The sequence below is a fragment of the Variovorax sp. GW821-FHT10D07 genome (assembly GCF_059415325.1).
The window spans coordinates 197,015-372,657 of sequence record NZ_JBWKMZ010000010.1; the positions used below are offsets into that span (position 1 = coordinate 197,015).

The 175,643-nt window shown below is 68.4% G+C and carries 181 protein-coding genes and 1 tRNA gene; 81 read left to right on the forward strand and 101 right to left on the reverse strand.

Annotated features, from left to right (window positions below):
• Window positions 1-82 precede the first annotated feature (82 nt).
• Window positions 83-1,246, reverse strand: a complete 1,164-nt coding sequence (locus tag AC07PU_RS26790; protein ID WP_296787776.1) for a flagellin — start codon at window positions 1,244-1,246, stop codon at window positions 83-85.
• A 623-nt stretch (window positions 1,247-1,869) separates the two neighbouring features.
• On the opposite strand from AC07PU_RS26790, the gene flhD reads away from it, so the two are divergent.
• The 8 genes from flhD to AC07PU_RS26830 all read left to right on the forward strand — a co-directional run bounded on the left by flhD (window position 1,870) and on the right by AC07PU_RS26830 (window position 10,284).
• Window positions 1,870-2,202 (forward strand): flagellar transcriptional regulator FlhD, encoded by a 333-nt coding sequence (gene flhD / locus AC07PU_RS26795; protein ID WP_057591771.1) that lies wholly within the window; start codon window positions 1,870-1,872, stop codon window positions 2,200-2,202.
• Between the two features lie 29 nt (window positions 2,203-2,231).
• Window positions 2,232-2,771 (forward strand): flagellar transcriptional regulator FlhC, encoded by a 540-nt coding sequence (gene flhC, locus AC07PU_RS26800; RefSeq protein ID WP_093341667.1) that lies wholly within the window; start codon window positions 2,232-2,234, stop codon window positions 2,769-2,771.
• A gap of 103 nt (window positions 2,772-2,874) precedes the next feature.
• A complete protein-coding gene (motA, locus tag AC07PU_RS26805; RefSeq protein ID WP_093341666.1) occupies window positions 2,875-3,732 on the forward strand; it encodes a flagellar motor stator protein MotA in 858 nt (285 codons plus the stop codon).
• A 25-nt stretch (window positions 3,733-3,757) separates the two neighbouring features.
• Complete coding sequence (gene motB, locus AC07PU_RS26810) at window positions 3,758-4,777, forward strand: flagellar motor protein MotB (protein ID WP_296787775.1); 1,020 nt, start codon at window positions 3,758-3,760, stop codon at window positions 4,775-4,777.
• Between the two features lie 15 nt (window positions 4,778-4,792).
• Window positions 4,793-5,971, forward strand: coding sequence for an EscU/YscU/HrcU family type III secretion system export apparatus switch protein (locus tag AC07PU_RS26815; protein WP_296787773.1), 1,179 nt, complete (start codon window positions 4,793-4,795; stop codon window positions 5,969-5,971).
• The gene (flhA, locus tag AC07PU_RS26820; protein WP_495321545.1) at window positions 5,968-8,040 is read left to right on the forward strand and encodes a flagellar biosynthesis protein FlhA; all 2,073 of its coding nucleotides are present in this window, start codon (window positions 5,968-5,970) and stop codon (window positions 8,038-8,040) included. The genes AC07PU_RS26815 and flhA overlap by 4 nt, the downstream gene beginning before the upstream one ends.
• A complete protein-coding gene (flhF, locus tag AC07PU_RS26825) occupies window positions 8,037-9,509 on the forward strand; it encodes a flagellar biosynthesis GTPase FlhF (protein WP_495321546.1) in 1,473 nt (490 codons plus the stop codon). The genes flhA and flhF overlap by 4 nt, the downstream gene beginning before the upstream one ends.
• Window positions 9,510-9,561: 52 nt before the next feature.
• The gene (locus AC07PU_RS26830; protein ID WP_208509029.1) at window positions 9,562-10,284 is read left to right on the forward strand and encodes an RNA polymerase sigma factor FliA; all 723 of its coding nucleotides are present in this window, start codon (window positions 9,562-9,564) and stop codon (window positions 10,282-10,284) included.
• A 32-nt stretch (window positions 10,285-10,316) separates the two neighbouring features.
• On the opposite strand, the gene AC07PU_RS26835 is transcribed toward AC07PU_RS26830, so the two are convergent.
• Entirely contained in the window at window positions 10,317-10,988 is a 672-nt protein-coding gene (locus AC07PU_RS26835) for a 4-hydroxythreonine-4-phosphate dehydrogenase (RefSeq protein ID WP_495321547.1), read from the reverse strand.
• Complete coding sequence (pdxA, locus tag AC07PU_RS26840; protein WP_495321548.1) at window positions 10,985-12,022, reverse strand: 4-hydroxythreonine-4-phosphate dehydrogenase PdxA; 1,038 nt, start codon at window positions 12,020-12,022, stop codon at window positions 10,985-10,987. The genes AC07PU_RS26835 and pdxA overlap by 4 nt, the downstream gene beginning before the upstream one ends.
• A 68-nt stretch (window positions 12,023-12,090) precedes the next feature.
• On the opposite strand from pdxA, the gene AC07PU_RS26845 reads away from it, so the two are divergent.
• Window positions 12,091-13,011 carry a LysR family transcriptional regulator gene (locus AC07PU_RS26845; RefSeq protein ID WP_495321549.1) on the forward strand — a complete coding sequence of 307 codons (921 nt, stop codon included), beginning with the start codon at window positions 12,091-12,093 and terminating at the stop codon, window positions 13,009-13,011.
• An 18-nt stretch (window positions 13,012-13,029) separates the two neighbouring features.
• Window positions 13,030-13,950, forward strand: coding sequence for an SdiA-regulated domain-containing protein (locus AC07PU_RS26850; RefSeq protein ID WP_495321550.1), 921 nt, complete (start codon window positions 13,030-13,032; stop codon window positions 13,948-13,950).
• 9 nt (window positions 13,951-13,959) lie between these two features.
• On the opposite strand, the gene AC07PU_RS26855 is transcribed toward AC07PU_RS26850, so the two are convergent.
• From AC07PU_RS26855 to flgA, 3 genes are all read right to left on the reverse strand, one after another.
• Window positions 13,960-14,340, reverse strand: coding sequence for a hypothetical protein (locus AC07PU_RS26855; protein WP_208509027.1), 381 nt, complete (start codon window positions 14,338-14,340; stop codon window positions 13,960-13,962).
• A gap of 4 nt (window positions 14,341-14,344) precedes the next feature.
• Window positions 14,345-14,653, reverse strand: a complete 309-nt coding sequence (flgM, locus tag AC07PU_RS26860) for a flagellar biosynthesis anti-sigma factor FlgM (RefSeq protein WP_093341650.1) — start codon at window positions 14,651-14,653, stop codon at window positions 14,345-14,347.
• A 97-nt stretch (window positions 14,654-14,750) separates the two neighbouring features.
• Window positions 14,751-15,491 carry a flagellar basal body P-ring formation chaperone FlgA gene (gene flgA / locus AC07PU_RS26865; protein WP_495321551.1) on the reverse strand — a complete coding sequence of 247 codons (741 nt, stop codon included), beginning with the start codon at window positions 15,489-15,491 and terminating at the stop codon, window positions 14,751-14,753.
• Window positions 15,492-15,702: 211 nt separating this feature from the next.
• Between flgA and flgB the strand changes: the two genes are divergently transcribed.
• The 13 genes from flgB to AC07PU_RS26930 all read left to right on the forward strand — a co-directional run bounded on the left by flgB (window position 15,703) and on the right by AC07PU_RS26930 (window position 28,280).
• Window positions 15,703-16,131 (forward strand): flagellar basal body rod protein FlgB, encoded by a 429-nt coding sequence (gene flgB, locus AC07PU_RS26870; protein ID WP_495321552.1) that lies wholly within the window; start codon window positions 15,703-15,705, stop codon window positions 16,129-16,131.
• Between the two features lie 3 nt (window positions 16,132-16,134).
• Window positions 16,135-16,539, forward strand: a complete 405-nt coding sequence (gene flgC, locus AC07PU_RS26875) for a flagellar basal body rod protein FlgC (RefSeq protein WP_057595352.1) — start codon at window positions 16,135-16,137, stop codon at window positions 16,537-16,539.
• A gap of 40 nt (window positions 16,540-16,579) precedes the next feature.
• Window positions 16,580-17,257 carry a flagellar hook assembly protein FlgD gene (locus tag AC07PU_RS26880; RefSeq protein WP_495321553.1) on the forward strand — a complete coding sequence of 226 codons (678 nt, stop codon included), beginning with the start codon at window positions 16,580-16,582 and terminating at the stop codon, window positions 17,255-17,257.
• 38 nt (window positions 17,258-17,295) lie between these two features.
• On the forward strand, window positions 17,296-18,513 hold the full coding sequence (gene flgE / locus AC07PU_RS26885) for a flagellar hook protein FlgE (protein ID WP_208508974.1): 1,218 nt from the start codon (window positions 17,296-17,298) through the stop codon (window positions 18,511-18,513).
• Between the two features lie 25 nt (window positions 18,514-18,538).
• Window positions 18,539-19,279: a flagellar basal-body rod protein FlgF gene (gene flgF, locus AC07PU_RS26890; protein ID WP_093341641.1), complete on the forward strand. Its 741-nt coding sequence runs from the start codon at window positions 18,539-18,541 to the stop codon at window positions 19,277-19,279.
• A gap of 28 nt (window positions 19,280-19,307) precedes the next feature.
• Window positions 19,308-20,090 (forward strand): flagellar basal-body rod protein FlgG, encoded by a 783-nt coding sequence (flgG, locus tag AC07PU_RS26895; RefSeq protein WP_057595348.1) that lies wholly within the window; start codon window positions 19,308-19,310, stop codon window positions 20,088-20,090.
• On the forward strand, window positions 20,087-20,779 hold the full coding sequence (locus AC07PU_RS26900; RefSeq protein ID WP_490877775.1) for a flagellar basal body L-ring protein FlgH: 693 nt from the start codon (window positions 20,087-20,089) through the stop codon (window positions 20,777-20,779). Before flgG ends, AC07PU_RS26900 begins: the two co-directional genes overlap by 4 nt.
• Before the next feature lie 14 nt (window positions 20,780-20,793).
• The gene (locus tag AC07PU_RS26905) at window positions 20,794-21,945 is read left to right on the forward strand and encodes a flagellar basal body P-ring protein FlgI (protein WP_093342429.1); all 1,152 of its coding nucleotides are present in this window, start codon (window positions 20,794-20,796) and stop codon (window positions 21,943-21,945) included.
• A gap of 5 nt (window positions 21,946-21,950) precedes the next feature.
• Window positions 21,951-22,805, forward strand: a complete 855-nt coding sequence (gene flgJ, locus AC07PU_RS26910) for a flagellar assembly peptidoglycan hydrolase FlgJ (protein WP_495321660.1) — start codon at window positions 21,951-21,953, stop codon at window positions 22,803-22,805.
• Between the two features lie 34 nt (window positions 22,806-22,839).
• A complete protein-coding gene (gene flgK, locus AC07PU_RS26915; RefSeq protein WP_093341639.1) occupies window positions 22,840-24,723 on the forward strand; it encodes a flagellar hook-associated protein FlgK in 1,884 nt (627 codons plus the stop codon).
• 20 nt (window positions 24,724-24,743) lie between these two features.
• Window positions 24,744-25,946: a flagellar hook-associated protein FlgL gene (flgL, locus tag AC07PU_RS26920; protein ID WP_093341638.1), complete on the forward strand. Its 1,203-nt coding sequence runs from the start codon at window positions 24,744-24,746 to the stop codon at window positions 25,944-25,946.
• Between the two features lie 44 nt (window positions 25,947-25,990).
• Window positions 25,991-27,223, forward strand: a complete 1,233-nt coding sequence (locus AC07PU_RS26925) for an HDOD domain-containing protein (RefSeq protein WP_296787752.1) — start codon at window positions 25,991-25,993, stop codon at window positions 27,221-27,223.
• 211 nt (window positions 27,224-27,434) lie between these two features.
• On the forward strand, window positions 27,435-28,280 hold the full coding sequence (locus AC07PU_RS26930) for an EAL domain-containing protein (protein WP_495321554.1): 846 nt from the start codon (window positions 27,435-27,437) through the stop codon (window positions 28,278-28,280).
• Here AC07PU_RS26930 and AC07PU_RS26935 read toward each other — a convergent pair.
• The 6 genes from AC07PU_RS26935 to AC07PU_RS26960 are packed head-to-tail and all read right to left on the reverse strand — an operon-like array spanning window position 28,277 to window position 33,706.
• Window positions 28,277-29,059 (reverse strand): SDR family oxidoreductase, encoded by a 783-nt coding sequence (locus AC07PU_RS26935; protein WP_495321555.1) that lies wholly within the window; start codon window positions 29,057-29,059, stop codon window positions 28,277-28,279. The two genes, AC07PU_RS26930 and AC07PU_RS26935, sit on opposite strands and share 4 nt — an antisense overlap.
• Window positions 29,060-29,077: 18 nt before the next feature.
• Window positions 29,078-29,665 (reverse strand): cysteine hydrolase family protein, encoded by a 588-nt coding sequence (locus AC07PU_RS26940; protein ID WP_057595342.1) that lies wholly within the window; start codon window positions 29,663-29,665, stop codon window positions 29,078-29,080.
• Complete coding sequence (locus AC07PU_RS26945) at window positions 29,662-30,156, reverse strand: aromatic-ring-hydroxylating dioxygenase subunit beta (protein WP_495321556.1); 495 nt, start codon at window positions 30,154-30,156, stop codon at window positions 29,662-29,664. The genes AC07PU_RS26940 and AC07PU_RS26945 overlap by 4 nt, the downstream gene beginning before the upstream one ends.
• Window positions 30,153-31,457 (reverse strand): aromatic ring-hydroxylating dioxygenase subunit alpha, encoded by a 1,305-nt coding sequence (locus tag AC07PU_RS26950; RefSeq protein WP_093341630.1) that lies wholly within the window; start codon window positions 31,455-31,457, stop codon window positions 30,153-30,155. Before AC07PU_RS26950 ends, AC07PU_RS26945 begins: the two co-directional genes overlap by 4 nt.
• Window positions 31,458-31,481: 24 nt before the next feature.
• Window positions 31,482-32,447 carry a PDR/VanB family oxidoreductase gene (locus tag AC07PU_RS26955; protein ID WP_495321557.1) on the reverse strand — a complete coding sequence of 322 codons (966 nt, stop codon included), beginning with the start codon at window positions 32,445-32,447 and terminating at the stop codon, window positions 31,482-31,484.
• Window positions 32,444-33,706 (reverse strand): dienelactone hydrolase family protein, encoded by a 1,263-nt coding sequence (locus AC07PU_RS26960; RefSeq protein WP_495321558.1) that lies wholly within the window; start codon window positions 33,704-33,706, stop codon window positions 32,444-32,446. Before AC07PU_RS26960 ends, AC07PU_RS26955 begins: the two co-directional genes overlap by 4 nt.
• A gap of 221 nt (window positions 33,707-33,927) precedes the next feature.
• On the opposite strand from AC07PU_RS26960, the gene AC07PU_RS26965 reads away from it, so the two are divergent.
• A complete protein-coding gene (locus AC07PU_RS26965) occupies window positions 33,928-35,142 on the forward strand; it encodes an ABC transporter substrate-binding protein (RefSeq protein ID WP_495321559.1) in 1,215 nt (404 codons plus the stop codon).
• Window positions 35,143-35,151: 9 nt separating this feature from the next.
• On the opposite strand, the gene AC07PU_RS26970 is transcribed toward AC07PU_RS26965, so the two are convergent.
• On the reverse strand, window positions 35,152-36,150 hold the full coding sequence (locus AC07PU_RS26970) for an AraC family transcriptional regulator (protein ID WP_495321560.1): 999 nt from the start codon (window positions 36,148-36,150) through the stop codon (window positions 35,152-35,154).
• A 257-nt stretch (window positions 36,151-36,407) separates the two neighbouring features.
• Between AC07PU_RS26970 and AC07PU_RS26975 the strand changes: the two genes are divergently transcribed.
• From AC07PU_RS26975 to AC07PU_RS26985, 3 genes are all read left to right on the forward strand, one after another.
• Window positions 36,408-37,031, forward strand: coding sequence for a YiiG family protein (locus AC07PU_RS26975; RefSeq protein WP_495321561.1), 624 nt, complete (start codon window positions 36,408-36,410; stop codon window positions 37,029-37,031).
• Entirely contained in the window at window positions 37,028-37,954 is a 927-nt protein-coding gene (locus AC07PU_RS26980) for a hypothetical protein (RefSeq protein ID WP_495321562.1), read from the forward strand. Before AC07PU_RS26975 ends, AC07PU_RS26980 begins: the two co-directional genes overlap by 4 nt.
• 125 nt (window positions 37,955-38,079) lie before the next feature.
• Complete coding sequence (locus tag AC07PU_RS26985; RefSeq protein ID WP_093341623.1) at window positions 38,080-38,301, forward strand: hypothetical protein; 222 nt, start codon at window positions 38,080-38,082, stop codon at window positions 38,299-38,301.
• Window positions 38,302-38,331: 30 nt separating this feature from the next.
• Here AC07PU_RS26985 and AC07PU_RS26990 read toward each other — a convergent pair whose 3' ends face one another.
• Complete coding sequence (locus tag AC07PU_RS26990) at window positions 38,332-38,772, reverse strand: hypothetical protein (protein ID WP_296794722.1); 441 nt, start codon at window positions 38,770-38,772, stop codon at window positions 38,332-38,334.
• Window positions 38,773-38,951: 179 nt separating this feature from the next.
• On the opposite strand from AC07PU_RS26990, the gene AC07PU_RS26995 reads away from it, so the two are divergent.
• From AC07PU_RS26995 to AC07PU_RS27020, 6 genes are all read left to right on the forward strand, one after another.
• A complete protein-coding gene (locus tag AC07PU_RS26995) occupies window positions 38,952-39,887 on the forward strand; it encodes an alpha/beta hydrolase (RefSeq protein ID WP_495321563.1) in 936 nt (311 codons plus the stop codon).
• Window positions 39,888-39,999: 112 nt separating this feature from the next.
• Window positions 40,000-40,230 (forward strand): hypothetical protein, encoded by a 231-nt coding sequence (locus AC07PU_RS27000; protein ID WP_495321564.1) that lies wholly within the window; start codon window positions 40,000-40,002, stop codon window positions 40,228-40,230.
• A 128-nt stretch (window positions 40,231-40,358) separates the two neighbouring features.
• Complete coding sequence (locus tag AC07PU_RS27005) at window positions 40,359-40,874, forward strand: hypothetical protein (protein ID WP_495321565.1); 516 nt, start codon at window positions 40,359-40,361, stop codon at window positions 40,872-40,874.
• A 257-nt stretch (window positions 40,875-41,131) separates the two neighbouring features.
• Window positions 41,132-41,947, forward strand: a complete 816-nt coding sequence (locus AC07PU_RS27010) for a DUF4062 domain-containing protein (RefSeq protein WP_495321566.1) — start codon at window positions 41,132-41,134, stop codon at window positions 41,945-41,947.
• A 111-nt stretch (window positions 41,948-42,058) separates the two neighbouring features.
• On the forward strand, window positions 42,059-42,340 hold the full coding sequence (locus tag AC07PU_RS27015) for a hypothetical protein (RefSeq protein WP_495321567.1): 282 nt from the start codon (window positions 42,059-42,061) through the stop codon (window positions 42,338-42,340).
• Window positions 42,341-42,405: 65 nt separating this feature from the next.
• Window positions 42,406-42,603 carry a hypothetical protein gene (locus AC07PU_RS27020; protein WP_495321568.1) on the forward strand — a complete coding sequence of 66 codons (198 nt, stop codon included), beginning with the start codon at window positions 42,406-42,408 and terminating at the stop codon, window positions 42,601-42,603.
• Between the two features lie 132 nt (window positions 42,604-42,735).
• Here AC07PU_RS27020 and AC07PU_RS27025 read toward each other — a convergent pair whose 3' ends face one another.
• Window positions 42,736-43,035, reverse strand: a complete 300-nt coding sequence (locus AC07PU_RS27025) for a hypothetical protein (RefSeq protein WP_495321569.1) — start codon at window positions 43,033-43,035, stop codon at window positions 42,736-42,738.
• A 16-nt stretch (window positions 43,036-43,051) separates the two neighbouring features.
• On the reverse strand, window positions 43,052-43,228 hold the full coding sequence (locus AC07PU_RS27030; RefSeq protein WP_495321570.1) for a hypothetical protein: 177 nt from the start codon (window positions 43,226-43,228) through the stop codon (window positions 43,052-43,054).
• A 746-nt stretch (window positions 43,229-43,974) separates the two neighbouring features.
• Between AC07PU_RS27030 and AC07PU_RS27035 the strand changes: the two genes are divergently transcribed.
• On the forward strand, window positions 43,975-44,400 hold the full coding sequence (locus tag AC07PU_RS27035; protein ID WP_495321571.1) for a site-specific integrase: 426 nt from the start codon (window positions 43,975-43,977) through the stop codon (window positions 44,398-44,400).
• Here AC07PU_RS27035 and AC07PU_RS27040 read toward each other — a convergent pair.
• From AC07PU_RS27040 to tolB, 6 genes are all read right to left on the reverse strand, one after another.
• On the reverse strand, window positions 44,397-45,137 hold the full coding sequence (locus tag AC07PU_RS27040; protein WP_495321572.1) for a DUF5677 domain-containing protein: 741 nt from the start codon (window positions 45,135-45,137) through the stop codon (window positions 44,397-44,399). The genes AC07PU_RS27035 and AC07PU_RS27040 overlap by 4 nt on opposite strands.
• Window positions 45,138-45,246: 109 nt before the next feature.
• Window positions 45,247-45,322 (reverse strand) — tRNA-Lys (locus AC07PU_RS27045).
• Window positions 45,323-45,407: 85 nt separating this feature from the next.
• Entirely contained in the window at window positions 45,408-46,196 is a 789-nt protein-coding gene (locus tag AC07PU_RS27050; protein WP_495321573.1) for a tRNA threonylcarbamoyladenosine dehydratase, read from the reverse strand.
• 109 nt (window positions 46,197-46,305) lie between these two features.
• On the reverse strand, window positions 46,306-47,064 hold the full coding sequence (gene ybgF, locus AC07PU_RS27055; protein ID WP_093341603.1) for a tol-pal system protein YbgF: 759 nt from the start codon (window positions 47,062-47,064) through the stop codon (window positions 46,306-46,308).
• Window positions 47,064-47,588 (reverse strand): peptidoglycan-associated lipoprotein Pal, encoded by a 525-nt coding sequence (pal, locus tag AC07PU_RS27060; RefSeq protein WP_093341601.1) that lies wholly within the window; start codon window positions 47,586-47,588, stop codon window positions 47,064-47,066. Before pal ends, ybgF begins: the two co-directional genes overlap by 1 nt.
• Before the next feature lie 24 nt (window positions 47,589-47,612).
• Window positions 47,613-48,938, reverse strand: a complete 1,326-nt coding sequence (tolB, locus tag AC07PU_RS27065; protein ID WP_172705446.1) for a Tol-Pal system beta propeller repeat protein TolB — start codon at window positions 48,936-48,938, stop codon at window positions 47,613-47,615.
• Between the two features lie 201 nt (window positions 48,939-49,139).
• Here tolB and msbA point away from each other — a divergent pair, with 201 nt between their 5' ends.
• A complete protein-coding gene (gene msbA, locus AC07PU_RS27070; protein ID WP_490875542.1) occupies window positions 49,140-50,930 on the forward strand; it encodes a lipid A export permease/ATP-binding protein MsbA in 1,791 nt (596 codons plus the stop codon).
• On the opposite strand, the gene AC07PU_RS27075 is transcribed toward msbA, so the two are convergent.
• A complete protein-coding gene (locus AC07PU_RS27075) occupies window positions 50,912-51,664 on the reverse strand; it encodes a GntR family transcriptional regulator (RefSeq protein ID WP_495321574.1) in 753 nt (250 codons plus the stop codon). The genes msbA and AC07PU_RS27075 overlap by 19 nt on opposite strands.
• A gap of 100 nt (window positions 51,665-51,764) precedes the next feature.
• Between AC07PU_RS27075 and AC07PU_RS27080 the strand changes: the two genes are divergently transcribed.
• From AC07PU_RS27080 to AC07PU_RS27090, 3 genes are all read left to right on the forward strand, one after another.
• Window positions 51,765-52,547 (forward strand): SDR family oxidoreductase, encoded by a 783-nt coding sequence (locus tag AC07PU_RS27080; RefSeq protein ID WP_495321575.1) that lies wholly within the window; start codon window positions 51,765-51,767, stop codon window positions 52,545-52,547.
• A gap of 44 nt (window positions 52,548-52,591) precedes the next feature.
• Window positions 52,592-53,524: a 3,5-dioxohexanoate:acetyl-CoA acetone transferase gene (kce, locus tag AC07PU_RS27085; protein WP_495321576.1), complete on the forward strand. Its 933-nt coding sequence runs from the start codon at window positions 52,592-52,594 to the stop codon at window positions 53,522-53,524.
• A 91-nt stretch (window positions 53,525-53,615) separates the two neighbouring features.
• Window positions 53,616-54,950, forward strand: coding sequence for an MFS transporter (locus AC07PU_RS27090; RefSeq protein ID WP_495321577.1), 1,335 nt, complete (start codon window positions 53,616-53,618; stop codon window positions 54,948-54,950).
• A 24-nt stretch (window positions 54,951-54,974) separates the two neighbouring features.
• Here AC07PU_RS27090 and rng read toward each other — a convergent pair whose 3' ends face one another.
• The 8 genes from rng to AC07PU_RS27130 form a co-directional block, all read right to left on the reverse strand.
• Window positions 54,975-56,501 carry a ribonuclease G gene (rng, locus tag AC07PU_RS27095; protein ID WP_495321578.1) on the reverse strand — a complete coding sequence of 509 codons (1,527 nt, stop codon included), beginning with the start codon at window positions 56,499-56,501 and terminating at the stop codon, window positions 54,975-54,977.
• 25 nt (window positions 56,502-56,526) lie between these two features.
• Window positions 56,527-57,138, reverse strand: coding sequence for a Maf family protein (locus AC07PU_RS27100; protein WP_495321579.1), 612 nt, complete (start codon window positions 57,136-57,138; stop codon window positions 56,527-56,529).
• Between the two features lie 88 nt (window positions 57,139-57,226).
• Entirely contained in the window at window positions 57,227-57,694 is a 468-nt protein-coding gene (gene rlmH, locus AC07PU_RS27105) for a 23S rRNA (pseudouridine(1915)-N(3))-methyltransferase RlmH (protein WP_057593347.1), read from the reverse strand.
• Window positions 57,691-58,386: a ribosome silencing factor gene (gene rsfS / locus AC07PU_RS27110; protein ID WP_495321580.1), complete on the reverse strand. Its 696-nt coding sequence runs from the start codon at window positions 58,384-58,386 to the stop codon at window positions 57,691-57,693. The genes rlmH and rsfS overlap by 4 nt, the downstream gene beginning before the upstream one ends.
• On the reverse strand, window positions 58,386-59,012 hold the full coding sequence (gene nadD / locus AC07PU_RS27115; RefSeq protein ID WP_495321581.1) for a nicotinate (nicotinamide) nucleotide adenylyltransferase: 627 nt from the start codon (window positions 59,010-59,012) through the stop codon (window positions 58,386-58,388). Before nadD ends, rsfS begins: the two co-directional genes overlap by 1 nt.
• The gene (gene hemF, locus AC07PU_RS27120) at window positions 59,009-59,935 is read right to left on the reverse strand and encodes an oxygen-dependent coproporphyrinogen oxidase (RefSeq protein ID WP_495321582.1); all 927 of its coding nucleotides are present in this window, start codon (window positions 59,933-59,935) and stop codon (window positions 59,009-59,011) included. Before hemF ends, nadD begins: the two co-directional genes overlap by 4 nt.
• Entirely contained in the window at window positions 59,935-61,236 is a 1,302-nt protein-coding gene (gene purD, locus AC07PU_RS27125) for a phosphoribosylamine--glycine ligase (protein WP_093341583.1), read from the reverse strand. Before purD ends, hemF begins: the two co-directional genes overlap by 1 nt.
• Before the next feature lie 57 nt (window positions 61,237-61,293).
• Complete coding sequence (locus AC07PU_RS27130) at window positions 61,294-62,019, reverse strand: YebC/PmpR family DNA-binding transcriptional regulator (protein ID WP_495321583.1); 726 nt, start codon at window positions 62,017-62,019, stop codon at window positions 61,294-61,296.
• Between the two features lie 286 nt (window positions 62,020-62,305).
• Here AC07PU_RS27130 and AC07PU_RS27135 point away from each other — a divergent pair, with 286 nt between their 5' ends.
• Genes AC07PU_RS27135 through AC07PU_RS27145 form a run of 3 tightly spaced genes read left to right on the forward strand, consistent with a single transcriptional unit; the run spans window position 62,306 to window position 64,876 of the window.
• Entirely contained in the window at window positions 62,306-63,301 is a 996-nt protein-coding gene (locus AC07PU_RS27135; protein WP_495321584.1) for a chorismate transformation FkbO/Hyg5 family protein, read from the forward strand.
• Between the two features lie 28 nt (window positions 63,302-63,329).
• Window positions 63,330-64,133: a lysophospholipid acyltransferase family protein gene (locus tag AC07PU_RS27140; protein ID WP_296787701.1), complete on the forward strand. Its 804-nt coding sequence runs from the start codon at window positions 63,330-63,332 to the stop codon at window positions 64,131-64,133.
• Entirely contained in the window at window positions 64,100-64,876 is a 777-nt protein-coding gene (locus AC07PU_RS27145; protein WP_093341579.1) for a glycosyltransferase family 2 protein, read from the forward strand. Before AC07PU_RS27140 ends, AC07PU_RS27145 begins: the two co-directional genes overlap by 34 nt.
• Window positions 64,877-64,889: 13 nt before the next feature.
• Here the strand turns inward: AC07PU_RS27145 and AC07PU_RS27150 are convergent, their stop codons facing one another.
• From AC07PU_RS27150 to AC07PU_RS27200, 11 genes are all read right to left on the reverse strand, one after another.
• A complete protein-coding gene (locus tag AC07PU_RS27150) occupies window positions 64,890-66,275 on the reverse strand; it encodes an efflux transporter outer membrane subunit (RefSeq protein ID WP_495321585.1) in 1,386 nt (461 codons plus the stop codon).
• Window positions 66,268-68,253 (reverse strand): macrolide ABC transporter ATP-binding protein/permease MacB, encoded by a 1,986-nt coding sequence (gene macB, locus AC07PU_RS27155; protein ID WP_495321586.1) that lies wholly within the window; start codon window positions 68,251-68,253, stop codon window positions 66,268-66,270. Before macB ends, AC07PU_RS27150 begins: the two co-directional genes overlap by 8 nt.
• Window positions 68,250-69,416, reverse strand: a complete 1,167-nt coding sequence (gene macA / locus AC07PU_RS27160) for a macrolide transporter subunit MacA (protein ID WP_203205858.1) — start codon at window positions 69,414-69,416, stop codon at window positions 68,250-68,252. Before macA ends, macB begins: the two co-directional genes overlap by 4 nt.
• Window positions 69,417-69,649: 233 nt before the next feature.
• Window positions 69,650-70,153, reverse strand: coding sequence for a disulfide bond formation protein B (locus tag AC07PU_RS27165; protein ID WP_093341573.1), 504 nt, complete (start codon window positions 70,151-70,153; stop codon window positions 69,650-69,652).
• Window positions 70,150-71,250 (reverse strand): sulfate/molybdate ABC transporter ATP-binding protein, encoded by a 1,101-nt coding sequence (locus AC07PU_RS27170; RefSeq protein WP_093341571.1) that lies wholly within the window; start codon window positions 71,248-71,250, stop codon window positions 70,150-70,152. The genes AC07PU_RS27165 and AC07PU_RS27170 overlap by 4 nt, the downstream gene beginning before the upstream one ends.
• 14 nt (window positions 71,251-71,264) lie before the next feature.
• The gene (cysW, locus tag AC07PU_RS27175) at window positions 71,265-72,158 is read right to left on the reverse strand and encodes a sulfate ABC transporter permease subunit CysW (RefSeq protein ID WP_093341569.1); all 894 of its coding nucleotides are present in this window, start codon (window positions 72,156-72,158) and stop codon (window positions 71,265-71,267) included.
• A 1-nt stretch (window position 72,159) separates the two neighbouring features.
• A complete protein-coding gene (gene cysT, locus AC07PU_RS27180) occupies window positions 72,160-73,047 on the reverse strand; it encodes a sulfate ABC transporter permease subunit CysT (protein ID WP_093341567.1) in 888 nt (295 codons plus the stop codon).
• Window positions 73,048-74,064 carry a sulfate ABC transporter substrate-binding protein gene (locus tag AC07PU_RS27185; protein WP_093341565.1) on the reverse strand — a complete coding sequence of 339 codons (1,017 nt, stop codon included), beginning with the start codon at window positions 74,062-74,064 and terminating at the stop codon, window positions 73,048-73,050.
• A complete protein-coding gene (locus AC07PU_RS27190) occupies window positions 74,061-74,636 on the reverse strand; it encodes an RBBP9/YdeN family alpha/beta hydrolase (RefSeq protein ID WP_093341564.1) in 576 nt (191 codons plus the stop codon). The genes AC07PU_RS27185 and AC07PU_RS27190 overlap by 4 nt, the downstream gene beginning before the upstream one ends.
• Before the next feature lie 34 nt (window positions 74,637-74,670).
• Window positions 74,671-75,312, reverse strand: a complete 642-nt coding sequence (locus tag AC07PU_RS27195; protein ID WP_093341562.1) for a peroxiredoxin — start codon at window positions 75,310-75,312, stop codon at window positions 74,671-74,673.
• A 128-nt stretch (window positions 75,313-75,440) separates the two neighbouring features.
• The gene (locus AC07PU_RS27200; RefSeq protein WP_296787690.1) at window positions 75,441-76,355 is read right to left on the reverse strand and encodes a LysR family transcriptional regulator; all 915 of its coding nucleotides are present in this window, start codon (window positions 76,353-76,355) and stop codon (window positions 75,441-75,443) included.
• A gap of 135 nt (window positions 76,356-76,490) precedes the next feature.
• On the opposite strand from AC07PU_RS27200, the gene AC07PU_RS27205 reads away from it, so the two are divergent.
• On the forward strand, window positions 76,491-77,138 hold the full coding sequence (locus tag AC07PU_RS27205) for an FMN-dependent NADH-azoreductase (RefSeq protein ID WP_093342420.1): 648 nt from the start codon (window positions 76,491-76,493) through the stop codon (window positions 77,136-77,138).
• Window positions 77,139-77,218: 80 nt separating this feature from the next.
• On the opposite strand, the gene AC07PU_RS27210 is transcribed toward AC07PU_RS27205, so the two are convergent.
• Window positions 77,219-78,817, reverse strand: a complete 1,599-nt coding sequence (locus AC07PU_RS27210) for a Fic family protein (protein WP_495321587.1) — start codon at window positions 78,815-78,817, stop codon at window positions 77,219-77,221.
• A 228-nt stretch (window positions 78,818-79,045) separates the two neighbouring features.
• Between AC07PU_RS27210 and AC07PU_RS27215 the strand changes: the two genes are divergently transcribed.
• Both AC07PU_RS27215 and AC07PU_RS27220 read left to right on the forward strand, forming a co-directional pair.
• Entirely contained in the window at window positions 79,046-80,458 is a 1,413-nt protein-coding gene (locus AC07PU_RS27215; protein ID WP_495321588.1) for a hypothetical protein, read from the forward strand.
• Window positions 80,455-81,192, forward strand: coding sequence for a hypothetical protein (locus AC07PU_RS27220; RefSeq protein WP_490879919.1), 738 nt, complete (start codon window positions 80,455-80,457; stop codon window positions 81,190-81,192). Before AC07PU_RS27215 ends, AC07PU_RS27220 begins: the two co-directional genes overlap by 4 nt.
• Window positions 81,193-82,218: 1,026 nt before the next feature.
• On the opposite strand, the gene AC07PU_RS27225 is transcribed toward AC07PU_RS27220, so the two are convergent.
• The 4 genes from AC07PU_RS27225 to AC07PU_RS27240 all read right to left on the reverse strand — a co-directional run bounded on the left by AC07PU_RS27225 (window position 82,219) and on the right by AC07PU_RS27240 (window position 85,114).
• Window positions 82,219-82,776 carry an NADPH-dependent FMN reductase gene (locus tag AC07PU_RS27225; protein WP_057593371.1) on the reverse strand — a complete coding sequence of 186 codons (558 nt, stop codon included), beginning with the start codon at window positions 82,774-82,776 and terminating at the stop codon, window positions 82,219-82,221.
• A 61-nt stretch (window positions 82,777-82,837) separates the two neighbouring features.
• Window positions 82,838-83,569: an amino acid ABC transporter permease gene (locus tag AC07PU_RS27230; protein ID WP_495321589.1), complete on the reverse strand. Its 732-nt coding sequence runs from the start codon at window positions 83,567-83,569 to the stop codon at window positions 82,838-82,840.
• The gene (locus AC07PU_RS27235; protein ID WP_495321590.1) at window positions 83,566-84,267 is read right to left on the reverse strand and encodes an amino acid ABC transporter permease; all 702 of its coding nucleotides are present in this window, start codon (window positions 84,265-84,267) and stop codon (window positions 83,566-83,568) included. Before AC07PU_RS27235 ends, AC07PU_RS27230 begins: the two co-directional genes overlap by 4 nt.
• 13 nt (window positions 84,268-84,280) lie before the next feature.
• Window positions 84,281-85,114, reverse strand: a complete 834-nt coding sequence (locus AC07PU_RS27240) for an ABC transporter substrate-binding protein (RefSeq protein WP_495321591.1) — start codon at window positions 85,112-85,114, stop codon at window positions 84,281-84,283.
• Between the two features lie 197 nt (window positions 85,115-85,311).
• Here AC07PU_RS27240 and AC07PU_RS27245 point away from each other — a divergent pair, with 197 nt between their 5' ends.
• From AC07PU_RS27245 to yjjJ, 4 genes are all read left to right on the forward strand, one after another.
• Window positions 85,312-86,295 carry an aliphatic sulfonate ABC transporter substrate-binding protein gene (locus AC07PU_RS27245; protein WP_495321592.1) on the forward strand — a complete coding sequence of 328 codons (984 nt, stop codon included), beginning with the start codon at window positions 85,312-85,314 and terminating at the stop codon, window positions 86,293-86,295.
• A 13-nt stretch (window positions 86,296-86,308) separates the two neighbouring features.
• Window positions 86,309-87,523, forward strand: coding sequence for an N-methyl-L-tryptophan oxidase (solA, locus tag AC07PU_RS27250; RefSeq protein WP_495321593.1), 1,215 nt, complete (start codon window positions 86,309-86,311; stop codon window positions 87,521-87,523).
• Window positions 87,524-87,588: 65 nt separating this feature from the next.
• The gene (locus AC07PU_RS27255; protein ID WP_490877900.1) at window positions 87,589-88,530 is read left to right on the forward strand and encodes a ketopantoate reductase family protein; all 942 of its coding nucleotides are present in this window, start codon (window positions 87,589-87,591) and stop codon (window positions 88,528-88,530) included.
• A gap of 112 nt (window positions 88,531-88,642) precedes the next feature.
• The gene (gene yjjJ, locus AC07PU_RS27260; protein WP_495321594.1) at window positions 88,643-89,962 is read left to right on the forward strand and encodes a type II toxin-antitoxin system HipA family toxin YjjJ; all 1,320 of its coding nucleotides are present in this window, start codon (window positions 88,643-88,645) and stop codon (window positions 89,960-89,962) included.
• Window positions 89,963-89,985: 23 nt separating this feature from the next.
• Here the strand turns inward: yjjJ and AC07PU_RS27265 are convergent, their stop codons facing one another.
• Window positions 89,986-91,344 carry an NAD(P)/FAD-dependent oxidoreductase gene (locus AC07PU_RS27265; protein WP_495321595.1) on the reverse strand — a complete coding sequence of 453 codons (1,359 nt, stop codon included), beginning with the start codon at window positions 91,342-91,344 and terminating at the stop codon, window positions 89,986-89,988.
• A gap of 107 nt (window positions 91,345-91,451) precedes the next feature.
• Between AC07PU_RS27265 and AC07PU_RS27270 the strand changes: the two genes are divergently transcribed.
• Entirely contained in the window at window positions 91,452-92,306 is an 855-nt protein-coding gene (locus AC07PU_RS27270; RefSeq protein ID WP_495321596.1) for an AraC family transcriptional regulator, read from the forward strand.
• A gap of 20 nt (window positions 92,307-92,326) precedes the next feature.
• The gene (locus tag AC07PU_RS27275; RefSeq protein WP_495321597.1) at window positions 92,327-93,322 is read left to right on the forward strand and encodes an alpha/beta hydrolase family protein; all 996 of its coding nucleotides are present in this window, start codon (window positions 92,327-92,329) and stop codon (window positions 93,320-93,322) included.
• Here the strand turns inward: AC07PU_RS27275 and AC07PU_RS27280 are convergent.
• The 5 genes from AC07PU_RS27280 to AC07PU_RS27300 all read right to left on the reverse strand — a co-directional run bounded on the left by AC07PU_RS27280 (window position 93,319) and on the right by AC07PU_RS27300 (window position 98,083).
• Window positions 93,319-95,310 (reverse strand): family 2A encapsulin nanocompartment cargo protein cysteine desulfurase, encoded by a 1,992-nt coding sequence (locus tag AC07PU_RS27280; protein ID WP_495321598.1) that lies wholly within the window; start codon window positions 95,308-95,310, stop codon window positions 93,319-93,321. The two genes, AC07PU_RS27275 and AC07PU_RS27280, sit on opposite strands and share 4 nt — an antisense overlap.
• Window positions 95,311-95,316: 6 nt before the next feature.
• On the reverse strand, window positions 95,317-96,249 hold the full coding sequence (locus tag AC07PU_RS27285) for a family 2A encapsulin nanocompartment shell protein (RefSeq protein ID WP_490876913.1): 933 nt from the start codon (window positions 96,247-96,249) through the stop codon (window positions 95,317-95,319).
• 133 nt (window positions 96,250-96,382) lie between these two features.
• Window positions 96,383-96,652: a helix-turn-helix domain-containing protein gene (locus AC07PU_RS27290; protein WP_057593379.1), complete on the reverse strand. Its 270-nt coding sequence runs from the start codon at window positions 96,650-96,652 to the stop codon at window positions 96,383-96,385.
• Window positions 96,653-96,659: 7 nt separating this feature from the next.
• Window positions 96,660-97,571: a serine O-acetyltransferase EpsC gene (gene epsC / locus AC07PU_RS27295; protein ID WP_093341541.1), complete on the reverse strand. Its 912-nt coding sequence runs from the start codon at window positions 97,569-97,571 to the stop codon at window positions 96,660-96,662.
• Between the two features lie 32 nt (window positions 97,572-97,603).
• Window positions 97,604-98,083, reverse strand: coding sequence for a rhodanese-like domain-containing protein (locus tag AC07PU_RS27300; RefSeq protein WP_495321599.1), 480 nt, complete (start codon window positions 98,081-98,083; stop codon window positions 97,604-97,606).
• A 222-nt stretch (window positions 98,084-98,305) separates the two neighbouring features.
• Here AC07PU_RS27300 and AC07PU_RS27305 point away from each other — a divergent pair, with 222 nt between their 5' ends.
• Genes AC07PU_RS27305 through AC07PU_RS27315 form a run of 3 tightly spaced genes read left to right on the forward strand, consistent with a single transcriptional unit; the run spans window position 98,306 to window position 100,036 of the window.
• Window positions 98,306-98,878: a hypothetical protein gene (locus AC07PU_RS27305; protein ID WP_495321600.1), complete on the forward strand. Its 573-nt coding sequence runs from the start codon at window positions 98,306-98,308 to the stop codon at window positions 98,876-98,878.
• 26 nt (window positions 98,879-98,904) lie between these two features.
• Entirely contained in the window at window positions 98,905-99,252 is a 348-nt protein-coding gene (locus AC07PU_RS27310) for a hypothetical protein (protein ID WP_495321601.1), read from the forward strand.
• A gap of 52 nt (window positions 99,253-99,304) precedes the next feature.
• Window positions 99,305-100,036 (forward strand): DUF4261 domain-containing protein, encoded by a 732-nt coding sequence (locus tag AC07PU_RS27315; protein ID WP_495321602.1) that lies wholly within the window; start codon window positions 99,305-99,307, stop codon window positions 100,034-100,036.
• Window positions 100,037-100,110: 74 nt separating this feature from the next.
• Here AC07PU_RS27315 and AC07PU_RS27320 read toward each other — a convergent pair whose 3' ends face one another.
• The 11 genes from AC07PU_RS27320 to AC07PU_RS27370 all read right to left on the reverse strand — a co-directional run bounded on the left by AC07PU_RS27320 (window position 100,111) and on the right by AC07PU_RS27370 (window position 110,094).
• A complete protein-coding gene (locus tag AC07PU_RS27320) occupies window positions 100,111-100,326 on the reverse strand; it encodes a TOBE domain-containing protein (protein WP_042579699.1) in 216 nt (71 codons plus the stop codon).
• 60 nt (window positions 100,327-100,386) lie between these two features.
• Window positions 100,387-100,983: a malonic semialdehyde reductase gene (locus AC07PU_RS27325; RefSeq protein ID WP_057593384.1), complete on the reverse strand. Its 597-nt coding sequence runs from the start codon at window positions 100,981-100,983 to the stop codon at window positions 100,387-100,389.
• Window positions 100,984-101,004: 21 nt separating this feature from the next.
• A complete protein-coding gene (locus AC07PU_RS27330) occupies window positions 101,005-102,294 on the reverse strand; it encodes an O-acetylhomoserine aminocarboxypropyltransferase/cysteine synthase family protein (RefSeq protein WP_495321603.1) in 1,290 nt (429 codons plus the stop codon).
• A 31-nt stretch (window positions 102,295-102,325) separates the two neighbouring features.
• Complete coding sequence (locus tag AC07PU_RS27335) at window positions 102,326-103,171, reverse strand: ATP-binding cassette domain-containing protein (RefSeq protein ID WP_495321604.1); 846 nt, start codon at window positions 103,169-103,171, stop codon at window positions 102,326-102,328.
• 1 nt (window position 103,172) lies between these two features.
• Entirely contained in the window at window positions 103,173-104,159 is a 987-nt protein-coding gene (locus AC07PU_RS27340; protein ID WP_495321605.1) for an aliphatic sulfonate ABC transporter substrate-binding protein, read from the reverse strand.
• A gap of 10 nt (window positions 104,160-104,169) precedes the next feature.
• Window positions 104,170-105,018, reverse strand: a complete 849-nt coding sequence (ssuC, locus tag AC07PU_RS27345) for an aliphatic sulfonate ABC transporter permease SsuC (protein ID WP_489042510.1) — start codon at window positions 105,016-105,018, stop codon at window positions 104,170-104,172.
• Between the two features lie 10 nt (window positions 105,019-105,028).
• Window positions 105,029-106,198 (reverse strand): FMNH2-dependent alkanesulfonate monooxygenase, encoded by a 1,170-nt coding sequence (gene ssuD / locus AC07PU_RS27350; RefSeq protein WP_495321606.1) that lies wholly within the window; start codon window positions 106,196-106,198, stop codon window positions 105,029-105,031.
• The gene (locus tag AC07PU_RS27355) at window positions 106,198-107,154 is read right to left on the reverse strand and encodes a sulfonate ABC transporter substrate-binding protein (RefSeq protein ID WP_495321607.1); all 957 of its coding nucleotides are present in this window, start codon (window positions 107,152-107,154) and stop codon (window positions 106,198-106,200) included. The genes ssuD and AC07PU_RS27355 overlap by 1 nt, the downstream gene beginning before the upstream one ends.
• A 38-nt stretch (window positions 107,155-107,192) precedes the next feature.
• The gene (locus AC07PU_RS27360) at window positions 107,193-108,230 is read right to left on the reverse strand and encodes a sulfonate ABC transporter substrate-binding protein (protein ID WP_495321608.1); all 1,038 of its coding nucleotides are present in this window, start codon (window positions 108,228-108,230) and stop codon (window positions 107,193-107,195) included.
• Window positions 108,231-108,359: 129 nt separating this feature from the next.
• A complete protein-coding gene (gene ssuE, locus AC07PU_RS27365) occupies window positions 108,360-108,944 on the reverse strand; it encodes an NADPH-dependent FMN reductase (RefSeq protein WP_203205827.1) in 585 nt (194 codons plus the stop codon).
• Between the two features lie 106 nt (window positions 108,945-109,050).
• Window positions 109,051-110,094, reverse strand: a complete 1,044-nt coding sequence (locus AC07PU_RS27370) for a sulfate ABC transporter substrate-binding protein (RefSeq protein ID WP_209544847.1) — start codon at window positions 110,092-110,094, stop codon at window positions 109,051-109,053.
• Between the two features lie 144 nt (window positions 110,095-110,238).
• Between AC07PU_RS27370 and AC07PU_RS27375 the strand changes: the two genes are divergently transcribed.
• On the forward strand, window positions 110,239-110,511 hold the full coding sequence (locus AC07PU_RS27375) for an oxidative damage protection protein (RefSeq protein ID WP_093341520.1): 273 nt from the start codon (window positions 110,239-110,241) through the stop codon (window positions 110,509-110,511).
• A 19-nt stretch (window positions 110,512-110,530) separates the two neighbouring features.
• A complete protein-coding gene (gene mnmC, locus AC07PU_RS27380; RefSeq protein ID WP_495321609.1) occupies window positions 110,531-112,393 on the forward strand; it encodes a bifunctional tRNA (5-methylaminomethyl-2-thiouridine)(34)-methyltransferase MnmC2/FAD-dependent 5-carboxymethylaminomethyl-2-thiouridine(34) oxidoreductase MnmC1 in 1,863 nt (620 codons plus the stop codon).
• 6 nt (window positions 112,394-112,399) lie between these two features.
• Here the strand turns inward: mnmC and AC07PU_RS27385 are convergent, their stop codons facing one another.
• Window positions 112,400-112,729, reverse strand: a complete 330-nt coding sequence (locus tag AC07PU_RS27385; RefSeq protein ID WP_495321610.1) for an antibiotic biosynthesis monooxygenase family protein — start codon at window positions 112,727-112,729, stop codon at window positions 112,400-112,402.
• 121 nt (window positions 112,730-112,850) lie between these two features.
• Between AC07PU_RS27385 and AC07PU_RS27390 the strand changes: the two genes are divergently transcribed.
• Complete coding sequence (locus AC07PU_RS27390; protein WP_093341516.1) at window positions 112,851-113,753, forward strand: transglutaminase family protein; 903 nt, start codon at window positions 112,851-112,853, stop codon at window positions 113,751-113,753.
• Window positions 113,754-113,943: 190 nt separating this feature from the next.
• A complete protein-coding gene (locus tag AC07PU_RS27395) occupies window positions 113,944-115,458 on the forward strand; it encodes an alpha/beta hydrolase family protein (protein WP_495321611.1) in 1,515 nt (504 codons plus the stop codon).
• A 46-nt stretch (window positions 115,459-115,504) separates the two neighbouring features.
• Here the strand turns inward: AC07PU_RS27395 and AC07PU_RS27400 are convergent, their stop codons facing one another.
• The 4 genes from AC07PU_RS27400 to AC07PU_RS27415 form a co-directional block, all read right to left on the reverse strand.
• The gene (locus AC07PU_RS27400; protein ID WP_495321612.1) at window positions 115,505-116,707 is read right to left on the reverse strand and encodes a glycerophosphodiester phosphodiesterase; all 1,203 of its coding nucleotides are present in this window, start codon (window positions 116,705-116,707) and stop codon (window positions 115,505-115,507) included.
• 138 nt (window positions 116,708-116,845) lie between these two features.
• Window positions 116,846-117,769 carry a crotonase/enoyl-CoA hydratase family protein gene (locus AC07PU_RS27405; protein WP_495321613.1) on the reverse strand — a complete coding sequence of 308 codons (924 nt, stop codon included), beginning with the start codon at window positions 117,767-117,769 and terminating at the stop codon, window positions 116,846-116,848.
• 116 nt (window positions 117,770-117,885) lie between these two features.
• A complete protein-coding gene (locus tag AC07PU_RS27410; protein ID WP_495321614.1) occupies window positions 117,886-119,379 on the reverse strand; it encodes a sensor histidine kinase in 1,494 nt (497 codons plus the stop codon).
• Complete coding sequence (locus tag AC07PU_RS27415; protein WP_093341507.1) at window positions 119,376-120,107, reverse strand: response regulator transcription factor; 732 nt, start codon at window positions 120,105-120,107, stop codon at window positions 119,376-119,378. The genes AC07PU_RS27410 and AC07PU_RS27415 overlap by 4 nt, the downstream gene beginning before the upstream one ends.
• A gap of 97 nt (window positions 120,108-120,204) precedes the next feature.
• Here AC07PU_RS27415 and AC07PU_RS27420 point away from each other — a divergent pair, with 97 nt between their 5' ends.
• The 4 genes from AC07PU_RS27420 (at window position 120,205) to msrA (ending at window position 123,098) form a co-directional block, all read left to right on the forward strand.
• Window positions 120,205-120,837 carry a cytochrome b/b6 domain-containing protein gene (locus AC07PU_RS27420; protein ID WP_495321615.1) on the forward strand — a complete coding sequence of 211 codons (633 nt, stop codon included), beginning with the start codon at window positions 120,205-120,207 and terminating at the stop codon, window positions 120,835-120,837.
• A gap of 298 nt (window positions 120,838-121,135) precedes the next feature.
• Complete coding sequence (locus AC07PU_RS27425) at window positions 121,136-121,927, forward strand: molybdopterin-dependent oxidoreductase (RefSeq protein WP_296787623.1); 792 nt, start codon at window positions 121,136-121,138, stop codon at window positions 121,925-121,927.
• Window positions 121,928-122,032: 105 nt separating this feature from the next.
• A complete protein-coding gene (locus AC07PU_RS27430) occupies window positions 122,033-122,284 on the forward strand; it encodes a pentapeptide MXKDX repeat protein (RefSeq protein WP_093341501.1) in 252 nt (83 codons plus the stop codon).
• 106 nt (window positions 122,285-122,390) lie between these two features.
• Complete coding sequence (gene msrA / locus AC07PU_RS27435; protein WP_495321616.1) at window positions 122,391-123,098, forward strand: peptide-methionine (S)-S-oxide reductase MsrA; 708 nt, start codon at window positions 122,391-122,393, stop codon at window positions 123,096-123,098.
• 25 nt (window positions 123,099-123,123) lie between these two features.
• Here the strand turns inward: msrA and AC07PU_RS27440 are convergent, their stop codons facing one another.
• The 9 genes from AC07PU_RS27440 to AC07PU_RS27480 all read right to left on the reverse strand — a co-directional run bounded on the left by AC07PU_RS27440 (window position 123,124) and on the right by AC07PU_RS27480 (window position 132,868).
• A complete protein-coding gene (locus AC07PU_RS27440; RefSeq protein WP_495321617.1) occupies window positions 123,124-124,437 on the reverse strand; it encodes a hypothetical protein in 1,314 nt (437 codons plus the stop codon).
• Window positions 124,438-124,509: 72 nt separating this feature from the next.
• Window positions 124,510-125,031, reverse strand: a complete 522-nt coding sequence (locus AC07PU_RS27445) for a hypothetical protein (protein WP_495321618.1) — start codon at window positions 125,029-125,031, stop codon at window positions 124,510-124,512.
• 345 nt (window positions 125,032-125,376) lie between these two features.
• Entirely contained in the window at window positions 125,377-126,228 is an 852-nt protein-coding gene (locus AC07PU_RS27450; protein WP_495321619.1) for a DeoR/GlpR family DNA-binding transcription regulator, read from the reverse strand.
• Between the two features lie 15 nt (window positions 126,229-126,243).
• Complete coding sequence (gene araD / locus AC07PU_RS27455; RefSeq protein WP_495321620.1) at window positions 126,244-126,942, reverse strand: L-ribulose-5-phosphate 4-epimerase AraD; 699 nt, start codon at window positions 126,940-126,942, stop codon at window positions 126,244-126,246.
• Window positions 126,929-128,590, reverse strand: coding sequence for a ribulokinase (locus AC07PU_RS27460; protein ID WP_495321621.1), 1,662 nt, complete (start codon window positions 128,588-128,590; stop codon window positions 126,929-126,931). The genes araD and AC07PU_RS27460 overlap by 14 nt, the downstream gene beginning before the upstream one ends.
• A 5-nt stretch (window positions 128,591-128,595) precedes the next feature.
• A complete protein-coding gene (locus AC07PU_RS27465; RefSeq protein WP_495321622.1) occupies window positions 128,596-129,627 on the reverse strand; it encodes an ABC transporter permease subunit in 1,032 nt (343 codons plus the stop codon).
• 36 nt (window positions 129,628-129,663) lie between these two features.
• A complete protein-coding gene (locus AC07PU_RS27470; RefSeq protein WP_495321623.1) occupies window positions 129,664-130,404 on the reverse strand; it encodes an HAD family hydrolase in 741 nt (246 codons plus the stop codon).
• A complete protein-coding gene (locus AC07PU_RS27475) occupies window positions 130,401-131,891 on the reverse strand; it encodes a sugar ABC transporter ATP-binding protein (protein ID WP_495321661.1) in 1,491 nt (496 codons plus the stop codon). Before AC07PU_RS27475 ends, AC07PU_RS27470 begins: the two co-directional genes overlap by 4 nt.
• 35 nt (window positions 131,892-131,926) lie before the next feature.
• Window positions 131,927-132,868, reverse strand: coding sequence for an ABC transporter substrate-binding protein (locus AC07PU_RS27480; RefSeq protein WP_057596721.1), 942 nt, complete (start codon window positions 132,866-132,868; stop codon window positions 131,927-131,929).
• Between the two features lie 236 nt (window positions 132,869-133,104).
• On the opposite strand from AC07PU_RS27480, the gene AC07PU_RS27485 reads away from it, so the two are divergent.
• Entirely contained in the window at window positions 133,105-134,001 is an 897-nt protein-coding gene (locus AC07PU_RS27485) for a ribokinase (protein ID WP_413763667.1), read from the forward strand.
• Between the two features lie 7 nt (window positions 134,002-134,008).
• On the opposite strand, the gene AC07PU_RS27490 is transcribed toward AC07PU_RS27485, so the two are convergent.
• From AC07PU_RS27490 to AC07PU_RS27510, 5 genes are read right to left on the reverse strand one after another with little or no spacing between them, the layout of a single operon-like run.
• Window positions 134,009-135,304: an acetyl-CoA hydrolase/transferase family protein gene (locus tag AC07PU_RS27490; RefSeq protein ID WP_495321624.1), complete on the reverse strand. Its 1,296-nt coding sequence runs from the start codon at window positions 135,302-135,304 to the stop codon at window positions 134,009-134,011.
• A 49-nt stretch (window positions 135,305-135,353) separates the two neighbouring features.
• Window positions 135,354-136,379, reverse strand: a complete 1,026-nt coding sequence (locus tag AC07PU_RS27495; protein WP_495321625.1) for a class I fructose-bisphosphate aldolase — start codon at window positions 136,377-136,379, stop codon at window positions 135,354-135,356.
• Between the two features lie 46 nt (window positions 136,380-136,425).
• Window positions 136,426-137,598 carry an NAD(P)/FAD-dependent oxidoreductase gene (locus AC07PU_RS27500; RefSeq protein ID WP_495321626.1) on the reverse strand — a complete coding sequence of 391 codons (1,173 nt, stop codon included), beginning with the start codon at window positions 137,596-137,598 and terminating at the stop codon, window positions 136,426-136,428.
• A 28-nt stretch (window positions 137,599-137,626) separates the two neighbouring features.
• A complete protein-coding gene (locus AC07PU_RS27505; RefSeq protein WP_495321627.1) occupies window positions 137,627-138,526 on the reverse strand; it encodes a delta(1)-pyrroline-2-carboxylate reductase family protein in 900 nt (299 codons plus the stop codon).
• Window positions 138,527-138,536: 10 nt separating this feature from the next.
• On the reverse strand, window positions 138,537-139,691 hold the full coding sequence (locus AC07PU_RS27510; RefSeq protein WP_495321628.1) for a branched-chain amino acid ABC transporter substrate-binding protein: 1,155 nt from the start codon (window positions 139,689-139,691) through the stop codon (window positions 138,537-138,539).
• A 206-nt stretch (window positions 139,692-139,897) separates the two neighbouring features.
• On the opposite strand from AC07PU_RS27510, the gene AC07PU_RS27515 reads away from it, so the two are divergent.
• Complete coding sequence (locus AC07PU_RS27515; RefSeq protein ID WP_057596715.1) at window positions 139,898-140,797, forward strand: LysR substrate-binding domain-containing protein; 900 nt, start codon at window positions 139,898-139,900, stop codon at window positions 140,795-140,797.
• Between the two features lie 6 nt (window positions 140,798-140,803).
• Here AC07PU_RS27515 and AC07PU_RS27520 read toward each other — a convergent pair whose 3' ends face one another.
• The 4 genes from AC07PU_RS27520 to AC07PU_RS27535 all read right to left on the reverse strand — a co-directional run bounded on the left by AC07PU_RS27520 (window position 140,804) and on the right by AC07PU_RS27535 (window position 143,964).
• Window positions 140,804-141,832, reverse strand: a complete 1,029-nt coding sequence (locus tag AC07PU_RS27520) for an aldo/keto reductase (protein ID WP_495321629.1) — start codon at window positions 141,830-141,832, stop codon at window positions 140,804-140,806.
• A 104-nt stretch (window positions 141,833-141,936) separates the two neighbouring features.
• On the reverse strand, window positions 141,937-142,809 hold the full coding sequence (locus AC07PU_RS27525; protein WP_495321630.1) for an alpha/beta hydrolase: 873 nt from the start codon (window positions 142,807-142,809) through the stop codon (window positions 141,937-141,939).
• 139 nt (window positions 142,810-142,948) lie between these two features.
• Window positions 142,949-143,476 (reverse strand): demethoxyubiquinone hydroxylase family protein, encoded by a 528-nt coding sequence (locus AC07PU_RS27530; RefSeq protein ID WP_495321631.1) that lies wholly within the window; start codon window positions 143,474-143,476, stop codon window positions 142,949-142,951.
• Window positions 143,473-143,964, reverse strand: a complete 492-nt coding sequence (locus AC07PU_RS27535; RefSeq protein WP_093341484.1) for an Lrp/AsnC family transcriptional regulator — start codon at window positions 143,962-143,964, stop codon at window positions 143,473-143,475. Before AC07PU_RS27535 ends, AC07PU_RS27530 begins: the two co-directional genes overlap by 4 nt.
• A 98-nt stretch (window positions 143,965-144,062) precedes the next feature.
• Between AC07PU_RS27535 and AC07PU_RS27540 the strand changes: the two genes are divergently transcribed.
• The 4 genes from AC07PU_RS27540 (at window position 144,063) to AC07PU_RS27555 (ending at window position 147,550) form a co-directional block, all read left to right on the forward strand.
• Window positions 144,063-145,244, forward strand: coding sequence for a M20 aminoacylase family protein (locus tag AC07PU_RS27540; RefSeq protein WP_495321632.1), 1,182 nt, complete (start codon window positions 144,063-144,065; stop codon window positions 145,242-145,244).
• Between the two features lie 31 nt (window positions 145,245-145,275).
• The gene (locus AC07PU_RS27545) at window positions 145,276-146,505 is read left to right on the forward strand and encodes a diaminopropionate ammonia-lyase (protein WP_495321633.1); all 1,230 of its coding nucleotides are present in this window, start codon (window positions 145,276-145,278) and stop codon (window positions 146,503-146,505) included.
• 115 nt (window positions 146,506-146,620) lie between these two features.
• Window positions 146,621-147,328, forward strand: a complete 708-nt coding sequence (locus tag AC07PU_RS27550) for an alpha/beta hydrolase (RefSeq protein WP_495321634.1) — start codon at window positions 146,621-146,623, stop codon at window positions 147,326-147,328.
• A gap of 69 nt (window positions 147,329-147,397) precedes the next feature.
• A complete protein-coding gene (locus AC07PU_RS27555) occupies window positions 147,398-147,550 on the forward strand; it encodes a glycine zipper domain-containing protein (RefSeq protein WP_495321635.1) in 153 nt (50 codons plus the stop codon).
• Between the two features lie 24 nt (window positions 147,551-147,574).
• Here AC07PU_RS27555 and AC07PU_RS27560 read toward each other — a convergent pair whose 3' ends face one another.
• Window positions 147,575-148,603: an OmpA family protein gene (locus AC07PU_RS27560; RefSeq protein WP_495321636.1), complete on the reverse strand. Its 1,029-nt coding sequence runs from the start codon at window positions 148,601-148,603 to the stop codon at window positions 147,575-147,577.
• A gap of 233 nt (window positions 148,604-148,836) precedes the next feature.
• Here AC07PU_RS27560 and AC07PU_RS27565 point away from each other — a divergent pair, with 233 nt between their 5' ends.
• Both AC07PU_RS27565 and AC07PU_RS27570 read left to right on the forward strand, forming a co-directional pair.
• On the forward strand, window positions 148,837-149,328 hold the full coding sequence (locus tag AC07PU_RS27565; protein WP_495321637.1) for an AAA family ATPase: 492 nt from the start codon (window positions 148,837-148,839) through the stop codon (window positions 149,326-149,328).
• Between the two features lie 111 nt (window positions 149,329-149,439).
• On the forward strand, window positions 149,440-149,916 hold the full coding sequence (locus tag AC07PU_RS27570; RefSeq protein WP_495321638.1) for a hypothetical protein: 477 nt from the start codon (window positions 149,440-149,442) through the stop codon (window positions 149,914-149,916).
• 28 nt (window positions 149,917-149,944) lie between these two features.
• Here AC07PU_RS27570 and AC07PU_RS27575 read toward each other — a convergent pair whose 3' ends face one another.
• Window positions 149,945-150,169, reverse strand: a complete 225-nt coding sequence (locus AC07PU_RS27575; RefSeq protein WP_495321639.1) for a hypothetical protein — start codon at window positions 150,167-150,169, stop codon at window positions 149,945-149,947.
• 55 nt (window positions 150,170-150,224) lie between these two features.
• Between AC07PU_RS27575 and AC07PU_RS27580 the strand changes: the two genes are divergently transcribed.
• On the forward strand, window positions 150,225-150,602 hold the full coding sequence (locus tag AC07PU_RS27580; protein ID WP_495321640.1) for a hypothetical protein: 378 nt from the start codon (window positions 150,225-150,227) through the stop codon (window positions 150,600-150,602).
• 394 nt (window positions 150,603-150,996) lie between these two features.
• Here AC07PU_RS27580 and AC07PU_RS27585 read toward each other — a convergent pair whose 3' ends face one another.
• The 8 genes from AC07PU_RS27585 to AC07PU_RS27620 all read right to left on the reverse strand — a co-directional run bounded on the left by AC07PU_RS27585 (window position 150,997) and on the right by AC07PU_RS27620 (window position 158,641).
• Window positions 150,997-151,917, reverse strand: a complete 921-nt coding sequence (locus AC07PU_RS27585; protein WP_495321641.1) for a ketopantoate reductase family protein — start codon at window positions 151,915-151,917, stop codon at window positions 150,997-150,999.
• 115 nt (window positions 151,918-152,032) lie between these two features.
• Window positions 152,033-152,578 (reverse strand): NADPH-dependent FMN reductase, encoded by a 546-nt coding sequence (gene ssuE, locus AC07PU_RS27590; protein ID WP_495321642.1) that lies wholly within the window; start codon window positions 152,576-152,578, stop codon window positions 152,033-152,035.
• 56 nt (window positions 152,579-152,634) lie between these two features.
• Window positions 152,635-153,942: a hypothetical protein gene (locus tag AC07PU_RS27595; protein ID WP_495321643.1), complete on the reverse strand. Its 1,308-nt coding sequence runs from the start codon at window positions 153,940-153,942 to the stop codon at window positions 152,635-152,637.
• Window positions 153,939-155,108, reverse strand: a complete 1,170-nt coding sequence (locus AC07PU_RS27600) for an ATP-grasp domain-containing protein (protein WP_495321644.1) — start codon at window positions 155,106-155,108, stop codon at window positions 153,939-153,941. The genes AC07PU_RS27595 and AC07PU_RS27600 overlap by 4 nt, the downstream gene beginning before the upstream one ends.
• The gene (locus AC07PU_RS27605) at window positions 155,105-156,349 is read right to left on the reverse strand and encodes an ATP-grasp domain-containing protein (protein WP_495321645.1); all 1,245 of its coding nucleotides are present in this window, start codon (window positions 156,347-156,349) and stop codon (window positions 155,105-155,107) included. Before AC07PU_RS27605 ends, AC07PU_RS27600 begins: the two co-directional genes overlap by 4 nt.
• A 62-nt stretch (window positions 156,350-156,411) precedes the next feature.
• Complete coding sequence (locus AC07PU_RS27610) at window positions 156,412-157,179, reverse strand: hypothetical protein (RefSeq protein WP_495321646.1); 768 nt, start codon at window positions 157,177-157,179, stop codon at window positions 156,412-156,414.
• A 10-nt stretch (window positions 157,180-157,189) separates the two neighbouring features.
• Window positions 157,190-157,462, reverse strand: coding sequence for a 2Fe-2S iron-sulfur cluster-binding protein (locus tag AC07PU_RS27615; protein ID WP_495321647.1), 273 nt, complete (start codon window positions 157,460-157,462; stop codon window positions 157,190-157,192).
• Between the two features lie 84 nt (window positions 157,463-157,546).
• On the reverse strand, window positions 157,547-158,641 hold the full coding sequence (locus AC07PU_RS27620; protein ID WP_495321648.1) for an LLM class flavin-dependent oxidoreductase: 1,095 nt from the start codon (window positions 158,639-158,641) through the stop codon (window positions 157,547-157,549).
• A gap of 615 nt (window positions 158,642-159,256) precedes the next feature.
• Between AC07PU_RS27620 and AC07PU_RS27625 the strand changes: the two genes are divergently transcribed.
• On the forward strand, window positions 159,257-159,388 hold the full coding sequence (locus AC07PU_RS27625) for a hypothetical protein (RefSeq protein WP_495321649.1): 132 nt from the start codon (window positions 159,257-159,259) through the stop codon (window positions 159,386-159,388).
• A gap of 134 nt (window positions 159,389-159,522) precedes the next feature.
• Here the strand turns inward: AC07PU_RS27625 and AC07PU_RS27630 are convergent, their stop codons facing one another.
• Both AC07PU_RS27630 and AC07PU_RS27635 read right to left on the reverse strand, forming a co-directional pair.
• Window positions 159,523-160,443 (reverse strand): ArgP/LysG family DNA-binding transcriptional regulator, encoded by a 921-nt coding sequence (locus tag AC07PU_RS27630; protein ID WP_495321650.1) that lies wholly within the window; start codon window positions 160,441-160,443, stop codon window positions 159,523-159,525.
• Window positions 160,444-160,548: 105 nt separating this feature from the next.
• Window positions 160,549-161,937, reverse strand: a complete 1,389-nt coding sequence (locus AC07PU_RS27635; protein ID WP_495321662.1) for an MATE family efflux transporter — start codon at window positions 161,935-161,937, stop codon at window positions 160,549-160,551.
• A 252-nt stretch (window positions 161,938-162,189) separates the two neighbouring features.
• Between AC07PU_RS27635 and AC07PU_RS27640 the strand changes: the two genes are divergently transcribed.
• Window positions 162,190-162,642, forward strand: a complete 453-nt coding sequence (locus tag AC07PU_RS27640) for a MarR family winged helix-turn-helix transcriptional regulator (RefSeq protein WP_495321651.1) — start codon at window positions 162,190-162,192, stop codon at window positions 162,640-162,642.
• Window positions 162,643-162,718: 76 nt separating this feature from the next.
• On the opposite strand, the gene AC07PU_RS27645 is transcribed toward AC07PU_RS27640, so the two are convergent.
• Both AC07PU_RS27645 and AC07PU_RS27650 read right to left on the reverse strand, forming a co-directional pair.
• Window positions 162,719-163,708, reverse strand: coding sequence for a tripartite tricarboxylate transporter substrate binding protein (locus AC07PU_RS27645; protein WP_495321652.1), 990 nt, complete (start codon window positions 163,706-163,708; stop codon window positions 162,719-162,721).
• A 74-nt stretch (window positions 163,709-163,782) separates the two neighbouring features.
• Complete coding sequence (locus tag AC07PU_RS27650; protein ID WP_495321653.1) at window positions 163,783-164,877, reverse strand: tartrate dehydrogenase; 1,095 nt, start codon at window positions 164,875-164,877, stop codon at window positions 163,783-163,785.
• Between the two features lie 116 nt (window positions 164,878-164,993).
• Here AC07PU_RS27650 and AC07PU_RS27655 point away from each other — a divergent pair, with 116 nt between their 5' ends.
• From AC07PU_RS27655 to AC07PU_RS27695, 9 genes are all read left to right on the forward strand, one after another.
• Entirely contained in the window at window positions 164,994-165,932 is a 939-nt protein-coding gene (locus AC07PU_RS27655; protein WP_495321654.1) for a LysR family transcriptional regulator, read from the forward strand.
• Between the two features lie 230 nt (window positions 165,933-166,162).
• Window positions 166,163-167,125, forward strand: coding sequence for a MurR/RpiR family transcriptional regulator (locus AC07PU_RS27660; protein WP_398497893.1), 963 nt, complete (start codon window positions 166,163-166,165; stop codon window positions 167,123-167,125).
• Window positions 167,122-168,120 (forward strand): isoaspartyl peptidase/L-asparaginase family protein, encoded by a 999-nt coding sequence (locus tag AC07PU_RS27665; protein ID WP_495321655.1) that lies wholly within the window; start codon window positions 167,122-167,124, stop codon window positions 168,118-168,120. The genes AC07PU_RS27660 and AC07PU_RS27665 overlap by 4 nt, the downstream gene beginning before the upstream one ends.
• 26 nt (window positions 168,121-168,146) lie before the next feature.
• On the forward strand, window positions 168,147-170,048 hold the full coding sequence (locus AC07PU_RS27670) for a dipeptide ABC transporter ATP-binding protein (protein ID WP_495321656.1): 1,902 nt from the start codon (window positions 168,147-168,149) through the stop codon (window positions 170,046-170,048).
• Window positions 170,049-170,139: 91 nt separating this feature from the next.
• On the forward strand, window positions 170,140-171,693 hold the full coding sequence (gene gsiB, locus AC07PU_RS27675; RefSeq protein ID WP_057591101.1) for a glutathione ABC transporter substrate-binding protein GsiB: 1,554 nt from the start codon (window positions 170,140-170,142) through the stop codon (window positions 171,691-171,693).
• Window positions 171,694-171,773: 80 nt separating this feature from the next.
• Window positions 171,774-172,694, forward strand: a complete 921-nt coding sequence (gsiC, locus tag AC07PU_RS27680) for a glutathione ABC transporter permease GsiC (RefSeq protein WP_261205959.1) — start codon at window positions 171,774-171,776, stop codon at window positions 172,692-172,694.
• Between the two features lie 10 nt (window positions 172,695-172,704).
• The gene (gene gsiD, locus AC07PU_RS27685) at window positions 172,705-173,646 is read left to right on the forward strand and encodes a glutathione ABC transporter permease GsiD (protein WP_296787582.1); all 942 of its coding nucleotides are present in this window, start codon (window positions 172,705-172,707) and stop codon (window positions 173,644-173,646) included.
• Complete coding sequence (locus AC07PU_RS27690) at window positions 173,643-174,692, forward strand: DmpA family aminopeptidase (protein ID WP_495321657.1); 1,050 nt, start codon at window positions 173,643-173,645, stop codon at window positions 174,690-174,692. The genes gsiD and AC07PU_RS27690 overlap by 4 nt, the downstream gene beginning before the upstream one ends.
• A 25-nt stretch (window positions 174,693-174,717) precedes the next feature.
• Window positions 174,718-175,539, forward strand: coding sequence for a M55 family metallopeptidase (locus AC07PU_RS27695; protein ID WP_495321658.1), 822 nt, complete (start codon window positions 174,718-174,720; stop codon window positions 175,537-175,539).
• Window positions 175,540-175,643: the final 104 nt, after the last annotated feature.

The window sequence follows — 175,643 nt, forward strand, 5'->3', positions numbered from 1 at the left end:
GGGGGGGGGGAAAGGGCTTTTCCTTTCCCCCCCCCCGCGATGAAGCGTGCAGGAGGCCGGCCTTCGGCCCCCTGTTCCTGCCTTAGCCGCGCAGCAGCGACAGCACCGTCTGCGGCAGTTGGTTGGCCTGGGCCACCATCGCCGTGCCGGCCTGCTGCAGCACCTGGGCGCGCGACAAGTTGGCGGTTTCGGCCGCGAAGTCGGCGTCCTGGATGCGGCTGCGCGAAGCGGTCAGGTTCTCGGCCGAGGTCGAGAGGTTCGAGACCACCGATTCGAAGCGGTTCTGGATCGCGCCGAGGTCGGCGCGCGAGGAGTTCACCGCCTTCAGCGCGGCGTCCATCGCGAGGATCGCGTTGTCGGCGCCGTCCACCGTGTCGACCGTCAGGTTGTTGAAGCCGGTCTGCGCGCTGCCCGCGGCGGTGACGGTCGCGGCCGTCTGGCCGGCGGTCAGGCCGGTGTTCGTCAGCGTGCCGCCGATGTTGATGGCGTTGCTGCCGCTCGAGGTCAGCGTGATGGCGCCGCTGGCGGCGGCCGTCGCGACCACGCCGGTCTCGCTGGACTTCTTGTTGATGGCGGCCGCCACGTTGGCGCCCTGCGTCGCCGCGTCGGTGCCGGCATTGACCGCGCCGATGCCCACGCCGTTGATCGTGAAGGCGTTGGCGGTGATGCCGCCGAAGCCCGCGGGCGCCGTGCCGGCCACCGTGGCCGAGTAGGTGTCCACGCTGTTCCAGCTGCCCAGCGAGTTGATGCTGGCGTTGGCGATCGAGTCGATCGAGATCGTCTCGCCCTGGTTGGCGCCGACCTGGAACGACTGGGCGTTGAAGCTGCCGTCGAGCAGCTTGGTGCCGTTGAACGAGGTCTGCTTGGCGACGCGGTCGATTTCGCTCTTGAGCTGCGTGACTTCCTTCTGCAGCGAGGCGCGGTCCTCGGTCGAGTTGGTGGCGTTGCGCGACTGCACGGCCAGTTCGCGGATGCGCTGCAGGTTGTTGCCGATGGTGCTCAGCGCGCCTTCGGCCGTCTGCGCCAGCGAGATGCCGTCGTTGGCGTTGCGGCCGGCTTGCGTCAGGCCGCGGATCTGGGCCGTCATGCGCTCGGAGATCGCGAGGCCGGCGGCGTCGTCCTTGGCGCTGTTGATGCGCAGGCCCGAGGACAGGCGCTGCATCGAGGTGGCCAGCGAGGATTGGCTGCCCGAGAGGTTGCGCTGCGCGGTGAGCGAACTGATGTTGGTGTTGATGATCGAGGCCATGAGAGCTCCTTCAAACTGATAAGTCGGGCATCGCTGCCAAAGTCGCGCCAGCGAAGCGCTGGCTGCCTGACGAACCCTGGTGCAAGGCCCGTTGCACTGGTTTTCGGTGGGTCCCGACCGGCTCTTTAGCGATTTATTTTTGCGATCGCACCCTCAAGATTTCCGAGCGGATGCAGACGGGTGGGCCGGCGATTGCGCTGCCGGGGCCACCATGTTCCGCGTGTTACCCCCACGGAAACACGTAGCTTCCCCACCACGCAAGACAACTTCGCCCCCACGGGATTTCGTGGTCTGTGCACCACGACAGGTCACACTCGTTAACAGCTTGTAAAGCGCAGTGCGAAAGCCATGGATGTCCGACTTTCGATAGATTTATCTAGTGGTGTCGAAATCAGTCTTTCATAGCGCATCCCTTAGTATTCATTTCAGCCAACAAAATCACATTCTTGGGGCGCGATGGTTGCAAGCGCTTACCATCGGATGCCTTCGGGTCGAAGTTTTTTTGTAGGAACCCGCCTACTCAGGTACATTTTTAACAAATGTTTACTGAAGCTGACATTTGTGATTAAACTGAAAGTACACGGTCGACAAGGGCACTTTTGCCCGCCTAGGAGGAGGCACTCATGACCAATGAACAGTTGCTCGCCGAGATCAAGGAAGCCAACCTCACCTACCTGATGCTGGCCCAGAGCCTCATCCGGGAAGACAAGGCACAGGCCCTGTTCCGGCTGGGCATTTCCGAGGAATCCGCGGACCTCATCGACACGCTGTCGCCGGCGCAGATCATGAAGCTGGCCTCCAGCAACATGCTGCTGTGCCGCTTCCGCGCCACCGACGACATGGTCTGGGGACTGCTCACCAACCACAACGTGCGCACCCGCACGGCCAACGACGAGACGCTGAAGCTGCACGCCAACATCGTCATGTCGAGCCGCTTCGCGGAAACCTCGTACTGAGGCGCCGCGCGTTCGCGAGCTGACAAGGCATGGCCAATCCGAAGAGCGTGCTGGGCGAGTCCCGGCAGATCGAGCGCGCGGTCCATCTGATCGAGATGGGCGCCCGCCTGCAGGTGCTGGAGAGCGAGACCGAGCTGTCGTACGAGCGGCTGCTGCGCCTCTACAAGGAAGTCGCGGGCAAGTCGCCGTCGAAGGGCCAGTTGCCCTTCTCGACCGACTGGTTCCTGACCTGGCAGCCGAACATCCACGCCTCGCTGTTCCACAACATCTACACCTACCTCCACAAGACCAGCGAGCTCGAGCCGGTCGACGCGCTGATCAAGGCCTACGGCCTGTACACCGAGCAGACCGGTGCCTGCGGCCTGGAGCCGCAGCTGTCGATCACGCGCGCCTGGCGGCTGGTGCGCTTCATGGAGAACCAGATGCTCGCCATGACGCCCTGCTCGCGCTGCGGCGGCCACTTCGTGACCGAGCCCTACGAGAACGCGCAGCACTTCGTCTGCGGCCTGTGCGAACCGCCGGCGCGCGCCGGCAAGGGCGCGGGCGCGGGCGGCATCCAGCTGCAGTGAGCGCGGCAAACAGAAGATAAGGGCCCCTGCAGGGCCCTTTTTTCATGGAATGCGGGCGGCGGCTCCGAGGCCCAATAGGGGCTCCAGGAACTCGTATCGCCCCATGTCCGTCATCCTCGGTTACCTCGTCGCGCTGGGCTGCATCTTCGGCGGCTACATCATCCATGGCGGCAACATCGGGGTGGTGCTGCATGCGCTGCCGATCGAGCTGATGGTGATCGGCGGCGGCGCGCTCGGCGCCTTCGTGGTGAACAACCAGCGCAAGGTGCTGATGGCCACGCTGAAGGCGCTGCCGACCGCGCTCAAGGGTTCCAAGTACACCAAGGCGCGCTACCTCGAGCTGATGGCGCTGCTCTACGACATCCTGCAGAAGGCGCGCAAGGAAGGCCTGATGTCGATCGAGAAGGACATCGAGGCGCCGCAGGATTCGCCGCTGTTCCAGAAGCACCCGAACGTGGCCAAGGACCACCACGTGGTCGAGTTCACCACCGACTACCTGCGCATGATGGCCTCGGGCAACCTCAACAGCCACGAGATCGAGTCGCTGATGGACAGCGAGATCGAGACCCACCACCAGGAATCGCACGCACCCGTGGCCGCCATCGCGCGGCTGGCCGGCGGCCTGCCGGCCTTCGGCATCGTGGCCGCGGTGCTGGGCGTGGTGAACACCATGGGCTCGGTCGGCCAGCCGCCGGCGGTGCTCGGCGCCATGATCGGCTCGGCGCTGGTCGGCACCTTCCTGGGCATCCTGCTGGCCTACGCCATCGTCGAGCCGCTGGGCGGCCTGCTCGAGCAGAAGGCCGAGGAAGGCACCAAGGAACTGCAGTGCATCAAGACCACCCTGCTGGCCAGCATGCAGGGCTACAACCCCACGACCGCGATCGAGTTCGGCCGCAAGGTGCTGTTCTCGACCGACCGGCCGAGCTTCGTCGAGCTCGAGAGCCACGTGAAGAAGAAGTAGAGCGCCCAGCGCAAGAGGCAACGCCATGGCCACCACGCCCGGGACCCGCAAGCTCCAGCCGATCATCATCAAGCGGGTCAAGAAGACCACGCATGCGCACCACGGCGGCGCCTGGAAGATCGCCTACGCCGACTTCGTGACGGCCATGATGGCCTTCTTCCTCCTGATGTGGCTGCTGGGCTCGACCGCCAAGGGCGACCTGCAGGGCATCGCCTCCTACTTCAACTCGCCGATGAAGGTCGAGATGGCCGGCGGCTCGGGCGCGGGCAGCGCCTCGAGCGTGGTGCCCGGCGGCGGGCGCGACCTCACGCGCACCACCGGCGAGGTGCGCCGCACCGACGGCAGCACCATGGACCCGAAGAAGATCGGCCAGGACAACAGCCTCAAGCTCGAGCAGGCGCGCCAGGACGCGCGCCGCATGGCCGCCCTGCGCGCGCGCATCGAGGAGATGATCAACGCCAACCCCAAGCTGCGCGAGTTCCGCTCGCAGATCAAGCTCGAGGTGACTTCCGACGGCCTCGAGATCCAGATCGTCGACGCGCAGAACCGCCCGATGTTCGACACCGGCAGCGCGATCGTGAAGCCCTACATGCACGACATCCTGCGCGCGGTGGGCAGCGCGCTCAACGACATCGAGAACCGCGTGAGCCTGGCCGGCCACACCGACGCCGCACCCTACGGCAACGGCGACCGCGGCTACGGCAACTGGGAGCTGTCGGCCGACCGCGCCAATGCCTCGCGGCGCGAGCTGGTGGCCGCCGGCATGCCCGACGACAAGCTGGTGCGCGTGGTCGGCCTGGCCGCCAGCGACCTGCTCGACAAGAAGAACGCGCTGGCGCCGCTGAACCGCCGCATCAGCATCGTGGTGCTGACGCGCGATGCCGAGTCGCGCCTGTTCGGCAACGCGCGCCTGGAGGGCAACGACGCGGTGAAGGCCATCGCCACCGAGCTCGCCAAGGAACAGAAGAAGCCCGAGGGCGCCGATGCGCCGGCCGCGCCCGCCGGCGCGGCGCCCGCCGCCACCCCTGGCCGCGCCCAGCCCTGAGCGAGCGCCACCGCCATGGAATCGAACAGCCAGGACCGTCAGCTCCCCGCCTCGCAGCGCAAGATCGACCAGGCGCGCCGCGACGGCCAGGTGCCGCGCTCGAAGGACCTGTCGCACCTCGCGGTGATGGGCACCGGCGCGGTCGCGCTGCTGCTGCTGGCGCCCACCGCCTTCGAGCAGCTGCGCGGCACGCTCGCGCAGGCACTGGTCTTCAACGCGGCCAGCGTGCAGGACCCGGCCGACATGCTGTCGCGGCTGTCGACCTTCGCCGGCCTGGGCCTGGTGGCCTGCGTGGTGTTCGCGGCCATCGTGCTGAGCGCAGCGGTCGCGGGCAGCCTCGCGGTCGGCGGCTGGGTCTCGAGCACCAAGGCGATCACGCCCGACCTCTCGCGCCTGAGCCCGTTCAAGGGCCTGGGCAACCTGTTCAGCCGCCAGCAGGTCGCGCAGGTGACCAAGCTGGTGCTGCTGTCGGCCATCCTCGGCGCCATCGGCTGGTACTACGTGGCCGGCTCAATCGGCGAGGTGGTGCGCGTGGTGCTGCAGCCCTCGCCTTCGGCGCTGCGCGCGCTCGGCGACTGGCTCGCCACCGGTGTGGGCCTGCTGCTGCTGGTGGTGTTCGCCACCGCGGTGATCGACGTGCCGCTGCAGCGCTTCTTCCACCTGTCGAAGCTCAAGATGTCGCACCAGGAGCTGAAGCAGGAGCACAAGGAATCCGACGGCGACCCGCATACCAAGGGCCGCCAGCGCAGCGCGGCGCGCGCGATCTCGCAGCGCGCCAGCATCACGGCCGTGCCGCGCGCCGACTTCGTGCTGATGAACCCGACCCACTACGCGGTGGCGCTGCGCTACGACGAGGCCACCATGAACGCGCCGCAGGTGGTGGCCAAGGGCGCCGACCTGCTCGCGATGAAGATCCGCGAGATCGCCAATGCCAACGGCATCCCGGTGGTGCAGTCGCCGATGCTCGCGCGCGCGCTGTTCGCCCATGCCGAGATCGACCAGCCCATTCCCTCGAGCCTGTTCACCGCCGTGGCCCAGGTGCTGGCCTATGTCTACCGCCTGAAGGCCGCGCTGCGCGGCGAGGGCCCGATGCCGCAGGGCGTGCCCGATCCCTACGTGGCGCCCGAGCTCGACCCGCACCGCAAGCTGCCTGCAACGGCAGCCGCTGAACCCGTGGCAGGAGTGCGCCCATGAACCCGCTCGCCCTGCGCCAGTGGCTCGGCGAGCGCGGCGGCATGTTCCAGCGCGCGGCCGCGCCGCTGCTGGTGGTGGCCATCCTCGCGCTGATGGTGCTGCCGATCCCGCCCTGGCTGCTCGACGGCTTCTTCACGCTCAACATCGCGGTCGCGCTGATGGTGATGATGGTGGCGGCCTACATGGTGCGCCCGCTCGACTTCGCGGCCTTTCCCTCGGTGCTGCTGCTGACCACGCTGATGCGGCTGTCGCTCAACGTGGCCTCCACGCGCGTGGTGCTGCTCGAGGGCCACACCGGCCCCGGCGCCGCGGGCGCGGTGATCGAGTCCTTCGGCCACTTCCTGATCGGCGGCAACTTCGCGGTCGGCCTGATCGTGTTCGCGATCCTGGTGGTGATCAACTTCGTGGTGGTCACCAAGGGCGCCGAGCGCATCGCCGAGGTGTCGGCGCGCTTCACGCTCGACGCCATGCCCGGCAAGCAGATGGCGGTCGACGCCGACCTCAACGCCGGCGTGATCGACGAGAAGGAGGCCCGCCGCCGCCGCGCCGAGGTGTCGGAGGAAGCCAACTTCTTCGGCTCGATGGACGGTGCCTCCAAGTTCGTGCGCGGCGATGCCATCGCCGGCATCCTGATCCTGGTGATCAGCATCGTCGGCGGCTTCGCCATCGGCGTGCTGCAGCACGGCCTTTCTGCGGGCAAGGCGGCCGACACCTACGTGCTGCTGGCGGTCGGCGACGCGCTGGTGGCGCAGGTGCCGGGCCTGCTGATCTCGGTCGCCGCGGCGATGGTGATCTCGCGCGTGGGCCGCGAGGACGACGTGGGCCGCCAGATCGTCGACCAGCTGCTGACCTCGCCGCGCGTGCTGGGCCTCACGGCCGGCATCCTGGGCCTGCTGGGCGTGATTCCCGGCATGCCGCACGTGGTGTTCCTCTCGATCGCGTCGCTGCTGGCCTGGGGCGCCTGGCGGCTGTCGCGCCGCCCGCCGCCGGCCGCGCCCGCGCCGCCGGCACCGCCCGCGCCCGACGCCGAGGCCACCTGGGACGACCTGCAGCCGGTGGACCTGCTGGGCCTCGAGCTCGGCTACCGCCTGATCGCACTGGTCGACAAGAGCCGCCAGGGCGACCTGCTCACGCGCATCAAGGGCGTGCGCCGCAAGTTCGCGCAGGAGGTGGGCTTCCTGCCGCCCGCGGTGCACGTGCGCGACAACCTCGAGCTCAAGCCCAGCAGCTACCGCGTCACCCTGCGCGGCGTGGTGGTGGCCGAGGGCGAAGCCCATCCGGGCATGTACCTGGCGATCAATCCGGGCGGCATCACCACCCCGCTGATCGGCACGCCCACCACCGACCCGGCCTTCGGCCTGCCCGCGCACTGGATCGAGGAGCGGCAGCGGGAAGCCGCGCAAATGAGCGGTTTCACCGTCGTTGATTCGGAGACCGTGATGGCCACCCACCTGTCACATTTGATGCAGGTGCAGGCGGCGCGGCTGCTGAGCCGCACCGAAACCCAACAACTGGTCGAACACGTGAACAAACTGGCGCCCAAGCTGATCGAGGAAGTCGTGCCCAAGCTGGTGCCGCTGTCCACGTTCCAGAAGGTGCTGCAGCTGCTGCTGGAAGAGTCGGTGCACATCCGCGACATCCGCACCATCGTCGAGACGCTGGCCGAGCATGCCGGCAGCACCACCGACCCGGCCGAACTCGCGCGCCGCGTGCGCGTGGCGCTGGCGCCGGCCATCGTGCAGCAGATCTACGGCCCGGTGAAGGAGCTCGACGTGATCGCCATCGAGCCCGCCTTCGAGCGCCTGCTGATGCAGGCGCTGGGCAATGCCCAGGCGCCCGCGCTCGATCCGGGCGTGGTCGAGATCTTCACGCGCACCGCCGCCGAGGTGGCGCTCAAGCAGGAAGAGCAAGGCGTGCCGGCCTGCCTGCTGGTGCCCGACGCCATCCGCAACGCCGTCGCGCGCATGGTGCGCCGCGCCGCGCCGCGCATGCAGGTGCTCGGCCACAGCGAAATCCCTGAAACCCACACGATCCGCATCGGCCCGATCCTGCGAGGAGCCTCCGCATGAACATCCAACGTTTCACCGCACCGACCGCCCGCGAAGCGATGGCGCTGGCGCGCAATGTCTTCGGCGACGGCACGCTGATCCTCTCGAACCGCCAGCTCGACGACGGCGTGGAAGTGGTGGCCGCGGCCGAGGACAGCCTCAGCGCGCTCGAGGCCGGCCGCGCGATCCTGCAGGGCACGCAAGGCACGCTCTCGGCGCCCGCGTGGACGCCGCCGAAGCCGGTGCCCGCGCCCGCCATCGCCCAACCGCAACCCGCCGCACCGGCGCCGGCACCGGCCCCGCTCGCGAGCGCCGAATCGCGCGCCATCGTCGAGGCCGACGTGGCCGAACTCGGCATGAGCACGCTGTCGTTCCAGGACTATGTGCGCGAACGCATGCTGCGGCGCCAGCAGGAGGCCGCGTCGCCGGCACCCGCGCCCGCCGCGCCCTCGGCGGCGCCGGCCCGCGCGGCCTTCGCGCCCACCGCCGCGCCCGCCACCACCGAAACGCCCCGCCCCGCCCCCGTCGCCACGCCCGCTCCCGCGATCGACACCGCGAGCGAAACGCAACAGGCGCTGATGGCCGAGCTGCAGGCCATGCGCACGCTGATGGAGAGCCGCTTCAACGCCCTCGCCTGGCTCGGCCCGGCGCGGCAGAACCCGGTGCATTCGAACCTGATGCTCAAGCTGCTGCGCGCCGGCTACTCGCCCGCGCTCGCGCGCAGCGTGCTCGAATCGATCGCGCTCGACAACGACGCGGCCGGCGCGGTGCGCCGCATGATGGGCGCGCTCGAAACCATGCTCGGCCTCGACCCCGCCGCGCCCACGCTGGCCGAGGAAGGCGGCGTCTACGCGCTGGTCGGCGCCACCGGCGTCGGCAAGACCACCACCGCCGCCAAGATCGCGGCCCAGTGCGCGCGGCTGCATGGTCCGGCCAGCGTCGGCCTGATCACGCTCGACATGCACCGCGCGGGCGCGCACGAGCAGCTGCGCGCCCACGGCCGCGCCATGGGCGTGGTGGCGCATCTCGCGCACGACCGCGCCGCGCTGCAGGAGCTGCTCGCACTGTTCCACGGCAAGCGCATGGTGCTGATCGACACCGCCGGCCTCGCGCCGCGCGATCCGCGCCGGCGCGACCTGCTGGACCTCCTCGACCTGCCCGGCATCTCGCGCCTGATGGTGCTCAACGCCGGCGCGCACGGCGACACGCTCGACGAGATGGCCGCCAGCTTCAAGATCGGCGGCGCGCGCCAGGCCGTGCTGAGCAAGACCGACGAGGCCGTGAAGCTGGGCCCGGCGCTCGACACGCTGATCCGCCACCAGCTGGTGCTGCGCGGCGTGGCCCATGGCCCGCGCACCTCGCAGGACTGGAAGCCGGCGCTGGCCGCCGAGCTGGTGCGCGACTCGATGCGCGCGGCGCAGCGCTCGCCCTTCGATCCGCAGCCGGCCGACCTCGAACTGTTCTTCTCGCCGGGCGCGGGCGAACTCTGAGGAGCGTTGCGCCCCACGACACGACATGCAGGCCGCTTCCCCGCTCTCCCAGATGTACACGCCCAAGGGCCGGCTCGACCGCGATGCGCTGATCCGCCAGCACGTGCCGCTGGTGCGCCGGCTGGCGCATCACATGATCGCCAAGCTGCCGCCCAACGTCGAGCTCGACGACCTGATCCAGGTCGGCATGATCGGCCTGGCCGATGCGCTGTCGCGCTACGAGGCCAGCCAGGGCGTGCAGTTCGAGACCTTCGCCACCCAGCGCATCCGCGGCGCCATGCTCGACGAGCTGCGCGACGGCGACTGGCTCTCGCGCGGCTCGCGCAAGAGCCAGAAGCAGATCGAGCAGGCGGTGCGCGCGCTCGAGCAGAAGCTGGGCCGCGCGCCCGCCGAGTCCGAGATCGCCGAGGCGCTCGAGATGCCGCTGGCCGACTACCAGAGCCTGCTGGGCCGCGTGCGCGGCACCCAGCTCGTGTACCTGGAAGACATGGGCGGCGGCACCGATGCCGAGGGCGAGTCGGGCTTTCTCGACCGCCACCTCGCCGACGCCGACGCCGACCCCATGAGCCTGCTCAAGGACCAGCGGCTGCGCCAGGCGCTGGTGGGCGCCATCGACAGCCTGCCCGAGCGCGAGCGCCACATCATGGGCATGTACTACGAGCAGGACATGAACCTCAAGGAGATCGCGGCCGTGCTCGGCGTGACCGAGTCGCGCGTGTCGCAACTGCACAGCCAGTCGATCGCGCGGCTGCGCGCGAAGATGCGCTCGCACTGACGCTCACACGGCACCGTGCCGCGGTGCTTTTTTCATCGCGCGCCGAGGATCGCCGCGAGCTGGCTTTCGAGGCTCCGGTCGGCCGCCGGAAAGCACCCGTCGAGCGCCGCCGTGCCCACCGTGAAGCCCGCGGCACCGCTGGCGCGGATCGCCGCGATGCGTTCCGGCGTGTCGATCGACCCGGCCACGATCACCGGTTTGCCCGCGGCCTCGCACACCGCGCGCATCAGCCGCGGCACGTCGAGCGCGGCGCGGTAGGCCAGCAGGTCCAGACCCGCCACGCCGGGCCGGCTCGCGATCACGCGGGCGCTGGCCACGATCTCGTCGATCGAGCCACCGAGCACGCTCGGATGCCCCGAGACCCGGCCCGCGAACGGGTAGTAGCGGATGCCCGTGCCCTCGAGCAACGGCAGCACGTCGTCGACATGCGTGCCGCCGAGCAGGTGGTCGACGCCGAGCCGGCACGCCATCTCGACCGAGGCGATCTCGCTGTCGCGGTCGAGCGAGACCACCTCGAGGTAGCTCGAGGCGCCGTGTGCGCGGATGCTTCGGTGCAGGCCCTCGAGCGCGGCCATCGGCAGCCCGATGTCCTTGAAGCCGATGTGGCGCACGCCGGCCGCGAGCGCCGTCGCCAGGTGCCGTGCCGCGTCGGCCACGGTGCGGTCGTGGCGCGTGAGCATGAAGATGAATTCGAAGCCGCTCATGGTCGGGTCTTTCTCGTGGTTCGGTTGGCGGCCGCCAGGCGCGCGGCCATGTCGAGCGCGGCCTCGAGGCTGCCGGCGTCGGCGATGCCGCGCCCCGCGATGTCGAAGGCGGTGCCGTGGTCGGGGCTGGTGCGAACGAAGGGCAGGCCGAGCGTGATGTTCACGCCCTTGTCGAGCCCGAGGTACTTGACCGGGATCAGCCCCTGGTCGTGGTACTGCGCCACCACCACGTCGAAGCGGCCCTGGCGCGCCTGCATGAACACCGTGTCGCCGGGCCAGGGACCGCTGGCGTCGATGCCCTCGCGCCGCGCGGCGGCGATCGCGGGCGCGATGGTGCGTTGCTCCTCGTCGCCGAACAGACCACCCTCGCCCGCATGCGGATTGAGCCCCGCCACCGCGATGCGCGGCGCCGCAATGCCGAAGGCCCGGGCGCCCCGGTGCGCGAGCCGGATCGCCGACATCTGCGCCGCGAAGTCCGCGCGCTCGATGGCCTCGCGCAGCGCGCAATGCACCGTCACGAGCACGGTGCGCAGTTCGTCGTTGGCCAGCATCATCGCGACCTTGCAGCCGGTGCGCTCGGCCAGGATCTCGGTATGGCCCGGATAGCGCAGGCCGGCGGCGGCCAGCGCTTCCTTGTGGATCGGCGCGGTGACGATGCCCGCGACACGGCCCGCTTGTGCGAGGGCTATTGCCGCCGAGATCGCCTCGAAGGCGGCCCGGCCGCTGGCCGCATGCACGGCGCCCACGGGCGGCAGCGCCTCGAGCCGCGACGCGGCCAGCAGGTTCACCATGCCCACCTCGTGCGCCATGTCGTCGATCGACGCCGCCACGCGCAGCCTCGCGCCGGCGCCCAGGGCCTCGAAGGCCTGGCGCATCACGCGCGGATCGCCGACCAGCACGCAGCGCCGGGCCCACTCGGCGTTCAGCAAGGTGCGGGCAACGATCTCGGGGCCGATGCCCGAGGGATCGCCCATCGTCAGCGCGAGCCGCTCGGGCGGCGCGGGCTGGGTGAGTTGGGCTGACAGTTCTTGCATCGTGGGGACTTGGTGGACGGCGGGACCGGACGCCCTAATCTATGCAGATGCCCGCCCCAGGACAAACGATGATTGCTGACACCGACGGTGAGCCTGGCTCACGGAAAAACTCCTCGCGCCTGCCCTCGCTGATGGCGCTGCGCTGCTTCGCCGCCGCGGCCCGGACCCAGAACTTCAGCCAGGCCGCCGACAACCTGCACCTGACCCATGGCGCGGTCAGCCGCGCCGTGCGCATGCTCGAGGACGACCTGGGCCTGGCGCTGTTCGAACGGCGCAACCGCGGGGTCTTCCTCACCGAGGCCGGGCGCCGGCTGCAGCGCGCGGTGGACGAGGGCTTCGGCCTGATCGAGGACGCCACGCGCGAGCTGCGGCACTCGGCGCGCCAGGCGCCGCTGGTGCTCTCGTGCGAGCCGACCCTGCTGATGCGCTGGCTGATCCCGCGCTGGCCGAGTTTCCAGGCGCGCCATCCCGAGGCGGCCGTGCACCTGGTGGCGGGCGGCGGGCCGTTCGCCTTCGACGGCGGCATCGACCTCGCGATCCGGCGCAACGATTTCGACTGGCCCGCGAGCGTGCAGGCGCAGCCGCTGTTCGAGGAGAAGGTCGGCCCCGTGTGCAGCCCGGGCCGGGTCGACGCCTTCTTCGACACCGGCGGCGCGGGAGCGTCGCTGCGCCGCGACGCGGTGCGGCTGCACACGCGCACGCGGCCGCAGGCCTGGCCGTCGTGGATGCAGCTGCAGGGCGCATCGGCCGGCGCCGGTGGCAGGGAACAGGTCTTCGAACATTTCTATTTCAGCCTGCAGGCGGCGGTCGCCGGGCTCGGCGTGGCGATCGGGCCCTGGCACCTGGTCTGCGACGACCTCGCGAGCGGCGTGCTGGCGGCGCCGCTGGGTTTCGTCGCGGACGGCTCGGGCTATTTCCTGCTGTCGCCGCAGAAGCCGACGACGGGTCGGCAGCGCCAGTTGCTCGACTGGCTTCTCTCGGTGGTCTGAACGCTAGACTCCGCCCGCATGACCCGAGCCAGATCCCGCAAGACCCTGTTCCTGGCCATCGTGCTCGCATTCGGCGTGGCCTTCGGCTGGTACTTCAAGGTGCCCGCGCTCGGCTACTACTGGCTCAGCACCACGCTGGGCGCGGCGCAATGGGCGAACAACGCGCTGTGGCTGCCGGACTACCGGGTGGCGGTCGAGGGCCTGCCGATCCAGGGCCTGACGCGCAACGCCTCGGGCCTGACCTTCAACACCGAGACCGGCACCCTGTTCACGGTGATCAACCGCCCGCCGCAGATCGCCGAGCTCGACACCGAGGGCCGGCTGCTGCGCGTGATCGGGCTCGAGGGCGTGAAGGATCCCGAGGGCATCACCTACGTGCAGGGCGAGCGCTACGTGATCTCCGACGAAGACAGCCACCGGATGTACTGGGTGCAGATCGGGCGCGACACGCGGCAGGTGTCGGTGGCCGGCCGCCCGAGCCTGGGCATCGGCATCGACCGGCTGCACAACAGCAGCTTCGAGGGCATCTCCTGGGACGGCGTGCACAAGCGCCTGTACGTGGTGCGCGAGAAGCTGCCGATGCGCGTGCTGGTGATCACCGGGCTCGACCCCGACACGCCCTCGAGCGGCTTCAACATCGACATCAGCGAATGGCAGTCCTCGCGCGCGTCCTCGCTGTTCATGAGCGACCTGTCCTCGGTCACGCTGCACGATGCGACCGGCCACCTGTTGCTGCTGAGCGACGAGTCGGCGCTGGTGGTGGAGTACGCACCCGACGGGCGCCCGATCAGCATGCTGCCGCTGTGGCGCGGCTTCGGCGGCCTGCAGCGCAAGGTGCCGCAGCCCGAGGGCGTGGCGGTCGGGCCCGACGGGCGGCTCTACCTGCTGTCGGAACCCAACCTGTTCTACCGCTTCGAGCGCGCGCCGAAGCCTTCGTAGCCTTGGTCGTCAGTGCGCCGGCATCGAGGCCGAGCGCAGGCCCGCGAACACCCTGCGCTCGCCGGGCATGGTGTAGGTGGCATCGGGGCGCGGCCCCAGCAGCGAGGCCAGGCTGCGGTCGACGATGACGGTGCGGCGCGCCACGCTGTCGCGCTGGTTCGACAGCCGCTGGGCCACGGCCTCGATGCGGCGGCGGAATTCGGCGTCGAGCGCTTCGGCCGACAGCGCGGCCTCGAGGGCGCGCGCGAAACCGGTGGCGCAGCGGCGCAGCTCGCCGCTGGCCTGCAGCAGGTCCGAGGGTTGGTCGCAGCGCAGGCCGGCATCGACCCGGTCGAGCTGGTCCTCGACCTCGCTCAGCAGCATCTCGGCGGAAGCACGGGTATCGGGCATGGCATCAGTTCCTTGCGCGGCTCAGGAATTCCTGGGCGTTGGCCAGGAGCTTGTCGGCGATGGCGCCGGAGTCGACCTTGAAGCTGCCGTCGGCGATGGCGGCGCGCACCGCGGCCACCTTCGCCGCGTCGATGCCGTTGCCGGCCGTGGCGGCGGCCTCCAGCGTGCGGGCCGAGGCCGACACGCTGACCGGCGTGCCGGTGGCGTCGCCGGCATCGGCCACCGCGGGCGTGGCGCCCCGGCCGGTCTTCGCGGTCGCGGCCACGCCAGTGGCGGCCGCGACGGCGGGATCTTGCAACGGGTTGATCTTCATGGCGGCTCCTGGCCCCGGGCGGGGGCTTCGTCCCCAGGATTTCGGCCGCCGTTCGACGGACTTGAGGACTTTTTCGAAGTTTTTTGCGCCGCGCCGCTCACATCGAGAGGCGCACGGTGCGCGGATCCTGCACCACGCCGGTGGTGATGCGCCCATTCTCCATGCGGATGCGCACCATCTGGCCGATCACGCCCGGCGTCAGCGCCTGGGCCTCGGTGGCGATCTCGAAGCCCTGGCCCTGGGCCACCACGCGCACCTGGGTGCCGGCGGCAAAGGCCTGGGCCGGCTTCACCATCGACTGGCGCAGCGGCTGGCCGGCCTGCAACGAGCGCGAGGCGACCTGCCCCACCCACTGGGTGGCCTCGGCCATCACCGGCGAGGGATCGGCGGCCCAGTCGGCCTCGGCCTCGACCGCGTCGGCCGCGCTCAGCACGGTGCCGGGCAGCACGTTGTCGCGCAGCACCCAGGCCGGGCCGAAGGCCTTGATGGTGACCGGCAGGAACACGTTCCAGCGCGCGCCGCCCTCGACGCAGCGCAGCCCGAGCCGGGTGCGGCCCCACAGGCGCAGGCCGGTGGGAATGTAGGGCTCGACGCGGCTGCAGGGTGCCAGGCGCAGCCGGTTGTCGAGCGCGCCGATGGCGACCTCCATGCGCAGCGGCGCGGGATTGGCCGACTGGGCCTGGGCCACGGCGTCGTCGAGCCACTGGCGGGTGCTGGCGGCGAAGGCCTCGCCGGCCTCGGCGCCTTCGGACGGCGCCTGCTGGGCGAAGGCGCTGAATGCGGTGCCGGCCGCGAGCAGCAGCGCGCCGGCGGCGAGATGGAATGCGGGGATGGCCATGGGCTCCTCCGGGATGTGCAGGGACGGAAATGCGGAACGCGCGCGCCTCGGCCCACCGCGCCGCGACCCGCACTGTAGGCAGTCCGCCCCGACCCCAAAGCCGCGATAAGGCCGAAAAAGCCGCCTTTCATCCGCGCTTCCGAAATCCGCGCGGCTCCCACAATTTCCGCACGGGCGCTCACGCCCACCCCCTTCGCGAGGACCCTGGCCCATGCTCGACAAACTGACGAACTCACTGGATTTCCAGGCGAAAGCGCTGGTGCTGCGTGCCGACCGCCAGCGCGACATCGCGAGCAACATCGCCAACGCCGACACGCCCGGCTACGCGGCGCGCGACTTCAGCTTCGCCGATGCGATGCGCGAGGCCACGGGCGGCGGCACGCCGCGCGCCGCCTCGGGTGCCAGCGCCGACGGCCGCACCGATGCGCGCCACATCCCGCTGACCTCGGGCGGCGGAACCGGTGGCACGGGCGCCAGCGGCGGCTACGCGGTCCAGACCCAGCCCTCGCTCGACGGCAACAGCGTCGACCTCGACCGCGAGCGCGCGGCCTTCGCCGACAACGCGGTGCGCTACGAGGCCACGCTGCGCTTCATCAACGGCCAGGGCAAGACGCTGCTCGCGGCCATCCAGGGGCAATAAGCCATGTCGATGTTCTCGATCTTCGGCATCTCCGGCAGCGCGGTCAGCGCGCAGTCGCAGCGCCTCAACGTGGTGGCCAGCAACCTGGCCAATGCCGACGCGGTAGCCGGCCCCGACGGCCAGCCCTACAAGGCGCGCCAGGTGGTGTTCCAGACCGTGGCGCTCGACGGCGAGACCGGCGCCGGCGTGCGCGTGGACTCGGTGACCGAGAACCAGACGCCCGGTCGCAAGGTGCACGAGCCCGCCAACCCGATGGCCGACGCCCAGGGCTACGTGACCCATTCGAACGTGAACGCGGTGGAGGAGATGGTCAACATGATCTCGGCCTCGCGCTCCTACCAGAACAACGTCGAGGTGATGAACACGGCCAAGAACCTGCTGCTCAAGACGCTGCAGATCGGCCAGTGACCACCACCCCACCGCACACCCCTCTTCCGGACGCCCGCGCATGACCTCCACCGCCGCCACCTCCAAACTCACCGGCACCACCTACGTGCCGAGTTCGAGCGCGGACAGCAAGTCGATCTCCGCCAGCGGCACCGCCGAGGCGCAGGACCGCTTCCTCAAGCTGCTGGTCGCCCAGCTCGCGAACCAGGATCCGATGAATCCGATGGACAACGCGCAGATGACCTCGCAGATCGCGCAGATCAACACGGTCACGGGCATCCAGCAGCTCAACGACACGATGAAGAACATGAACACCCAGATGTCGGCCATGCAGGTGCTGCAGGCCGGCAACCTGGTGGGCCACGGCGTGCTGACCGAGGGCAACCAGCTGGCCTTCGACACCACCGCCAAGACCGCGGTGGGCGCGATCGAGCTGCCGGCCAAGGCCAGCAACGTGAAGATCCAGGTCACCACGGCCGGCGGCCAGGTCATCGACACCGTCTCGCTCGGCGAGCTCGAGGCGGGCCAGCACGGCTTCACGCTCGATTCCTCCACGTACCCGGCCGACACGCCGCTGCAGTTCAAGGTCATCGCCACCAACGGCAGCGAGAAGGTCGACGCCGTGGCGCTGATGCGCGACAAGGTGGTGGCCGTGGGCAGCGACGCCAGCGGCGGCCTCACGCTCACGCTGCTGACCGCGGGCAAGACGCCCTACGCCAACGTGCACGCCGTTCTCTGACAGACACCCCTTCCCATCCAGCACACAGGAGCCACTCCATGAGCTTTCAACAGGCACTCTCGGGTCTCAACGCCGCCAGCCGCAGCCTCGACGTGATCGGCCACAACATCGCCAACGCGGGCACCACCGGCATGAAGTCCTCGCGCGCCGAGTTCGCCGAGATCTACGCCAGCTCGGCCGGCGCCATCGGCGGCACCAACGTGGGCCTGGGCGTGGGCGTGGCCGACGTCTCGCAGCAGTTCTCGCAGGGCTCGCTGTCGATCACCGGCAACGACCTCGACGTGGCGATCAACGGCGGCGGCTTCTTCCAGGTGAAGGCGCCCGACGGCTCCACCGCCTACACCCGCGCCGGCAACTTCAAGCAGGACAAGCAGGGCAACATCATCACCAACAGCGGCGCGCAGGTGATGGGCTATGCCACCGACGCCAACGGCGTGCGCCAGAGCTACGACGCGATCCCGCTGAAGCTGCCCACCGGCGCGCCCATTCCCGCCAAGCAGACCACCAAGATGGCGGCCGAGATCACGCTCGACGCCAGCGCCGTGGTCGCCTCCACCGCCACGCCGCCGACACCGATCCGCACCTACGGCACCTCGCTGACCGCCTACGACGCGCAGGGCCTCGAGGTGCCGGTCGGCCTGTACTTCCAGAAGACCGCCAACAACAGCTGGAACGTCTACACCAGCGTCAACGGCAGCGATCCCGCGGCCTCGACGCCATTCCAGCTCAACTTCAACGCCGACGGCAGCCTGAACACCACCACCTCGACGGTGCCCGCGATCACGCTGTCCTCGCCCAACGACCCGACGCGCACCTTCACCGCCTCGCTCGACCTCAGCAAGATGACCCAGGTCAACGCGCGCTTCGCGGTCTCGGACCTGACGCAGGACGGCTACACCGCCGGCCAGCTCACCGGCATCAAGATCGAGGACACCGGCGTCATCACCGCCACCTACTCGAACGGCCAGACCCAGGCCGCGGGCCAGGTCGCGCTGGTGAACTTCCGCAATGCCCAGGGCCTGGCGCCCAGCGGCTCGGGCTACTGGGTCGAGACCGCCGCCTCGGGCCAGCCGGTGCGCGGCGCGCCCGGCGAGGGCACCTTCGGCCAGCTGCGCTCGGGCGCGCTGGAGGAATCGAACGTCGACCTCACGGCCGAGCTGGTCAACATGATGAGCACGCAGCGCGCCTACCAGGCCAATGCGCAGACCATCAAGACGCAGGACCAGGTCATGTCCACGCTGATCAACCTGCGCTGACCGGACGCACCGGAAGCGACGCGCGATGGACCGCCTGATCTACACCGCCATGAGCGGCGCGAGCGCCGCGGCGCAGCGCCAGAGCGTGCTCGCCAACAACCTGGCGAATGCCTCGACCCAGGGCTTTCGCGCCGAGCTCTCGACCTTCCGCGCCGTGCCGCTGCGCGGCGACGGCGCCAGCACGCGCGTGTTCGCGATGGAAGCCACCTCGGGCCACGACGACAAGCCCGGCGCGATCCAGCGCACCGGCCGCGCGCTCGACATGGTGGCGCAGGGCAGGAGCTGGTTCGCGGTGCAGGGCCTCGACGGCACCGAGGCCTACACCCGCGCCGGCGCCTTCCAGGTCTCGCCCGAAGGCACGCTGATGACCAGCTCGGGCCTGCCGCTGCTGTCCGACGGCGGCGCGCCGATCGACGTGCCGCCGGGCTCGGAGCTGTCGGTGGGCAGCGACGGCACGGTCAGCGCCAAGACCGGCGACCAGCCCTCCTCCACCCTGGGCCGCCTCAAGCTGGCCACGCCCACGGCCGACGACCCGCTGCGCCGCGGCGAGGACGGCCTGTTCCGCACCGCCTCGCAGGAGCCGCTGCCATCGGACGCCACCGCGCGCGTGGAGACCGGCGCGCTCGAGGGCTCGAACGTGAACCCGATCGAGACCATGGTCGGAATGATCGCCGCCGCGCGCCAGTTCGACAGCCAGCTGCGCCTGCTGCAGTCCGCGCAGGATTCCGACAAGTCGGCCGCGCAGCTGCTCAACGTCCAGGGCTGATGCCCATCGCAAGAGAAAGACCCTCGCCATGATCAATTCGCTCTGGATCTCCAAGACCGGCATGGAAGCCCAGCAGACCCAGCTGGACGTGATTTCGCACAACCTCGCCAACGTCTCGACCACGGGCTACAAGCGCGCCAACGCGGTGTTCGAGGACCTGATGTACCAGAACCTGCGCCAGGTCGGCGCCAACAGCACCGAGCAGTCGCAGCTGCCCACCGGCCTGCAGCTGGGCCTGGGCGTGCGCACGGTCGCCACCAGCCGCTCGTTCTCGCAGGGCAGCATGCAGCAGACCAACAACCAGTTCGACCTGGCGATCAAGGGCAACGGCTTCTTCCAGGTCACGCAGCCCGACGGCACCATCGGCTACACGCGCGACGGCTCGTTCCAGGTCGATGCGCAGGGCCGGCTGGTCACCTCCTCGGGCCTGCCGGTGGCCAACGGCATCACGGTGCCCGCCACCGCGACCAGCGTCAGCATCTCGAGCGACGGCACGGTCTCGGCCACGCTGTCGGGCAATGCCACGCCTCAGAACATCGGCTCGCTGGCGATCGTCAACTTCATCAATCCGGCCGGCCTCGAGCCGCTGGGCGAGAACCTCTATGCCGAGACCGCCGCCTCGGGCCAGCCCAACGGCGGCACCGCGGGCACCAACGGCCTGGGCACGGTGATGCAGGGCTTCCTCGAGACCTCGAACGTGAACGTGGTGCAGGAGCTGGTCTCGATGATCCAGACGCAGCGCGCCTACGAGATGAACTCCAAGGCCATCCAGACCAGCGACCAGATGCTGCAGAAGCTGGGGCAGCTGTGAGACTGTCGCTGTTCCGCGCGGCCTTCGCCGCCCTCGCCCTCGTCGTGGCCGGCGGCTGCACCACGCTGGCCAACACGCCGCAGGTCGAGATGCCCTCGACCGCGCCGCCGCCCGTGAGCGCCTCGCCGATGGCGGCCGTGCCGCGCCAGGCCACGGGCAGCCTGTTCCGCACCGCGAGCTACCGGCCGCTGTTCGAGGACCGGCGCGCGCGCATGATCGGCGACACGGTGACGATCTCGATCGTCGAGAACGTGAGCGCGAGCCAGAAGTCGACCTCGACCATCGGCAAGACCAGCAGCATCGACACCGGCATCGCGGCGCTGCCCTTCTTCGCCGCCAACTCCTTCGGCCGCGCCAGCGCCAATGCCGAGTCGGCCCACAACTTCGCGGGCAAGGGCGGCACCGAGAGCGCCAACACCTTCCAGGGCTCGATCACCGCGACGGTGATCGACGTGCAGCCCAACGGCCACCTGGTGGTGACCGGCGAGAAGCAGATCGGCGTGAACCAGAACGTGGACGTGCTGCGCTTCTCGGGCACCATCGATCCGCGCTCGATCCAGGCCGGCAGCAACGTGCTGTCGACGCAGGTGGCGAACGTGCGCATCGAGTCGCGCGGCCGCGGCGCGCAGCAGGAATCGCAGGTGATGCCCTGGCTGGGCCGCTTCTTCATGAGCGTGCTGCCGTTCTGAGGATGCACGACGCCATGGCCCTTTCACCGAAGCACCGCCTGCGCCGCCGGCTCGCCGCCTTCTCGTTCGGCGTGGCCGGCATGCTGCTGCTCGCGCTCGGCCCCGCGCAAAAGGCGCATGCGCTGCGCATCAAGGAAGTCGCCGCCGTGCAGGGCGTGCGCAGCAACCAGCTCACGGGCTACGGCCTGGTGGTCGGGCTCGACGGCACCGGCGACCAGACCACGCAGATGCCCTACACCACGCAGAGCGTGGCGAACTACCTGCAGCAGCTGGGCATCACGCTGCCCGACAACCGCGCCTCGCAGCTGCAGCTGAAGAACGTGGCGGCGGTGATCGTCACCGCGCAGCTGCCGGCCTTCGCGCAGCCGGGCCAGCAGCTCGACGTCAACGTCTCCTCGATGGGCAATGCCAAGTCGCTCAAGGGCGGCACGCTGGTCGCCACGCCGCTGCGCGGCGCCGACGGCGAGATCTACGCGCTCGCGCAGGGCAACATGGTGGTGGGCGGCGCCGGCGCCTCCGCCGCCGGCAGCAAGGTGCAGATCAACCACCTGAGCGCGGGCCGCGTGCCCAACGGCGCGCAGGTGGAACGCAGCGTGCCCTCGCCGCTGCTCGACGGCGACAGCGTGAACCTCGACCTCAACGCGGTCGACTTCCAGACCGCGCGCCGCGTGGCCCAGGCCATCGACCGCAAGCTCGGCACCGGCACCGCGCGCGCCATGGACGGCCGCACGGTGCAGGTGCGCGCGCCCACCGACGCCAATGCGCGCGTGAACTTCATCGCCGAGCTCGAGGAGCTCACGCTCGAGGCCAGCACGCCCGCGGCCAAGGTGGTGATCAATGCGCGCACCGGCTCGATCGTGCTGAACCAGGCCGTGACGCTCGGCCCCTGCGCCATCGCGCACGGCAACCTGTCGGTCACGATCAGCTCGGCGCCGGTGATCAGCCAGCCCGCGCCGCTGTCGGGCGGGCGCACGGTGGTGGCCGAGCAGGCCTCGATCCAGATCAAGCAGGAGCCCGGCACCATGATCCAGGTGCCCGCCGCGCCGCTGCTGGCCGACGTGGTGCGCGCCCTCAACTCGCTGGGCGCCACGCCGCAGGACCTGCTCGCGATCCTGCAGGCCATCAAGGCCTCGGGCGCGCTCAACGCGGAACTCGAGGTGATCTGATGTCGATGCAGACCTCGCTGTCCGCGATGTCCATGTCGCCTTCCACCGGCCAGGGGCTGGCGGCCGACGCGCGCTCGCTCGACGCGCTCAAGCTCGCGGCCAACGGCAACGACCCGAAGGCGGTGCGCGAGGCGGCCAAGCAGTTCGAGTCGCTGTTCATGCGCGAGCTGATCAAGAGCATGCGCGAGGCCACCATGAAGTCCGGCCTGCTCGACAGCGACGGCGAGAAGCTCGGCACCGACCTGCTCGACCAGCAGTTCGCGGTGCAGCTCTCGGGCCTGCCCGGCGGGCTCACCGACGCGATCACGCGCCAGCTCACGCAGCAGATGAGCGGCACCGCCAAGGCCCCGACCATCGCGCTGGGCGCCGAAGCCGCGCGCATCAAGCCGGCCGCCAACCAGCGCAGCTTCGTCGAGCAGCACGACGATGCGGCCGAGCGCGTGTCGCGCGAGACCGGCATTCCCGCCAGCTTCATGATCGGCCAGGCCGGCCACGAGACCGGCTGGGGCCGCAGCGAGATCCGCCACCGCGACGGCAGCCCCTCGCACAACCTGTTCGGCATCAAGGCCGGCGGCAGCTGGACCGGCCCCACCGTGGTCGTGACCACCACCGAATACATCGGCGGCGAGCCGCGCAAGGTGACGGCGCGCTTTCGCGCCTACGACTCCTACGAGGAGTCGTTCCGCGACTACGCGCGCCTGATCGGCAACTCGCCGCGCTACGAGAAGGCGCGCGCCAGCGTGAGCTCGGTCAGCGCCTACGCGAGCGAACTGCACCGCGCCGGCTACGCCACCGACCCGGCCTACGCGGCCAAGCTCAGCCGCGCGATCCACACCACGCTGAAGATCCAGCGCACCTGAAGCGCACAGGCCAGTCCCCGAGAAAGATCCCGCCATGAGTCTGCTCAACGTCGGCGCCCGCGCCCTGCTCGCGAACCAGGTCGCGCTGTCGACCACCGGCCACAACATCGCCAACGCCAGCACCGTCGGCTACTCGCGCCAGACCGCCGTGATGGGCCAGGTCGCGGGCCAATACACCGGCAGCGGCTACATCGGCAAGGGCGTCGAGGTCACGACCATCGAGCGCGCCCACAACGAGTTCCTCACGCGCCAGGCCGCGGCCGCGCAGTCGGTGCAGGCCATGGACGCCACGCGCGCGGCGCGCCTGTCCTCGCTCGAGGACATCTTCAAGGGCGGCAAGACCGGCCTGGGCGCGGCCGTGTCGGACCTGCTCAACGCCTTCTCCGACATCGCGAGCGCGCCGACCGACGTGACGGCGCGCAACGTGGTGCTCACGCGCGCCGACGAGATGGCCGCGCGCATGCGCGATGCCCAGACCCGGCTCGACGACCTGCAGAAGGGCGTGAACTCGCAGCTCGGCGACGCGGTGCGCAGCATCAACGGCCTGGCCGCACGGCTGGCCACGCTCAACGAGCAGATCGCGCGCGCCAGCGGCGGCGGCCAGAGCCCGAACGACCTGCTCGACCAGCGCGACCAGCTGCTGCGCGAGCTCAACCAGCAGGTGCAGACCACCACCGTGCAGGCCGACGACGGCTCGCTCAGCGTGTTCGTGGGCAGCCAGGCGCTGGTGCTGGGCAACAAGGCGGCGCAGGTCGCGATGAGCACCGACGACGCCAACCAGAGCAAGCTGACGCTGATGCGCAGCGGCCTCTCGACCACCATCGACGAGGCCACGCTCGGCGGCGGCGCGGTCGCGGGCCTGCTGCGCTTCCAGAACAGCGACCTGGCCGAGGCGCGCGACGGCCTGGGCCGCATGGCGCTCACCCTGACGACCGAGATCAATGCCCAGCACCGGCTCGGCGTGGACCTCGACGGCAAGGCCGGCGGCGATTTCTTCAAGCCGATCGCGATCCCCGATGCCATGGGCGCCGCGAGCAACACCGGCAACGCGGTGATCGGCGCCACGGTGTCCAACACCTCGGCGCTCGCGGCCTCGAGCTACCAGGTCAAGTTCGGCGCGGGCGGCAGCATCGAGGTGCAGCGGCTGTCGGACGGCAAGACCACCAGCTTCGCGGGCCCGATGCCGATCGAGATCGACGGGCTCAAGCTCGACCTGAAGTCGGGCAGCGCGGCCGAGGGCGACAGCTTCGTGCTCAAGCCCTATGCCTCGGCCGCCGGCGACATGGCCACCGTGCTGCGCTCGGCGCGCGGGCTGGCCGCGGGCAGCCCGGTCGAGGCGCGCGTGGGCACCGGCAACACCGGCGGCATGGCGGTCGGCAGCCTGGCCGCGACCTCGGCCAATGCCAACCTCAACCAGCCGGTCACGCTGACCTTCAACGGCGCGGGCGGCTTCGACGTGTCGGGCAACGGCACCGGCAACCCGACCAGCGTGCCCTACGTGGCGGGCCAGCCGATCAGCTACAACGGCTGGACCATCGTGCTGTCGGGCACGCCCAAGGCCGGCGACACGATCACCGTGCAGGCCGCCACCACCGCCTACGGCGGCAGCAACGCCGGCAATGCGCAGGCGCTGCTGGCACTGCGCGACAAGACGGTGTTCGACGGCGCCCCCATGACCGACGGCTATGCCGCGCTGATGGCGCAGGTCGGCGTGCGTTCGCAGAGCGCGCAGTACGCGGCCGAGATCTCGGGCTCGATCGCCACCTCGCTCGAGACCGACCGCACCAGCCAGGCCGGCGTGAACCTCGACGAGGAAGCCGCCAAGCTGCTGCAGTACCAGCAGGCCTACCAGGCCTCGTCCAAGATGATCCAGATCGCGCAGAGCATCTTCGATTCGCTGCTGCAGAACATGAACTGACCCGGGAGACAGGAAGAACCATGACAGCCACCCGCCTCGCCAGTGCCACCACCTACGACAACGCGGTGCGCCAGCTCACCACGCGCCAGTCCCAGCTCTCGAAACTGCAGGAACAGCTCAGCGCCAGCAAGAAGGTGCTGCGCCCGAGCGACGACCCGACCGGCGCCGCGCAGGCCGAGCGCGCCATCACGCGCATGGCGCGCGTCAGCACCGACCAGCGCGCGCTGGAGCTGCAGCGCAACGCGGTCTCGACGGCCGAGTCGACCCTGGGCAGCGCGACCGCGGCCATGGCCGAGTTCCGCACGCTGGTGGTGAACGCCGGCAATGCCACGCTGTCGGCGGCCGACCGCGCCACCATCGCGCAGCGCCTGACCACCCTGCGCGGCCAGCTGCTCGGCTATGCCAATGCGCAGGACAGCAACGGCCAGTCGCTGTTCGGCGGCCTGGGCAGCACCGCGGCGCCCTTCGTCGACAACGGCAGCGGCGTGCGCTTCGACGGCATCGCGGGCCAGGCCGGCGCCGCCAGCGACACCGCCATCCCCTCGATGCTCGACGGCTACGGCACCTGGATGGACGTGCCCACCGGCAACGGCGTGTTCACCGTGAGCCAGGCGGCCGGCACGCGCAACGTCTACAGCGACGCCGGCAAGGTGGTCGATCCCTCGGCGCTGACCGGCCACGGCTACCGCGTCGCGTTCAGCGTCGCCAACGGCGTGACCACCTACGACGTGATCGACACCACCACGCAGGCCACGCTCAAGTCGGGCCAGCCCTACACCGCGGGCCAGGCGATCGAGTTCGCCGGGATCTCGCTCACGGCCAGCGGCGTGCCGGCTGACGGCAACGCTTTGACCGTCGCGCCGAGCGGCAAGACCAGCCTGTTCGGCGTGCTCGACCAGGCGATCGCGGGCGTGAAGGACGGCAGCAACAGCAGCGGCCAGCTGGCGCAGAACGTGGCGCAGTCGCTGGTGCAGATCGACGCCGCGAGCGCGCGGCTGTCGGCCTCGCGCGGCCGCGCGGGCGACCTGCTGAACCAGGTCGACAGCATCTCCGACCGCCAGTCCTCGCGCAGCCTGCAGCTCGAGGCCGACCGCTCGCGCGCCGAGGACCTCGACACGATCCAGGCACTGTCCGACTTCAAGACCCAGCAGACCGCCTACTCCGCGGCCCTCGGCTCCTATGCCGAAATCCAGAAACTCTCGCTGTTCAACTTCATCGGCTGACGCGGCGTGACTGCCCTTTCGTTCTTTCTCTCCTTCTCGTCTTCATGTCTCAATCGGTCCTCGGCAGCCTGACCTTCGGCTACCGCCCGTTCTGGAACCGGCCGCGCGCGCTCGCGGGAGTCCAGCTGTTCGTCCACGAGGACCGCCAACGCATCGACGGGCGCCACCTGCTGCGCACGCTGGCCGAGACCTGGAACGCCGATTCGCCGACCCTGCTGCTGTCGATCCAGACGCCCGAGTTCCTGCGCGACATCGCGAGCAACGCCGAGGCGGCCGGCCCGATGCTCGAGATTCCGCTCGGCTGGATGCAGGACGCCGGCCTGCGCCCCGCGGTGCGCGCCGCCGCCCGCCGCGGTGTGCGCATGGTCGCGAGCGGCGTGCCGACCCAGATCCCCGATGCCGAGGCCGCGCCCTGGTTCGAGCGCCGGCTGCTGCGGCTGGCACCGGAAGACGCGATGGACGCACTGCGCCTGGCGCAGGTGGAGCGCGACACCACGGTGTTCGACCGCGGCATGACGCACCCCGGCGAGAGCAGCCCGGTGCGCCCCGACGCGCTGATCGACGGCGTGGCCAGCCGCGCCCTGGCCGAGCATGCGCTCGACCAGCAGAACGCCTGGGCCGTGGCCGGCTGGCCCAGCGAGGACGTGCTGCACGGCTACGGCGGCCAGCCGCTGCCGCCGACGCGGCGCGCCATCGTGCGCGTGATGAACGCGATCGACGCCGAGGAGTCGCTCGAGCGCATCGACCAGCTCGTGAGCCGCGAGGCCGCGCTGGTCTACGCGCTGATGCTCTACCTGAACTCGCCGGGCCTGGGGCTGCCGAACCGCGTGGCCTCGCTGCGCCACGGCTTCATGATGATCGGCTTCCAGCGCCTGAGCACCTGGCTGTCGCAGCAGCTGCCGACCGCCAGCGAGGACGCCAACCTGCGCCCGCTCAACACCTCGATGGCGATGCGCGGCCACCTGGTCGCGCAGCTGATGGACGCCGGCATCGAGGACGACCTCAAGCGCGAGGTCTACCTCTGCGGCCTGTTCTCGCAGCTCGACCTGGTGATGGGCGAGCCGCTGCGCACCAGCTTCGGCCGCATCCCGCTGACCGACCGCATCGTGGCCGCGACCATCGCGCAGAACGGCCCCTACGCGCCCGCGCTGCAGCTCGCGACCGCGCTCGAATCGAGCAACCCGACCGCGCTGCGCAACCTGCGCCGCACGCATGCGGTCGATGCCGAGGAAGTCAACCGCGCGCTGCTGCGGATGATCGCGGCGGGCGGCTTCTAGGCCGAGGCTCCTCCATTGGGAGGAGCCGCCTCTTTTTTTGCCCGCCGGGCCCTTTTTCTCCTCAAGTCTTGCGCCGACGCGCCGAAAAAGCGGACATGCGGCCCCGCGTGGCCGCGCCCAGGAACCGGAGAACACCATGTCGGGCATCCCGCAACGACTTTTCATCCACGGCCCCCGGGTCTGAAGGCCATCCGTGTCCAGCCTGGCACCCTTGGCCCGCGAATTCAACGCCCGTCCGCCGGGCTACTGCAGCGCCGCGCGCGCGCTGACCATCAACCGCCTCCAGCAGCCGGCCACCCAGGCCAGCAACGATGCCTCGGCCGTGCCCGACTTCGCCGCGAGCTGCCCCGCCTTCACCATGGCCTTCCAGCCCATCGTCGACGTCGACAAGGGCGAGGTCTACGCGCACGAGGCGCTGGTGCGCGGCATCCACGGCGAAGGCGCCGGCCACATCCTCGGGCTGGTGCATGCGCGCCACCGCGTCGAGTTCGACCGCGCCTGCCGCGCCAAGGCGATCGAGCTCGCGGCCGGGCTGCGCATGGCCTCGCGGCTGAGCCTCAACGTGATGCCCAACGATGCCGGGCGCCAGGGCGAATGCTTCCAGAGCGCGGTCGAGACCGCCGAGCGCTTCGGCTTCCCGAAGGAGCGGCTGATCTTCGAGGTGACCGAGTCGGAGCGCGTCGAGGACCTGCCGCACCTGGTGCAGGCCTTCGAGATGCACCAGCAGCACGGTTTCTCCTCGGCCATCGACGACTTCGGCGCCGGCTTCGCGGGCTTCGAGCTGTTCGTCGCGCTCAGGCCGCACATCGTCAAGCTCGACATGGAGCTGATCCGCAACATCCACACCGACGGCGTGCGCCGCGCCGTGGTCAAGGGCTTCGTCTCGACCTGCGGCGAACTCGGCATCCACGTGGTGGCCGAGGGCGTGGAGGTCATGGAAGAGGCGATGGCGCTGCGCGAGCTCGGCATCCGGCTGTTCCAGGGCTACCTGTTCGCGCGGCCGGTGGTCGAGACGCTGCCGGCCGTGAACTGGGAGTGGGAGAAGCGTTTCGACTAGCTCGCGAACCAGTCGCGCGCCGAGCGGCCCTGATCGGGCCCGAGCATTGAAAAGCCGCCGTCGACCGGAATGTCGGCGCCGGTCACGAAGCGTGCCGCGTCCGAGCACAGGAACAGCACCACCTGCGCCACGTCGTCGCCGTCGCCCGCGCGGCCCAGCGGATGCAGCGGCGCGGCCATGCGGTCGGCCCTGGCGCGGTCGCCGCCGGCCATGCGCGAGAGCGCGTCCGACCAGGTCCAGCCCGGCGACACCGAATTCACGCGGATGCGCCGCGGCGCCAGCGTCGCGGCCTGGTTGCGCGTGAGCTGCAGGATCGCCGCCTTGGCCGCGGGATAGAGCGCGCGGTCGGCCGTGCCGAACTTGCCGCCCACGCTGCCCATGTTGACGATGGCCCCGCCCTGCGCGGCCAGCGCCTCGGTCGCCTTGTGCACGAGCAGCGCGCCGGAGACCAGGTTGACGTCGAGCGCGGCCAGCCATTCGGCGCGCTTCGCGCCCATGCCGCCGTCGTTGTAGACCACGGCGTTGTTGACCAGGCAGTCGATGCGGCCCTCGATGCGCAGCGCATCGGCCACCAGCGCGTCGAGCGCGTCGTCGTTCGCGATGTCGCAGGCGGCGAAGCGGCAGGCCGCGCCGACCTCTTCCGCCAGCGCCTGGCCGCGCGCCGCGTCGATGTCGACCGCGACCACGCGCGCGCCGGCCTGGGCCAGCGTGCGCACGATGGCGCTGCCCAGCATCGCGGCCGCGCCGGTGACGATCGCGACCTTGCCTTGCATGTTCATGAGATGTCCTTCATCGGTTCAGGGGCCCATCTGGGCGAGCGCGTCCTCGACGCCGATCACCTGCGCGAGCATCGACAGATTCTCCAGGCTCGCGGCATGCAGGTGCGGCTGCGCCGTGTTGCAGGCATCGGCCACCACCGCCACGTCGTAGCCCAGGTCGCTCGCATGGCGCGCGCCGTGCTCGACCACGTGGTTGGTCGCGATGCCCGCCACGTAGAGCCGGTCGGCGCCGGTGGCGCGCACCGCCTGCTCGAGCCCGCTGGCCCAGAACGGGTTGTTGCGCTTGTGCGTGACCACGGCCTCTCCGGGCAGCGGCGCGAGCTCGTCGTAGAACTCGGCGCCCCAGCTGCCCTCCTGCACCGCGCCGCTCTGCGCGACACGGCGGAACAGCGTGCAGTTGTCGAGGCAGTCGACGTAGCCGGGCGCGAAGGCGATGCGCACGAAGATCACCGGCACGCCGGCGGCGCGCGCGCCCGCGATCAGCCGGCCGGCCGAGGCGATCAGGCGCGGGCGGGCCGGATCGTCGGCCGCGACGCCCACCCGCACCTTGCCGTCGGCGTGCAGCACGTCGTTCTGGTAGTGCATCGCGAGCAGCGCGGCCTTCACACGAACACCTGCAGCGCTTCGTGCGCGGCGTCGCAATTGACCAGCTCGACGCGCTTGAGATGGATGCGCAGTTCGCCCTCGTGGCGGCGCAGCGTGTGCAGCACGCTGCCGCCGAACATGCGCTGCTCGGTCTTGCGCCATTCGAGCAGCACGAAGGTGGAGCGCACGGTGCAGCCGCCGTTCTCGCCCTCCTCCCGCGCCTCGATGCCGATGTTGCCCACCACGTGCACCGTGCGCGTGGGCGGCTGCTGCGAATAGGCGCGCGCCTGCTCGAGCCGGCGCGCGCGCATCGAGCGCAGCAGCGCGTCCTCGCAGAACAGCGAGGCATGGTTGAGGTGGTCGGCCTGGCCGTGCACCAGCGGCACCCAGTACAGGCCGTCGGCCGTGAACAGGCGCTGCCATTCGTCCCAGCGGTGCTCGTCGAGCAGCCGCGCCTCGTGATGCAGGAACTGCGTGATCTCCTGCTGTTCGTTCCAGTCGAGGAAGTTCATGCGGCGCTCCCGGTGTCCACGCCCATGTATTTGGCCCAGGCGCCGAACATGTTGCGCGCGGGCATCTCGCTGTTGCCGTTGGAGGCGCGCCCGCCGGGCAGCGGCTGGTCGCGCCCGACGGCGCGGTGCATGCTGACCCAGTCGCCGCCGTCCGAACCCAGGCCCTCCTGCACCCGGTTGTAGGCCTCGAGGTCGTCGGGCATCACGTTCGACGAGGGCGAGTTGACGATGTTCGTGTACTTGAGCGTGCGCTGGAAGGTGGCCTCGGGCGCGCCCTTGAGCCGGAAGCTGAAGATCTCGACCAGCGTGCGGTCGACCGACAGCGGCCGGATCACGCGGATCTGCTGGAACGAGGTGTGGGGCGAGCAGCTCGGGTAGACGATGGTGTTGTGGCGGTTCACGCGCAGGATCTGGTCGGCGCGCTCGGCGCCCTGCGCCGCCTCGAGCGCGGCCACGTAGGCCAGGCTCACCGGGTCGGTCGGCGGCACGAAGATGCCTTCCATGAAGCCGTGGCCGTTGTCGTAGCCCTTGAGCTCGAGCTTCTCCCAGAACTCGAGCGGCTCGCCGTTGCCGTCGACGATCACCACCTCGAAGGGTTTCTGCGTGCCGGCGGGCATGGCCTCGAACTCCTCCTTGGCCGCGCGCCACGACGACTCGTGCGTGGCCACCGCGTGGATGGTGTCGTGCAGGTTCTCGAAGAAGATCTTCCAGTTGTTGCGCTGGATCACGCGCTGCACGCCGCCGGCCACCTCGACCTCGCCCTCGGGCGCGCGGTCGCAGAAGTTGTCGAGCGAGGTCGCGACGCCGCCGAGGAACTCCTTGAGCTCGGGCCCTTCCTTCGACAGGCTCGCGAACACGAAGCCGCGGTGCGTGGCGACGCGCGCCACGTTGCGCACGCCGTACTGCGGGTCCTTGAGGTCGAGCCCCGTGTCCTCGTAGCCGCTGCGCAGCGGCACCGACAGCAGGCTGCCGTCGCACTTGAAGGTCCAGCCGTGATAGAGGCAGCGCAGGAACTTGCCGGCGCTGCCGCTGCCGTCGGGCACGATCTTGGCGCCCTTGTGCGGGCAGCGGTTGAACATCACGTGGATCTGGCCGTCGGTGTGGCGCACCATCACCACGGGCTCGCGGCCGAGCCGGGTGGTGAAGTAGTCGCCGGGCTTGGGCACCTGGCTCTCGTGGCCGACGTAGAGCCAGGCCTGGCCGAACACGCGGTCCATCTCGAGCTCGAAGATCGCGGGGTCGGTGTAGACGCGCTTGTGGACGCGGTCGGGCTGCACGAGGGACTGCAGGTCGATGGTCATGGATGGTCTCCTGGAATCGTGGGATCAGAGGTCGAGCACCAGCCGCGGCGTCCTGGCGCGCGACACGCAGGTGCAGATGGTGCGCCCGTCGGCTTTCTCGCGCGGGCTCAGGTTGTGGTCGCGGTGGTCGGGCACGCCCTCGACCACGTCCACGGCGCACACGCCGCAGTCGCCCTGGCGGCAATCGTAGAGCGGGTCCAGCCCCGCGGCGATCAGCACGTCGAGCAGGCTCTGGCCCGGCGGCACCGTCAGCACATGGCCCGAGCGCAGCGTGCGCACCTCGAAGGCCGCGTCGCCGGCCTGCGCGAGCGCGCCCGCGAACAGCTCGAAGTGCACGTGGTCGTCGCTCCAGCCCTGCGCACGCGCGGTGTCGACCACGGCCTGCACCAGGCCGCGCGGGCCGCAGACATGCAGATGACGCCCGGGCACCGGCGCGGCCAGCAGCGCGCGCAGGTCGAGGCCGCGCGCGGGATCGCCGCCGTCGTGCACCACGCGGCCGCCGAGCGCGCGCACCTCGTCGAGGTAGGCGGTGGCCTCGGGGCTGCGCGTGGCGTAGTGGAACTCGAAGGCATGACCCTGGGCCGCGAGCGCGCGCCCCATGCACAGCAGCGGCGTGATGCCGATGCCGCCCGCGATCAGCAGCGGCGCGGCCTCGCCCTGGCGCAGCGCGAAGTCGTTGCGCGGGGCCTGCGCGAGCACCCGCGCGCCCTCGGCCAGGCCATGCATCCAGGCCGAGCCGCCCGCGCCGGCGGGCTCGTGCAGCACGGCGATCTCGTAGCGGTCCGAATCGCCATGCGGCCGCGCGAGCGAATAGGCACGTTGGCCGGCCTGCCCGTTGGACTGCGTTACCTGCACGCCCAGGTGCGCGCCCGGCGCGAACGCGGGCAGCGCCTCGCCGTTCGCGCTGCGCAGCACGAAGGCCTTGATGGCCGGCGTGAGCGCGCTGACCGAGGCCACCACCAGCTCGAGCATGGAAGGCGCGGCGTTCATACGAGCGGCAGCGCCGGGTCGGCGATGGTCAGGGCCGTCGATTTGGCCCAGCGCGGCATCAGCGTGTTCGACGGCAGCGTCTCGTCGACCAGCTTGCGCGCAGTCTCCACGCCGGCCACCGGCAGGCCCTTCGGATCGAGCAGGCCGATCTGCGCGAGCACGCTGGCCTGGTCCCAGTAGATGTGCTCGTGGTAGAGCTTGTCGCCACGGAACTTGACGATGGCCACCAGCGGGATCTCCACCGGCCGGCCCGTGGGCGCGATGCCCGGCAGCATCCAGTCGATCTCGACCGTGTGGGTGAAGCAGAACAGCATCTCGTCGACGATCTGGGTGGCGCCCACGGTGCGCGAGATCGGCGTGAGCCGCGTATCGGGCGGCGTGGTGGGAATGAAGTGGTGCTTGTAGAAGCGCGACAGCTCCTTCGCGCCCACGCCGCCGGTCATGGTGGGGATGTGGTTGACGTAGGGCTCGGCCACCATGGTGCCCATGGTGGCGACCACGTCGCGCGTGGCGAACTCGTACTCGCAGTGCTTGTCCCACAGCGCCGAAAGGTCGTAGACCGGTCCGATCGCTTCCTTGAACAGCGCCATGGAACGCTGGTGCGCCATCAGCGTCGAGGGCTTGTCGAAGTGGTCGCCGCCGGTGCGCGCGAAGGCATGGTCGACGCCGGGGTAGACGTACATCTGCGCGCCGGGCCGGCCCGCGAAGGCCTCGAGCACCTGGGCGCGCGCCTCGGGCGGGCAGAACTTGTCGAGCTCGGCGAAGTGCAGCGCGATCGGGCATGCGATCTTCGGCACCAGCTCGAGCGCGCCCTCGATGCCGACGCCGTAGTAGCCGACCGCCGCGTCCACGCCCGAATGCGCGGCCGCGAGGTAGGCCAGCTTGCCGCCGAGGCAGAAGCCCAGCGCGCCGACCTTGCCGGTGCAGGCCGGGTGCGCGCGCAGCGCCTGCACGCTGGCGGTCACGTCGGCGATGCCGGCCTCGTTGTCGAACTGCTGGAAGAAACCGAAGGCGCGCTGCCAGTCCTCGGGCGAGTAGCCGAGCTCGACGCCGGGCTCCATGCGCCAGAACAGGTCGGGCGCGAGCACCACGTAGCCCTCCTCGGCATAGAGGTCGGCCACCTCGCGCACGTAGTCGTTGATGCCGAAGATCTCCTGGCACAGCACGATGCCGGGGCCGCGGCCCGAGGCCGGCAGGGCCAGGTAGCCGCGGAAGCTCTGCGCGCCGTCGCCGGCCGGGATGTCGATGTAGTGGCTCATCGGGGTGTCTCTTTCGAAGGGGTGGATCGTCGTGGCGGCGATTCTGGCGAGCGCCCGCGTCGGCTGTCTGTCCATTTCCGGCAGCCGGCGGCGCTGCAGGAAATGGATAGCCGCGCCGAGGGGCGCTGCCCAGACTCCGGCTTGCGTACATTTCCCTGACGCTTTTTTCCATCCAGCCTTGCCACCCACGTTCGGCGGACCACCGCCAGAGGAGTTCCTTCATGCCGTACAGACGCCAGCGCACGACCACCGCCGCCGTGCCCTCGGTCATCGCCCTCGCCGTCTTCGCCGCGGTGCTCGCCGTGTCGCCGCAGGTGCGCGCGCAGACCGTCAAGGTCGGCCTCGCGATGGACCTGTCGGGCCCCTTCGCCGTCGGCGGCGCCGAGTCGAAGGCCGGCTTCGCGGTCGCGATCAAGCAGCTGGGCGGCAAGCTCGGCGGCGTGCCGGTCGAGTTCGTCGAGGCCGACACCGCGGGCAACCCCGAGACCGCGCGCCAGGTGGTCGAGCGCATGCTGATGCGCGACAAGATCGACCTGTTCACCGGGCCGGTCGGCTCCTCGGTGGCGCTGGCCGTGGCACCGCCGCTGTTCGCGGCCAAGGTGCCCTACCTGTCGAGCAACACCGGGCCGAGCGACCTCTCGGGCGCACGCTGCAATCCCTACTTCTTCGGCGCCTCGTACCCCAACGATGCGTACCACGAGGCGGCCGGCAAGTTCGCGGGCGACAAGGGCTTCAAGAAGGTGGCGCTGATCGCACCCAGCTACCCGGGCGGCAAGGACGCCATCACCGGCTTCAAGCGCACCTACAAGGGCGGCACGGGCGACGAGCTCTACACCAAGCTGGGCCAGCTCGACTACTCGGCCGAGCTCGCGCAGATCCGCGCCTCGAAGCCCGATGCGCTCTACTTCTTCCTGCCGGGCGCGATGGGCGTGGCCTTCATCAAGCAGTTCGTGGGCGCGGGCCTGTCGAAGGACGTGGCGCTGATCTCCACCGCCTTCTCGGCCGACGAGGACATGATCCCCGCGGTCGGCGAGCCGATGCTCGGGCTGTTCAACACCGCGCACTGGTCCTTCGACCTCGACAACCCGGCCAACCAGCGCTTCGTGGCCGCGTTCCGGCAGCAGAACAACGGCCGCAATCCCTCGTTCTACGCGGGCCAGGCCTACGACGTGCTGATGGCGATGGACGCGGCGGTGCGCGACGTCGGCGGCAAGGTGGCCGACAAGCCCGCGTTGCTAAAGGCGATCAAGGCCGCCAACTACAAGTCGGTGCGCGGCGACTTCCGCTATGGCGCCAACAACTTCCCGATCCAGAACTACTACCTGCGCGTGATCGCCAAGGACGGCAGCGGCCGCATCGCCAACAAGGTGATCGGCACCGTGCTGACGAACTACCAGGACACGACCGCGGCGCAGTGCGCGATGAAGCCGTCCTGATCCGGTGCCTCAATGCCGCGCGGTCTCGCGCGGCAGGTGCCCGAAGCGCTCGCGGTAGCAGGCCGCGAAGCGGCTCAGGTGCGAGAAGCCGCAGTTGAGCGCCACCTCGGTCACGCTGGCACCGTCGTGGCGCGCGAGCTGCGCATGCGCGGCATCGAGCCGCATGTTGCGCAGCACCTCGCCGGGCGAGCGCTCGCGGTAGCGCCGGAACAGCAGCGCCAGCCCGCGCCGCGTGAGGCCGGCGGCGCGTGCCACCTCCTCGAGCGACAGCGGCGTGTCGAGCCGCTGGTGCATGAACTCCTCGGCGCGCCGCAGCTGGCGCAGGCTCGCGGCCTCCGAGCCGTGCCGCGCCTCGTCGTGCCGCTCGCGCACCGAGTTCGGCCGGTGGCACAGCAGGTAGAGCATCAGGTTGTCCTCGCAATGCGAGAGCCAGCGCGCGTCGTAGCCGGCATCGCCCGCCGCGGGCAGCAGCGAGGCGAGGCTCGCCACCATGCGGCGCCATTGCGTGCCCGCCGTGTCGTCGAGCCGGAACGGCATCTCGAAGTCGATCTCGCCCACCGCATCGGCGCCGCGCAGCGGGAAGGCATGGCGCGCCACCTCCTGCAGCCGGCTCAGCTCGATCTTGAGCATCAGCTGTTCGCAGTCGGCATGCCAGCGCAGCCGCACCGGCTTGTGGGCCGAGATCACCGCACCCTGCCCCGGATGGATCTGCAGGCTGCCGCCGGCATGGTGGATGTCGGCGTGGCCGCGCAGCGGCATCTGCACCAGCACGAAGTTGCCGAGCGCATCGGGCTCGATGTCCACGTCGCAGCCATAGCGCAGGATGCACAGCGAGAGTGCGCTCAGCTCGGCGCGGCAGAAGATCGCATCGACGTCGCCGCGATGCCAGACGCTGCGGTGCGGCTTCAGCTCGCAGGCGATGCGCGCATGGGTTTCGTCCGCCGCGCGGGAACGGAAGACCTCGCGCCCGTACAGCGGCGAGAGTTGCTGGCTCGACCATGCTTCCACGGACACTCCTGCGATTTCAAGGTGGGGAACCGAACGCTTGTTGCGTCTTGTGCGGCGGCGAATCTACGTGCAAACGCCGCGGGCCGCCATGGCGGTTGCCCTGAGGCGATGCACACGGAGGTATTCGCGCAGCAAGAAGCCTGCCCGCGGGGCCTGAAGCGCAAAGCAGCGGACGTTGCGATTGCTTGCATGTCGCGCGGCCGTTCTGGCCGAGGGCGTGGCTATCATCCGCGCCCTTCGGGAGAGAAAAGACGCCCATGAGCGAACGAGAAAGAGGGAGGGTGGCGCATGCGCGCCTGCTGCTGCCGGGCCTGTGCTGCGCCCTGCTCGCGGCCTGCGGTCCGAGCGACCGCACTGCGACGGCGCCTTCAAACGCAGCTCCCCCGGCCCTGGCCCGCCCCACCCTCGACAGGCTGCAGGCCACCACCCGCGGCGCCTACGGCACGGCCTACTACCGGCTCGTCGCCGACAACCGCAGCGTGGCCGCGAAGTACCGCAGCTACCTGCGCATGAACGTGCCCGGCACGGTGCCGAACGCGAGCGCCTTCCATGGCAGTCCCTCCGAGCTGCATCCCATCCTCTCGGACCTCGAGGCCGCGCGCATCGACGGCTCGGGCGACGCGGCGCTCGACGCCGCCGTGGACGGCGTGCTGGCGGCCGGCGACAGGCTGGTCGACGTGTGGACGCCGCTCGACGCCTATTACGCGTCCAGGGGCTTCCTCGAGGACCACTGGGCCCGGGCCCGCGCCGCCGACGACGACATGCGTCGCGCCTTCATCGGCCTGCTCGAGCGCATCGACACGCTCGGCACCGAGCTCGACCGCGTGCAGGATGCGCTGCATGCCCAGCGCTCACCCCGGCTCAAGGAGATCGTTGAATGAGGAAATCAACCGCCATCACGGTGCTCGCCGCGCTGCTGCAGGCCACCGTGCCGGTGGCGGCCCAGGCCCCGGCCGACCCGGCCGCGCCCAAGCAGCAGGAGCAGCAGCCTTCCTATGACCTGCGGATCTCGACCGAGAAGCTGGCGTTCCGGGTGTACGTCAACGACCTGCTGATCCAGGCCTTCCCGACCCGGCGGATCGGCTCGATGAGCATGCCGCTCAACCCCGCGATCCTGCGCAGCGGCCCGCAGAAGCTCACGATCCGCCTGCTGCCCGCGGCCGGTCAGGACCGGCTGCCCGACACGGACGACCTCAAGGTGGAGCTGGTCGTGCGCAGCAAGACCGCACCGCCGCGCAACACCATGCTCTATGAACTGCCCCCGCTGCGCGACGGCAGGCAGGCGCAGTTCACCGACCCGCGGGGCTTCAGCCAGACGGTGCAGTTCGAGGCCCAGGTGCCCTACAGGCTGGCCGGCTGGGAACGCAGCGTGCCGCTCGATGCCAACGATCCCAAGCTCGAGGCCGAGGTGGTCGAGGCCTACCGCCGGCTGATCGACGACATCGGGAACAGGAAGGGCGAGGCCTTCATGGGCGCGCTGGCCAAGGCCCAGCGGCTGCTCTATCCGACCATCTACCTGTCGGCCAGGGAGGCGCGGGAGCGGGATGCCGAATGGGTGAGCTTCATCGACAAGGGCACCGGAACCGTCGTACCGCTCGAGCACCACGCGCTCGAGATCCGCGGCGACGGCAAGCTGGTGCGGCTCAGGCGCACCGATCCGGCCAGCGTCGACGAAGGCGTGGTGCGCATCGCGTACAAGCGGGGGCCGCAGCCCCGGACCATCGTCTACGACATCTACCTGCACCGGCCCGCGCCCGGCGCGAAGCTCGAGCCGATCTGGTACTTCATGACCGACTTCAACTGACGAGACGAGCCCTGAAGTCGGCCGCTGCCGATGCCGGAGCGCCCACGGCAATCGGTAGCAATAAATTGAGAACCAAGGTACTATTTCCTGGCTTCGCAGGCCTCTCGCGCCTACGCTCGCCTCCCATGCACTCAGCCCACATCTCCGTCGACCTCCAGGATGGCTGGAATGGTTCGTTCTTCTGCAGGGAGACGGTGCGCGGCAGCTATTCGGGCGTGGCCCGGATCACCTGGCACGGCATCCCCAAGGGCGACCTCGTCGTGATGCGCCAACCTTCGCTGGAAGCGGCCGTCGAGCGCGTGCGGCTGCGCGGTGGCCAGTTCATCAAGGCACGCACCCAGCCCTGAGCCCGCCCCTCTCGTTCGCGCGCGGCCTCGTCAACCGAGGCTCGAGCGCTTGCAGTTGAACACCGTGCCGCTGTCCGCCGTGCGCAGCATGGGCACCTTGCCCACGAAGCTCAGCGTGGCGCTGGTCAGCCGCCATTCGCCGGCCTTGAACAGCTTGAACAGCGTGGTGGTCTCCACCTCGGAGGTCGGGATCGAATTGAACACGTAGACCGGCTCGCCGGACGATTCGTCCATGCCGACCAGGTCCGCGCGCATCTTGCCCAGCGTCTCGGTTTCGCGCGTCTTCGATCGCACCACATCGAGATTGACCGTGCGCGAGAACTCGTCGATCGCGATCCTGCGCACCGCGTTGAACGGCGCATTGCCCGCGGCCGGCCCCGGCGTGCAAACGATGGTGGCGGCCGATGCGGCCGTGCAGGAGGCCGCCAGTGCCAGCAGCAGGCAGGCCGGGCGGCTTCTTCGGGTGGTCATGGATCGTCCCTGGTCTGTGGTTCCGGAGGTGGACCACTGTAGCGCGCGGCCATACCCCCGATCTTCGTGCGCCCGCGTCGCTCGCGCCCCTGCCGACTACAACCATCTTCGTAACTTCCATTCGACGACATCTTCTGACCCAATCGCTCTCCACCAATGCGCAAGCCATTGGCCGCGCGATGCCATCCCGCATCGGCGAGCACAAGCAGGATGCCCCGCGCATCCGCAGCACGAGGAGATTCAGCATGCAGGTTCATCGGACGTTCCGCCGATTCACGGTGGCCCTGGCCGCCGCATTCGTGCTCGGCCTCGCCGCCTGTGGCGGGGGTGGAGGCGGCGGCGGTGGCGGGCTGCCGCTGCTTCCGCCGGTGGCCGGTGAACCGCCGCCCGCGCCGCCGCCGTCCAGCACGAGCCGGGTGATCAATGCCACGCTGAAGTCGAATGCGAACGGCGACACCTATCCGATCCAGATCTACCTGCCCGCCGCCTACGATGGCGGGACATCGACCTATCCCGCGATGTACCTGACGGACGGCGATGCGAAATTCAATTTCGGCACGTCGCGCTTCCAGAACTTCGTCGACATCCTCGAGCAGCAGGGCAAGAAGGCCATCGTCGTCGGCATCGGCGGCACCGCGCACCGCAACACCGACTACCTGCCGCCCGGCTCCACGGCGTATCACGACTTCGTCACGCGCGAACTCGTGCCTTACGTCGAATCGAACTACCGCGCCAACCCGGCCAAGCGCATGCTCTCGGGCCTGTCGAACGGCGGCATCTTCGTCGCGAGCGCCTTCTTCATGGAGGGGGCGGGCCAATTCACCTTTCAGTACTTCTTCTCTTCCGAAGCCCCCTTCAACGGCCCGCTGGCCGCGCCGATGGATCAGCTCGAGAAGCAGATGTATGCCAACGCCGCTACCCGCGATGTTCCCGTGACGCTGCTGCTGGCCTATGCCCTCAACAACAGCGGCGGCCCCACGATCACCGCGATGCACGACACCATCGCCAGCCGCAACTACAAGGGCCTGAAGCTGAGCCTGAAGGGGTATGCGGGCGGGCACACGCAGATGGATATCCCTTCGCTCGGGGACATCGCGGCGCGGTTCATCGACTAGCTGCACGCGCTTCGGACGTTGCTCCGCGTGCGCCCTTCCTCCTCCTCCCAACGGAGGAGGGATCGAACTCCATGGCAGGCACAGAATCGCGGCCAGCCAGAAGGAGTCATCGATGCTCGAGAACAAGACGCTCGTCACTGCCTGCCTTGCGCGGGTCAGCGCGGGGGCGTGGCCGGAGGTCGAGGGGCATCACCTCGAGGTGCTGCAGACGGCGGGGTTGATTGCGGCGGTGGAGACGCCTTCAGTGCGGACTCAGGCGAGGCCGGCGCGGCGGTTTGCTTATCAGTTGACGCCGGCGGGGAAGGAGTTGCTTTGGCCGCGGAAGAGTCGGCCCGCGACGTGAACCGACCCGGTGGTTCCGGGAGCACCCGGACTTCATCCGCTTGTTGACCATCTGGATCCGGCGGACAAAGGTGGATCCGGCATGCTTATGGGTGTACATCTGGATTCAACCCAGCCATCGAAATCCCCATGAGCATGCACATCTGGAACACCCGAAAACTCAGAGACGATCTGGTCCACGACAGGCTCGATGAAACCGATGGCCTCAAGTACATGCTGGCAGCGGCGCTGCTCTATGTGATCCTGAACTATTCGGCGCTCTGGTTCGGTGGCTACCGAAACTGGACCTTGCTGTTCGAGGCCGCCCTCACCCTCGCCATCAGCTTCGTGGGCACGCACGAAGCATTTGTCGCGAACGGTGCGGCTTCCGGGCGCGACTTCGTTCGTCGCTATTGCGTCATTGCGGTTCCCATCGGATTCAAGGTCCTGGCCCTCAATCTTCTGGTGGCGACGCTCATGCACTTTGGACTGCCGCATGTGCTGACGAACGAAACGTTTCGGGATCCGGCTTTCGTTTATCGCCTGCTTGTGTTCGTCGCGTCGCTTGCCTACACCATCATCTACTTCATGCGGATTGCTCATCACATGCGGAAGGTGGCGGCCGCGACATCGATTCGCGGCGGGGGCGATCGATCTGAATGGTGAAAAGAGCGTATGCGCGTTGACGCGCCGAAGGCACTCGCCATGGCACGGCCGCGGGGCAGCGATCGGATGATGGAAGGGAAGCAGCGAAGGGCGCCAAATCCAAGCGGCCACCTCTTCAGTGAAAGCCGTTGTGGTTGACTACTCACTTCAGGCTTCTGCACTTGCTGCGAACGAAGAAATGGTAGGACGTACTGCATCGGAAAGATCGGCTGCGGGGCGCATAGATCAGAATCACAAACGCAAGGAGTCACGCCCGCATGCCCCAGCAAGCCACCCTACTCCGCGTCCTGATCGCCTCTCCGGGAGACGTAGCCCACGAAAGGCAGCTGGTACGAACCGCTGTTCACGAATGGAACGCTACGCATGCGGAGTCGCGCTCCATTGTCCTGCTTCCCGTCGGCTGGGAGACCGACTCCGCCCCAGAAATGGGCGACCGGGCACAGGCGATCATCTCTCGGCAGATGGCGGATGGTTGCGACATCCTGGTCGGAATTTTCTGGACGCGGGTCGGCACACCCACTGGCGGGTATGCCAGCGGGACAATAGAAGAGATCGAACGACATCTGGCTGCAGATCGGCCCGCCCTCCTCTACTTCTCGTTGGCTCCCGTTCAGCTCGACAGCGTTGACCCCGACAGCTACAGCCGTCTCAAAGCGTTCAAAGCAAGCTGCAGGGATAGGGGCCTGATCCAGCAATACTCGAGCCAGAGTGAGTTTCAGCAACTCTTTCAGCGGCATCTTGCGAAGACTATGAACGGGCTAGGAGGACCAGGGCAAGTCCCGGCGCCATTGGCGCCCTCAGTAGAACTTAGCGACGAAGCGCGGCGGCTGCTTCGAGACGCAGCCAACGATCAACACGGCACGATCATCGTCACGCAGAGCTTGGCTGGCTGGACAGTCCAAGTCGGCGGCGTCGATTTGGTCGAACCTAAACACGCACGAGAAGAAGCGCGATGGCGCGCGGCGGTCAGCGAACTGCTTGATGCCGAGCTGATCGAGCCCGTCGGCAACAAAGGAGAGTTGTTCTCGGTCACCAATCTGGGATACAAGGCTGCAGACAAAGTCGAGCCATGACTTGATGGTCAGTGGCAACGCGAGACAGTATCCGCCCCGCCCGATGCAAGCCGCCCAGCGAAAACCCGTGCTTGCGTGCTCGCGGCCGCATTGCGTTTAGACCAGAATCCAATGATCCTGACCCTCGACATCCACAAGGAAGCACCCGGCGTCTACATCGCGCGGGTCGAAAGCAGCGGCGTACTCGTGACCGAACCCGCCGACTACAACTCCATCGAAGCAGCGATCGCGGGCGAGTCCAGCGCTGTCCCAGACGGTTTCGCGCACTTCATGGAAGTCCGCTACTACGGGTTCTCCAGCGGTACGGAACCGATCCGAGCGCTTCCGGGTAAAGCGCGCGCGATTGCTGGCCGCCTCATGGCTTTCATCGCAGAAAGCCATCGTCTGGCGTAGATTGCAAGAGATGGATGCAAGAGAGCAGTCCAACCAAGCCTGATGCACACAGAGGAGAACGGTGGATGAGCTATGTTTTGGCCACGACGGAATCCAGGGTTCGCTGGTACACCTTCGCCGTTGGGCCGAACACCAAGGCCGGCTCTTTCGAATTACTGGAAGTTCTTGATCTAAAGCAGGTGCCATGCTTCCCCGACAAGGCAGCAGCAAAACAGGTCGCACTTGCTCTGGGCCTCAATGCCCGGCGTTACGTAAAAATTTAGTCCACAGACAGCCTGAGCAAGTATCGGATGCTGGACACATATTGATCAACCCTATCTCGGGTGCGGTCCTCAATCTCAGTCAGATTACCGACGCGAGCAACATCTTGGCGTCATTGATTCGGTGATCCGTTTTCATGGGATCACCCGCGATCCGTCTTCGATCAGAAGCTGGACCGCAGAGTCTGAATCCAGCTGCATATCAAGGCTTACGACCTGGCTGGCCAAAGCCAACGCAGAGCAAAGGGCTCCTGTCGTGATCGCGACTGGTCCTTGTCGTGTATTGCGCCAAAGATCACCGAGCGCAAGGGCATCAACGTCGGTCAGCGTCTCAATGTCAAATAGCAGCCAACGCTCATCTTGTCCAAACTGCGCTGCGAGTTCCGCTGCAACAGCTTCACCTGAGATCGGGGAGTCACCGATTGATTCGAACATCTCGAAGCTCCATTTTCTAGTTAAGAGGCCTTGGTGGCCCCGTGGCCGCCCAGATGACATCAAGCCTATGGCCCAACGGGCTGCGCAGCGCGTCTGCGCTTGCTAAGCGTTCGAGGTCGTGCGCATCGAGCTCGACTCGCCACGTCAGGTCCTCGACGCTTAGGAACGAGCCTCCGGCCTTGCGGGCGGCCACGAACCGTCGCTCGCGGTGACCGGTTTAGACTATCGCTCGCACTGATTCCGCCTGTGCTGGGGTTTTCGACTCGCGAAGACGGTTGCAACCCATGCCGCTTTGCCGATATTTTCTTGCAACCATGCCCACAGTAACCAACAGGCAGCAAAGACGGCGATTTCAACGCCTTACACGCGCAGAGCGCGGCCGTGTTGTCAGGATAGTGCCAATGCTAGGGCGCAGTGGTTGTCTCTTTAAAACACGTTAGCCCTCTCATGAAGCTGTTTCCCTCCGGGATATGCGAATACTGCGGTCGCAGTGGCGAGCACCCAGAGTGCGAGCAAGCGGTAGCCGAAGCCGTACTTCGCCACCAGAAGGCCGATGCAGAGCTTCTTCGGAAATACGCAGAGCACGGTGCATATGGGATTCACGGCCCAAAGTCCACGGAGTCTTTCACTCGGGCTTGCGCCAGCTTAGAAAGTTATCTCGGAAGGCCACTGAGCTTTGATTGTGCAAGTGCCCTGGAAGCGAACAGTTGGTGGTTTCTTCCGGAAAAGTGGATCGGGATGATAGGTTTCGTCGTGGAAAAGGAAACTGGTTTGGTCTATCCGCTTGGTTCCGGCCTCGCTTCGCTAGCCAGCCTGCCGAACGTTGGGGCGCATTGGAGTGCAATTCTTGAATATGTTTCAGGCCACTTGCGACCCGTCCAGCCCGGCGAGGCCTAAGCTTTCCACCGAGGAGATGTCTATAAGCATCGCTTCGCCCATTTGCTGTTTCAATCAAGCAAGGAGAACGGTCCTGGTAGCGTGCTGTGCCAGCGCCAGGGCGAGACGAAGGAGAAGCTGCGCATCGTCACCGAGAGCCTGCTGGCCGGGCTGATCCTCGAGAACCGCGCGTACAAGAAGGCGATCAAGTCCGAGCGCAAGGTCTATGCGATGGTCCTCCTGGTCAACGAGGTGGGCAAGCCGCTGACGAAGCCCATGTTGCGCGACCGCTTTTACGATGCGCGCGAGGCGGCCGCGCTGCCGAAGGCGGACTTCCAATTCCGAGACATGCGCCCGAAGGCCGCAACCGAAATAGACGAAGAGCGCAGCATGCGCTACGCGCAATCACTGTTGACCCACACGACGGAACGCGTGACCGTGAATTGCATCCAGCACAAGCTTGGGAAGAACGTGCGGCCGCTGCGCTAGAGAGCAACCTCATCCATTCGGAGAGCGTCTAATCGACGAGTTTGTTGTTGCCGCCGGGCCTCCAACACGGAGAGTGCGACCTCCTGATCCTGTGAGAGCTCATCACCGGCCACAGCGCGGCAAGCATCCAACATGAGTGCTGTGCAGATATCGAGACAATCGGCGGGCTGCAACCCAAGATCAGGGGAGCGCACTCGAACCGGCCGGAGCTCATCCCACTCTACGTAGCTCACAGCAGCTGACATTTCGGCATGGCTATACCCCGAAAGCGTCTGATAGATGGTTGCGTATGCCTGGGGCGTTCCAGCTGCGGCCGCCCAGTCCTTGACTGAGTGCGATTTGCCAGAAGGTATCGATGCGATTGCGGCTTCGATTTCAGCGTCGTTCATCCCGGGTCCACGTTCATGCTCCGCGAGGACTCTCAATCTGCCAATTGTCTTGCGCCCCTCGGAGTTGGCGTGTGACAACCACTCCTCGAATTTTTCAGGGTGGGCTCGAATAGCCAACAGCACCCAGCCAGCCTCAAGTACTGTGCGCGACAGGGCACACGCTGGCTCAAAATGGCCCGCTCGGATTAAGTCGCATACAGCACTCGCAAACACTGACATGCGAAGGCAATGCCCGGCCTGCACGACCGTTTCAAGATCATCCGCAATGGAACGCTGATCAAAAATGCGCGCGGCGAGAGTCAATGTTTCGTCCGCGAGCGCTAGCGCATCTTGAATGCTGGAATTCATCAGCGGATAGTAATTTGCGGAAGTCTGTTCCGCAAAGCGCCTAATTCTTGAGCAATTGACGCTACAAGAAAAAGAGCGCACAAGCTAATGCCTGTGCGCTCTGCAATGGTGGTAGGACGTACTGGATTCGAACCAGTGACCAACGGATTAAAAGTCCGCTGCTCTACCAACTGAGCTAACGTCCCGAATTCGGTTTCCCTTGGAAGGGAGTTCCTCGTTCTTGTTCTTCTTGGTGCTTCGCCGCTGTGTCAAACGCGGCAAAGCCCGAGATTATAGCGTGGTATTTGCAGCCACCCGATCGAGAACCCACCCCGCCGCGCACTGGCCGAAGGTCGCGGTCACGCTGACCACCGATCCGTAGCCATGGCAGTTGAGCGAACCGTCGCCGCTCTCGATGGCGCACGAAGCATCGGGCGGGGCCACGCTCTCGCGGCTGAAGACACACGTGACGCCGATCTTGCGACCCTCGCGCGGCGCGCCGTGCGACTTGCGCAGGCGTTGCCGCAGTTGCGCGAGCAGCGGGTCGTGCGTGACCTGCGAGAGGTCGTCGATGTCGACCTTGTGGGCGAGCCGCTTGCCGCCCGCCGCGCCGACGGTGATGAAGTCGGTGCCGCGCGCGACGCCGCGGGCCCAGGCAGCCATCGCGAGCTTGGCCTTCACCTGGTCGCAGGCATCGATGACGGCATGCACGGGGCCGTTGGCGACCTGCGCGGCTTCGAGCAGCGCGGGCCAGTTGTCGGGCTCGACGAACTCGTCGATCGGCAGCACGCGGCACTCGGCATTGATCTGCGCGATGCGCTCGCGCATGGCCTCGACCTTGGCCTGGCCCACGGTGCTGTCGAGCGCGTGGATCTGGCGATTGATGTTCGACTCGGACACGTGATCGAGATCGATCAGCGTGAGCCGCCCCACCCCGCTGCGCGCCAGCGCCTCGACGGCCCACGATCCGACGCCGCCGATGCCCACGACGAGCACGTGCGCGTTGCGGATGCGCGCGGCACCGCTCACGCCGTACAGGCGCTCGAGGCCGCCGAAGCGGCGCGCGAAATCGGGTGCCATGGCTTCGTCGCCAGACGCGACAAAACCGGCGGCTGCCTCGGGGGCAGTCGCCGGTTCGGTCGTGGAGACGGGCTCGTGAACGGCGCTCAAGCGGAGGGCTCTGCCGGCACTAGCGCAGGCGCGAGAGACGCTCGCGGCCGGCCTGCGCGGCTTCCGACTGCGGGTAGGCCTTGGTCAGGTCTTCCAGCGTGCGGCGCGCGGCGCGCGTGTCCTTCAGTTCGATCTGGCAGTTCGCGATCGACAGCACGGCCTCGGGGGCCTTGGCATGGTCGGGCGCGAGCGAGAGCATCGAACGGAAGTTGGCGATGGCCTCGTTGTAGTTGCGCGTGGCGTACTGGGCGTTGCCGAGCCAGAACAGGGCCGAGGCGTTGTAGCCGCTTTGCGGGTAGCGCTTGACGAACTCTGCGAAGGCCGTCTGGGCCTGGGCGAACTGGCCGGCGCGGAACACGCCGAGCGCGGCTTCGAAGTCGGCCTTCTCGCGCGGATCGGCATTGAACTCGCGGCCATCGACCGTGACCTTCGAGGGCTCGTTCTGCTTGAGCCGGTCGTCGATGGTGGTCTGCTTGGACTGCAGGTCGCTCACGGCGCGCGTGAGCTGTTCGTTCTGGCCGGTCATGCGCGCCAGGTCGCCGCGCATCTGCTCGATCTGCGTCTGCAGGTCGAGCAGGCTGCGCCGCAACTGGCCGTTCTCGTCGCTCAGACGCTGATCGGTCTGCTGGCGCACGGCCTCCACGCGCTGGCGCAGGTCGAGGATGGCCTTGCGGGCCTCGTCATCCTCGAACAGCGCGGCCTGCGATCCGGCCGAGGCGCACAACAGGGCGGCCGCCAGGGCCGCGCCACGCCACAGAGCGCGTTGGGCGGGTCGCATCACCGGGTGTAGCGGATTTCGGCGCGACGGTTCTGCGCCCAGACTTCTTCACCCGCGCCGGTCACGGCGGGCTTTTCCTTGCCGAAGCTCACGGCTTCGATCTGGCTGTCGTTCACGCCCAGCAGCGTGAGCGCGCGGCGCACGGCTTCCGAACGCTTCTGGCCCAGCGCGAGGTTGTACTCGCGGCCGCCGCGCTCGTCGGTGTGGCCTTCGATCGAGATGCGGCGTTGTGCGTTGGCCTTGAGGAAACGGGCATGGCCGTCGATCAGCGACTGGAACTCGGGCTTCACCGTGTAGCTGTCGTAGTCGAAAAACACGATGCGCTCGACGCCCACCGGGCCTTGCGCGGTGCCGGCGTTGGGATCGATCGTGACGGGCGCCACGGAAGTGGTAGCGCCCTGGTTGCCGGCGCCACCGGTGGTGCCGGTGCGGTCGGTCACGGGCGTTTCGTTGAGCTTGGTGCCCGACGAGCAGCCTGCGATCAGCGCCACGATGGCCAGCGAATAAATCGTACGTTTCAACATTTCGAACTCCTCAGATAAACCTAATCATTGCTTTTGAAACGGACCCCAGTCCGGTTCCCTGATGTCTCCTGCCTGACCCGCCAGCCGTGCCTTTATTTTTCCGTCCAGCGTGGTCGTCATGAGGGCTTCGCGACCTTGCAGTTGCGTGGCGTAGACGATCAGCTTGCTATTGGGGGCAAAACTCGGACTCTCGTCCGCCGAGGTGTCGGTGATGGCGGTGACATTGCCGCTGGCCAACTCCATCACATGGAGTTTGAAGGCCCCTCCCACGCGGGAGATGTAGGCCAACCACCGGCCGTCGGCGCTGACGGAAGGAGAAATGTTGTAGGTACCGCTGAAGGTGACCCGGGTCGGGTTGCCGCCGTTGGCACCCATCTTGTAGATCTGCGGCGCGCCGCCGCGGTCGCTCACGAAATAGATGGTGCTGCCGTCGGCCGAGTAGACCGGTTCGGTGTCGATGCTCGCGCTCTGGGTCAGCCGGCGCGGCTCGCCGCCGCTGGCCGGGATGGTGTAGAGCTGCGAGCCGCCGTCGCGGCTCAGGGTGACGGCGAGCGTGCTGCCGTCGGGCGCCCAGGCCGGCGCGCTGTTGGAGCCGCGGAAGTTGGCGACCAGCCGGCGCTGGCCGCTGGCCACGTTGTGCACGTAGACCACGGGCTTGCGCGACTCGAAGGACACGTAGGCCAGTTGCTGGCCGTTGGACGACCAGACCGGCGAGATGATCGGCTCGGGGCTGGCCAGCGCGGCCTGCGCGTTCTCGCCGTCGGCATCGGCCACCCACAGCGAGTAGCGGCTGCCGCCCTTGGTCACGTAGGCGATGCGGGTCGAGAAGATGCCCTTGTCGCCCGTGAGCTTCTCGTAGACGTAATCGGCGATGCGGTGCGAGGCGAGCCGCAGGTCGCCCTGGGGAACGATGTAGCTCTGGCCGCCGAGATCGCCGCCGTTCGGTCCGCGCACCACGTCCCAGAGGCGGAAGCGCACGTCGTAGCGGCCGTCCGCCAGGCGCGTGACGCTGCCGACCACGAGCGAGTCGGCGGTGCGCTGGCGCCAGACGGAGAAATCAGGACGCGAGCCCTCGTCGAGCGCCTGGCCCGAGGCATCGACGCCGCGGAACTGGCCGCTGCGCTCGAGGTCGGCCTGGACGATCTCGGAGATCTTCTGCGGCGAGGAATCCTGGCCGCGGAACGGCACGAGCGCGATGGGCAACTGGGTCAGCCCCACGCCCGACACCTCGACCTTGAACTGGGCGAGTGCGGGCAAAACGGGGGAGGCAGCCAGGGCCGCAATGACCGTGCGGCGACCCAAAAGCGATGAAGAAGGAGTTGGAGAGAGGGCTTGCAACGGCTTGTTCATGCGGTTTCGGAGAGATCTCGGGTTGAAAAAGTTTCTCCCCTTGTAACGGGGCCACATGGTACACATTGCTTTGATGGCGCCATTGCAAAACGTTCCATGCGGGGCCGGGTCCTACATTCAAAATGCTTCAGGAAAGCGGTCCGAAGCACCGGCCCGGGCGGCTGAAAGGGTGTTCCGACCCGCCCCGTAGAATCCGCCGCCATGCAGACACCCCCCGGCAGCGAAGCCGCACGCCCTCCCCTGATGCGCCGGCTGGCGCGGCTCATGACCTGGTTCGGCGGCTCGCGCCAGTGGTGGGCGCTGGGACTGAGCGGCGCGATGCTGGCCGCCATCACCGAGCCGCTGATGGCGGCCCTCCTCAAGCCGCTGCTCGACCGCGGCTTCACGCGCGGCGAAATGCCGCTGTGGTTCGTGCCGGCGGCCGTGCTGCTGCTGTTCGCGGTCCGCGGCATCGCCCAGTTCATCTCGCAGTACGCGCTCTCGCGCATCGCCAACGAAGGCATGCAGCGGCTGCGCAAGGTGCTGTTCGACCGGCTGCTGGGCGCCGAACTGGCGCTGTTCGCGCGCCAGTCGGCCAGCACGCTGTCGAACACCGTGGTCTATGAAGTGCAGACCGGCGCGATGCTGCTGGTGCAGGCGCTGCTGGGGCTGTCGCGCGACGGCTTCACGCTGGTGGCGCTGCTGGGCTACCTGGTCTACCTGAACTGGAAGCTCACGCTGATCGTGGCCTTCCTGGTGCCGAGCATCTCCTGGATCATGAAGGTGTTCTCCAAGCGCCTCTACAAGCTGACGCAGCAGGGCCAGCAGGCCACCGACGAGCTGGCCTACGTGGTGGAAGAGAACGTGCTCGCCCACCGCATGGTGCGCCTGCATGGCGCCGAAACGGCCCAGGCCCAACGCTTCGAGCAGCTGAGCCAGAAGCTCAACCGGCTGGCCGTGAAGTCCACCATCGCCCAGGCCGCGACCACCCCGCTCACGCAGATGATGGCCTCGCTGGCGCTGTCGGTGGTGGTGATGATCGCGCTCTGGCAGAGCGGCAAGCAGGGCTTCACCGTCGGCGGTTTCGTCGCCTACATCACCGCGATGCTGATGCTGATCGCGCCGATCCGGCGCCTCGCCGAAGTGGCCGGCCCGATCACGCGCGGCCTGGCGGCCCTCGAACGCGGCCTGGCGCTGGTCGACGAGGTGCCGACCGAGCCGCAGGGCAGCTTCGGCATGGCGCATGCCCAGGGCCGTATCGAGTTCCGCGACACGCGCGTGAACTACCGCGGCGACGACGAGCGCCCCGCCCTCGACGGCGTGAGCATCGCCATCGAGCCGGGCCAGAACGTGGCCTTCGTCGGCCCCTCGGGTTCGGGCAAGACCACGCTGATGAACCTGCTGCCGCGCTTCGTGCTGCCCAGCGGCGGCCAGGTGCTGCTCGACGGCCACGACATCTCGGAATGGGAGCTCAAGAGCCTGCGCTCGCAGTTCGCCATGGTGAGCCAGGACGTGGTGATGCTCAACGACACCCTGGCGGCCAACGTGGCGCTGGGCGCCGACGCCGAGATCGACCGCGACCGCGTGCTGGCCTGCATCGCGGCCGCCAACCTCAGCACCCACGTCGAGGGCCTGCCCCAGGGCATCGACACCGTGCTGGGCCACAACGCCACCCAGCTCTCGGGCGGCCAGCGCCAGCGCCTCGCGATCGCGCGCGCGCTCTACAAGGATGCGCCGGTGCTGCTGCTCGACGAGGCCACCTCGGCCCTCGACACCGAATCCGAGCGCCTGGTGCAGGACGCCCTGCAGCGCCTGATGCAGAACCGCACCACGCTGATCGTGGCGCACCGCCTGTCGACCATCCAGCATGCCGACCGCATCATCGTGATGGAACAGGGCCGCGTGGCCGAGCAGGGGTCGCACGCGCAGCTGATGGCGCTCGACGGCCTCTATGCGCGGCTGCAGACGAACGCGGTGCGCAGCGCCGCCGCGGGTCAGGACCCGACGCTCTGATCCCGGCCGCCGGGCGGCGCCGGCCTTGAGACCCCCTCCGTCACCAGCACGCCCGCCGAGAGGATGAACTCGGCCGCGCTGCGGATGTCGCCCTCGAGCGCGGCCCGGGCCTTGGCGCCGTCGCGCCGCTTCAGCGCCGCGAGCAGCGCCGCATGGTGCACCACCCCCGTCTTCTCGCCCACGCGGCGCGAGCCGGCGCGCAGGTCGTAGTTGAGGATCGGCCCGATGCGCAGCCACAGCGCCTCGATCATCTGCAGCAGCATCGGCATGTCGGCCGCGGCATAGACCGCGAAGTGGAATTCCTTGTTGAAGGTGACCAGCCTCGAGCCATCGGGACTCGCCGCCTTCATCTCGGCGACGAAGGCATCGTGGCGCTCGGCGATCTCGCGCAGCGCCACGGTGCCGACCGCCGCGGCCGCCGCGGCCGCCGCCTCGGTCGCCAGCCCCTCGAGGTTGGTGCGGATCACCGTGATTTCCTTGAACTGCGCGGCCGTCATGCGCGGCACGCGCAGGGTGCGGCTGGGCGTCAGCTCGAGCGCCTGCTCGGCCACCAGCCGCTGCATCGCCTCGCGCACCGGCATCACGCTCACGCCCAGCGCCGCGGCGGCGCTGCGCAGCGAGATCTGCTCGCCCGGCATCATCTGCCCGCTCATCACCAGGTCGCGCAACTGGTCGTAGACGTTGGCGCTGAGCGTCTGGCGCTTGAGCGGGGTGACGAGGTCGGAGAGCTCCATGCCGGGAAGTATACGGTTCGGGGTATACCCTATGCGATATCTGTGATCACAGATCTACGATGCCGACCGTTCACTGTCACACCCCAAGGAGCTATTCAGAATGTGGAACGGAAATTCCCTCGCCGGCCGACGCGTGCTCGTCACCGCGGGCGCCAGCGGCATCGGCCTCGAGATCGTGCGTGCCTTCGCCGCGGCCGGCGCCCGTGTCTTCGCCTGCGACGTGCAGGCCGAGGGCCTGGACCGGCTGTCGGCAGAGCTGCCCGAGGTCGGCAGCTGCCTCGCCGACGTCTCGAGCGAGGAACAGGTGGCCCGGCTGTTCGAAGCCACGGACCGCGAGCTCGGCGGCCTCGACGTGCTGGTCAACAACGCCGGCGTGGCCGGCCCGACCGGTGGCATCGAGACCCTCTCGCTCGACGACTGGAACCGCACGCTGGCCGTCAACATCACGGGCCAGTTCCTCTGCGCCCGGCTCGCAGTGCCGCGGCTGCGCCAGGGCCGCAATCCCTCGATCGTCAACCTGTCCTCGGCCGCCGGCCACCTGGGCATGCCGGGCCGCTCGCCCTACTCGGCTTCGAAATGGGCGGTGATCGGCTTCACCAAGACGCTCGCGCTCGAACTCGGCCATGACGGCATCCGCGTCAACGCGATCCTGCCGGGCGCGGTCGACGGGCCGCGCATCCGCGCCGTGATCGCCGCCAAGGCCCAGGCGCTCGGCAAGCCCATCGAGGAAGTCACGCGCATCTACACCTCGCAGTCGGCGCTCAACCGCATGGTGACGGCCGGCGACATCGCGAACATGGTGCTGTTCGCCGCCAGTGACCTGGCGGCCAGCGTCACCGGCCAGGAGCTCGTGGTCGACGGCCACACCCAGGCGCTGAGCTGACCCCGCCCTCTTCTTCTCTTCCCGACCTCACCCGAACCCCATCCATGGCCACCCGCACCAAAGCCATCATCACCTGCGCCCCCACCGGCGCGATCCACACGCCGAGCATGTCGCCGCACCTGCCGGTGACGGCCGACGAGATCGCCGCCGCCTCGATCGAGGCGGCCCGCGCCGGCGCCGCGATCCTGCACCTGCATGCGCGCGATCCGAAGGACGGCCGCCCCTCGCAGGATCCGGCGCTGTTCCGTCCCTTCCTCTCGAAGATCAAGGCCGCCACCGACGCGGTGATCAACATCACCACCGGCGGCAGCCCACACATGAGCGTCGAGGAACGCATGCGCCCGGCCACCACCTTCAAGCCCGAGCTGGCCTCGCTGAACATGGGCTCGATGAATTTCGGCCTGTTCCCGATGCTCGAGCGCTTCAAGTCCTTCGAGCACGACTGGGAGCGCGAGCACCTCGAGAACAGCCGCAACCTGATCTTCAAGAACACCTTCGCCGACATCGAGAACATCCTGCGCCTGGGCGAAGCCAACGGCACGCGCTTCGAGTTCGAGTGCTACGACGTCAGCCACCTCAACAACCTGCGCCACTTCATGGACCGCGGCCTGGTGCGCGCGCCGGTGTTCGTGCAGACGGTGTTCGGCATCCTCGGCGGCATCGGCGCCGACCCCGAGGACCTGATGCACATGCACCGCACCGCGACGCGCTTGTTCGGCGACCGCTTCCAGTGGTCGATCCTCGGCACCGGCCGCAACCAGCTGCCGCTGGCCACCATCGGCGCGGCCATGGGCTCGCACGTGCGCGTCGGCCTCGAGGACTCGCTGTGGATCGGCCCGGGCCGGCTCGCCGCCTCGAGCGCCGAACAGGTGCTGCGCATCCGCGCCGTGCTCGAGGCGCTGAACATCGACATCGCGACACCCGACGAGGCGCGCGAGATCCTCGGCCTCAAGGGCGCGGCGAAGGTCGACTTCTAGCCCTCGCATCCCCATCGTCCGCAGCGCCGCCGCATCGCACGGCGCGCCGCTGCATTCCTTCACCAGAACAAGACTTCAGAGAGAGACACCGATGGCACACACCTCCATCCCCGGCGCCCGTCTCGGGCCCGCGGCCGACACGGCCACCACCGACGAGCAGACCTCGCTCAATGCGCTGATCTTCCGCAAGCTGATGCCGCTGCTGGTGCTGGCCTACGTGATCAGCTTCATCGACCGCACGAACATCGCGCTCGCCAAGAGCCACATGGCGGTCGACATCGGCATCTCGGCCGCGGCCTACGGCCTGGGCGCGGGCCTGTTCTTCCTGAGCTACGCGCTGCTCGAGGTGCCGAGCAACCTGGTGATGCACCGCGTGGGCGCGCGCTGGTGGATCGCCCGCATCATGATCACCTGGGGCCTGCTGTCGGCCGGCATGGCCTTCGTCACCGGCGAGACCTCGTTCTACGTGATGCGCGTGCTGCTCGGCGCGTCCGAGGCCGGCCTGTTCCCGGGCGTGATGCTCTACCTGAACTACTGGTTCGGCCGCAAGGACCGGGCGCGCGCCACCGGCTACTTCTTGCTCGGCGTGTGCATCGCCAACATCCTCAGCGGCCCGGTCGGCGGCGCGCTGCTGCAGATGGACGGCCTGCTGGGCTGGCACGGCTGGCAATGGATGTTCGTGATCGAGGGCCTGCCGGCCGTGGCGCTGGCCTTCGTGGTCTGGCGCAAGCTGCCCGACGGGCCGGCCGATGCCCGTTGGCTCACGCCGGCGCAGGCGCGCGCCATCGAGCAAGGCCTCGCCGCCGAACGCGCCGAGGACGCGGCCCATGGCCAAGTCGGCGAATCGTTCCGCGCCTGCCTGGTCGACAAGCAGATCTGGCTCGCGATCTTCGTCTACTTCTGCCACCAGATCAGCATCTACACGGTGATCTTCTTCCTGCCGAGCATCATCGGCACCTACGGCAAGCTCACGCCGCTGCAGATCGGCGCGCTCAACTCGCTGCCCTGGGTCGCCGCCGCGGTCGGCGCGATCGCGCTGCCGCGGCTCGCGGTCACGCCGCAGCGCGGCCGGCTGCTGCTGCTGATCGGGCTGGTCGCCATGGCCGTGGGGCTGGGCATCGCGGCCTTCGCGAGCCCGGCCGTCGCGCTCGCGGGCTTCTGCCTCACGGGCTCGATGTTCTTCGTGGTGCAGTCGGTGATCTTCCTGTTCGCTTCCTCGCGCCTGGCCGGCGTGGCGCTCGCGGGCGGGCTGGCGCTGGTCAACACCTGCGGCCTCGTGGGCGGCTTCATCGGGCCGTCGGTGATGGGATGGATCGAGCAGAGCACGGGCCGCACGACCAATGGCTTGCTCGCGATGGCCGTGCTGCTGGTGCTGGCCGCACTGGCCAGCATCGGGATGCGCCAGGGGCGCGAATCGCGTCGTTGAAAAACCGAGAACGGGTTCCGAGGCTCAGAGCAGCACGATGTCGTACTGCCCCTGCCCGATCGCCGGCTCGGCCTGCAGCGAGATCGGCTTGCCGATGAAGTCGCTGAGCCCGGCCAGGTGCTGGCTCTCCTCGTCGAGGAACAGCTCGATCACCTGCGGCGACGAGACGATGCGGAACTCGCGCGGCGTGAACTGCCGCGCCTCGCGCAGGATCTCGCGCATCACGTCGTAGGCCACGCTGCGCGCGGTCTTCACGATGCCCTGGCCGCCGCAGGCCACGCAGGGCTCGCACAGCATGTGGGCCAGCGATTCGCGCGTGCGCTTGCGCGTCATCTCGACCAGGCCGAGCTGCGAGAAGCCGCCGGCCGTGGTCTTCACGCGGTCGCGCGCGAGCTGCTTGCGGAACTCGCCGAGCACCTGCTCGCGGTGGTCGTCGCGCGCCATGTCGATGAAGTCGACGATGATGATCCCGCCCAGGTTGCGCAGCCGCAGCTGGCGCGCGATGGCCTGCGCCGCCTCGAGGTTGGTCTTGAAGATGGTGTCGTCGAAGTTGCGCGCGCCGACGAAGCCGCCGGTGTTCACGTCGATGGTGGTCAGCGCCTCGGTCTGGTCGACCACGAGGTAGCCGCCCGACTTGAGATCGACCCGGCGCCCGAGCGCGCGCGCGATCTCCTCGTCGACCGAATAGAGGTCGAAGATCGGCCGCTCGCCGCGGTAGTGCTGCAGCTTGCCGGACGCCTTGGGCATGAACTCCAGGCCGAACTTCAGCAGCAGCTCGAACTGCTCGCGCGAATCGATGCGGATGGTCTGCGTGTCCTCGGTGGTGAGGTCGCGCAGCACGCGCTGCAGCAGGCTCAGGTCCTGGTGCAGCAGCGACATTGGCGGCAGCCGCGTCGAGGCCTCGCGGATGCGCGACCAGGTCTTGCGCAGGTAGGCGATATCGTCGGCGAGCTCCGCGTCGGTCGAGTCCTCGCCGTTGGTGCGCAGGATGAAGCCGCCGGTGTTCTCGGGCACCACGCCGCCGCTGTCGGCGGCCGCGGCGGCCTCGATCAGCGCGAGCATGCGCGAGCGCAGCGCGTCGCGCAGGTCGGCCGGGATCTTCTGCGACACGCCGATGTGGTTGTCCTGCGGCAGGAACACGAGCAGCCGGCCCGCGATGCTGATCTGCGTCGACAGCCGTGCGCCCTTGGTGCCGATCGGGTCCTTGATGACCTGCACCAGCAGCGACTGGCCCTCGAACACCTGCTTCTCGATCGGCACCATGGTGCCGCCGTTGCGGTGGTCGCGTTCGGCCGGCGCGGCGCTGGGCCGCGAGCCCGGCGTGAACGGGGCCACGATGTCGGCCACGTGCAGGAAGGCGGTGCGTTCGAGCCCGATGTCGATGAAGGCCGACTGCATGCCCGGCAGCACGCGCGAGACCTTGCCCAGGTAGATGTTGCCGACCAGTCCGCGCTCGAGCGTGCGCTCGACGTGCAGCTCCTGCACCGCGCCGTGCTCGACCACCGCCACGCGGGTCTCCTGCGGGGACCAGTTGATCAGGATGTCTTGCATGGAGTTCTCGGTTGTCTCGGTTGTCTCAAATGGGGAAACCGGCGCGCCGCAGCAGTTGCGCGGTCTCGAACATGGGGAGGCCCATGATGCCCGAATAGGAGCCGCTGATGTGCTCGACGAAGGCGGCCGCCGCGCCCTGGATGCCATAGGCGCCGGCCTTGCCCAGCGGCTCGCCGCCTTCTACGTAGCGGCGGATCTGCGCACGGGTCATCGCTGCGAAGCGCACGCGCGACACGCTCAGCGCGGCCTGCCGGCGACGGCCCTGCTGCAGCGCCACGGCGGTCAGCACGCGGTGCGTGGCGCCCGACAGCAGCGCGAGCATGCGCTCGGCATCGCGCGCGTCCTCGGGCTTGCCGAGGATGGTGCGGCCCAGCGCCACGGTGGTGTCGGCGCACAGCACGGGCGCATCGGCCAGGCCGCGGCGACGCAGGCGCGCCACGGCGGCATCGAGCTTGAGCGCGGTCACGCGCTGCACGTAGGCAGTGGGCGATTCGCCGGGCAGCACGGTCTCGAGCGCCTCGGCGTCTTCGTCGTCGGCGGCCAGCAGCAGTTCATGGCGCACGCCGAGCTGGCCGAGCAACTGGGCGCGGCGCGGGCTCTGCGAGGCGAGGTAGAGGAAGGTCGGGGTGGTCGGCACGGCGGTCGTCTCTGTGAAGCGGAAGAAAAGACGGGGTCGATGGAGGAACGCGGCGAGGTCCTCGTCGCGCGGCGGCCCGACGGGCCGCTCATTCGCGGTGGTAGGGATGGCCCGCGTTGACCGACCATGCGCGGTAGAGCTGCTCCACCAGCAGCACGCGCGCCATCGCATGCGGCAGCGTGAGGTCGGACAGGCGGATGCGCTCGTGGGCCGCGGCCTTGAAGGCCGGGTCGAGCCCGTCGGGGCCGCCGATCACCAGCGCGACGTCGTCGCCCTCGCCCTGCCAGCTCTGCAGCCGCGCGGCCAGCGCCTTGGTGGTCAGCGCGGTGCCGCGCTCGTCGAGCACCACGATGCGCATGCCGCGCGCGATGGCGGCCTCGATGCGTTCGCGTTCGGCGGCGTAGAGGGTCTCGAGCGACTTGGAACCGCGCGGCTCGGTCTTGACCGCGCGCAGTTCGAGCTTGAGTTCGGGCGGGAAGCGCTTGGCGTAGTCGTCCCAGGCAGTCTGTGCCCAGTCGGGCATGCGCTGCCCGACTGCGACCACCAGCAGCTTCATGCGCTGCGCGAAGCGGTCTTGCGCGCGGGCGCCTTCTTCGCCGCGGGCTTGGCCGCCGGCTTCGCGCCCGTCTTGGCGGCGGCCTTCTTGGCCACCGGCTTGCCGACCACCACCACCGGGGCCTTCTTGGCCGGGGCCTTCTTCGCTGCGGTCTTGGCGCCGGTCTTGCCCGCCGCCTTCTTCGGCGCGGCCTTGGCTTCCTTGGCCTCGCGCTCGGCGGCACGGATCGCGGTCTTGGCGGCGCTCGCGCGGCGCAGCGAGGTCGGCGCCTTGGCGGCCGCGGGCTTGGCTTCCTTATCCTCGGAGGCGCGGGCCGGCTTGCTGGCGCCGAGCTTCAGGCGCACGGGCTTGTCGCCCCAGATTTCCTCGAGGTGGTAGTACTGGCGGATCGCCGGCTGCATGATGTGCGCGACGGCCTGTCCGCAGTCCACGATGATCCACTCGCCGTTTTCCTCGCCTTCCACGCGCGGCTTGCCGAAGCCGGCATCGCGCACTGCGTCGCGCACGCTCGCGGCCAGCGCCTTGGTCTGGCGGTTCGAGGTGCCCGAGGCCACGATCACGCGCTCGAACAGCGGCGAGAGATGCTCGGTGTCGAATACCTGGATGTCCTGCGCCTTGACGTCTTCGAGCCCATCGATGATGGCTCGCTGGAGTTTCTGGGTGTCTTTCTTGGCGGCGGCTTCAGTGGTCATCAGGCAGAGCGATAGAGGAAGTGTTGGTCAATATAGCGTGCAACCGTGGACGGAACCAGTGAGGAAATCTCCTCGCCCAGCGACGCACGCCGCCGGATGTCGGTGGCGCTGATGTCCATGGCAGGCAGTTCGAGCGCCTCGAAACGCGCGCCGGCCGGGAGGCCGGGCAGCGTATTCGGATCAAAACGGGCGGTGTCGGCCGTCGATAGTGCGCGATACGCTACAGAAATAGTAGCGACCGCGAGTATATCCTGCCAGCCGTGCCAGCTCGGCAGGGCCCGCGCCTGGTCGGCGCCCATGACCAGCACCAGCTCGGCGTCGGGCTGCGCCTGCTGCAGTTCGTGCAGGGTGTCGATGGTGTAGGTGGGGCCGTCGCGCAGCATCTCGCGCGAATCGACCACCACGCCCGGGATGTCTCCGAACGCCAGCTGCGCCATCGCGAGGCGGTCTTTCGCGGGCGTGAGCTCGCGCACCTTGTGCCAGGCATGCCCGGTCGGAAAGACATAGAGCGCCGTGAGGCCCAACTGCTCGAGCGCCGCCCGCGCCAGCGCCACGTGGGCGTGGTGCGGCGGATCGAAGGCGCCGCCGAACACGCCGATGCGCGGCGCGTTCTTCGAAGCGTTCATGGCAGCCACGCGCGGCGCACGATGAAGTCGCTGTAGAGCGCCGCCTCGGGCGACCCCGGCTCGGGCTCGCGGCGGTAGGCCCAGCTCGCCTGCGGCGGCATCGACAGCAGGATCGATTCGGTACGGCCGCCCGACTGCAGCCCGAAGTGCGTGCCGCGGTCCCACACGAGGTTGAACTCGACGTAGCGCCCGCGCCGGTAGAGCTGGAACGCGCGCTCGCGCTCGCCCCAGGCCATGCCGCGGCGGCGTTCCACCAGCGGCAGGTAGGCCGGCAGGAAGGCATCGCCGACCGAGCGGATCAGCGCGAAGCCGTTGTCGACCCCACCCTCGGCGAAGTCGTCGAAGAAGATGCCGCCGATGCCGCGCTGCTCGTTGCGGTGCTTGAGGAAGAAATACTCGTCGCACCAGGTCTTGAAGCGCGGGTACTTGTCCTCGCCGAAGGGCGCGAGCGCATCGCGGCAGACGGTGTGGAAGTGCACCGCGTCTTCTTCGAAGCCGTAGCAGGGCGTGAGGTCCATGCCGCCGCCGAACCAGCAGACCGGCTCGCCGCCGGCCGGCAGCGCGGCCAGCATGCGCACGTTCATGTGGACGATCGGCACGTAGGGGTTGCGCGGATGGAACACCAGCGACACGCCCATCGCCTCGAAGGGCGCGCCGGCCAGCTCGGGCCGGTTCTGCGTGGCCGAGGGCGGCAGCTTCGGGCCGCGCACCTGCGAGAAGCCGCAGCCCGCGCGCTCGAACAGCTCGCCGCCTTCGAGGATGCAGGTGAGCCCGCTGCCCTGCAGCGGCTCGTCGGGCGCCTTGTGCCAGGCATCGCGCACCGCGGTGCCGCCATCGGCCGCCTCGATCGCGGCGACGATGGACTGCTGCAGCCCGCGCAGATAGTCGCCGACCGCCTGGGGATCGGAGGGTTGCCGCTGCATCAACCGTTGGTGCCGTGGCTGCGCGCCTGCACGGCACGGAAGCCGATGTCGCGGCGGTACTGGGCGCCGTCGAAGCGCACCCGCGCCGCCACCTCGTAGGCGCGCTGCTGCGCGAGCTTCACGCTGTCGGCCAGCACGGTCACGCAAAGCACGCGGCCGCCGCTGGTCTGGAGCTCGCCGTCCTTGACGGTGGTGCCGGCGTGGAACACCACGGCATCGGGCGCCTCGGCGGGAATGCCGTCGATGCGGTCGCCCTTGCGCGGCGAGAGCGGGTAGCCGTGCGCGGCCATCACCACGCCGAGCGCGACGCGGCGGTCCCACTGCAGCTCGACCTGGTCGAGCGTGCCGTCGGTGGCGTGCCAGAACACCTCGAACAGGTCGGACTTCAGCCGCATCATGATCGGCTGGGTCTCGGGGTCGCCCATGCGGCAGTTGAACTCGAGCGTCTTGGGATGGCCCTGGGCGTCGATCATCAGGCCGGCATAGAGGAAGCCGGTGTAGGGAATGCCGTCCTTCTCCATGCCGCGGATGGTCGGCAGGATGATCTCGCGCATGGCGCGCGCATGCACCTCGGCCGTGACCACGGGCGCGGGCGAGTAGGCGCCCATGCCGCCGGTGTTGGGGCCTTCGTCGTTGTCGAGCAGGCGCTTGTGGTCCTGGCTGGTGGCCAGCGCGGTCACGTTCTTGCCGTCGCACAGCACGATGAAGCTGGCTTCCTCGCCCTGCAGGAACTCCTCGATCACGACGCGCGCGCCGCCCTCGTTGTGCGAGACGCCGAACTTGTTGTCGACCAGCATGAAGTCGACCGCATCGTGCGCTTCCTGCGCGGTCATGGCCACGACCACGCCCTTGCCGGCGGCCAGGCCGTCGGCCTTGACCACGATCGGCGCGCCCTTGGCGTCGATGTAGGCATGGGCCGCGGCGGCGTCGGTGAAGGCCTCGTACTCGGCCGTCGGGATCTTGTGGCGCTTCATGAAGGCCTTGGAGAAGGCCTTCGAGCTCTCGAGCTGGGCGGCGGCCTTGGTCGGGCCGAAGATGCGCAGGCCGTGCGCGCGGAATTCGTCGACCACGCCCGCGGCCAGCGGGGCCTCGGGGCCGACCACCGTCAGCGCGATCTTTTCCTTGAGCGCCCACTCGCGCAGCGCGGCGGGCTCGGTGATGTCGATGCTGTCGTAGCGCGGGTCGGTGACCGTTCCGCCGTTGCCGGGTGCCACGTAGATGCGGCTGACCCGGGTGGCCTGCGCCAGCCGCCATGCCAGGGCATGTTCGCGGCCCCCTCCCCCAATCACCAGTACCTTCATTCTCGGGCCTTCATACGCTGTGTTCTTTCCATCATTGCTGCTGCCGGGTGCCGGCCCTCATTCGGACAGCGAGGCGTTGTGATAGACCTCCTGCACGTCGTCCAGGTCCTCGAGCACGTCGAGCAGCCGCTGCATCTTCGCGGCGTCCTCGCCGACGACGTCGATGGTGTTCTCGGCCCGCATCGTGACCTCGGCCACCTCGGACTTCAGGCCCGCCGCCTCGAGCGCGTTCTTCACCGCCTCGAAATCGCCGGGCGCGGTGATCACCTCGATGGCGCCGTCGTCGTCGGTCACGACGTCTTCCGCACCGGCCTCGAGCGCCACTTCCATCACCTTGTCCTCGTCCGTGCCCGGGGCGAAGACGAACTGTCCGCAATGCTTGAACTGGAAGGCCACCGAGCCCTCGGTGCCCATGTTGCCGCCGTGCTTGGCGAAGGCGTGGCGCACTTCGGCCACGGTGCGCACGCGGTTGTCGGTCATGGTGTCGACGATGATCGCCGCGCCGCCGATGCCGTACCCTTCGTAACGAATTTCTTCGTAATTGACGCCTTCGAGGTTGCCCGTGGCCTTGTCGATGTTGCGCTTGACGGTGTCGGCCGGCAGATTGACCGCCTTGGCCTTTTCGACCGCCAGCCGCAGGCGGGGGTTGGCGCTCAGGTCGCCGCCGCCGGCCCGGGCCGCCACCATGATTTCACGGATGGCGCGGGTCCAGAGCTTCCCTCGTTTTTCGTCCTGCCGGCCCTTCCGGTGCTGAATATTTGCCCATTTGCTGTGTCCGGCCATGGCTTTTCTCTCGCTGTCCTGTGTTTTCGAAGCAGGCTGCGAGTTTACTGTCCGGCGCGCACAACGGACCGGCGCCGCGGGCGGGCGGGCCGGTCAAACCTTTTGGTGATAATCCCTCGATGACGCCATTGCCTTTCGCCGGGTCGGGACATCCGACGCTGCCGCCCACCCGCCACGCACGCCGTGCGAGCCGGGCGGACACCCCGCAGGCAGGCCCCGATCCCCTCGCAAAGGCTTCCTGATCGTGCGCTTCCAGGGCGAAACACCCTCCTCTTCCTCGTTGCGCGTGGAGCGCCTTTCCCTCGCGGACAGCCTGGCGCTGGCCGCCGACGGACCGGCGCCCTTCGCCGCCATCGGCTACGGCACGCCCGAGCGGCTCGACTGGATGCCGCCGGTCGACGCCAGCGTGCTGTCGGAGCGCGGTGCGGTGGCCGACGTCTGGCATGCTGCCGGCCCGGCGGTCCAGACCGGCCGCACCGGCCTCGTGCGCTGGCGCGCCGACGACCACTGGCTGCTCGGCGCGATCGACCTCGACGAAAGCGTCGAGAAACAGGGTCTGGCCGAGCTGGCGCACCGCGCCTACCGCGACCTGTTCGCCACGCTCGACCAGAGCGGCATCGCCCATCCGCTGCGGATCTGGAACTACCTGCCGCAGATCAACGGCGACGGCGGCGGGCTCGAGCGCTACCGCCAGTTCAACCTGGGCCGCCAGGATGCCTTCCTCGAAGCCGGCCGCGCCGCCTTCGAAGGCGCGCCGGCCGCCTGCGCGCTCGGCATCCACCGCGGCGCGCTGTCGGTGCGCTTCCTGGCCGGGCGCCGCGCCCCGCTGCCGATCGAGAACCCGCGCCAGGTCTCGGCCTACCGCTATCCCTCGACCTACGGGCCGCGCGCCCCGACCTTCTCGCGCGCGGCGCTGGCCGACATCGGCGACGAACGCTGCGCGCTGTTCATCTCGGGCACCGCGAGCATCGTCGGCCACGAGACCGTGCACCGCGGCGACGTGCGCGAGCAGACCCGCGAGACGTTGCGCAACCTCGAGGCCGTGGTGAGTGCCGCCAACGCGCAGGGATCGGCGCGCTTCTCGGTCGCGGCGCTCGACGGCGTGGTCTACGTGCGCCACCCGGCCGATCTCGAAGCCGTGCGCGGCGTGCTCGAAGACGCGCTCGGGTCCGACGCGCCGATGGTGCGCGGCGCGGTATATCTCGAGGCCGACATCTGCCGCGGCGACCTGCTGGTCGAGATCGAAGCCCATGCCACCGCCCCCGGGCGGCGGCGGGACTGACGCTCGAACGGCAGCCCCACCTTTCCCGATGATCCTCCGCGTGCTGCGCATTCTCACGGCCGTTCCCCTGGCGCTGATGCTCTATGCGCTGCTGCTGTTCCTCGGCGTGATTTCGCTGGTCTGGAACGCCTTCGCGATGCTGATTCATCCGGTGATGCCGGTGAAGCCGGCGCGCGCGCTGGGCCGCGCCACCATCGCCTTCGCCTACCGCACCTTCTGGGGCCTGGCCTCGGTCACCGGCATGATGCGCATCGACGCGAGCTGCCTCGACGCGCTGCGCGACGAGCCCGGCGTGATCTTCGTGGCCAACCACCCGACCATGCTCGACGCGCTGCTGCTGGTGGCGCGGCTGCCGCGCAGCGCCTGCATCATGAAGGCCGAGCTGCTGCACAACATCTTCCTGGGCGCGGGCGCGCGGCTGGCACGCTACATCAGCAACGAATCGGCGCGCACCATGGTACGGCTGGCGGTGGCCGATCTGCGCGAAGGCGGCCAGCTGGTGATCTTTCCCGAGGGCACGCGCACCGTCACGCCGCCGCTCAATCCGTTCCGCCCCGGCGTCACGCTGATCGCCAAGCTCGCGCAGGCGCCGATCCAGACCGTGTTCATCGACACCGACTCGCCGTACCTCGGCAAGGGCTGGCCGATCTGGCGCGTGCCGCCGCTGCCGATCGTCTTCAAGCTGCGCCTGGGCCAGCGCTTCGCGCCGACGCAGGACAGCGACGTGCTGCAATCCGAACTCGAACAATATTTCCGCCACCACCTGGAACGGCGCGCCGCCGACGCCGACTCTCCCGAATGCCAGACGCCTCGCGCACCCACCTTGTCCTGATCCCGAGCTACAACACGGGCGAGCGCCTGTTCTCCACCGTCGAGGCGGCGCTCGCGCAATGGAGCCCGGTGTGGGTGGTGGTCGACGGCAGCGACGACGGCACCGGCGAGCGGCTGCAACAGATGGCCGCCGACCGCCCCGGCCTGCGCGTGTGGCTGCTGCCCGAAAACCAGGGCAAGGGCGCGGCGGTGCTGCACGGGCTGCGCGCGGCGCGCGACGCCGGTTTCACGCATGCGCTCACCATGGATTCCGACGGCCAGCATCCGGCCCCGCTGATCCCGGCCTTCATGCAGGCCTCGCTGGCGCGGCCCGAGACCATGGTGCTGGGCCGCCCGGTGTTCGACGCCAGCGCGCCGCTGCTGCGCGTGCGCGGGCGCCGCGTCTCCAACGGCTGGACCCAGCTCGAGACACTGTTTGCCGGCGTCGGCGATTCGCTCTACGGCTTTCGCGTCTACCCGGTGCAGGACCTGATCGCGGTGATGCAGCGCCAGCCCTGGATGCGCCGCTTCGACTTCGACACCGAGGCCGTGGTGCGGCTGGCCTGGCGCGGCGTGAAGCCGGTCAACATCGATGCGCCGGTCAAGTACCTGACGGCCGAGGAAGGCGGGGTCTCGCACTTCCGCTACGGGCGCGACAACGTGCTGCTGACCTGGATGCACACGCGGCTGATGGTGGAGTTCGTGCTGCGGCTGCCGGGCCTGCTCTGGCGCAAGCTGCGCGGCGCGCCGCCGTTCCAGGCCTGATCCACCGCGCCCGCTATTCGACGGCTCCGCCGCCGAGTGCCTTGTAGAGCGTCATCGTCGCGTTGAGCTGGTTGACCCGGTTCTGCGCCAGCGACACCTCGGCCGCGCGCCGCCGGTCCTTCGCGTCGAGCACCGGCTGCAGCGCCGTCGCCCCCGCGCGGTAGCGCACCTCCGACAGCCGCTCGGCGCGCTGCGCCAGCTCCAGCGCCACCACCAGCTTCGCGCTCTCGTCGCGCAACTGGGTGCGCGACGACAACGCGTTCTCCACTTCCGACAGCGACGTATACAGCGCTTGGCGGAAGCCCACCACCGCTTCCTCGTACTGGCTCTGCGACACCGCCACCGTCAGCCGCGCCGTGTTCCATTGCAGGAACGGCAATGCGAGGCCCGCGCCCAGCGTCGCGACCGGGTTGCGCAGCAGTTGACCCAGCGCCGTGCTCGAGGTGCCGAGCGAGCCCGTGAGGCTCAGCGCCGGATAGAAGCCGGTGCGCGTCGCGTCGACATTGGCGAGCGCGCCGCGCAGCCGCTGCTCGGCGGCGCGCAGATCGGGGCGCCGGCCCAGCAGGCTGGCGGGCAGGCCCGCGTCGATCGCGGGCAGCGCCGCGTCGGGCAGGCTCGCGGGCTCCTCGGCCGCCACCTCGGGCGGACGGTCGAACAGGATCGCGAGCGCATTGCGCGTTTCCACGCGCTGCTGCAGCAGCTGCGTGTGCGCCGCCTCCTGGCTCGCGAGGTTCTGGCCGGCCTGCGCCACGTCGAGGCCCGAGACCGCGCCGGCCTCGTAGCGCGCGCGCACCAGCGCCACGATGCGCCGCGCGTCTTCCATGCCGGCCTCGCTCAGTGCGATGCGCTGGTTCAGGTAGCCAGTCTGCCAATACAGATTGGCGGTGGTGGCGACCAGCGCCAGCGCCGCCACCTGCCGGTCGGACTGGGTGGCCTTGAGCTCCCAGTCGGCCGCGCTGCGCACCGCCGCAAGACGGCCCCAGAGGTCGAGCTCGTAGCTCAGCGTCACCAGCGAACTCGAACTCGAGCCCGCGACACCGCCGCGCTTGAGGTCGTAGCCGCGGCTGGTGGCCGCCTGCCCGACCACGCCGGGCGTGAGATTCGTATCGGCGAGGCCGGCCTGCAGCTGCGCGCGCTGCACCCGGATGCCTGCTGCCGCGAGGTCGTTGTTGACCTGCAGCGCCTGGTCGACCAGCGCGTCGAGCCGCGGATCGCCGAAGGCCGACCACCACTTCGCGGGGAACACCGCCGCCGCGCTGGCCGTGCCCGGCTGCGGCTGCTGCCAGGCCGAGGGCAGCTCGAGCGGCTTCTCGGGCCGGCGCTCGGGCTGGAACGCGGTGCAGCCGGCCGCGAGCAACGCGGCCACGAGGGCCAGGGGGAGCAGGCGCGCCTTACTCACGGGCCAGTGCCTCGATGGGGTCGAGCCGCGCCGCGTTGCGTGCCGGCAGGTAGCCGAACAGCACGCCGATCAGCGAGGCGCAGAAGAAGGCCGACAGCACGGCACCGAGCGAGAAGATCATCTGCCATTGCTTCACGAACAGGGAGAACAGGAAGCTGATGCCATAGGACAGCAGCACGCCGATCAGCCCGCCGACCAGGCACACCAGCACAGCCTCGGTCAGGAACTGCTGCAACACGTCGCTCTGGCGCGCCCCCACCGCCATGCGGATGCCGATCTCGCGCGTGCGCTCGGTCACCGACACCAGCATGATGTTCATCACGCCGATGCCGCCCACCACCAGCGAGATCACCGCGATCAGCGACAGCAGCAGGGTCAGCGACTGGCTGGTGCGCTCGGCCGTCTTCACGATGCTGTCCATGTTGAAGGTGAAGAAGTCCTTGCCGCCGTGGCGCAGGGTCAGCAGCTTCACGATGCCGTCCTCGGCCGCCTTGGTCGGCTGCTCGTCGCGGATGCGCACCGTGATGCCGTCGAAGTGCTGCTGGCCGAACAGCCGGCTCGCCGCCGTGCTGTAGGGCAGCCAGATATTGAGCTGCTTGTTCTCGCCGAACATGCTCTTCTTCTCCTGCGCCACGCCGATCACGGTGCACGGCAGGCTGCCGACCAGGATGATCTTGCCGAGCGGATCCACGCCCTCGGGGAACAGCTTGCGGCGCGTGTTCTGGTCGATCACCACCACCTGCGACTGGTGCCGCACGTCGTTGGCGTTGAAGGGGATGCCGCTGGCCATCTGCACGTCGCGCACGGCGAAGTAGTTGTCGCTCACGCCGTTGACGTTGCCGTTGATGTCGATGCTGCGGTAGCGCAGCCGCAGGCTGCGCATGGTGGCCGGCGTCACGCTGTGCACGAAGGGCTGCGCCGCGATCGCCTGCAGGTCGGCCGGCACCAGCGTGCGGATGCTCTGCGCCTTGTCGTCGCCGAAGTCGCGGCCCGGGTAGATGTCGAGCGTGTTGGTGCCGATGGCGCGGATGTCGGACAGCACGAAGCGCTTGGCGCCCTCCCCGATCGCCACGATCGAGACCACCGAGGTGATGCCGATCACGATGCCCAGCATGGTGAGCGCGGTGCGCATGCGGTGCGACATCATCGAGCGCCAGGCCATGCGGAAGGCCTCGGCGAAGCGCGACCAGCCGGTGCTCAGCCGGCCGCCCGTGGCGGGCCGGGTCACGGGCTGCGGTGCCTCGCCGGCACCGGTGGCTTCGGGCGCGGGCACGGTCGGCACGTTGGGCCGGTCGCCCACGATGCGGCCGTCGGCGATCTCGATGATGCGCTCGGTGCAGCTCGCCACCTGCATGTCGTGGGTCACGATGATGATGGTGTGGCCCTGCGCATGCAGCTCGCGCAGGATCGCGATCACCTCCTGGCCGCTGCGGCTGTCGAGCGCGCCCGTGGGCTCGTCGGCCAGGATCACCTGGCCGCCGTTCATCAGCGCGCGCGCGATGCTCACGCGTTGCTGCTGGCCGCCCGAGAGCTGGCTCGGTCGGTGATCGCCGCGATCGTCGAGCCCCAGCCGCGCGAGCAGCTGCCGCGCCCTCGCCTCGCGCGCCGCGCCGTCGGTGCCCGCGTACACCGCCGGCACCTCGACGTTGCCGGTGGCCGTCAGGTGCTGCATCAGGTGGTAGCGCTGGAAGATGAAGCCGAAGTGCTCGCGCCGCAACTCGGCCAGCGCGTCGCTGTCGAGCGTGCCCACGTCGTGGCCCGAGACCGTGTAGCTGCCGCTGCTGGGCCGGTCGAGGCAGCCCAGGATGTTCATCAGCGTCGACTTGCCCGAGCCCGAAGCGCCGACGATCGCGAGCATCTCGCCGTGGCCGATGTCGAGGTTCACGTCCTCGAGCACCTGCACCCGCGTCTCGCCCGAGGGGAAGCTGCGCCCGATGCCGCGCACCGACAGCAGGGCCTGCCGTGGCGGCTGCGTCATGGGCCCTTGCCGCGGCGCTCGCCGCCGTTGGCCTCGCCCTCGCGCGGCTCCACGGCCGAGGCGTCGCCGGTGATGACCTGGTCGCCCTCCTTCAGCCCCTCGAGCACCTGGGCCTGGAAGTTGTTGGTGATGCCGGTGCGCACCTTGCGCGTCTCGGGCGTGTGGTCGGCCTTGAGCACGCGCACCTCGTAGCGGCCCTCCTTGTCGCGGTTGCCGAGCGCGGTCAGCGGCACGGTCAGCGCCTGCTTGGCCTCGCCGAGCATGATCGCGACCTGGGCCGTCATGTCCACGCGCAAGGTGCGGTCGGGGTTCGGCACGTCGAACAGCGCGTTGAAAAACACCGCGTTGTTGATCTTCTCGGGCGAGGGCTGCACCGCGCGCAGGGTGCCGTGGTAGCGCTTGTCGGGGTCGCCGAGGATGGTGAAGTAGACCGGCAGCCCGGCGCGCACGCGCACCACGTCGGCTTCGGACACCTGGGCCTTGATCGTCATCGTCGACAGGTCGGCCAGGGTCATCAGCGTGGGCACCTGGAACGACGCGACCACGGTCTGGCCCTCGAGCGTCTTGATCGAGATCACGTCGCCGTCGATGGGCGCGATGATCCGGGTGTACGAGAGGTTGGTCTGGGCCGAGGACACGGCCAGGCGCTGCTGGCGGATCTGCGCGTCGAGCGACACCGCGTCGGCGCGCAGCGCGCGCAGTTCGGCGTCGGCGCTCTCCATGTCCTGCCGCGCCGAGGCGTCCTGCGCCAACATCTCGCGCTGGCGCGCCCAGGCCAGCTCGGCCTGCTTGACGCGCACTTCCTTCGCCACCTTCTGGGCCTGCAGGTTGTCGAGCCGGGCCTGTTCCTGCGCCAGCGTGTTCTGCGAGATCGCGGGATCGATCTCGGCCAGCCAGTCGCCCTTCTTCACGGTCTGGCCCAGCGACACCTTGAGCGACTTGAGCTGGCCCGTGACCTGCGCGCCCACCTCCACCTGCCGCAGCGCCTGCAGCACGCCGGTGGCCAGCACCGCGTTCTCGAGGTCGGCGCGCTGCACCGTCGCCGTCAGGTACTCGGGTTTCTTGGCCGGCGTGAGCACGATCGCGGCCGCGATGCCGAGCACGACGAGGGCCAGGATGCCGTAGAGGAGCTTGCGCGAACGCCGGGGGGGAGTCTGGGGCATGCAGCGGGAAGGAAGTGGAACGGGCGGGGGATGCATTCGCCGGGCTCTGCGGCCGGGTCGCCATGCAAGGGGGATGGGGGCATCCTAGTCCCGCTGTCTGAAGCGTTCCTAAAGACGGAGTTCCGCGGCGGGGTTACTCCGCCCTCATCGCCCACATCACCGTGACGGGCGCCACAAAGACGAAAGGCGGACCCGCGGTCCGCCTTGGAAAGCCGATGCGGCGAACGCCGCGCTCAGCGCGCCGGACGCCGGCGGAACAGCAGCACCAGCAGCAGGACCGTCAGCACCGCGAAGGCGATGAAGGACCAGTTCGCCAGCGTCAGGCCGAACAGCGTCCAGTCGATCTTGGAGCAGTCGCCGCCGCCGCGGAAGATCATCGGCAGCGCCCGCTTGAGCGGGAAGGTCTCGATCATGCCGTAGAGATCGCGGCCGCACGACACCACCTCGGGCGGATACCACTGCAGCCAGCTCTGCGAGGCCGCCGTGTAGGCGCCGCCGAGGGCCGACAGCAGAGCCAGCAGGCCGCCGCCGACCTGCAGCGCGCGGCCGCGGAAAGCCCCGGCCAGCCCCGTGAACACCGCCACCAGCACCAGCGCATAGCGCTGGACGATGCACATCGGACAGGGCTCGAGCCCCACCACGTGCTGCAGGTAGAGCCCGAAGGCCAGCATGAGCACACAGGCCAGGCAGATCAGGCCGTAAGCGCGGCGCGGCGCGCCGAAGTACCAATCGATCAAGGAGACACCCAATCCTCTTCTACGAACACCCTGGCCTTGCGTGGCGTGGCGACGACGGTGTCGCCCTCCTTCAAGCCCAGGTCACGGAACTGTTGCGCAGGGAGTTGCGCCTCGATGATGGTTCCGGAGCCCGGATTGTCTGGATTCGTGTCGACCGGTTCAAGTTCCAGCCGCGCGATCGGACCGACGACGATCGCGCGCGCCAGCGTGGCGACGATGCCGCTCGTCGCGCCCGGCACGTGGGCTGTCACCTCCAGGTCATGCGGACGGACATAAGCCAGCGCCTTGGCGTCGCGCGCGCCGCTGTGCTCGGGCGAATCGAGGCGCACGTCGCCCAGTTGCACCGAGCCGTTGTCGGCGCGGCCGTGGAACAGGTTGACGTCGCCGAGGAAGCCGTAAACGAAGGGGCTCGCGGGCTGGTCCCAGACCTCCTGCGGCGAGCCGACCTGCTCGATGTGGCCCTTGTTGATGACCACCACGCGGTCGGCCACTTCCAGCGCCTCTTCCTGGTCGTGGGTGACGAAGATCGAGGTGACATGCAGCTCGTCGTGCAGCCGGCGCAGCCAGCGGCGCAGTTCCTTGCGCACCTTGGCGTCGAGCGCGCCGAAGGGCTCGTCGAGCAGCAGCACCTTGGGCTCGACCGCGAGCGCGCGGGCCAGCGCGATGCGCTGGCGCTGGCCGCCCGAGAGCTGCGGCGGATAGCGGTCGGCCAGCCAGTCGAGCTGCACGAGCTTGAGCAGCTCGGTCACCTTGGCCTTGATCTGGGCTTCGCTCGGGCGCTCCTTGCGCGGCTTCACGCGCAGGCCGAAGGCCACGTTCTCGAACACGGTCATGTGGCGGAACAGCGCGTAGTGCTGGAACACGAAGCCGACCTGGCGCTCGCGCACGTGCACGTCGGTGGTGTCCTCGCCCGAGAACAGGATGCTGCCGGCGTCGGCCGTTTCCAGCCCGGCGATGATGCGCAGCAGCGTGGTCTTGCCGCAGCCCGAGGGGCCGAGCAGCGCGACGAGCTCGCCCGATTCGACGTTCAGGTTGACGTCGTTCAAGGCCCGGAAGGTGCCGAACTGCTTGCTGATGTTGCGGATTTCGATGCTCATGAAATTCTTTCTTCCTAGGCCGCCGTCGGCCGTTCCGGCGGCAGCTCGGCGATCGCCTTCATCTCGCGCTCGTGGCGCCATTCGATCACCGACTTGATCACCAGCGTCACCAGCGCCAGGATCGCCAGCAGCGAGGCCACCGCGAAGGCGGCCACCGACTGGTATTCGTTGTAGAGCACTTCCACGTGCAGCGGCATGGTGTTGGTCTGGCCGCGGATGTGGCCCGAGACCACCGACACCGCGCCGAACTCGCCCATGGCGCGTGCATTGCACAGGATCACCCCGTACAGCAGGCCCCACTTGATGTTGGGCAGGGTCACGCGCCAGAAGGTCTGCCAGCCGTTCGCGCCGAGCACGATCGCGGCCTGTTCCTCGTCGGTGCCCTGCGCCTGCATCAGCGGGATCAGCTCGCGCGCGATGAACGGGAAGGTCACGAACACGGTGGCCAGCACGATGCCCGGCACGGCAAAGATGATCTTGATGTCGTGCGCGGCCAGCCACGGGCCGAACCAGCCCTGGGCACCGAACACCAGCACGTAGATCAGGCCCGCCACCACCGGCGACACCGCGAACGGCAGGTCGATCAGCGTGGTGAGGAAGGCCTTGCCGCGGAACTCGAACTTGGCGATGGCCCAGGCCGCGGCCACGCCGAACACCAGGTTCAGCGGCACCGCGATGGCGGCCGTGATCAGCGTCAGGCGGATCGCGCTCCAGGCATCGGGTTCCTTCAGCGCCTCGAGGTAGGCGTTGAGGCCCTTGCGCAGTGCCTCGGTGGCCACGGCCGCCAGCGGCAGCACGAGGAACAAGAACATGAAGACCAGCGCGAGGCCGATCAGCAGCCAGCGGACCCAGGCGGCTTCGGTGGTGCCGGCCTGGGTGCGGCGGATGACTTTGGACGGTGCGCTCATCTCAACCCCCCGCCCGGCGACGCTGCCATGCCTGCAGGCCGTTGATGACCAAGAGCAGCAGGAACGAGATCACCAGCATCACCAGCGCGACCGCCGTGGCGCCCGCGTAGTCGTACTGCTCGAGCTTGCCGATGATGATCAGCGGCGTGATCTCCGAGATCATCGGCATGTTGCCGGCGATGAAGATCACCGAGCCGTACTCGCCGATCGCGCGCGCGAAGGCCATGGCGAAGCCCGTGAGCAGCGCCGGCGCGATCGAGGGGAAGATCACCTTGGTGAAGGTCTGCAGCCGCGTCGCGCCCAGCGAGGTGGCGGCCTCCTCGAGTTCCTTCTCGGCGTCTTCGAGCACCGGCTGCACCGTGCGCACCACGAAGGGCAGCCCGATGAAGATCAGCGCGATCACCACGCCCGCGGGCGTGAACGCGAGCTTGATGCCGTGCGGCTCGAGGTACTGCCCGACCCAGCCGTTGCCGGCCAGCAGCGCGGTCAGCGAGATGCCGGCCACGGCCGTGGGCAGCGCGAACGGCAGGTCGACCAGCGCATCGACGATGCGCTTGCCCGGGAACTTGTAGCGCACCAGCACCCAGGCCACGAGCAGCCCGAACACCAGGTTCACCAGCGCCGCGAGCAGCGAGGCGCCGAAGGTCAGCCGGTACGAGGCCAGCACGCGCGGCGCGGTCACGGCGACCCAGAACTGGTCCCAGTTCAGCGTGAAGGTCTTGAAGACCAGCGCCGACAGCGGGATCAGCACGATCAGGCAGAGGTAGAAGACCGCGAAGCCCAGCGTCATCGAGAAGCCGGGCAGCACGCGCTTGGCGCCACCGCCGCCGACCGCACGCGAAAACGGCGCTGCCGGTGAGGACAGCGCCGAGGAGGTTGCCCCGCTCATTTACCGGGCGCCGGGCGTGTAGAGCTTGTCGAACTGGCCGCCGTCGTTGAAGTGCACCTTCTGCGCTTCGCCGAGGCTGCCGAACAGTTCCTGCACCGTGAACAGCTGCAGCGGCTTGAAGGTCGCGGCGTACTTCTTGAGCACGGTCTGCGAACGCGGGCGCAGCGCGTGCTTGGCGGCGATTTCCTGCGCTTCTTCGGAATAGAGCCAGTCGAGGTAGGCCTTGGCGAGTTCGCCGGTGCCCTTCTTGGCGACGGTGCGCTCGACCACGGCCACCGGGTTCTCGGCCACGATGCTGATCGACGGGTAGACCGAGTCGACCTTGCCGGTGCCGAATTCGCGGTCGATCGAGACCACTTCGGATTCGAAGGTGATCAGCGCGTCGCCGATGTTGCGTTGCAGGAAGGCGGTGGTGGCATCGCGGCCGCCACGTGCCAGCACCGGCGTGTTCTTGAACAGCTTGCCGACGAACTCGGCCGCCTGGGCGTCGGTGCCGCCCTTCTTCTTGACGTAGCCCCAGGCCGCCAGGTAGGCGTAGCGGCCGTTGCCGCCGGTCTTGGGGTTGACGATCACGACCTGCACGCCGGGCTTGACCAGGTCGTCCCAGTCCTTGATGCCCTTGGGATTGCCGTTGCGCACCAGGAACAGCATGGTCGAGGTGGTCGGCGATGCGTTCTCGGGGAATTTCTTGGTCCAGTCCTTGGCGACCACGCCGGCGTTGGCCAGGAAGTCGATGTCGGTCGAGGTGTTCATGGTCACCACGTCGGCATCGAGGCCGTCGGCCACCGCGCGCGCCTGGGCGCTGGAGCCGCCGTGCGACTGGTCGATCTTGACGTCCTTGCCGGTGGCCTTCTTGTAGTGCGCCGTGAAGGCCGCGTTGTAGTCCTTGTAGAACTCGCGCGCCACGTCGTACGAGGCGTTCAGCAGGCCGGTGCCCTGGGCCAGGGCGCTGCTGCCGACGAGTGCGGAGGACGCCAGCGCGAGCACGGCGGCGAAGGTCTTGATTCTGGAAGTCATGTGGTTGCCAAGGTTTCTGAAAAATCACGGCCCGCCGCCCAGGGGGCGGGCTCGTCGGTCAGCGACTGGAGCAGGGCCAGGCCGAGCGGCCATTCCCCGTGCCCCGAGTCGACGTTGATGTGGCCCGCATTCTGCATGCGAACGAACTCGCTGCCCCAGGCGCGCGAGTATGCGCCGGCCAGGCGGATCGGGCAGTACGGGTCGTTGCTGCTGGCCACCACGATGCTGCGGTACGGCAGCGCCGCGTAGGGCACGGGCGCGAAGTCCGACAGCACGGCGCGGCGCTCCGGATCGGCCGGCGCCACCAGCAGCGCGCCCTGGATCCGGGCCGCGGCCTCCGCCGGCAGATGCGCCGTGGCGATGCAGCCCAGGCTGTGCGCCGCGATCACCACCGGCTGCGGCGATTCGAGCACCAGCCGCGCCAGCGTCGACACCCAGGCCTCGCGCCGCGGCGAGGCCCAGTCGTCCTGCTGCACGCGCGCGGCGCCCGGAATGCGCTCCTGCCACAGGCTCTGCCAGTGGCCGGGGCCGGAGTCGCGCCAGCCGGGAACGATGACGATGCGGGTCTGCATGCGAAGGTGGTGGGCCTGGGCCGATGCCGCCGGCTTACTTGTTCGGCTGCGGCGTCAGGCGCAGGTAGGGACGCACCGCCTTGTAGCCCTTGGGGAAGCGCTGGGCGATCTCGGCCGGGTCCTGCAGGCTCGGGATGATGACCACGTCGTCGCCATCCTTCCAGTTCACGGGCGTCGCCACCTTGTGGCTGTCGGTGAGCTGCAGCGAGTCGATGACGCGCAGGATCTCGTCGAAGTTGCGGCCGGTCGAGGCCGGGTAGGTGATGATGGTGCGGATCGTCTTCTTCGGATCGATGATGAACACGCTGCGCACCGTGGCCGTGGCCGAGGCGTTCGGGTGGATCAGGTCGTAGAGGTCCGACACCTTGCGGTCGGCGTCGGCCACGATCGGGAAGTTGACCGTGGTGTTCTGCGTGTCGTTGATGTCGCCGATCCATTCCTTGTGCTTGTCGGCCGGGTCCACGCTCAGCGCGATCGGCTTCACGCCGCGCTTCTGGAACTCGCCCGACAGGGCCGCCGTCTTGCCGAGTTCGGTGGTGCACACGGGCGTGAAGTCGGCCGGGTGCGAGAAGAACACGACCCACGAATCGCCAGCCCATTCATGGAATTTGATCGGGCCTTCGCTGGAATCCTGGGTGAAATCGGGGGCGCTGTCGCCGAGACGGAGGGTTGCCATGGTCGTTCCTTGGATGGAATGGAAGACCTGGATTGTCCGAACCCCGCCAAGGATGCCAAACGAATATCTGATTGTTTGGTTATGACGTTTTTTGCATAACGAGGCGATCCGGCGCCCCGAAATCGCCGTCAGAACATGCGGTGCGCCCCGTGTTCCAGGTGCTCGACCAGAAAATCGATCAGCCGCCGCACCGCCGGCACCAGCGCGCGCCGCGCCGGAAACACCATGTGCGCGACCACCGGCGTCGGCCCCCAGTCGCACAGCACTCGGGTCAGCCGCCCTTCGTTGAGGTCGGCGCGGCACATGTAGTCGGGCAAAAGGGTCGCGCCCACGCCGCCGAGCACCGCGTACTGCAGGGTGGCGAGGTCGTCGGCCACGTAGCGCGGCGTGTGGGCATGCACGTGGATCCGGCCCTTGGGGCCCTCGAGCCGCCATTCGCTGCGCCCTTCCCCGTTGACCGACATCGCCGCGGTCGGCAGCTTCGCGAGATCCTCCGGCCCCTCGATCGGCCCCAGCCGCCGCACCAGCTCGGGCGTGGCCACCAGCACGCCGCGGCTGGTGCCGAAGGTGCGCGCCACCAGGGTCGCGCTGTCCTCGATCTGCGGCCGCACGCGCAGCGCGATGTCGATGCCCTCCTCGATCAGGTCGACCGGCCGGTTGATCACCCGCATGTCGATGCGCACCGCCGGATAGCGCTCGAGGAAGCTCGGCAGCACCTGCGCCAGCCCGCTGTGCGAGATCGTGACCGGGCAACTGAGCCGCACCAGGCCGCTGGGCTCGGTCTGCACCTGCGCCACGGCCTCGGAGGCTGCGCGCGCCGCGTCGCGCACCGAGGCCGCGTGGCGCAGGTAGATCTCGCCGGCCGGCGTGAGCGACAGCCGCCGCGTGCTGCGCTGCATCAGCTGCACGCCGAGCTGCTCCTCGAGCTCGGCCACGCGCCGCGACAGCCGCGACTTCGGAATGCCCAGCGCCCGGCTCGCGGCCGCGAAGCCGCCACGCTCGGCCACTTCGGCGAAGAACACCATGTCGTTGAGGTCCTGCATGGCTCTACTGTCCTGTTTTTGAAACGATGTGGCTTATTTTTACCTACTTATCACCCACTCGCACCAAAAATAGAATTCTGACCACGCCGGCCACCTTTGAGCGCCGACATCGAAAGAAAGAAAGCGATCAACATCATGAAGCTGCTTCACGTCGACTCCAGCATCCTCAGCGGCAACTCGGCCTCGCGCCTGCTCACCGCCGAAACCGTGGCCGCCTGGCGCGCCGCCCATCCCGACACCACGGTCGAGTACCTCGACCTCGCGGTCGACACCCCCTCCCACTTCAGCGCCGACGCACTCGGCATCAAGACCGGCGTCCAGGCCCAGCCGACCGAAGCCCAGCAGCGCGAGAACGCGCTGTCCGAAAAGCTGGTGAGCCAGTTCCTCGCCGCCGACGTGGTGGTCGTGGGCGCCCCGCTCTACAACTTCACCATTCCGAGCCAGCTCAAGGCCTGGATCGACCGCCTCGCGCAGGCCGGCCGCACCTTCAAGTACACCGACAAGGGCCCGGTCGGCCTCGCCGGCGGCAAGACCGTGATCGTGGCCTCGAGCCGCGGCGGCATCTACTCGACCACCGAAGGTGGCCAGGCCACCGAGCACCAGGAGAGCTACCTGAAGGTGATCTTCGGCTTCTTCGGCATCACCGACGTGCGCTTCGTGCGCGCCGAAGGCCTCGGCATGGGCGACGCGGTGAAGAACGCCGCGCTGGCTTCGGCCCGCAGCGACATCGGCACGGCGACCGCCGAAGCCGCGAACCAGAGCGTCGCGGCCCTCGCGGCCTGATGACGGCGCGCCGTTCGCGGCGCACCCCGACGACAAGCCGGCCGAAGTGCCGGCTTTTTCGTTGGCGGCGGACTTGTCGGCTACGCCCGAGGCTCGTCGATCGGGTCACCATCGTCGACTTCGTCATCCAGCCCATCGGCGAAGGCCGTGTTGATCGCCGCCATCACGCGATCCCATCGCCCCGGCTTCTCGAGGATGGGGAAGCGCTTGGCCAGCTTGCCCGACAGTGCACCGCCGTTCTCGCGCGCGCTGCGGATGATCGCGTCGATATCGGTGTCCGGCCCTTCGATCACGTCCTTGACCAGTCTGCGCGCCAGGTCGTTGGAGCGGAAGAACCTGGCCTGCTGATGCATCTCCTGCTCGATGGTGAATCGCAGGACGTGGCCGAGGTAGGTCACGTGGCTGGTGAGATCCAGGAAGCGCCAGGCCGGCATCGCGTCGTCGTAGGCCGAGAAATTGAAGTTCGACCGGATGCCGTCGGCTTCGTCGCGCTCTTCGTTGCCGAACGACACGGCCTCGCCGTAGTGCTGCATGAACGGGCGCGAGAAGGCCTCGAGCGCGCGGTCGTAGTCGGCCCGCTCCTTGGTGCTTTCCGTGATGAGCGCGGAAACGGGCAGGATGAACGGCGCGGGGACGACGCCGTCGCGGCGCAAGGTGTCGTTGATGAGGAAGCGGTGCAACCGGCCGTTGCCATCGGCCAGCGGGTGGATGTAGACGAAACCGAAAGCGGCGATCGCGGCACGCGCCGCCGCGAAGCCGATCTGGCCTTCGGTGCGCGACAAGGCGTGCGCCAGCCCCTGCACGAACCTGGGGACCGATTCCCATGGCGGCGCGACGTAGTGCACGATGTTTTCATAGCGCACGTTCTGCCCCACGAAGACCGGTGACCTGCGCAGGCCGAAGCTGGCGAGCGTGGTGTCCTCGCCGAGGATGGCCGCCTGCAGCGAGGCCAGTTCGTCGGGCAACAGGGGCGTGGGCCCCTGGCCGGTACGCGTTTCCATGACTGCCGCGAAGCGCTGAATCTTCAGCGTCTGGTCCTGCTCGCCCTCGATGAGGAAGCTCGAGCGGCTCTCCTTGAGCGTCATCCACACCGCGCTGCGGCGAAGCAGCTCGGCACCGAAAACCGCTTCCTGCCTTCTCAGCGCGGCCCCCACATCGAACGCGGCCGCCGGCCGGCTCGCCTCGGTCATGCGCACGGTCGGACAGAAATCGGGCGAACCCGGCATGTTGTCCCTGATGCGCCAGCGCTGGTTGTTGACCGTCGTCGTGGCGACCAGCATCTGCTTGCCGTCCAGCGCATCGTGATAGCCGCCCTGCACGACGGGCGTCACCGGCAACTGGCGGCCGGTCATCCACTCATAGAGAAAGCCGACCCGTCGCGCATACTGGCCGCTGGGCTCACCGGTGATCCAGGCGGCAAGATCGGCGGGGTCGACGACAGCGAAGAGGCGCGCGAGCAACTCCAGGTGCACGACCTCGTGCTTGAGATGGAACGTGAGGTGTCCGGCCAGCGTCGGCTCGGGTCGCATGTTGGGCTGGAACACCTCCTGCCGCATGCCTCCCGAATGGTTCGTGGAGCGCCGGCCTCCGATACGGCTTTCGACCGCGAGCGGCTGGACGAGGCCGATGCTCACATGCTCCACGAGCCAGCTGCCGCCGACGTGTTCAATGGAGCTCATCGAGGGTTCCCAACAGTCTCATTGCCGCATAGAAACACAAATAGTCGCATAAGAACAGGAGTACAGGATTTTTTTGCATAAAAATGCAAAAAACTTGTGTGCCGCCGACCTCGCACGGGTTGTCGAATCGGCACGAAGCCGACCCGCCTTCGACGACTGCCAGCACCCCGGCTGACATAGACGCTTCGGCCAATGGCTGGCGCGCGGCGCGCTCGACAGAATCGCCGCATGCCCGCAGCCCGCCTTCCGGCTTCCCGCATCCCTCTTCTTCTTCCCGCGACCGAGCCCATGGCGGCGGTCGCGCTGCTCGCGCTCTGTCTCGCCGCCTGGGCCGCGGGTCTGGCCGGCGGCTTTCAGTACGACGACCTGCCCAACATCGTCCTCGACCCGGCCACGGCCGGCGGCGAGGCCCTGCGCGAGCGGCTGGCCAACGGCTTCCGGCCGCTGCTGCGGCTGAGCTACGTCGCCGACCATGCGCTGTGGGGCTTCGACGGCACCGGCTTCCTGGCCACCAACCTCGCGCTGCATGCGGCCACGGTGCTCGCCGTGTGGCGGCTCGCCCTCGGCCGGCTTGCCGATCCGCTGGCCGCCTTCCTGGCCGCCGCGCTGTTCGCGCTGCAGCCCGCGCACGCGGCGGTGGTGAGCTTCGCGAGCGGGCGCTCGACCGGGCTGATGACGCTGGGGCTGGTGCTGGCGCTGCTGGCCCATGAACATGCGTGGCGCGAGGGCCTGGTCCGCGCGCGCCGCGCCGTCTTCGAGGCGCTGTCGCTCGTCGCCTTCGCGCTCGCGGTGTCGGCCAAAGAAGTGGCGCTGGTCTATCCGCTGCTGCTGATGGTGTGGGAGTCCACCCGACCCGCCGCTACGGCCGGCCGCATCGCGCGGCGCATGGCCGAGCCCGCGTTCGCCGCGCTCGCCGGCGCCGCGCTGCTCTGGACCTTCGGCCCCCGGCTGCGCGAACTGGCCGGCTACTCGCTCGCGCTGGCCGATCCGCTCGAGGCCCTGGCCCGGCATGCCGCCGCGCTGCCGCTGTCGCTCGCGCTGTGGCTGCGGCCCTGGGCGCTGTCGGTCGAGCATCCGGCGCCCGGTGCGAACGCGGTGCTGCCGGGCGCGCTCGCACTTGCGGGTCTGCTGCTGGCCGCGCTCGCGCTGCGCCGGCGCTGGCCGCTCGCAACGCTCGGACTGCTGTGGCCGCTGGCCATGCTCGCGCCGACCCACACGCTGATCGCGCGGCTCGACTGGGTCGTGGAAAAACCGCTGTACCCCGCGTGGATCGGTCCGGCGCTCGCGCTGGGCGCCATGCTCGCGGCCTGGCTGCGCCGGCCCGGTCGCGCAGTTCCGGGACTCGTCCTGCTGGCGGCACTCGCGGCCACCTGCGCCTGGCGCGCCGCCACCTGGGCCGACCCGGCCGCGCTCTGGCGCGAAGCCACCGAACGCGCACCGCTGTCGGCCCGCGCCTGGCACAACCGTGCGCTGGCCGAATCCGCCGCGGGCCGCGATGCCGATGCGCGTCGAAGCATCGACATGGCTCTTGCGCTCGATGCCAACGCGCCGCGCACCCAGGCACTGGCGCTCGCGATCTCGCTGGCGGCCGACGACGAGGCACCGTCCCCCTCCCTTCCCTCCAGGAGCCCCTCACCGTGAAGCTGCTTCCACGCCCCTCGCGCGGGCTGGCCGCGCTGGCGCTCGCGCTCGGCTGCGCCGCCGCCCAGGCCGCGCCCGACTGCGACCGCTGCCAGGACCTGCCGCGGCTGTACCGCGAAATGCTCGAGCAGGAATTCCTGCGCGCCAAGTTCCAGACCTGGATCTCCCAGGCCTACTACCCCCTGAGCATCGATGCGATGCAGACACAGGCCACCAGCGCGCTCACCACGGCGATGCAAGGCAACCTGTACGGCGTGCTCGCGCCGCCGGCCAGCGACGCCGGCACGGCCGGGGCCGCGGCGCCCTCCTTCGGCACGGTGATCAGCGGCGGCAGCTGCCAGCTGGTGGAGTACGTTCCGCGCCCGGGCCAGTCGCCGACCACGCGGCCGGTGACCGAGCAGCAGATCCGGCAGAAGCTGTGCAAGCCGCTGGCCGAATTCACCATCGAGCACGAGAACACGCACATCAAGGCCTGTGCGGCCGCCTACAAGGCCGGCGACAAGTCGGTCGAGTCGGTCGAATGGTTCGTGCAGAGCGACGCCAAGGCCTACGACGCCGGCGTGCGCGTGCTGCGCGACCACATCGCGGCGCTGGCGCGCAAATGCCAGTGGGCCGGCTCGACCAACGTGCGCAAGCCCGACAACAGCATGGTGGTGCCGACGCCCGAGGAGATCGTCACCCTGACGAAGAACGTCAAGGCCAAGGGCAACGCGATGCGCCGCGCCACCCAGTGAGCCCCCATCCGGAGTCATCGCCATGAACGAAGCCCTGTTGCTGAGCGCCGCGCTGCTGATCGGCGGCCCGCGCACCGAGATTCCACCCGAGCAGGTGCTGCCGCGCTTCGAGGCTCAGTGCGTCGACGGCCGCTGGAACGCCGCCTGCCCCGGCCTGCGCGCCGAACTCGAACTGTCGCTCTACGGCGAACTGCAGATGCTGCAGTCGCGCGGCGAGATCGACCGCGAGGTGCTGCGCAGCGCCGCGCGCGCCCGCTTCCCCATGCTGGCCGAGATGGGCCTGCGCAGGCTGGGCAAGATCGGCTCGCCCGAGGACCGCGAGGCGGTGCTGGCCGCGCTCGACCACACCTCGCCCGGCGTGCGGGCGATCGCGCGCCAGATGCTCGAGGTGCAGGACGACCGCTTCCGCAAGGGCCTGGGACCGTGGATGCGCGCCGGCCAGCGCAACGGCTTCGGCGCGCTGGTGCCCGACGAGCAGCCCGATGCCACGCGGCTGGGCCGGGCCAGCGCCGTCGGCGCGAAGGATGCGGCCACGCTGCGCTGGCGCCCGTTCGCGAGCGACGCGCGCGAAGGCCGCGCGGTCTTCACCACGCGGCTGTCGCCCGAGCAGGTGCTGCAGCTGGTGGCCAAGGGCCAGAAGACCTTCGACGGCTCGCAGGTGCCGGGTCGCAAGCAGCAGGAGGCGGCGATGAAGTCGATGGATTCGATCAAGCAGGAGCTGCAGGCCGCGGCGGCGCGGCGACCTCAAGGCGCTGCAGGAACTCTCGCAGCGCGTGAACCAGCAGATGCAGGCCGTGGCGCCGCCGCCCGGCGCGGCCTCGCTGCGCGCGGTGGCCGAGTTCGCCGCCGCGCCGGCGCAGGTGCGCTACGTGCAGTTGAACGCGCCCTTGCCGCCGAGGATCGACAAGGACGGCAAGGCGGGCAAGGTCGCCACCCGGCCGGTCACGGCCGCCGTGGCCCGCGACGAGGCCTTCGGCGGCGAGACCGTGCTGGTGATCCTCTATTGAACCCGCGTGCGAACCGTGCTCAGGCCGCCTTGTGGCTCTTGATCCAGCCCACGTACTTGTCCATCCAGCCCTGCAGGAACTTCTTCGAGCCTTCGTTGCCGATGTGGCCCTTGTCGTCGAACAGGTCGTCCTTGGTCTGCAGGAACACCTCGGGCGCGCCGAGCGTGGGCACGTCGAGGTAGGCCAGCACGTTGCGCAGGTGCTGCTGCGCCAGCGCGGTGCCGATGGCGCCGACCGAGATGCCGACCACGCCGGCCGGCTTGCCGGCCCAGGCGCTCTGGCCGTAGGGGCGCGAGGCATGGTCGATCGCGTTCTTCAGCACGCCGGGCACCGAGCGGTTGTATTCGGGCGTGACGAACAGCAGGCCGTCGGCCGCCGCGATCTCGGTCTTCAGGCGCTTGACCGACGCCGCCTGGTTGCCGTCGTCGTCCTGGTTGTACAGCGGCAGGTCGTCGATGCGCACGTGCTCGAAGGTGAAGTCCTCGGGCGCCAGCTTGGCCAGCGCGAGCGCCAGTTTCTGGTTGAACGAGTCCTTGCGCAGGCTGCCGACGATGACGGCGATCCGGGTCTGGGCCATGGGTGAAGCTCCTTGGATGAGAGAGTCGTAGTGAAGAAGGGCGTCGAAATGACGCTGGCGATTATGCGAAGCGTTCAAGACCTTTTCCGGAAAAGTTCTTGGCCTCGGCGCCATCGGTGCGCGCCCGCCGCAGCCACGCGTTCGCCAGCCGGTCGAGCCCGCTGCACAGCAGCCAGTAGATCGCGCCCACCAGCATGAAGATCTCGGCCGGATAGACCATGGTGCGCGCATTCACCTGCGCGGCCACGAACGACAGCTCGCCCACGCCGACGATGTAGGCCAGCGAGCTGTCCTTCACCAGCGTGACCCACTGGTTGACGAACGAGGGCAGCATCATGCGCAGCGCCTGCGGCAGCACGATGACACGCAAGGTGCCCCAGCGCGTGAGCCCGAGCGACAGCCCCGCCGCCCATTGCCCGGCCCCCACGCCGCGGATGCCCGCGTGCACCGCGTGCGCGAGGTAGGCGCCGCCCACCAGCGACAGCGCGCACATCACCGACAGCACGCCCGGCACGCTGACGCCGAAGGCGAAGGGCAGCAGGAAGTAGGTCCAGAAGATCAGCATCAGCACCGGGATGGCGCGCAGGAAGCCCAGCACCAGCACCAGCAGCGCCTTGAGGCCGCCGCGCGCCGTCGCGAGCCCGATGCCCCCGGCCAGCCCCAGCAGCGCCGAGGCGACGGCCGAGCCGGCGCTCAGCAGCAGCGTGAGCGCGGCGCCGCCCAATGGCCCCTGTGGAAAGGCGCCCCACAGCAGGTACGGCAGGCTGTCCCACAGCGTCTCGAACACCGTCATGCCGCCCTCGCCTGCCGCCGCGCGGCCCAGGCCGCCAGCAGCTCGATCGCGCCGATGGTCGCGATGTAGAGCAAGGTCGCGATGCCGAAGGCCTGGAAGGTCTTGAAGGTCTCGGCCTCCACCTGCCGCGAGGCATAGGACAGCTCGACCAACCCGACCGCCATCGCGAGCGAGGTGTTCTTGACGATGTTCATGTACTGCCCCAGCAGCGGCGGCAGCGCGATGCGCAGCGCCTGCGGCAGCACCACCTGCGCCAGCACCTGGGCGCGCGTGAAGCCCAGCGCCGACGCGGCCAGCGTCTGGCCCACGGGCACGCCGCGGATGCCCGAGCGGATGTCCTCGCCCACGTAGGCGGCCGCGTAGAGCGTGAGCCCGACCAGCGCCGACAGCAGCTCGAACGACAGCACGTGGCCCGCGTAGAGCCATTCGCGCGCGGCCTCGGGCAGCACCGAGGGCGCGCCGAAGTACCAGAAGAAGAGCTGCACCAGCAGCGGCGTGTTGCGGAACAGCGAGACATAGGCCGCGGTGGCGCGCCGCAGCGCGGGCCGGTCCGAGGAACGGCCGGCCGCGACCACCACGCCCAGCACCGTGGCCCCGGCCACCACCAGCAGCGAACTCCACATCGTCGTCAGCCAGCCGTCGAGCAGCCAGCCCAGGTAGCGCGGCGCGAGCAGCTGCTCGCGCAGGAGATCGATCAAGGCCGTGGCGCCTTCAGCGCGAGGCCACGCGCTGGTCGCCGATCTTCAGCAGCCGCGGCAGCGGCGCCTTGCTGTTCGGGCCGAACCAGGTGTCGTAGATCGCCAGCGCGCGGCCGTTCTTCTCGCTCTCGGCCAGCCAGGTGTTGAGCGCCTCGAGCAGCCGCGTCTCGCCCTTCGGCACGGCCGCGCCCAGGTACTCCTTCGAGACCGTGATCGCCGGGATCTCGTACTTCTCCTTGTCGGGCAGCGCGTTCCACTGCGCCGTGAGCTTCACGCCGTCGTTGGTGATGGCCTGCACGTTGCCGTTGCGCAGCGCCGCCAGCGCGAACGGCGAATCGTCGTAGAGCACGACCTTGGCCTCGGGGTAGTTCTTGCGCAGGTTCGATTCCATCGTCGTGCCCTTCTCGGTGCCGATGCGGATCTCGTTGATCTGCGCCACGTCCTTCAGCAGGCCCTTCTTCGCGAGGAACTGCTGGCCGACCAGGAAGTACGGCGTGGTGAAGTCCACCGCCTTGGCGCGCTCGTCGGTGATGGTGAAGCTCGCGAACACCACGTCGGCCTTGCCCGAGGTCAGCAGCGGGATGCGGTTGGCCGGGTTGGTCGGCACCAGCTCGATCTTCACGCCCAGGCTCTTGGCGAACTCGGTCGCGAGGTCGATGTCGTGCCCCACCTGCTTCTTGCTGGCCGGGTCGATGTAGCCGAAGGGCGGGTTGCCGTCGAAGGCGGCCACGCGCAGGACGCCGGCCTTCCTGACGTCGTCGAGCCGATCGGCCCAGGCGGCGCCGGACAGGGTGAAGGAGCCGATGGCCAGTGCCAGGCTCGAGAGAATGAATGTGCTGCGGGTCATGCCTGCTCTTCGGAATGAAAAGCCGCGACTCTAGGCAGCGCGCGCGCCGCGTCCAACGAAGCAATTTCCGCTTGCATATGCCCCGCGGAGTTGCGCATGAGCTCATGCGAAAAGCTTCGTCGCGCGATGCGCGCGTGGCCCCTAGAGTCGCCGGCCTTCCCGCTCACTTCTCCCACCGCGCCGCGCGCGGCATCGCCATGAACACTCCCCGTCCGTCCTCCTCCGCCCTCTCGCGGCGCCTCGTGCTTCGCGCCGGTGCCGGTGCCGCCATCGCCGCGGCCGCCACGCCGCTGTTCGCGCAGGCACGCGCCAAGACCCTGCGCATCGGCTACCAGAAGTTCAACACGCTCAACATCCTCAAGGGCACGGGCCGGCTCGAGCAGGCGCTCGCGCCCGCGGGCGTGAAGGTGGAATGGGCCGAGTTCCTCGGCGGTGCGCAGCTGTCGGAGGCGCTGGCCGCCGGCGCCATCGACTTCGGCCATGCCTCCGACGGCATCGGCGTGTTCCAGCAGGCCAGCGGCAAGGGCCTGGTCTATCTCGCGGCCGAGAGCCCCTACCCCGGCGGCGTCGGCTTCCTGGTGCCGCGCGACTCGCCGATCCGCAGCGTGCGCGACCTCAAGGGCAGGAAGGTGGTCACGGGCCGCGGCTACAACACGCAGTACGTGCTGATCCGCGCACTCGAGGCCGCGGGCCTGCGCTACGAGGACATCGAGCCGGTCTACATCGTCACCGCCTCCGACACCGTGGCGGCCTACCAGTCGGGCAGCGTGGCCGCGATCGGCCTGTGGGACCCGTTCCTGGCCGGCGCGCAGCAGGCCACCGAATCGCGCCTGCTGTTCGACGGCACCGGCCTCAGCGGCAACCGCACCTACCACTTCGCGCAGCCCGAGTTCGCGCGCGCCAATGCCGATCTGCTGCGCACCGTGTTCGCCGAGCTGCGCAAGACCAACGACTGGGCCCAGGCCCATCCGGCCGAGGTGGTGGCCACCTTGGCGCCGCAGCTCAAGGTCGAGCCCAAGGTGCTGGCGCTCGCGACCGAACGGCGTCAATATGGCGTGGTCGCGCTCACGCCGGCCATCGCCCGCGAACAGCAGGGCCTGGCCGACGTGTTCGCGCAGCTCAAGCTCATTCCCAAACCGATCGAGGTGAAGGACGCCTTCCTGGACCTGAACCTCGTTTGACACCGCTGCCCTCTTGACTTCAAGCTCCCACTACGACGTCATCGTCATCGGCCTCGGCGCCCTCGGTGCCGCCACGCTCCACCAGCTCTCGCAACGCGGCGCGCGCGTGCTCGGCATCGACCAGTTCGCGCCGCCGCACGAACTCGGCTCCTCCCATGGCGATTCGCGCATCACGCGGCTCGCGATCGGCGAAGGCGACGAGTGCGTGCCCTTCGTGCAGCGCTCGCACGCCATCTGGCGCGAACTGGAAGCGCACACCGGCCGCTCACTGATGACCACCACCGGCGGCCTGGTGCTTGCGCCGCAGGGCCGGGTGGCCGAGCACCACGGCAAGCCCGACTTCGTGCGCCGCACCATCGCCTGCGCCGAGCGCTTCGGCATCGCGCACGAGGTGCTCGACGCGGCCGGCATCCGCGCGCGCTTCCCGCAGTTCCAGCTGCAGGGCGACGAGATCGGCTACCACGAGCGCGAGGCCGGCTTCGTGCGGCCCGAGGCGGCGATCGAGGCCCAGCTCGCGGTGGCGCGCGCCTCTGGCGCGCAGGTGCGCACCGGCGAGAAGGTGCTGGCCGTCGAGCCCGTGGGCAACGGCGACACCGTGCGCGTGCGCACCGAAACAGCGAGTTTCGAGGCCGGACGCGTCGTGGTCGCGGCCGGCGCCTGGCTGCCCGAGTTCCTCGGCCGGCAGGCGCGCGCCGACTGGCAGCGCGACTTCTCGGTGCACCGTCAGGTCATGCACTGGTTCGACACCGGCGCGGCCGCCGCCGACTTCGCGCCTGGCCGCTTCCCCGTCTTCATCTGGATGTTCGGCGACGGGCCCGAGGACTACATGTACGGTTTTCCGTCCTCCGACCCCGCGCAGCCCGCGCTCAAGGTCGCGACCGAGCAGTACGTGGAAGCCACCACGCCCGACGCCATCGACCGCAGCGTGCGGCCCGAGGAAAGCGCCGCGATGTTCCGCGAGCGCGTGGCCGGACGCTTCCCGCAGATCGAGGGCCGTGCGCTCAAGGCCCGCGCCTGCATGTACACCGTGACGCCCGACCGCCGCTTCGTCATCGACGCGCTCGACGGCCTGCCCGGCGTGCTGGTGGTCTCGGCCTGCTCGGGCCATGGCTTCAAGCACTCGGCCGGGCTCGGCGATGCCATCGCCGATCATGTGCTGGGGCGCGCGAGCACGCTCGACCTCTCGCCCTTTGCCCGCCAGCGGCTGCTGGAGAAGCCGGTGGCGTAGAGCAGCCTTGCGCGTTCTTGGGCATCATCGCCGCCGGTTCTTTGTCTGATTCAGGAGCAAGCGCGATGAGATTTCTGGTGGTGGGTGCCGGCGCACTCGGTGGTTATTTCGGTGGCCGCCTGCTGGCGGCGGGACGCGACGTCACTTTCCTGCTGCGCGCGCGACGCGCGGCGCAGATCGCGGCCACCGGCCTCGTGATCCAGAGCCCGCAGGGCAACCTGCACATTCCCTCGCCGCCCCACGTGTCGGCCGAGAACATCGGCGGCCCCTACGACGTGGTCGTGGTCGGCAGCAAGGCCTACGACCTGGCCTCGACCATGGACTCGTTCGCGCCCGCCGTCGGCCCCGAGACGATGATCCTGCCGCTGCTCAACGGCATGCAGCACATCGACGCCCTGGTCGAGCGCTTCGGCGAGGCGCGCGTGCTCGGCGGCCTGTGCCTGATCTCGGCCACGCTCGACGACGAGGGCCGGGTGCTGCACCTCAACGATTCGCACGGCCTCACCTACGGCGACCGCGCCGGCGGCATCCCGCCGCGCATCCAGGCGATCCAGCAGCAGTTCGAGGGCGCCGGCTTCGAGGCCAAGGCCAGCGACAACGTCTTGCAGGACATGTGGGAGAAGTGGGTCTTCATCGCCTCGATCGCCGGCCTCACCAGCCTGATGCGCGGCGCCATCGGCGACGTGGTCGCCGCGGGCGGCCAGGACGTGGCGCTGGCCCTGTTCGACGAATGCGCCGCCATCGCCGCGCACAACGGCTTCGCGGTGCGCCCCGGCGCCATCGAGCGCGGCCATGCCTTCATGACCGCCGCCGGCTCGCCGATCACCGCCTCGATGTACAAGGACCTCGCGCGCGGCGGCGCCGTCGAAGCCGACCACATCCTCGGCGACCTGCTGAGCCGCGCACCGCAGCCCGCGCCCGCCGTGCCCTCGGTGCTGCGCATCGCCTATGTGCACCTCAAGGCCTACGAGGTGCAGCGCGCCCGCGCGCAGGGCGCGGCGAACTGAGCCGGCCGGGCGCCGCCGGCCCGGTTGCTCCGAGTATCTATTCACAAATCCATTCAGTTTCGGCATTTTCCAATGAAGAATAGAATAATTTATCTATTCACATTGGTATTCAATGTCTGTCTCTTCCGCCGCCACCCCGGCTGAAACCGCCCTCGCCTTCATCCAGGCGCAGGGCGCGGCCACGAGCGCCGAGGTCCAGGCCCGGCTCGGCGTCAGCCAGCCCACGGCGTCGCGCGCGCTGGCGCCACTGGTGCGCAGCGCCGAGCTTCTCAAGGTCGGCGCCGCGCGCTCGCAAACCTACGTGGCGCCGCGATCCGTCGAGCGCGTGGGCACCGAGGTTCCGGTCGTCAGGATCGATGCGCAAGGCAAGCCCGCGCCTTTCGGCCGCCTCGTGCCGCTGCATGGCGGCCGGTGCTGGATGGACGAACGGGAGGGGGTCGGCGCCCTGTACGACGGCCTGCCCTGGTTCATCTCCGACATGCGGCCGCAGGGCTTCATCGGCCGCGCCTTCGCCCAGGGGCACCCCGAACTCGGCCTGCCCGCCAATCCCGAACACTGGACCGACGACCAGATCCTCCAGGCCCTGGCGCTCGTTGGCGAGGACCTGCCGGGAAGCCTCGTGGTCGGCGTCGGTTCCTTCGAGCGCTTCCAGGCGATCGCCACGCGCCCGACACCATCGGTGACGACGGCCGACTATCCCGCGATGGCCGACCGCGCGATGCAGGGCAGTCTGCCGGGCTCGTCGGCCGGCGGCGAGCAGCCCAAGTTCTGCACGGTGCGCGAAGGCCGGCAGGTGATCGTCAAGTTCTCGCCCTCCGGCAGCTCGGCCGCCGAGCGTCGCGCACGCGATCTGCTGGTGTGCGAGCACCTCGCGCTGCGCACGCTGCAGGACGCCGGTGTCGCAGCCGCCACCACACAGGTCTTACTCGAGGCCGGCCGCGTCTTCCTCGAGGTCGAGCGCTTCGACCGCACCGCGCACGGCCGCATCGGCATGGTGTCGCTGATGGCCTATGACGCGCAGCATGTCGGCAAGATCGACAACTGGGCCGCCACCGCCAACCGCATGGCCTCGCGCGAACTGCTGTCGGCGGACGACGCTGGGCGCCTGCGCTTCCTCGAAGCCTTCGGCCGGCTGATCGGCAACACCGACAGGCACTACGGCAACATCTCGCTGCTGATCGAAGATGGCCACTGGCGGTTGGCGCCCGCCTACGACGTGCTGCCGACGCTCTATGCCCCTGTCAACGGCGAACTGCCACCGCGCGAACTTGCGGCCGGCAGCCTGGTGCCCACGGTCGACACCCTCGAGGAATGGCCGCGCGCTCGCGAACTCGCCGCGCTGTTCTGGCGGGCTGCCGCCGCCGACACGCGCATCACGGCCGGCTTCCGCGCCACCGCGCGCGAGAACGCACGGCTCGCCGCCCCCCGCTGAAGCCGCCGCTGCGGCGCGCAGGCTCAATCCGACTTGAGGATCGTCTCCCCCTTCAACATCCCCATGTCCTGGATGTTGACGCGGTGCCGCTTCCACCCGGCCCAGGTGCGGCGCGGATGCATCGCCGAGATGAAGTAGTACAGCACCTTGAACATGCCCAGCGCGCGCCAGAACGGCGTGCCGCGGTAGATGTCGCCGGCCAGCAGCGACATCAGGCCCTCCTTCACGCGGAAGGGATTGCCCGGGTACATGAACATCTCGCGGATCGTCGGGTTGGTCACGCGGTAGATGAACCACGAGTACTCGCGCGGGCCCTTGCGCATCATGGCCTCGAAGTCGGCGCGCGCGCCCGCGTACTCCATCGGGCGGTCCAGTGCCTTGGCCACGGCCTCGGCGCCGTCGAAGGCGCTGTGCATCGCGAGGTAGACGCCCGAGGAGAACATCGGGTCGATGAAGGCGAAGGCGTCGCCCAGCAGCAGGTAGCGGTCGCCGGTGGCATGGGTGCTGGCGTACGAGAAGTTGCCGGTGGCGTGCACGGCGTCGTCGACCAGCTCGGCGTCCTTCAGGCGCTCGACCAGCACCGGGCACAGCGCGATGGTGTCGTAGAAGAAGTCCTTGAGCGGCTTCTCGCGCGACTTCAGGTAGTAGGGCCAGCAGACCGCGCCCACGCTGGTGGTGCCGTCGGCCAGCGGGATGAACCAGAACCAGCCGTGCGGAAACCAGCAGATGCTGATGTTGCCTTCCTTGCGGCCCTCGAGCCGCTTGGCGTTGCGGAAATGGCCGAACAGCGCGGTGCTGTTGTGCTCGGGGTTCTTCTCCTTGCAGCGGAACTGGTTGGCCAGCAGGGTGTCGCGGCCGGTCGCATCGACCACGAAGCGCGCGCGCCAGCTGCGGCGCTCGCCGTCGTCCATCTGCGTGCGCACCGTGGCGCCGTCGGCGTCGAAGCTCACGTCGCGCACCCGGCAGCCCTCGATCGCCTCGGCACCGCGCGACGCGGCGTTGCGGAACAGCAGCTCGTCGAGCTCCGAGCGGCGCACCTGCCAGGCCGAGTCGAGCGACTTGTCCCAGCCCTCGGCGAAGTCGACGTAGCTGCGGTGCTCATGCTCGGGCGAGACGAACTCGATGCCGAACTTCGGCATGCCGATCTTCTCGACCTGGTCGCGCACGCCGAGCTTGTCGAACAGCTCGACATTGGCCGGCAGCAGCGATTCGCCGATGTGGAAGCGCGGGTGCTGCGCCTTCTCGAGCAGCACCACCTTGCGGCCCTGCTGGGCGAGCAGCGCGGCCACGGTGGAGCCGGCGGGGCCGCCGCCCACGACGAGCACGTCGCAGGATTCGTCGGTGACCGAGGAGGCGGGAGTGGAAACGGGAGGCTGGGACATGCGAGGGACAGGCTACGTTGTCGACGACCGCAAAGCATAGCCTGTGCGTCGCGGACTCCGCAAAGTCGGCTAAGCGGCCGCCGCCGCCCGGCGGCACACTGCGGGGCATGACCGCCCCCCGCGCCGAACACGACTACCGCGAACGCGTGGCGCGCGCCGTCGCGGCCATCGTGGCCGACCCGATGGCGAACCACCGGCTCGAGGACCTCGCGGCGCTCGCGCATTTCTCGCCCTTCCACTTCCACCGCATCTACCAGAGCGTCGCGGGCGAGACCGTGGCCGCCACGGTGCGGCGCGTGCGGCTCGCCATGGCCACGCGGCTGCTCGTGCGCGGCGGCCAGAGCATCACGGACGTGGCGCTGGCCGTGGGCTACGAGAGCCCGCAGGCCTTCACGCGCGCCTTCGGCCAGTTCACCGGGCAATCGCCGCGCGAATTCCAGCAGCAGATGCATGCGGTGGTGCTCGATGCGATGCCCGTGGCGCGGAACCGCAGCGACGAGGCGCCACCCGCCGTGCGGATCGTCGAGCGCCCGGCGCAGCCGGTGCATGCGCTGCGCCACCACGGGCCGGCCTCCACCATCCCGCACACGCACCGGCGGCTGCGCGCCCGGCTGGGCCCGCGCCGCGTGTCGGGCTGGTTCGGCATCTCCTGCGGCAATCCCGAGGCGCGGCCGGATTTCCGCTACTACGTGGCGGCGGCCTCGCCCGATCCCTGGCCAGCCGGCGACGCGGAGATCGAGGCCTTCGACATGCCGGGCGGCCTCTACGCCGTGCACACCCTTGCCGGGCCCTACACGCGCATCAACGCCGCCGTCTACGCGCTCTACGCACGCTGGCTGCCCGGCAGCGGCTACGAGCCCGACGACCGGCCCACGCTCGAGCACTACCTGAACTCGCCGCGCCAGGTCGCGCCGGCCGCGCTGCGCACCGACCTGCTGATTCCGATCCGTCCCGCCGGCTGATCCCGGTCTTCACTGCCGCCATGAACCTGCTTCGCTTCCTTCTTCCCCTCGCGCTCGGCCTGGGGGCGGCCTGCGCCCAGGCCGCGGGCTTCAGCACCCTCGAGATACCGGCCGATGCCGACGGCCCGGCGCTGCGCGGCGCGGTATGGACGCCCTGCGCCGCGCCCGATGGCCAGGTCCAGCTCGAGCGCAACACCCTGTCCGGCGTGCGCGACTGCCCGATCGCGGGCGAGCGGCTGCCGCTGGTGGTGCTGTCGCACGGCTACGGCGGCTCCTTCCTCGGCCACCACGACACGGCCGAGGCGCTGGCGAACGCGGGCTTCGTGGTCGCCGCGATCAATCACTCGGACGACAACTTCCGCATCCGCGGCGGCCCCGAGGACAGCATCGTGGCGCTCGCGACGCGCACCACCGACATCCGCCGCCTGGTCGACCACATGCTCGCGCGCTGGCCCGCGCATGCGCAGCTCGCGGCCGGCAAGGTCGGCTTCTACGGCTTCTCGCGCGGCGGCTACACGGGCCTGGTGCTGATCGGCGCGCGGCCCGATTTCGAGAAGCTGCCGCCGCTGCCCGGGTCGCCCTGCGCCTCGGCGCCGCAGGGTCCGGCCTGTCTAGCCATGCGGCAGCGCTTTCGCGCGCTGCTCGCGGCACCGCTGGCGCACGACGAGCGCATCAAGGCCGCGGTGATCGCCGATCCGCTCAGCATGCTGTTCGATGCCGAGAGCCTGAAACAGGTGAAGGTGCCGGTGCAGCTCTGGGCCTCGGCATACGGGGGCGACGGCGTCACGCCCGACAACGTGGCTGCGGTTCGGCGCAACCTGCCGGCGGCCCCGGACTGGCGCGTGGCCGACAAGGCCGGCCATTTCGGCTTTCTCGCGCCCTGCTCCGCCGCGCAGCTCGCGGTGAATCCGGAGATCTGCCGCGACGGCCCGGGCTTCGACCGCACGGCCTTCCATGCGGCCTTCAACGCCGAGGTGCTGGCCTTCTTCAGGCAGCACCTCGGGTCGCCGAACTAGCCCGCGCGCCGCTGGCCCGCGAGCCTTCTCACCACCGCCACGAGCCGGTCGATCTCGTCGAAGGTGTTGTAGAAGGCCAGCGAGGGCCGCACCGTGGTCTCGACGCCGAAGCGGCGCAGGATCGGCTGCGCACAATGGTGGCCGGTGCGCACCGCGATGCCTTCCTCGTTGAGCGCCTGGCCCACCTCCTCGGTGCTGTAGCCGTCGAGCACGAAGGACATCACGCTGGCTTTGTCGGCCGCGGTGCCGATCAGCCGCACGCCGGGAATCGCGCCGAGCTGCGCCATGCCGTAGACCAGCAGGTCGTGCTCGTAGCGCGCGATGTTCTCGATGCCGACCTTGTTGACGTAATCGATCGCCGCGCCCAGGCCCACCGCGTCGGCGATGTTGCCGGTGCCGGCCTCGAACTTGTTCGGGATCGGCTGGAACACGGTCTTCTCGAAGGTCACGTCGGCGATCATGTTGCCGCCGCCCTGCCACGGCGGCATGTCCTCGAGCACCTCGCGCTTGCCCCACACCACGCCGATGCCGGTGGGTCCGAACACCTTGTGGCCCGAGAACACGAAGAAATCGGCGCCGATGTCCTGCACGTCCACGCGCATGTGCGAGACCGACTGCGCGCCGTCGACCAGCGCCCGGGCGCCCGCGCGGTGCGCGAGTTCCACGATCTCCTTCACCGGCACCACGGTGCCGAGCGCGTTCGACACCTGGGTCACGGCGACGATCCTGGTGCGGTCGTTGAGCAGCTTGCGGTACTCGTCGAGCAGCACCTGGCCCGAGTCGTCGACCGGGATCACGCGCAGCTTCGCGCCCTTGGCGGCGGCGAGTTGCTGCCACGGCACGATGTTGGCGTGGTGCTCGAGGTTCGAGACGATGATCTCGTCGCCCTCGCCCACGTGCTGGCCGCCCCAGCTCTTGGCCACCAGGTTGATGGCCTCGGTGGTGCCGCGCACGAAGATCACTTCTTCCACCTCGGGCGCGTTGATGAACTTGCGCACGCGCTCCCGCGCGCCTTCGTAGGCGTCGGTGGCGCGCGCGGCCAGCTCGTGCGCCGCGCGGTGGATGTTCGAGTTCTCGTGTTCGTAGAAGTAGGCGATGCGGTCGATCACCGATTGCGGCTTGTGCGTGGTGGCCGCGTTGTCGAACCACACGAGCTGCCTGCCGTTCACGCGCTCCTGCAGGATCGGGAAGTCGCGCCGCACGGCGTTGACGTCGAACGGCGGATGCTGGCCGCTGCCGGCGAGCGGCACCGCCTCGGGTCCGCGCGGATCGGCCTTGGCCGGCGTGACGAAGCCGCTGGGCAGGCGCACCGCGTCGACGAAGTAGAACTGCGCATCGCGGCCGTTGGCCGGTGCCGATGGCGCGGACAGCGGCGCGGCAGGCTCGCGCGACACGGCCAGCGCCGCGAGGTCGGCGAAGGGATCGTGCACCGCGAAGCCGCCGGCACCGGCCGGCTGGCCATGGTTGCCGCCGAGGAAGTAGTACGGCGAGGCGGCGCTCGATGCAGCCTGCGAGGGCTGCACCGGCGGCACGCCGAGCACGTGGCCGCCCGAGCGCGGCTCGAAGGCCGGCGCCACCGACAGCACGGTATCGGGCACGCCGTTGCCGGCCACCGCATGCGGCAGCAGCGCGGGCGCGCGGTTCGCGAGCGAAGGCAGTTGCGTGGGCGAGGCTGGCAGCAGGTTGGTGCCAGGCAGCTGCCCCTGCGGGATCGGCGTGCCCGGCACGCTGGGCCCGAAGCCGGCCGGGCTCACGAGCGGCGAACCCGGCGGCGCGATGTTGGCGGGAAACTGCGCGCCCGGCACCAGGCCGCTGGCGGCACCCGGCAGCGAAGCTGCCGGCGACGAGCCTTGCAGCGAAGGCGGCGGCGTGCCCGGCAGCGCCGCGAACATCGCGCTCGCCATGCGCGCGAGCAGCGCCGGATCGAACGGCGCCTCGGCGGACGACGGCACCGAAGGCAGGCCGCCTGGAGTCAGTGGGGAGCTCACCGCGGCTTACTTGTAGGTGTCGGGATAGTCGTGGTACTTGCCGATCTCGACGTCGTCGAGCACCGCCAGCGCATCGGTGGTCAGCACCGCGAGCGAGCAGTACAGCGAGATCAGGTAGGAAGCGATCGCATGGTTGTTGATGCCCATGAAGCGCACCGACAGACCCGGGCTCTGTTCACCCGCGAGGCCCGGCTGGAACAGGCCGACCACGCCCTGGCGCTTGTCGCCCACGCGCAGCAGCAGGATCTTGCTCTTGCCGTCGGCCACCGGCACCTTGTTCGACGGGATCAGCGGAATGCCGCGCCAGGTGATGAACTGCGAACCGAACAGGCTCACGGTCGGCGGCGGCGTGCCGCGGCGCGTGGCTTCGCGGCCGAAGGCGGCGATCGCCAGCGGGTGCGTGAGGAAGAAGGCCGGTTCCTTCCAGACCTTGGTCAGCAGCTCGTCGAGGTCGTCGGGCGTGGGCGCGCCGGTCAGCGGGAAGATGCGCTGCTCTTCGCTGACCTGGGCCAGCAGGCCGTAGTCGGGGTTGTTGATGAGCTCGCTCTCCTGGTTCTCCTTGATCGTCTCGATCGTCAGGCGCAGCTGTTCCTTGATCTGGTCGTGCGGGCTGCTGTAGAGGTCGGAGATGCGGGTGTGCACGTCGAGCACGGTGCTCACGGCATTGAGGTAGTGCTCGCGCGGGTTCTCCTCGTAGTCGACGAAGGTGCGCGGCAGCTGGTTCTCTTCCTCGCGCGAGGTGCAGGTGACCTTGATCGACTCGGGGTTCTTGACCTTGTTGACGCGGTAGATGCCCGCCTCCACCGGCACCCATTGCAGCAGGTGCGTCAGCCAGCGCGGGCTGATGGTCTCGAGCTGGGGAACGGTCTTGGTGGCATTGGCCAACTGCCTTGCGGCGTTGTCGCCGAGCGCGGTGGTTCCACCGACGGTTGCGGTCATGAAGAAAACTCCGATGTGGTCAGGCCCACCGGGTCACCGCGAGCGGTGCCGGCGACTCCGAAAGGCCGTGGGAATGAAGAAAAGGGACGAACGCGACTGACGGCGGGAGTGTCCCGGCGCCAAGGGTTTCCCCTCAACAGGCTATAGCCGCCAAGTTGATCCGGCGTGCCAGGCGCGACTGGCCGAGCTGCTCGCAGCGCGACAGCAGATGCACGATGTTGATCTCGAGCGCGGTGGCGAGCTTGTGCGCGGTGACGATCGAGGGGATCACGCGGCCGCGCTCCACCTCGCCCACGTAGGAGCGGTTGAGGTCCGAGCGCTCCGCGAGCTGTTCCTGCGACCAGCCATGGGCCTCGCGCAACTGCCGCACGGCCACTCCGAAATCTTCGACGAATGCATTCATGGTGTGTTCACCCCCTCGGTGCGTTGTTCTTCTGCAGGCTGGCCTGCGTGACGCTCGCGCCCGGCGGCACGTCGTCGGTGATCCAGACATTGCCGCCGATGACGGCCCCCTTGCCGAGCGTGACGCGCCCGAGGATGGTGGCGCCGGCGTAGATCACGACGTCGTCCTCCACCACCGGATGGCGCGGCAGGCCCTTCTGCAGGTTGCCCTCGGTATCGGTCGGAAAGCGCTTGGCGCCCAGCGTCACGGCCTGGTAGAGCCGCACGCGCTTGCCGATGACCGCGGTCTCGCCGATCACGACACCGGTGCCATGGTCGATGAAGAAGCCGGCATCGATGCGCGCGCCCGGATGGATGTCGATGCCGGTCTGTCCGTGCGCGAGCTCGGCCACGATGCGCGCCAGCAGCGGCAGGTCGAGGCGGTAGAGCTCGTGCGCGAGCCGGTGGTGGATCATCGCGAGCACGCCCGGATAGCACAGCAGCACCTCGTCGACGCTGCGCGCGGCCGGGTCGCCCTGGTAGGCCGCGAGCACGTCGCTGTCGAGCAGCCGGCGCAGCTCGGGCAGGCGGTTCGCGAAACTGCGCACCGCCGCGGTGGCGGCCTCGTCGATCTCGCTCGCGCTGCGCGGTGCATGGCGCGCATTGAAATGCAGTTCCAGCCGGGCCTGCGTCAGCAACGCCTGCAAGGCGGCGTCGAGCGTGTGGCCGACGTAGAAATCCTCGCTCTCGTGGCGCAGGTCGTGCGGGCCGAGCCGCATCGGAAACAGCGCGCCCTTGAGCGATTCCACGATCTGGGCCAGCGCGTCGCGCGAGGGAAACTCGCGCGCGCCGGGTTCGCGCGAGCGGCGCTGCAGGTCGCGCCATTCGTTGCGCACCGCATGCAGCGCGGCAACGATCTCCGCGACTTCGAAATGGGCCATGGGCCGTTCTTCCTTCTGTGCGTGGGGAGAAATCAGTCCTGCACCCAGGGCAGGCCATGGAAGCGCCAGCCGTCGGAGCCGCCGCGATGCTGCTGCCCGTCGATCTCGCCCTCGAAGCCTTCGAGCACGTTGTAGACCTGCGAGAAGCCGGCCTTGGCGGCGGCCTCGGCCGCGAGCGCCGAGCGCTTGCCGCTGCGGCACAGCAGCAGCACCACGGCATCCTTGCCGCCGTCCTTCGCGAGCCTGGCCTCGAGCTCGCGCACGAAGCGCGGATTGCGCGTGAGCGCGGTGCCGGTGGCCCAGGCCACGTGCAGGCTCTCGGGCACGTGGCCGACGAACTTGCGTTCCTCGCCCGAACGCACGTCGACCAGCACTGCCTTGCCTTCCTGCACCAGTTGCCAGGCCACGGGCGGCGTTACCCCGCCGGCATAGGGCCAGCCGGCTTCGGCGGCATGGGCGCGCGCCTGTTCGAGCGCTTCGGGCAGGACGAGGTCTTCAACTTCCACGGACATGGTGTGCGGGCTCCTGGTGTGCGTTGCTGTCGGGATGGATGCATGCGCCGTTGGTGGCGATGACCATCACTGTAGGAGCCCGTCCGCGATCCTCAAACGACTGAAAAGTCGATTCTTAACAACCGGGCGTTCTAAGCGTCATTCCAGGGGCTGAAGGGAAGCTGAAGCCACCCTGCAGGCCCGGCGCTACAGTCCCCGCCCCATCGCTTCGGGAGTGCATTCATGCAACGCAGATCCCTCTCACTGGCACTGCTCTCGGGCATCGTCGGGCTGCCCGGCGGCGTGTTCGCCGCGCGCGCGATGTCGAACATCGCCTACGTCGTGGCCGGCCCCGATGGTGTCTTCTACGCCCGATGCATACCCGACTCCGACACGGGCGACGCCGGAACGACCACGGTCTACCGCGTGCGCAAGACCGGCGACGAAGCCATCGACCGCTATCCCTGGTTCAACCCGGGCCGCCTGCTGCTGGCGTGGAGCCCGATCGCGGGCCAGGTCGCGCTGATGCGGCTCGACCGCGAGCTGGAGCCGTCGTCCGCGGGCCCACAGGCCGCGTTCGGCTTCTATCTCGGCGGCCGGTTGCTGAAGACCTGGACCACGCGCGAGTTGCTCGCGCTGGGCGCCGAATTCGGACCCACCTACGAGGTGCCCTCGGGACGCGCCGGTTACAAGGTGCTCGGCGCGCGCCAGCAGGGACTGACAAACGATTACGTCTTCGTGATCCGGATCGGCGAGACCGAGCACGCCTTCGATATCCTGACGGGCCTGCCCTGGCGCGCCAGGGCCACCTCCTGAACCCCGACGACATCCTCCCCCGACGCATGCGCAGACTCCTCTCGACCTCCCTGGTCCTGGCCGCCGGCTGCACGGCCGCCGCCCTCGCCTGGGCCGACGAACCCAAGCTCCCGGTGAAGACCGACGACGGCACCATCCTCTACGTCGCGCCCAAGATCGCGCCCACCGAGAAATCGGCCGACACCCTCGGCGCGACCATCGGCGTGCAACGCCCCAGCGGCGCCGCGGCCTATGGCGGCATGGACACCTCGGGCTCGCGCCCGATCTATTCGGTGGGCGGCAGCACGGGCGGCAACACCTCGTTCTCGGCCGGCGTCGAATCCGATGGCAAGCAGAACAACGGCGTGAAGGCCGGCATCACGATCAAGTACTGAGCTGCGGGGCCGACGGCAGAATGGCCGCTTTCAGCACCGAGAAGGCACCCACGTGAGCGAGCCCGCCGACCTCCCCGAGATGGTCCTGTGCATCCCAGGCCCCTGGACCGACACCACGGAACTGATCCGTGACCTGATCGAGAGCGACAGCGGCTACCTGTTCGCCGGCCGCATCCTGATGTGCGCGCAAACGCGCTTCAGTTGCGAGCTGGTCTTCGAAGGCCCCGACGAGCGCATGCCCCATGCCTTCCGCGCCGCGGCGCCGCATTGGCGCGACACGCCCGAGATGGAGGCCGTCGACGGGCACCGCTCGGTGGTCTACCTGGTCGGTTCCGGCGGCAGCCACGAGAACGCCACTTCGCTGATGGAGGCCGGTGCCGCGCTGGTGCGCGCGGGCGGGCTGGGCGTGAAGGTCGAGAGCACGGGCCTCGCGCACACGCCGGCGGCCTGGCTCGACCACTGCGAGCACCTGCACCTGTTCTTCGCGCACCGGGCGCTGGTGCTCTACCTCACGGGCGAGCCCGTGAGTTCCTGCGGCATGCACAACCTCGGCCTGCGCGACGCGGTCACCGACGGCCAGGACGACATGGCGGCCGCCGTCGAGTTGCTGCGCGCGTTCACGCACTACCTCTACGCTGAGGAGCCCGAGATCCGCGCGGGCCAGACCTTCTCGGTCGCGCGCGATGCGCCGGGCTACCGCATCGAGGAAACACAGGACCAGCCCTACGGCCCGGACTCGCTGTTCCACAACCCCTACGGTTTCTGGCGCCTCGTCCCGCTCTGAGCCGACGAAAAAAAGCCCGACGCCATCGCTGGCGCCGGGCCGAGGGGGAATGCGCCACGCGCACTCCAGGGGATTCAGAGCTTGGCGATCGACACTTCGGTGGACTTCACCAGCGCGACGACGTCGGAGCCGACCTTGAGCTGCAGCTCGTCGATCGAGCGCGTGGTGATGACCGAGGTCACGATGCCCCAGGCGGTCTCGACGTCGACTTCGGAGACGACGTCGCCGCGGATGATCTCGCGGACCTTGCCCTTGAACTGGTTGCGCACGTTGATGGCTTGGATGGACATGATGGTTCCCTTTGGTTGGATGGTGTGGATGGATGGATCGGTGAAGGAAGGACGTGGCACTCAGGCGATCTCGGCCACGTCGTCGAACGCGAGCCGCGGCCCGCGCTCGAAGGTGCCGGCGTGGTCGGCCACGCCGAGATTGACGAGGAAGTTGGCGCGCCAGCGGCCGTCGGGGAAGAAGGCCTTGTCGACCAGCTCGGCGTTGAAGCCCGACTGCGGCCCGGCATCGAGGCCCAGCGCGCGCGCCGCGAGGATCAGGTAGGCGCCCTGCAGGCTGCTGTTGCGAAACGCCGTGGCCTGCGCCGCCTCGGCGCTCTTCTCGAAGAAGGGCTTGGCGTCGTAGGCCGGGAACAGCACCGGCAGGTGGTCGTAGAAGCGCGTGTCGTGCGCCACGATCACGGTCACGCCCGCGGCCAGCGTCTGCGCGGTGTTGCCCGACGACAGCGCGGGCTTGAGCCTGGCCTTGGCCTCCTCGCTGCGCACGAACACGTAGCGCGCGGGCTGGGCGTTGTAGGCCGTCGGGCCCCACTTCAGCAGCTCGTAGAGCTGGCGGATGGTCTCGTCGCTCACGGGCACCGGCTTGAAGGCATGCACGGTGCGCGCCTTGCGAAACAGCTGGTCGAGCGCGGCGTCGGGAATGGATTGCAGTGTTGTCATGGTTTTGCTTTCGCCCCTGCTTCAGGCCGAGGCCGCGGCCAGCGCCTGGTCGAGGTCGGCGCGCAGGTCGTCGATGTGCTCGATGCCGACCGACAGGCGCACGGTCTCCTCGCTCACGCCGGCGCGCGCGAGTTCCTCGGGCGAGAGCTGGCGGTGCGTGGTCGAGGCCGGATGGGTGGCGAGCGAGCGCACGTCGCCGATGTTGACGAGGCGCGTGAACAGCTTGAGCGCGTCGAGGAACTTCGCGCCCGCCTCGCGGCCGCCCTCGATGCCGAAGGTCAGCACGCCGCTGGCCTTGCCGCCCAGGTACTTCTGCGCCAGTGCATGGTCGGGATGGTCCTCGAGCGCGGCGTAGTTGACCCACTTCACCGAATTGTCCGCCTTCAGGTGCCGTGCCACGGCCAGCGCGTTGTCGCTGATGCGCTCCACGCGCAGCGACAGCGTCTCGATGCCCTGCAGGATCAGGAAGGCATTGAACGGCGAGATCGCCGCACCCGTGTTGCGCAGCGGCACCACGCGTGCGCGGCCGATGTAGGCGGCCGGGCCGAGCGCGTCGGTGTAGACCACGCCGTGGTAGCTCACGTCGGGTTCGTTCAGGCGCTTGAAGCGCTGCTTGTGCTGCGCCCACGGGAACTTGCCCGAATCGACGATCGCGCCGCCGATGCTGGTGCCGTGGCCGCCGAGGTACTTGGTCAGCGAGTGCACCACGATGTCGGCGCCATGCTCGATCGGCCGGCTCAGGTACGGCGAGGGCACGGTGTTGTCGACGATCAGCGGCACGCCGTGGTGATGGGCGATCTCGGCGATGGCCGCGATGTCGGTCACGTTGCCGGCCGGGTTGCCCAGCGACTCGACGAACACCGCCTTGGTCTTCTCGTCGAACAGCTTCTCGAAGCTCTTCGGATCGCGGTGGTCGGCGAAGCGCGTGGTGATGCCGAACTGCGGCAGCGTGTGGGCGAACAGGTTGTAGGTGCCGCCGTAGAGCGCCGTGCTGCTGATGATGTTGTCGCCGGCTTCCGCGATGGTCTGGATCGCGTAGGTCACGGCCGCCTGGCCCGAGGCCAGCGCCAGCGCGGCGATGCCGCCCTCGAGCGCGGCGATGCGCTGCTCGAGCACGTCCTGCGTCGGGTTGTTGATGCGGGTGTAGATGTTGCCCGGCACCTTGAGGTCGAACAGGTCGGCGCCGTGCTGCGCGCTGTCGAAGGCGTAGGCCACCGTCTGGTAGATCGGCGGCGCCACGGCGCGCGTGGTCGGGTCGGGCGAATAGCCGGCGTGCACCGACAGGGTCTCGAATTTCCAGTTTTGCGACATGCGAAGCCTTTCAGATGGGAGGAAGGAACGCTCAGATCGCCCAGCGCAGTTCATGCGCGGGCTTGCCGAGCCAGCTTGCTTCGGTGCCGCCTTCAGCCTCTTCGGTTGCCCCGGGCTTTTGCAGCACCCTGTCGAGGATGCGTTTTTCGATGGCCGCGAAGGCCGGATCGCCCTGCGAGCGCGGACGCGCGAGGGCGATGTTCTCGTCGAGCGCGATGCGCCCGTCTTCGATCAGGATCACGCGGTCGGCCAGCGCCACCGCTTCCTGCACGTCGTGCGTGACCAGCAGCGCGGTGAAGCGGTGGCGCTGCCACAGGTTCTCGATCAGCCGGTGCATCTCGATGCGCGTGAGCGCATCGAGCGCGCCCAGCGGCTCGTCGAGCAGCAAGAGCCGCGGGTGGTGCACCAGCGCGCGCGCCAGGGCCACGCGCTGGCGCTGGCCGCCCGACAGGCGCGCCGGCCATTCGTTCTCGCGGTCGGCCAGGCCGACGTGCGCCAGCACCTCCTTGCCGCGCGCCCTGGCGTCCTTCGACAGGCCCAGCGTCACGTTGTCGAGCACGCGGCGCCAGGGCAGCAGGCGCGCCTCCTGGAACATGATCCGGGTGTCGTCGTGCAGGCCGCTGACCGACTTGCCGTCGGTGTAGAGCGCGCCGGACGAGGCCTCCTCGAGGCCGGCGATCAGGCGCAGCAGCGTGCTCTTGCCGCAGCCGCTGCGGCCCACGATGGCGATGAACTGGCCCGGCTCGATCGCGAGCTGCGTGTTGCGCAGCACCTCGCGTTCGCCGTAGCGCTTGTGCAGGCCGCGCACTTCCAGGCGCACGCCGCCGGGGATCGCCAGCGGCGCGTCGTTCTGCGGTCGGTCGAGGACGGCACTCATCTCAGGCTCCAGGCTTGAACAGCGCCACGTCGAGCGCATTGATTTTCTTGGGCAGCAGCTTCTCGGCCAGGAAGGCGTCGGCGATGCGCTGCTGCTCGCCGAGCACCTCGGGCACCACCGGCCGCACCGCGTAGCTGCGGCGGCCGTTGGCCTGCTCGATGGTGGCGGCGTCGAGGCCCCACACGGGCGACAGCAGCGCGGCCGCCTCCCTGGGGTTCTGCTTGACCCACTTGCCGGTCTTCTCGAGCTCGGCATAGACCACGCGCAGCACGTCGGGCCGCGCCTTCGCGAACTTGGTGCTCGCGAGGTAGTAGCGCTGGTAGGACGCGATGCCCGCGCCGTCGGCCAGCACGCGCACCTTCGACTGGCGCTGCGCGGCGGCGAGGAACGGGTCCCACACCACCCAGGCGTCGATCGCGCCCTTCTCGAAGGCGGCACGGCCGTCGGCCGGCGTCAGGTAGGCGGGCGCTATGTCCTTGAACGAGAGGCCGGCCTTGTCGAGCGCGGCGATCAGCAGGTAGTGCGCGCCGGCCGCTTTCGCGAAGCCGACCTTCTTGCCTTTCAGATCGGCCACGGTCCTGAGCGGCGAGTCCTCGCGCACCAGGATCGCCTGCGCCGCGGGCGACGGCGCTTCCTGCGCGATGAAGGTCAGCTCGGCACCGGCCGCCTGCGCGAACACCGGCACGGTGTCGGCCACGTCGGCGCTGATGTCGAGGTTGTCGAGGTTCAGCGCCTCGAGCAGCGGCAAGCCGCTGGTGAACTCGTGCCAGCTCAGGGTGGCGTTGAGCGGCGCGAGTTGCTTCTCGAGCACGCCCTGCGCCTTGAGCACCGCGATCAATGTCGATGACTTCTGGTAGCCCAGGCGCACGGTGGCGGGCCGCGCGGCCGTGCCCTGCGCGAAGGCGCCGGGCGTGCCCGTCAGGCCGAGCACGCCGGCTGCGCCGAGCGTCGCGATCGCCTGGCGGCGGGAGATGGTCGTGTGCGTCATTCCCCTGCCCTCACTTCGTCGTCTTCTTCTGGTAGCCCGGATGCCAGCGCAACCACCACTGCTCGAGGCCGCGCGCGAACAGGTCGGCCAGCTTGCCGAGCAGCGCGTACAGCAGGATGCCCACCAGCACGATGTCGGTCTGCAGGAACTCGCGCGCGTTCATCGTCAGGTAGCCGATGCCGGCCTGGGCCGAGATGGTCTCGGCCACGATCAGGATCACCCACATCAGGCCCAGCGAGAAGCGCAGGCCCACCAGGATCGAGGACAGCGCGCCCGGCAGGATCACCTCGCGATAGAGCTGCCAGCGCGTGAGGCCGTAGGTGCGGCCCATCTCGATCAGTTGCGGATCGACGTTGCGGATGCCGTGGAAGGTGTTGAGGTAGATCGGGAAGAACACCGACACCGAGATCAGGAACAGCTTGGCCGACTCGTCGATGCCGAACCACAGGATCACCAGCGGGATCAGCGCGAGCGCCGGGATGTTGCGCACCATCTGGATGGTGGAGTCGAGCAGCGTCTCGAAGAACTTCACCGAGCCCGTGAGCAGGCCCAGCGCCAGCCCGGCGCCGCCGCCGATGGCCAGCCCCGCGAGCGCGCGGCCCGCGCTGACCTTCACGTGCGTCCACAGCTCGCCCGACACCGTGAGGTTCCACGCGGCCTTCACCACGTCGACCGGCGCCGGCAGCACGCGGGTGCTGAGCCAGCCCAGCGACGACGCGATCTGCCACACCACGATCAGCCCCACGGGCACCAGCCATGGCACCAGCCGCCTGGCGACATTGAGGCCGAAGCTACGCAGCGCGGAGCCCGCGCCCTCGGCCGGCGCGACCGCCGGCAGTTCCTGAACCTGTTCCGTCATGGCGTGTCCTTCAGCTTTGCGAGACGAGGCGCGAAGGCGCGTCGAGGTTGGCGACGACCTCGCCGAAGGGCCCGCTCAGCGAGCCACCGGCCAGCCGGGCCTTGGCCTTGCGCGAGAGCAGCGGGAACACCAGCTCGGCGAAGCGGTAGGCCTCCTCGAGGTGCGGGTAGCCCGAGAGAATGAAGCGGTCGAGCCCGAGCGCGGCGTATTCCTCGATGCGCGCGGCCACGGTCTTCGCGTCGCCGACCAGCGCCGTGCCGGCACCGCCACGCACCAGCCCCACGCCAGCCCAGAGGTTGGGCGCGATCTCGAGTTCGGCGCGCGTGCGCTTGGCACCGCCCGCATGCAGCGCGGCCATGCGGCGCTGGCCTTCGGAGTCCATGCGCGCGAAGGCGGCCTGGGCGCGGATCACGGTCTCGTCGTCGACGCGGCTGATCAGGTCCTCGGCGGCCTTCCAGGCCGCCTCTTCGGTCTCGCGCACGATCACGTGCAGCCGGATGCCGAACTGCACCTGGCGGCCCTGGCGCTCGGCGCGCGCGCGCACGTCGGCGAGCTTCTTCGCCACCTCGGCCGGGGGTTCGCCCCAGGTGAGGTAGGCATCGACCTGCTCGGCCGCGAGGTCGTGGGCCGCGGCCGACGAGCCGCCGAACCACACCGGCGGATGCGGTTTCTGCACCGGCGGATAGAGCAGCTTGGCGCCCTTCACGCTCAGGTGCTTGCCCTCGTAGTCGAAGGCCTGGCCGTCGTGGCTGCGCGCGAGGATCTCGCGCCAGATGCGGATGAACTCGGCCGACTGCTCGTAGCGCGCGGCATGGTCGAGGTAGACGCCGTCGCCCTCGAGCTCGGCCTGGTCGCCGCCGGTCACGAGGTTCACCAGCAGGCGTCCGTTCGAGAGCCGGTCGAAGGTCGCGGCCATGCGCGCGGCCAGGCTGGGCTGGTGCAGGCCGGGCCGCACCGCGACCAGGAACTTGAGCTTCTTCGTGGCGCCGATCAGGCTCGAGGCGATCACCCACGGGTCCTCGCACGAGCGGCCGGTCGGGATCAGCACGCCCTCGTAGCCGAGGTGGTCGGCAGCGCACGCGATCTGCTGCAGGTAGTCGAGATCGACCGGGCGCGCGCCTTCGCTGGTGCCGAGGTAGCGGCTGTCGCCGTGCGTGGGCAGGAACCAGAAGATCTGCATCACGCGATCCCCGTGGCAGCTTCGAGCACGTTGATCTTCTTCGGGATCAGCTTGAGCTCGAAGAAGGTGTCGGCGATCTTCTGCTGCTCGCCGAGGATGGCCTTGGTGATCGGCGTGGTGCCGTAGGCGGTGCGCGCCACCGTGAGGTCGGCCACCGGCTTGGGCAGGCCCCACAGCGCGGCCAGTTCGGTCGCGAGCTCGCCGCGGTTGGCCGAGCCCCAGGCGTCGACCTTGTTGAGTTCCTCGATCGCGATCGCCACCACGTCGGCGTTCTTCGCCGCGTAGTCGAGCGACGAGAAGTAGTAGGCGCGGTTGCCCACCACGCCGGTGGCGTCGGCCAGCACGCGCGCCTCGAGCGTCTTCTCGGCCGCGGCCAGGAACGGATCCCAGATCACCCAGGCGTCGATCGAGCCCTTCTCGAAGGCCGCGCGCGCATCGGCCGGCGGCAGGTAGACCAGGTTCAGGTCGGCATACGACAGGCCGTGCTTCTCGAACAGCTTGACGACGAAGTAGTGGACGTTCGAGCCCTTGTTGAGCGCGATCTTCCTGCCCTTGAGTTCGGCCACGCTCTTGATGGCCGAGCCCTTGGGCACCAGCACGCCTTCCGACTGCGGACGCGGCACCGTGGCGCCCACGTAGGCCAGCGGCGCGCCGGCGGCCTGCGCGAAGATCGGCGGCGCCTCGCCCACGTCGCCGAAGTCGATCGAGCCGACGTTCAGCGCCTCGAGCTGCACCGGGCCGGCCGTGAACTCGGTCCACTTGAGGCTCACGCCCAAAGGCGCGAGGCGCTTCTCGAGCGTGCCGCGGCCCTTGAGGATGTTGAGCAGGCCCTTCTGGTTGCCGATGCGGAACTGGCGCGCGGGCGCCTGCGCCAGCGCACCGAAGGCGGAGGGCAGCGCGATGGCGGCGGCGGTGCCCTGCAGCAGGCGGCGGCGCGGGAGGGAGATGGTGGTCATGGCTGGTGTGGCTTGCGAAAGATGAAGGGGACCGGTGCTCAGGGCTGGGCCGCGACGACGGCGTCGCTGACCTTGATCGGCTTCGGAATCAGCTTGAGCGCGTAGAAGGTGTCGGCGATGCGCTGCTGGTCGGCGGCGACCTCGGGCGTGATCGGCTTCACGTTGAACTCGTAGCGGCGCAGCGCGAGCTCGACCACGTCGACCGGCAGGCCCTGCAGCGGCGCGATCAGCTCGGCCGCCTGGCGCAGGTTCTTCTTGAGCCAGATGCCCTGGGCCACCGAGTCCTCGAACAGGGCCTCGATCACCTTCGGGTTGTTCTTCACGAAGCCGCGCTCGCCCAGGTAGTACTGGTAGTTGCTGACCACGCCCGGCGTGCCGTCGGCGAGCACGCGCGCGCCGGTGGCCTTCTCGGCCGCGGCCTGGAACGGATCCCAGATCACCCAGGCGTCGACGTTCTTGCTCTCGAAGGCGGCGCGGCCGTCGGCCGGTGCCAGGTACACCGGCTGGATGTCGCTGAACTTCAGGCCGTTCTTCTCGAGCTGCTTCACGAGCAGGTAGTGCACGTTGCTGCCCTTGTTGAGCGCGACCTTCCTGCCCTTGAGGTCGGCCACCGACTGGATCGGCGAATCCTTGGTGACCAGGATCGCCTCGGCGCGCGGCGCGGCCGGGTCGTAGCCGAAGTAGACGAACTTGGCGCCCGCAGCCTGCGCGAAGATCGGCGGCGCCTCGCCCACGTAGCCGACGTCGACGGCGCCGACGTTCAGGCCCTCGAGCAGCTGCGGGCCGGCCGGGAACTCGACCCACTTCACGCCCACGCCCAGCGGCGCGAGGCGCTTCTCGAGCGAGCCCTGCGCCTTCTGCAGCACGAACAGGCTGGCCGACTTCTGGTAGCCGATGCGCAGCTCCCTGGCGGCGCCGGCCTTGCCCTGCGCATGCGCGGAGGTGGCGGACAGGAAGCTCACGATCAATGCGATCGCGGCGACCACGACGATGCTGACGGCGAGGTCGCGCAATGCGCGCCAGAGCGAGCGCGGCGGCACGTCGAGCACGGAGTCTTCGGTGGCAACGGGGTTCATGCGGGGTGGTCCTTGGACTGAATCGAAACTGGAGGCGAAGCCATCCCCGCGCGGTGCACAGCGCCGCGTTCGGAATGGTCGGGAATGGGATGAAGCGGTGGTGGCGGCCGGGCCGTGCGCCGGCCGGCTTCAGACGCTACATCGCACGCGCGAGAACGGCACCGGCTCGAAGCCGTGTGTCGCCGGCAGCTTCAGCCCCTCGGTGGCCAGCACCTCGACGGCCTCGTTGAGCCGCTCCGCCAGGTCGTTGTGCACCTGGTAGGCGTTCTCGGGCGTCAGCGCGATCTGCGAATCGCTCGCGTAGACGCCCGGCAGGATGTGGCGCGCCGCGAGCGACTGCAGCACGGGCCGCAGCGCGTAGTCGAGCGCGAGCATGTGGTGCGGGCTGCCGCCGGTGGCCAGCGGCAGCACCGTCTTGCCCTTGAGCGCGTTCTGCGCCAGCAGGTCGAGGAAGACCTTGAGCACGCCGCTGTAGGCGGCCTTGTAGACCGGCGTGGCCACCACGATGGCGCGGGCCCGCGTCACCTGGGCGATGGCCTGCACGATGGCCGGATGGTTCCAGTCCGCCAGCAGCAGCGCCTGCGCCGGCAGGTCGCGGATCGCGAGCCGTTCGATCTGCGCATGGCGCCGCGCCAGGCGCTCGGCCACCGCGTCGAGCAAGGCGGTGGAGCGCGAGGGCGCCGAGGGGCTGCCGGCAATCAGGAGAACGGACACGGAAGGCTTTCGGGTGGCGGTATCGGAAGGGTCGAAGCGAACCGGTCCCTGGCATCCGCCGCAGCGGGCGCCATCGGGGTCGGTCGCCGCGGGGCGAATGCCGCGCTTACTTCTGCTTGGCGGTGTAGATCTGGTCGAACGAGGCGCCGTCGGCGAAGTGGTCCTTGTCGGCCTTGCTCCAGCCGCCGAAGGCCTGGTCGATGGTCACCAGCGTCAGCTTGGGGAACTGCTTCTCGTACTTGGCCTTCGCCTTGTCCGAGGTCGGGCGGTAGAAGTTGCGGCCTGCGATGTCCTGGCCTTCGTCGGAATACAGGTACTTCAGGTATTCCTCGGCCACGGCGCGCGTGCCCTTCTTGTCGACCACCTTGTCGACCACCGCCACGGTGGGCTCGGCCAGGATGGAGATCGAGGGCACCACGATCTCGAACTTCTCGGGGCCGAACTCCTTCAGCGCCAGGAAGGCCTCGTTCTCCCAGGCCAGCAGCACGTCGCCCACGCCGCGCTGGACGAAGGTGATGGTCGAGCCGCGCGCGCCGGTGTCGAGCACGGGCACGTTCTTGAACAGGTTGCCCACGTATTCCTTGGCCTTGGCATCGCCACCGTACTTGCGCTTGGCGAACTCCCAGGCCGCGAGGTAGTTCCAGCGGGCGCCGCCCGAGGTCTTGGGGTTCGGGGTGATCACCTGCACGCCGGGCTTGACCAGGTCGTCCCAGTCCTTCAGGCCCTTGGGGTTGCCCTTCTTCACCAGGAACACGATGGTCGAGGTGTAGGGCGCCGAGTTGTGCGGCAGGCGCTTCTGCCAGTCGGCCTTCAGCAGGCCCCCATGGGTGACCAGCGCGTCGACGTCGCCGCCGAGTGCCAGCGTGGCCACGTCGGCGTCGATGCCGTCGATGATCGAGCGGGCCTGCTTGCCCGAGCCGCCGTGCGACTGCTTGATCGTCACGTCCTGGCCGGTCTTGCCCTTCCAGTACTTGGCGAAGGCCTGGTTGTAGTCCACGTACAGCTCGCGCGTGGGGTCGTAGGAGACGTTCAGCAGCGTCACCGGACCGGCGGCGCTGCCCTGGGCGAACGCCGGCAGTGCCGACAGGGCCATGGCGCCGGCCACGCCGGCACCGAGGGAAAGCTTGATAAAGTCGCGGCGGAGGCTCATGGTGTTGTCTTCGAATGGCATATCAATGAAGCTGCGTATTCTCAATACGACATATAGGAACTGGAACGACCAAGTTTTCAGTTCTAAATAGCTAAATCAACTAAGAGCAGCTTTTTCGCGCTCCCCCACCCAAAGGCAATCGACATGGCACGCATGATTCAGTGCATCAAGCTCGGCAAGGAAGCCGAAGGCCTCGACTTCCCGCCCTACCCCGGCGAACTCGGCAAGCGCATCTGGGAGAGCGTCAGCAAGGAAGCCTGGGCCGCCTGGCTCAAGCAGCAGACCATGCTGGTGAACGAGAACCGCCTGAACCTCGCCGACCAGCGCGCCCGCCAGTACCTGGCACGCCAGATGGAGAAGCACTTCTTCGGCGAGGGCGCCGACGTCGCCCAGGGCTACGTCCCGCCGTCGGCCTGAGGCCGCGCAACGACCCGCAGTGACGGCCGAACCGGTCGCCTGGCGCACGGACGGCACACCGCACAGCGAGCGCTTCGGCGACATCTATCACACGGAGGCCGGTGCGCTCGCGCAGTCGCGCCACGTCTTCCTCGGCGGCTGCGGCCTGCCGGCCGCCTGGGCCGGCCAGCCGCAGTGGCGCATTCTCGAAACCGGCTTCGGGCTGGGTCTCAACTTCCTCGCGACCTGGGCCGCGTGGCGCGCCGATCCGGCACGCCCGCGGCTGCTTCACTTCGTCTCGATCGAGGCCTGGCCGGTGGCGGCCGACAGTCTGCTGCGCGCCGCCGGTGCCTATGAGGAACTCGCGCCGCTCGCGCGCGAGCTGGCCGCGCGCTGGCACGGCCTGCTGCCGGGCTTCCACCGCTTGGCCTTCGACGACGGCCGGGTGCTGCTGACGCTCTGCGTGGGCGAGGTGCAGCCCATGCTGCGCGCCCAGCGCTTCGAGGCCGACAGCCTGTACCTCGACGGCTTCAGCCCGCAGTGCAATCCCGAGATGTGGTCGCCCGAGACGCTGAAGGCGCTCTCGCGCTTCGCGCGCCCGGGCACCCTGCTCGGCACCTGGACCTATGCGCGCGCCGTACGCGACGCGCTGGCGCAGAACGGCTTCCAGCTCGAGCGCCGCCCGGGCCTGCCGCCCAAGCGCGACTGCCTGGGCGCGCGCTTCGCGCCGGCCTGGACCGTGCGCCGGCGCGAGCCGCTGCCCGAGACCGTCGCCGCGCCCGGCCGCTGCGCCGTGATCGGCGCCGGCCTCGCGGGCGCGGCCGTGGCGGCCAGCCTCGCGCGGCGCGGCTGGCGGGTCGAGGTGCTCGACGCCGCCGCGCGGCCGGCCGAAGGCGCCTCGGGCTTGCCCGTGGGCCTGCTCGCGCCGCATGTGTCGCCCGACGACGCCCTGCTCTCGCGGCTCACGCGTGCCGGCATCCGCGCGACCTGGAACGAACTGGCGCAGCGCCTGGAAGAAGGCCGCGACTGGCACGGCACCGGCACGCTGGAGCGCCGGCCCGATGGCGATGTGCGCGTGCCCGCGGGCTGGCAGGCCGACGGGCCCAACGAATCCTGGCCCGCGAGCGCCGCGCAGCTCGCGGCCGCGGGTCTGCCGCCCGACATACCCGCGCTCTGGCATGCGCGCGCCGCCTGGGTGCGGCCGCGTGCGCTGGTCGAGGCCTGGCTGCGCGAGCCCGGCATCGCGTTCCGCGGCGGCTGCCGCGTCGAACGGCTGGAGCGCGATCCGGCCACCGGCGGCTGGCGGCTACTGGCCGAAGACGGTGCCGTGCTGGCCGAGGCCGACCGCGTGGTGGTCGCGATGGGCCATGGCTCGGGCCTGCTGGCGCCGCGCCTGCCGCTGCAGCCGGTGCGCGGCCAGGTGGCCTGGGGCCGCAGCGACGCGGCCGCGTTGCCCGCCGCGCCCGTGAATGGCGACGGCCACCTGATCGCCGGCGTGCCCGAGGCCGATGGCGGCGCGCCGCTGTGGCTGGCCGGCGCCACCTTCGACCGCGACAGCCATGACCTCGCGCCGCGCGACAGCGACGCCGAGGCCGTGCGCGAACGCGCCGCCCGGCTGCATCCGGCCAGCGCCCCATCGATCGACCAGGCTTTCGCACGCGGCGAGGCCCAAGCCTGGGTCGGCGTGCGCTGCGCCTCGGGCGACCGCCGGCCGCTGGTCGGGCCGCTCGGCGATGCGCCCGAGCACAAGGGCCTGTGGGCCTGCACGGCGCTCGGCTCGCGCGGGCTCAGCTTCGCCGCGCTGTGCGCCGAACTGCTGGCCGCGCAGTGGCATGGCGAGCCCTTGCCGCTGCCGGCGGCGCTGGCCAAGGCCCTCGATACGCGGCGCACCGCGCGGGCCTGAGGGCCGCTACGCGGCGTCGAGTGCCGGCAGCAGGTGGTCGATGCGGCCATCGCCGTAGCTGCGCACCACCTCCGAGATCACCACCCGGTAGCCATCGAGCCAGTTCGCCTGCGCCGCCTTGGCCCGCAGATGCGAGGGATGCGTCATCAGCGCCTGCAGCGCCTCGAGCGAATGCCAGTAGTAGACGTTCGACACCAGCCCGTTGGCGCTGTTCTCCCAGCTCTCCTCGCCCAGGTAGCCGGGCAGCGCGCGGGCGGCCTCGGCGATCGCCTGGTCGAGCCGGTGGAAGGCGTCGTCGAACTGGCGGGTGGCGAAGATGAAAGTCGATGCGTACATGGTCCTCCATGGGCGAACGGCGCGGCCACGCGGGCCGAAGGGGCGCGGATTATGCGGCAGTCCTGCCTGCTCCCATCACCGCGGACATGTGCGGCGACACACGAACGCAGGAGAATGCCCCATGCCCAGCACCCAGTACGACATCCGCCACACCACGATCTACCGCTACAACGAGCCGGTCAGCTTCGGGCTGCACCGCGTGATGTTCCGGCCACGCGACAGCCACGACCTGCGCGTGCTGGCCACCGACCTGCAGGTGAGCCCGTCGGCCCACACGCGGCTGATCCAGGACCCGCACTCCAACTCGGTGGCGCTGGTGCAGCCGATGGGCGAAGCGACCGAGCTGCGCATCGTCTGCGCCTTCACCATCGAGACCGTGCCCGCAGCCACGCAGGACCAGCTCGCGATCGACCCGGCCGCGGAGTTCCTGCCCTTCGCCTATTCGGTGCAGGACCGGCTCGACCTCGAACACTACCTGCGCCCGCACCACGACGACCCCGACGGCACGCTGATCCGCTGGGCCCACCAGTTCCTGCACACCGACAAGCCCAACAGCACGCGCGAGGTGCTCACGCGCATGAACGCCCACATCGGCCAGAGCCTCGAGTACCTGGCGCGCGACGAGGAAGGCACGCAGACGCCGCTCGAGACGCTGGCGCTGGGCAGCGGCAGCTGCCGCGACTACGCGCTGCTGATGATGGAGGCGGTGCGCCGCCTGGGCATCGCCACGCGCTTCGTCTCGGGCTACATCTACGACGCCGCGCTCGACAGCACGGTGCAGGCCAAGGGCGAGGCCATGACCGGCGCCGGCACCACCCACGCCTGGCTGCAGGCCTACCTGCCGGGCGCGGGCTGGGTCGCGTTCGACCCGACCAACAACCTCATGGGCAGCGGCCAGCTGATCCGCGTCGGCGTGACGCGTGACCCGGCCCAGGGCGCGCCGATCTCGGGCAGCTGGTACGGCCCGGCCGAGGCCTACGAAGGCCTCGAGGCCACGGTGACGGTCACGCGCCGACGCAACTGAGCGCGCCGCGCGCGGCGCTGCTGTCGCGCAGGCGATAGCGGCTACGGGAAAGCCCCCACCGTTTGCAGGGGCGGCGCCTCTACGCTGCGCCGCCGGTCCGCAAGAAAAGCACGGTCGTGCCAGCCTCATGGGCACCTCCGGACGAAGGCGGCCGGCATTCCTCGCCCCCAGAAAACGGAGACAACGAACCATGCATTCCGCGCGCCTCAAGCTCATCGTCATCGCCGCCAGCATCGCCGCCGCTTCCTGCGGCGGCGGAGGCGGCGGTGGGGCCATCTTCCCGATCGTGCCGCCCGCGCCCGCCCCCGCGCCGCCGGCACCGCCCCCGCCGTCCCCCGCGCCCGAGGAGCGCCGCGCGCAGGACGATCGCAATTCCTTCGCGCCGGCTGATGCCGCGGCCACCACCTTCACGGCCCTGGCCGCCGCGGCCGGCGACACGGTCGACAACGCCACCACCAGCCGCTGGGCTGGCGTGCTCGGCGGCGCGGCCTACCGCGTGGAGGTGCCGTCCAACTGGAACGGCAAGCTCGTGATGTACGCGCACGGCTATGCCGGCGAAGGCAACGTGCTCGCGGTCAGCAACCCCTCGATCCGCCGCTACCTGATCCAGAACGGCTATGCCTGGGCCGCCTCGAGCTACAGCAAGAACTTCTACGACGTGCGCGTGGGCGTGGAGGACACCAACGCGCTGGCGCTGGAGTTCAACAAGATCGCCAAGGCCAACGGCCGCGAGCTCGCCGCGCCCTCGAAGATCTATATCACCGGCCACTCGATGGGCGGCCACATCACGGCCGCGGCGATCGAGGACGAGGCCTATGCCACGGCCAACCACAAGGTGCGCTACAACGGCGCGGTGCCGATGTGCGGCGTGGTCGGCGACACCGAGCTGTTCGACTACTTCGCGGGCGCGCAGGTCACGGCGCAGGCGCTGGCGGGGCTGCCGAAGTACCCGACGGTGAACTGGTCGGACATCGCGGCGCAGGTGACGGGCACGCTGTTCACCGACTTCACGGTCTCGCCGATCCCCAACATCACCACCACGCCCACCGGCACCAAGTACGCCTCGGTGATCGAGAACCTCACCGGCGGCCCCCGTCCGATGTTCGACCTCGGCTTCAAGTCGGGCGGCTCCTTCGCCTTCGTCTGGGGCGTGCTCGGCAGCGACGGCACGGTCAACGGCATCCTCAACAAGAGCACGCTCGACACCAACCGCTTCACCTACACCATCGAAGGCGACGCGGCCGGCTCGACGGCGCTCAACGGCTCGGTGCTCAAGCTCACCGCCGTGCCCGATGCCAACCGCCTGCGCCGCGACGGCCTGCGCTGGATTCCCAAGGCCAACGGCGAGTTCAAGATCCCGGTGGTCACCCTGCACACGCTCGGCGACCTCTACGTGCCCTTCAGCATGGAGCAGATCTACAACAAGCGCGTGGCGGCCAAGGGCAACAGCGGCTGGCTGGTGCAGCGCGCGGTGCGCGGCATCACCCATTGCGACTTCACGCAGGCCGAGCAGGTCGAGGCCTTCGACGCGATGATCAAGTGGGAACGCGACGGCGTGAAGCCCGCGGGCGACGACGTGGTGACCGCGGCGACGGTGGCCGATCCGGCCTATGGCTGCAAGTTCACCCGTCCGCTCGGCGCGGTGGACGAGACGAGCATCGCCTCGCGCACCGTGGCGGCCGGCACGCATCCCTGCCCGCCCTGAGCGGCAAGGGGCGGGAACCGCCTTCGCGGGCAGTTCCCGATCGCCTTCAGCGCTTCTGCGCGCTATAGGCCTTCACCACCGGCACCGCGGTCGCGGCGCTGTCGACGAACAGCCCGTCGATCCCGGCATCGAGGAAAGCGGTGATCTCAGCCGCCGTGTCGCCGTGCACGGTGCCGTCGGCCTTCGGCTCCTTCTTGAGGCTGTCGGGCAGGAAGGCGTTCTCGGGCCGGACCGTGTAGATGTGGACGAACAGCTTCCTGTCGTGCGCATCCTTCACCAGCGTGGTGGGCGTGCCCAGCTTGCCGGCCACCACCGGGATCACGCGCGACTTGTCGGGACCGATGCCCTGCGCATAGGTCGCGATCTCGGCCAGGCCCTCGGGCTTCACGAGGTCGGCATAGGTGCGCTTGTCGCCGAGGGCCACCAGGTCGTAGGGCGCGCCCGAGCCGCCGATCAGCTGGACGATCTTCACCGTGCTGCGCAGGCGCACGTCCTTGAGGTTGCCGGTCTCGAAGGACTGCACGAACACCGGCGCATCGGCCTTGTTGAGGCCGTGCTTCTGCAGCGTGTCGAGCAGCTTGTTCTCGAGCGGCAGACCGATCGAACGGAAGTAGGTCGGGTGCTTGGTCTCGGGATAGATGCCGATGGTGCGGCCCTTGGCCTGCGACTGCGCCTTCGCGAGCTCGATCACCTCGTCGAGCGTGGGCACCTGGAACAGGTCGTTGTACGAGATGTTGGCCGGGCGCTGCGCCGGAATGCGCTCGCGCGCGCGCAGCTCCTTGAGCTCGGCCAGCGTGAAGTCCTCGGTGAACCAGCCGATGACCTGGCGGCCGTCGATGGTCTTGGTGGTCTTGCGGCTCGCGAACTTCGGCACGTCCATCACGTTGGTGGTGGCTTCGAGCACCTTGCCGCCGGCGTCGACGATGGCAATCGCGTTCTCGTGGCGCGCCACCAGCTCGCCGTCCCTGGTCGGCACGAGGTCGGGTTCGATGAAGTCGGCGCCATCGTCGATGGCCTGCTGGTACGAGGCCAGCGTGTGTTCGGGCCGCTTGGCCGGTTCGCCGCGGTGCCCGATCACGAGCGCGGCGGGCACGGGGGCCGGTGCGGGCGGCGGCGGTGCCGGCGGCGCGGGGGCCGGTGCGGGCGGCAGGATCGGGACGACGGCAGTGCCGCCGCCTCCGCCGCAAGCGCTCATGAGCGCGCAGGCGCTGACCGCCAGGGCGATCCTGGCCAGGGAAAATGACTGCATGGGAGACCCTCTCTCTCGCTGTGTGGCTGGTACGGATTCGTCGCCACCCGCCGCGCGTTGTTATGGGTTCTTGGCGGGCGTCGGATCATTGCGAGGCCATGTGTCTGCGCCGTGACATGCACGGCCCCCGCGCCTCGCTCAGGAGCGCGCGGCCAGCTTCGCCTCGAGCGCGGCGATCAGCGCCCTCGCCTCGTCGCCTTCGGGGATGTCGCGCCCGCTGTCGCGCCACTGCACCGCGCTCTTGAAGCCCTCGGCCTCGGCCTGGCGGCGGAACCACATGCCCTCGGGGTTGTGGCGCGTGATGCCGTCGAACACGGTGGCGAACATCTGGCTCTGCTCGAGGCCCATCGAGTGCCAGACCTGGTTGACCACCAGCTTGTGCATCATCAGATGCGAGCGCGGCACGCCCGCGATGCGCAGCGCCAGCTTCAGCGTGGCGGCGTCGAGTTCGTCGGCCGGCACCGCGAAGTTGGCAAGGCCCCAGTCGGCCGCCTGCGCGCCGTCGATGGTGTCGCCGGTGAACATCAACTGCTTGGCGTGCAGCGCGCCGAGCCGGTAGGTCCACATGGCCGTGGTCGGGCAGCCCCACACGCGCGTGGGCATGTAGCCGATGCGCGCATCGTCGGCCATGGTCAGCAGGTCGCAGCACAGCGCGATGTCGCTGCCGCCGGCCACCGCGTAGCCATGCACCTTGGCGATGGTCGGCTTGGTGCAGCGCCACAGCGCCATGAAGTCGTCGGTGTTGCGCTTCATCGCGGCGTAGTCGAGCATCGGGTCCCAGGGCGTCTTCTCCTGCCGGCACGGATGCTCGCCCTGCCCCTCGCGCCCGTGGCCCTCGGCATAGTCGCCGAGGTCGTAGCCGGCGCAGAAGGCGCGGCCCGCGCCCTCGACCACGATCACGTGCACCGCGTCCTCGGCCTGCGCCCACTCCACCGCATGGCGGATGTCGGTCGGCGTGGTCTCGGCGATGGCGTTGAGCTTCTCGGGGCGGTTGAGCACGAGGCGCGCGATGCGCGGATGCTGCGGGTCCTGGTCGATGACGACGGTGCGGAAGTCGGGCATGGGCGGTGTCTCCTGGGTGGATCGTCGGGTGCAGGTCGACGTGCCTGCATCCCGCATCCGCTTGTAGCATCGGCCGCCGCGCGCGCAACCGGCGCTTGCACCGATGCGCCCCGTGCTCAGCCGCCCGAGAGCCGGAAGCGGAACACCGCGCCGCGCCCCGCCTGCGGCACCAGCCGGATATCGCTGCCATGCAACTGCAGGATGCGCTGCACGAACACCAGCCCCAGCCCGCCGCCGGCCGAGCCGTCGCTGCGCACGCTGCCGGTGAAGGCCGGGCGCGTGAACAGGCTGGGCTGCAGTTCGCGCGGGATGCCGGGCCCGGTGTCGCTGACCTGCACCGTCACGCCCGTGCCCTCGTCGCCGGCGGCCGCCCGCAGCTGCACCACGATCTCGCCGCCGGCCGGCGTGTGGCGGATCGCGTTGTCGAGCAGGTTGGTCAGCACGCGCTCGATCATCCCGAGGTCGGCCGACACCACCGGCAGGCCCGGCGCGATGTCGGGACGCAGCTTCTGCTGCCGCGACTCGGCCGCGAGCTCGAACTTCTGGAACACGTCCTGCACCAGGTCGGCCAGCGCGAAACTCTCCTTCTCGGGCTTGACCACGCCGTACTCGAGCCGCGCCAGCTCGAACAGTTCCTGCGCGAGCCGCCCCACCTTGCGGCTCTGGTCGAGCGCGATGTCGAGGTAGCGCCGGCGCTCCTCCTCGTCGAGCGTGCCGGCCTTCAGGCGCAGGGTCTCGAGGTAGCCGTGCAGCGAGGTCAGCGGCGTACGCAGGTCGTGCGAGACGTTGGCGAACAGCTCGCGCCGCTGCTGGTCCTGCAAGGTGAGCTCGCGCCACTGCTCGGCGATACGCCGCGTCATCTGCGCGAAGGCCTGCGCCAACAAGGCGATCTCGCCGCCGCCGCGCGCGATGCGCTCCAGCGTCGGCGCCTGGCCCTCGATCGCATCGATGCCCTCGGTCTCGAAACGCCGCACCGCGGCCGTGAGCTCGCGCAGCGGCCGCGTGATGAGCCAGAACGCGGCCGTGCCCGCGACCAGCCCGAGCAGCGCCACCAGCCCCATCGACCACAGCGTGGTGCGCAGCGCGTTGTCGGCCGCCACGTGGGCGACGAGCGCATCGTGGTCCTCGCCCTGCAGCACGACGTAGACATAGCCGGCGTCGCGGCCATTCATGCGCAGCGGCGCGGCGCTGAAGACCTTGGCGGTCTGCAGGTTGCGCGGATCGTCGCCGAGGATCGGCATCGGCGCGCCGGCCAGCAGGCGCCGCACGGGAGCGAGGTCGACGCGGTCGCGCTTGAGGTGCCCCTCGGGCGCGGCCTGGGCCTCGATGCGGCCGTCGAGCGCGAGCAGGTAGACCTCGACGCTGGGATTGACGGCCATCAGCTGGTCGAACAGCCGCTTGACCGCGGCCGGGTCGAGCCCGCCCGGGCGCATCAGCTCGGCGTTCTCGGCGATGTGCGCGGCCAGGCCACCCGACAGGCGCTGGATCACCTCCTGCTCGTGGCGCCCGTTCGCGCGCACCTGCAGCCAGGCCGAGGCACCGCAGCACACCAGCAGCAGCAGCGCGAACACCAGCGACAGCCGGCGCGAGAGCGTGGCCCAGCCCATCATGCAGCGCCCTCGTCCTTGCCATCGGCCGTGGCCGAGAGCTTGTAGCCGCGGCCCCAGACGGTGAGGATCCGCCGCGGCGCGGCGGGGTCGGCCTCGACCTTGGTGCGCAGCCGGTTGATGTGGGTGTTGACGGTGTGCTCGTAGCCGTCATGCTGGTAGCCCCAGACCTGGTTGAGCAGGTCGAGCCGCGAGAACACCTTGCCCGGGTGGCGTGCGAAAAAATACAGCAGGTCGAACTCGCGCGGCGTGAGCTCGATGGGCTTGCCGTCCACGCGCACCTCGCGTGCGAGCGGCTCGATCTCGAGGTTGCCGAGCGCGAGGCTGCCCGACTCCAGCCGCGCATTGCGCGCCAGCGCATCGGTGCGGCGGATCAGTGCCTTCACGCGCGCCACCAGCTCGAGCACCGAGAAGGGCTTGGCCAGATAGTCGTCGGCGCCGAGCTCGAGGCCGAGGATGCGGTGCACCTCGCTCGAGCGCGCGCTGATGATGATGATCGGGGTGTAGCGCGCCATGGCGCGTGCGCGGCGGCAGATCTCGAGCCCGTCGATGCCGGGCAGCATGAGGTCGAGCACGAGCGCGTCCCACTGGCCGCGCTCGAGTTCGCGCAGGCCCGCATGCCCATCGGCCGCATGCACCACCGCATAGCCTTCGTCGCGCAGGTGCATGCGCAGCAATTCGGCGATATGGGCGTCGTCTTCGACCAGCAGCACGCGCTTGGGGGTGTCCATGGCGCCGATTGTCCCGCGATACGGATTCCCGAGTTATCACGATTCTTTGAACTTTGCGTGATGAATCGGCCAGGGGGTGGGCCCAAGAATCCGCTCCATGAACAGCACCGCCCTCGCCGCCCCGGACACCCGTCCCATCCACCCGCTGTGGATGCGCATCACGCACTGGCTCAACGCGCTCGCAGTGCTGGTGCTGGTGACGAGCGGCTGGCGCATCTACGACGCGGCACCCTTCCTCCCGTTCCGCATCCCGACCGAGATCACGCTCGGCGGCTGGCTCGGCGGCGCGCTGCAATGGCACTTCGCGGCGATGTGGCTGCTGGTGTTCAACGGCTTCGTCTACCTGGCGCTCAACATCGCGAGCGGGCGGCTGGCCACCAAGTTCTTTCCGGTCACGCCGGGCGGTGTGTGGCACGACGCGCTGTCGGCGCTCAAGGGGCGGCTCTCGCATGCCGATCCGCGCCGCTACAACAACGTGCAACGGCTGGCCTATCTGTTCGTGATGCTCGACATCGTGGTGATCGTGCTGTCGGGGCTGGTGCTCTGGAAGTCGGTGCAGTTCGCTGTGCTGCGCGATCTGTTGGGTGGCTACGAGTTCGCACGTCGCATTCACTTCTTTGGCATGGCCTCTTTGGTTGCCTTTGTCGTGGGGCATCTGGTGATGGTGGCGCTGGTTCCGCGCACCTTGCTTGCGATGGTTTGGGGTCGTTCTTTTCGGGGTCTGAAATGAACGCCCTGGCTCTTCATCGGGGGCGTTCGGGGTGGGCTCACGCCGACGGGGTACTCCCCTCCGCGAATGTCCCCCGCCCTTCGGGCTCCTCCTTTATTTCGCTGCGGGGAGTACCCCATCGACGTGAGCCTGGGACGCGCTGGTCGAACCGGCTGCACAACCGCTGCGTCCACGTGCACAGGGCAGCGGGTGCTTCCCGCAGCGAAATAAAGGAGGAGCCGAAGGCGGGGGACATTCGCGGAGGGAAGTACCCGCTGTCCTGTGCACGCGCCCCGACCCCCAACAACCAAAGCCAGACATGAGAATCTTCAAAGCCCCCAAGATGACCGGCGTCGACAGCGAAGCAGTGGTCCAGGAAGCCCGAGCATTGATCGCGAAGAAGGTGGAGCACCCCGCACGCCGCGCCTTCCTGCAACGCTCATTGACCCTGGGTGGCCTGTCGCTGCTCACAGGCTGCAGCATCAGCGACGACAGCCACGTCGAAGCCGCGCTCTCGAAGATCTCGCGCATCAACGACAAGGTGCAGGGCCTGATCTTCAGCCCCACGCAACTCGCCGAGACCTATCCCGCCTCGATGATCACGCGGCCGTTTCCGTTCAATGCCTACTACGGCGAGGACGAGGTCCGCGAGGTCGACGGGGAAAGCTACCGGCTCGAGGTGACTGGCCTGGTCGCCGACAAGCGCCGCTGGACCCTGCCCGAGCTGCGCGCCATGCCGCAGCACGAACAGATCACGCGCCATATCTGCGTGGAAGGCTGGAGCGCCATCGGCCGCTGGGGCGGCGTGCGCTTCGCCGATTTTCTGCGCCATGTCGGCGCCGACACCACCGCGCGCTACGTCGGCTTCAAGTGCGCCGACGACTACTACACCAGCATCGACATGGCGACCGCGCTGCATCCGCAGACCCTGCTGGCGCTGACCTACGACGGCGAGGTGCTGCCGCCGAAGTACGGCTTTCCGATGAAGCTGCGGATGCCGACCAAGCTTGGCTACAAGAACCCCAAGCATATCCAGGCGATGTTCGTCAGCAATACCTATTCAGGTGGCTACTGGGAAGACCAGGGCTACAACTGGTTCGGAGGGAGCTGAGTCGTCGCCCGCGACGACCCGACTGCCGATGAAAGCGCGAGGCCGTGTTCCTCGATGAACCGCGCCTCTCTTGAAAAGTGAAACCTCAACCCGAAAGACTTCCCAATGAACAAGCTCAGCGCAACCCTGCTCGCCACCTGCCTGGCCTTTGCCGGCGCCTCCGCCTTTGCCGCCGACGAGATGGCCAAGGATGGCATGGCCAAGGACTCGATGTCCAAGGACGCCATGAAGAAGGATTCGATGGCGAAGGACTCCATGTCGAAAGACGGCATGAAGAAGGACTCGATGGCCAAAGACTCCATGTCCAAGGATGGCATGAAGAAGGATGCCATGGGCAAGGACGAGATGAAGAAGTAAGAAAAGGACGCCCGAACCGGACGCGGCATTGACGGCCGCCGGAATCGGCGGCAATGTCGCCTACGGCGGCCGCGTCCGCGCGGCAACCTCCCCTCAAGGACCACCCATGAAATCCCTCGCATTCACCGCCGCCACCCTCGCCGCCGCGGCCCTGGTCTGGCATGCCGTGCCCTCCTCGGCCGAGCCGGCGCGCCGCGTGCCCGCGCCCACCGCCGACCTCGTGGCACCACCCGCCGCCAAGACCGAAACCGCCGTCTTCGCGGGCGGCTGCTTCTGGGGCGTGCAGGGCGTGTTCCAGCGCGTGCAGGGCGTGAGCAACGCCGTCTCGGGTTATGCGGGTGGCGATGCGAAGACCGCCAAATACGACGAGGTCGGCTCGGGCCGCACCGGCCATGCCGAGTCGGTGCGCATCACCTACGACCCCAAGCAGATCAGCTACGGCAAGCTGCTGCAGATCTATTTCTCGGTCGCGCACGACCCGACCGAGCTCAACCGCCAGGGCCCCGACACCGGCACCCAGTACCGCTCCACCGTGTTCGCCGAGAACGCCGAGCAGGCACGCATCGCGAAGGCCTACATCGCGCAACTGAACCAGGCCAAGACCTTCGGCAAGCCGCTCGCCACAACCATCGAGACGGGCAAGCCTTTCTACGCCGCCGAGGACTACCACCAGGACTTCCTCACCAAGCACCCGGACCACGGCTACATCGTCGTCAACGACTGGCCGAAAATCGACGATCTGAAGAAGCTCTTTCCCGAGAGCTATCGCTCGGCGCCGGCGCTGGTGAGCGCGGCGGCGAAGGGCGCACAGTAGGCAGCCATACCGCGCCGGGGGCGCACTAGAGGGAGCGTGCCTTCGACGAGTCAGGCTGCGTGAAAGTCTGCACCACCCTGTCGAGCAAGGAGAACAGAATCTCGATGCCATATCCGAAGACGAAGGGGATGAAGAGCGCTGGCACCCCCTTGAAGGTCGTCGCCTCGGCGCCCGTTCCGGCTAAGCCTCCGAACACGCCGGCAATGGCTCCCAGGCACACCCGCATGAATGTCGAGCTGACCGATACCGGTGTGTAGGTGTACTCACGCAACTGCGTAGCCATGGACTGGAGCAAGAATGCCAGCGCCCCGAGCAGGCCCATGGCTGCAGGAATGATGTATGTCGAGAGTGTCCCGAGAATGATGCGAACTTCGTGCTTGGTCTGGTAGTCGCGGTCCGCGATCCATTGTTCGCGCGAATTGATCAGTTGCACTCGATCACGATCAACGCCGGATTGGGCAACGGCAACCCGCGCGACGCCACCGGGATCCCCCAGCCCCTTATCGTCTTCCTCCTTGTCGCCCAGACAGAAGAATCGAATCGTCTTGCTGCATATCGAATTCGCTCGCTCGCGCCACCTGTCGAGCAATGCCTTCGCGGGGCGTGCAACCTTGTCGGTCTCTTCGATGCTTGCGTGACGCAATTGAACCCTCATGTTCATTTCATGAAAACTGGCAGGCAGGCCGCCTCGAAAACCCTCCTGCTGCGACGAATCCGACGCATTCGAAGGAGAGTTACCGGATGTCGGGCCTGTCCGTGCGCCAGGCTTTTCTCTCTTGTCGAGCTCATCTGATGGCTGTCGAGAGATGTAGACGGAACCCAGCGCCAGCAAATCCGCCGTCTGCTTTGTCAGAAGTTCTGCCCGCTGCACCTCATACGTCTCCACACTGTCAAGAAGGCTCTTTCCCGCCACCCAGAAATTCTGCATCACCATGCAAAACAGGAAAACCGTCACCGCCGCCGCGGCAAGCAGCGCCGAAGGCGTCATGATGGATTTGGGAAACATCTTGGCATTCATCGCCATCGACGAGCGGATCGAGTGCGCACTCAATGGAGTCATCGCGACTGCCAGTTCGTCGTATGCCTGCCAGAACGCCGCGCGCTCCGCTGCATTGGCCAAGCGCCCGTCCTTCTCGGCGGCGCGCAGCTTCTCTTCCGCATCCGACATGTTTTGGATCACATCGCTCTTCAGATTGCGCCTGCTCTGAACGGCAAAGGCAAGAAGAATCTCCGCATCCTCTCTCGCGCCATCAATCGGACGCTCCAATCGCACCGGAAGCGGCAACGGATTGCGCCTCACGACAGCTTTCAAAGACGAATAGAGGGGGTCGTCACTCATCGCGTATCTCCATGAACGCTCCACGCGCTCAGTTGCAAGGCCAGTCCCTGGATCACCTCTGGCACGCGAGCGTCATGGCGTACTCCCGCTCTGAGTCGGCGGCTGAGGAATCTCGATATGAAAGGCGGGATCCCCGTTCTCAGGAGAAAAGAACCGCGAAACCAGCGCCGACTGCTTCGCCTTCTTGAGTGCAGCCACGAACTTCGAAGCATTAGCAATGGACGACGGCGCGATGTCGATCACATTGAGTTCGGAAGGATCGGCGCAATGGCAGCTCACGTTGCCGGGTCCTCGCGCCAGAATCATGTTCGTCATGGCGGACAGAATCGCGGTCTTCCCATGTCCACACTGCAAGCGCACGTACTCGCCGATCACGGCATCACCATCCGGCCCATACAGCTGCAGTTGTTTTTGAACGCCCGTGATCCCGATGTTGACGTACATCGCCTTCGCCTGGCGTTCGGGCGACCGAACGGTGCTGGTCACCACGCACGACTCTAGACCCGCATCGCGCAGGACGCCCTCGAGCACCTGCCTCGAATACACACTGACCACCGAGGCGTCGGCGCTGGGAACAAACTTGATGGATGGCATGGGGTCCCTCCCGATGTGCGTTGTTCTTTCACAGAACCGGGCAGGCGCCCCTGGCGCCGCTCAAGGCACGAGCCCATCTCATGAACCGTCTCCGGCGGTTGCATGGCTGTCGCCTCAGGATGGAATCTCCATCCTTCCGGTCCCGTCGTCATCACTCAAATGAGGGATATCCCGCCAAGAAGCGCTTGAGTACTTGACGTTCGAAGCAACTTCGCCTCTTAGGAGCGAGACGATATCGACGCCCCTCCTTTCGCCGATCTGGCACGATTCGCAGCCTTGTTGCCGTACTGCACCGCAGCAAGAAATGCAGAGCAGCGACGACGACCGGACGCTCCGGCCGTCTGTTCACGCGCCTGCGATCACCAGCTCCACCCCCTGGGCCGACGCCGCATCGCGCGCCGCCTGCGGCAGCCGCGCGTCGCACACCCAGTGCGTCACCGCGCCGAAAGGCACCACCGAGACCAGCGCGCGCTGGCCCCACTTGTTGCTGTCCACGATCGCGCACACCTGCCGGCTGCGCTCCATCACCGCGTGCTTGACCTGGGTCTCGAGGTGGTTGGTGTTGGTCCAGCCCACCTCGGCATCGACCCCGCGCGCGCCCATGAAGAACAGGTCGAAATGGAAGTTCGCGACCTGGGCCAGCGTCATCGGGCCCACCGCGCTCACGCCGGCGGCGTAGATCTCGCCGCCGATCGCGTAGATGTCGTAGGGCGTGCGGCCCACCAGCTCGGCGGCGATGTTGATGCCGTTGGTGACGATCGCGAGCCGCTTCACGTTCTTCAGGCCCTGCTGGATCGCGCGTGCTACCTCCATCGAGGTGGTGCCGGCGTCGAGGTAGATCGACCAGCCGTCCTGGATCAGCCCGGCTGCTGCCGTGCCGATCTGCTGCTTCTGCGACGAGCCCTCCTGGATGCGCACGCCGAACTCGGTGTCGCGCCCGATGGGCAGCGCGCCGCCGTGCACCCGCTTGAGCAGGCCGGCGTCGTGCATCTCCTGCAGGTCGCGCCGCAGCGTCATCTCCGACAGCGTAAAGCGGCGCGCCATGTCGCTGACCCGGCAGGCGCCCTCCTGCGCGAGCACCTTGAGGATCAGCATGTGCCGGTGCTCCGCCGTCGTCGCCTGCAGGGCCTCCTGCCGCGACGGGTCGGACGGCGGCTCGAAGGCCTGGGGCGTGGGACGGGAAGCGTTTCGGGTCATCGCGGGTTCGTGTGTCTATCGGGCCTGCCCATAGTAGGCGCCGGCGCCATGCTTGCGTTCGTAGTGCTTGCGGATCACGGCGCTCGGCAGCTCGCGCGCCTGGGGGTCGATCGATTGCGTGAGATAGGCCATCTGCGCCAGTTCCTCGAGCACGCGTGCGTTGTACACGGATTTCATCGCGCTCTTGCCCCAGGTGAAGGGCCCGTGGCACGACACCACGATCATCTCGACCTCCTGCGGCGAGATGCCCTGCATCCGCCGCACGATCTGCAGGCCGGTCTCCTCCTCGTAGTCGCGCGCCACGGCCTCGTCGCTGATGACCTCGGTGACCGGCACCGCCACCGTGAGGTGGTCCGCGTGCGTGGTGCCGTAAATGGGGATCGGGCGCCGGGCCTGGGCCCAGGCGACCGCATGCACCGAGTGGGTGTGGCAGACGCCGCCGATGCCTTCGAAGGCGCGGTAGAGCACCGCATGGGTCTTCGTATCGCTCGACGGCCGCAGGCTGCCTTCGACCACGCGCGACTCGAGATCGACCACCACCATGTCGTCGGCCGTCATCTGCTCGTAGGGCATGCCGCTGGGCTTGATCGCGAAGACGCCCTGGCGGGCATCGAAGGCGCTCACGTTGCCGAAGGTGTACAGCGCCAGCGCCTGCTTCGGGATTTCCAGGTTGGCCTCGTAGGCCTCGCGCTTGAGTTCTCTATGCAGCGTCATGGACCGCCCTTTCCTGCTTCATCCCTTGCACCAGGGCACCCATCTCGCGATAGCGCCGGAATAGTACGCGATAGGCCGCGGCCTCCGCCGGACGCGGCTCGTAGACCTGGTCGAAGCCGCAGGCCATGGACCGCTGCGCGGCGGGAATGTCGGCATGCAGCCCGCATGCGACCGCCGCGCACATGGCGGCGCCCAGCGCCACCGCCTGCTCCGACTTCGCCACGCGGATGCGCTGGTCGAACACGTCGGCCTGGATCTGCATCAGCAGCGCCGACTTGCGCGCCACGCCGCCGATCGCGAGCACCTCGTCGATGCGCACGCCCGACTCGGTGAAGCGGTCGACGATCGCCTTCGCGCCGAAGGCTGTGGCCTCGACCAGCGCGCGGTAGAGCTGCGGCGCCGAGCTGCCCAGCGACAGCCCGAACAGCGCACCGTGCAGCGTCTGGTCGGCATAGGGCGTGCGGCGCCCGTTGAGCCAGTCGAGCGCGGCCACGCCGTGCGCGCCCGGCGGCTCCAGCGCGGCGGCGCGCTCGAGCCGCGGCAGCAGTTCGGCGCGCAGCGCCTCGCGCGCTTCGCCGTCCTGCAGCGGCCACTCGAGCACGCGCGCGAACCATGCGAAGGCATCGCCCACGGCCGACTGCCCGGCTTCCAGGCCGATGGCCCCGGCCATCACCGAGCCGTCGACCTGCCCGCAGATGCCCTCGACCACGCGATCCGCGAGTTCCTCGGTCGGCGCCAGCACGATGTCGCAGGTCGAGGTGCCCATGATCTTGACCAGCGTGTGATGCCGGATGCCGGCCCCGACGGCGCCCATGTGGGCATCGAAGGCGCCCACGCCGACCGTCACGTCGCCGGGCAGGCCCAGCCGGTCGGCCCAGGCGGGCGTGAGCGTGCCGATCGGCGTTTCGGCGGTCCAGGTGCGTTCGTAGAGCCGCTCGCGGATGCCGTCGAGCAGCGGATCGAGCCGGCTCAGGAAGGCCTGCGACGGCAGGCCGTCATGGCGCTCGTTCCACATCGCCTTGTGGCCGGCGGCGCAGCGGCTGCGGCGCAGCTGCGCGGGCGCGGTGGTGCCGGTGAGTTCGGCCGGCAGCCAGTCGCAATGCTCGACCCAGCTCGCAGTGGCCTGGCGCACCCGCGCGTCGTGCCGGAACACCCACAGCAGATTGGCCCAGTACCACTCGGCCGAGTACACGCCGCCGATGTGGGCCGTGTAGTCGACGCCGCCCCAGCCGCGCGCGGTGGCGGTGATCTGTTCGGCCTCGAGCGTCGCGCTGTGGTCCTTCCACATCAGGAACATCGCGTTCGGGTTGTCGGCGAAGGCCGGCTGCAGCGCCAGCGGGCGGCCGTCCGCGTCGACCGGCGCCGAGGTGGAGCCGGTGGTCGCGATCGACAGGCCGCGCACGCCGGCGCGCACCGCGGGCGCCACCTGCGACAGCGCACCGCGCACCGCCTGGGTCAGCGCCTCGAGATGGTCCAGCGGATGCTGGCGGAAGATGCGCCGCACCGGATCGCAGTACTGGCCGGCGGCCCAGCGCGGAAAGGCCGCCACCGCACTCGCGAGTTCCTCGCCGGTGAAGGCGTCGGCGATCACGCAGCGGCAGGAGTCGGAGCCGAAGTCGACGCCGATGACAGGGGTGATGGAGGTCATGGCGCTCAGTGCTGCGATTGCATCTGCCGCCATCTGTCGATGATCACCGCGAGCAGGATCACCGCGCCCTTGGCCACGTACTGCCAGAACGACGAGACGCCGAGGATGGTCAGGCCGTTGTTGATCACGCCGATGATCAGCGCGCCGATGATCGTGCCGCCGATCGAGCCCACGCCGCCCATCAGGCTGGTGCCGCCGAGCACCACCGCCGCGATCGCGTCGAGCTCGTAGCCGGTGCCCCAGTTGCCGTTGGCGCCGAACAGCCGGCTCGCCGACATGGCGCCGGCCAGGCCCGAGAACAGGCCGCTGATGGCATAGACGAACAGCAGCACGCCGCCCACGCCGATGCCCGTGAGGCGCGCCGCCTCGGGGTTGCCGCCCACCGCGTAGATGTGCAGGCCGAGGATGGTCTTGCGCAGGATGACCCACGACAGCAGCGTCACGCCGGCGGCGATCCACACCAGCCAGGGCAGGCCCAGGAAGTCCTCGTTGCCGATCCAGCCGAAGCTCGGGATCTCGCTGTTGAGCACCGTGGTGCCGTCGGCGAACAGGTAGGCGGCGCCGCGCAGCGCGGTCATGGTGCCCAGCGTCACGATGAAGGGATTGATCTTCAGCAGCGCCACCGTGGTGCCGTTGAGCAGCCCCATCAGCAGGCCCGCGGCGAGGAACACCGGCAGCGACAGCGCCGCGTGCGAGGTGAGCGAGGTCAGCATGCCCAGCACGGCGGACACGGCCAGCATCGAGCCCACCGAGAGGTCGATGCCCGCGGTCAGGATCACGAAGGTCATGCCGGCCGCGAGCACCAGGTTGATCGAGACCTGGCGCAGGATGTTCATCGTGTTCGCGGTGGTCGCGAAGTTCGAGCCGCCGTCGCCCGACAGGTAGACCGTGAGGCCCCAGAACACGAGGTAGAGGATCAGCAACGCGGGCAGCATGCCCAGGCGCTGGAGGATGCCGGTCGCGCGGCTGGCGCGCGCCGGCGTGCCGCCCGGGGGAGATGCCGGCGGGAGCGCCGGGGAAACGAGTGTCTTGGACATGGCGAGGTTCGGTGGTGTGGGGGTGTGCGGCGCGGATCAGCGCGGCGCGCGCGTGGCGTTGGCGTTGGCATGGGCCTGCTGCAGCAGCCCGGGCGTCAGCGCTTCCATGCTGTCGATGCGCAGGTCGGCCAGCGCGAGCGCCTCGGCCGACAGCGGATAGTCGGGCCCGGGCGCGGCGATCGCGGCCATGCCGGCGGCCTTGAGCGAGCGCAGGCCGTTGGCGCTGTCCTCGATGCCGACCGCGGCCTGCGGCGCGATGCCCAGGCGCGACAGCGCGAGCAGGTAGATGTCGGGCGCGGGCTTGCCGTGCTCGACGTCGTCGCCGCAGACCACGGCCTGCATCAGCGGCGCGAGGCCGCTGGCCTGCAGCACGTGGTGCGCGAGCTCGGCCGGCGAGCCCGTGGCCAGCGCCACCGCGTGCGAGCGCGCGGCCATGCGCACCGCCTCCACGGCACCGGCGCGCAGCGGCAGGTGGCGCCGGTACTGCGCCAGCATGCGGCCCACGATCTCGCGCGCGATCGCGGCCTCGTCCATGCCGTTGCGCTCGCGCAGCCGCAGGCGCTCGACCATGATGCGCGACCAGGCCGCGGTGTTGGTACCCATGGTCGACTCCTGGTCCTCGGCGGTCCAGCGCGCGCCGATGCTCTGCGCGAAATCCTCGCGCACGCGCTGCCAGACGATCTCGGTGTCGATCAGCACGCCGTCCATGTCGAAGACCACGGCCTGGAGCGGCGAAGAAGAAGCGGAGGAAGGGGGGGTTGCGATCGAGGCGTTCATGCGATGTGCCGCTCCGGCTCGGGAGCGTTGACTGCGAGTTGGATGATGTTTTCCTGGGTGATGCGATCGCCCGCAAGTTCGCCCGCGATGGCGCCTTCGCGCATCACGAGCACGCGGTCGCACACGCCGACGATCTCGGGCAGTTCGCTCGAGATCACGACCACGGCGACGCCGGCCTCGGACAGCTCGCCGATGATCCGGTAGATCTCGCTCTTGGCGCCGACGTCGACGCCGCGCGTGGGCTCGTCGAGGATCAGCACGCGCGGCTGGATCTCGAGCCAGCGCGCCAGCAGCAGCTTCTGCTGGTTGCCGCCCGACAGCGCACCCACGATGCCCTGCGGCCCCGCGATCTTCACGTTGAGCCGCGCGATGGCCTGGCGCGTCAGGCGGTCGAGCGCGCCGTGGTTCAGCACGCCCGCGACCGCATGCCGCGGCAGCACGTTGATCGCCACGTTGGTCAGCGCGCTGAGCTGCAGGAACAGTCCCTGCCCCTTGCGGTCCTCGGGCACGTAGCCCAGGCCGAGGCGGATGGCATCGAGCGGACGGCGCACGTCGACCGGTTGGCCGTCGACCAGGATCGTGCCGCCGGTGTTCGCATCGGCGCCCACCACCAGCCGCGCCAGCTCGGAGCGCCCGGCCCCGACCAGTCCGGCCAGGCCCAGCACCTCGCCCGCGTGCACGCGCAGGCTGCTCGGCCGGTTGCGCGGCCCGCTGAGGTCGCGCAGCTCCAGCATCACGCGCCCGGGCGGGCGCCGGCCGCGGTGCTGGTAGAAGTCGGTCAGCGTGCGCCCGACCATCATCTGCACGATGCGCTGCTCGTCGATCTGGTCGCGCGCCAGGTCGGCCACGTGGCAGCCGTCGCGCAGCACCGTCACGCGGTCGGCCAGCGCCGTGACCTCGGCCATCCGGTGGCTGATGTAGATGATCGCGATGCCGTCGTCGCGCAACCGCCGCATGACGCGGAACAGGTGCGCCGTCTCGCGGTCCGACAGCGCGGCCGTCGGCTCGTCCATGATCAGGATGCGGCCCTTGTGCACCAGCGCCCGCGCGATCTCGACCTGCTGCTGCTCGGCGATCGACAGCCGGCCGGCCGGCCAGTCGGCGCCGAACTGCGCGCCCAGCAGCTGCAGCACGCGCTCGGTCTCGCGCAGCATGCGCGCGCGGTCGACCAGCCAGAACGCCGCGCGCGGCTCGTTGCCCATGAACACGTTCTCGGCCACCGTGAGGTGCCGCGCGATGGCGAGCTCCTGGTAGATCAGGTTGATGCCCGCGCGCTGGCCATGGGCCGGACTGCGGATGGCCACCGGCTGGCCGGCCACGCGGATCTGCCCGGCATCGGGCTGGTAGACGCCCGAGAGGATCTTCATCAGCGTGCTCTTGCCCGCGCCGTTCTCGCCCATCAGCGCGTGGATCTCGCCGGGGCGCACCTGCAGCCGCATGTCGTGCAGCGCCCGGGTGGCGCCGAAGCGCTTGTGGATCCCGGACATCTCCAGCACGAACCCGTCCATGGCGGCCTGCGTGCTCAACGCACCCAGCCCTTGTAGCCGGCGATGTTGTCGCGCGTGGTCAGCGGCGTCGCCATCAGGTTCAGGGTCTTGGCGGGCTTGCGGCCGTTGAGCAGGCCGTAGGCCACGCGCACGCTCTCGGCGGCCATTTCGTTCGGGTCCTGCGCCGGTGTGACGACGAACAGCGAATCCTTGGCCTTGAGCGCGGCCTCGCCGTCGGGCGAGCCGTCGACGCCGCCCGTGACCTTGATGTCGGTGCGGCGCGCCTGGCGGATCGCGAGCTCGGCGCCGATCGCCGTCGGGTCGTTGATGCCGAACACCGCATCGATCTTCGGCTGCGCCGTCAGGATATTGGCCATGGCGGCCAGCCCGCCGTCGCGGCTGCCCTTGGCGTCCTGGTTGTCCGACACCAGCTTGATGCCGGGGTACTTGGCCAGCGTCTCCTTGCAGCCCTTCACGCGGTCCATGATCGACGACACCGGCGGGCCGTTGACGATCACGAAGTTGCCCTTGCCGCCGATGCGTTCGGCCAGGAACTTGCACGACTCGGCGCCCGCCATCGTGTTGTCGGACATCACGGTGGCGTCCGCGCCCTCGGCCGTCACGTCCACCGCCACCACGATCACGCCCGCCGCGCGGGCCTTGCGCACGGCCGGCGCGATCCCCTTGGAGTCGGCCGCGCCCAGCACGATCACGTCGACCTTGTTGGCGATGAAGTTGTCGATCTGGTCGACCTGCGTGTTGAGGTCGTACTTGCTCGAGACCGTGGTCACCTTCACCGCCGGGTTGATCTTCTTGGCCTCGGCTTCCGCGCTGCGGCCGATCGCGACGAAGAACGGATTGGCCATGTCGCCCAGCGTGATGCCGATGGACTTGAGCGGCTTGTCCTGCGCGAATGCATGGCCCGCGCACAGCGCGAGGACGGCGGCTGCGACGCAGCGGGTGATCGACTTCTTCATGGACCTGTCTCCTTTCGAATGCTCTGGAAGGTGCGCGCCGGAAGCCGGCAGGCGTTCGGTTGTTCGATAGAACGAACGAATTCTATTGTTCATTCGAACATTTCAAATCGAACAATATCGAAATTATTCTCAGGGAAATCCCTCGATATTTGTCCGTTTATGTGCGTATTTGATGCTGCATACTTGCCGCGCCTTCGCGACCCCGCGGGGCGCAGCCAAAGGGGAAAAGACAAGCCATGACTCGCTTGCTGGTGGTGGGCGGCATCAACATGGACTACGTGTTCGAAGCACCCTGCCTGCCGCGCACCGGCGAGACGCTGGGCGGGCAGAGCTTTCGCCGCGCGTCCGGCGGCAAGGGCGCCGACCAGGCCGTGGCGGCCACGCGCCTGGGCGCCGAGGCCTGGCTGGTCGGCTGCACCGGCGACGACGCGGAAGGCCGCGAGCTGCTGGGCCGCCTGCGCGCCGAGGGCGTGCGCACCGACCACGTGGCCACCACGGCCGACGCCCCCACCGGCGCCGCGGCGGTGTTCGCCTGCCAGGGCGAGAGCGCCATCGCCGTGGTGCCGGGCGCCAACCACCGGCTCAGTGCCGCGCACGTGCGCGCGGCCGAACCGCTGTTCGCGCGCAGCGACCTGGTGCTGGCCGAGCTGGGCATTCCGCTGGCGGCCGCGCTCGAGGCGGCCGAGCTCGCCCACCGCCACGGGAAGCCCTTCCTGCTGACGCCCTCCCCCGCGGGCGCGATCCCGCCCGAACTGGCGCGGCGGGTGCATCTGTTCCTTGCCAACGAGCACGAGCTGATGGCGGGCTTCGGCGATGGCGAGTCCGACTGGCGCGCGCTGCTGGCGAGATGGCCGGGGCGCATCGTCGTGACGCGCGGCGGCGAAGGCGCGGCGCACGTCGATGCCCAGGGCACGCTGCACGAGCAGCCGGCCTTCCGCGTGCCGGTGATCGACACCACCGGCGCCGGCGATGCCTTCGCCGCGGCGCTGGCGGTGCACTGGGCGCTCGGCATCCCGCGCGCGATGCGGCTGGCCTGCGCGGTGGCGGCGCTCGCGGTGCGCGGCTTCGGCTCGCAGAGCACGCTGCCCACGCAGCGCGAGCTGCAGGACTTTCTGGAGCGCGCGGGCGCCTAGAACGAGCTCACAGCAGCCTCAGCCGCTGCGCCTGCTCTTCGAGTTCCGCGCGGAACGCCGGATGCGCGATCGCGATCAGCTCGCGTGCGCGCTGCTTGGCCGACTTGCCACGCAGTTGCGCCACGCCATGCTCGGTCACCACGTAGTCGATGTCGTTCTTGCTCGTGCTCACGTGCGTGCCGGGCGACAGCGAGGGCACGATGCGCGAGATGGTGTCGCCCTTGGCGGTCGAGGGCAGCACGATGAAGGCCTTGCCGCCGCGCGAGCGGTTGGCCGCGCGCACGAAGTCCGACTGCCCGCCCGTGCCCGAGTACGGCGCATGGCCCAGGCTCTCGGAGCCGCACTGGCCCAGCAGGTCGATCTGCATGGTGGCGTTGATCGCGACCAGGTTATCGTGGAGGCCCGCGAGCGCCGGGTCGTTGGTGAAGTTCACCGGATGCATCTCGAGCGCCGGGTTGCGGTCCATGAAGCGGTAGAGCTTGCTCGAACCGAGCGCGAAGGTCGCGATCGACTTGCCTGGCAGGTGGTTCTTGCGCCGGTTGGTCACGGCGCCGCTCTCCACCAGCGTGAGGATGCCGTCGCCGATCATCTCGGTGTGGATGCCGAGGTCGCGCTTGGCCGTGAGCTGCATCACCACCGCGTCGGGAATGCCGCCATAGCCGATCTGCAGGGTCGAGCCGTCGTCGATGCGCTCGGCCACGTACTTGCCGATGGCCTGCTGCACCGGGCCGATCTTGGGCAGGCCCACCTCGAGCACCGGCGCCTCGCTCTCGACCAGCGCCGCCACCTGCGACACGTGCACATGGCAGGCGCCATGCGCGAAAGGCACGTTCGGGTTGACCTCGAGCACCACCGCGCGCGCCTTGGCCACGGCGGCCATCGTGTAGTCCGCACCCAGGCTCAGCGCGAAGTAACCGTGCGCGTCCATCGGCGAGGCCATGCTGAAGACCACGTCGGCCGGAATCTGGCCGCGCTCTATCTGCGCCGGGATCTCCGAGAAGTAGTTGGGCAGGAAATCGATCCAGCCCTCCTGCCCGCCCGCGCGCGTGGCGCCGCCGAAGAACAGCGCGACGTGGCGCACGTGCGCCACCGTCTCGGGATCGATGTAGGCGTACTTGCGCATCGCGAGGATCTGCGCGACCTTGACGTCGCGGAAATCGCGTCGCTGCTCGGACAGTGCCTCGAGCAGCGCGGGTGGCTCGCCCACGCCGGTGGGCACGATGATCATGTCGCCGTTGCGCACCTGGCGCACGGCATCGGCGGCGCTGGCGCGCTTGCGGCGGTACTGGTCCTGGAAGTCCATGAAGCGTCTCGTCTCTTTTTCTGAAGGGATGGGAAATGAGGGGGGCGGCCTACAGCGGCGCGTCGTTGCGCGCATCGTAGGTGCCGCGCCGCGCGGCCCGGTTGCAGCGCGCACGGAACACCAAGGCCTTCTGCGCCTCGGCCACGCGGGCCGGGTCGCCCTTCCAGAGCTCGAGCGCGGGCTGCTGCACCGCGCGCGAGAACGAGAAGCTCAGCGCCCACGGCAGCCGCGCGCCGAAGCGGGCATTCATCGCATTGAGTCGCGCCGAGGCGAGCTGCGCCGACTGCCCACCCGAAAGAAAGGCCACGCCCGGCACCGCCGCGGGCACGCTGCGCAGCAGGCAATGCACCGTGGCGTCGGCCACCGCGGTCACGTCGTCCTGCACGGCCGCGTTCTGCGCCGGCAGCACCATGTTCGGCTTGAGCAGCATGCCCTCGAGCAGCACGCCCTGCGCGCGCAGCTCGGCGAAGGTGCGGTGCAGCACTTCTTCCGTGACCTCGGCGCAGCGCGCGAGCGAATGGTCGCCGTCCATCAGCACTTCGGGCTCGACGATCGGCACCAGGCCTGCTTCCTGGCACAGCGCCGCATAGCGCGCGAGCGCATGGGCGTTGACGCGGATGCAGGCGCGGCTGGGCAGGCCCGCGCCGATCGCGATCACGCCGCGCCACTTGGCGAAGCGCGCGCCCAGGCCCGCGTACTCGGCCAGCCGTTCGCGCAGGCCATCGAGGCCCTCGGTCACGGTCTCGCCCGGATGGCCCGCGAGCGGCTTGGCGCCGGTGTCGACCTTGATGCCCGGCACGATGCCCGCGGCGGCCAGGGCCTGCGCGAAGGGCACGCCAGCGTTGGTGGTCTGGCGCAGCGTCTCGTCGAACAGGATCGCGCCGCCGATGCTGTCGGACAGCCCGGGCGCCGTGACGATCAGCTCGCGCCAGTCGCGCCGCGCCGCCTCGGTCTGCGGGATGCCGAGCGCGGCGAAGCGCTTGTTGCAGGTGGCGTTGCTCTCGTCCATCGCGAGCAGGCCCTTGTCGGCGGCCAGCAGCGCGGCGGCCGTGTCGGTCAATGTCTTGGCGGTCATGTCGGGACACCTTTCGGGGGCCATCCTACGCCCGCAAGACTTGCCCCTAGATGACGTTGCGCTCCAGCAGAGGCATGTTGCGCAGGATGCGCTCGAAGCCCACGGCCGACAGGTCGAGGCTGCGGTAGCCGCCGAAGCGGATCAGCTCGGCCACGCCGCGCCCCGCCGCCGGGCATTGCTGCAGGCCATGGCCCGAGAAGCCGTTGGCGAAGTAGAGGTTGTCGCAGTCGGGGTGCAGGCCGAGGATGGCGTTGTGGTCGAACAGGTTCATCTCGTAGTAGCCGGCCCAGGCACCGGTCATGCGGATGGCCTCGAAGGCCGGCACGCGTTCGGCCAGCGCGGGCCAGATGAAGCTGTCGAAGGCCTCGTACTCGACCTCGAGCGCGGCGTCGTCGGGATCCTGGTCCTCGGGCGGCGCGAAGCCGCAGATGAACTGGCGGCCCTCGGGGCGCAGCCAGATCCCCGAGGTGTCGATCACCAGCGGGCAGCCGGGCAAGGCCTCGGGGCACGAGAAGCTGAACACGCTGCGCCGACGGCCGCGCACCGGCAGGTCGATGCCGGCCCAGCGCGCCACCGTCGCGGCCCAGGCGCCCGCGGCATTGACGACCACGTCGGCCGGCAGGGCCTGGCCGTCGGCGAGCACGACGCCGCGAACGAGGCGCCCTTCGCACTGCAGCCCGGTCGCCTGCGCCTGCACATAGCGCACGCCCTGCGACACGGCCTTCCTGCGGAAGGCCTGCAGCAGGCTGTAGCCGTCGTACCAGCCCTCGCCCGAGAGCCCCAGCGAACCCAGCGCCACGCCCTCCGTGTCGAGCCACGGAAAGCGGGTCTTCAACTCCTCGGGGGCGAGCAGCGCCACGTCGACCGCATGGGCCTTCTGCAGCGCATGGTTCTCGCGCAGCACGCCCTCGCCCGCCGCGGAGGCCAGGTAGAGGTAGCCGGGCTCGACCAGGCCGATGTCGGGTTCGTCGTCGCCCACGCGCAGCGTCTGGCCCAGGCCGCGGAAGAAGTCGATGCCGTAGCGCGACATCTCGATGTTGATGGCGGTCGAGAACTGCTGGCGGATCGAACTGGCCGACAGCGCCGACGAAGCCTGGCTGTACGAGAAGTCGCGCTCGACCACCGTGACCTCGAAGGGCTCCTGCGCCGGATCGCGGGTCAGGAAATAGGCGATGGCCGAGCCGATGGCCCCGCCGCCGATGATCACCACACGCCGCATGGAATGCCTTTCGCTCCGCTCGTCATCGTCACCGTCCTTCGTCATGCGCCAGCCGCGCCGCCGCCAGATCCCACAGCGCATGGCCCACGGTCTTGACCAGCACCGGCGCGCCGGCCGCCGCGGGCACCGCATGCGCGAAGTCCTGCACGGCGCGCCAGTCGACGTCGGCGCGGATCAGGTCGCCGGCCTCGCGGCGCGCGCCCTCCAGCGTATCCACAAACACGCTGCCGCGGCGCACCAGCGCGGCCGGCACCTCGGCCATGTCGGCGCGGTAGGCGCCGATCGCGATCACGCAGGCATCGGGGCGCAGGTCCGGCGGCACCACGGGGTCGAGCGCATTGGTCGCGGCGACGACGAGGTCGGCCTCGCGCGCGACGGCGTCCGGATCGGCAACCGCCTGCGCCTCGACGCCGAGCGAACGCATGTGCCGCGCGAGGTCCTCGGCATGGGCGGCAGTGCGCGCACGGATCGCGAGCCGCCGCACGCCCCACCGTTCGGCCAGCGCCTCGGCATGCGCGCGCGCCTGCACGCCCGCGCCGATCAGCAGCACCTGTTCCGCACCCTTGCGCCCGGCCCGCATCGCGCCGGCCAGCGACAGGGCCGCCGTGCGCCGCGCGGTCAGCACATTGCCGTCGAGCGCGAGCAGCCGCGTGCCGGTGGCCGCATCGAGCAGCACCACCTCGCCCTGCACCACCGGCAGGCCGTGCGCCGCATTGCCCGCATGCACGGTCACGGTCTTGAGCGCGGCGAACTCGGCGTCGGCCGCGGGCATCAGCAGCATCGTGCCGCCGGCCGCAAGCGGCACGGCGGTGCGCGGCGCGGCCCGTGCCTCGCCGCGGCGTTCGCGCTCGAACATCCGCAGCATGGCTTCGACCAGCGGTCCCCAGGGCAAGGCCGCGGCCGTCTCGGCCGCATCGAGCGTGCGCACCGGGGCCGCCTCAGGAACCGGCGACGCGCACGCGCTTGCCGTCCTTGTAGGTGAAGACGGTGAAGTCGGGCTTCTGCAGGTTGCCCTTGGCATCGAAGGCGATGGCGCCGGTCACGCCGTCGAACTTCACCTTGCGCATCGCCGGCAGGTAGGCCGCGGGCTCGACCGAGTTGGCCTCGCGCATGCCGGCGGCCAGTGCCATCATCGCGTCGTAGAGGTAGGGCGCGTAGGTCAGCACGTCGACGCCGAAGCGCGCCTTGTAGCGCTGCTCGAACTCGGCGCCCCTGGTGGTCTTCTCGACCTCCTTGCCGCCGCGCGTGCAGTAGAGCAGCCCGTCGACCGCGCCGCCGCTGATCCTGGCGACCTCGTTGGTGCACAGGCCGTCGGTGCCCAGCAGCTTGGCCGTGATGCCGAGCTGCTTCATCTGGCGCGCGATCAGCCCGCCCTGCGCGTCCATGCCGCCGTAGAACACGACCTCGGGTTGCTTCGCCTTGATGCTGGTGAGGATGGCCATGAAGTCGGTCGCCTTGTCGCTGCCGTACTCCTGCGCGACGATGGTGCCGCCCAGCGCCTTGACGCCGCGCGCGAACACCTCGGCCGCGCCCTGCCCGTAGGCGGTGCGGTCGTCGATCACGGCGATCTTCGTGGCCTTGAGGTCCTTCACCGTGTAGTTCGCGATCGCCATGCCCACGTCGTCGTCGTCGCTCGCGAGGATGCGGAACACGTTGTCGTAGCCCTGCTTCGTGAAGCTCGGGTTGGTGGCGGTCGACACGTCGGGCAGGCCGGCGCGGCTGTAGACCGCCGAGGCGGGGATGGCGGCGCCCGAATTGAAGTGGCCGAGGATGCCCTTGACGCCCATGTCTGCCAGCTTGTTGGCGACCACCATGGCCTGCTTGGGATCGGCCTGGTCGTCCTCGGACTGCAGCACGAACTTGATCTTCCTGCCGCCGATCAGCAGGTTCTGCCTGTTGAGGTCCTCCACCGCGAGCCGCGCGCCGTTGTCGTTGTCCTTGCCCCAGTGGGCGGCGCCGCCCGTGAGCGGGCCGGCATGGCCGATCAGCACCGTCTGCTCGGACTGGGCCCAGGCCGGCAGGGCCAGGGCGCCGGCCAGCAGGCAGGCCGAGACGGCGGCATGGCGCCGTGGCGATACGCGCGAAGCGGTCATCGAAAGTCTCCTTGTGTTTGTGCGTGCGGGCCGCGCTGGAGGCCCGAACGCAGAATAGAGTCGCGCTGGCGGGCGCAACAAACGCTCAATGCGCACGACGTTGTGCGATCCCGGAAGGAAGCCCCCCGGATCGGCGACGCGATGAATGCTTTGGTTGACGGAAAGCGGGCCGCGCCAGAATCGGCCCACCAGGACAAGCAGGCGAGATGAGAAAAGACATACCCAACCTCGGCGCGCTGCAGGCCTTCGAGGCCTCGGCGCGGCTGGGCAGCTTCACGCGCGCCGCGAGCGAACTGGCGCTCACGCAGAGCGCGGTCGGCCGCCAGGTGGCGATGCTCGAGCAGCGGCTCGGCGTGGCGCTGTTCTCGCGCGTGCGGCGCCGGCTCACGCTGACCGACGTGGGCCGCGAGTACGCGGCGCGCATCCGCCGCCACCTCGACCAGATCCGGCGCGACACGCTGGAGATCGCCGCCGGCCACGACATGGGCTTCGTGCTCGAGGTGGCGGTGGTGCCCACCTTCGCCACCCAGTGGCTGATTCCGCGCCTGCCCGATTTCAGCCGGCTGCATCCCAACATCACGGTCAACCTGTCGGCGCGCTCGCAGCCCTTCTCGTTCCAGGAGAACGCCTACGACGCCGCGATCTACTTCGGCGACCAGTTCTGGCCCGACACGCGCGGCGGGCGCATCTTCTCCGAGGGCGAGATGGTGCCGGTGTGCAGCCCGGCCTTCCGCGATGCCAACGGCCCCTGGGACGAGGCCGCGTTCGCGCGCTGCCGCCACGTGCACCTGAGCACGCGCGCCCATGCCTGGCGCGACTGGTATGCGCAGCAGGGCTGGGACTACACGGTGCATGCCTCGCGCGGGCCGCGCTACGAACTCTTCACCATGGTGACGGCGGCCACCGCGGCCGGCATGGGCGTGGGCCTGGCGCCGCGCCTGCTGATCCAGCACGAGCTGCGCACCGGCGAGCTCGTGATCCCGATCGACCGCAGCCTCGACGTGAGCCAGGGCTACTACTTCGCCTATCCCGAGGGCCGACCGGCCTCGGGGGCGCTCGAGCACTTCAAGCGCTGGGTGCTGAGCCTAACGCCCGAGAAGGGCTGAGCCCGATCAGACCGGCGCCGGGTTGCGCTCCACGAAGCCGCGCTGGTGCCAGTACGGATAGGCCAGCGTCGTCGTGCTGGCCACGTCGAGTTCGGCCACCTGCTCCTTCGTGAGGTTCCAGCCCACCGCACCGAGGTTCTGGCGCAGCTGCTGCTCGTCGCGCGCGCCGATCACCACGCTCGACACGGTCGGGCGCTGCAGCAGCCAGTTCAGCGCCACCTGCGGCACCGTCTTGCCGGTCTCGCCGGCGATCTTCTCGAGCGCATCGACGACGCGGTAGAGCAACTCGTCGGGCACCGGCGGGCCCATGTCGGCCGTGACGTGCAGGCGACTGTTGGCCGGCAGCGGCTGGCCGCGGCGGATCTTGCCCGTGAGGCGGCCCCAGCCCAGCGGGCTCCACACCACCGCGCCCACGCCCTGGTCCTGCGCCAGCGGCATCAGCTCCCATTCGTAGTCGCGGCCCACCAGCGAGTAGTAGGCCTGGTGCGCCACGTAGCGCGGATAGCCGTAACGATCGGCCACGCCCAGCGACTTCATCAGGTGCCAGCCCGAGAAGTTGGAGGCGCCCACGTAGCGCAGCTTGCCGGCGCGCACCAGGTCGTCGAGCGTCGAGAGCGTCTCTTCCACCGGCGTGGCGGCATCGAAGCCGTGCAGCTGGAACAGGTCGATGTAGTCGGTGCCCAGGCGCTGGAGCGCGGCGTCGACCGCGGCGACCAGGTGGTAGCGCGAGGAGCCGACCTCGTTGGCGCCCTCGCCGCTGCGGAAGGTGGCCTTGGTCGAGATCAGCAGCTTGTCGCGCGGCCGGCCCTTGATGGCCTCGCCGAGCACCGACTCGGCCGCGCCGCCCGAATAGATGTCGGCGCTGTCGAACATGTTGACGCCCGCGTCGAGGCAGATGTCGATCAGCTTGCGGGCCTCGGCCACGTCGGTGCTGCCCCAGGCCTGGAAGAATTCGCCCTTGCCCCCGAAGGTGCCGGTGCCGAAGCTCAGGACGGGGACCTTGAGGCCCGATCGGCCCAGATGACGGTATTCCAAGATGCTGCTCCTTCGGCCCGCGGGCCAGGGTGGTGCGGGCCGGCGGCCCGCGGATGGCCGCCATTGTTGGCCGCGGGACTGAACCCCGGCCGGCAGTCGGGCTTCTAGGGCAGCAATTTGGAGATCGCGTCCTCGAAGGCCAGCACGTCCGAACCGACGTGGGTCGAGTTGAACACCGTCTGCGTCAGCTTGAAGTCCTTGTAGTTGCGGGCCGCGAGCCGGTCGTACATCTCCTTCACCAGCGGCCCGTTGCAGTTGGCGTCGCAGCGCGCCAGCACCATGGTCGCGGGCAGTGACTTGCCGGCCAGCGCGGTGAACATCTTCTGCTCGAGGTCGTAGTTGAGGTCCTTCTGCTGCCAGAAGGCGGCCTCGGTGGACAGGAAGTACGAGAACACCAGCTGGTCGGGCGCCTCGAGGAACATCGCGGTCGCGGCCAGGTTGCCGCTGGTCGACAGGCCCGAGAGCATGCGCCGCTTCGGGTCCATGCGGTACTTCGATTCGAGGTAGGGAACCAGCTCCTTCACGAGGAAGCCGTGATAGCCGGTGGCGCCCGGAAAGTTGTAGTCCTCCTGCCGCCGCGCGCTGCCGCCGATGCACACCAGGATGGCCTTGGTGCCACGCCGTTGCAGGATGTTCTTGAGGTTCGTGAAGCGCGTGTCGGGCAGACCGTTGGTGGCATCGCCGTCGAGCGCGTAGATGGTGGCGTAGGCATCGGTGCTGGCGTCGTAGCCGGCCGGGATGTAGATGTCGATGCGGTAGTCCACGCCATAGGCCTTGGCACTGACGGTCTCGCTGACCACGCGGCCGGTGGAGGATGGCGGCGGCGGCGCGGGCTGCTCGGGTGCCGGAGCCGGAGGCAGGATCGGGAGGCCACCGCCTCCTCCGCCACCGCCGCCCCCACCGCAGGCCGCCATCGCCGCGACGAGCACGCAACCGCACACGGCCGCGAGTGCGCGGCGCCATTTTTCTTGTCTCATGTGGTTCCTCTTCTTCTACCCCGGCACACGTCGTGCCGGGCGGGATGCTGCGCCGGGGGCCGGGCAGCGTCAACCTCGCCGGTCGGATCGGCCAGGCTGTGGCGCCATGTCCACACGCCTCGCGACGGCACGATGGCGTCTACAGCCGCATGCCGAGCCAGATCACCGATTCGGTCGAGGCCGCGACGACCGGGCTCAGCAGCCGCGACCAGAAGCGGCCGGGCTCGAGGTGCGCGGCCGACTGGTCGTGGTGCTGCCGCTCCTCGTCGACGATCTGCGCGATGGCCGCCACCGCCGCCTCGTCCTTGCCCGCCAGCTCGCGCAGCTGGGCCTCGAGATGACGCAGCACCACGCGCTCCACCGCCACGGTGGTGGCCGCGATCGCGTGGCGGCCGAGCAGCCCGGTGACCAGGCCCAGCACCCAGCCGCCGATGCCGCACAGCCAGTAGCTGCGGCAGCGGCGCACGCCGCGCCGTTGCAACTCGGTGGCGAACACGGCGCGGTGCCGTTCCTCGTGCGACTTGAATTCGCGCAACTGCGGCACCAGCGCCGGCGCGGTGATGCGCGCGGCCAGGATCTGCGCGCGGTAGATGTTCACCGCGCCCTGCTCGCCTGCATGGTCGACCTTGAGGATGCGGCCGCCGAGCGCGGTGTCGCGCGAGCTCAAGGGGCGATCTCCTTCAGGGCCTCGTCCACCGGCACCGTCAGCCCCACCTTCACCCGGCTCATGGCCACCAGCGTCTTGAAGCGCTTCACGTTGTTGTTCTCGAAGAACAGTTCGCGCGTGAGCCGCGTGTAGTCGGCCATGCTGCGCACCGCGAAAATCAGCACGAAGTCGCACTCGCCCGCCACGTAGTAGCACTGCTGCACCTGCGGGCAGGCCTGGAAGCTGCGCTTCATCGCATCGAGCAGGTCGACGCGTTCGCTCTCCACCTCGACCTCGACGATCACCGTGAGCTCGCAGCCCACCGCGTCGGGATTGACGATCGCCGCATGGCGCTCGATCACGCCCTCGTCGGCCATGCGCTTCAGGCGCCGGTTGACCGCCGCGGCCGAGAGATGCACCTGCTGGCCCAGCTCGCCCTGCGGCAGGCGCGCGTCCTGCTGCACCAGCGCCAGCAGCTTGAGGTCGTAGGCATCGAGGGGCGTGGGCATGGGCGGGACCGGCAGGCGTGGCGGGTGGAATGGAAATTGCGCCGACAGCCCCTTCAATGCGCGCAAATTCAGGGGTCGGCGAAATAGCATTGTTGCCCATGACCACCGCCACCCTCGCCTCCGACGCGCCGCTCGATGCCGAACTCTCGGGCTGGCGCCGCTACCTGCACACCATTCCCGAGACCGGCTTCGCCGAGCACCGCACCTCGGCCTTCGTCGCGCGCACGCTGCGCGCGCTGGGCCTCGAGGTGCACGAGGGCATCGGCGGCACCGGGCTGGTGGCGAACCTGCGCGTGGGCGAAGGCCGCGGCGCGATCGGCATCCGCGCCGAAATGGATGCGCTCGACATCGCCGAATCGGCGCCGGGCCGTGCCCATGCCTCGGCCACGCCCGGCAAGATGCACGCCTGCGGCCACGACGGCCACATGTCGATCGTGCTCGGCGCGGCGCGGCTGCTGCGCGAGCGCCAGGACTTCGACGGCACCGTGCGCTTCATCTTCCAGCCCGCCGAGGAGCACGGCCGCGGCGCCAAGGCGATGATGGCCGACGGCCTGTTCGAGCGCTTCCCGGTTGACGAGATCTACGGCCTGCACAACATGCCGGGCCTCGCGGCCGGCACCATCGCCACCTGCGCGGGCGGCATCATGGCCAGCGAAGACAACTTCACCATTCACGTGCGCGGCCGCGGCACCCATGCGGCGCGGCCGCACATGGGCATCGACCCGATCGTGATCGGCGCCGAGATCGTGCTCGCACTGCAGACCATCGTCTCGCGCAGCCTCGACCCGGGCGCGCAGGCCGTGGTCTCGTGCACCGAGTTCATCACCGACGGCATCCGCAACGCGATCCCCTCGAACGTCGTCATCAAGGGCGACACCCGCAGCTACGACCCCGCCGTGCAGGCCACGCTGGAGCGGCGCATGCGCGAGATCAGCGAGGGCATCTGCCGGCTGCACGGCGCCGAATGCGCGTTCTCGTACACGCACGAGTTCGAGCCCACGGTGAACTGGCCCGAATGCGTGCCGCATGCTGTGGCCGCCGCGACCGCGGTGCTCGACGCCGCTCGCGTGGACGCGAACACCGTGCCGATGATGGCCTCGGAGGACTTCGGCGCCTTCCTGCGCGTGGTGCCCGGCGCCTTCGTGTTCCTCGGCAACGGTGCCGACGGCCAGCCCGGCGGCACGCCGCTGCACAACGCGGGCTACGACTTCAACGACGCGGTGCTCGAGATCGGCGCGCGCTACTTCGCGGAACTGGTGCGGCTGCGACTGCCGCGCTGAATCCCTTTTCTTCTTCCGAAAGACACCAGACATGCTGGTCCGCAATGCCCGCGCCGTGCGCGCGCCCTACCCCGAGGCGCTGCGCGGCATCCTCAACATCGACGAAGCACGCGCCACGCGCTCGTGGCTCTCGCGCTGGTCGCTGCTCGCGCCCGAGCCCACGCCGCTGCGTCGCCTGCCTGATCTCGCCCAGGCCTGCGGCGTCGCCGAAGTGTTCCTCAAAGACGAGTCGCTGCGCTCGCCGCTCGGCAGCTTCAAGGCACTCGGCGCGCCGGCCGCGCTGGTGCGGCTGGTGCTGCGGCGCCATCCGGACTGGAACGCCGACGCGGTGCTGCGCGGCGAACACGCGAATGCCTTGAAGGACCTCGTCGTCATCAGCGCCACCGACGGCAACCATGGCCGCGCACTCGCCGCCGCGGCGCGTAGCGTGGGCGTGCGTTGCGTGATCGTGCTGCACCGGCACGTGAGCGCCGAGCGCGAGCGCGCCATTGCCGACTTCGGCGCCGAGATCGTGCGCATCGAGGGCAACTACGACGCCTCGGTCGCGCATGCCGCGCAGCTCGCCGAGCGGCATGGCTGGCAGGTCGTGTCCGATACCGCCTACCCCGGCTACGAGGACGTGCCGCGCGACGTGATGCAGGGCTACGGCACGATGGTCGACGAGGCGCTCGAACAGCTTGCCGCCGAGTCCGACGGTGCCTGCCCCTTCACCCATGTCATCCTGCAAGGCGGCGTCGGCGGCCTCGCGGCCGGCGTGGCGAGCTACCTCTGGGAATGCTTCGGCGAACGCCGTCCCGTGCTCGTCGTCGCCGAACCGCGCCAGGCCGACTGCCTCACGCGCAGCGCCATCGAAGGCCGGCCGGCCGTGGCCACCGGCAGCGTCGACTCGGTGATGGCCGGCCTGGCCTGCGGCGAGACCTCGACCCTGGCCTGGCGCTTCCTCGAGCCCTCGGTCGACGTCTTCCTCACGCTGGAGGATGAAGAAGCAGTGGCTGCGATGCGGCGACTGGCCGAGGGCTCGGCGCGCGACGTGCCGGTGGTGAGCGGGGAATCGGGCGCCGCGGGCGCGGCCGCGTTGCTGCAGCTCGCGCGGTCCGGGACGGCGAAGGCACAGGCCGGGCTCGATGCTTCGTCGAAGGTGCTCTTGATCAGCACCGAGGGGGCGACCGCGCCTTCGGTCTATGCGGAACTGATGGGCCGTACGGCGGATGAAGTGCTGGCGGCGCAACGCGAATGGCTGAGCCTGGAGACTCGGCGGTAGCATCGACCGCCTTTTCTCCAGGAGATCGTCGATGCGCCAGCTTGCGGGACTTTGGATCGCGGCCCTGTGGATCGCGTGCTTCTCACCTGTGCAGGCCCAGGTTACGCAGCAGGTGGTGGACATCCCCACCCGCCCCGGCGTGACGCAGCGCATGCTCGTGCTGACGCCGCCCACGCCGAAAGCAGCCGTGATCCTGATCGCGGGCGGACATGGCGGGCTTCGGATCTTTGCCAACGGATCGCTCCAATGGGGTGCCGGCAACTTCCTCGTCCGCACGCGGCAGCTGTTCGCCGACCAGGGGCTGCTGGTGGCCGTGATCGATGCACCGTCCGATCGGCAGAGCCCGCCCTATCTCGCCGGCTTTCGCCAGAAGCCCGAGCATGCGGCCGATCTCCAGGCCGTCATCGCCTGGATGCGCGCGCAGTCGAAGGTGCCCGTGTGGCTCGTGGGCACCAGCCGCGGCACGCAATCGGCGGCCTATGTCGCGACCGAGCTCTCGGGCACCGACGGCCCGGACGGCGTGGTGCTGAGCTCCACCATCCTCACTGACGATGGCGGCCGCCCCGTTCCCGCCATGCCGCTGGCGAAGATCCGCGTGCCCGTGCTCGTGGTGCATCACGAACAGGACGGCTGCAGGCACTGTGCCTTCGCCGGCGTACCCGCGCTGATGGCGAAGCTCGAGAACGCGCCGCGCAAGGAAGTGCTGAGCTTCCAGGGCGGCGAGAACCGGGGCGATCCTTGCGAGGCGATGGCCTACCACGGGTTCAACGGACTCGACGGCGAGGTCGTGCCGCGGATCGCGGGCTGGATACTGGCGCGATAGCGCCGGGCCTGCGTACAGTTCTTACACGCTGTAGAACCTCTGCGCGGCCCCCGACCCTAGACTGGGCCGATGAAAACCAACCAAGGACTTGGCGTAGGCGCCGGACTCGCGGCCGGCGTGGGCATCGGTGCCTTGCTCGACGAGATCGGCCTGGGGATCGGCATCGGTCTCGCGCTGGGAATCGCGCTGTCGCTGGCGCTCGATCGCAAGGACCCCGGTTAGCCGACCCTGCCGCCGGCGCCGTGCCTATTGCGGCACCAGCTCCACGCGCCGGTTCTTCGCGCGGCCGTCCTCGGCCGCGTTGCTGGCGACCGGCGCCAGATCGGCCACGCCATACGCGGCGAGCCGGTTGGCCGCGATCGCGTACTGGCTGGCCAGGGCCGCATTGACCGCTTCCGCACGCCGCTTCGACAGTGCGATGTTGCTGTCCAGCGTGCCCTGGTTGTCCGTGTGGCCGACCACGCGCAGCTTGAGCGCCGGCTCGGCCTTGAGCAGCTTGGCGATCTCGTCCAGCGCGGGCTTGGAATCGGGCTTGATGTCGGCCTTGGCGGTGTCGAACAGAATGCCGTAGAGCGCCACGCGCCCGGTGGCGGCGATGGCCTTCGACATGTCGCCCGCGCTCACCGTCACCATGTTCTGCTTCATCGCCCCGACCTCGATGATGTCGACCGCCGCGTAGGCGCCCTTGACCGCCTTGTAGTCCTTGCTGTCCTTGGCCCATTGCACGGCCTCGACGACCACGTAGAGATCGCCTTGCGACCGTGGAATCTTGAAACTCGCCAGGCGCGCCGTCGCGACCTCGGCGGCCGAGAAGGTGTAGGTGCTGCGGCTCGTCTTGATCTCGTTCCAGCTGTACGGGCAGAGGAAGCAGGAGCGGCTCTTGAAGTTCTCGTCACGCCCCGAGTCGTAGAGCGTGACGCCACCGGCCGCCTGCACCTCGCTCTGGTAGTTGCGGATCAGCTCCGCCGTCGACGTGTCGCCCGCCGACTCGTACCAGAGGCGGGTCAACGCGCCCTCGACCGGCTCGGAGCCGGTCCAGCTGCGCTTCCTCGAGGTGGTGTCGTAGCCCTTGTAGGTCCCCGTCGGCACCAGGTATTCGTCGAAGCGCTTGAAGTCGTAGCCGACGATGATCGAGCCCGCGAAGCGCTTGAGCAGCGGGTTGTCCTTGGCGCCGGGCAGGTCCTGCGCGGTCGCGAGCGTGGAGAGAAACAGCAGCCCGGCGAATGCCGGCGCGGCCAGCAGCCGAAGGAAGGCAAGGACGGAACGCGGACGCATCGATGACTCCGGAAATGGACGGCGCCATTGTCAGGAATTCCGATGATTTGGCTGCACGGCCGTTTGGCCTATGAAGAAGGTCTGTGGTGGTAGTGGGCGAATGGGCGGATCGACTCGAAGGACCTGCACGAGCCGCGAACCCGGTTCGAACGGCACGGCCCGCTACAGTCGGCCGGTCGCGAGCATCGACAGAAAGGCGCTCATGATCAATCGCTCCGAGAGAAAGGATCGCCGTGCACGAGCGACATATCAACCCCGACCACTATCTGCAAACGAGCACCGGCCGGGTCTTCACGAAGGAGCGCCAACTGGCGGCATGGGACCGCGTCTACGAGGACCTGGAAGCCGCTCTGCGGCGACGCTCTTCCACCCCGATGCAGCTGTACCTCGTGATGGGTGTTCAGGGCTCGGGCAAGACGAACTGGATCCGCCGGAACATCGCCGCTCTGCCCGGCGCGGTTTTCCTCGACGCCGCACTGCCCGCCGCACGACACCGGGCGCGAGCACTGGACATTGCGCGACGTTGCGGTGTCGAGGCCACCGCAGTCTGGATCAATACGCCGCTGGAGATCGCGCTGGCGCGCAATGCCTCACGTCCCGCCGATGAACGTGTTCCCGAAGAAGCGATGCGCAGCGTCTTCTCGTTGCTCGAAGCGCCCACCGTGAGCGAAGGCTTCGTGCGCGTGGTCGAGATCCTGGACAACGGTGTGTCGAAGGGGCTCTGATGCCTCGGACGAAACTGGCGAAGTAGCGTCGCACGAGCCTCCAGAGTATCCAGACCTGCTACCTGCCTGAAATCTCGCGATCGAGCGGCGGAGGGTCCCTAGTCTTCGTGCATGAATCATTCTCAACCGTGGCCACGCCTCACAGGCGCATTCAAGGTCCTGGTCATCTCGACAACCCTGTTCGCCAGCGTCGCAGCCAGCGCTCAATTCGCCGTGGCGGGCTTTGCCATCGGTCAGGAGATGAAGTCTTGCCCGGACTCTTCTGTGCCCATACGCAAGGATGCCCGGAACAGCGGCATTGCCTGCAGGTTTCCGGAAAAATCCAGATCGGTCTTCAGTACGTCGGCAGACCAACTCTCGCTGGCCACCGATCAGCGGGGCGAGGTGGACAGCGTCCTGGTCGTCGGGATCGATGCCGTGCATGCCGCTGCGAAAGCTGCCGAGGGGTATGGTCCTCCGGATGCGTCGGAGGTGCACGAAAAGCTCTCCTTCTGGGCGTGGCTGCGAGGGGATGTCCGGCTGGTCATCTTTCATAATCACGACGCCCCGGCCACGTCCAACATCATCCTCGACCGATATCCTCGATAGTCCGTCGTTTTCGATCGGGAGCAACCGCCTAGCGCAGGCTCAGGCTCCACTTGTCGCGCTGAACCAACCCCACCGTTTCAAACTCAGCGGCGATCACAAGATGAAGTTTCGAATCCAGGAAGTCGAACTCGAAGAGGCCGATGCCCGACAACCGACAGCGCACATTCGCCACCACCTCTTGATCTGCTTTTTTTGGGGAGATGTATCCGATGCCGATCCAGCGATTCAATTTGTTCATTTGCCTGCTGGTCATGTCGGGCTTTGCACATGCACAGATCGAGTGGCCATTGCTTCACGCGACGAGATCGGTGAAATTTACCGAGGCCATCGTTCTTCAGTGCAATGCATCCGCCCCGGCAGAAGCAGGCAGACGCCTGAAGGCCTTCCAGTCATGGAAGGCACGCAACGAGCGTCAAGCCACCGCCTTGCAGGAGTTCAACATGAAGCGAATTCGCGAGGAAGCTCCCGAGCAGAGCCCCGCAGAGATAGAAATTGAACTCGACAAGGAACTCCAGAGAACGATCCTGTTCATGGTTTCAGACGACGCAGCCATGTGCGCCGATCTGGCGCGCTGGCTCGACAGTGCGGAAAGCGAGCCGCGTCGCCAGGTCATCGATCTGATGCTGCCGCCGGACCTTCCCGCAGCGCCACAGGCCGGCCCCTCCGAGCAAGCGCTCAGCCGATGAACGCCGAAGATCCATTTCGCGCGGTCGAGACATGGACCGAATGCGCGCCCCGGGGCAATTTCACCGCAGTGCATCGCCAACACTGGCAATACTCTGCGATGAACGGAATCGAATTATCTTCGAGACCTTGGACTCGCTAACCCAAAGCTCGCGCGCCTGAAGGGAGCAGGTCGCCCGAGACCAGGATACCGAGTTCAGAAAACCTGGTCTTCCAAAAGCACGAGTGGAACAAGGTCAGATGCGCATCGGGCCCCCACGAGCAGCGCCTTGCGTCAGCCGTCGGACCTCTTCGACTTCACGGATCAGAACGAACGCGCCAAGGCCAATCGCTTTGACTCGAGTCTGGAGCAGTTGTCCAGCCGTGACTGCCACCTGACGCAGACAATCTCGGCCGTCATGCACGCTGCAAATCGTAGACCTGCAAATGGGTGTAGGCCACCCGCGTGAGCGTCATTTCCAGGCCCAAGGACTCGCCCCTGCGCAACATATCACCGACGATGTCAAAACTCTCCAGACGCCTCTGGCTCTGGGTAATGTCTCGCATCATGGAGGCGGCCCAGGCCGCCGTCTTGTCAAGAACGCGCTGTTTGACGGCTTGTACGGCAGGCTCTGGCAGCGGGTGCGCACTGTGCTGGGCGACGGCCAGGCATTCGTTCATGGCCTGCTCCATCAAGGCAAAGCCGTGGTCGGTGGCCAGGATGTCCTTGACCGTGCCTCGCATCAGGCAATTCATCATCGAGGCAGTCGCGATCATGACCCATTTGTTCCAAAGTGCCTGGATGATGTTCGCTGGGCGCTCTCGCACACCTGGCGTCTTTGCCATGGCCGCGACCAAGGCATCCACCATCTCCCCTTGAGAGTCGTGGCGGGGTCCGACCAGGAAGCGATCATTCTTGCCGAAATGGGTGATGGTGCCGCTGGGTTCCAGCATCGTGGCAATGTAGGCCACGCCTCCCAGCACGCGCTGAGTACCGAAGCGCACGTCGAGTTGGTCATAGGCCGCCAGACCGTTCAGAAGCGGCAGGATCTTCGTCTGCGGCCCGATGCCCAGCGCCAGGCTGTCCACGGCCGCACCCAGGTCATAGGCTTTGCAAGCCAACAGCACCAGGTCGTAGTCCGGTTGGAGCTCGCCACTGGTGACGGTCGAAACAGGTTGATGAAAATCGCCCAACTCACTTTTGATCTGAAGCCCTTGCGATTGAAGCACCTGAGCGCGCTTTTCTCGCACAAGAAAAGTCACATCTTCACCGGCTTCGATCAGCCGCGCGCCGTAGTAGCCACCAATAGCACCTGCACCTAGGATGAGAATTTTCATGATGATTGGCACGTGCGCCAGGCTCTCTGGGCGTGCTGCTTGAGGGTTGATGATGTTGGGATGCCCATGTGTTGCCAATGGAGCGTCTGATCGGTGGCGCGGCGACGCGCTCGGGCTAAGCCAGCGCCGCCGCGGGCTCCTCCAGGCTGCGGGAAAGGCTTAGAACAGCTTGGGTGAGTCGGTCTGTGACTGTCGCTTCAATCGAATAGCGACCGTCTGATTTGGGCATGTCGAGCTCACTGGCGAATACTCCGGGCAGCTGATACTGGGAACCCAGCGCCGCGAGCACGGGCTTCAGGGTGTAGTCCAGCGCCAGCATGTGTCCCTGGGTGCCGCCAACAGAGATGCCAAGTGTGGGCTTGCCCAGGAAGATGCCGCGGGGGAGCAAATCCAGAAAAACTTTAAGCAAGCCGGAGTACGCCGCGTTGTAGACCGGCGTGGCGATGATCACCGCCCGGGCCCGGTCTACCAGCTGGACCGCTTCGGTGATGCTGGCGTTGTCCGTCCGCGCTTGAATCAGCGCCTCGGCCGGCAGGCTGCGCAGATTCAACCGCCGGGTGGGCATGCCGCTGGACTGAAGGATGCTCTCAGCGCAATGAAGAAGATGTCCGGTTCTGGATGTGGCAGAAGGGCTGGCCAAGAGGGTGGCGATGTATTTCATGGAAGGTGCCTGCGTGCGATGGGCTTCGGGCCGTGGACAAGCTTTGTTCGTCCACATCAGTGGGCAATGGCCGGCGCCTCGCTTTGAGGTTGCGGCTGAGGCTGCTGGCCGATGAACTCAGGTTCCACCTCGATTCGACTTTCGATCTCCCGTGTCAGATGCGCCAGACGCTCGACCAGACCGTCGTAGTCGCTCCATTGCAGCATGACCTCCCCGATGAAGTCGGCGTTGTTGCGCGGTGTGGCGGTCACGCGTTCTCCGATCTTCTTGCTGATCCGTGTTTCGTCCGGGCTCAGGCCCAGATGCAGGGCCAAAGCTTCGAGATTCGGGTAGGACTTCAGCACCCCGTTGCGCGGCGCGCGAATCATGCGTATGCCGCTAAAGGCCCGGGGCTGCAGATGCGACGGCGACATGTCTCCCGTGATGGCCCAGCGGATCCATTCGTGCCAGGGATCGAAGTCGAAAAAAGCGCGCTGTGCAAGGTCCCAGATGTGCATGCCGCCCGGCCGCATATTGGTTTCGACCGCCGAGGTACTCCCGTTCTCGCGCAGGAACACCTCGTTGTGGTACGCACCATTGAGCTCGGAAACCAGCGAGCGGATGTGCCCGCCTGCGGCAGTGATGCGCGCATGCGCGTCAGCGCTCAGTGGTGCGTGAACGATCTGCTGGTACTCCGCCCGGAATTCGCCCTCGGTCGTCCGCTTTTCGGTGATCCACTGAAGGCCGGCTACATAGTCCCAGCTGTACTCACGCGCCTGCGTGACCAGTTCCTCGACGATCACGCCATCCTCGTGATAGATCGCAAGCGCATCCCAGATCACGGCGCAATCGGCCAGGCGCTCGATGGTGCTGCAGCCGCGGCTGTTGCCCTCCCCGGCCGGCTTGATGAAAGCGCGCCCGCCAAGCAAGGCCACCGTGGTGTGCAGATCTTCCAGTGTCTGGACCTGCTTGCTGAAGAGCACCTGGTAACCCGCAGGCTGATGCGCGGCCTCGCGTTCGCGCTGGCGCAGCACTCGCTTGTCCAGCCCGGCCTTCGCGTCTTCCACGCGGGCTCCAGGGAGCCTGTAGTGCTGGGCCAGTGCGGCGCCCAGCAGGGCGCCGCGATCGGAGAACGGGAGGACGCCCACCGGCTCAAGCCCCAGGCGAATGAGTTCGACCTGCACGTGGTGAAGTGAACGCTCCAGCGCCTCTGCCGACAAAGGGCACGCAAGCACCACATCGGCGGCGCCGCTGTCTCGCGATTGCGCCACCTCGGTGACCAGCACCAGTTTCAAGCCATGTTCACGGGCAGCAATCGCACGCAACTTGGCAACGTCGTAGATTCGGACATTGTTGTAGCCAACAACAAGCAGGCATCGTGTCATGACAGTCGCTCCGATGTGGGTGTTTCACGAAAAATTCGCTCGATCAGGCCTTTGACCTCCGCGGAATCACCACGCAGGACGCCAGACAAAGGCGAGGCATCGGGCGCATAGCTGATGGCCCCATGCACAGCCTTGGGCTGCTCGTTGGCAGTCCAGGAAATCAGACCGGGCAGCCATTTCTGCGCATTGAAGATCGGGTATCGGGTTGTTCTCGGGTCCAGGCCTGGATAGACAAACCAACCATAGGAGTCGGTGCTGTGAGGCGGCTGGAGCTCCACGTGCCTGTCAAAGAGTTGTTGCAACAGATCAGCCTGGTACAGATTCAGGCCTGTCTTGAGCTCAAAGGTCTCGGCAACGCCTGCGCCACCGACGCGACTGGCCACCTCCAGGAAGTGATACCGCCCCTGGCCATCCACGATGATCTCAAGATGAAAACTCCCATTGAAGTGCCCCAGCGCACGAAGCACGTTTCTGCTCAGGTCCAGGGCCTCCTTGTCCAAAGGAGTCTGGACCGAGCCCAAGGGTGAACCGGATGCATACGCCAGGCAGTTGCCCACATAGGCACTGGTCACGGCCGCTTGCAAGTCACCCTGCACGGCAAAGCCATCCACATGCAGGATCGAACCGTCGACAAAAGCCTCGACCAGGTAATCCTGCGGGGTTATCAGTTGACGAACCAGCGCTTCGATGTCCTTGGGCCCACCCGTCTGGATGCCATAGCTCGATGCTTCGAGCCGAGGTTTGAGCAAGTAACGCGGCGAAGGCGCGGCCGCCGTCAGAAACTCCTCGGCGGCCCAGAACTGCGGCTGGATCACGCCAGCCTGTGCACAACGCCGACGCATCACCAGCTTGTCACGCATGGGTCGGATGCCGTCCAGACCGTCACCGGCAATGCCGAAGCGATCACGCAGTGTCGCCGCCGGGATGAGGTCGTATTCGGACCTGGCGATGAGCCGATCACATGAGCTCAACAGATCTCCCAATTCGGCGCCGAGCTTCTGTGCATCGAAGCTGTCCGCATCCAGCACGTGCTTGTTGAACTCGAGTGGCAGATCCGTGCCACCACCTTGGCGGCAAACGTAAGTGACGTCGTGCACGGTGTGATCGATCACGCTGCCATAGCGCGCTTTCGAATACGGGATCCGATGCAGGATGACAATCTTCATGTCTTGTACTCCACGCTGAAGTAGTTCTTCGTCGAGTCGATGAAGGTGTCGAGATCGGCGTCGAGCGTGGTGATGTCCCAGAGTGCCTGCCCGATGAAGATTTCGCGATCCGCGAAAGGCAAGCGTTCGCCCTCTTTGACGAACAACTTGTCGATGACGACAGGGTGCCCGATGTCAGTGCGCACCAGGCGCTCAACCGTCATTCCGGGCTCGCCGAAGAACACGCGAAAGAAGGTGCTACGCGACTCAGAGCTTCCAGCCGCTGGATCCCGGCCCGCGATAAGGTCGATCCAGCGCCCAATCAGGTCGACTCCGCTGTGCAAGCGCGTGCTGTCAACGATGTAGGCACCGCCGATGCGTGGGTTGGCTTCGATGATCTCCCAGCCCTGCTGTCTGTCGTGGCGCGCCTCGACGTGATAAACGCCCTCGGTGACATCCACCCCCTGCAGGACACGCTTGACCAGGTCAATGCCCTGCGTCAGCCACCGATCCTCAAGACTGCGCGGAGGACACAGACATGCGTTCTCAAGAATGGTGCGATGGAAGGCCGTGAGATCTACCTTTTCGTGCACGGCATGAACGCTCGCCAAGCCTCGCCGCACCGACACTTCAAAGCTGAACTCCTGGCCTGCGATGAAGTCTTCCGCAATGAACTCAGCTTGTGGCGCAAAGACACCGTCATAGGCTAGGTCGGTTCTGGCGAGTGCCCAGATTTCTTCCAGCTCCCGATAGCAAGTGACCTTGTCGGCACGGAAGGCTCCAAAGGAAGCGAGGCCGGTGCGCGGCTTGATGAACAGCGTGCTTGGCGATTGAAGCGACGCAAAGGACTGCGCATCCAGCTGCTGTGCCTGCTTGCGCGACAAGCCCCGTGCATGCAGTGCGCGTCGGAATGCCAGCTTGTCGCGCAGGAGCCGAACCACCTCTGCGGGCACGTCGCTTGCGCCCAAGCGTTCGTTGGCTTGTGCCATCAACTCGCGATAGCCATCCCAGACAGAGATGCATCCCGTGACCTGTACTTCGGAGTCGATGGTTTGCAGAAAATCAACAACGTGCTGATGGGTAAGAGACAGGCTGTCGACGAAGTGGGCCTGGTCGACTTTTTCCAGCCAATCCGCTGTCAGTCCACGCGCTGAACGCGAGGAGACAACAAAGACGGCCAAGTCTCGACTTCGAAGTTGTTCTGCAATGGCGCCCACCATCGTGAGGCCTTGATGAGACAGAACGACAAAACCCTTTTTCATGGAATCTCATCTCCCGAAGGTTGATCTATGGCCAATGCGGCGATCCAGCGCCAAGGACGCGCTCAAGCGGCCTGCCTCTGCTCGGGGCCGAAGCGCCGATACAGGTCCTCGAAGAACAACTTCAGGATGTCCTGGATCTCGGAGAGGTAACGTTCGACCGCTGCCAGGTCCTGTGCGTTGTCGATGAGCAGGCTCAGGATGTTCCACATGTCCTGCGTATGGTCTTCAACCAGGTCCGTGTTCAGGTGTGCCACCTGGCCGGCAATCTTGTCCTTGCCCACGGACTGCCCCAGGGCGCTGACATGGCGCGGGGTGATCTTCTGGGTCGTGTACTCGACCAGATAGCTGTAGCAAATCACACCCAGCGGCTTTTCATGCTCTGCGACGAAGTAGAGAAAGCCGGCGAGCAGGCGCGTCGCAAAGCTTGGCTCGGTCGCATAGACCTCCTCGGGCGAGACGCCGATGCGCTCGGCATCCTGGATGAACAGGACGTCGTGCAGCATCTCTTCGTCCTGGTAGGCCGCATAGAGCTTGGCGGCTTCGGCGTGGACGCGCGTGACCTTGTGCAAGGCATTGGATTGCGCACTGCGCATGAGCCGGATCCGCCAGGCATGCTCGATCAGTGTCTGACGGTAGTAAGGAAGATGGACCTCCTTGCCTTCGAAGTGCTGCGCATAGGGAACCGTCCGGTTCCATTCATCGATCTTCTGATCCAGAAAGCGATCGATGTCGCGCTTTGCGTTCGCGCTGGCCTCTTTGTCGAGAAAAGGCTTTTTGCGAATGATCGACCGATCGGTGACGCGATTGGAAAAAGTGGTGGTTTCACTCATGGCTGCGCTCCTAGTTGACTTCAAGAAAAACAACGTCGCCGTAGGCACTGCATTGACAGGCCAGGCGCATTGAGGGCTCTTTCATCTCGATGAGCTCGAACAATCGATGCTCGCGATCGGTCTTTAGGGAAAGGTTATGGGCACCTTCAACGATCTGCACTGCGCAAGTTCCGCAATTTCCTGACTTGCAGCCGAACATGATGTGCTCATCCAGATCGACCAGATCAACTTTTCCCTCGAAACTGAATTCTGTCGATCCGCGAAGAAATTTGAGCTTGGGCATCGCACGCTCTCGACAAGGAAGGAATCAGAAAATAAATGAAATTCAACCCAATTGCGGCCATTCAGCTGGGGTTGAATAGACTTTTCAAGCAGTGGCTGAGCTTTCGCGTACCGCCTCGAGTCTTCGAATCAATGGCATCACATGCGCATAGAAATTGCGCATTTCCGCCCGCGTCGGCCAACCCGACAAGATGAACTCGGAAACGCCGACGTCCTTGTACGACACCAAGTAACGTGCAACTTCCTCATGGCTGCCGACCACGCACAAGGCAGGCCCCCCGCGGTAGGCCACCGCACCAGCCCACAGGTTGGGCGAGACCCAATCGTCCTTGCTGTCTTCCGCCAATCGGAAAGAGTTCTTGACCGCCTCCGAGTCCGACTTCGAGACAAACTCGCGCACATTCTTTCGATGGTTCTCGTCCGGGTTGGCCATCATCTGCGCCAGGTCGTTCAGCGCTTCTTCACGCGTGCTCCTGGACAGGACATGCATGCGCAGGCCGATGCTGCGATTGGCATCACGCAAGGGCGCGCTGGAAGTCCGCAAGCCTTCGGGCGTATCCCCATACCGAAGCCAGCAATCGGACCAACGGATGGCCGTCTGCTGGGCTTGTGCAGAAGCTCCGCTCAAGTAGATGAACGGACGCCCGTGCCCTTTGTAGGGCAGACCCAGACGAGCCTCTTCAAGCCTGAAATAGGCACCGTGATGCGTGAGGGGCTGCTTCTCGCTCCAGAATCGGTGAAGCAGTTCAAGGAACTCGTCGCTGCGCTGGTAGCGACCATCGTGGGCCAGAAAGTCACCGTAATAAGCCTGTTCGGCCGGCGAAATGCCGGCGACCAGGTTGAGCGTGACTCGGTTACTCGACATCCAGGACAGGGTGTTGACCACCTGAACGAACAGCGTGGGATGCAACAAGCCCGGCCGGTAGGCAAGAATATATTCGATGCGCTTGGTTTCTCGTGTCAGCGCCCCAATCAACGCAATGGGGTCTGGCAGATGAAAGCCGATCGCCATCAACAAGCCGTGGACGCCCAGCGACTCCGCTTCCTGGGCAAATTCGATCATGCCATTCAGATCCAGGGTGTCAGCCAGATCTTTTTCCGAGGCGCGTGTATTGCCATTCCCACGAGGCGCTCCCCAACTGATTTTCAGTGCTCCCATGACTTCCTCAGTGATGTCCAAGTTGAAAACCGTGTCTCCTGTCTTGGCATTTTGTTTCCCGCAAGCATAGGCCGCGCAACAAGATCACATGTGAAATTTAGGATTCGTGATCGTCAAATAAATAAACTAAACAAATTGCGTCATTCGTGAAATTTCAACAAAGCAGCGACGCTGGAACGCTCTCATGAGAACGCCGCCATGACTGGGATCTCACGCAATCAAAATATAAATAAAAGTTTCTTACTTGCTTAGAAGCGTGACTTCCATCGGCAATGCGCATGTCCACCTTCATCGGTGAATTCATTTACGTGTCACGTCATTGGAAATAGCCCCCTGCGGCGCGCCTTGACACATCCGAACTGACACTTGATCACCCTGAGCGGATCCTTGACCTTCGCATGCACACTCGCCTCGAGCTTTTCAGCTTTGCCGACCGGAACATCGATCGCATTACCCCTGTCCAGCGTCCGATGCTTTCCGGGGCGCATTGCGATGCGCAACCAAGTCAACGCCAACCAACTACGACGCTGGGTTGGACTTCATCGTGCGAGTGAACTGTCGCTCTACGGAGGCTGCTGTTGGACGAACTCAAGATGCAGTTGCCCCGCCGACAGCGCAAGCGGTTCGGCGTGTCCAGTGAGCAATGACCAGACGGCAGAGCTCCTGATCGAAGGCGTATCACTGAATAACACCGCGCAGACGGTGAAGATGTCGGCGACACCGATGGCCAGGCTTGAGCATCAGCCGGCGATGCCGGCCAAGTGCTGACTTCCTTGTTGGTTTTTCTTGGCGTGAGACCAAGCCGGACGAGATGACCCGCACGATTCAGGGCCAGTACACAAGCAAGGACGGGTCGCTCAACCGCAGAAGACTTGCCCCATCCTTCCCGGGGTCACCAACCTTCAAGCACTGAGTACGAGCCCAGGAATGCGACGGTGCAGGTGCTCCTTCGCGCGCTCATTGACGTGCAGCCGAATCTGCTGGCTCGATGAGGAGTCCACAACCATCTGATGCCAGTAAAGATCGACATCGAAGTTCGATTCTGGCAAGAGGTCGACCAGTTGGCCGCTTTGCAACTGCTCGCGCACCTGCATCTCTGGAAGAAAGCCATAGCCGATGCCACATCGGATCGCATCCAGGCGAGCTTCCGGGGTGGGAAGCGAGTGCTGCGGGTAGCTTGTTACCGCAAAGCCGAAGAACTGTTCGAGGAACATTGCATGGTAGCTGTGATGATTCCCGATCATGAGTGCATGGGCCTGCAGCACACTTGGCAGGACAAAGCCAGACGCAAAGGCACGATCAACGAAGCGTGGCTCAGCGACGCATCGATAGCGAAGCACACCCAGCGCATCCGAGGAAAAGCCGCGAGGAACCGTGGGCGAACTGGACACACACCCGAAGAGTTCACCGCGCTGAAGCATCGACAACATCGCAGCCGGTTCCTCGATGACCAGTTGGAGCGATACGGCCATCCTCTTGGCCATGTCGAACAAGATGCCCGAGAACCAGGTCGACATGGAATCTGCATGGCTGCCAAGCACGATCTGGATCGCCTTACCTGGTTGCGTGCCGGAAGCCATCGCGGCGATCGCCTCCGCCTCCATGATCCGCAACGCTTGAACATAGCGCAGCAGTCTCTCACCATGGCTGGTGGCCCTGATCGGTCTTTCACGAACAATGAGGGTGCGCGACAAGGACTCCTCCAGCGCACTCACCCGCTGAGAGATGGCCCCCTTGCTCAGATGAAGATGACTTGCGGCACGCTCAAAACTCTGGAGCTTCAAGACCGTGGCAAAAGTCTCCAGCTGGTCGCGATCAAGCATAGTCAAGGCGGCTTCGAAAGCGCACGTTTGATGAGTGCTTGGGTGTTTGAAGCGTCAAACAACGAGTCATCATGAGTCGTGTCATGTGCTTTTACGGCGCGAAGATCATTGCTTCGATGCCCCCGGATCGCTCGATCGCGTGCGTGCGATGAGCGTCTCCTTGGCGGGCGCGGAGGACGTGCGAAACCAGGCCCCTGAAACAATGGCTGTCACGATGATCAAGCCATAAAGTGTCATGGCAGCTGCCGCGACCGCGAAGAACAATACGAGCGAATCCGTGAGCTGCAGAACCAGCCACCCACCACCGACGCTGAGGACAAGACGGATGAGTCCGGCCAGCAAAGGCCACTTCAAACGTCTGGCCCCCTGCGATGCGAAATAGAGTGACCAGCCCATCGCGAAAAAGCCATAGAAGGGGCCGACGGCCTGCAAGTAGGCCACACCGACTTTCAACACCTCTGGTTCCTGGGTGAACAGGCCCAGCCAAGCATGTGGCCAGAACGCGACGGACAAGCCGATTGCCTCGGCCAACACGAAGGCAAAGGCCCCGCCTGTCAAAGCGATTCGCAAAGCCCGTTTGGACTGCTGCGCACCCAGGTTCGAACCCACCAGGGCAACCAGCGGAGCTCCGATGCCGAAGGCCAGGGGAGCGATCAGGTATTCAAGTCGAGAAGCAATGCCATAGCCAGCCACAGCGACTGTGCCGGCAAAGGTACCTACCACTGCGAGGGATAGCGCGATCAGCAGATTCGTCTGCAGGGAGTTGATGGTTGCAAGGCCGCCTACAGAGAAGATCTTGTAGAACATGCTGTAGCGAAGCTTGCTCGGGCGCAGTCGGGCCAGGTTGCGTCCACTCCAGCAGTACCACCCCAGGATGAGCGATCCTGCCCCGTAGTAGCCAAGAAAGGCCATCCCTGCGCCCACGATGCCCAGCCGCGGAAATGGCCCTTGGCCAAAAATCAATGCCGCCGACAAGGGCACCAAGAGAACAGCCCCCGCGCAGATGACAAGGCCTGGGACCAGCATGTTTCCGGTGCCTCGGATTGCGCTTGCGAATGCGTTCATGATCCACATGAGCACGATCCCACCGAAGATGACGTTCGAATAACTCAGTGCGACATCCAGCGCTTCACCCTTTCCTCCCAGGGTCGCATACAGCCACGGTGCAGTGATCAGAACGAGAGCGGTGAAGAACAGACCGATCGCCACGTTCAACACGAGCGCATGAAACACGTAGTCATGGGCTTCGTCCATCTTCCCCTCGCCCAGGGCTCTTGCGATGGCGGATGAAATCCCGCCGCCCATGGCGCCCTGCGACATGTTCTGCATCAGCATGATCACCGGGACGACCAATGCCATGCCGGCCAGCGATTCAGTGCCCAGGCTGGCAATGAAATACGCCTCGATGAAGCCCGTGCTCGATTGCGCAAACATCATCAACACATTGGGCCATGCCATGCCGAGCACTGTTGGCACGATCGGGCCCTGGAGCATTCTTTGAAGCCGCGCATCGGCGGGCCGCCGTGACGCGGCAACGCGCGACTCGTCGACAGGGTCATGATTCCCAATTTCGATGCCCTGGCCGTGCGATTTCAAGGCTTCCCCCCATGCAATTATCTTGCTATGAACGCAACACTACGTGCATATGCACGCATTTGTCAAGGCATCGATGGAGCGGTACACTTTCGGCTGCTTAACTGCTCGTCAAGGCGTTTGATGACGGCAAAGACTTCCCCATCCGCGACCATGCAAGAGGCCGCTTCTGTTTGTAATGGGGCGGCATTGCGCAAGGCAACGCGCCGGCTCTCGCTGCTCTACGACGAGGCACTGGCACCAAGCGGACTACGACTGTCTCAACACTCGGTGCTCGTGCATATTCATCGCGCCGTAACGCCCACGATGACGGATCTGGCGCGCGACATGGTGCTCGATCGCTCCGCTCTTTCTCACAACCTCAAACCGCTTGAGCGCGATGGCTATGTGTCTTTACTCAAGGACCCATCCGACAAACGGATCACACGCGTGAGCCTGACCAACGCTGGCCGACGCAAGCTCAATGAGACCAAAGCATTGTGGGCAATCGCACATCGTCGCTTTGAAGCTGCATTCGGAGCCGAAAAAGCAAGAGACATGAGGGCTTTGCTGTTTGAAATTTGCAGCACCGAGTTCAGCGAGAAGTATGCGAATGAGTCCATGTGAGCTGAAGCTCTCCGACTTCAAATCAGGAAGCGGCCACCTGGCGCTCGCCCCACGCGGCAACGCCTCCACCACACCCTCAATCAATCGCCACCCTCGCCTCCTTCACCAACCTCGCATACTTCGCGGTGTCACTGCGAATCTGCGCCGCCATCTGCGCCGGCGTATCCCCCACCGGCTCCGCCCCGATCTCCTCCATGCGCTTCCTGAACTCCGGCGACTGGATGATCTTCACCATCTCGGCGTTGAGCCGCTCCACGATCTCCTTCGGCGTGCCCGCCGGCGCGAGGATGCCGAACCAGGTGCCCTGGTCGAAATCCTTCAGCCCCGACTCGGCCAGGGTCGGCACATCGGGCAGGCTGCTCGAGCGCCTGGCGGTGGTCACGGCCAGCGCGCGCAGCTTGCCGGCGCGGATGTGCTGCAGCACGGGCGTCAGGGTGTCGAAGGACATGTCGACCTGGCCGCCGAGCAGGTCGGTGGTGAGCGGCGCGCTGCCCTTGTAGGGCACGTGCAGCAACTCGATGCCCGACAGGGCCGAGAGCTGGGTGCCGATCAGGTGCTGCACGGTGCCGTTGCCGTTCGAGCCATACGAAAGCTTGGCCGGCGCGGCCTTGGCCTGGGCGATCAGCGCCTGCGCATCGCGCGCGGGCGATTTGGCGTTGACGACCATCACGTTGGGCACCAGCGCGACGGTGGTGATGGGCGCGAAGCTCTTCTCGAAGTCGTAGGGCAGCTTGCGGTAGACGCTGGTGGCGATGGTGTGGTGCACGGCGCCCATCAGCAGGGTGTAGCCGTCGGGCCGTGCCTTGGCGACGTAGTCGGCGCCGAGCGTGGCGCCGGCGCCGGGACGGCTCTCGACCACCACGGGCTGGCCCAGGCTCTGCGAGAGCTTGTCGCTCAATGAGCGCGCCAACACGTCGGAGCTGCCGCCGGGCGGAAAGGGAACGACGAGGTTGATGGGCTTGGCCGGCCAGGCCTGCGCGGCCGCGGTCGTGGCGGCCAGGCCGAGGGTGAAGGCGGCGGCGAGCGCGGTCAGCGCCGCGCGGCGGCGGACGATGGGCTGGGTCACGGGTTGTCTCCTTTTTTGTCGTGGCAATGGCCGGCCGTGCGCGCACGCCCTCTCCGGCCCCGGGGGCGGAAAACTCAGGCGGCCTGGCGCTCGGGCAGCGGGGCCAGCAGCGCGCAGACGGCGCGGGTCACGTCGGCGGTAGTGGCGCTGCCGCCGAGGTCGCGCGTGTGCAGCGAGGTGTCGGCCGTGACCTGTTCGATGGCACGCATCAGGCGCGCGGCGGCCTCCGGCTCGCCGAGGTGCTCGAGCATCATCACGACCGACCAGAAGGTGCCGACCGGGTTGGCGAGGCCCTGGCCCATGATGTCGAAGGCCGATCCGTGGATGGGCTCGAACATCGAGGGGAAGCGGCGCTCGGGATCGATGTTGCCGGTGGGTGCGATGCCCAGGCTGCCCGCGAGCGCGGCGGCCAGGTCGCTGAGGATGTCGGCATGCAGGTTGGTGGCGACGATGGTGTCGAGCGAGGCCGGCCGGTTGACCATGCGCGCGGTGGCAGCGTCGACCAATTCCTTGTCCCAGCGCACCTCGGGGAACTCCCTGGCCACCTGCACGGCGATCTCGTCCCACATCACCATCGCATGGCGCTGGGCGTTGCTCTTGGTGATCACGGTGAGCTGGCGGCGCGGCCGCGAGCGGGCCAGCGAGAAGGCGAAGCGCATGATGCGCTCGACGCCGGCGCGGGTCATCATCGAGACGTCGGTGGCGGCCTCGATCGCATGGCCCTGGTGCACGCGGCCGCCGACGCCGGCGTACTCGCCCTCGGAGTTCTCGCGCACGATGACCCAGTCGAGGTCGCCGGGGCCGCAGCGCTTGAGCGGACCGTCGATGCCGGGCAGGATGCGCGTGGGCCGCACGTTGGCGTACTGGTCGAAGCCCTGGCAGATCTTCAGGCGCAGGCCCCACAGGGTGACGTGGTCGGGGATGTGCGGATCGCCGGCCGAGCCGAACAGGATCGCGTCCTTGCCGCGCAGCGCGTCGAGGCCGTCGGCCGGCATCATCTCGCCGTGGGCGCGGAAGTAGTCGCCGCCCCAGCCGAAGTCCTCGAACTCGAAGCCGAAGCCGAAGCGCTCGCTGCCGACGGCCAGCGCCTCGAGCACCTCGCGCCCGGCCGGCACCACCTCCTTGCCGATGCCGTCGCCGGGAATGGTTGCGATCCTGTAGGTCTTCATGGTGTAGCTGCGTCGCTGGAGTGTTGGAATGGTTCCGACTGTAGGAACTCGACGCGCGATCGGATCGCCCCTAAAGTCAATCCATCGTTAACTTCAAGTCAACAGCGAAAATCGCGATGGCCCACGAGATCCAACCGGCCGACCTCGGCTTCTTCTCGGCGCTCGCGCGCGCCGGCAGCCTCAGCGCGGCGGCGCGCGAGCTCGGCATCACCACGGCCGCGGTGAGCAGGCACCTCGCGCAGATGGAGGCGCGGCTCGGCGTGAGCCTGGTCAACCGCACCACGCGGCGCATGGGGCTCACACCCGAGGGCGAGCTCTACCTCGCGCAGGCGCGGCGCATCCTGGCCGACATCGAGAGCCTGGGCGAGCAGCTCGGCGTGTCGAAGGCGGTGCCGCAGGGCCTGCTGCGCGTCAACGCCACGCTGGGCTTCGGGCGCAGCCACGTGGCGCCGCTGATCTCGAAGTTCGTGCGCCGGCATCCCGAGGTCGAAGTCCAGCTGCAGCTGTCGGTGAACCCGCCGCCGCTGACCGAGGATTCGTTCGACGTCTGCGTGCGCTTCGGCGCGCCGCCCGAGTCACGCGTGATCGCGCGGCGCATCGCGGCCAACCGGCGGCTGCTGTGCGCGGCGCCGGCCTACCTCGCGAAGCACGGCACGCCCAAGGTGCCGAACGACCTCACGCGCCACAACTGCATCGGCATCCGCCAGGGCGAGGAGGCCTACGGCCTGTGGCGGCTGTCGAGCGGACGTGGCGCGAGCGCGAGCACGCAGGCCGTGAAGACGCGCGGCACGCTGACCACCAACGACGGCGAGATCGCGGTCAACTGGGCGCTCGAAGGCCACGGCATCCTGATGCGCGCCGAATGGGACATCGCGCGCTACCTGCGCAGCGGGCGGCTGGTGCAGGTGCTGCGCCCGTTCCACACGCCCGATGCCGACATCTACGCGGTGTACCCGCAGCGCCACCAGCTCGCGGCGCGGGTGCGGTCCTTCGTCGACTTCCTCGCGCAATCGCTCGAGCAGCAGGCTTCGGCGGCCTCCAAGACCGCGTTCTGACGCGACCCTAGGGAAATCCCCAAGGCCGCGCTCGCGGCCGTGCCCGCGCGCGCCCTCGCCCAGAGGGAAAAGCACCCGCGCGGCGCCCTCCCTCACCCCGCCCCGATGTCCCCACGGCACTGGCCCGCAACTTGCAAACTCGCCCAAAAATGACAGAAAATTTTCTTGACTGACTTATATTTGTAAATCAATTTTCAACTTTGCACCGTTCCGGCGCCCTTCCGAACCCCATGAGCACCAACGTCGACCCTCCAGGCACCACCGTGGCCCAGCGCATCGCGCAGGCCCTGCCGCGGCTGTCCCGATCGCACCGGCAGGTGGCCGACTACGTGCTCGAGCATCCGCTGCAGGTGGCCACGCTGCCGATCGACGAGCTGGCCACGGCCGCCGGCGTGTCGGTGGCCACGGCCAACCGCTTCGCGCGCGCGCTCGACTTCGACGGCTACCCGGCCTTCCGGGCCGAGCTGGTGCGCGGCTTCGAGCCGCTGGTGGCGCCCGTCGAGCGGCTGCGCGGCAACCTCGAGCGGCCGACCACGGTGTCCGAGGTGTTCGCCGCGGCGCTCGAGGAGAGCCGCCGCAACATCGACGCCACGCGCCAGTCGCTCGACTACGCGGCCTGCGAGGCGGCGGTGGAGCGCATCGGCAAGGCGCGCTCGATCTACATCGGCGGCTTCGGCGCCAGCGCCTGGCTCGCGGGCCTGCTGCAGCACGGGCTCGACAGCAGCTGCAGCGACGTGCGCCTGCTCTCGGGCGTGAGCGGCGTGACCCATGCCGCGCGCACGCTGATGCATGCGGGGCCGCAGGACGTGTTCATCGGCGTGACCTTCCCGCGCTACCTCACCGACACCATCGCGCTGGCCCAGATCGCGCGCGGCCAGGGCTGCGCGGTGCTCGCGCTGACCGACCGGCCGAGCTCGCCGCTGGCGCCGCTGGCCGACGTGGCGCTCTATTGCCAGACCGAGACCAGCTACCGCCCCAACTGCGAGACCAGCGTGCTCGCGCTGATCGAGGCGCTGACCAGCGCCGTGGCGCTGCGCGCGCCGGGCGCGGTGCAGTCGGCGGGCCGCATCCTGCAGGCGGTGCGGCCGTGGCTGCACGGGGGCAACGGGCCGCGCACGACTGGCGCGAACGGCGCGAACCCGCAGGCCACGCCGCCCGCGGACAGCACCCCGAAGAAAAAGACCTCTCGATGAACAGCCCCACCCAGAACGACAACGCTTCCACCCCGCGCGTGCCCGTGATCGCCATCCATGGCGGCGCCGGCACCATCAGCGCGGGCACCACCACGCCCGAACAGGCCGCGGCCTACCACGAGGCGCTGCGCCACATCGTGGCCACCGCCCAGGCCGCGCTGCTGCAGGGCGCCTCGGCGCTCGACGCCACCTGCCTCGCGGTCGAGCTGCTCGAGGACTGCCCGCTGTTCAACGCCGGCCACGGCGCGGTCTTCACGCACGAAGAAACCCACGAGCTCGATGCCGCCGTGATGGACGGCGCCACGCTCGCCGCCGGCGCGGTCGCGGGCGTGTGCCATGTGCGCCGCCCGGTGCGCCTGGCGCGCGCGGTGCTCGAGGACGGCGCGCACGTATTGCTCGCGGGCGCCGGGGCCGAGGCCTTCGCGCGCGAACGCGGGCTCGAGATGGTCGAGCCCTCGTACTTCTCGACCGAGGCGCGCCGCCAGCAGCTGCACCGCGTGCGCGACACCGGCCGCGTGGTGGTCGACCACGAGGGCGCGGCCATGGCTTCGCTCGCGCATGCCCCGCTCGACGAGGACCGCAAGTTCGGCACCGTCGGCGCGGTCGCGCTCGACATGCACGGCCACCTGGCCGCCGCCACCTCCACCGGCGGCATGACCAACAAGCGCGTGGGCCGCGTCGGCGATTCGCCGCTGATCGGCGCCGGCACCTATGCCGACGACGCCACCGCCGCGGTCTCGTGCACCGGCAGCGGCGAGATGTTCATCCGCATCGCCGCCGCGCATGACCTCTGCGCGCGCATGGCCTACGCCGGCGCCACGCTCGAAGCCGCCGCCTACACGGTGGTGATGAAGTCGCTCTCGGCCATCGGCGGCACCGGCGGCCTGATCGCCGTCGACCGCCACGGCAACCTCGCGCTGCCCTTCAACACCGAGGGCATGTACCGCGCCCATGCGCGCGGCCGCGAGACCCCGAAGACGGCGATCTTCGCCTGACGCCACCGCTTCCTTTCCCGACTGCCATGTCCGCTGCGACCTCCCTCCCCCCTCTGCCCAACCTGCCCCATCTCCCTGAGGGCCGAGTGCTCGCGGTCGACGACCTCAGCGTGCGCTTCACCACCTCGGAACGCACGGTCGATGCGGTCAAGAAGCTGTCCTTCCACGTCGACCATGGCGAGACGCTCGCGGTGGTGGGCGAATCGGGCTCGGGCAAGTCCGTGACCTCGCTCGCGCTGATGCGCCTGGTGGAGCACGGCGGCGGCCGCATCCTCGAGGGCCGCATGGCGTTTCGCCGCCGCAACGGCGAGGTGCTCGACCTCGCGCAGGCGCGCGACCACACGATGCGCGGCATCCGCGGCGCCGACATCGCGATGATCTTCCAGGAGCCGATGACCTCGCTGAACCCGGTGTTCACCGCGGGCGACCAGATCGCCGAGGCCATCCGCATCCACCAGGGCAAGAGCAACGCGGCCGCGCGCGCCGAGGCGCTGCGCATGCTCGAGCTGGTGCGCATCCCCGAGGCGCGCAACGTGCTCGACCGCTTCCCGCACCAGCTCTCGGGCGGCATGCGCCAGCGCGTGATGATCGCGATGGCGCTGTCGTGCAAGCCGCAGCTGCTGATCGCCGACGAGCCGACCACCGCGCTCGACGTGACGATCCAGGCCCAGATCCTCCAGCTCATCCGCGAGCTGCAACAGGAGATGCGCATGGGCGTGCTGTTCATCACGCACGACATGGGCGTGGTGGCCGAGATCGCCGACCGCGTGCTCGTGATGTACCGCGGCGACAAGGTCGAGGCAGGCCCGTCGGACACCGTGTTCGGTGCGCCGCAACACCCCTACACCCGTGCGCTGCTGTCGGCCGTGCCCAAGCTCGGCGCCATGCAGGGCACCGAGCTGCCGGCCAAGTTCGAGCTGCTGCGCACCGAGACCGGCGCGCAGGCCGAGCCCGGCACCCACACCGAGCCGCACGACACGGTGCGCGCCGAGGCCGGCCCGATCCTGCGCGTGCGCGAGCTGGTCACGCGCTTCGACGTGCGCAGCGGCGTCTTCGGCCGCGTGAAGCGGCGCGTGCATGCGGTCGAGAAGATCAGCTTCGACCTCTACCCCGGCGAGACGCTGGCGCTGGTCGGCGAATCGGGCTGCGGCAAGTCGACCACCGGCCGCTCGCTGCTGCGCCTGGTCGAGAGCCAGAGCGGCGCGATCGAGTTCGGCGGCCAGAACATCCGCGAGCTGCCCACGCGCGAGCTGCAGGCACTGCGCCGCAACATCCAGTTCATCTTCCAGGACCCCTTCGCCTCGCTCGATCCGCGCGTGACGGTGGGCTTCTCGATCATGGAGCCGCTGCTGATCCACGGCATCGCCAAGGGCGCCGAGGCGCAGCAGCGCGTCGACTGGCTGCTGCAGAAGGTGGGCCTGCCGCCCGAGGCGGCGCAGCGCTACCCGCACGAGTTCTCGGGCGGCCAGCGCCAGCGCATCGCGATCGCGCGCGCGCTGGCGCTCAACCCCAAGGTGGTGGTGGCCGACGAATCGGTGTCGGCGCTCGACGTCTCGCTCCAGGCCCAGATCGTCAACCTGATGCTGGACCTGCAGCGCGAGCTCGGCGTGGCCTTCCTGTTCATCTCGCACGACATGGCGGTGGTGGAGCGCATCAGCCACCGCGTGGCCGTGATGTACCTCGGGCAGATCGTGGAGATCGGCCCGCGCCGCGCGGTGTTCGAGGCGCCGCAGCATGCCTACACGCGCAAGCTGATGGCGGCCGTGCCGGTGGCCGATCCCTCGCGCCGCCACAAGCAGCGCGCGCTGCTCGAGGGCGAGATCCCGAGTCCGATCCGCGCCGTGGGCGACGAGCCCGAGGTGCCGCCGCTGGTGCAGGTGGCGCCGGGCCATTTCGTGGCGCGGCATGCCATCGGCGGCGCTTTCTGACGCCTTTGAGTTTTTTCTTCGTTTTTCCGTCGCAGGGCCCCCTGCTTTTTTGTTCCTCCCTCTCTTTCACGAATCGACTGGAGTTCTTCCCATGAAGCCATCCTCTTCCTCCCTGCGATGGGCCTCTGCGCTGCTGGGCCTGGCCGCGCTCGCCGCCTCGGGCTCGGCCCTGGCCGCCAAAGACGTGGTGCTCGCCATCGGCTACCAGCCCGAGACGCTGGACCCGTACAACACCAACACCACCATCACCACGGCCGTGACCAAGACCTTCTATGAAGGCCTGTTCCAGTTCGACAAGGACCTGAAGGTGCAGAACGTGCTGGCCGAGGGCTACGAGGTCTCGAAGGACGGCCTGGTCTACACCATCAAGCTGCGCAGCGGCGTCAAGTTCCACGACGGCACCGACTTCAACGCCGAGGCCGTGAAGTTCACGCTCGAGCGCGTGCTGAACCAGGACAACAAGCTGCTGCGCTACAACCAGTTCAACCGCGTGGGCAAGGTCGAGGCGCTGAACCCGACCACCGTGCGCATCACGCTGAAGGAGCCCTTCGGCCCCTTCATCAACTCGCTGGCCCATGCCTCGGCCGCGATGATCTCGCCGACCGCGCTCAAGAAGTGGGGCAACAAGGACATCGCCTTCCACCCCGTGGGCACCGGCCCCTTCGAGTTCGTCGAATGGAAGCAGACCGAAGCGGTCAAGGCCAAGAAGTTCGACGGCTACTGGAAGAAGGGCTTCCCGAAGGTCGACACCGTGCAGTGGAAGCCGGTGCTCGAGAACAACACGCGCGCCGCGATGATGCAGACCGGCGAGGCCGACTTCGCGTTCCCGATCCCCTACGAGCAGGCCGAGTTGCTGAAGAAGAGCGACAAGCTCGAGGTCGTGGCCTCGCCCTCGATCATCACGCGCTTCCTGGCCTTCAACATGCTGCAGAAGCCCTACGACAACCAGAAGGTGCGCGAGGCCATCGGCTACGCCATCAACAAGGAAGCGCTGGCCAAGGTGGCCTTCGGCGGCTATGCGATCCCCGCGCAGGGTGTGATGCCCCAGGGCGTGAAGTACGCCGAGAAGATGGCGCCCGTGCCCTACGACGTGAAGAAGGCCAAGGAACTGCTGGCCGAGGCCGGCTACCCGAACGGCTTCGAGTCGGTGCTGTGGAGCGCCTACAACAACACGACCAGCCAGAAGACCATCCAGTTCGTGCAGCAGCAGCTCGCGCAGGTCGGCATCAAGCTGCAGGTGCAGGCGCTCGAAGTGGGCCAGCGCACCGAGCAGGTCGATGCCTGGCCCGATCCCAAGACCGCCAAGGTTCGCCTGTACTACACCGGCTGGTCCTCGTCGACCGGCGAGGCCGACTGGGGCCTGCGCCCGCTGTTCGCCTCCGAGTCGTGGGCGCCGAAGCTCAACAACATGTCGTTCTACAAGAGCGAAGTGGTCGACAACGCGCTGGCCAAGGCGCTGGTGTCGGTGGACGAGGCCGAGAAGGCCGCGCTTTACAAGACCGCGCAGGAACAGATCCGCAAGGACCTGCCGCGCCTGCCGCTGGTGACGGAGCAGAACCTGTCGGCGCACTCGAAGCGCCTGACGGGCGTGTTCGTGATGCCCGACGCCAACATCAACATCGACGCGATGTCGGTGGCGAACTGATCGCGGGTTTCCCGTTTCCTGACTGACCGCGCGATGGCCGGCGGCACCCCGCCGCCGGCCGTTCGCGGCCCCTGCTCCCCATGCTGAACTACTTCCTCAAACGACTGTTGGGCCTGATCCCCACGCTGCTCATCGTGGCGGTGCTGGTGTTCCTGTTCGTCCACATGCTGCCCGGCGACCCGGCGCGCCTTGCCGCCGGCCAGGAGGCCGACGAGCAGACCGTGGCCATGGTCCGCGCGGAGCTCGGCCTCGACAAGCCGCTGCCGCAGCAGTTCGCGAACTTCTTCACCCACATGCTGCAGGGCGACTTCGGCACCTCGATCCGCACGCGGCGACCGGTGTCGACCGAGATCGCCGAGCGCTTCTTCCCGACGGTGATGCTGACCGTCACCAGCATGGTGTGGGCCGTGATCTTCGGCATGGGCATCGGCATCGTCTCGGCCGTGTACCGCAACCAGTGGCCCGACCGCATCGGCATGACGCTGGCGGTGTCGGGCATCTCCTTCCCGGCCTTCGCGCTCGGCATGCTGCTGATGCAGATCTTCTCGGTGCAGCTCGGCTGGCTGCCCACCGTGGGCGCGGCCACCTGGAAGCACTACATCCTGCCCTCGATCACGCTGGGCGCGGCCGTGGCGGCCGTGATGGCGCGCTTCACGCGCGCCTCGTTCGTCGAGGTGATCCAGGAGGACTTCGTGCGCACCGCGCGCGCCAAGGGCGTGCGCGAGCGCAGCGTGATCATCAAGCACTGCCTGCGCAATGCGCTGATCCCCGTGGTCACGATGATGGGCCTGCAGTTCGGCTTCCTGCTCGGCGGCTCGATCCTGGTCGAGGCGGTGTTCAACTGGCCCGGCCTCGGCCGCCTGCTGGTCGACGCGGTGCAGATGCGCGACTACCCGGTGATCCAGACGCTGGTGCTGCTGTTCTCGCTCGAGTTCATCCTGATCAATCTCGTGGTCGATGTGCTGTACGGCTTCATCAACCCGACCATCCGCTACAAGTGAGGCCGCCGCCATGACCCAAGCCACCGGCGTGCCTGCCGAATCCACCCTTCCCGCCGCCATGCCCGCTGCCACACCAGTGACCGCGGTCCAGACCGCGGGCAAGGTCCGCACCCCCTGGGGCGAATGCTGGCGCCGCTTCAAGAAGCAGCCCGTGGGCATCGTCGCCGCCCTGTTCGTGCTGCTGCTGGTGTTCGTCGCCGTGTTCGCGCCGTGGATCGTGCCCTTCGATCCCGAGAACTACTTCGACTACGACATGCTCAACAGCGGGCCCTCGGCCACGCACTGGTTCGGCGTCGACCCGCTGGGCCGCGACATCTTCAGCCGCATCCTCGCGGGTGCGCGCATCTCGCTGATGGCCGGCTTCCTGTCGGTGCTGGTCGGCGGCTTCGTCGGCACCGCCTTCGGCCTGCTCGCGGGCTACTACGAAGGCTGGTGGGACCGCATCGTGATGCGCATCTCGGACGTGCTGTTCGCCTTCCCCGGCATCCTGCTGGCGCTGGGCGTGGTCGCGATCCTCGGCAGCAGCATGACCAACGTGGTGGTGGCGGTGTCGGTGTTCAGCGTGCCGGCCTTCGCGCGGCTGGTGCGCGGCAACACGCTGGTGCTCAAGCAGCAGACCTACATCGAGGCCGAGCGCAGCATCGGCGCCTCGGACTGGACCATCGTCGTGCGCCACATCCTGCCGGGCACGATCTCCTCGATCGTGGTGTATTTCTCCATGCGCGTGGGCACCTCGATCATCACCGCGGCCAGCCTGTCCTTCCTCGGCATGGGCGCGCAGCCGCCCACGCCCGAATGGGGCGCGATGCTCAGCGAGGCGCGCGCCGACATGGTGACCTCGCCCCACGTGGCGCTGTTCCCCAGCCTCGCGATCTTCTTCACCGTGCTGGCCTTCAACCTGCTGGGCGACGCCCTGCGCGACGCGCTCGATCCGAAGATCGACCGGCAATGAGCGCGAACGCCCTGCCCCGCATCGGCGGCCTGCGACCCGGCCCGCGCGACGCGATCAGCGACGTCGCCGGCGTGGCCGTGGGCCACCGCACGCTCGCCGAGGGCCCGGTGCAGACCGGCGTGACCGTGATCCGCCCGCATGCCGGCGACCCGTTCCGCGACAAGGTGCCGGCGGCCGCCGTGGTGCTCAACGGCTTCGGCAAGAGCATCGGGCTCGTGCAGCTCGAGGAGCTCGGCGTGCTCGAGACGCCCATCGCGCTGACCAACACCTTCTCGGTCGGCACCGTGGCCGGCGCGCAGATCCGCGACTGCATCGCGCACAACCCCGAGACCGGGCGCTCGCTGCCGACCGTGAATCCGCTGGTGTTCGAGTGCAACGACGGCTTTCTCAACGACATCCAGCGGCTGGCCGTGGGCGAGGCCGACTACCAGCGCGCGCTGGCCGATGCCGGCGCGGATTTCGCGCAGGGTTCGGTGGGCGCGGGACGCGGCATGTCGAGCTTTCAGCTCAAGGGCGGCATCGGCAGTGCCTCGCGGGTCGTGCCGTTGGGTGCGGCTTCGCACACGGTGGGCACGCTGGTGCTCGCGAACTATGGGCGGCAGCCCGAGCTGCGGCTGGCGGGGCATGCGGTGGGCGCGCGCCTCGCCGCGCTCGTGGCCGAGCGGGCCGTGGCGCAGGAGCCCGAGAAGGGCTCGATCATCGTCGTGGTCGCGACCGACGCGCCGCTCGATGCGCGCCAGCTGCGCCGGCTCGCGCTGCGCGCGGGGGCCGGGCTGGCGCGTACCGGCTCGGTCTTCGGGCACGGCAGCGGCGACATCGTGCTGGCCTTCTCGACTGCCTACACCGTGCCCGATCGCGCCGAACGCGCGATGCCGGCCGTGGCGGTGCTGCACGAGACGCAGCTCGACGGGCTGTTCCAGGCGGCGGCCGACGGGACCGAGCAGGCGATCCTGCATGCGCTGTGGCGGGCCGAGTCGGTGACCGGGCGCGACGGCAACCACCGTGCCGCGTTGAGCGAGCTGCTGTCCCCTTCTCTCTTTCTTTGATTTTTCTCTTTTGCCGGGTGCCCTCATGAAAGTGCTGATCTCCACCGATATCGAAGGCGTTGCGGGGGTCTATCACCCCGAGCAGACGCGGCAAGGCAATCCCGAATACGAACGCGCGCGGCTGCTGATGGCACACGAAGCCAATGCGGCGATCGCGGGGGCCTTCGATGCGGGGGCCGACGAGGTGCTGGTGAACGACTCGCACGGGGGGTTTCGCAACATGCCGCCCGATGTGCTCGACCCTCGGGCTCGCGTGGTGCAGGGGAAGCCGCGCTATCTGAGTATGGTGGCGGGGGTGGAGGAAGACGGGGTCGAAGCGGTCTGCATGATCGGCTACCACTCGCGGGCACAGGGGCGCGGGATCCTGGCGCACACGATCAACAGCTTTGCGTTTGCGGGTGTCTCGCTCGGCGGGCAGGAGCTGGGCGAGGCCGGGCTCTATGGGGCGCTGGCGGGGGAATATGGGGTGCCGGTGGTGATGGGCAGTGGGGACGATGTGTTCATTGCGGAGAACCGTGGCTTGTTTCCTCAGGCTGTGTTCGTGGAGACGAAGAAGGCTACGGGGAATACCAGTGGGGTTTCTTTGTCGCCCGAGAGGGCTCGTGAAGCGATTCGGGCTGGGGTTCAAGTTGCGCTGTCTTCACGGGCCAAGGTTCTTCCGCTGGTGTTCGAAGGGCCGCAGACTGTGACTTTGAGGGCGCAGACTGCGGCGCTGGCGGATCTGTTTTGCCAGTGGCCGGCGTTTGAGCGGGTCGATGGAGTAACCCTGCGTTTCTTGGCTCCTGACGTCGAGGCTGCTGTTCGGATGTTGAACTGCTGCTCGGCGATGTCTTCGATGTTGCGCTGAGATTTGATCTTTCTTTTCTCTGCTTAGGCCGTTGGCCGGGTCTCGCCCCGGCGGGCGACTTACTTTCTTTGTCTCGCCAAAGAAAGTAAGCAAAGAAAGGCGAC

Bases quoted from the DNA above. Each gene is read 5' to 3' on its own strand.
- AC07PU_RS27610 (WP_495321646.1), bottom strand. From the start codon at position 157,179: ATGAGTGAAACCACCACTTTTTCCAATCGCGTCACCGATCGGTCGATC.
- AC07PU_RS27570 (WP_495321638.1), top strand. From the start codon at position 149,440: ATGAATCATTCTCAACCGTGGCCACGCCTCACAGGCGCATTCAAGGTC.
- flhF (WP_495321546.1), top strand. From the start codon at position 8,037: ATGAACATCCAACGTTTCACCGCACCGACCGCCCGCGAAGCGATGGCG.
- AC07PU_RS27325 (WP_057593384.1), bottom strand. From the start codon at position 100,983: ATGACAACACTGCAATCCATTCCCGACGCCGCGCTCGACCAGCTGTTT.
- AC07PU_RS27200 (WP_296787690.1), bottom strand. From the start codon at position 76,355: ATGCAGGACCTCAACGACATGGTGTTCTTCGCCGAAGTGGCCGAGCGT.
- AC07PU_RS26975 (WP_495321561.1), top strand. From the start codon at position 36,408: ATGAGCGAACGAGAAAGAGGGAGGGTGGCGCATGCGCGCCTGCTGCTG.
- AC07PU_RS26990 (WP_296794722.1), bottom strand. From the start codon at position 38,772: ATGACCACCCGAAGAAGCCGCCCGGCCTGCCTGCTGCTGGCACTGGCG.
- AC07PU_RS27370 (WP_209544847.1), bottom strand. From the start codon at position 110,094: ATGAGCCTCCGCCGCGACTTTATCAAGCTTTCCCTCGGTGCCGGCGTG.
- AC07PU_RS26905 (WP_093342429.1), top strand. From the start codon at position 20,794: ATGGCCCTTTCACCGAAGCACCGCCTGCGCCGCCGGCTCGCCGCCTTC.
- AC07PU_RS27540 (WP_495321632.1), top strand. From the start codon at position 144,063: ATGACCACCGCCACCCTCGCCTCCGACGCGCCGCTCGATGCCGAACTC.
- motA (WP_093341666.1), top strand. From the start codon at position 2,875: ATGTCCGTCATCCTCGGTTACCTCGTCGCGCTGGGCTGCATCTTCGGC.
- AC07PU_RS27655 (WP_495321654.1), top strand. From the start codon at position 164,994: ATGGCCCACGAGATCCAACCGGCCGACCTCGGCTTCTTCTCGGCGCTC.
- purD (WP_093341583.1), bottom strand. From the start codon at position 61,236: ATGAAGGTACTGGTGATTGGGGGAGGGGGCCGCGAACATGCCCTGGCA.
- AC07PU_RS27600 (WP_495321644.1), bottom strand. From the start codon at position 155,108: ATGAAGATTGTCATCCTGCATCGGATCCCGTATTCGAAAGCGCGCTAT.
- AC07PU_RS26950 (WP_093341630.1), bottom strand. From the start codon at position 31,457: ATGACCATCGACCTGCAGTCCCTCGTGCAGCCCGACCGCGTCCACAAG.
- AC07PU_RS27305 (WP_495321600.1), top strand. From the start codon at position 98,306: ATGCAACGCAGATCCCTCTCACTGGCACTGCTCTCGGGCATCGTCGGG.
- flgC (WP_057595352.1), top strand. From the start codon at position 16,135: ATGTCGATGTTCTCGATCTTCGGCATCTCCGGCAGCGCGGTCAGCGCG.
- AC07PU_RS27465 (WP_495321622.1), bottom strand. From the start codon at position 129,627: ATGTCCAAGACACTCGTTTCCCCGGCGCTCCCGCCGGCATCTCCCCCG.
- rlmH (WP_057593347.1), bottom strand. From the start codon at position 57,694: ATGAAGCTGCTGGTGGTCGCAGTCGGGCAGCGCATGCCCGACTGGGCA.
- AC07PU_RS27355 (WP_495321607.1), bottom strand. From the start codon at position 107,154: ATGACCACCATCTCCCTCCCGCGCCGCCGCCTGCTGCAGGGCACCGCC.
- AC07PU_RS27415 (WP_093341507.1), bottom strand. From the start codon at position 120,107: ATGGACACCCCCAAGCGCGTGCTGCTGGTCGAAGACGACGCCCATATC.
- AC07PU_RS27310 (WP_495321601.1), top strand. From the start codon at position 98,905: ATGCGCAGACTCCTCTCGACCTCCCTGGTCCTGGCCGCCGGCTGCACG.
- AC07PU_RS27430 (WP_093341501.1), top strand. From the start codon at position 122,033: ATGAACAAGCTCAGCGCAACCCTGCTCGCCACCTGCCTGGCCTTTGCC.
- AC07PU_RS27255 (WP_490877900.1), top strand. From the start codon at position 87,589: ATGAGATTTCTGGTGGTGGGTGCCGGCGCACTCGGTGGTTATTTCGGT.
- AC07PU_RS27690 (WP_495321657.1), top strand. From the start codon at position 173,643: ATGAGCGCGAACGCCCTGCCCCGCATCGGCGGCCTGCGACCCGGCCCG.
- AC07PU_RS27410 (WP_495321614.1), bottom strand. From the start codon at position 119,379: ATGATGGGCTGGGCCACGCTCTCGCGCCGGCTGTCGCTGGTGTTCGCG.
- cysT (WP_093341567.1), bottom strand. From the start codon at position 73,047: ATGAGCGGGGCAACCTCCTCGGCGCTGTCCTCACCGGCAGCGCCGTTT.
- AC07PU_RS27535 (WP_093341484.1), bottom strand. From the start codon at position 143,964: ATGCCCACGCCCCTCGATGCCTACGACCTCAAGCTGCTGGCGCTGGTG.
- AC07PU_RS27330 (WP_495321603.1), bottom strand. From the start codon at position 102,294: ATGTCGCAAAACTGGAAATTCGAGACCCTGTCGGTGCACGCCGGCTAT.
- AC07PU_RS27470 (WP_495321623.1), bottom strand. From the start codon at position 130,404: ATGAACGCCTCGATCGCAACCCCCCCTTCCTCCGCTTCTTCTTCGCCG.
- AC07PU_RS27010 (WP_495321566.1), top strand. From the start codon at position 41,132: ATGCCCCAGCAAGCCACCCTACTCCGCGTCCTGATCGCCTCTCCGGGA.
- flgK (WP_093341639.1), top strand. From the start codon at position 22,840: ATGAGTCTGCTCAACGTCGGCGCCCGCGCCCTGCTCGCGAACCAGGTC.
- motB (WP_296787775.1), top strand. From the start codon at position 3,758: ATGGCCACCACGCCCGGGACCCGCAAGCTCCAGCCGATCATCATCAAG.
- AC07PU_RS27265 (WP_495321595.1), bottom strand. From the start codon at position 91,344: ATGTCCCAGCCTCCCGTTTCCACTCCCGCCTCCTCGGTCACCGACGAA.
- AC07PU_RS27615 (WP_495321647.1), bottom strand. From the start codon at position 157,462: ATGCCCAAGCTCAAATTTCTTCGCGGATCGACAGAATTCAGTTTCGAG.
- AC07PU_RS27425 (WP_296787623.1), top strand. From the start codon at position 121,136: ATGAGAATCTTCAAAGCCCCCAAGATGACCGGCGTCGACAGCGAAGCA.
- flhC (WP_093341667.1), top strand. From the start codon at position 2,232: ATGGCCAATCCGAAGAGCGTGCTGGGCGAGTCCCGGCAGATCGAGCGC.
- AC07PU_RS27390 (WP_093341516.1), top strand. From the start codon at position 112,851: ATGCCCAGCACCCAGTACGACATCCGCCACACCACGATCTACCGCTAC.
- flgE (WP_208508974.1), top strand. From the start codon at position 17,296: ATGAGCTTTCAACAGGCACTCTCGGGTCTCAACGCCGCCAGCCGCAGC.
- cysW (WP_093341569.1), bottom strand. From the start codon at position 72,158: ATGAGCGCACCGTCCAAAGTCATCCGCCGCACCCAGGCCGGCACCACC.
- ssuE (WP_495321642.1), bottom strand. From the start codon at position 152,578: ATGAAATACATCGCCACCCTCTTGGCCAGCCCTTCTGCCACATCCAGA.
- AC07PU_RS27405 (WP_495321613.1), bottom strand. From the start codon at position 117,769: ATGCCCGACTTCCGCACCGTCGTCATCGACCAGGACCCGCAGCATCCG.
- AC07PU_RS27660 (WP_398497893.1), top strand. From the start codon at position 166,163: ATGAGCACCAACGTCGACCCTCCAGGCACCACCGTGGCCCAGCGCATC.
- macB (WP_495321586.1), bottom strand. From the start codon at position 68,253: ATGACGCAGCCGCCACGGCAGGCCCTGCTGTCGGTGCGCGGCATCGGG.
- flgA (WP_495321551.1), bottom strand. From the start codon at position 15,491: ATGGCCATCCCCGCATTCCATCTCGCCGCCGGCGCGCTGCTGCTCGCG.
- AC07PU_RS27240 (WP_495321591.1), bottom strand. From the start codon at position 85,114: ATGACCCGCAGCACATTCATTCTCTCGAGCCTGGCACTGGCCATCGGC.
- AC07PU_RS26925 (WP_296787752.1), top strand. From the start codon at position 25,991: ATGTCTCAATCGGTCCTCGGCAGCCTGACCTTCGGCTACCGCCCGTTC.
- AC07PU_RS27000 (WP_495321564.1), top strand. From the start codon at position 40,000: ATGCTCGAGAACAAGACGCTCGTCACTGCCTGCCTTGCGCGGGTCAGC.
- AC07PU_RS26790 (WP_296787776.1), bottom strand. From the start codon at position 1,246: ATGGCCTCGATCATCAACACCAACATCAGTTCGCTCACCGCGCAGCGC.
- AC07PU_RS27385 (WP_495321610.1), bottom strand. From the start codon at position 112,729: ATGTACGCATCGACTTTCATCTTCGCCACCCGCCAGTTCGACGACGCC.
- ssuC (WP_489042510.1), bottom strand. From the start codon at position 105,018: ATGACGGAACAGGTTCAGGAACTGCCGGCGGTCGCGCCGGCCGAGGGC.
- AC07PU_RS26845 (WP_495321549.1), top strand. From the start codon at position 12,091: ATGATTGCTGACACCGACGGTGAGCCTGGCTCACGGAAAAACTCCTCG.
- AC07PU_RS27525 (WP_495321630.1), bottom strand. From the start codon at position 142,809: ATGAGACAAGAAAAATGGCGCCGCGCACTCGCGGCCGTGTGCGGTTGC.
- AC07PU_RS26880 (WP_495321553.1), top strand. From the start codon at position 16,580: ATGACCTCCACCGCCGCCACCTCCAAACTCACCGGCACCACCTACGTG.
- msrA (WP_495321616.1), top strand. From the start codon at position 122,391: ATGAAATCCCTCGCATTCACCGCCGCCACCCTCGCCGCCGCGGCCCTG.
- AC07PU_RS26955 (WP_495321557.1), bottom strand. From the start codon at position 32,447: ATGAACGCCGCGCCTTCCATGCTCGAGCTGGTGGTGGCCTCGGTCAGC.
- AC07PU_RS27040 (WP_495321572.1), bottom strand. From the start codon at position 45,137: ATGAATTCCAGCATTCAAGATGCGCTAGCGCTCGCGGACGAAACATTG.
- AC07PU_RS27005 (WP_495321565.1), top strand. From the start codon at position 40,359: ATGAGCATGCACATCTGGAACACCCGAAAACTCAGAGACGATCTGGTC.
- AC07PU_RS27245 (WP_495321592.1), top strand. From the start codon at position 85,312: ATGAACACTCCCCGTCCGTCCTCCTCCGCCCTCTCGCGGCGCCTCGTG.
- flgL (WP_093341638.1), top strand. From the start codon at position 24,744: ATGACAGCCACCCGCCTCGCCAGTGCCACCACCTACGACAACGCGGTG.
- AC07PU_RS27340 (WP_495321605.1), bottom strand. From the start codon at position 104,159: ATGACGCACACGACCATCTCCCGCCGCCAGGCGATCGCGACGCTCGGC.
- AC07PU_RS26980 (WP_495321562.1), top strand. From the start codon at position 37,028: ATGAGGAAATCAACCGCCATCACGGTGCTCGCCGCGCTGCTGCAGGCC.
- AC07PU_RS26830 (WP_208509029.1), top strand. From the start codon at position 9,562: ATGTACACGCCCAAGGGCCGGCTCGACCGCGATGCGCTGATCCGCCAG.
- AC07PU_RS27375 (WP_093341520.1), top strand. From the start codon at position 110,239: ATGGCACGCATGATTCAGTGCATCAAGCTCGGCAAGGAAGCCGAAGGC.
- AC07PU_RS27630 (WP_495321650.1), bottom strand. From the start codon at position 160,443: ATGCTTGATCGCGACCAGCTGGAGACTTTTGCCACGGTCTTGAAGCTC.
- AC07PU_RS26965 (WP_495321559.1), top strand. From the start codon at position 33,928: ATGCCGTACAGACGCCAGCGCACGACCACCGCCGCCGTGCCCTCGGTC.
- AC07PU_RS27090 (WP_495321577.1), top strand. From the start codon at position 53,616: ATGGCACACACCTCCATCCCCGGCGCCCGTCTCGGGCCCGCGGCCGAC.
- AC07PU_RS27515 (WP_057596715.1), top strand. From the start codon at position 139,898: ATGAGAAAAGACATACCCAACCTCGGCGCGCTGCAGGCCTTCGAGGCC.
- AC07PU_RS27640 (WP_495321651.1), top strand. From the start codon at position 162,190: ATGCAAGAGGCCGCTTCTGTTTGTAATGGGGCGGCATTGCGCAAGGCA.
- araD (WP_495321620.1), bottom strand. From the start codon at position 126,942: ATGACGCTGCATAGAGAACTCAAGCGCGAGGCCTACGAGGCCAACCTG.
- AC07PU_RS27635 (WP_495321662.1), bottom strand. From the start codon at position 161,937: ATGCTCCAGGGCCCGATCGTGCCAACAGTGCTCGGCATGGCATGGCCC.
- AC07PU_RS27080 (WP_495321575.1), top strand. From the start codon at position 51,765: ATGTGGAACGGAAATTCCCTCGCCGGCCGACGCGTGCTCGTCACCGCG.
- AC07PU_RS27475 (WP_495321661.1), bottom strand. From the start codon at position 131,891: ATGTCCGGGATCCACAAGCGCTTCGGCGCCACCCGGGCGCTGCACGAC.
- flgF (WP_093341641.1), top strand. From the start codon at position 18,539: ATGGACCGCCTGATCTACACCGCCATGAGCGGCGCGAGCGCCGCGGCG.
- flhD (WP_057591771.1), top strand. From the start codon at position 1,870: ATGACCAATGAACAGTTGCTCGCCGAGATCAAGGAAGCCAACCTCACC.
- AC07PU_RS27285 (WP_490876913.1), bottom strand. From the start codon at position 96,249: ATGACCGCAACCGTCGGTGGAACCACCGCGCTCGGCGACAACGCCGCA.
- AC07PU_RS26855 (WP_208509027.1), bottom strand. From the start codon at position 14,340: ATGCCCGATACCCGTGCTTCCGCCGAGATGCTGCTGAGCGAGGTCGAG.
- AC07PU_RS27205 (WP_093342420.1), top strand. From the start codon at position 76,491: ATGAAGCTGCTTCACGTCGACTCCAGCATCCTCAGCGGCAACTCGGCC.
- AC07PU_RS27050 (WP_495321573.1), bottom strand. From the start codon at position 46,196: ATGGCACCCGATTTCGCGCGCCGCTTCGGCGGCCTCGAGCGCCTGTAC.
- pal (WP_093341601.1), bottom strand. From the start codon at position 47,588: ATGTTGAAACGTACGATTTATTCGCTGGCCATCGTGGCGCTGATCGCA.
- AC07PU_RS27490 (WP_495321624.1), bottom strand. From the start codon at position 135,304: ATGGACTTCCAGGACCAGTACCGCCGCAAGCGCGCCAGCGCCGCCGAT.
- AC07PU_RS27025 (WP_495321569.1), bottom strand. From the start codon at position 43,035: ATGTTCGAATCAATCGGTGACTCCCCGATCTCAGGTGAAGCTGTTGCA.
- AC07PU_RS27270 (WP_495321596.1), top strand. From the start codon at position 91,452: ATGACCGCCCCCCGCGCCGAACACGACTACCGCGAACGCGTGGCGCGC.
- AC07PU_RS27440 (WP_495321617.1), bottom strand. From the start codon at position 124,437: ATGAGTGACGACCCCCTCTATTCGTCTTTGAAAGCTGTCGTGAGGCGC.
- AC07PU_RS27015 (WP_495321567.1), top strand. From the start codon at position 42,059: ATGATCCTGACCCTCGACATCCACAAGGAAGCACCCGGCGTCTACATC.
- rsfS (WP_495321580.1), bottom strand. From the start codon at position 58,386: ATGACCACTGAAGCCGCCGCCAAGAAAGACACCCAGAAACTCCAGCGA.
- AC07PU_RS27185 (WP_093341565.1), bottom strand. From the start codon at position 74,064: ATGACTTCCAGAATCAAGACCTTCGCCGCCGTGCTCGCGCTGGCGTCC.
- flgJ (WP_495321660.1), top strand. From the start codon at position 21,951: ATGCAGACCTCGCTGTCCGCGATGTCCATGTCGCCTTCCACCGGCCAG.
- tolB (WP_172705446.1), bottom strand. From the start codon at position 48,938: ATGAACAAGCCGTTGCAAGCCCTCTCTCCAACTCCTTCTTCATCGCTT.
- AC07PU_RS27225 (WP_057593371.1), bottom strand. From the start codon at position 82,776: ATGGCCCAGACCCGGATCGCCGTCATCGTCGGCAGCCTGCGCAAGGAC.
- AC07PU_RS27485 (WP_413763667.1), top strand. From the start codon at position 133,105: ATGACTCGCTTGCTGGTGGTGGGCGGCATCAACATGGACTACGTGTTC.
- AC07PU_RS27670 (WP_495321656.1), top strand. From the start codon at position 168,147: ATGTCCGCTGCGACCTCCCTCCCCCCTCTGCCCAACCTGCCCCATCTC.
- AC07PU_RS27510 (WP_495321628.1), bottom strand. From the start codon at position 139,691: ATGACCGCTTCGCGCGTATCGCCACGGCGCCATGCCGCCGTCTCGGCC.
- AC07PU_RS26985 (WP_093341623.1), top strand. From the start codon at position 38,080: ATGCACTCAGCCCACATCTCCGTCGACCTCCAGGATGGCTGGAATGGT.
- nadD (WP_495321581.1), bottom strand. From the start codon at position 59,012: ATGAACGCTTCGAAGAACGCGCCGCGCATCGGCGTGTTCGGCGGCGCC.
- epsC (WP_093341541.1), bottom strand. From the start codon at position 97,571: ATGGCCCATTTCGAAGTCGCGGAGATCGTTGCCGCGCTGCATGCGGTG.
- AC07PU_RS27190 (WP_093341564.1), bottom strand. From the start codon at position 74,636: ATGCAGACCCGCATCGTCATCGTTCCCGGCTGGCGCGACTCCGGCCCC.
- AC07PU_RS27650 (WP_495321653.1), bottom strand. From the start codon at position 164,877: ATGAAGACCTACAGGATCGCAACCATTCCCGGCGACGGCATCGGCAAG.
- AC07PU_RS27665 (WP_495321655.1), top strand. From the start codon at position 167,122: ATGAACAGCCCCACCCAGAACGACAACGCTTCCACCCCGCGCGTGCCC.
- gsiD (WP_296787582.1), top strand. From the start codon at position 172,705: ATGACCCAAGCCACCGGCGTGCCTGCCGAATCCACCCTTCCCGCCGCC.
- AC07PU_RS26815 (WP_296787773.1), top strand. From the start codon at position 4,793: ATGGAATCGAACAGCCAGGACCGTCAGCTCCCCGCCTCGCAGCGCAAG.
- AC07PU_RS27495 (WP_495321625.1), bottom strand. From the start codon at position 136,379: ATGACCGCCAAGACATTGACCGACACGGCCGCCGCGCTGCTGGCCGCC.
- yjjJ (WP_495321594.1), top strand. From the start codon at position 88,643: ATGTCTGTCTCTTCCGCCGCCACCCCGGCTGAAACCGCCCTCGCCTTC.
- gsiB (WP_057591101.1), top strand. From the start codon at position 170,140: ATGAAGCCATCCTCTTCCTCCCTGCGATGGGCCTCTGCGCTGCTGGGC.
- AC07PU_RS26850 (WP_495321550.1), top strand. From the start codon at position 13,030: ATGACCCGAGCCAGATCCCGCAAGACCCTGTTCCTGGCCATCGTGCTC.
- AC07PU_RS27545 (WP_495321633.1), top strand. From the start codon at position 145,276: ATGCTGGTCCGCAATGCCCGCGCCGTGCGCGCGCCCTACCCCGAGGCG.
- AC07PU_RS27575 (WP_495321639.1), bottom strand. From the start codon at position 150,169: ATGACCAGCAGGCAAATGAACAAATTGAATCGCTGGATCGGCATCGGA.
- AC07PU_RS27560 (WP_495321636.1), bottom strand. From the start codon at position 148,603: ATGCGTCCGCGTTCCGTCCTTGCCTTCCTTCGGCTGCTGGCCGCGCCG.
- flgM (WP_093341650.1), bottom strand. From the start codon at position 14,653: ATGAAGATCAACCCGTTGCAAGATCCCGCCGTCGCGGCCGCCACTGGC.
- AC07PU_RS27075 (WP_495321574.1), bottom strand. From the start codon at position 51,664: ATGGAGCTCTCCGACCTCGTCACCCCGCTCAAGCGCCAGACGCTCAGC.
- AC07PU_RS27400 (WP_495321612.1), bottom strand. From the start codon at position 116,707: ATGCAGTCATTTTCCCTGGCCAGGATCGCCCTGGCGGTCAGCGCCTGC.
- AC07PU_RS27595 (WP_495321643.1), bottom strand. From the start codon at position 153,942: ATGACACGATGCCTGCTTGTTGTTGGCTACAACAATGTCCGAATCTAC.
- flhA (WP_495321545.1), top strand. From the start codon at position 5,968: ATGAACCCGCTCGCCCTGCGCCAGTGGCTCGGCGAGCGCGGCGGCATG.
- AC07PU_RS26935 (WP_495321555.1), bottom strand. From the start codon at position 29,059: ATGAACATGCAAGGCAAGGTCGCGATCGTCACCGGCGCGGCCGCGATG.
- AC07PU_RS27480 (WP_057596721.1), bottom strand. From the start codon at position 132,868: ATGAAGAAGTCGATCACCCGCTGCGTCGCAGCCGCCGTCCTCGCGCTG.
- gsiC (WP_261205959.1), top strand. From the start codon at position 171,774: ATGCTGAACTACTTCCTCAAACGACTGTTGGGCCTGATCCCCACGCTG.
- AC07PU_RS27335 (WP_495321604.1), bottom strand. From the start codon at position 103,171: ATGAGTGCCGTCCTCGACCGACCGCAGAACGACGCGCCGCTGGCGATC.
- AC07PU_RS27420 (WP_495321615.1), top strand. From the start codon at position 120,205: ATGAACAGCACCGCCCTCGCCGCCCCGGACACCCGTCCCATCCACCCG.
- AC07PU_RS27230 (WP_495321589.1), bottom strand. From the start codon at position 83,569: ATGACGGTGTTCGAGACGCTGTGGGACAGCCTGCCGTACCTGCTGTGG.
- AC07PU_RS27130 (WP_495321583.1), bottom strand. From the start codon at position 62,019: ATGGCCGGACACAGCAAATGGGCAAATATTCAGCACCGGAAGGGCCGG.
- AC07PU_RS27395 (WP_495321611.1), top strand. From the start codon at position 113,944: ATGCATTCCGCGCGCCTCAAGCTCATCGTCATCGCCGCCAGCATCGCC.
- AC07PU_RS27140 (WP_296787701.1), top strand. From the start codon at position 63,330: ATGATCCTCCGCGTGCTGCGCATTCTCACGGCCGTTCCCCTGGCGCTG.
- pdxA (WP_495321548.1), bottom strand. From the start codon at position 12,022: ATGCAAGAACTGTCAGCCCAACTCACCCAGCCCGCGCCGCCCGAGCGG.
- AC07PU_RS27020 (WP_495321568.1), top strand. From the start codon at position 42,406: ATGAGCTATGTTTTGGCCACGACGGAATCCAGGGTTCGCTGGTACACC.
- kce (WP_495321576.1), top strand. From the start codon at position 52,592: ATGGCCACCCGCACCAAAGCCATCATCACCTGCGCCCCCACCGGCGCG.
- AC07PU_RS27460 (WP_495321621.1), bottom strand. From the start codon at position 128,590: ATGACCTCCATCACCCCTGTCATCGGCGTCGACTTCGGCTCCGACTCC.
- ssuD (WP_495321606.1), bottom strand. From the start codon at position 106,198: ATGCAGATCTTCTGGTTCCTGCCCACGCACGGCGACAGCCGCTACCTC.
- AC07PU_RS27170 (WP_093341571.1), bottom strand. From the start codon at position 71,250: ATGAGCATCGAAATCCGCAACATCAGCAAGCAGTTCGGCACCTTCCGG.
- AC07PU_RS27300 (WP_495321599.1), bottom strand. From the start codon at position 98,083: ATGTCCGTGGAAGTTGAAGACCTCGTCCTGCCCGAAGCGCTCGAACAG.
- AC07PU_RS27555 (WP_495321635.1), top strand. From the start codon at position 147,398: ATGAAAACCAACCAAGGACTTGGCGTAGGCGCCGGACTCGCGGCCGGC.
- AC07PU_RS27290 (WP_057593379.1), bottom strand. From the start codon at position 96,652: ATGAATGCATTCGTCGAAGATTTCGGAGTGGCCGTGCGGCAGTTGCGC.
- flgB (WP_495321552.1), top strand. From the start codon at position 15,703: ATGCTCGACAAACTGACGAACTCACTGGATTTCCAGGCGAAAGCGCTG.
- macA (WP_203205858.1), bottom strand. From the start codon at position 69,416: ATGCCCCAGACTCCCCCCCGGCGTTCGCGCAAGCTCCTCTACGGCATC.
- AC07PU_RS27605 (WP_495321645.1), bottom strand. From the start codon at position 156,349: ATGAAAAAGGGTTTTGTCGTTCTGTCTCATCAAGGCCTCACGATGGTG.
- AC07PU_RS27275 (WP_495321597.1), top strand. From the start codon at position 92,327: ATGAACCTGCTTCGCTTCCTTCTTCCCCTCGCGCTCGGCCTGGGGGCG.
- AC07PU_RS26995 (WP_495321563.1), top strand. From the start codon at position 38,952: ATGCCATCCCGCATCGGCGAGCACAAGCAGGATGCCCCGCGCATCCGC.
- msbA (WP_490875542.1), top strand. From the start codon at position 49,140: ATGCAGACACCCCCCGGCAGCGAAGCCGCACGCCCTCCCCTGATGCGC.
- AC07PU_RS27195 (WP_093341562.1), bottom strand. From the start codon at position 75,312: ATGGCAACCCTCCGTCTCGGCGACAGCGCCCCCGATTTCACCCAGGAT.
- ybgF (WP_093341603.1), bottom strand. From the start codon at position 47,064: ATGCGACCCGCCCAACGCGCTCTGTGGCGTGGCGCGGCCCTGGCGGCC.
- AC07PU_RS26835 (WP_495321547.1), bottom strand. From the start codon at position 10,988: ATGAGCGGCTTCGAATTCATCTTCATGCTCACGCGCCACGACCGCACC.
- AC07PU_RS27210 (WP_495321587.1), bottom strand. From the start codon at position 78,817: ATGAGCTCCATTGAACACGTCGGCGGCAGCTGGCTCGTGGAGCATGTG.
- AC07PU_RS27500 (WP_495321626.1), bottom strand. From the start codon at position 137,598: ATGCGGCGTGTGGTGATCATCGGCGGCGGGGCCATCGGCTCGGCCATC.
- AC07PU_RS27215 (WP_495321588.1), top strand. From the start codon at position 79,046: ATGCCCGCAGCCCGCCTTCCGGCTTCCCGCATCCCTCTTCTTCTTCCC.
- flgG (WP_057595348.1), top strand. From the start codon at position 19,308: ATGATCAATTCGCTCTGGATCTCCAAGACCGGCATGGAAGCCCAGCAG.
- rng (WP_495321578.1), bottom strand. From the start codon at position 56,501: ATGCAAGACATCCTGATCAACTGGTCCCCGCAGGAGACCCGCGTGGCG.
- AC07PU_RS27585 (WP_495321641.1), bottom strand. From the start codon at position 151,917: ATGAAAATTCTCATCCTAGGTGCAGGTGCTATTGGTGGCTACTACGGC.
- AC07PU_RS27360 (WP_495321608.1), bottom strand. From the start codon at position 108,230: ATGAACCCCGTTGCCACCGAAGACTCCGTGCTCGACGTGCCGCCGCGC.
- AC07PU_RS27450 (WP_495321619.1), bottom strand. From the start codon at position 126,228: ATGACCCGAAACGCTTCCCGTCCCACGCCCCAGGCCTTCGAGCCGCCG.
- AC07PU_RS27145 (WP_093341579.1), top strand. From the start codon at position 64,100: ATGCCAGACGCCTCGCGCACCCACCTTGTCCTGATCCCGAGCTACAAC.
- AC07PU_RS27445 (WP_495321618.1), bottom strand. From the start codon at position 125,031: ATGCCATCCATCAAGTTTGTTCCCAGCGCCGACGCCTCGGTGGTCAGT.
- hemF (WP_495321582.1), bottom strand. From the start codon at position 59,935: ATGCAGCGGCAACCCTCCGATCCCCAGGCGGTCGGCGACTATCTGCGC.
- AC07PU_RS27320 (WP_042579699.1), bottom strand. From the start codon at position 100,326: ATGTCCATCCAAGCCATCAACGTGCGCAACCAGTTCAAGGGCAAGGTC.
- AC07PU_RS27695 (WP_495321658.1), top strand. From the start codon at position 174,718: ATGAAAGTGCTGATCTCCACCGATATCGAAGGCGTTGCGGGGGTCTAT.
- AC07PU_RS26945 (WP_495321556.1), bottom strand. From the start codon at position 30,156: ATGAACTTCCTCGACTGGAACGAACAGCAGGAGATCACGCAGTTCCTG.
- AC07PU_RS26960 (WP_495321558.1), bottom strand. From the start codon at position 33,706: ATGAGCCACTACATCGACATCCCGGCCGGCGACGGCGCGCAGAGCTTC.